Source organism: Microbacterium sp. IO18, from assembly GCF_049099505.1.
Taxonomy (GTDB): domain Bacteria; phylum Actinomycetota; class Actinomycetes; order Actinomycetales; family Microbacteriaceae; genus Microbacterium; species Microbacterium aurugineum.
The window spans coordinates 678,166-901,785 of the sequence record NZ_JBMJAF010000001.1 but is presented as its reverse complement, the minus strand read 5'-3'; the positions used below and the strand labels follow the sequence as shown (position 1 = coordinate 901,785).

The following is a 223,620-nucleotide window of genomic DNA, read 5'->3' as shown; positions in this document are numbered from 1 at the left end:
CCGAGCTGCTGAGCATCGGAGTGGGCGAGGTGATCGAGCTCGTGCACGAGGGCAGACTGCGAGGAGCTCAGCTCGGGTCGCCGCCGCGCTGGCGCGTGGAGGAGTCGAGCCTGGAAGGCTATCTGGCCGAGGAATCGGAGACGTCTCGCCGTATGGCGCTGTGGAGGCAATCACAGGTGGCGAGCTTCCCCGAGGTCTGGGGCATCTCGTCGGCTCACGGCAACTGATCTCCCGCGGTCCGCACCGTGACCAGTGCGGAGAACGGGACGATGCGGAAGCCCTGCACCGCACCGGCGAGACGCGCCTGCCCCGGGTCGTGCACCGCCAGATCCAGGTGATCCGCGGCCGCGCGATCGATCGTGCCGTGCACCTCACCCTCCCGGGTGGTGAGGTGTACGGGGACGCGGCGCCGCGCGAGATCACGCAGCACGAAGCCCAGTGTCATCCTCTCCCGGAGTGCGTGCTCGATGACAGGGGCCTCCTCGAGGCTCGCCAGGATCATGCCGTGGTCGGTGGTGATGCCGGCGATCGCGTGCAGCGGGACGAGCAGGGCGGCCGCCGGGGCGCGGACGGCATCCCCGGTGCCGCGCGATTCGACGGCCATCCAGTCGGCCCCGAGGGTGCGCACCGTGACCGGAAGGCGTTGACCGCTCACGAGGTCGATCAGGGCGTCCGCGTCGGAGCCGCAGAGAACCCGCAGGCGCGCTCGCAGATCCAACCGGGCGATGCGCAGCCTCTCCGACTCCGCATCGAGCACGGCGCGTTCGGCCTCCCACTCGGACGCCAGTTGGCCCTCGAGGTCTTCGAACAGTCGGTCCCAGTGCACCCGACCGAGCGTAGGCGACGTCGTTTTCGGACGTACGAGTTATCCACATACTTCCTCGATCAGCGTTCGGGAGCCCGGCGGTCGGTGCTGTACTGACGACCTCGCAGACCTTCCCGACCGAGAGATCGACATGACGCCTCACGAGTACTTCGCTCCGCAGCCGACACCGACCAGCGAACTGCCCGATCCCGCACCGCTCCTGCGCAGTCTCACCCGCGGTGTGCTCGAAGTGCTCGCCGGCGTCCGTGAGGTCGATCAGCTCGCGCGGTGGTTCAGCGAAGACGCGTTCCGCAGCCTGGTCACCCGGGCGAACCTGTCGGCGAGGGCGCGCAGCGCGCGCGGGGTCGCTCCCGCTCGCCCGACGTTCGAGATCCGGTCCCTGCGGGTGACGGCTCCGATCGACGGGGTCATCGAAGCGGTCGTCGTGGTGGCCGGACCGGGGCGCACGCGGGCGGTCGCGGTGAGACTGGATGGGATCGATCGACGCTGGCGCGCGACCTCCCTGGCCATTCTCTGACCGATGTGACCGTAGGCTGGAAGGGTGTCAACCCTCAGCGATCTCGCCCATGCCCAGGGCCTCCTGACCGACAGCGACGTGGAGTGGCTCCATCGTCTCGCCGGAGACGGACAGCTCCTCGCCGATCTCGCGTCCGCCGACATCGTCATCTGGATCCAGACCGAGGATGGCTCCTTCATCGCGGTCGCGCACGCACGACCGAGTGGTGCGGCCACGCTCTTCTATCGTGACATCGTCGGGGAGCGGGTGCGGCCTCAGTGGCGTACGCAGGTGCAGGGCGCTTTCGAGTCGGCCGAGATCGTGGATTCCTCATCACCGGACTGGTTCGAGGAGACGCCGACGCGGGTCCGAGCCGTGCCGATCGTGCCCGAACGCCGGGACACAGGCACAGCCCCCACAGCGATCGGCGTGGTCACCAGACACACCAACCTGGGTGAGCTGCGGACGCCGTCTCGCCAGCAGATCACCTTCGACGAGTGCGCGAACGACCTGTTCCGGATGATCGCGGACGGGAGCTTCCCCGATCTCGCAGCGCCGACCTCGCCGCGCCGAGGCGCCCCTCGCGCGTCGGACGGCCTGATCCGCATCGACGTGGACGGGATCAGCACGTTCGCGAGTCCGAACGCTCTGTCCGCCTTCAACAGGATGGGCTTCGACGACGAACTCGAGGGGGAGTCCCTCGCCGAAGTCACCACGCGTTTGGTGCCGCCTTCGCGGCAGGTCGACGAGTCACTCCCGGTCGTCGTCACAGGGCGCGCCCCCTGGCGGACCGACATCGAGGCGCGGGGTGTCACGGTGTCCTTGCGTGCGATCCCGCTGAAGGACCACGGCACCCGCATCGGGGCGATCGTGCTGTGCCGCGATGTGTCGGAGCTCCGTCACCAGGAGCAGGAGCTCATCACCAAGGATGCGACGATCCGCGAGATCCACCACCGGGTGAAGAACAATCTGCAGACGGTGGCGTCGCTGCTGCGGATCCAAGCCCGCCGCACGCACTCCGATGAGGCCAGGGACGCGCTCACACAGGCCATGCGCCGTGTCGACGCCATCGCGGTGGTGCATGACACGCTCGCGCAGGGACTCACGCAGAAGGTCGATTTCGACGAGGTCTTCCACCGCGTGCTCAAGCTCGTGGCGGAGGTGGCATCGGCGCCGAGCACCCGCGCGCGCACGCAGTCGACCGGTCGCTTCGGTGTGCTTCCGAGCGAGTATGCGACGCCGCTCGCTCTCGCGCTCACCGAGGTCGTGACCAACGCGGTCGAGCACGGTCTGGCAGGCCAAGAGGGCATCGTGACCATCGACGCCAAGCGCACGGAGGAGAACCTCCGCGTGACGGTGCGCGATACCGGTCTGGGCCTGCCGGAAGGTCGGATCGGTCAGGGGCTCGGGACTCAGATCATCCGCACACTCATCCAGGGCGAGCTCGGCGGCACGATCGAGTGGCGGGGGAGCGACGGCGAGGGCACCGAGGTGGTCATCGACATCCCGCTCCGCTGGCTCGACCGCTGAGGGCCGGCGCTCCCGGCACACGCGAAAGCGGCCCGAGAGTCGATCTCGGGCCGCTTTCGGAAGTTCAGGAGGCGCGGCGGGCGCGAGCGGCGCGGCGCTTCAGCGCACGGCGCTCGTCTTCGGAGAGGCCGCCCCAGACGCCCGAGTCCTGACTAGTCTCGAGGGCGTACTGCAGGCAGATCTCGGTGACCGTGCAGGTGGCGCAGACGGTCTTCGCCTTCTCGATCTGGTCGACGGCCGGGCCGGTGTTCCCCACGGGGAAGAAAAGCTCGGGGTCGACAGTCAGGCAGGCGGCCTTATCGCGCCAGTCCATGGGGGCTCCTCGGTGTGGATTTCAAGAGATGTCGCGGTGCGATTTCTCGGATTCGGGTAGCTGTTCGGGTTCGGCTACCCTGTTGAGATGCGGACGGAATGCCGCGAATTGTGATGCGAGCGTGAACGCCCGCCCCACGCCGCTGTGGGAGCACATGACTTTCTCTATTCTGTTACATGAATACCCTGAAATCAAGGGTTTTCTCCTCTTTCGATCCTTGGGAGACACTGTGCGCGCACCCGGAATCGCCCTCGCGGCCGCAGGGGTCCTTGCCCTCGAAGCGGTGGCTCTCCTGGTGTTCGCGATCATCGAACTCGCGGGTCTCGGAGCGGGCGACGCGTCGTCGCTGCCGACTGCCATCGCGCTCATCGCTCTCACGCTGATCGGTGCGGCTGCTCTCGCGGCATTCGCGTTCGGAACGCGCGCCGGCAAGTCGTGGGCGCGTTCGGGAGGAGTGGTGCTCCAGGTGCTGGCCGTCGCGCTCGCCCTCGCGTCCCTGACGGTTCAACCGGTCTCCTGGACGTTCACCCTCGGCGTCGGACTTCCGGCTCTGCTCGGGTTCGCCCTGCTCATCACGAGCGCACGACGAGAAGGCGCGCAGCGCCCGCTGGAGTGAGCTCCGTGCGGTGCCCGTGTCGACGCCGCGGCCGCGCCGCCGCCAACCGGGTCAGGCGTCGATGCCGAGTTGCTTGCGCAGCCGCGCCACGTGGCCGGTGGCCTTGACGTTGTAGAGGGCGATGTCGATCTTCCCGTCCTCATCGAGGACGAACGTGGAGCGGATGACTCCTTCGACGACCTTGCCGTAGTTCATCTTCTCGCCCCAGGCGCCGTAGGCGACATGGACCGAGTGGTCGGGGTCGCTGAGGAGGGGGAACGTGAGGGCGTCCCGCTCGCGGAACTTCGCCAAGGTCGCCGGCTCGTCGCGGGAGATGCCGATGACCCGGTAGCCGGCGCCCTGGAGCGAGGAGATGCTGTCGCGGAAGTCGCAGGCTTGGGTGGTGCATCCGGGCGTCATCGCCGCCGGATAGAAGTACAGCACGGTCTTCTCGCCGCGCAGGTCTGCCAGACGGACGAGGTTCCCGTCCTGGTCGAGGAGGGAGAAGTCGGGGGCTGCGGTACCGGGTTCCAGGCGCTGGGTCACGCCTCCAGCCTACCGGCCGGGGGCCTGCTCCGCCTTGTCGGCGAAGGTCTGCAGCAGTCGCTGGAGCGAGTCGAGGCGCGCGCGCCCGGTCTCGCCCAGCTCGCCCCGATCGGCGGCTTCGATGAGCGCGCAATCGGGAGCGTCCGCCAGGTGCGTGCAGCCACGCGGGCAGTTCTCCGCGATCTCGGCGAGTTCGGTGAAGGCCGCGAGGATGTTCGCCGGATCCACGTGACCGAGACCGAAGGAGCGGACGCCGGGGGTGTCGATCACCCAGCCGGTCCCTTCGGCGCCCTGGTACCGGAGCGACACCGTGGAGGAGGAGGTGTGTCGCCCCCGTCCGGTGACCTGGTTCACGTGACCCGTGGCGCGTCCGGCCGTCGGGACGAGCGCGTTGACGAGGGTGGACTTGCCGACGCCGGAGTGCCCGACGAAGACGGTCGAGTGCCCGACCAGGGCGGCGCCGATCTCGTCCACCGGCATCTCGTCCTGTGCGCTCGTGAACACCCGGAGGTCGAGGCCGTCGAAATGGGTGAGGAACTCCGTCGGGTCCGCGATGTCCGTCTTCGTCACGACGAGAAGGGGGCGGATCCCGGCGTCGAGAGCCGCGACCAGGTAACGGTCGACGAGACGCGCACGCGGCTCCGGGTCGGCAGCCGCCACGACGACGAGCATCTGGTCGGCGTTCGCGACGATCACCCGCTCGACCTGGTCCGTGTCGTCGGCGCTGCGCCGGAGGAGAGACGTACGCTCCACGATGCCGACGATGCGGGCGAGCGTTCCCTCGTCACCGGAGGTGTCGCCGACCACGCGTGCCTGATCGCCGGTGACGATGGGCATGCGACGCAGCTCCCTGGCCCTGGTCGTGGTGATCATGCGCTCGTCGGGGGTGTCTTCGCCGACGAGCACGGAGTAGCGACCGCGGTCCACGCCGAGCACCCTGCCGACTTCGGCATCCTCATGCGCAGGGCGACGCTTGGTCCTGGGGCGGTTGGCCTTCGGGTTGGGACGGGTGCGGATGGTGCTCTCGTCGTAGTCCTCGAAGTCGTCGTCGAGGTCGTCGGTGTCGTCGAGCCAGCTCACCGTCAGCCCCGCAGCATCCGCTCCCAGAGCATCGTGAACTCCGGGAGGGTCTTGGCGGTCGTGCCGATGTCGTCGATCACGACGCCGGGGACACGCAGCCCGATGAGCGCGCCGGTCGTGGCCATGCGGTGGTCGTGGTGCGCCGCCCACTCTCCTCCGTGCAGCGGGCGCGGGATGATCCGCAGCCCATCCGGGAGTTCCTCGGCCTCCCCGCCGAGCGCGCGGAGGTCACCGATCAACGCGGCGATCCGATCCGTCTCGTGAAGGCGGATGTGGCCGATGCCGCGAATCGTGGTGGGGGTCTCGGCGAAGGCGGCGAGACCCACGAGCGTCGGGGTGAGTTCGCTCGCTGCCGAGAGGTCGAGATCGAGGCCGCGGATGCTCGAGCCGGCTCGCACCGTGAGCGTGCCGCCGTGGCGTCCGACATGGGCACCGAAAGCCTGCAGGATGTCCGGCAGCATCGCGCCCGGCTGTGTGGAGTGCGCGGGCCAACCGGTGACAGCCACCGAACCGCCGGTGACGAGTGCCGCGGCGAGGAACGGCGCCGCGTTCGAGAGATCGGGTTCGATCGCGAGCTCCTTGGCGCGCGGCACGCCGGCCTCGACGAGCCACTCGCCGACGGCGGGACGCTCGATGCGGATGCCGCGACGGCTCAGCGCCTCGATGGTCATGTCGATGTGGGGCAGGCTCGGGAGGTGTTCGCCGGTGTGCACGAGGTGCAGCCCGACATCGAACCGGGGAGCGGCGAGCAGGAGACCGGAGACGAACTGGCTCGATGCGGAGGCGTCGACCTCGACGCGGCCGCCACGGATGCGTCCGTGACCGCGAATGGTGAACGGGAGTGACCAGGTGCCTTCATCGTCGATGTCGACGCCCAGGTCGCGGAGGGCGCTGATGAGTCCGCCCATCGGCCGGTGCAGGGCCGTCTCGTGGGCGGTGAGGTGCACGTCGTGCTCGGCGAGCCCCGCGAGCGGAGCGATGAAGCGCATCACGGTACCGGCTTGTCCGCAGTCGATCGTCGTGCCGCCGCTGAGCTTCGCCGGGGTGACGACCAGGTCGGGACCGAACTCGTGACCGGCCTCCACCTCCTCGATGCCGACGCCGAGCGCGCGCAGCGCATCGACCATACGGGCGGAGTCGTCGGAGTGCAGCGGCGCGATCAGCCGGCCGGGGCCGTCTGCGATCGCGGCGATCATCAGCTCGCGGTTCGTCAGCGATTTCGAGCCGGGGATCGTGAGCTCGGCATGCACGGGCACATCGGTGGTGGGCGCAGGAAAGGCACCCTGCACGCGGATGGGGGAATACCTGTTGGCGCTCATCGGTTCTCACCTTAGTAAACGCAGGGAGCTTCGGCGCGACAGACGAGGCTCCCGAGGTGAAGGAGAGAGAATGCCGGCGACGTTGGAGCGCGAGGTGATCGACCTCAGCGGCCTAGACTGGCCGGTGATGGACGACACCGCAACCGCAGACACCGTCAGCGACCCTCGGCGCGAGTTCGAGGAGCAGGCGATCCCTTTCATGGATCAGCTCTATGCCGCCGCGATGCGCATGACGCGCAATCCGGCGGACGCCGCAGACCTCGTGCAGGAGACGTTCGTGAAGGCGTACGGCTCCTGGTCGACGTTCTCGCAGGGGACGAATCTCAAGGCGTGGCTGTACCGCATCCTCACGAACACGTACATCAACATCTACCGCAAGCGGCAGCGCGAGCCGTTCCAGGGCACGATCGACGAGCTCGAGGACTGGCAGCTGGGCGGTGCGGAGTCGACCACCGCGTCGCACAGTCGTTCGGCGGAGGCGGAGGCGATCGACCGGATGCCGGCCTCGGTCGTCAAAGACGCTCTGCAGGCCGTCCCGGAGGACTTCCGACTCGCGGTGTACCTCGCTGATGTCGAGGGATTCGCGTACCAGGAGATCGCGGACATCATGAAGACGCCCATCGGCACCGTGATGAGCCGCCTGCACCGTGGCAGGCGGATGCTGCGGGAGCTGTTGGCAGACTACGCCGCCGAGCGGGGCATCGCCGCGGCTGACACGAGGAGCAAGGGATGAGCGACTGCGGCTGCGAGAAAGCGCGTCAGGATCTGGAGGAGTACCTCCGCAACGAGGTGTGCAAGACCGAGCACACCGAGATCCGCGAGCATCTGGAGAACTGCCCCTCGTGCCGTGACGAGGCGCTGGTGGCGACGACCCTCACCGAGGTCATCGCCCGCGCCTGCAAGGAGACGGCTCCGGAGCAGCTGCGCGATCAGGTGTTCGCGCGTCTGCGTGAGGCTCAGGCCGCGCAGCACTGACGTCGCGTCCGACCGCCTCGGTAGTGTGGATGGATGAGCTCCATCGATGCGCGGGACGTGACCGCAGACCCCACTTCGACTGAACGCCTGGCGACCTCCGGGCTCGAATACCGGGTCGTCGATCTGTCGGACGACACCCGTTCGGCGGCATTCCAACGCGCGGTGGACCGCGGGTTCCTGGGAGCCGAGCCGACGGGCGACATGATCGCCCAGGTCACCAAGACCTTCGCGGCTCGGCGCAACATCGGCGTGTTCGAGCCCGACGCGACGGATGCGACGCTTCCGATCGCGACCACGAACGCCTGGGTCACGCCGCTCACGCTCCCGGGCGGCGGCGAGATCGACATGTGGGCGATCAGCGTGGTCACCGTCGCGGCGACGCACCGGCGCCGCGGGATCGCGCGGGCTCTGCTGGAGGGCGAGTTGCGAGCCGCAGCATCGGCCGGCGTTCCCGTCGCGGGCCTCACCGTCTCCGAGGCGACGATCTACGGTCGCTACGGCTTCGGCTCCGCGATACCGGTCGCACGGGTGACCGTGAACACGCGGCGTGCGGGATGGGGCGGTGCGACGCCCCCTGGGCGCCTCGAGTACGTCGATCGCGACACGCTGGCCGCCGACCTCGGGACCGTGCACGAGCGTGCGCGTCGACAGGTCCCCGGCCAGATCCCGGGCTGGCAGGGCCGATGGGAAGGGTACTCGGGAGTCGCGCCGACACCGGATCGGGACCAGGCCAGGGGGGTGCGCTACCTCGACGAGGACGGAGTGCTCCGCGGCGTCCTGGCGTACACGGTGAGCGAGGCGAGCGGCACCTTCCGGTTCCGGATGGACGTGCGTCTGCTCGTCGCCGAGACGGCCGATGCACGCGCGGCGCTCTGGCGCTTCGTGCTGCAGCACGATCTGGTCGACGAGGTCGTCGCCGACCTCCGTCCGCTGGATGACCCGCTGCCGTGGCTCGTCGCCGATCCGCGTGGCGTGAAGCAGGAGGTGCACGACCACGGCTGGCTGCGCATCCTCGACCTCCCGGCCGCCCTCACCGCGCGGGGCTATTCGGCACCGCTCGACACGGTCCTGCGGGTCGAGGACCCGTTGGGATTCACCGCCGGCGACTGGCGGCTGCGCGTGGACGAGTCGGGCATCGCGACCGTCGAGGAGGCGCACGGAGGCTCCGCCGACATCGAGCTCGACGTCTCGGCGCTGTCGTCGCTCTACGCCGGTGGGGTTCGGGCGTCCTCGTTGCACGGCGCCGGCCGTCTCACCGGGGATCGTGCCGCGATCGACGCCTTCGACAAGGCGCTGGTCGCGTTCCCGTCGCCCTCGCTCGACATCTGGTACTGACCGGAGCTGGACGGAAACGAGGACGGGCGCGTGGATCAGTTCGGCCTGCTCGGCCGCGTGCACCTTCGACGAGCCCGTCGCCGGCGAGGCGGACGCGGGGCGCGAGATGGGACGGAACGACCGGTCTCCCGGGACGTCCGCGAAGGCGAGCGCGAGGAACGGCCAGGCGCCCTGGTTCTCCGGCTCCTCCTGGACCCACACGAGCTCGGCGCCGGGGTAGGAGTCGGTGATCGTCTTGAGCTCGTCGATCGGCGTCGGGTACAGCTGCTCGAGACGGACGAGCGCGACCTCGGGGTTCGGGTTCTTCTCGAGCTCGGCGCGCAGATCCCAGTGCACCTTGCCCGAGTGCACGAGCACGCGCTTGACGGCAGCGCGGTCGAGACCGCGGTCGTCGTCGATGACCGGTTCGAACCGACCCTGGGTGAAGGCCTCGACCGGGCTCGTCGCGCCCCGCAGGCGCAGCATCGCCTTCGGCGTGAAGACGATCAGCGGCTTGCGCGGACGGGCGTACGCCTGGCGCCGAAGGAGGTGGAAGTACGACGCGGGCGTCGACGGACGGGAGACGATCATGTTCTCCTGCGCGCACAGCTGCAGGAAACGCTCGATCCGCGCCGAGGAGTGGTCGGGGCCCTGGCCCTCGTAGCCGTGGGGGAGGAGCAGGGTCACGCTGGACTGCTGGCCCCACTTCTGCTCGGCTGCCGAGATGTACTCGTCGATGACCGACTGAGCACCGTTCACGAAGTCGCCGAACTGTGCTTCCCACAGGACGAGGGCTTCCGGCGCCTCCACCGAGTAGCCGTACTCGAACCCGAGCGCGGCGTACTCGCTCAGCAGCGAGTCGTAGACGAAGAAGCGGCCCTGGGCGTCCGACAGGTTCGACAGCGGCAGCCACTCCTGGCCGTTCGCGCGGTCGTGCAGGGTCGCATGCCGCTGCACGAAGGTGCCGCGACGCGCATCCTGGCCCGCGAGTCGCACCGGAGTGCCCTCGACGAGCAGGGAGCCGAAGGCCAACAGCTCTCCGAAGCCCCAGTCGATGCCTCCGTTGCGGCTCATGTCGAGACGCTTCTCCAGCAGCTGCTGGATCTTCGGGTGCACCGTGAAGCCGCCGGGCTTGTTCACGAACGCGTCACCGATCAGCTGGATGACCTCGCTCGGCACACCCGTCACGTCCGGAGCACCGACTGTGTCATCGACGGGCGGGGCGTCCGGGGTCACGTCCAGGGCGCCGGTCTCGGCTGCGTGCGTCTCGGCGAAGGCGATCTCCAGACGGTTCTGGAAGTCGGCCTTGGCCTCGTCGTACTCCTGCTCGGTGATGTCGCCACGACCGACGAGCGACTCCGTGTACAGGCGGCGCACCGAGCGCTTGGCCTGGATGAGGTCGGTCATGAGCGGCTGCGTCATCGAGGGGTCGTCACCCTCGTTGTGGCCGCGTCGGCGGTAGCAGACGAGGTCGATCACGACGTCGCGGTGGAAACGCTCGCGGTACTCGAACGCGAGCTGGGCGACGTGGATGACGGCCTCGGGGTCGTCGCCGTTCACATGGAACACCGGCGCCTGGATCGTCTTGGCCACATCGGTCGAGTAGATCGAGGTGCGACCGTCGTTCGGGGTGGTGGTGAAGCCGACCTGGTTGTTCACGACGACGTGGATCGTGCCACCCGTGCGGTAGCCGCGCAGCTGCGACATCTGCAGTGTCTCGACCACGACGCCCTGGCCCGCGAAGGCGGCGTCGCCGTGCACGAGGATCGGCAGCCACGCGAAGGTGCCGATCGGCTTGCGGTCCTGCTTGGCGCGGACGATGCCCTCCAACACCCCGTCGACCGTCTCGAGATGCGACGGGTTCGCGGCGAGGTAGACCGGAAGCTCGGACTCGTCATCGGCGACGAAGGTGCCCTCGGTGCCGAGGTGGTACTTCACATCGCCGGAGCCGCGCTGGTTGCCGGGGGTCTGCGTGCCTTCGAACTCACGGAACACCTGACCGTACGTCTTGCCGGCGATGTTGGTGAGCACGTTGAGTCGGCCACGGTGGGCCATGCCGATGGCCGCGCCCTCGAGCCCGGCGGTGGCTGCGCCCTGGAGGATCTCGTCGAGGAGCGGGATCAGAGACTCGCCGCCCTCGAGGGAGAAGCGCTTCTGACCCACGAACTTCGTCTGCAGGAAGGTCTCGAACGCTTCGGCCTCGTTGAGCTTGCGGAGAACCCGCAGCTGCTCGTCGTGGCCGGGCTTCTGGTACTTGACCTCGACCTTCTCCTGGAACCAGCGGCGCTGCTCCGGATCCTGGATGTGCATGTACTCGATGCCGAGGGTGCGGCAGTACGAGTCGCGGAGCACACCGAGGATGTCGCGGAGCTTCGCGACGCGGCGACCGCCGAACCCTCCGGTGACGAACTCGCGGTCCAGGTCCCAGAACGTGAGGCCGTGGCTCTCGATCTCGAGGTCGGGGTGCGAGCGCTGCACGTATTCGAGCGGGTCGATGTCGGCCATCAGATGACCGCGCACGCGGAACGAGTTGATCAGCTCCTGCACGCGGGACTGCTTGTCGACGCGCTCGGCGAGGTCCACCGCGATGTCGGGGTTCCAGCGGATCGGCGCGTAGGGGATGCGCAGCGCGGCGAAGATGTCGTCGTAGAAGCCGCGCTGGCCGATGAGCAGCTCGTGCACCTTCTTGAGGAACTCGCCGGAACCGGCACCCTGGATGACGCGGTGGTCGTAGGTGCTGGTGAGCGTGATGGTCTTGCCGATCGCGAGCTCGTTGAGGGTCTTCTCGCTGGCGCCCTGGAACTCGGCCGGGTACTCGAGGGCACCGGCTCCGATGATGCAGCCCTGGCCCTTCATCAGGCGAGGCACGGAGTGCACGGTGCCGATACCGCCGGGGTTGGTGAGGGAGACCGTGGTGCCCTGGAAGTCGCCGGCGGTCAGCTTGTTCCCGCGGGCGCGCGTGACCAGGTCTTCATAGGCGGAGAGGTATTCGGTGAACGACATGGTGTCGGCGCGCTTGATGCTGGGCACCATGAGAGCGCGCGTGCCGTCGGGCTTGGGCAGGTCGATCGCGATGCCGAGGTTGACGTGGGCCGGGGCGACGACGGAGGGCTTGCCGTCGACCTCGGCGTAGAACACGTTCTGGCTGCGGAACTCGTCGAGCGTGCGGATGAGAGCCCAGCCGATGAGGTGGGTGAAGCTGATCTTGCCGCCACGGGTGCGTGACATGTGGTTGTTGATGACGATGCGGTTGTCGATCATCAGCTTCGCCGGCACGGTGCGCACGCTGGTCGCGGTCGGGACGGTCAGGGACTCGTCCATGTTGGCGGCCAACGTCTTCGGCAGGCCGCGCAGAGGGGTGACCTTGTCCTCTTCGACGACGTCCGTGGTGTCCTTCGCCTCGGGCTTCGGCGCGGGCTTGGGAGCCTGCGCGGGGATCGGCGCCGTCGCGGCCGGCTTGGCCGTGGTACGTGCCACGGGCTGCGAGCCGATCACGGGGATCGGGGCGGTGACGGGATGCGCCTGCGGAGCAGCCGTCGCCGTGCCCGTGGAAGGAGCCGCGGACGCCGCGTCGGAGTGGTACTTCTCCAGGATCGGCCACCACTCCTTGTCGACGGAGTCGCGGTCCACCTTGAACTGCTCGTAGAGCTCTTCAACGAGCCAGGAATTGGCTCCGAACCCCCCGTCGCCGTTGACGCCGGTCACCTGGTTCGACACGCTCGATCGCCCTCTTTCATCGCTGAAGCTCTCTGGTGCGGACGTCGTCGCAGGATGCGTTCGGGCCCGCACGCTCTCGACCAACAAGCCTAACGTGTTTCGCTCGGGGATTCGTCGAAGCCATGCGCCCGTGGCGAGGGGATCTGGGTACCGTGGAGACATGGAATTCTCAGGAGCGCAGCCGGCCGTCGATCTGACCTATTCGGACGTCTTCCTCGTGCCGCGCCGATCCGCGGTGAGCAGCCGCCTCCAGGTCGATCTGGCGCCCCTCGACGGCACCCCCGCGACCCTGCCGATCGTCGCCGCCAACATGAACTCCGTGACGGGGCCGCGCATCGCTGCGGTGCTCGCGCGACGCGGCGCTCTCGGTGTTCTTCCGCAGGACCTGCCGTTGCAGGATCTCGACTCCGCGATTCGCGAGGTGAAGGCGCAGCCGGTCCTCTGGGACACCCCGATCGTGCTGCCGCCGGAAGCGTCCGTGGCCGATGCGCTCCGCCTGCTTCCGGCGACGAGCGGACACGGGATCGTCGTGGCCCGCGGCGACGCACCGATCGACGTGGAGCGCATCGTCGGCATCCTCCCCGCAGTCCGACTCGCCACGGCGCTGCCGGATGCGCAACTGGGCGACCTCGTCCACCGGGGTACGCCGTCGATCGATGCCGACGACATCGGTTCGGAGCGGCACGCGTTCGACGTCATCACCGACGCCGGTGTCGAGATGGTGACGGTGATCCACCACGGTCACCTCGTGGGCACCCTGAGCGCACGCAGCGCCTTGCGGTCCACTCTCTACCGGCCGGCGCTCGACGCTGACGGTCGTCTGGCGGTGGCCGCGGCCGTCGGCATCAACGGCGACGTCGCCGCCAAGGCGAAGGCACTCGCCGGAGCAGGCGTCGACGTGCTCGTGGTCGACACGGCACACGGACACCAGGAAGGCATGCTGAGGGCGCTTCGCGCGGTCGCCGATCTCGACCTGGGGCTCCCCATCGTGGCGGGGAACATCGTCACCGCCGACGGCGTCGCCGACCTGGTCGACGCGGGCGCCTCGATCCTCAAGGTCGGTGTCGGGCCCGGGGCCATGTGCACGACCCGAATGATGACGGCGGTCGGTCGACCGCAGTTCTCGGCGGTCCTCGAGACCGCGCAGGCCGCACGGGAGCTCGGCGCACATGTCTGGGCCGACGGCGGTGTGCGGTACCCCCGCGACGTCGCGCTGGCGCTTGCCGCCGGTGCGGCCTCCGTCATGGTCGGCTCCTGGTTCGCGGGAACCATCGAGGCTCCGGGGGAGCTGCAGCACGAGGGCGACGGGCGTCTTTTCAAGGAGTCCTGGGGCATGGCGTCGACCAAGGCGGTGCAGGCGCGGTTCGGCCGGCTCGACGCGTACGAGCGTGCGCGCAAGGAGCTCTTCGCCGAGGGCATCTCCTCGTCGAAGATCTACCTCGACCCCCTGCGGCCCGGCGTGGAGGACCTGCTGGACATGATCACCTCGGGCGTACGTTCGTCGTTCACCTACGCGGGAGCGTCGACCGTGCCCGAGTTCCACGACCGTGCGCTCGTCGGCCTCCAGTCGGCAGCGGGATACGAAGAGGGCAAGGCGCTGCCGGTCAGTTGGTGAGTGCGAGCGCGAGCCCGTCCTCATTCGATACAATCGTCCCCATAATGGACGACCCTCCCAGTTGTAGAACATCGCCCCACTGTCCGCCTCTCTCCTCGGAGAGGAACCTCTGATGGACTACATCATGTTGGGCGTGGGGCTCCTGCTCACGGTCGGCACCGGCCTCTTCGTCGCGAGCGAGTTCGCGCTGGTCAATCTCGACCGCGCCGACCTCGAAGCGCGTCAGGCTCGGGGGGAGTCCCGGCTCTCGCTCACGATCAGTGCCCTCAAGCACACGTCGACCCACCTCTCCGCGGCCCAGCTCGGTATCACGCTGACGACGCTGCTGACCGGTTACACGATGGAACCGGCGCTGTCGAACCTCCTCCGGCCGACGCTTCTGGCCTGGCGCATTCCGGAAGCAGCCGTCTCGCCCATCGCGACCATCGTGGCGATGTTCATCGCCACCGTGCTCTCGATGATCCTCGGTGAGCTGGTGCCGAAGAACTTCGCGCTCGCTCTTCCCCTCGCCACCGCGAAGCTCGTGGTCCCCTTCCAGATCGCATTCACCACGGTCTTCAAGCCGGCCGTGGTCGTGCTCAACGGCAGCGCCAACGGCGTGCTGCGCAGCATGGGGATCGAGCCGAAAGAAGAGCTCTCCGGCGCCCGGAGTGCGGAGGAGCTCTCCTCGCTGGTGCGGCGCTCCGCCAGTGCGGGCATGCTCGAGGCCGACACGGCCACGCTCCTCGATCGCACCCTGACGTTCTCCCGGCTCACTGCGGCCGATGTGATGACCGCCCGCCCGAGCATGCACGCGATCGCCGCCGGTGACTCCACCGACGATGTCATCCAGCTCGCCCGCCGCACCGGGCACAGCCGGTTCCCGGTCTACGACGACGACCTCGACGACATCATGGGCGTCGTGCATCTGAAAGCTGCCATCTCCGTGCCGCGCGAGCGCCGTGCGGAGGTGCCTGTCGGCGCGCTGGCGACCGAGCCCCTCCGTGTTCCGGAGACGGTCCACGTCGACGCCCTGATCTCCGAGCTCCGCGCACGCGGCTACCAACTGGCCGTCGTCATCGACGAGTACGGCGGAACGGCAGGGCTCGTGACGCTCGAAGATCTCGTCGAGGAGCTGGTGGGCGAGGTCGCCGATGAGCACGACCGCACTCGGGCCGGAGTGATCCGCAACCGTGAGGGCATCACCTTCCCCGGCGAGTTGCGGCCCGATGAGCTGCGTCGTCGCGCCGGGGTCGAGGTTCCGGAGGGCGACGTCTACGACACCGTCGGCGGGTACGTCATGAGCGTGCTCGAGCGCGTGCCCTCGGTCGGAGACGAGGTTCCGCTCGACAGCGGCACGCTTCGGGTCGTGCGCATGGACGGCCGACGCGTCGATCGCGTCCGCTACGTGCCGAGTCCGCTCGTCGAGGGAGAGGGGGCCACCCGATGAACGATTGGGCAGGACTCGCCTGGCTCGTCGTGCTTCTCGTCGCGAACGCCTTCTTCGTCGGCGGCGAGTTCGCCGTGATCTCCGCGCGGCGGTCGCAGATCGAGCCTCGCGCCGACCAGGGATCGCGCGCGGCCAAGACGGCGCTGTACGCGATGGAGCATGCGACGCTGATGCTCGCGACCTCGCAGCTCGGCATCACGATCTGCTCGCTGCTCATCCTGAACGTCTCCGAGCCCGCGATCCACCACCTGCTGGCCGTGCCGCTGCATGCCCTCGGCTGGCCGGACGGTGCTGTCGACGCGGTGTCGTTCGCCATCGCGCTGCTGATCGTGTCGTTCCTTCATGTCGTGTTCGGCGAGATGGTGCCGAAGAACCTCGCGTTCTCGGTGCCGGACCGTGCCGTGCTCATCCTCGCCCCGCCCCTCGTGTGGGTGTCGAAGGTGTTCATGCCCGTGATCTGGGTGCTCGACGCGACGGCCAACGGCGTGCTGCGGCTGTTCCGCGTGGAGCCGAAGAACGAGGCGGCATCGACCTTCACCCTCGATGAGGTCGCCACCATCGTCAGCCAGTCGCGGCGTGAGGGCCTGCTCATGGACACCGCGGGAACGGTCGCGGCCGCCGTCGAGTTCACCGACAAGAAGGCGCGAGACGTCGCCGTGCCCCTGAGCGACCTGGTCACGCTTCCGCAGTCGACCACGCCGGACGACATCGAGAAGGCCGTCGCCCGCTACGGGTTCTCGCGCTACGTGATCGTCGACGACGAGTCCGTGCCGATCGGCTACGTGCACTTGAAGGACATCCTCCGGGCCTCGGAGGGCCCCGATGCCGAGGTCAAGATGATCGAACCGGTCCCGGCGAAGCGCATCCACCACATGGTGCCCGTCCAGGAGGACACGGATCTCGAGGACGCCCTCGCGGTCATGCGCCGCGCCGGTCGTCACCTGGCGAAGGTGCGTGACGCGCGGGGGAACACCACCGCGGTGCTGTTCCTGGAGGACATCCTCGAAGAGCTCGTGGGAGAGGTGCAGGACGCGACTCGCCGTTTCCGCGGACGCTGACCCCGATCACGCGGACGAAGGCCGCCGGCTCCCCGAGGAGTCGGCGGCCTTCGTGTCTCCGTCCGGGCTCAGCGCCAGTGCGCGCGTTCGTACTGGGGTGGCCATGCGACGTCGGCGCCGAGTTCATGTGCGGCGCGGAGCGCGAAGTGCGGGTCGCGAAGCCACTCCCGGCCGGCGAAGACCGCATCCGCCGCGCCGTCGGCGAGAACCTGCTCGGCCTGGTCGGATGCGGTGATCAGTCCGACCGCCGACACCGGGATGCGGCCTCCGCGGCGGACGGTCTCGGCGAGAGGGACCTGGTATCCGGGGAACACCTCGATCCGCTGATGGGCCACGAGGCCGCCGCTCGACACGTCGATCAGGTCCGCTCCGCGCTGCGTGGCCCAGTCGGCGACGGTGGACGCCTCATCGGGGGCGAAACCGCCTTCGGCGTGGTCGGTGGCCGAGATCCGGACGAAGACCGGCACCTCGGGACCCGCAGCCTCGCGCACAGCATCCACGACGCGCAGCAGGAGCCGCGCGCGGTTCTCGAGCGCGCCGCCGTACTCGTCGTCTCGCCGGTTCGAGAGTGGGGACAGGAACTGGTGCAGCAGGTAGCCGTGCGCACCGTGGATCTCCAGCACATCGAAGCCCGCCTCGAGCGCGCGTCGCGCGGCGTCGGCGAAGGCCTCGACCACGCGGTCGATCCCGGCGAGGTCGAGGGCGACCGGCGCGTCGAAGCCGTCGAAGGCGATCGCCGACGGCGCAGCGGTCGTCCAGCCTCCCTCGGCAGTCGGCACCGACCCCCGCTCACGTGCCCACGGCCACCACGTCGATGCCTTCCGTCCCGCGTGCGCGAGCTGAATCCCGGCGGACGCCCCACGGTCGTGGATCGCGCGGACGATCGGCGCCCAGGCGTCGCGCTGCTCGTCGCTCCAGAGACCCGCGTCGCGCGGCGAGATACGGCCCTCGGGTAGCACCGCGGTCGCCTCCGCGACGATCAGTCCGGCGCCGCCTGAAGCGAACTGTGCGAGGTGCGTGTGGTGCCACTCCTGCACCAGCCCGTCGACGGCGCTGTACATGCACATCGGCGAGACCCAGAGGCGATTGCGGAACGTGACGGAACGGATGCTCAGCGGGGAGAAGAGAAGACTCACCGTTCGACGCTACCGCGACGACGCGCCTCGCGGAGCGTCGCACTAACGTGGAGTCATGGTCGAGGTGCGCGAGTGGACACGCAGCGATACGTCCCGGTACTTCCGCGCGCCCACGGCAGAGGACGACAAGTACACGCGCGGGGTGGTGGCGCTCCGCACCGGATCGGCCGCTTATCCCGGTGCCGCGGTGCTCGGTGTCGAGGCCGCGTGGCGGACCGGTGCAGGATTCGTGCGCTACGTGGGGGAGGAGCGGGCGGCCGATGCCGTGCTCGCCCGGCGCCCGGAGACGGTGGTCGGAGCGGACCCTGGTCGTTCCCGCGTGGATGCCTGGGTGATCGGATCCGGCACGGATCCGGCCCTTCGCACGGACGCGGAGAGCGTCGCGCTCCGGGAGATCCTCGCGGGGACCGTGCCGGTCGTCATCGATGCCGGAGCGCTGGATCTCGCCCCCGGCGCCCGCGCCCCCTTCCTCATCACCCCGCACGCACGCGAGTTCGCCAGGCTCCAGGAGCGTCTGCGCCTGCAACCAGGCGGCGGACGCGCCGAAGGGGCCCGACAGGTCGCCGCGAAGATCGGCGGAACCGTGCTCCTCAAGGGCGCTCGCACGCTGGTCGCAGCCCCGGACGGGACGACTTTCGCGATCGAGGCCGGGACGGGCTGGTTGGCGACGGCCGGAACCGGAGACGTGCTCGCCGGCGTGCTCGGTGCGGTGACCGCCGCGAATCCCGATGCCCCGCTCGCAGAGATCGCCGCCGCGGGGGCCTGGTTGCACGGCCACGCGGCACGGATCGCCGCAGACGTGACCGCCGGCAGCCCGGGGCATCCGATCGTCGCGCTGGATGTCGCCGCGGCGTTGCCGCCCGCGATCGCGGACGTCCTCGCGTGAGGCGCGCGTCGAACAGCAGGGTGGTCGTGCTGTGGGCCGTGTTCCTGCTCGTGCACCTGCTCACGGCGTGGCTCGGGTGGGTGTATCCGAGTCAGCCGATGGGCGATGTCGTGCTCGTGTACGAGCCCTGGGCGACGTCGGCGCTCAGCGGGGGACCGATCGTCGGAATCGACGAGACCTGGGTCTACCCGCAGCTCGCCCTCGTGCCGATGCTCATCGCTGCGGCCCTGTCGGCGCCGCTCGTGCTCCTGCTCGGCGTCTCCCATGCGTATCTGGTGGGATGGGCGACGCTCGTGATCATCCTCGATGCCGTCGCCTTCGGTGTGCTCGTCGGCCGTTCGCCGTCGCGTGCACGTCGTGTGGCTGCCTGGTTCTGGTGTGCGGCGCTCCTTCTGCTCGGTCCCATCGCGCTCTACCGGATCGACGCGATCACGGTGCCGATCGCCGTGATCGGTGGGCTCTGGCTCGTGTCGCGGCCGACGATCGGTGCCGCCCTCCTCACGATCGGCGCCTGGATCAAGATCTGGCCCGGGGCGCTGGTCCTGGCGGCCGTCGTGGCGCTCCGCGCGAGGATGCGGGTGCTCCTCGCTGCCGCGGTCGTCACCACCGGGGTCGTCGCGACGCTGTTCCTGCTCGGCGCGGACACCGAGATCTTCGGGTTCCTGACGGAGCAGACCGGGCGGGGGCTGCAGATCGAGGCCGTGGCCGCCACGCCGTTCCTCTGGCTCGCGGTCGCCGGAGCCGCACGTATCGAGTACAGCTTCGAGATCCTCACCTTCCAGATCACGGCCCCCGGGGTCGACGCCGTCGCCGCCGCGCTCACAGCCCTGATGGCGCTCTCGGTCCTCGCGGTGACGGTGGTGGGCGCGCGGAAAGCGGCGCGCGGTGCGACCTTCCCCCGGCTGTTCCCTCCGTTCGCCCTCACGCTCGTCACGCTGCTGATCGTCACCAACAAGGTCGGTTCGCCGCAGTTCCAGACCTGGCTGATCGCCCCGGTGATCCTCTGGCTCGTGCTCGATCGGGTCAGAGCGCGCGTTCCCGCCGTCGTCGTCCTCGCGCTCTGCCTGCTCACCTGCCTCGTCTATCCGATCGGCTACGACGCACTCCTGCGTGCCGATGCCCTCGCCGTCGCCGTCCTCACGGTGCGCAACGTCCTTCTCCTCGTCCTGCTCATCCTGAGCATCCGTGCTCTCGCACGTGTGCCCGCCCGTCATCCGAAACCCCAGGAGTGAACCCATGCTGATCGCCTTCTCTGTCGCCCCGAGTGGCACCCCCGCCGACGGTGCGCAGCGCACCGACGCCTCCGTGCACGACGCCGTGGCGGCAGCCGTGCGCGTCGTGCGCGAATCGGGGCTGCCGCACCGGACGACGAGCATGTTCACCGAGATCGAAGGTCCGGACTGGGACACGGTCATGGCCGTCGTCAAGCGCGCGACCGAAGCGGTGATGCCGTTCGGGTCACGGGTCTCGCTCGTGCTCAAGGCCGACATCCGTCCCGGGTACTCCGGAGAGCTCGACGCGAAGATCGAACGGTTGGAGTCGGCGATCGGGGAGGCGGCTGCCGCGGAGCCCCGTGACTGATCCGCGTCCGCTCGGATCGGTCGTTCTCCGGACGGCGCTCGCCGAGGACGCCGAGTGGATCGCCGAGCTGCGCGCCGACGTGCTCCGCGCCGACCTGGAGCGGCTGGGGCGCTACGACCCGACGCGTGTCCGGCAACGCTTCCGCGATGCGTTCGAGCCCGCGTACACGCGGATCATCGTGGTGGACGCTGTGGATGTCGGGTCTGTCGCCCTCCGTCCAGACGGCGACATCACGTGGCTGGAGCACCTCTACCTCGACGCCTCGCACCAGGGGAGGGGCGTCGGCACTCGGGTCCTGGCGATGATCCTCGACGACGACCGGCGGTACCGGCTCAACGTGCTCCAGGGCAGTCCGGCGCGCAGCCTCTACGAGCGTCACGGGTTCACCGTCGACTCGCAGGACGACGTGGACGTGTTCATGACGCGAGAACGAGGCGTCCCGGCGGTCGTGCCCCCCGACGGCCGCTAAGCTGATCCGGTGAATCCCTCGAATGAATCGAGGGGTGCGGCGAAGTGGGCGCTCCTCTCTCTCGCCATCGGCAGTTTCGGCATCGGCATGACCGAGTTCGTGGTCATGGGCCTGCTGCCCAACATCGCCGCTGACCTGCTGCCTGCGCTCTGGGCGACCCGTCCGGAAGAGGCGCTGAGCCAGACGGGATGGCTGATCTCGTTGTACGCGCTGGGTGTCGTCATCGGCGCCCCGACCATCGCCGGCTTCGTGGCGCGCTACCCGCGTCATCGAGTGATGATCGTGCTCGCTCTCGCGCTCACGGTGTTCAATGCCCTCACGGTGGTGCTGCCGACCTTCGAGCTCGTCGCCGCCTCGCGATTCCTCGCCGGGTTGCCGCACGGTGCGTACTTCGGCATCGGAGCCCTCGTCGCCGCCGATGTCATGGGTCCGGGAAACCGTGCCAAGGGCGTGGCGTTCATCCTCACCGGCCTCACGGTCGCCAATGTCATCGGGGTGCCGCTGGGGACCTTCCTCGGGCAGGAGTGGGGGTGGAGGGCGGCGTTCGCCGTCGTGGCGCTGGTGTTCGCGCTCGCAACGCTGTGCATCGCCCTGTTCGTCCCCGCGCACCCGGGCGATCCGGGGCGGACGATGCGTCAGGAGCTCCGGGTGTTCCGGCGGGCGCAGGTGTGGTTCACACTCGGCATCGGCGCGATCGGCTTCGGCGGGTTCTTCGCGGTGTACAGCTACATCGCGCCGTTGGTGACGGACGTGGCGGGGTCACCCGAGTGGGCGGTCCCGATCGTGCTCGTGCTGATGGGGCTCGGCATGACCGCCGGAAACCTCGTGGGCGGCCACCTCGCCGACATCGATCTGCGCCGCACCCTGCTGTGGGGACTCGCGGCGATGGCGATCGTGTTCTCCCTGCTCGCCTTCCTGTCGTTCTGGATCGTGAGCCTCGGGCTGACGGTGCTCGTGGTCGGATTCGTCTCCTCGGTGCTGAGCCCGACCATCCAGACGCGTCTCATGGACGTGGCCGGTGACAACCAGTCGATCGCGGCGGCGATGAACCACTCGGCGCTCAACATCGGGAACAGCCTCGGCGCCTTCCTGGGCGGTGTCGTGATCGCCGTCGGATGGGGCTTCACCGCGCCGGCATGGACCGGAGCAGCGCTCGCCGTCGCCGGGCTCCTGATCGCCGTGCTGTCGTACCGCATCGAAGCGCGTCGCCCCGAGGTCTCTGAGCTCGTCGCGTCGTAGAGTGACGGGATGACTGCCCCCGAGGATTTCCTGCCTGTCGCCGGCACCGTCGTCCTGCTGCGGCCTGCGGAACCCGGGTTCGAGGTGCTGCTGCTGCGTCGACCAGACCGCGGATCCTTCCCAGGCGCCTGGGTGTTCCCGGGTGGCAAGGTCGAGCCGGAGGACCGACGCGACGGCGAAGGGGACGTCGAGGACGCGCGCCGGGCCGCGATCCGGGAGACCTTCGAGGAAGTGGGGCTGGTGGTCGACGATCTCGTCGTCCTCTCCGAATGGCAGCCGCCGATTGAGGCTCCCACCCGCATCCGCACCTGGTTCTTCCTCGCCGCGGCGTCGGACGCGGTGCCGTCACCTGCTGAGGACGAGGTCGCCGAGTTGGCCTGGGCGCGGCCATCGGAAGCACTGGCGCGCCACGGGGCGGGGGAGTGGATGCTGTACCCGCCGACGTGGGTCACGCTGCACCGCCTGTCCGCGTTCGCGGATGCCGCTGCGGCACTGTCGTCCGGCGGTGCAGCGGAACTCTTCCAGACGCGTGTTCTCGATACCGAGACCGGTCGTGACTTCTCCTGGGAGCAAGGGCGCCTCGAGGCCGGCGTGCTGCCGTGGAGGTTCGTCGCAGGCTGAGGCGTTCGGGAGGCTCAGCTGTCGAGGAGCCGGCGGAGGTTCGACCCGACGGCTTCGGTCTCGATCAGGAACCCGTCGTGTCCGAAGTCGCTGGTGAGCACCACGGCCTCGTCGTCGATCACGTGCGGAATGCTGCGGGCGATGCGCTGCTGCCCGTCGACGGGGAACAGCCGGTCGCTGTCGATCCCGAGGACCAGCGTGGTCGCCGTGACCGCCCGCAGAGCTTCTTCGACACCCCCGCGCTCCCGCCCGACGTCATGCGAGTTCATGGCCTCCACGAGGGTGATGTAGCTGTTGGCGTCGAAGCGGCGGGTGAACTTGTTGCCGTGGAAGTCCAGGTACGACTCGACCGCGAAGCGCCCGCCGTGCCCGAGCGGCGATACCTCCGACTGCCAGGACCGCTGGAAGCGCTGGTTGAGCTCGATCGGGCTGCGGTAGTTCAGCAGGGCCATGCGCCGCGCCAGGGCGAGACCGCGGTGGGGGCCGTCGCCGTCGGACAGGTCGTAGTACTCGCCGCCCTGGAACCGCGGATCCATGCGGATGGTCTCCAGCTGCACGGTGTTCAGCGCGATCTGGTCGGCCGTCGTCACCGGCGGAGAGGAGAGGACCGCGAGCCGCTGCACGCGCTCGGGGTGGGTGGCGGCCCACTCCAGGGCGTGCATGCCCCCCATCGAGCCGCCGATGACCGCGGCCCACGTGTCGATTCCCAGCGCATCAGCGAGCCGCACCTGCGCCGCCACCTGATCGCGGATCGTCAGGTAGGGGAATCGCGATGCCCACTCGTAGCCGTCCGGGGCGACACTCGCCGGGCCCGTGGAGCCCTGGCAGCCGCCCAGCATGTTCGGCGCGATCACGAACCAGCGATCGGTGTCGAGGGGTGCGCCGGGGCCCGTGATGTCCTCCCACCAGCCCGCGGTCGGATGGCCCGCTCCTGCGGGGCCACGCAGATGGCTGTCGCCCGTGAGCGCATGGAGGACGAGGATCGCGTTGTCGCGGGCGGCGTTCAGCTCGCCCCAGGACTCGTAGGCGATCCGGATGCCGGGCAGCTCCGCACCGCTCTCCGTGGCGAAGGCTCCGAAGGCGGCGAAGCGCCTGCCGCCGACCGGGTCACCATCACGCCAGGCCCCGGTCGCCGGGGGGCGGGCGCGGAGGAGACGGACGTCGGCCTCCGTCACGGGTGCCGACGGCACCGTGTCCTCGGAGGTCGTCTGCCAGTCCATCCCTCCATTGTCGCGTGACCCGGCACACTTCGGCGGCAGGTTACGCCCCGATCTCTCGTGCCCCCCACTTCCGGTCGACGCCCCCGCACAGCGTCGACGCCCCTCCTGAGAGACGTGATTCAGGAGGGGCGTCGACGGTAGGACGGGGTGTCGACCGGAACAGCGGGGGTCAGGCGCGGGCGGCCTCCGACACGGCGCGTGCCGCGGCGAGAGCCTGATCCAGGTCGGCCTTGAGGTCCTCGATGTTCTCGATGCCGACCGAGAGGCGCACGAGACCCGGCGTGACACCGGCCGTGAGCTGCTGCTCGGGGGTGAGCTGCGCATGGGTGGTCGACGCCGGGTGGATGACGAGCGAGCGGACGTCGCCGATGTTGGCGAGGTGGCTGAACAGAGACAGGCTGTTCACGAACTCGCGCCCGGCCTCCACGCCGCCCTTCAGCTCGAACGACAGCACGGCACCGACCCCCTTGGGAGCGTACTCGTTCGCCTTGGCGTACCAGGGCGAGGAGGGCAGACCCGAGTAGTTGACCGTCGCGACATCGTCACGGCCGTCGAGCCACTCGGCGATCTCCTGGGCGTTCTGCACGTGACGCTCGATGCGCAGCGACAGCGTCTCGACGCCCTGGATGAGGTTCCACGCACTCTGCGGCGCGATCGCGGAGCCGAGGTCGCGCAGCAGCTGCACACGGGCCTTGATGATGTACGCGAGGGGGTCGCCGACGGCGGCGGTGTAGCTGGCGCCGTGGTACGAGGGGTCCGGGACCGTGAGGCCGGGGAACTTGTCGACGTTCTTCGACCACTCGAACGTGCCGCCGTCGATGATGACTCCGCCGATGGTCGTGCCGTGTCCACCGAGGAACTTCGTGACGGAGTGCACGACGATGTCGGCACCGAACTCGAACGGACGGATCAGGTACGGGGTGGCGATGGTGTTGTCGACGATCAGCGGCACCCCGTTCTCGTGCGCCACGTCGGCGACGGTACGGATGTCGAGGATGTTGATCTGCGGGTTGCCGATCGTCTCTGCGAAGAACAGCTTCGTGTTCGGACGGACAGCGCGGCGCCATTCCTCGGGATCGTCCTGGTTCTCGACGAACGTGACCTCGATGCCGAGCTTCGCGAGGGTGTACTTGAAGAGGTTGTAGGTGCCGCCGTAGATCGAGCTCGAGGCGACGAAGTGGTCTCCGGCCTGCGCGATGTTCAGGATGGCGAAGGTCGAGGCCGCCTGTCCGCTGGCGAGCACGAGCGCGCCGGTGCCGCCTTCGAGCGCGGCGAGCCGCTGCTCCAGCACGTCCTGGGTCGGGTTCTGGATGCGGGTGTAGATGTTGCCGAACTCCGCCAGGGCGAAGAGGTTCGCCGCGTGATCCGCGCTGTCGAAGACATACGAGGTGGTCTGATAGATCGGCGTGGCGCGCGCCTTCGTGACCGGGTCGGGGGCGGCGCCGGAGTGGATCTGCTTGGTCTCGAAGCGCCAGGACTCAGGTGCGGACATGTGATTCCCCCAGGAGTGGTCGGAAGGTCGGATGGCGGATGCCGTTGCTGCGAGAGTACGGAATATCTCTCGGTGTCAACAGTGAGGGAGAAATGTGACGTAACAGAGCGGTGCCCGCCGTCGCGCGAGCGAGGGATCCGCGACAGCCCGTGGGGGACTCCGCAATCCGGGGCGAACATCGTACGGTGGAGGCATGGCCAACAGACGTGCAGTGGTGACAGGTGCGAGTTCGGGGATCGGCGCGGCGACGGTGCGCGCACTCCGGTCGCGGGGATGGGATGTGGTCGGGGTCGCCAGGCGCAAGGACCGTCTGTCCGCGCTCGCCGCGGAGACCGGAGCCTCCGTGATCGCCTGCGATCTGACCGACCCGGCTGCCGTCGACGCGCTCGTCTCCGCGCTCGCGGAGTCGGGCCCGGTGCACGCGCTCGTGCAGGTGGCCGGAGGTGCGCGCGGTACCGATCGCATCGAAGACGCCTCGGTCGAGGACTGGCAGTGGATGTTCGATGCGAACGTGCTCGCGACGCAGCGGCTCGTGGCGGGACTGCTCCCGCTGCTGCGCCGAGCTGCCGACGCGGACGGGCACGCGGACACGGTCTTCGTCACCTCCACGGCCGCCCAATCGGCGTATGCGGGGGGAGCCGGGTACAACGCGGCGAAGGCCGCCGAGGGCATGCTGGTCAAGGTGCTCCGCCAGGAGTTGAACGGCGAGCCGATCCGGGTGGTCGAGGTCGCGCCCGGCATGGTGCACACCGAGGAGTTCACGCTGAACCGGCTGGGCGGCGACGCCGTGGCCGCAGAGGCCGTGTACGCCGGCGTCGACGCACCGCTCCTCGCGGAGGATGTCGCGGATGTCATCACCTATGCGCTGGAGGCACCGGGGCATGTGAACCTCGACCTCGTCACGATGCGTCCGGTGGCTCAATCCGCTCAGCACCTGCTCGCCCGCGGATCGCTGCGCGTGCGCTCGATCGACTGACGATGGCGCGGACGCTGGCCGAGCTCGCTGCGGACGGCCTCATCGACGCGGGCTGGGCGGAAGCACTCGCCCCGGTCCAGGAGACGATAACCGGACTCGGGGAGAGGCTCCGGGCGGAACAGGATGCCGGGCACGGGTACCTGCCCGCCGGGGAGGACGTCCTTCGGGCGTTCGAACAGCCCCTCGCGGACGTGCGCGTGCTGATCACGGGGCAGGACCCGTACCCGACGCCCGGTCATCCCATCGGCCTGTCGTTCGCGGTGGACCGTGAGGTACGGCCGCTGCCGCGCAGCCTCACGAACATCTACAAGGAGCGGGAGAGCGACCTCGGCATACCGCCGGCGCCGCACGGTGATCTCACCGCCTGGAGCGATCAGGGCGTGCTCTTGCTCAACCGCGTCCTGACCGTCCGTCCGGGGGCGGCCGCCTCGCACCGAGGCTGGGGGTGGGAGAAGGTCACCGAACTCGCGATCAGAACCCTCGTCGCCCGGGATCAGCCTCTCGTGGTCGTGCTCTGGGGCAAGGACGCAGCGAATCTGCAGCCGATGCTCGGTGACACCCCGGTGATCGTCTCGGCCCATCCCTCCCCGCTGTCGGCGAGCCGCGGGTTCTTCGGCTCGCGGCCGTTCTCGCGTGCGAATGCCCTGCTCGCGGAACAGGGGGCCGAAGCCGTGGACTGGAGGGTGGAAGGCGAAGCCGTTCCGTCTCTAAGCTGAGCGCATGCAGTTCGAACCGGGGGACCGTCGCCGTGTCCTCCCGCGCCACCTTCGCCCGCAGGCCGCGCCCGAGATCTTCGCGTACACGATCCGGCCGGTTCGCCCGGCTGACCTGCCTCACGTGCGCGAGATCTACAACCACTTCGTGAGCAATTCCGCGGTCACACTCGATGAGCGACGCAGCAGCATCCCGTACTGGCGCGAGAAGTACGCGCTGCTCACGCGGTTGGAGCTGCCCTTCCTCGTCGCCGTGTCCCCGGGCGGCGTCGTGATGGGATACGCGCTCGCCCAGCCGTGGGCGGGGAAGAACGCCTACAAGTACACCGTCGAGGACTCGATCTACCTGGGCCCGGGGGCCGGCGGGAAGGGGCTCGGAGCCGCACTGCTGCGGGCACTGATCGATGCGTGTGAGCAGATCGGGCTTCGAGAGATGGTCGCCGTCATCAGCGATCGCGGTGCAGAGGCGTCGATACGGCTTCACGAGAAGCTCGGTTTCGTCGAGGCCGGGCGCATGGGGCGCGTCGGGTACAAGTTCGGCCGCGACCTCGGCACCGTGTACATGCGGCGCGTGCTCAAGCCGACGGGACGGCGGCGCGGAAGCCTCTTCGGGGCACGTCGCTGAGCCGGGCGACCGGCGGTGACGATGTGCGCTCAGACGTCCCCGGAGCGCGGGATCACCGGGATCGCCGCCAGCAGGGACTTCGTGTACTCCTGTGCGGGGTGCAGGAGGACCTCCTCCGTCGATCCCCGTTCGACGATGCGGCCGTCCTTCATCACCGCGACGCTGTCGCACAGGTTCTGCACCACGCCGATGTCGTGCGACACCAGAAGGAGCGTGAGGTCCGTCGTCCGGCGAAGCTCCATCAGCAGATCCAGGATCTGCGCGCGCACCGTCACGTCGAGGGCGGAGAGGGGCTCATCACCCACGAGGATGCGAGGTCGATGCACGATCGCCCGGGCGAGCGCGATTCGCTGGCGTTGACCACCGGAGAACTCGTGCGGGTAGCGATCGCCCATCTCGGGCTCGAGGCCTACCTGTGCGAGGACCTCGCGGACCCTCGCTCGGTGATCGCCGTCGATGCCGAGCGCCCAGAGGGGTTCGCGGATGATCTGCCCGGCCGTCATGCGCGGATCGAGCGAGGCGAACGGGTCTTGGAACACCATCCCGGTCTCGCGGCGCAGCCAATGCAGAGACTTGGCGGATGCGGTGGCGTCCACGGGGCGTCCGTCGATGGTGACGATGCCGGATGTCGCTCGATCGAGCCCCAGGAGGAGTCGGACCAGGGTCGACTTCCCCGACCCCGATTCGCCGATGATCCCCACGGATGAGCCCTCGGCGACCTCCAGGTCGGTCGGAAACAGCGCGGTCTGCGTTCGGGGACGCTCGAACAGGGAGCGCTTCGGGAGGCGGTGATCCCGTCCGAGTCCCCGCGCTTCGATCAGGGTCACGAGGCACCGCCGTCCGGGCGCCACAGGGTCGCTGTCGCGTCCCGCAGCAGGCCCTGTGTGATCGGGGAGGAGGGGGCCGAGAGGAGAGTCGACACCGCCCCCGACTCCGCGACGCGCCCGCGCTCGAGCACGACGCCCACGGTCGCGACCTGAGCGAGCACGGCGAGATCGTGGGTGATGAAGACGAGGGACATGCCCTCCTCGGCGACGAGGGTGAGCAGGAGCGACAGGATCTCGGCCTGGATCGTGACATCGAGTGCGGTCGTCGGTTCGTCGGCGATGAGCAGGCGCGGACGGCAGGCGAGAGCCATGGCGATCGCGACGCGCTGCCGCTGACCACCCGAGAGCTGGTGCGGATACCGGTCGACGATCGACTCCGGATCCGGCAGACGCACGCGCGCGGCCTCGGCGATCGCGCGCTCCCGGCCCTCGCGGCGACCGACTCCCTCGTGGATGCGGATCGATTCCGCGATCTGTCGCCCGACGGTGCGGATGGGGTTCAGCGCCGTGCGGGGCTCTTGGAACACGATGCCGATGTCGTCGCCGCGCAACCGGGCCAGCTCGCGATCGGGCATTCCGATCAGTTCCACGCCGTTCCAGCGGATACTGCCGGACGCGCTCGCACCGTCGGGGAGGAGGCCGAGCACGGCGAGGGCGGTGAGCGACTTGCCGGAACCGGACTCGCCGATCAGACCCAGGCGCGCACCATCTGGAACCTCGAACGAGATGCCGCCGACGACGCGGCGCCCGTCGATCTCGATCACGAGGTCTTCCACGGAGAGACTCATGCGACCACCCCCGGGGTATGGACTTCGGCGGAACGGTGCCGCAGGGTCGGGTCGGTCGCCTCGCGCAGGCCGTCACCGAGGACGTTCAGCGCGAGCACGGTGATCGTGATCGCGAGACCGGGCCAGATCACCGAGAGCGGATGCACCCCGATGTAGCGCTGGAGGTCGGCGAGCAGCAGCCCCCAGCTCGGTTCGACCACGGAGGCACCGAACCCGAGGTACGACAGTCCTGCCTCAGCGAGGACGGCGACGGCCATCGACCACGAGAGCTGCACGATGAAGACCGGTGCGACGTTCGGCAGCAGGTGGCGGACCAGGCTCTGCGACGGAGTCAGCCCCGCGGCTCGACCGGCCAGCACGAAGTCGCTCTGCTGCACGCGGCGCAGTTCCGGTCGCGTCACGCGGGCGATGTTCACGCCGAACCCGATCCCCACGGCCCAGATCACGACCCAGAGCGAGCCGCCCCAGACCGAGGAGATCATCATGGCGATCAGGAGGACGGGGAAGGCGATCAGGATGTCGACGAGCACCGCGACGGTCTCCCGCATCCAGCGAGCGGTGAGGGCGCCGAGCGCGGCGAGGGAGACTCCCACGACCGTTGCCACGACGCCGGCGCCGACGCTCACGAACACGGTCGTGCGCGCTCCCGCCATCAGCAGGCTGAGGATGTCACGGCCGGTGTCATCGGTGCCGAGCAGGTGCGGCCATCCCGGGGGGAGCCACCGCTCTCCGATGTCAGACGCCTGAGGGTCGAACGGGGTCCACCACAGGGCGACGAGCGCCGTGCCCGCGACCACGGCCACGACGACGAGCCCGAAGCGCCCGGTCGGGGTGCTCCAGAGGCGGGCGAGCCATCGGGGAGTCATGCGGCCTCCCGTTGGCGGGGGTCGATCGCGCGGTGCACGAGGTCGACGACGAAGCCCACGACCAGCACGAAGCCGGTGAGGACGAGGAGTTCGCTCTGCACCTTGATGAGGTCGCGCGTTCCGACATCGGCGACCAGCATCCGTCCGATGCCGGGGAGGGTGAAGAGCTGCTCGATCACGACCGATCCGACGATGATCCCGGCGACCTGGAGCCCGAGGACGGTGACGATCGAGAGTCCGACGGCCGGGATGCCGTGCTGGATGAGTGCTCGCGTGCGAGTGAGGCCTTTCGCGGCGGCGGTACGTACGAAGTCCTGTCCGGCCGCTTGGAGCGTGGCGCTGCGCACGAACCGCATCAGCATCGCGCCCTCCACGATGCCGATCGTCAAGGCGGGGAGAAGCAGCGACTCGATCGCCCGCCACGGTGTCGACCATCCGGTGCGCGGGAAGCCCTGCGGAGGCAACCAGCCCAGCCAGACCGAGAACACGACGATGAGCATCATGCCGGCCCAGACGACGGGGACGGCGGCCAGCGCCTGGGCGCCGACGCTGAGAGCCGTGCCTCCGCGGCGACCGCGCAGGAGTGCGGCGAGGATGCCGAACGGCACGGCGATCAGCACGGCGATCAGGAGCGACATGATGCCGAGGGGCACGGTGACCTGCGCCTTGAGCAGAAGCTCCTCACCGACAGAGGCCCCGGAGAGCAGGGAGGTCCCCAGGTCGCCGCGGAAGATGCCGCCGATCCACTCGGTGTACTGGGCGACCAACGGGCGGTTCAGGCCGAGGGATTCACGCAACGCGTCGACTTCGGTGGGTGAGGCCTGGGTGCCGGCGATGAGTTGCGCGACGTCTCCCGGGAACACGCGCAGAGTCAGGAAGATGAGCACGCTCGACACGAGGAGCCCTGCGATGAGCAGGGCTCCTCGTGTGAGCGCGTATCGGATCACGGAGGGGTGGCCGCCCGCTACCCGTCGGTGGAGACGGTGACGCCGGCGAGGTCGATGCGCGAGTTGATCGAGTCCTCCGGGAAGCCTGCGACGATCGGACTCACTGCCGTGATGGTCTCGCCGTTGTACAGCCAGTCTGCGGCGTGGTCCTCCGACACGATGCGCGCGGCCTGCGCGAGCAGCTCGGCGGACTTGTCGGGATCGACCTCGGCGAGGGCTTCGGCGTACAGACGCTGCACCTCGGTGTTGTCGTAGCCGAAGTAGTAGTCCGGGTCGGCGAAGTTGCCGAAGTCGCGCGGCTCGACGTGCAGCACGAAGCTGAGGTCGTAGTCGTGGTTGGTGTACACGTCTTCCAGCCAGGTCGGGAACTCCACCGAGTTCACCTCAAGGGAGACGCCGACCTTCTTGAAGTCGGAGATCAGCACCTTCGGCACCGTGGTCCCGTAGAAGGCGGGGATGGTGAGGGTGAGCTCCAGGTCCTCCTGGCCGGCTTCGGCCAGCAGGGACTTCGCCTTCTCCGGGTCGTAGGAGATCACATCGGACAGATCCTCGTAGCCCGGGTCGAGTTCGGGGATGGGACCGTACAGGGTCGTTCCCGCGCCGACGGCTTCGACGAGCGCGTCGTGGTCGATCGCGAGTCGCAGCGCCTCGCGCACCCGGACATCGTCCAGAGGGGCCTTCTGGTTGTTGAACGCCAGCGTCGCCTTGTCGGTCGTCCGGCCCTTCGTGAGAGCGAACTCGCCGGAGTCCTCGAGCTGCGGGGCGAGGTTCGGGTCCACGGCGGTGAGCACGTCGACGTCGCCGGCGAGCGCGGCGTTCACACCGGCGGTGAAGTCGGGGATGTACTGGAACTCCACCTGGGCGACGCCTGCCTTCTCGCCCCAATAGTCGTCATTGCGCGCGAAGGTGATGGTGCTGCCCTTGTTCCACCGGGTCAGGGCGAAGGGACCGGTGCCGTTCTCCGCCGACTTCAGGTCGGTCGTGTCCCCGGTCTTGAAGACCAGCCCGGCGGGGCCCGTCAGGGTGAACAGGAAGTTCTGGTCCGGCTCGGTGAGCACGATCTCCACCGTGGTCGCGTCGGGTGCGGTGATCGAGGAGACCTTCGCGAACTCGGCGTTGCCCTGCACGGTGGCATCGGTGCGCACGGTCTCGTAGGAGGAGACGACGTCCGCGGAGGTGAGCGCCGTGCCGTCGTGGAACTGGATGCCCTCGTTGAGGGTGAAAGTGTACGTGAGGCCGTCGTCGGACACGGTGTAGTCCGAGGCGAGGCGCCCCTCGATCTCGTTCTCCTGCGTCCGGCTGACCAGTCCCTCGTAGATGTTGTCGATGAGGATCTGCTCGAGCGCGGCGCCACTGGTGTGGCGGATGTCGAGGTTGGTCGGTTCGAGGACCAGGCCGACGTGCAGGGTCGCGTCGGGGTCGGGCGTGCCGGTGCCCGTGGTGACGGTCGGCTCGGGGGAGCCGGCGCAGGCGCTGAGTATGACGGCGGTCGCCGCGAGCGCGGCGATCAGCGAGAGACGTCGGGTACGTCGGAACATGGGCGTTTCCTCTCGGTGCGGCAGTTGCTGTGTGCCGTTGGATCGAGCCTAGAGATGCGTGGGATGGTGCGGGTCGGGTATGGAACGAAGCGTCATATTCCGTGGGAGACGGCGGGGGACGCGATGAGGGCGGCGAGGGCGGTCGGGGCGGTCTCCTGGACATTGTGTGTCGCGTCCAGTGTGACCAGGCGGGCGGTGGGCACGCGACGTTGCAGCTCGGCGGCGTCCGCTTCGCTGACGAAGCCGCGCTGCGCGCGGACCAGGGTGATCGGCGCGCGGACGGCGGAGAGATCCTCCCACCCGGTCTCGTGCAGCACGGACGGCGCGGCCACCGAGCCCGGATCGTGGGCCGCGAGCGCCTGGGCGGCGAGGTGCGCGAAGTGGTGCTTCCACTCGACGCGGCCGTCCTCGCGCACGCGGGTGTTGAGGAAGACGCCGCGCTCGGTCTCGGCGCGACTGCCCCCGAAACCGAGCGACATCGCCTTGTCGACCAGCTCATCTCGGGAGGCGAAATCGGTCGGACCGGCATAGAACTCGCGCAGCGCGGCCGGACCGGCGGTGACGTCGATGCCCGGGGTGATGTCGACGACGACGAGCTCGGACACGAGATCCGGGCGCGCGGCAGCGAGTGCAGCTCCGGTGAGTCCGCCGAGGGACTGACCGACGACGATCTGAGGCGGGACCGCCCACGCGTCGAAGGCCGCCGCGATGTCTCGGGCGAGCGTGCGCGGGGTGTAGTCGGCATCGTCACGCCAGGAGGAGTCGCCGTGTCCGGCGAGGTCGATCGCGAGCACGGGCTCCTGAAGCGCCAGGACCGTCGTGTCCCACGTGTGCGCGTTCAGACCGGCACCGTGCAGCAGGGTGACCCGAGGCGCGCCGGTCCCGAACCGCAGCGCGCTGAGTACGCGCCCATCGTCGAGGGGGAGGGTGACACGCTCCACCGGAGGGAGCGGAACGCCGAGCGCATCGGCCTGTGCGGGAAGATAGCTGAACTCGCTGATGTCGATCGCCACCTCCACATTCTGCTCCCTGCGCCCTGAGACGGAGAAATGCGAGAGCAAAAAGTTAAATGTGGCCCAGAGTTCACTTGTCGTTATGTCGACTCTAGTACAGACAGGATTGGCAGTCTGCATTTCGACCCCTTGGGGCGAGCGGGGGGCCAGCGGACGCGCGGCGAATATCATGGAGTCATGAGTGAGACGCGTGTGCACCTGTCCAAGACCGAGCCTGCCGCGTACCAGGCGCTCGATGCGTTCTCGAAGACGGTGGGCCAGATCTGCGCGGCGAACGGCATCGACGATCGTCTCAAGGAGATCGTGATGATCCATTGCTCCCAGCTCAACGGCTGCGCGTACTGCGTACGGATCCATGTCGACCGTGCGGTCGCGGCCGGCGTCGACACCGATGTGCTCACCCAGATCTCCACGTGGCGCGAGAGCGGTGTTTTCAGCGACCGGGAGCGGGCGGCCCTCGAACTCGCCGAGGCCTTCACCTTCATCTCCGAGGACGGCGTCTCGGATGACGTGTACGACCGCGTCGGCAGCGTGTTCACCGAGAAGGAATACGCCGCTCTGAGCTGGGCGTGCGTTTCCATCAACGCGTTCAACCGCATCGTGATCGCCGGCCGCTACCCGGTGCCCCCGCGTGCGTCGCAGGCGCAGGCATGACCGTTCTCCGCGTCGATGGGGTGGCGAACATCCGCGACGTCGGCGGCATCCCGGCAGCAGGCGGTCGCATCCGCGCCGGTGTCCTCCTGCGGGCGGGGCAGCTGTCCGGTGCGACCCCCGCCGGGGCGGCCCTCCTCCGTGAGCACGTGCAGCGCATCGTCGACCTTCGAGACGGCGAGGAGGTCGCAGCGGAGCCGACGGAGATCGACGGGCCGGAGACCACGCACCTTCCCCTGTTCCTGGGGTCGGTGCGGTCATTCTTCGAAACCGACATCAGCCTCGAGGGGCTGTACCTGCACCTCCTCGAGGAGAGCGGCGATCGACTGGTGGAGGCCCTCCGCATCATCGCCGCGGGCGAGCGCACCCTCGTGCACTGCACCGTCGGCAAGGATCGCACCGGGGTGACCGTCGCTCTGGCGCTCTCCGCCGTCGGTGCCGAGAGGGAGGCCGTGATCGCCGACTACGCGCTCACCGAATCCCAGCTTCCCGCCCAGCGCACGCGGCGCATCGCCGAGTACCTGCGGTCTCAGCATCCGGACGCCGTGCATGCCGTCGCGCTCGCGACGCAGTCGCCTGCGCCGGTGATGCGACGTCTTCTCGAGCAGGTGGATGAGCGCTGGGGTTCCGTCTCCGGGTACCTGCGCGCCAACGGGATGACCGAGGGGGAGCTCGCGGCGCTGGCACAGGCGCTCGTCGAGCCGGGCGAGTAGTGCGTGCGCACGCTTTCTCACAGCAGGAGCAAGGTTAGGCAAGCCTTCACTTGGTGTACGATGAAGTCATCATGAACACCTCGCTCGAGACTCGCAGCACGCGCGCGGAACGTCGCGCCGCACGTCAGCGCGCGCACCACCTGGTCACGGCCGACGAGCAGTCGCTCGCCGAGCTCGAGGTGTTCCTGACCACGCTGCCGCTGTGTGCTTCCGGGCGGATCTTCATCGAGGTGCCCGAGGCCGCGGACATCGGCGTGATCGACGCCCCGGGCCGTATGACGGTGACCTGGCTCGCGCGCGAGCAGCGCACCGGTGCGCCCGGCAGTGGTCGCTCCTGCGCGCCGGGACAGGCTCTCGCGCGGGCGACCTGCGCGTGGGCCGATGAGATGATGTGCGACGACGAGATCGAGACGCACGTCACGCTTCTGGGCGGCTACCTGGGGACGGCCGACATCGTCGAGCACCTCACCGGCTCCCTGGCGATCTCCCCGGCACAGATCCGCACGCCCGAGCGTTTCGGCCTGCTGCCCGCGCAGCGCTGAGGCGTAGCTCTCAGCGGGTGCGCCGCACGTAGTTCCCGTCTTCGAGCCCCGCTTCGATCTCGAAGCGGTTGCGCAACGGGTCGCGCCCGGCGAACAGGTAGAGCACGGGCATCAGGAAGCCGTAGCGGAGCCACTGGGCCTTGTGCACGGCCTCGTGGCGCAGCACGGCTTCGGTCGGACGCGCGTCACCGGTCAGGAAGCAGCCTCCGACACAGACCCCGCCGCGGCGAAAGGTCCACTTCGGCATGCCCCGGAAGACCCAGAGCCCGGAGCGTCTCTCCACCGGGCCGGTGCTCCACAGCGCGCCCCACATCCAGCCCACGGAGGTGCCCCACGCGTAGCCGAGTCGGCTGATCGGGGAGCGCAGCAGGAAGGAGGGGATCCGTCTGTCGAAGCGGCGCCCGCGCGCGAGCATCTCTTCGGCCGTTGCGCCCCATTCCGAGTCCGGCGTCATGCCACCGCTCCGATCAGTCGCAGCAGCGCGCCGAGATCATCGACGGCGTCGGCCGGGGACCGCGGAGCGAAGCCGGCGATGGTGGCTCCGGCGAGCGGGATCTCTCCGCGCAGGGTTCGGACGGCGGTGCTGAGTGCGGCGGGGGAGAGGCCGAACGGCACGGACGACGACACACCCGCGAAGTCCGAGGGATCGAGCACATCGACGTCGATGTGAACCCACACGCGTGAGGCGCCCGTCGAACGCACCGCATCCAGCAGAGCCTCCGGGCGCTCGAGATCGGCGACCGAGAGATTCGTCAGCGGCGCGAGCGGCGCGATCTCCGGGTCATCGAGGGTACGCATGCCGACGGTCACGACGCGGTCGGCAGGGATTGCGGGGGAGAGCGCCAGTTGCTCCTCGCCCTCGCCGAGCAACGCGCGCAGTGCCATGCCGGAGAAGGCGCCCGAGGGGGACGTCTCGGGTGTGTGCAGATCTGCGTGTGCGTCGCACCACACGACGGCCAGATCCTCGGTGCCGCCCGGGAGTGCATCGAGGGCGGCGACGGTGACGCTGCAGTCGCCGCCGATCACCACGGTGTCGGCGTCGATATGACCGTGCACGAGCTCTCGGGTCCGGAGCAGCGCACTCAGACGGCGGACGCCCGTGCCGAGCGCTTCACCGGCCTCGACCGGCACGTCCAACACCGTTGTGGCCGCGCGGGGCAGATCGCCGGCGATCGCGGACGCGCCGTCGACGAGGAGCATCGCCCGTGGCGCGGGTGAGCCCTGCCACTGCGGGATGACCAGGAATCGCACCATGGGTGCCTCCGAGGGAGAACGCGGATGCCCCGAACACGAGGTCCGGGGCATCCGCTGGTCGTGTCAGGAGCCTTCGAGGGCCTGACGGGGGGCGCTGCCACCGGCCTTGAGCTCGGCGAGACGAGCCTCGACCTCGGTGAGCTCGCCGAGGTCTTCCAGGCTCTCGAACTGCGCGTCGAGGCTGGACGCAGCAAGTTCGATCTTGCCCTGCGCGAGAGCCTCCTGACGGCGGACCTTGTCCTCGAACCGGCCCAGCTCGCTGGTGGGGTCGAGCACGTTGATCGAGCCGACCGCGTCCTGCACCTTGGTCTGCGCCTCGGCGACCTTGGCGCGGGCGAGCAGTTCGCTGCGCTTGTTCTTGAGCTCGACGAGCTTGTCCTTCATGCCGTTCAGGCCGCTCTTGAGCTTGTCGACGATCTCGGTCTGCGCGGCGATCTGCGGCTCGGCGCCGGTGGCCTCGCGCTCCGCGCTGATCTGACGCTGGAGCGCGATCTTGGCGAGGTTGTCGAACTTGTCGGCGTCGGCGGCATCACCGCTGGCGCGCATCTCGTCAGCCTTGCGGCTGGCGGCCAGAGCCTTGTTGCCCCATTCGGTGGCTGCCTGGACGTCCTCTTCGTGGTCGCGTTCCAGCAGGCGCAGGTTGCCGATGGTCTCCGCGATCGCGGACTCGGCGTCGGCAATGCTGTTCGTGTAGTCGCGGACGAGCTGGTCGATCATCTTCTGCGGGTCTTCCGCAGAGTCCAGCAGAGAGTTGATGTTCGCGCGGACGAGGGTCGAGATACGTCCGAAGATGGACTGCTTGGTCATGCGTGGTTCCTTTCAGAGGGCGTCTTCGAGAGCTTGGCGTAAGAATCTGTGTGGCGGATCAGAAGCGTCTACCTCCGGATCGGCCGCTACGGCCGCCGCCGCGGGAACCCCCGCCGCCGCCGAAGCCGGAGCTGCGGAAACCGCCGCCCCCGGAGGAGCGCCAACCACTGCGGCTGCCGCGGCTCGTGGATCGGCCGCCCCCGCCGGCGATCAGGCCGCCGATGATGCCGCCGAGGATGTCGCCGCCGATGCCCGAGCCGCCGCCCGCCGATCCGGAGCCTCCGAAGAGGCCACCGAAGTCGCCCTGGTCGGTGGAAGGGGCGTATGCCTGGACATCCGACTGTGCGGCCGCCGTCGCCTCTCGGGCGAGGGAGAGGGCACGATTGGCCTCGGCCAGTGCGGCATCCGGCTCGGTGGCCCGCAGACTCAGAGCGTGCGTCAGGCTCGCCTCCGCGTTCGCGAGCCGTGTGCGGGCGGTGGAGCCCACGGTGCCGCGACGGGTCTCGATGAAATCCCGAGTCGCGCGGATCTCGGAGGTCGCCTGTGCGAGGGTCTGCTCGAGCATCTGCTGCACGCGGCGCGCGCGTTCGACGCTTTCCCGCCCGTGAGCGATGGCGCCGTCGATCTGGGCGTTCGCGGCGGTGAGCGCCTCCAGCACTCGCTGCGGGTTGCGGGCGGAACCGGCGAGGTCGACCTGTGCGCGCTGCAACTGCTCTGCGGTCGCCGAGGTCGCGGCGGCGATCGCTCCGTCCGCGTCGGGCAGCTGCCGGGCGGCGACGAGGTCCCCCTGCAGCTCGGCCACCAGAGCACGCGACTTCGTCTCGAGTGCGGACAGTTCGGATCCGAGGGCCGTCACCGCCTGGGTGAGCTGCGCCGCCTGCGCCACGGATTGCTCGGCCGTGCGGATCGCGAAGGCGGCTTCACCGGATCTGCCCGCCGCGATCGCCTGTGCAGCGGCGTCGATCGATCGATCCGCAAGCTCGGCGCGCTCCTGCGCCTGGGCCGGGTTGTCGGCGATCGTGCGGAGCGCTTCCGCGTCGTAGGTCTCTGCGAGCGCCGCGAGCGCGGGTGCGGCGGCAGCGAGTGCGGGGGTCAGAGCAGCGCGTTCGCCGCGGACCCTCTCGAGTTCCTGCGGGGCGTTCTGCTCGAGCTTGCGGAGCGCGTCGAACGCTTCCGTGTTGTCATCGAGCACATCGTCGATCTCCTCGGCGATCCGGATGATGCGGATGTGCCAGGCGCGGCGATCGTGGATCGTGTCCTCGATCTCGTCGTCGAGCTTCTGCTTCAGGTCGAATGCCTCGGCGATCTTGGCCTTGGCGGCGTCGACCACCCGGGTGAACTCCTCCGTGGCGCCCTCGCCGAACTGCGCGATCGCGAAGCCGAGCTCTTCTCTGCTCGAGGTGATGGCGTCGTCGGCCTGAACGAGGGCGAGCGCGGCCTGCGTCTCGACCTGCTGATCGGTGAGCGTGGAGAACGGGTCGGCGGGATCGGGAGTCTCCGGCATCGCGCCGCGTTCGCGGATCTCGGCCCTGCGGCGCGCACGGCGCACCAGCGCGACGACGAGCCAGACGAGCAGGGCCACCACGACGACGGCGACGACGATCACGCCGATGCGGAGTGCTCCGGCACCTCCGTCTCCCTGTATCTCATCGGCGGCGAGGGCGATCGCCCCCATCCAGTCGCCGTCGGCGGCGAACGGGACCATCTTGTCTTCGATGCTGTCGAGCTGGCCGAAGCTCAGCGGTCCGTCGGCTGCCGCGGAGATGTAGAGGCTGCGGCCGTCGACGGCGATGGCGAGGAGATACTGCTCGGTGCCGAGGTTGTTGGCCTCGGCGACGGTGTCGGCCCACTGCGCATCGTCTGTGGGGTTGGTGAACTCGTCGACGAGCACGACGAACAGGTCGGCGTTCGAGTTCTCGCTCAGTTCCTTGAGCCGGGCCTCGACCGTCGCCTCTTCGTCGGCGCTGAGCACGCCGGCCTGGTCCGTGACGAACCCGGCGTCGAGCGTGATCGGATCGGTGGCGGACGCAGCCGACGGGGCGAGTGCCCCTGCGACGATCGCCAGCACGAGTCCGGTCAGCATGAGCCACCGTTTCGTCATCGTGTTCCCTCCGACCGGCAGCCGAGCCCCATGCGTCGAGTCTATGCACTGACTACGACACGCGACAGCACTGGAGAGCGGTTCGCCGTTCGCCGTCAGCGGAGGCACATACGCTGGAAGGCATGGACGACATGTACGGTTCGGATGTGCTGGCGACCGGCTGGCGCGACCGCGGCGCGAAGCAGGTGCCACAGGTCGCGGCGGAGGCCGATCTGGTCGTCGAGGTCGCCGATGACGGGTTCTGTGGCGCCGTGACACGCGTGCAGGCGGGAAACGTCGAATTGGAGGACCGACGCGGACGCCGGAGGCTCTTCCCGCTCGGCGGAGGTTTCCTGATCGACGGTGCCCCCGTGCGGCTCATCAGCCCGTCCACCCCCGCACAGGGCCGCCGCCGGACCGCGTCCGGCTCCTTCGCGGTCGCCGATCAGCGGGCGCGTGTCGCCTTGCCCAGTCGCATCCTCGTCGAAGGCAAGCATGACGCTGAACTGGTCGAGAAGGTCTGGGGCGCAGACCTGCGCGTCGAGGGTGTCGCCGTCGAGTTCCTCCAGGGAATCGACCTCCTCGACGATCTGCTCGCCGCCGAGCCGCCGACGGCGACGCGACGCTATGGCGTGCTGGTCGACCACCTCGTGCCGGGATCGAAGGAGACCAGGGTCGCCGAGGCGATCGCGCGCGGCCCGCACGGGCGGCACCTCCGGATCGTCGGGCATCCCTTCGTCGATGTCTGGCAGTGCGTGACACCGCGTGCCCTCGGTATCGCGAAGTGGCCTGAGATCCCGCGCGGCACCGATTGGAAGACGGGGATCTGCCGCGCTCTCGGCTGGCCGTACGAGGCGCCAGGCGACACCGGACGCGCGTGGCAGTACATCCTCTCCAAGGTCACCACGTATCGGGATCTGGAGCCCGCGCTGCTCGGTCGTGTGGAGGAACTCATCGACTTCGTCACCGCCCCCGCAGAGTGACAGAGGTGCGGTCCGCGTGCGCCGGCGGACCCGGGCACGGCGACTACCCTGGAATCATGCCCGAACCCCGTACCTTCCGAGACGAACCGGTGTCGTTCGTACGCCGCAGCGGTCGGATGTCCGAGGCGCAGGAGCGCGCCTTCACCGAGCTCGGCCCGCACTACCTGCTCGACGTCCCGCGCGACGTCGCCTGGACCTCGGTGCACCCGGAGGCACGCCTCGATCCTGCGGCGGAGTACGGTCGCGAGTCCGACCTGTACGTCGAGATCGGCTCAGGGCAAGGGCACGCGATCGTCGCAGCGGCGTCGTCGCGCCCGCAGGATGACTTCCTCGCCGTCGAGGTGTTCCGCGCGGGGCTCGCCCGGACCATGCTCGATGCCGACCGTGAGGGCGCGCGCAATCTCCGTGTCGTCGAGGCGAACGCGCCCGAGGTGCTGTCGTCGTACCTGCCCGAGGGTGCGGCACGAGAGGTGTGGATCTTCTTCCCTGACCCCTGGCACAAGAAGCGGCACACCAAGCGTCGGCTCGTGCGGCCGGGCTTTGGTGACACCGCGGCGAGAGCGCTGCGTGATGGCGGCCTGCTGCGGCTTGCGACCGACTGGGAGGACTACGCGCTGCAGATGCGCGAGGTGCTCGATGCCGAACCCCTGTTCGAGCGCGCGTTCGACGGCGAGTGGGCCGAGCGTTTCGACGGTCGCGTCATGACCGCCTTCGAGCGCAAAGGCATCGCCAAAGGGCGCGATATCCGCGATCTCGTCTACCGGCGCCGGACCCGGCCATGACCGAGGCGCGGACCGCGGCGGCGACGTGGCCCGGTATCGTTCCCGCGGGGCTCGTCTGCGCCGCGGCTCCTGCCTTCTTCGTGGCCGAGATCCCGTGGCTCGGCTGGGTGCTGCTCGCTCTGGGCCTCGGTGCCGCCTGGGTGATCGAACGCCGTCGGCCGTCCGAGAGCCGGATCGTCAGCGGGGGAGAGCAACGCCCCCCGTCGCTCGTCCGCGACCTCTCCCTGATCGCGGTCGGTCTGCTGATCGTCAGCATCATCCCGTTGGCCGCCGAGTTGGACAACCTCGCGATGCTGCGGTTCACGCTGGCTCTCGGCGGCGCGGTGGCCGTGCCCTACGTCATCTCGCGTTTCGTGTACCGCGATCGTGCGATCAGTTTCCCGTGGCGGACCCATCGTCGCTGGGGGAGGCTCCAATGGGGATGGCTGGTGGCGGTGCTCGTCCTCGGCTGGCTGATCCTCCCCTTCTACTTCATCACGAGCGGTGTCTACCAGAACTGGCCCGTGGTCGACACTCCCGACCTCATCGCGCGGCTCTTCGTCGGAGTGGGTGCCGTCGGCATCTGGGACGAACTGTTCTTCATCTGCACGGTGTTCGCCCTGCTCCGTCGCCATTTCCCGAACGTGATCGCGAACCTGCTCCAGGCCGTCGTGTTCGTCTCGTTCCTGTGGGAGCTGGGGTACCGGGAGTGGGGTCCGCTGCTCACGATCCCGTTCGCGCTCCTGCAGGGATACATCTTCCTGCGCACCCATTCGCTCGCGTACGTGGTCACCGTGCATCTGCTGTTCGACGCCGTCGTGTTCGCGGTGCTCGTCCACGCGCACAACCCGGGGCTGCTTCCGGTCTTCCTGGTCTGAGCACGCGCGGAGACCTCGCGGGCTTGCCGGGTGAGCTCTCGGACGAGAGAATCAGCCCATGCTCATCGTCGGTCTCGTCCTCGCCGCAGCTGCCGCTGCGTTCCATGTGTTCATCTTCGCGCTCGAGTCGCTGAGGTGGACCGAACCCGAGACCAGGAAGATCTTCGGCGTCGCCAGCGAGGCGGACGCCGTCACGATGAAGCAGCTCGCCTTCAACCAGGGGTTCTACAACCTCTTCCTGGCGCTGACGACGTTGCTCGGCATCGGTCTCGTGATCGTGGGAGCCGAGACGGTCGGTCTGACCCTGGTGTTCGCGGGCACGGCCATGATGCTCGCCGCCGCACTCGTCCTGGTGCTCGCGGACCGCACGAAGGCTCGCGCCGCGACGATGCAGGGGGCGCTACCTCTGCTCGCCGTGATCGTGACTGCGATCAGCGTCTCGATCTCCTGACGCGTTCCCGGGGTCGCCCGGGAACGGGGTGACAGACGCTCTCTCACCCGGCACACTCGTGTCATGGCCGACTGGGTGCTGCACGTGGACATGGATCAGTTCATCGCCGCGGTCGAGGTGCTGCGGCGGCCCGAGCTCGCCGGACGCCCGGTGATCGTGGGCGGACGGGGGGATCCCACCGAGCGAGCCGTCGTGTCGACCGCGTCGTACGAAGCACGCGCCTTCGGCATCGGCTCGGGGATGCCGCTGAAGATCGCGGCACGCAAGGCCCCAGAGGACGCCGTGTTCCTCCCGGTCGATCACCAGGCGTACGAGATCGCCTCCGCGGACGTGATGGCTGCGCTTCGTGCGCTGCCGGAGGTCGTGGTGGAGGTCGTCGGATGGGACGAGTGCTTCCTCGGTGTGAGTACGGACGACCCCGAGAGCGTGGCGCGGGCTGCACAGGAGGCTGTGGGTGAGGCGACGGAGCTGCACTGCTCGGTCGGCATCGGCGACAACAAGGTGCGGGCCAAGATCGCGACGGAGTTCGGCAAACCCCGCGGGGTCTTCCGGCTCACCGAAGCGAACTGGTTCGACGTCATGGGCGACAAACCGACACGTGATCTCTGGGGCGTCGGCTCGAAGGTGCAGAAGCGTCTGGCTGCACATGGCATCTCGACCGTCCGGGAACTCGCGGACGCCGAGGAGGCGATTCTCGTCGAGGAGTTCGGCCCGCGGATGGGGGTCTGGTATCACGGACTCGGATCCGGTCAGGGGCCTGCCGTCGTCGATGACACGCCGTGGGTCGCTCGCAGCCACAGCCGGGAAACGACCTACCAGCAGAACCTCACGACACCGGACCAGATCGAGCGGGCCGTTCGCGAGCTCGCCGTCCAGGCTTTCGATGACTGCACCGCCGAGGGCAGGCCGGTCGTGCGTGTGCATCTGAAGGTTCGTTACGCGCCCTTCGAGACGAAGACGCTCGGTCGGAAGCTGCCGGGTGCGACCGAGGATCGTGAGGAGTTCGTGGCGGCGGCTCTCGCGCTGGCGGCGACCCTCGACGCCGAGCGCGAGGTCCGTCTTCTCGGTGTGCGCGCGGAGATGACGATGCCCGATGCCGCGGACGGCACCGGGCGCACGCCGGTCCGCGGAAGGATCTGACTCCTCCTCCGGGTACGGCGGCTCCGATCGAGGATCTCCGGGTCAGTCGCGGATGACTGCGGCGACCGCGCTGACCTCGATGAGAGCCCCGGGGACACCGAGGCCCGCGACGAGGGCCGCGGTGACCAGGGGCGGGGCGCCGTCTCTGGCGAGCCTCGACGCGACGGCGCCGTAGGCCGCGCGGAGATCCGCATCCTGACGGATCAGCACGGTCCAGCTGATGACGTCGGCGAGTCCGGCGCCCGCCGACTCGAGGGCGATGCGGGCGTTCTCGACGGCGCGGAGAGACTGCTCCGCGGCATGTGTGGATACGATCGCGCCGGTCGTATCCACACCGTTCTGGCCACCGACGTAGATCGTGGTCGCACCTGGCGGCACGACGGCGACGTGACTGAAGGCGGGGCTGGCGACGAGCCCTTCGGGCTGCATGAGGGTGATCTCCATGGCCACACTCTGCCTCGGGGAACCGACATCGCCGGCCCCGCCCTCGGATCACGGGATCAGAAGCGCAACAGCACCTTGCCGACGCGCCCCGGGGTGTTGCTCGCCTGCACCGCCGCGCGGATGTCTCCCGCGTCGAAGGTTCCCGCCACGGGAAGCGTCAGGCTGCCGTCGCCGACCCGCTGGATCAGCTCACCGAACAGCTCGCCGCGCACGCTCGGGTCGAGCTGCGGGATCACCTTGCTGCCCCAGAAGCCCTTCACCGTCGCCTGCTTGAAGATCACGTCGGAGGAAGCGATCTCCATGGTCGGAGAGTTCATCGCCCCGAAGGCGACGAGAGTGCCTCCCTCGGCGAGGAGCGAGAGGACGTCTCCCGCGGAGGAACCGCCGACCGAGTCCACGCCGGCGACGATGGGTGCTCCACCGGTGATGTGCGCGACCTGCTCGCGCCAGTCATCCTGATCGGTGGCGACCACATCGTCGATGCCCTGCGCCCGCAGCTCCTCGACTCCTGCCCCACGGCGGACGAGGCCGAGGACGCGGACGCCTCGTGCGGCTCCGAGCTGCGCGAGCATTCGACCGACGGCGCCGTTCGCCGCGTTCTGCACGATCCACTGGCCCGGCTCCACGTCGAGGAACCGCAGCAGGGCGATCGTGCTGAACGGCATCGAGACGAGCTGCGCGGCGCTCTCGTCCGAGAGTGAATCGGGAACCGCGATCAGGCCGGCCGCGTTCGCGAGGAAGTACTCCGACCAGGCGCCGAATGTGCCGCCGGTGGCGACCCGCTGACCGATGACGAGGTTGTCGACGCCGTCCCCGATCGCGTCGACGACGCCGAGCGCCTCGGTGCCGGACGCCGCGGGGAGCTCGGGCGTGAAGCCGTAGGTGCCGCGGACCGTCCACAGATCGTGGTTGTGGATGGGGGAGAGCACCGTCCGGAGGCGGACCTGGCCCGCGCCCGGTTCCGGGAGGGGGCGGTCTTCGATCCGGAGGACCTGCTCGGGATCACCGAACGTCTGGTGGATGAGTGCGCGCATGGGGTTCCGTTCCTGTGTGAGTGAATTCAACGAGGGTCGTCCGTGTCGACGGACGTGGCGAGGCCGGCGGTCACCCGCTGGAGTCGGTCGGTGATGTCCCGCAGCTCGGTGATGAGCGCGCGGCGGTGATCGTCGTCGCGGAGACCGGCGGCTTCGGCGACGGCGGCATGGATGGGCGCCACCTCCGCACGAAGCTCGTTCCCTCTCGCGGTGAGCTGCACCGTCACGACACGCTCATCGGTCCGGCTGCGGGATCGCTCCACGAGACCGGCCTGTTCGAGGCGTCGCACGAGTGGCGAGAGCGTGCCCGAGTCGAGGCGCATCACCTCGCCGAGCGATCCGATGGTCTGCTCGCCGTCGAGCCACAGCGCCGCGAGCACGAGGTACTGCGGGTAGGTGAGTCCCCAGGGCGCGAGCAGTGCCCGATACGCCTGAGTGGTGGCGCGGGCAGCGGAGTACAGCGAGAAGCACACCATTTCATCGGTCATGGCCATACGGTAATGCTTGCACACAAGTCAGTTGTGCACAACTTAATCTCTCGGACCGCCTCGTGAGCCGTGCGTCGCCCCACCCGCGGCGGGTGAGGATCCTCGCGTCGACCACGGTCGGTCGCAGTACGCTCGGGCCATCGGACCGCCGGAAGCAGGTGAGCGCAGTGAGAAGACCGTCGTGGTTCTTCAGCACGCTCGACGGCTACCGGCACCGCTGGATCGCGCGTGACGTCATCGCTGGGCTGTCGGCGGGGGCTGTCGTGATCCCGCAAGCGATGGCCTACGCGACGATCGCCGATCTCCCCGTCCAAGTGGGTCTGTACACGTGCATCCTGCCGATGCTCGTCTATGCGTTCCTCGGCGGCAGCCGGGCGATGAGCGTCTCGACGACGTCGACGATCGCGACTCTCACCGCGACGACTCTCGTCACCGCGGGCGTGGCCGCCGGCGCCGATGACGCGATCGGTTCTCTCATGACGCTGACGCTTCTCGTCGGAGTGACCCTTCTCCTCGCTCGGTTGTGTCGACTCGGGTCGCTCGTGGAGAACATCAGCGGTGCCACGGTGCTGGGGCTCAAGATCGGCGTCGGCGCAACGGTCGCCGTCGGGCAACTGCCCACGCTGCTGGGCCAGAGCGAGGACTTCTCCGGACATGGCTTCTTCCGGTCGCTCGCGGCCGTCGGGAACGCTCTCGACAGCGTGAACTGGCCGACACTGGCCCTGTCGGTCGGCTCGATCGCCGCGCTGCTCGTCCTGAACCTCGTCGCCCCGAAGATCCCCGGAACACTCGTCGTCGTTGTCGGCGGCATCCTCCTCGTCGGGCTCGGGGGCATCGATGAGCTCGGCGTCCGCCTGATCGCGCCCGTCCCGAGCGGGCTCCCCGTTCCCGGCATCCCCGACCTCGCACGGATCCCCGTGTTGCTCCCGGGTGCGCTCGCCATCGCGGTCATGGCCTTCCTCGAGTCCGCAGCGGTGGCTCGGAGTCTCCGCGCGGCGACCGATCGTCAGGTCGACAGCGACCAGGAGCTTCTCGCGACCGGGGCGGCGAACACGGTCGGCGCGTTCTTCGGCACCATGCCGGCGGCGGGCGGGTTCTCGCAGAGCGCCGTCAATCGGAGTGCGGGCGCCACGTCGCAGCTGGCGACGGTGGTGACGGTCGTGCTCGCCCTCCTCGTGTCGTTGTTCCTCGGCCCCGTGCTGAGTCTGTTGCCGGAGGCGACCCTGGCGGCGATGGTCTTCGTGGCGGTCGCAGGTCTCATCGACATCCCCGAGCTGGTGCGGTGGGCACGGATCAGTCGGGTGGACTTCTGGGTCGCCCTGTCCGTCGCTGTCCTCGGGCTCACGGCAGGGCTCCTCCCGGCCGTCGCGGTCGGAGTCGTCGTCACCCTGATCCTCGTGCTGCGCGAGTTGAACGTGCCGAAGGTGCGCGTGGTGGGCAGGAACGACGGGGTGCTCGGCGTCGACCTCGAACGGGGGCTCTACACCGCCAACGCGCTGGTCAACGAGCGCCGCGTGCTCGAGCTCGTCGATCGAGAGAGAGAGCCCATCCGCGCGCTCGTGCTCGGGCTGCGACAGCAGGAAGTCATGACGATCACGGTGCTCGACGCCCTCGAAGACCTTGATCGCGAGTTGGCGCAGCGCGGTGTCTCCCTGCACCTGGCTGCGCTTCCGGAACCGGCGACGGCGGTCGCGGAGCACACCCCCTGGTTCCTGCGGCTCTCCGCCGCTGGGCGGGTGCATGTCTCCGTACGAGACGGGATCGCGTCGATCGCCGCGACGCACACGGATGCCGCGCTCGACGCCGTGCCTCCTGCCGAACCCGACGAACCACGCTGACCATCGGTCTCACGGTCGCCTGGTGCGGGACATCGGTCAGAAACTGCCGATGCCCTTTCCGGCCATCGACATCCCGATCACCAGGAGGAGCACCGCCATGATGACCGCGTTCTCGGTGGCGAGCCAGCCGCGCAGGGCGTTCAGAGGCGCTCGAAGCCGGTCTGCCGCGATGAGGTAGCCGATCACCGGGACGAGCACCGTCGAGGCCGCGATGAGCGTGTAGACGGTCACCACGAGGACCGTCGAGCCGACGGGAAGAGCCGCAGCGCCGATGTCGGTGCCGGAACCGGCCGCCATGATGAGATTCTTCGGATTGACCGCAGAAAGCAGGAAGCCGAGTCCGAAGGCGACCGGGAAGGTGATCGTGTCGATCGCCTTCATCCACTTCGGCAGGGCCGCCTCTTCGCCCGCTTTCGGACGTTTGCGCCACTGTCCGAACGCGAGCACGAAGAGGAGCACCCCGAGCAGGAGCTGCACGAGGCCGCGGATCGGGCGGGAAGCGTCCGGGTCCTCCTCCGGGAGGATGGCGAACAGCAGCGTGAAGACCGTCACCGCCACGACGATGCCGATCACCCACCCGAGCAGGAAGCCCACACTCGTGACGCGGGCCTTCGGCGAGAGCAGCATGAGGATCGCCGCGATGATCGGGATCGGGCTGATCGCCACGCCGAGAGCGAGCGGGAGGATCTCTCCGATGACGGTGCCCATCAGTGACCTGCTTTCCTTGAGGACGTGGGCTCCGCCGACGACGGGGCCAGGTGGCTGATCGCGGCGCGGTTGGTCGAGAAGACCTCTTCCGCGTCGAGCAATCCGAGGCTGGTGAGACGGTGCAGCGTCTTGGGGCGGACTCGGCTGTACGCGAGCGAGATGGATTGCGACGCGAGCCATTCCTTGAGCGCGGTGAAGGACTCCGCTCCGGTGACGTCCACATCGGTCACGGCCTCCATGTCGACGACGAGGTGGTGGACCGAGTCCGTTCCGGCCGAGCGGATCGCCTCCTTCACCGCGGTGGAGAAGACGGCGCCGTTCGCGAAGAACAGGGGGGCCGCGAGACGGATCACGATCACTCCCGGGGCGGTGACGTTTCCCGCGGGGGCGTCTTCGAGCAGGGACTCGCCGGGGTCGCCGCTGGATTCCAGGACATCGATCGCCGGATGCGAGGCGCGCTTGGCGAGGTTGATGAGCGCGAGCACGAAGGCCACCAGGATGCCTGCGATCGAACCGACGAAGAGCGTGGTGAGGAAGCAGGTCGCCCCGATGAGGAACTCGAACCGATCCTTGCGCCACAGATCGATGAAGTCGCGCACGCCGAGAAGCGGGATGATGGCCACGCCCACGATCGCGCCGATCGCGGGGGAGGGGATGTCGGCCAACAGTGCCGTGCCGAACAGGAGGAGCAGCAGGGTTCCCGCCGCGAGGATCAGAGCGGGGAACTGTGTGCGGGATCCGGCCTGATCCATCGCCGCGGTGCGGGAGGTCGAGGAGCCCACCGCGAAGCTGCCCTGCGCCCCCGCCGCGATGTTGGAGATGCCGAACGCGAACAGGTCACGGTTCGCGCGGAACGGATAGCCGTGTTTCTCGGAATAGGAGCGGGAGACGAGCAGCCCCTCCGCCGTCGTCACCAGCGTGAGCGCGATCGCGGAGGGCACCAGCGCGAGCCACAGCGACCAGTCGATCATGGGCCAGGTCAGCACCGGAGGCCCCGCGGGAACTTCACCGAGCACATCCACCCCTCGCTGATCGAGGCCGGTCAGGACGACCACGAGCGTGGTCACGACCAGCACGATCAGCGCCCACGGGACCGCACGCAGGAAGCGGCGCCCCAGCAGGAGGACGGCCACCGAGCAGACGGAGATCAGGACGGCCCAGCCGTTGAGGGTCGTGAAGCCTCCCACGAGATCGGCGATCTTGCCGGTGAACTCCTTCCCGGAGTCGATCTTGACGCCCAGCATCTTCGCCACCTGGCTCACCATGATGTCGAGCGCGAGGCCGCCCACGAAGCCGACGAGGATCGGCTTCGACAGGAAGTTCGCCAGGAAGCCGAGCTTGAACACGGCCAGAAGCACGAACATCACCCCGCAGATGATCGCCTGCGCGAGTGCCAGGGTGGCGTAGTCGGCGCTGCCCGCGGCGGCCAGACCACCGATCGACGAGGCGACGAGCGCGGCGGCCGCGGCATCCGGAGACGCGACGAGCTGGCGTGAGGAGACGACCAGGGCATACACGATCGTCGGTACCACGAGGGCGTAGAGCCCCGCGGTCGGCGGGAGACCGGCGATCTGCGCGTAGCCGATGTTCAGGGGGATGGCGATCGCGAGCAGCGTCACACCCGCGGTCAGCTCGGTCACGAAGTTCCGCCCGGTGAGCCCCGTGAGTGGTCGTTGCACGTCGCCTCCCTCCGTCGCACCCGGTCGGGCGCGTTCGCGTCCACCATCCCAGTCCGGGAAGACGGCGACCACCAGGGCCTAACCTCCCCCGGGTGATACTCCGCCGGAGCGGATCGGGGCGCGGGAGGTCAGACGCTGCGTCGAATCCGTCGCCGCAGACGGCCTCGGGGCTGGGGCGCCGGCTCCGGCTCGGAAACCGCGGGCACGGCGGTGCGATCCCCGGACAGCCAGCGCACCCAGGTGGTCCCCGGATCGCCTTCGAGCACCAGTGCGCGTGCCAGCAGGGTGAGCGGGATCGAGAGGATCGCGCCGAGGGGCCCGATGATGAACGTCCAGAAGATCACCGAGAAGAAGCTGAGCGTGAGACTGAGGTCGACCGCGTCGCTGACGAACTTCGGTTGCACGAGAACCTGGAGCACCACGTTCACGACGCAGTACACGACGACCACACCGAGGAGGAGCGGCCAGCCGCCGACCGCGTACGCGAGGATCGCCGGGGGGACGAGCCCGAGGACGAATCCGATGTTCGGGATGAAGTTCGTCACGAACGCGAGGATCGCCCAGACGACGGGTGCGGGAACACCCATCCACCACAGGGCCAGGCCATCGATGATCGCGACGATGGCCCCGAAGGTGGCGTTGACGATGTAGTAGCGACGGATTCCGGAACTGAGGTGGGTGATGCGCGCGATCACCGCACCCTTCGAAGCGCCGAAGAGTTCGGGCGCCTGCCGGTATCGTGCCGCGTCGGCCGCCATGAAGATGATGTAGGCGCAGACGAAGAACAGCGCGGTCGCGACGCTGAGCACGGTGCCGCCGATGCTGCGCACGAGGCCGAGCAGAGTGGTGGGATCCAGCACGGAGGCTGCCGCATCCGAGGCCTGCTCGTCCAGGCCCAGGGCCTGCAGCCAGGCGATGAACTCGTCGGCGGTGTTCGCCAGGCCTCCCTCCGAGACGAGATCGCCGACCAGCCGTGCGAACTGCGTACCGGCGAGCCAGAGCAGGGCGCCCATCGCCAGGAGGATCAGGTAGGCGACGACGATGACGGCGGTCGTGCTCGCCCACCGTGGCCATCCGCGGCGGTCGAGCGGGCGACGGAGGGGTTCGCAGATGATCACGATCACGATCGCGAGAGCCAGCGGTCCGAAGATGTCGCGCACGAAGTACACGCCCGCCAGCGTGACCACGCTCGCCGCGAGTACCAGGAGCACTCGAAGACTGGGGGAGAGCATCCGATCGCCGGAGCCCCCGGGCGGTGATGAGGTGGTCACGCGGCCAGCGTAGCCGTCGCTCGCGGATGATCGCGCTCGCCTCGCGGATGGCAGCGCGGACAGAACCCGGCGCTCAGTATGGCTCGGGAGGGACGAGGGGCGGCGTGCTCTGCTCCGGTGTCACCACGCTGCGCAGGCCGGCCGCTTCCAGTGCCTCGGCGACTGCGCGCACGGTGTCGGAGACGACGGTGGCGCCGTGCAGGGGGTGATGCCAGACCTGGAGTTCCAGCATCCATCGGGTCGGGGAGACTGAGCTGATGCGCACCCCCGGGCGCTCGCGTGTGTGCACACCGTCGACGGTGGCCGCCGCGTCGGTGATGATCCCGATCACCTCGTCCAGGTCGAGGTCGTCGGACCGCGCGATCCTGACCTCCAGCGCGCTTCGACGCGCCCCGTGTCGGGAGTTGTTCACGAGCACGCCGGTGAGCAGCGCGGCATTCGGCACGTGCACCGTGCGTCCGTCCACCGTGGTGAGGATCACCGCGCGTCCGTTGAGCTCCTGCACCTTGCCGCGGATCTTCCCGTCCGGGCCGTCGATCGCGATCTCCTCGCCGATCTTCACCGACTGGCGGGACTGGATCAGGACGCCCGCCGCGAAGTTGTCCGCGACACCTCGCAGGACCAGGATCAGGACGACGACCGCGATGGCCGTCATCGCCAGCAGCGGCTGCACGTTCGCGCCGAGGAAGGCCAGGCCGACCCCGATGCCGACCAGGAGCAGTGCGTACTGGGTGAATCGCGCGGCGAGCTGCGCCACGGAGTCCGAGATGCCGGGTGTCCGGGTGGTGAGCTTCAGAACGCCTTTGCGCGCGAACCGCGACAGCAGCCACCCGACGAGCACCGACAGCACCGCCAGCCCGATCTGCAGGGCGGAGAGACCGTCGGGGAACAGGTCCTCCCAGGTCACGATCGCGGCTCCTTCGGGCTCGTCCTGGTCGTCCGCCTCATGCGACAAGGATGCGCCGACCCGGTCGCAGCGCGTGCGCCGCGGTCACCCCGCGCGGGTGAGCCCGGCGGTGCGGTGGCGTGCGACCGCCAGGACACTGGGCCCATGTCCACGACTCCGCCGACGCCGGATCTGCTGACGGCCGCACGCTCGCGCGGAGCGACGAGGGAGCGTGCGCGGGAGGCCATCGGGCTCCAGATCTCGATCTTCGCCTTCACCCTCGCGGCACTCGTCGCCCTCCCCGTCTTCGGTCTGCGCGCAGCCGCCATCTCCGGCCCCGACTCGCTCGGCCAGTTCGTCGCACTGATGTCGGCGGTCACGGCGATCGTCGTCTTCGTGCTGGGGCGGATCATCGCCGCCGATCCCGCGCGGGAGAAGCGGCTCGGCGTGCTCGACATCATCGACATCGCGGCTTTCGCGTTCGCCCACGCCATCATCGCGATGCTCGGATGGACGCTCGCGGCGACGATCATGGAGCAGGGGCTCCTGGGAGCCGTGGTGTATCCGATACCCGTGCTGATGCTGGCCGGAGCCGCCGCGGCGCTCACCGCGTACGTGACCTACTACTCCGCGACCCACCTCGATCTGCAGCTGTTGGCGACGGTGCTCGCCGTGTTCCTCGTGCTCGGAATCCTCGCGAGCATGCTCACCGCGAGCGATCCGCAGTGGTGGAAGGAGAATCTGAGTGCCCTCGGCATGACCGACGATCTTTCGGCGCGCGCCTTCAATCTGACGTTGATCGTCGCCGGCGTCCTCGTGACGACGCTGGCCCGCTACGCCACGCGGGGCATCCCGACCACGCACCCACGCGGAGTGGTCGCCGTGCGGACGTGCCTCGTCATCGTGGGAATCTTCCTCGGCCTCGTCGGCGTGTTCCCCGTCGATCAGCACTTCGCGCTGCACACGGGCGTGGCCTCGGGCATGGTCGTCGCGTACGCCGTGCTCGTGGTCGCCATCCGGCGATGGATCCCCGGTGTCTCCCGCACGTTCGTCATCCTCGGCTACGTGTTCATCCTGCTGATCCTGCTGCTCTCGGTGTTCTTCGCCGTCGGCTACTACACGCTCACCGCGGTCGAGCTGGTGGCGGGGACGGTCGTCTTCAGCTGGATCATCCTCTTCATCCGCACGGCCGATGCGCTCAAGCGCGACGCGGAGCGAGAGGCTTCGGACGGCGGAACTCGACGAAAGTCACCTTGAAGGGCTAACCGATACGCCAGTACCTTGGTGCCATGTCGCCCCCCGTACGCTCGACGACGCCGGGACCGACGGTGCGTTTCCGACCGCCGGCACCGCAACCAGGCGCCATCCGTCGCGAACGCGTGAGCGACGCGCTCGAGGCGGCAGCGGCGGTGGACTCGCTGGTCGTGGTCAGTGCCCCCAGCGGATTCGGCAAGACCACTGCCGTCGCTGACTGGGCTTCCGGGCTCGAGCAGGTCGCCTGGTTGGGGCTCAGCTCGTTCGACTGCGATCCGTCGCGGCTGACCCAGGGAGTCGTGCACGCCCTCCTGGTCGGGGCCGAGAGAGCCGGGCGGTCGCTGGCCCTGTCTCGGGACCTGGACGACCCGAGTCACGCCTACCAGGAGATCTGCAGCGCCCTTGAGGGCGTCGATGACCGCGTGCACCTGATCATCGACGACGCGCAGCGCGCGGGGGAGGACTGGCGTCGGGGTCTCCTCGGCATGCTTGCGGAGCAGGCTCCGGACAACCTGCGGATCGTCCTCGTCGGCACGACACTGCTCGAGGTCACGCTCTCCCGGCATCGGATCACGCATCCGGACGCCTTCGTGGGCGTGGAGATCCTCAGCTTCACGGCGCCGGAGGTGGAGCGTCTGCAGGCGTCGGCGGCGAACGGTCTCGCCGCCGACACGATCTTCGAGGAGACCAGGGGTTGGCCCATAGCGGTCCGCCTGATGATGATCGGTGGGGCTCGACCGGACTCCGTGGCGCAGAGCGCTTCGGGTTTTCTCGGCGCCTACGTCCGCGAACATGTGCTCGGCGCATTGCCCCCGGGCGTGGCCGACTTCGTGCTCGACGCGAGCGTCTGCGGCGAGCTCACCCCGGAGCTGGCCACTGCGGTCACGGAGCGTCCCGACGCGGCCGAACTCCTCGAGACGTGCGTGCGCCTCGGGCTCTTCCTCGACCGGTTCGACGGTTCGCACGGGGTCGTGTACCGCTGGCACGCCTCGTTCGCACGACAGTGCGCGGAGATCGTGCGGCTCGATGCCGTACGCGCCGCCGCCTGCCATCGTCGTGCGGCGAGCGCGCTCGAGGCGACTGATCCCATCGCGTCGATCGCGCATTCGCTCCGCGCAGGGGAGTCCGTGACCGCGAGAGACACGTTGCTGCGCCATTGGCTCGGTCTCGTCGTGGGGACGAGTGCCGCCGAGGTCGAGCGCACGGCGGTGGAGATGCTGCATCGAACCCCCGACGACGCGCAGGTCCTCCTCGTCCGCGCCTGCGCGAGTGACGTGTTGGGCGACCATCGTGTGGCGCGCGAGCTGTTCCGCCGCGCCGAGGCGACGGTGGCCCGGACGTGCGAGGGAGCGGAACCCCCGGTCCTGCTCATCGCCCGGCTGTTCATCGCGGATGAACGCACCGAGGTCGCTGAGGCGAGCGCCAGAGTGCGCCGGATGCTCCTCGAGGGGGATTCGACCGAACTCGGGGATCGCGCGGCGCTCAACTATCTCCTCGGCTGGACCGAGATTCGTCATCGCGGCAACCCGATGATTCCGTTGGAGTACTTCTCGGTCGCCGCCAGGGAGGCGCAGACCTCCGGGGACCGCGAACTGGCGAAGCGTTCGCTCGGGCATCTCGCCTTCGGTCAGACGTGGGCCGGTCGTTTCACCGACGCACGGGTGTCCCTCGCCGCCGCGTACGACGTCGAGGACGCCACCCTTCCCTGGAGCACGTACGCCGGAGGGAGCGCAGCGACGGCCTCGGGCTATGTCGCGTACTGGTCGGGCGAGATCGCCGAGGCGATCCGGGCGTTCGGCACGGTGATCGCCAACGGGGGCTCAGACCGATCCTTCACGAGCGTCGCGCGCATGATGACCGCCTACGCGGCGGCGGAGACGGGCGACGTCGCTGCGTGCCGTCGCGCGGCGATCGGCATCCAGGACATTCCCCTCGAGGTGATCCACGGCATCTCCTGGCCGGCATTCCGGGAGTCGTCGGTCGCGCTGCTGGAGGAGACGGTCGGGCGTCAGGATCGGGCGATGCGGATCGCCAGGAAGTACATCCAGTGCCCGGATCTCCCCGTCGTCAACGTCGCGCTCGCGGGGGTCTTGCGTCGGGCCGGTGAATACTCCGCGGCGCTGGAGATGCTGCGCTCGCTTCGGCAGTTCAGCGAGATCTCCTACGTGAAGTCGGCGACACTGATCACGGCTGCGGTGCTGCGCCGGCATGGTGGTCATCACGACGAGGCGCACGATCTGTGCGAGGCGGCGGTCGCCGTCGCCTCCGGCGAGAACATCCGGCTTCCCTTCGGGCCTCGCGAGACGGCGGTGCGCAAACTGCTGGGCGAACACGTCCACTTCGGCACGCAGTTCGAGGATTTCATCGGACGCTGCCTCGCGAACGATGCCGCCGGTTCGCTGGTGGAGACGCTCTCGGAGCGGGAGCGGGATGTCTTCCAACAGCTGCAGACCGCGCGGACGCTGCACGAGATCGCTCGAGAGCTGGCGGTGTCGATCAACACGGTCAAGACGCACCAGCGGGCGATCTATCGCAAGCTCGGGGTGTCCTCGCGGCGCGAGGCCGTACGCACCACGGTCTGAGTCCCCCGCACCCGGCAACGCGGGACGCTCAGTGGTGCTGCAGGGCCGTGGCGAGAACCGTGTTCGCTATCGCGGCTGGAATCGGTTGCATCGCCAGGATGCTGTCCCCTCGTCGATCGACGTCGCGGGAGAAGCGCTCGCTCCACGTCGGCTCGATGAGCATCAGCGCCGCGACGGTGCCGACGGGAAGGCGCGAGGCGAAGTGCCGCGCATCGTCGTCGCCGATCAGGCCGGGGGTGTCGAGTCCGAGGCCGGCGAGCGCAAACTCGTCGGTGTCGATCTCGATCAGCCGCCAATCGTCTCCATGCAGTCGATGGAGGATGAGGAAGTCCAGAAGGCGGATGGCTCCGCTCTCCACCTGTCGAAGCAGAGCCTCCAGGATGTTCGGGCTGAGGCGGCCGTCCTCGAGGCGCACGACGACGAACTCGACGTCGCCGAGCGCCTCCAGGGTCACACCGACCGCCTCAGGCACGATCTCAGCTCAGTGCGCGTGCCTTGATGGCAGCGAACTCGTCGGGGGTGATGGTGCCGGCGGCGAGGAGCTTCGACGCTTTGTCGATCTCATCGCTGGGACTGGAACCGGCGACGCTGCGGATGTAGGAGTCGGCGGCCTGCTGCTGCTCCTTGTATGCCGAAGCGCTGCGTTCGCCCATGCCCCTGCCGCGCGCGATCATGTAGACGAGGGCCGTCAGGAAGGGGACGAAGATGAGGAAGATGATCCAGACGGCCTTCCACCAGCCGTTCAGGGCGTGGTCCCGGAACAGGTCCGCCACGATGTTGAAGAGCACCATCAGGTAGGAGATGAACACGAAGACCCAGAAGAACCACCAGATGATGTCCCAGAAGCTTGTCCAAATCGACACTTCGGACCCCTTTCGTTGAGTTACTGCGTACCGCGATAGTGACAGCGCGACGGGGAGGGCGGGGAGCTCGCTCACCCCTAGCGGGCGACCCTCGCACGGTCACCAGGAACGGGTGAGGCGGTGGGGGCTCCGTCGGAACCTCGCGCGTAACGTGCACCGTGTGGACGAGACGAAGCCGGTGACGCACACGGAGCGGGAGAGCGGTCGACCCCTGTCGCGTCTGCAGCTCATGCTCCCGGCGAAGCCGTTGCTGTCGGGGTTCACCGTCGCCGTGGGGGTCCTGCTCGCGATCGCCCTGGCAGCGACGATCGCCGGCATCTCCACCGTTCTCATCTCGATCTTCTTGGGGATGTTCCTCGCGCTCGGACTCGATCCGGCGGTGCGCGCTCTCGAACGCCGGAGGATGAGCCGTGCGGCGGGTGTCGCGGTGGTCGCCGCCGTGTTCCTGGCCGTCGTCGCCGTGATCCTCCTCGTCCTCGTTCCGATGACGATCCGACAGATCTCCGCCGCGATCGAGGCGGCACCCGAAACCATCGCGGCGATGCAGCAGAGCGAGTGGTATCTGGCACTGGAGGCGAACCTCGGTGTCGACCTCTCGGCCGTCGTCGCCGAGGGCATCCACTCGCTCACCACGCTGTCTTCCTTCCTCGCGATCTCCGGAGGGGTGCTCAAAGCGGGTTTCGGCGTGATCGGAGCGGTGTCGAGCTTCATCATGGTGGTCGTCCTCACGCTGTACTTCGTGTCCTCGTTGCAGAGCATCAAGGGCGCGGTCGCCTCCCTGGTCCCGCTGTACCGGCGGGCTCGATTCGCCGAGGTGCTGGAAGAGATCACGCAGTCGGTCGGGGGAGTGGTCGCCGGCGGCGTGACGCTCTCGGTGATCAACGCGCTGGTCGTGCTCGTGATCCAGTTCGCGGTCGGCTCGTCCATCCCCGCGGTGATGGCGATCGTCGCGTTCTTCGTCACGCTGGTCCCGATGATCGGGTCTCTGGTCTTCCTGGTCATCGGCAGCGTCGCGACGCTGTTCGTCAGCCCGCTGGCCGCGCTGATCTTCGCGATCGCGTACCTCGTCTACATCCAGGTGGAGGCGTACGTCGTCACCCCTCGTGTCATGGGCAAGGCGGCCGCGGTGCCCGGGGTGCTCGTGATCATCGGCGCGATGATCGGCGCCACCCTCCTCGGACTGCTCGGCGCGCTCGTGGCGATCCCGCTGACCGCGTCGATCCTGATCATCGTCCGCAAGGTGTGGATCCCGCGCCAGAACAGTCAGACCGAGCCGCCGGACGGCTGAGCGCTCACCCGGTTGGGGTGAGAATGCGGACCTCCGCCTCGACAGCGATGCGAGCATGAGCGCACGGTCCGGTTCGTCACCGTGAGAAAGGACAATCCATGAATGACTTCCGATTCGGCCCCGCCGAGTTCTACCTCGTCGGGTTCGAAGGAGAGCGTCCCGACCCGGCGACGTTCCGAGCACTGACCGACCTCATCGACAGCGGTGTCGTCCGGTTGCTCGACTTCGTCGTGTTGTCGAAGTCGGCGAGCGGTGAGGTCGAGATCGTTGAGCTCGACGATGATGACGGCGATCTCGGGCTGGACGACTTCCAGCCGATCGCCGCAGGCCTCGCCGGTGAGGAAGACGTGGAGGCGCTCGCTGCAGCCCTCGATCCGGGACAGTCCGCCGCCGTCGTCGTCCTGGAACTCACGTTCGCCCGCGCTCTGGCGCAGAGCCTCGCGGCCGCAGGCGGGCAGGTGCTCCGGAGCGAGCGCGTCCCCGCTCCCGTCGTGAACGCCATGATGGACATCCTCGACCAGGAAGGTTAGTGACATGCCAATGAGAAGATTCGGCCGCCCCGGACTGATCGGGCTGGCAGCAAGGACAGCCGTCGTGGCAGGAACGGCGTCGGCCGTGGGCGGTGCCATGTCTCGGAACCAGCAGCAGCGGGCTCAGGGACAGTACGAGCAGCAGCAGTACGAAGCCGCCCAGCAGCAGGCGCAGATCGATGCGGCTGCGCAGAACGCCGCCGCACAGTACGCCGCTGCACCTGCAGCAGCGGCACCCCCGGCGGCAGCGGCGCCCGACGACATGGTCGCGAAGCTGCAGCAGCTGGCGGCGCTCAAGGACTCGGGCGTCCTCTCGCCGGAGGAGTTCGTCGCGGCGAAGCAGAAGCTGCTGAGCTGACGATCGGGGCGTGCGCCGGACCCGGCGCACGAAGGGGCGACACGGAGGAGGACGCCGCATGAGCGAACTGGAGGATCTGCGTGCCCGCGTTCTTCTGCTCGAGCAGGAGAACGAGGCGCTCAAGAAATCGCCGGCGGAGAAGGAGCGCCGGCGCCCGGTGGCGAGGAGCATCGTCGCGGGGATCGTGCTCGCCGTCGCCGTGTTGATGGCACCGATCGCGGCGATGGGCACGTGGGCGCGCCTCCAGCTCGTCGATGCCGACAGGTTCGTGGCGACGTTCGCGCCTCTGGCCGAGGATCCCGACGTTCAGGATTTCGTCGCCGACCAGGTCAGTGCCGCCATCCATGAGCAGGTCGACCTCGACGCGGTCGTGGGCGAGGTCTTCGACGGCTTGCGGGAGCTGGATCTTCCCCCTCGCGCGTCCTCCGCCCTCAGCCTCCTGGAGGCGCCGGCGGCCAGCGGGCTCACGTCCCTCGTCGACACCGTGATCCACGATGTGGTCGCCTCCGACCAGTTCGCCGACATCTGGGCGCAGTCGCTGCGTTTCAGTCATGAGCGTGCTGTAGCGATCATGCAGAACAGTCCGGACACCGCGCTTCAGCTCGCAGACGACGGCGTGCTGTCGATCGATCTCGGTCTCGTGGTCGAGCGCGTCAAGGCGGTGCTGACGGAACGCGGCGTCGAATTCGCGGACCTGATCCCGCAGATCGATCGCTCGATCCCCATCGCGCAGGCCGATGCTCTGGTGCTGGTGCGGACGGTCTACCAGATCGCGGTCGCCGCGGGCTTCTGGCTGCCGTGGGTCGTGCTCGGCCTGGTGGTCGGAGGGATCCTGATCGCCCGGAACCGCCCACGTGCGTTGTTCTGGACCAGCGCGGCGCTCGCCGTGGCATTCCTGCTCCTGTCCGCGGGGATGGGGATCGGCCGAGTGTTCTTCATCGGTGCGGTCAGTCCGTCGATCATGACGGCTGCCGCGGCCGAGTCCCTCTTCGATCAGGTGACGTCCTTGCTCAGTTCGACGATCGCTGCGCTGGCCTTGGTCGGCGTCCTGGTAGCCGTGTGGGCCTGGATCGCCGGGTCGAGCCGCAGTGCCGTCGCGCTTCGGGGCGCGTCGGCGAGCGGGTTCGCTGCGGTACGGAACACCTGGGAACGGCGAGGCGTGTCCACGGGACGCTTCGGCCTTGCGATCGACCGATTCCACGGGCCGATCGTCATCGCCGGCATGGCCCTCGCGCTGCTCATCCTCATCATGACGCGACCGGTCTCGTTCGGTTCGGTGGTCGGAGTATCGGTCGGTCTCGTGGTCTTCCTCATCCTGGTCGAGCTCGTGCGGCGTCCCTCCACCGCGACGGACGTTCTCGGGGAAGAGGACACCGACGAGGACGCGGCCGCACCGGAAGCCGCCGTCTCGACGACCCCCTGAACCCCACCGAGCGTTCGGCCCGCAGGCTCAGGATGCCTGCGGGTCGCGCGTCGACGAGGGGAACACGGTCGCCCAGTCGTCCTTCACGCTGACCACGGTGTAGCCCTTGTCCGCAGCGTCTGCGAGCACCTTCTCGGCACCGGCGTCGTAGGGCGTGTCGCCGCGTTCCGGGTCGTCGTGGTGGACCAGGAGCGCGAATCCGGGCCGTGGTCCGCGGCGCGCGAAGTCCATCATCGCGGCGTCGCCGTTGGAGTTGCCGCCGACGAACAGGGGTCGTCGACCGATACGGGTCCAGATCCGGATGGGTTTCTCCGGGCCGTCGTCGAAGAAGGCCAGGGACGGCGAGTAACGAACGGTCGCGTCCGTGTCGTCCCAGGCGAGGCCGAACGCCGACCCGACGACGCGTTCCGGCGGGATGCCGTAGTTCGCCTGGGTCATCGGGCGCATGAAATCGCGCTCACCCCCCGACACGATGTAGCACGTGAAGCCGTGCAGCTCGAGGTAGCGGAGCAGTTCGACCATCGGCTGATAGACGGTCTCGGCGTAGGGGCGCTTCAGTGTCGGGTGCTGCGCGACCTCGTAGAACTCGGCGACCGAGCGGGCGTAGTCCTCGACGCTCATGCCATCGGTGAGGCCGACGAGAGCCTGGATGATGACCTTCAGGTCGGAGTCGTCTCCGCCGTAGTGCTTGTCGATCGCCGTGCCCAGCCAACCGAAGTCGCCGCTCACCGCAGCCAGGTACGGCTGCTTCTCGGCCAGCGCGGGATCGCGTTCCGCGGCGGCGCGCCACTGTTCCACCACGTAGTGCAGTTGCGTGATCATCGGCTTCTCGGACCACAGGGTGCCGTCGTTGTCGAACACGGCGACCCGTTCCTCGACCGGCACCGCCCCCGCGCCGTCGGTGACGGAGGCGACGAACTCCTCGATCTCGCGCCGTGTGCGGGTGTCGCGCCACGACGGCAGGGCGGCGTTCTCGGTCATCTCGGATCCTCACGGCTCGATCGATCGGCGGTTCGACGGCTCCATGCTGGCATCCCACGAAAGCGTGGAGAGGCCGCCGGTCACCCCTCTCGGGTGAGACTCCGCGGTGCAGCGGGAGCGGGCGGCTGCTCGTCCCGTGTCAGCGCGGTGTGATGTCGCCGAGCTTCCAGCTCCGGTCGAAGTACGGCTCGGTGGGGCCGTAGAAGCGGAAGTACGAGAACCAATGCCGCCCAGGAATGGTCTGCACCCAGTTCGTCGGTCCTTCCGCGGGCTCCTCCGGACCGAAATACAGGTCGACCGACCCGTCGTCGTTGAGCGTGAGGTCGGTGTCCCGGGAACCACGGTCACCACGCTGCTGAGGATTGTCGATCAGACAGCGCGTCGTGACGTCGTACACGGTGGCCGACCAGAAGAGCTTGGCAGGAACATCCGCGGGGACATGCAAGGTGTAGTCGCGGCCTCCATCGAGCCACTCGCCCGCGCCGTCGACGTAGGAACCGAGGTACGCCTGACCGACCCCCGGCGTGGTGCTCTTCATCGCCTGAGAGAAGGACACGGCCTCGTAGAACCAGGACGCCCGCTCGAACAGCTCGTCGTATCCCTCGCCGCGCTGCGCGGGGTTGTCGAGCACGATGGCCAGTTCCCACGCGCGGTCCGGCCAGTACCTGACCTCGTCGAAGCGCTTCGCGAAGGTGTTCGCCTGAGCCATGAGCTCCCCGGCCGCCGCGCCTTGCTCGAGGATGCGCGTGAGCCGTTCGTCGGGCGCGAACGGCTTTCCCTTCTCGATTCCCAACTGCTTGAGCATGGCGAGGTAGAAACGGTCCCGTTCGTCGACGACCTCGCTCTGGTAGATCGCGTGGAGGCGCTTCCAGTACTCGAGGCCGCGGGGCTGGTCGCCGGTCCATGCGCGGCCGTCGGGGGATACGATCCGCGTCGGCGCGGGGTCCGTACGGTCGGCGTACGGATAGATGCGCACCGCGTTCACGAGTGCATCGGCTCGCGCCGGATCGGGATCGAGGGTGCGGAACCCGAACATGATGTTCACGCCGGAGGAGTGGAGGACGCGGTATCCCGCATCGAGGTCGTCCGGCTCGGCGACAGCGGGTGCGAGGATGACGTACCTCCCGCCCTCGCCTCGGTCCGGGCCCATCTCGCCCATCGCTCCGACCTCGCGCTGCCAGAAATCGGAGACGCCCCCGGCCGTCGGGCCGGCGGGAAGCTCGATGACGAGGGGCCCTGTCTCTGCGAGGTCGAAGAAGTTGAGGATATAGGGGGTCGTCGCGTTGGCGGTGATCAGCCCGAGACGGTCGCGGTAGCTCAGGTAGCGCACGAGATCGCTGCTCGTCGCGCCGAAGACGTCGTAATGCTGCGTCTTCCACTGCGCATACGAGACCAGGGGCAGAGCCCAGAGGTAGGTCTGGCATGCCAGCTGGTAGTCCAGCTCGTCGAAGATCAGCGGAAGGGACGAGCGCGCGGGGATGTCGAGGTCGATGTCTACGTCGGCGAGGCGTCCGGGGATCGGTGATGTCATGCGATGGTCCTCTCGGCCGTGAGCTGCGTCATCGGCGACGGCGGCTCCCACGATGACGCCAGACTATCCACGTTGTCCCCGCACGCGAGCGTTTTCGTCAGAAGTTCACCCGGAGGACTCGCGTGCGCCCTCGCGTAGCGGCCGCACCGTCGTGGGCGGAAGGGACGAGGTCGGACCGCTGAGCGCGCGGAGCGCGTACAGGATGGTCGCGAGGTCGACGAGTTCCTGGACGAGAGCCCCCGCCACCGCCGGAATCACGCCCGTCATCGCGACGACCATGAGCCCGACGCTCAGCCCGATACCGATCCAGATCGCCGTGAGCGCGACGCGCAGGGTGTGGCGGCCGATGGAGAGCGCGTCCACGACCTTCGCCAGGGAATCGACGAGGATCACGACATCGGCGGCGTCGCCGGCGGCCGTCGCTCCTTTCGCTCCCATGGCGATGCCGATGTCGGCGGCGGCGAGCACGGGCGCGTCGTTGACCCCGTCGCCGACCATCATCACCGGCCGCGGGTGGAGTTCGGCGGCCAGGCGCACCTTCTCCGGAGGAAGCAGTTCTGCGTGGACCTCGGATATCCCCACCTGATGGGCGACGGATTCCGCCGTCGGACCCACGTCCCCGGTGAGCATCACGATCCGGTCGACGCTGTTCCCGCGCAGCCAGGAGACGACCGATCCCGCCTCCGGTCGCGGATGGTCGGCGAGCACGAGGACGCCGGCGAAGCGACCGTCGACGCACACATACGCGGCGGCCTGGCTCACGTCGAGCGTCGCGCGCACCGTGTCGGGCGCGTGGGAGGAGACGTAGGCCGGTTTGCCGACCACCACCACCCGCCCGCCGATGCGGGCGACCACACCGTTCGTCGCCTCCTCGCGCGCTTCCTCGGCGGAATGGAGGGGGAGACCGCGCTGCTCGGCCGCCCGTCGGATGCCCTCGGCGAGGACATGCGTCGAGTACTGCTCCGCCGAGGCGGCGAGCTGCAGAAGTTCGTCCGCATCGAAGCCGTTCGTCGGGCGCACGTCGACGAGCTCCGGTCTGCCCTGCGTGAGCGTGCCAGTCTTGTCGAAAGCGGCCGACCGCACGCGCGCGATCTGTTCGAGGACGGCGCCGCCCTTCATGATGATTCCGGCCTTCGCTGCGCGCGACAGTCCGCCGAGGAAGGCGACGGGAGCCGCGATCAGGAGCGGGCACGGCGTGGCGAGCACGAGCACCTCGGCGAACCGTGTCGATTCGCCGGAGATCGCCCACGCGGTGCCCGCGAGCACGAGCGATACCGCCGTGAACGGGATCGCGAAGCGGTCGGCCAGTCGCACGACCGGAGCATGGGACGCCTCCGCTTCGTGCACGAGTGCCACGATCTGCTGGTACTGGCTGTCCGCACTCGTGCGAACGGCTTGAATGCGCACAGCGCGGGTTCCGTTGATCGCCCCGGAGAGCACCTCTCCGCCGGCCTCGCGGGTCACAGGCATGCTCTCGCCGGTCAGCGAGGACTCATCGAAGGTTCCCGTCGCGGTCAGGAGTGTGCCGTCGACCGGGACGATCTCGGACGGTCGCACCAGGAGGACGTCGTCGACGGAGACCTGATCCACGGGAATATCCCGGACATCATCCGATTCCGTGGTCTCCGGATGCACGAGCACGTGGGCGATGCGCGGGGAGCGATCCAGCAGCGCGGACAGGTCGCGTTTCGCGCGGCGTCCGGCGAAGTCCTCGAGAGCCTCTCCTCCTGAGAGCATCAGCACGATGATGAGGGAGGCGATGTACTCGCCGACCGCGAGCGTGGCGACCATCGCGACCACCGCCAGGATGTCGAGCCCGACGTGACCGCGGAGCACGTCGCGCACCATCCCGACCAGGGTCCAGGCGACGAACACCGCCACATAGCCCGTCGCGATCCACCGGCCGAGGTCCGCCGTTCCGCTCGCGTGGAGGACCAGCACGCCGACGAACACGAGGACGGTGATCGTGATGGCCGGATAGCGCCACAGCAGGGGGAGAAACCTCATGCCTCAGCTTCCCGCGAATCGCTGCGCGGTGCCAGCGGCACACGGGGGTGCGTTCGTGATCGAGGTGGAAGGCCCCGACCTCGTTTGCTTCCTGTTCGACATCAGGCGCTACATTCCATGCAGGCGCAGTCCGACGCGCGCCGGTGAGGAAGCCATGGTCATCTCGCGCCCTGATCTGAGCGTGCTCGCTCGGGTACGCGCTTCGTCGTCCCTGCTCGGCCCCAGTGAGTCACGGGTGGCAGCGCTGATAATCGAGCGTCCGACCGAGGTCGTCGTGTGGTCGACGGCGGAACTCGCGGAGGCGGCGGGAACGTCGACGGCGACGGTGATCCGCGCCTGCCAGAGCCTGGGTTTCCGCGGGTTCCAGCATCTCCGGCTCGAACTCGCCCGCTCGACCCCCTTGCGGCCCCGCGAAGAGGAAGCCGGCTCCGACACCTTCGACGATGCGGTCGAGGCCGTACGCCTGGCTCAGGAGTGCGTGAACCCGGCGCTCCTCCGCGAGTCCGCGATGGCGTTGCGTCATGCACGCCGCGTGGTGCTCGTCAGCAACGGGTTCTCCGGACCACCGCTGCAGGACTTCGCGATGCGGCTCAGCATCCTGGGGCGCCCGGTGGAGGCACCCGTCGATCCGCTCGCGCAGCAGTTCGCCGTCAACAGCCTGGGTGAAGGCGATCTGTGCTTCGGGCTGAGCTATTCGGGTGCGAACGTGCAGACGCTCCGTGCGTGCGCGGCCGCCGCGGATCGCGGAGCACGCGTCGCGGTCGTCACCAGCTTCGCTCGCTCGCCGATCGGACGCACTGCCGACATCGTCATCGCGACGGGGCCGGCAGCCGTGACGCACGATGTCGACCCGTTTCTCGCCCGAATCGGGCACACCGTGGTGCTTCACGCGCTGCACTCGGCTCTCGCGTCCGATGTGACGCCGTCGGATGCAGCGGGCATGCGTCACGTCGTCGCGGAAGCGATCACCGAGGAGTAGCGAACCCGACCGTTCACCTCCTGGTCAGCAGCGCGTCATCGCCGGGCCAGCAGACGGTGGGGCGCCCCGACTGTAATGACGTTTCGTGTGGTTCGAAATACATGTAACGGCGGGGTGGGCTCATGCGGGCGATTGAGGTGGACGGTCTGTTCAACGTCCGGGCGAACGCGACGGGTTCGCCCTGGCTACTCCGCTCCGGTGCGCCGGAGTCGCTGAGCGATGCGGGAGAGAAAGCTCTGAGCGCGCTGCGGGTGAGCGTCATCCTCGATCTGCGCGAGCCCGCGGAGACTAGAGCCGTCTCCCACCGCATCCGTGTCGCGTCGGTCCCCGTCTACGGGGCTGAGCCGCCAGCCACCGGCTCCCTCGAAGCGGTCTACGAGGGGTTGCTCCGAACCAGGGGGCGTGCGCTGACCGCGGCGGTCGGAGTGATCGCGGATGCCGAGGGAGCGGCCCTCGTGCACTGCACGGCAGGCAAAGACCGTACCGGGCTCGTCGTCGCGCTGGCGCGACTCGCTGCGGGGGTCAGTGAAGAGGATGTGATCGCGGACTACGTGCGATCCGGTCCGGAGGTTCGTCCGGTGCGGGAGGAGCATGCCGAGCGCATCGCGGTTTCCGTCGACGCCCGGGAGCGAGCCGAGGTTCTGCGACTGCATCTGGAGAGCCCGCCGGAGGCCATCGCCCACGCCTTGGCCGTCATCCGCGAACAGGGTGGGGCAGAGGCGTATCTCCGCGAACACGGTCTCGCTCCGGACCGCCTCGCAGCGCTGCGTCGCAAGGAAGGGGCCTCCGCATGAGTCGCGAGACCGGGCGGCTCACGGTGCTGCATCTCAGCGATGTCCACGCCACGAGCAGCGGTCTTCTCTACGACACCGTCGACGGATTCGCTCGGTTGCGCGCCGTCGGTGCCTATCTGCGAGATGCCCGCATCACGCCGGAGGCAATCGTCGTCACCGGTGACCTGGTGCAGCGGGGGAACGCCGCCGCCTACCCGGCGCTGCGCGACGCATTCGACGAGCTCTCGGAGACTGCGGGCGTACCGGTGCTCACGGCACTCGGCAATCACGACGAGCCCGATGCCGCGCGTGTGCTGCGCGGCCATGAGCGGACCCACCACCGGGTGTACCTCATCGACGAGCTCCGCTTCGTCATCCTGGATTCGTCTCGCGGTGAGCTCGGTATCGACCAGCGTGCGTGGCTCCGAGACGTGTTGCGCACGCCGCACGGCAGCGGCACGGTCGTGGCGCTTCATCACGCGCCACTGGGTTCTCCGTTGCCGACGCTGGCGAAGGCGGGCCTGCGGGACGGGGACGACTTCCTCGACGACATGACCGGCTCCGACGTGCGGGCGGTTCTCGCCGGGCACTTCCATCACCCGCTGTCCGCGACCCTGCGCGGCATCCCCGTCTTCGTCGGTCCCTCGCTGGCCTATCACCAAGTGATGGATGCCGGTCCGAACCGCGTGAGCGGACACGACCTCGCGATGTTCTCTCTCGTGCACCTCCTGCCGCGCGGGGTCGCCGTCACCAACGTCGGGCTCGATTCGCCCGCGCCGATCTTCTCCTCCGTCATCTCCACCTGAACCCTGATTGGACACCATGTCATTCCTTCGCAAGACCGCTCCCGTCGCCCTGTTCGGCGTCGCCGCCTTCGCGCTCGCCGGCTGCGCCCCGACGCCGGCATCCACCGCGACATCCGAGGAGTCCGCCGCGGCCCTGGAGCCGACGACCATCACGCTCTACACCTCCGAACCCCAGGAGAAGGCCGACGAGCTCGTCGCCGCCTTCAACGAGATCCACCCCGAGATCACCGTCGAGGTCTTCCGCGCCGGCACCGGCGACCTGACCACTCGTGTCGCGACAGAGCAGGCGTCGGGCGGCATCCAGGCCGATGTGTTCCTCGCCGCCGATGCCGGCACGTTCGAGGGGTACGCGGCGGACGACCTCCTGCTGAAGTACACACCGGCTGACGTGGATGCACTGAATCCCGATGTCGTCGATCCCGAGGGCTTCTACACCGGCACGAGGATCATCCCCACCGTCATCGCTTACAACACCGGCATCGTCACCGCGGCCCCCGAGTCGTGGAAGGACCTCACCGACGCCGAGTACGCCGACAAGATCGTGATGCCGAACCCCGATGTGTCCGGAGCCGCGGCCTACAACGCCGCCGTGTGGCTGGACGACGACCAGCTGGGGGAGAAGTGGATGACGGCTCTGGCCGAGAACCGTCCGGTCATCGCCGACAGCAACGGTCCGGTGTCTCAGGCCGTCGCCACCGGCGCGCAGCCCGTCGGCATCGTCGTCGACTACCTGGTGCGCGAGCTCGCCGCACAGGGGTCGCCGATCGCCGTGTCCTACCCGAGCGAGGGTGTGCCGTACGTGTCCCAGCCCGTCGGGATCTTCGCGGACACCGACGCGGAGGCAGCGTCGAAGGCGTTCGTCGACTTCCTGGTGAGTGCCGCCGGCCAAGAGCTCGCGGTCGAGCAGTCGTACCTGCCGGTGCGCTCCGACGTCGGCACGCCGGACGGTGCACCGTCGATGGACGACATCGAGATCCTCTCCCCGGACCTCGAGACGATCCGCAGCACGCAGGACGCCGCGGTCGAGACCTTCCGCTCGCTGTTCCTCTAGATGGCCGACATCTCCACTCCTGTCGCGGGTCCGGCATCGCGCCGGACCCGCGCTGACGGGTCCCGAGGGTTCGACGGGGTCAGTCTCCTCACGGTCGCCCTGTGGGCGGCCTGCGGAGCGTTCATCCTGCTCCCCATCGGCGCGATCCTGGTGCTGGCAGGCGGAGGACAGCAGGCACAGGTCCTTCTCCAGGGCGACGTCCTGGAAGCCGGTGCGAACAGCCTGCTCTCCGCCGGGGTCTCTGCGGTGCTGGCGGTCGTCGTCGGCACCGCCTTCGCGGTGCTCCTGGAACGCACCGATCTGCCGGGGCGCTCAGCCCTTCGTCTCCTCGCGCTGAGCCCGTTGCTCATGCCTCCGTTCGTCGGCTCCATCGCCTGGCTCGGTGTTGCCGGCCCCACCAGCCCGCTGAACCTGTGGTGGCGCGACATGTTCGGCGGGCCGCTCTGGTCGATCTACGGTGCGGACGGCGTCATCGTGCTGCTCACGATCCACAGCTACCCGATCGCCATGCTCATCGTCTCTGCGGCATTGCGCCGCATCCCCACCGATCTCGAACAGGCCGCGCGGGTCGGAGGCGCCGGGCCGGTGGGCGCTCTCACCTCCGTCACGATCCCGCTGCTGAGGCCGGCACTCCTGTCGTCGTTCGTGCTGATCGCGGTCGGGAACCTCGCCGACTTCGGCATCCCGTCGATCATCGGGTTGCCCGAGCGCTTCACGACCCTTGCGACCCTCGTCTACCGCTACCTGCAGTCGGGCACGGTCGATGACCCGCTGGCCGTGGTCGCGACGATAGGCATCGTCCTGCTGGTGCTGGCGGTCCTCGCGCTGGTCGCCGATGCCATGATCGGACGACGCGGCTGGGAACTGGATTCCTCGAGCGCCGTCATCGAACGCGTCTCGCTCGGTCGCGCTCGGGCCGGGCTCGGAGTGGCGATGTGGCTCGTGGTGCTGACCATCACGGTCCTGCCCCTCATCGCCCTGCTGACGCAGACGTTGCTGCGCGCGCCCGGCGTGCCCCTCACCTGGGACAACCTCACACTGGACCACCTCATCCGTGCGCTCACCACGAGGAACGCGTTGGAGGGGGCGACGAACTCGGTGATGCTCGCTGTCCTGGCGGCGGTGATCTGCGGCGTCGTGGGTCTGGCCATCGGATTGCTCGTGTCGCGGGTTCCGAGTCGTGCCACCCGGGCACTCGGGGCCGTCGCGATGGTGCCGCAGGCAGTGCCCGGCATCGTCATCGCCGTGGCCTGGCTCGTGCTCGCACCTGCGCTGGGGCTGTTCAACACACCGTGGCTGATCCTCGCGGCATACGTCACCTCGTTCACAGCGCTCGTGGTGCAGGCTGTCGCGGCTCCGCTCGCATCGACACCGACCAGTGCGGAAGAGGCGGCGCGGATCGGCGGTGCGACACGGGTGCGCGCCCTGATCGACATCTCCTGCCGCATGGCGGCGCCCGCCGCTCTCTCCGGAGCCGTGATCGTCGCCGTGACCGCTGTGCGTGAACTCACACTCTCGGTGCTTCTCCTCTCTCCCGGGTCGCAGACCCTCGGGGTCGCGATCTTCAGCTTTCAACAGGCGGGCGCGTTCAGCACCGCCGCCGCATGGTCGCTCATCGTGGCCGTGCTCGGACTCGCCGTCATCGGGCTTGCGATCCCGAAGACGAAGTAACAGAAAGGACGCCCATGGCCTCCGTCACGCTCGATCACGTCTCTCTGCGATACCGCTCCGGTGCCGTCGGACTCGCCGACATCGACCTGCAGATCACAGACGGGGAGTTCCTCGCCCTCGTCGGCCCGTCCGGATCCGGGAAGACGACGCTGCTGCGCAGTATCGCAGGGTTCTTGACGCCCACGGCCGGTCGGGTCCTGATCGACGATCGCGTCATCGCCGGCCCGGGCGTCGCCGTGCCACCGGAGCAGCGGCGGCTCGGGATGGTGTTCCAGCAGCACGCCGTCTGGCCGCACTGGGACGTGGGTCGCAACGTCGAGTATCCGTTGCGGCGCGCCAAGGTCCCGCGCGCCGAACGACGGACCCGCGTCGGCGAGGCATTGGACCTCGTGGGACTCGCGGGCTACGAGCGCCGTGACCCTGCAACTCTGTCCGGTGGCCAGAGACAGCGTGTCGCCCTGGCCCGTGCTTTGGTCGCTCGCCCCCGCGTGCTTCTCCTGGACGAAGCGCTCTCCGCCCTCGACGAACCACTCCGAGATCGGCTTCGTCTCGAGCTGCGCACCCTCACGCGGGAGATGGGGTTGACCGTCGTCCATGTGACCCACGACCGTTCGGAGGCTCTCGCGCTCGCCGACCGTGTCGCCGTGCTCGACGGGGGACGCATCCAACAGGTCGACACCCCAATGAACCTGCTCGCTCGCCCGGACAGCCCCTTCGTCGCGAAGTTCCTCTCCGACGCCACGCTCGTGGAGGGACATGTCGTCGACGGCATCTTCTCTGCCGCCGATCATCCGCTGAGCGTCCTCTGCCCCGGACGGGCGAGCGTTGCGCGGGCTACCGCTGCGGTCCTTCCCGGCTCCATCACCCTCACACCGGGCGGCGATGCCGTCATCCGCTCCTCGCTCTTCACCCCCGATGGCAGCGACGTCGTCGTGGACTGGCAGGGCACACATCTCCGTGCGCGGACGAGCGGAAGCCGTCATCTGGTCGGGGATGCCGTCTCCGTCCACATCGAAGAGGCGGTGGTCTATCCACAGGCCGGGGGACACGCTGCCGCGCGCGAGGCGGTGATGTCGGCATGACGCTCGCGCTCGTCAGGCACGGACGGACCGCGTGGAATCGCGAACGCAGAATGCAGGGGCAGTCCGACATCGCCCTCGATCGGGTCGGTGAGGCCCAAGCCGATGCTGCGGGTCGTCTGCTGGCGAGGGCGGTCTGGTCGCAGATCGTCACGTCTCCGCTGCGACGTGCGGCGCAGTCGGCCGAGATCATCCGTGGTCACATCCCCCGTGCGGAGTACCGCGTGCACGAGGACCTCGTCGAGCGGCACTACGGTGAGGCCGACGGTCTACCGATCGCCGAGGTCTGGGAGCGGTGGCCTGACCAGGACTATCCGGGTGCCGAATCCGTCGCGGCCACTGCCGACCGCGCTGCCGGTGCCCTGAGAGAGCTCCTTCGGGAGGGAGGGAACACCGTGGTCGTGGCGCACGGCACGCTCTTGCGGCTCGGCATCGAGACGGTGACGGAGCAGCCGTGCTCGCGGCTGTCGAACGGCGATGTCATCCTGCTCGACGGAGACCAAGCTGCCGGGTACACCGCGCGGCGCGTGACGGAATGACCACGCCGGAGACGCTGCCATCGTCGGCTCCTGGTCGCGCCCGAACCTCGCGAATCTCATATCGGGGTGGCCGGAACACGGAAGGCCGCTCCGAAGAGCGGCCTTCTGATGGTGTTGTGGGTTGTACGCGGAAGGTGTTTTGCCACGTGATTCCGGGGCGACTTCTCCGCATCGAGGCGGCGGCGATCCTCTACGGGCCGAGCCGTAATCCTCTACTTCGTCTCAGCCTCAGAGAGCGTGATCTCCACGAGTCCGTGCTGGCCTCCGCGTGAGTCAGGCGGCACCCGGTCGGTGGTGAACGCGAGCGACGCGTGCAGCGAGGGTCTCGGTGGCATGCCGATACGTCATCATCGCGGCGAGGAGGGCGTTGGTTGTGTGTGCGAGGTTCATCGATGCGACGACGTAGAGGGTTCCGTCGTCGTTGTCGACGGTGTCGCCGTGCTTGCTCGTGCTCATCATACGGAGCGGGGAGGGGTGGGTGAGCCCCGAGATGAGTCGCCAGACGGTGGACGCGTACTTGCCGTTGAGGTCTGGGTAGTCGGTCGCTTGCTCGACAATGACACTGTGCCCGGGCGCACCGCGGACGTAGTCATCGGCGCTGATGCCTTCAGCCTCGGCGATCTTCGCCATCTGGTTCACGTGGCGCTTCCGGCGAGCGACTCCTCCGCGGATTGCGGCTTGCGAGGCTGACCTTCCCTGGGGTGTCCTGAGGTCGGCGAGCTTCGCTGCGGCCTTGATGAGGGTCAGATCGTAGTCGATGTCGGTCGTGCGGAGCTGGAGGAGTCGGATGATGCGGTCGCGTTGAACGTCGGGCCGGAGCAGCCAGAGCGCCGTGGAGGCGGACTCGAGAGCGGCACGCAGCAGGGGAAAATGCGCGGTGACGCGATGCTCGAGCTGTTCTCCACCTGGAAGGAGTAGCTGCTTGGTGGCAGCCAGGTTGTCGGTGGCCATCGACATGCAAGACGCGACGAAGTGGCTCAGATGGAGCCAACTCGTGCGGCGGTCGTCGTCGCCGAGCTCCGAGGTGGGCTTCGCTCGAAGCTGAGCGATGGTTGCGTAGCGCTCAAGGAGCTCATCAACTTGTCGCAGCCTCTCGGTTAGAGCCCGTGAGGCGTTGAGCTCGTCGGCGTCCGTAACCGGAACGCGGATGAGGCCTCTCTCAAGACGAGGCTGGAGTTGCATGGCTCGACCTTATCGGCGCGGGGCCGTCGCGGTCGGCTCATCGTGTATCTCGTGCGCTACGTTGAGCGAGTGAGTGAACAGACGGCGCAGGCCGGTTGGCATCCAGACCCATCCGGGCAGTTCGAACAGCGGTTCTGGGATGGCGCAGTGTGGACGGACCATGTGTTCGACGACGGCGCGCAGTCCGTCGCTCCGTTGGCGCGAACCCGTGCCGAGGCCCGCGCACTCACAGCACAGACCGCAGTCGAGCAGCGCTCTGAGCAGATCGCCGCGCCTGCGGCTTCGGCGGAACAGGTCTCCTCGTCTGTCGGCGCTCACAACCCGCTGGTCGTGGAGAACATCCCGCTCGTCGGCGCTCGCAAGCACGCCGAGAAGCTTCGCTCGGAGGTCGCGCGACTCCAGGGGCTCATCGACCAGTACGGACTCCAGGAGGTGGCGGCCCTCGACGACCTGAAGCGCCACCTGAACCGAGAAGTCGATGGTGTGCGCGGGCAGATGGCAGCCGCCGTGGCAGAACTGGCGTCACGCCAAGCCGACATAGCGACGACCGGGGCATCTCTCCTGGACCTGCGCGGAGCCGTCGAGGTCCAGGAGCTCGGTCTCTACGACTACGAGCATCCCGCCGAGGACTCCGTCGCTCTCGCCACGCAGCTGGAGTCGCTGCGTGCGGACATCAAGACCGCCGTCCGCACCGGTCGCGCGACACAGGCGACGAGCAACTTCACCTTCAACAACAGCACGGCCAAGGGCGCGAAGTTTGTTCGCGACATGTCGAAGCTCATGCTTCGCTCCTACAACGCCGAGGCCGAGAACTGCGTCAAGGCGGTCCGTGCCGGGAACCTGGCCACCGCTCAAAAGCGCCTCACGACTGCGATGGAGCAGATCGCTCGGCTCGGCACGATGATCGACCTGAGCATCACGCCGTACTTTCATCAGCTCCGACTGCGTGAGCTTGAGCTCGCCAACCGACACCTCCGTGCGGTGCAGGAGGAGAAGGAAGCCGACCGCGCGCATCGGGAAGAGCTTCGTGAGCAGCGAAAGGCTGAGAAGGAACTTGCTGCTGAGAAGGCGCGACTGGAGAAGGAGCGCGGACACTACGCGAACACCATCGCCGCCCTCGAAGCCAACGGTGACCTCGAAGGTGCGGAGCGGATGCGGGCGCGGCTCGCCGACGTCGAGCACGCCATTGAGAACGTCGACTACCGTGCGGCGAACATCCGCGCCGGGTACGTGTACGTCATCAGCAACGTCGGATCCTTCGGGCCTGACGTCGTGAAGATCGGCCTCACCCGACGGCTCGAACCGATGGACCGCGTCAACGAGCTCGGCGACGCCTCCGTGCCCTTCCGGTTCGACGTGCACGCGCTGTTCTTCGCAGACGACGCAGTCAGCATCGAAGCGATGCTGCACCAGCACTTCGCCGACCGCCGCATCAACCAGATCAACCTGCGCCGCGAGTACTTCCGCACCACTCCCACCGAGGTCCGAGAGGTGTTGACAGCGCACTCCGTCGAGCTGCTCGACTTCAAGCTCGAGCCCGCAGCGGAGGAGTACATGGCCACGCGCGCACTGCAAGGGAGTCAGGCCGTTCGCTGAGTGAGGGGGACTCTCCGACGATGTTCTGCGCGATCCGAGCAGCGCGAGTTGCTGCTCCGTGACCCGTTCCTGTGTGACACCCCCTGGAGTGCAGGCTGGGGCCACGAAGAGCGAGCTATCGGACGAACGGCGTGCAGAGCTGGGGCGACGGCTCGCTGAGGTACAAGCCGAATTCGTCGAGGTCTCGAAGTAGCGGCTGGGCCTCACGGCGAGCATGTTCGACCCGCGGCGCTGTGGCTGTTCGTGCGCTGACTGTCGGATAGGTAGACCGACCGTGCTGGAAGCCCGGCTGGGACAGTGGGTCGCGTAGTCGGTCTACGGCCCCGCTCGCTCGACGTGTAGTCCGCGACTAGCGTGTCGCGCCCGAGGGCACTACGAGCCCGACGTCTTCTCGGATGGCACCTGTGCGCGCAACCGTTCGCGTCGGAGCCGAGACGCGTTTCCGAGACATGCTGCGCCCGTGAGTCCGACACCAACGACCGTCCACCACAGCGTCGGAGCAGCGATTCCGGAGAGGATCAGGATGGTGACGAACGTCGAGTACGCGGCGCAGAACACCCCGAGGCCCGTCGCCCGTCGCTCGCCGCCGCGTGAAGTGCCCATCACTCCACCCTCGCACGATGATGAGGGTTGTCCAAGGGTGGCATCACGTCGTATGGGATCGTGACGGGGTCGCGGTCGACCGAGAAGCGCTTCTCGCCTCAGCCTCGACGCGAGCGGGCCGCTGCCGTGGCGGCCATCGAAAGCGGTCAAAGAATGTGGCGATCCTGCTCGAGCGCGTGAGGAGGCTGAAGAGGCCGTAGCCGATCATGCCGCCCAGGACATTCGTCAGCCAGTCGTTGATGTCTGCGAGGTGACCACCCATGGCGAGTCGAGCGGTAGCCATCTGGGCCAGCTCGATCGCGAGGCTCGCGCCGGCAACGATTGCCAGCACCTTCCACCACCTCGGACGCGGGGACAACAGGGGAATGAGTCCTCCGAGCGGAATGAACACCACGATGTTGATGAGAGCGTCCTCGAGCCCGTAGTCCACGAAGGGTACGAGGTAGAGCGGTAACGGGCGCGGTCCGTCATAGAACCCCGTCCCGATGCGCAGGAAGATCGGGAAAATCGTGTTGGCGAGCACTCCTCCCGCGTAGATCGCGAGAGCACCGGCGACCGATGCGCGGGCGAACGTGACGCGACCGCGAGAGCGAAGGACGCGGATCAGCACGAGGAAGGTCACGATCCCCACCGGAACGACTATCGGGAGCATGGGGATCTCGATGAACTTCATTGGCTGCTTCCGGTGAGAGGCGTGATCTGGAGTGAGAGCACCCGATTCCGCCACTGCGTCTTGCTCGCGCAGGCGACGACGAGGCCGGAGTTCAGGCATCGCGCACCGATGCATCTCCAACGAGAGAAGCCGCCTGAAGCCAGGCGGCCTTTCTCGTACTTGGGGGTTACGCGTACGTATTCACAGACCATCCGCGTACAACCCGATGTGCCCCCGACAGGAGTCGAACCTGCGACCTACGGTACCGGAAACCGGCGCTCTATCCACTGAGCTACGGAGGCGTACCGATCGACAATATCACTCGTCGGGGGTCGTCTCCGACCCACCCGCCTCGGTGACCGGCGCGGCGCGCATCTCGTCGAGGGCGGCAGCGACCTTTTCGGCCAGGTAGCGGTGTCCTTCGGTCGAAGGGTGCTTGCGTCCCAGATCGACGTCGATCACGTCGAGATAGTTCTGCGCGGTGATCCAGCCCTGGGCGATGGGGGAGATGTACCACCAGCCCCGTGCCGCGGCGAGCTCACCCAGATCCGTGTCGATGCGAGCGGTCGTCGCGCCCACGGGGAGTTCGTGCGGTGCCGGGCCGAGCACGACGATCGCCGCCTCCGGATACTTCGCAGCCATCGCGTCCCAGGCTGCGGCGACGGCCTCGCGGTAGCCTGTGACGCCCTGCTTCCGGTCGTTGATGGATCCCTGCATGATCACGAGGTCGGGGGAGAGGGCGGGGTCGAGTGCGGCGATGCGCTCGCCGAAGTCCGGGCCGTCGAGACCGGGCTTGAGGTACCCGCTCCCTCGGACGCCGTTCACGATCGTCTGGCCGTCGATCAGGCTCGCGAGGACGTAGGCGTAGCCGAGGGTCGGTACCGTCGCCGCAGAGCCGTAGGTCCAGGAGTCGCCGAAGACCAGAACGGTCGGGTGCGCGGGCAGGGTGAGGGGAGCAGGGGCGATCGCCTCGGACGCGGCGTCGGCACCCTCGATCGCGGCGCCCATCGGTGCCGCCGCGGGAAGGGGGATCCACGGTCGCCATACTCCGAGAACGCCCGCAGTCACGGCGAGGAGGAGGGCGATGGCCACTCCTGCGCGGTGCAGTCGACGGCGCGGGACGGTGGCCTTCATGGGACGAGAGTAGATCACCGTGAGCGGATTGCGAATTCCGCACGTCCCGTGCCGTCGGATGCCGACGTGGTGCCCCGTAAACTGAGAAGGCTATGAACCCCGAATCGCTCGCCGCCGCCGTCCTCGCCGTCCTCGCACCCCTCGCCGAGGAACGACGCCCCGGCGAGCCTCTGGAACTCACCGCTGCCGACATCGTGCTGGAGCGTCCGCGCAACCGCGACCACGGCGACTGGGCGACGAACATCGCCATGCGCCTCGCCAAGCCCTTCGGCACGAACCCGCGGGAGCTCGCCCAGCAGATCGCCGACGGTCTCGGTGGGGTCGAGGGGATCGCGAGCGCTGAGGTCGCCGGTCCGGGCTTCATCAACATCCGGCTGGATGCGGCCGCAGCCGGTGCCCTGGCGAAGGTCATCGTCGACGCGGGCTCCGCCTACGGCACCAACACGTCGCAGGAAGGCGTCAGCGTCAACGTGGAGTTCGTGTCGGCGAACCCGACGGGGCCGTTGCACATCGCACACACGCGGTGGGCCGCTCTCGGCGACTCGATCGTCCGCCTCCTCCTCGCGAGCGGCGCGAACGCCGTCCGGGAGTACTACATCAACGATGCCGGCGCGCAGATGGACCGCTTCGCCCTTTCGGTTCTCGCTGCGGCGAAGGGCGAGCCCACCCCCGAGGGCGGCTATCCGGGGGAGTACATCACGACGCTCGCCGGTCGTGTTCTCGAAGCGCGTCCGGATCTGCTCCAGCTGCCCGACGACGAGCAGTCGGAGGTGGCGCTCGAGCTCGCCTACGAGTTCCAGCTCGCCGAGATCCGGTCCTCCCTCGGCCGCTTCAACGTGCCCTTCGACGTGTGGTTCTCCGAGCGCACGCTGCACGCGAAGGACGCGTCGGGGTCGAGCCTGATCGATCAGGCCGTCGACCGTCTGCGCGAGCAGGGCCACGTCTTCGACGAGGACGGTGCGGTCTGGGTGCGCACCACCGACTTCGGCGACGACAAGGACCGTGTCATCCGCCGTTCGAACGGCGAGTACACCTACTTCGCCGCCGATGCCGCGTACTACCTGAACAAGGGAGACCGCGGGTTCCAGAACAAGATCTACCTGCTCGGCGCCGACCACCACGGCTACGTGCACAGGCTCAAGGCCATCGCGGGTGCGGCGGGTGAGGATCCGGAGAAGAACGTCGAGGTGCTGATCGGACAGATGGTGTCGATCAACGGTGCCCGCCTCAGCAAGCGCGCCGGCAACATCATCGAGATGGACGACCTGCTCGACTGGCTCGGCACCGACGCGCTCCGTTACTCCTTGGAGCGCTCGCCGGCGGATTCCCCGCTCGACCTCGATCCCGAGCTGCTGCAGAAGCGCACCAACGACAACCCGGTCTTCTACGTGCAGTACGCCCATGCCCGCACCCACAACGTCGCCCGCAACGCCGCCGACTCCGGCGTCGACCGCTCCGAGTTCGCCCCGGAGACCCTCACGCACGAATCCGAGGCCGCCCTTCTCGGAGCTCTGCAGGAGTTCCCGCGCATCGTTGCGTTCGCCGCCCAGGTGCGTGAGCCCCACCGTGTCGCGCGGTACCTCGAGGAGCTCGCGGGGCTGTACCACCGCTGGTACGATAACTGCCGCGTCATCCCTCAGGGCGATGACCCGATCGAGACGGTCCACCGCACCCGCCTGTGGCTGAACGATGCCGCCGGTCAGGTGTTCCGCAACGGCCTCGACCTCCTCGGGGTCAGCGCACCCGAGCGCATGTGATGGTCGCGTCATGAGCGACGACAACCACACCCTCCCGTATCCGGAGGCCGGTGCCGAGCATCCGACGCTCGTGATCCCCGGTTCTTCGCCTGAGCAGTCACCCGAGGGAGCGACCCAGAGACGTCGCTGGCCCTGGGTGCTGCTGGTCGTGGTGATCGTTCTGGCAGCGCTCGTCGTCGCCGCCGAGTTCGTGGCGCGCGCCGTGCTGCCGGGCATCGTGCGGTCGATCGTCGTGGAGCAGCTCGATCTGCCCGCCGATCAGCAGCTCGATGTCGAGACGCAGGGCCTGGTGCTTCCGCAACTCATCGGCGGAAACCTGGAGTCCCTGCGTCTGTCGACCGATTCGGTCACCCTCGAAGGCATCACGGGTGCGGCGGAGGTCACGGCGACCGACGTCCCGCTGCGCGGCGGTGAGCTCGGCGGCGCCTCCGGGACGATCCGCATCGATCAGGGGCAGTTCACCTCCCTGCTCGCCGGCACAGACCTTCCCATCGAATCCGTCGAGCTCGAGGCTCCGAACGCCACCGTGAGCGGATCGATCACCGTGTTCGGCGCGTCCGTGCCGCTCTCCTTGACCGTCACCCCCGGAGTCGTCGACGGCGACCTCGAACTCACACCGGTGGCCGCCAGCATCGGCGGGCTCGACATCGACCTCGATCAGGTCGGTTCGACGCTCGGCTCGCTCGGTCAGGAGGTCACGAAACCGCAGCGGGTGTGCATCGCCGATCAACTCCCCGCCGGACTCACCCTCACCGGGCTCGAGATCGTCGATGGCGCGGCGGTGATCGACGTCGACGTCGACGGAGCGATCGTCACGGACACGTCGTTGCAGGACAAGGGCGTCTGCCCGCGCTGACGGGAGCATCGCTAGGGGCATTCGGCGGTGCCGGCGAGCCAGTCCTCGATCCGCTGTGCCAGCCAGGCCGGACGTTGCAGCGGTATTCCGTGGCCGCATCCGTCCACGACCTGGAGCGTGCTCTGTGGGAGGGCCGCGTCGAGTGCGGCGGCAGAACGCTTCATGAGTGCTTTCTCCGCGGCGCCGACCAGGATCAACGCGTCGCCGGGAAAGGCGCCCCACGCCGTGGGGGGAACGAACCGGAGATTCTCTTCGACCGAGCGCAGGAGGGTCTCTCGGGATATGCCTGCGGAGGTCCGGATGTACTCGGGGAGGAGTTCATCGGGGATGTACAGCTGACGCGCCTGCAGCTTCGCGAACCACCTCTGCCGCGCGAGCCCCGACAGGGCGCCGAGCACCGCGAGCGTCGCGGCGGTGCCTCGCATCGGCGTGGCCTGCGCGCTGATGACGACCACGCGATCCACGAGGTCGGGCCGTTCCGCGGCGAGTCGGACGGCCAGTTGCGCGCCGAGTGAGAACCCGACGACCGTCGCAGAACCTCCCTCCTCCTCGAGGAGCTGCGCGAGTGCGGCGGTGGTCTCTGCGTGCGACACATACGGATCGGCGGCGTTGCGGCCGTGGCCCGGGAGATCCGGAACGAGGAGGCGATGCTCCGCGGTGAGGTGGGAACGCAGCGGATCCCACATCCATCCGGCCACGCCCCCGCCGTGGAGGAGCAGCACCGGGCCGTCGTGGGCCGGAGCAGAGGATTCCCGTTGCATCATCGCTCCGTTTCGAAGGTCGCGGCCATCCGCCCGATGGTGTCGATCGTGTCCTCCAGCAGGGACCGGTCGACCGGACCGAGCAGACGCGCCGCAGAGAGGAGCCCGATCGTCGTGCTCGACAGGGCCAGGGCGAGCGAGCGGGGATCGACATCGGCGATGATGAGGCGACGATCCTGCAGTTCCCGGAACCACTCGACCACTCGGTGATGGCGTGTCCGGTAGCGGTCGTCGGTCGCCTCCATCACGTGGGAGCCGAGCACGCCCCGGTCATCCAGGAAGGCCGCGGTCATCAGCGGATCATCCAGCAGCGCTCGCGCAGTCGCCCGGCAGGCGTCGCCGAGACGAGGGTGGTCTCCCAGTTCGCGGCGGACGCGATCGGCCATGCGCGTGTTCCCTCGCATCAGCAGGGCATCGAGGACGTCGCGTTTGCCGGCGAACTCCAGATACACGGCGCCCTTGCCGATGCCTGCACGTGCGGCGACGGACGCGACACTCATGTGGTCGAAGCCCTGAGCGAGCACGAGCTCTTCTGCGGCATCGAGGATGCGTTCTCTCCGGTCAGGGACGCGCGGTCGCGGCATCGTCGCTCCTTCGCAGGTGTTCGATCATCGCGGGGATCACGAGATCGGGCCGGTCGCGCTGGACCCAGTGTCCGGCATCGGGGACCGTGAGCAGGGCTGCATCCGGCAGCAGCTCCGAGGCCTTCTCGATGCGTGCGAGCGGAACGCCGGAGTCCCGGGTCCCGTGCACGAACAGCGTCGGTGTGCGGATCGACGGCAGCCGCTCTGTGTAGACGGTGCGCAACCGATTCCACTGCACTTGGTCGCGCTGCCACTGACCGAAGGTCGCCAAGCCGGTTCCGTGCGCCGCTTCGACGGACACGGCGTCCACGAGTTCCGGCGTGCGCGCACGCGGATCGCGGACCAGGTCGCGCAGACCGCGCTCCATCGCCGAGGCGTTGCGCGCGTAGGAGCGGGTCATCGCAGCCAGCAGGCCCGAGCGCAGGAGGAGGAAGGAGGCCAGATGGGTCACCCGACCGAGCGGGCCGTCGGCGAGGCGGGGCATCACTCCGTAGCATCCGAGGAGGACAGCGGTGCGCGCGCCGGCGGGGCGGTCGAGCAGATGCCCGATCGTCATCCCGCCGCCGAGGGAGAGGCCGGCGATCGCGTAGTCGCTCAGCTCGAGTGCATCGACGAGTTCGCCGACGTGGCGGACGAGGTTCTCCTGCGTGAGGGTCCACGCGGCGCTCGGGCTCTGTCCGAAGCCGGGATGATCGGGGGCGAAGACGCGGTGTCCGGCGTCGGCGAGGGCGGGGCCGACCTCGCCCCAGGAGAGAGCGGCACTGTCGGCGCCTCCACCGTGCAACAGCAGCACGGGCCGCCCGGACTCCGTCGACGGCCGCCACTCCAGAGCGGAGACCGTGGCGTGGGGGAGGTCGATCCGCCGTCGTCGAGCGTCCATGGCTTCCTCTCGTTGTGACCAGTATAGGCGTATTGGTCACAACGGAGCCGTGGTGATGTCACGGGGTGCGGCGACGCTAGGACGACGTGTCCGCTGCTGCGGCCTCCTGCGCGGCCCGCAGCTCCGCCGTCGCGATCCGCACGTCGACCTCGGCCCGCTGCAGACGCCGCTGAGGGAAGGTGGTCGCGGCATAACGTGCGTGCACGCGGTCCGAAGCCTCTTCCTCGGCCGTGACGATGTACGCGCAGGCGAACAGCATCACCTGCGCGGAGAAGTTCAACCAGATGAGCAGCGCGAGCAGCGTCGCGAAGGAGGCGAGGAGCGGGTTGCTCGTCGCGCCGCCCACGAACAGGCCGGACAGCTCCTGCAGGACCAGGAGGCCGAAGGCGCCGAGCAGCGCGCCGGGCCACAGGGAGCGTGCGGCCGGACGCACCCCCGAGAGCACGCGGAAGACGCCGATGATGAGTGCCGTGTCGAGGGCGAACACGACCAGGAGTGAGAGCAGACGCACGCCCCACGTCACCGCAGGGGAATCGGACGGGAGGCCCAGGAGTTCGGCGATCCACGTCACGCCGAGCTGACCGACGAACGTGAGTCCTGCCGAGACGACGAACGCCAGACCGATGCCGAGCGCGAGAGCGAGATTGCGCAGGATGACCCAGATCCACAGGATGTCGTCCTGCAGGGTGCCGGCGAGGATCCGCACCGCTGTGCGCAATGAGCCGATGGCACCCAGCGCGGCACCCACGAGTGCGATCAGGGAGATGATGCCGGCGATGGAGAAGGATGCGGGTGCCCGGAGGGCGTCCGGATCGATCACCCCCTCCTCTCCGATCAGTCCCGGCACGGCCGCCTCGACGGCATCGATGATCGCCTGCAACGCTGCCGGATTCCCCGCGAGCCAGAGCGCGGCGATCGAGAAGCCGAGCAGTACGCCGGCGAAGACGCTGAACAACGCGCGGTAGGTGACGCTGTCGGCGAGCATCGGCCCGCGTCGCTCGCTGTACAGCAATGCCGCGCGCACCGGGCGCCGTGCCAGAGCCCACGCGATGAGCGGGCCCGTGATGCGCGCGACCAGTCCGGGGCGCGCGGGGGAGTCTGTCGGTGTTTCGGTGTTCGCCACGTCCCCACCCTAGGAGGCGTGAACTGCTCATCACAGGGGGCTTGACGTCGGGCGTCACTCTGACCAGGGTGGCGGGGTCGGTGCCCTAGAATCGGGACAACCTCGATGTGCGCCCGCTCGCCCGAGATCCTTCCCACGATTGGTGATCAGTGCTTCCCCCTGCCGATTCGCTCGCTCCGGAATGGCTCGTCGTCCCCGACGACGCGAACGATCTCGCCGACGGCGTCTGGCCTGAGTCCGCCGCGCGCGACGACGACGGCGCGCTCCTCATCGCCGGCGTCAGCGCCCCCTCGCTCACCCGTACCTACGGCTCGCCGCTGCTGGTCCTGGACGAGGATGAGGTGCGGGGTCGTGCTCGACGATTCCGTGTCGCGTTCGATCGTGCAGCGGCCGAGAACGGGACGACGGCGCAGGTCTACTACGCCGGCAAGGCGTTCCTGTGCACGACCGTGGCGCGCTGGGTGGTCGACGAGGGGCTCCGCATCGACGTCTGCACCGGAGGGGAGCTCGCGGTCGCGCTCGCTGCCGGTGTCGCCCCGGCGTCCCTCGGTTTCCACGGCAACAACAAGTCGGTCGCCGAGCTGGAGCGTGCCGTCGAAGTCGGAGTCGGCACGATCATCGTCGACAGCGCGATCGAGATCGAGCGGCTCGCGGCCATCACCGCCCGCACCGGCGCCACACAGCGCGTCCTGGTGCGTGTGATCAGCGGTGTGCACGCCGAGACCCACGACTTCCTCGCCACGGCCCACGAGGATCAGAAGTTCGGCTTTCCGCTGCCGGACGCCGAGCACGCCGTCTCCCGGATCCGGGAGATTCCCGGGCTGGTGTTCGCGGGCCTGCACTGTCACATCGGCTCACAGATCTTCGGCGTCGCAGGATTCCGCGAGTCGGCGTCGCGCGTGCTCGACCTGCATGCCACCCTGCTCCAGGACGGCCCGGTGCCGCAGCTCAACCTCGGCGGCGGCTTCGGCATCGCCTACACGCGCGTGGACGACCCGACGCCGATCGAGGACCTCGCCGGTGAGATCGTCGACGCGGTGGCGGAGGGGTGTGCCGCGCGCGGAATCCCGATGCCTGCCCTGTCGTTCGAGCCCGGCCGCGCGATCGTCGGTACCGCCGGCGTCACCATCTACGAGGTCGGCACCACCAAGGACGTGACGGTGGAGTCGGGTGCCGTGCGCCGCTACGTCAGCGTCGATGGCGGAATGAGCGACAACGCGCGCCCCGCTCTGTACGGCGCGCAGTTCTCTGCACGCCTTGCTTCGCGCGTCGGTGCGGGCGAGCCTCGCCTCAGCCGGGTCGTGGGCAAGCACTGCGAATCGGGCGACATCGTGGTCGATCACGAGTATCTGCCCGACGATCTCGTGCCCGGAGACCTCTTGGCGGTACCGGCGACCGGCGCGTACTGCGTGTCGCTGGCCAGCAACTACAACCACGTTCCGCGTCCGCCGGTCGTCGCCGTGCGCGAAGGGCGGTCGACGGTCATCGTCCGTGGCGAGACCCTCGACGATGTGCTGGCCCGTGACACGGGCATCGACGGGGCTCCGGCCGCCGATCGAGACAAATGACCCACCTCCGAAGGAGTAACCATGACTGACTACCGACGACTTCGTGTGGCACTGCTGGGTGCGGGAGCGGTCGGCTCCCAGGTCGCGGCGCTCCTGCTGCGCCACGGTGACGAGCTGGCCGACCGGGCGGGTGCCGAACTGGAGCTCGCCGGCATCGCGGTGCGCGATGTGAACGCGCCCCGCGACGTCGATCTCCCCGCGGAGCTCTTCACCACCGATGCGGAATCGCTGGTCCTGGGCGCGGACATCGTGATCGAACTCATCGGCGGCATCGAGCCGGCCCGCAGCACCATCCTGCAGGCGATCGGCGCCGGTGCGGACGTGGTCACGGCCAACAAGGCGCTGCTGGCGACCCACGGCCCCGAGCTGTTCGAAGCGGCCGACCGCGTCGGTGCCTCCGTGTACTACGAAGCCGCGGCCGCGGGTGCGATCCCGATCATCCGCCCCCTGCGCGACTCGCTGGCGGGCGACCGGGTGGTGCGCATCATGGGCATCGTGAACGGCACCACGAACTACATCCTCGATCGGATGGACAGCGAGGGCGCGGACTTCGCCGACGTGCTCGCCGACGCGCAGCGCCTCGGGTACGCCGAGGCCGACCCGACCGCCGATGTCGAGGGCTATGACGCCGCGCAGAAAGCCGCGATCCTCGCGAGCCTCGCGTTCCACACCGCGGTGCCGCTCGATGCCGTGTACCGCGAGGGGATCACGTCGATCACCCCGTCGATGATCGAGGAGGCGCGCGCAGCGGGCTTCGTGATCAAGCTGCTCGCCGTGTGCGAGCGGATCGAGGCGAACGGTGCCGAGTCGATCTCGGTGCGCGTGTACCCGGCGCTGGTCCCGAACTCCCACCCCCTCGCCTCGGTGCGCGGTGCCAACAACGCCGTGTTCGTCGAGGCGGAGGCCGCCGGATCCTTGATGTTCTACGGTGCGGGTGCCGGTGGCGTCCAGACCGCGTCCGCCGTGCTCGGAGACGTGGTCTCGGCGGCCCGTCGCCACATCGCCGGCGGCGTCGGCGTGGGCGAATCGACCCGCGCGAATCTTCCGGTCGTCCCGATCGGACACGTCACCACGCGCTACCAGATCACGCTCGAGGTCTCGGATGCGCCCGGAGTGCTCGCCACGGTCGCGGGCATCCTCAGCGACGGAGGAGTCTCCGTCGCGACCGTCGTGCAGACCGTCGAAGGCGAGGACGAGCCCACCGCACGGTTGATCATCGGAACCCACCGTGCGACGGAGCAGGCACTCAGCGCCACCGTCGACGCCCTCGCCGACAGCGCCGTCGTGGCACGGGTCGTGTCGGTGCTCCGCGTGGAAGGCGAGTGACGGTGGCGACAGCGCTGCCCCCGGTCGACGGGGTATCCGTCGAGGGGCGCACCGTCGAGGTGCGGGTCCCCGCGACCAGTGCGAACCTCGGTCCGGGATTCGACACGCTCGGCCTGGCCCTCAGCATCTACGACACGCTCCAGGTCACCGCGCTGCCGGCCGGTGAACTCGACATCGAGGTCACCGGTTCGGGTGCGGCCGAGATTCCGCGCGACGCCTCGAACCTCATCGTCCGGACGATCGCCTATGTCTTCGCGGACGCGGGCCGACCGGTGCCCGGACTGCGCATCGTCGCCGAGAACGGCGTGCCGCACGGCCGCGGTCTCGGATCCTCGGGGGCTGCCGTCGCCGCGGGGGTGCTCGCGGCGAAGGGGCTCCTCGCGGGCGACGTCGAGATCGGCGACACCGATCTGTTGCGCCTGGCCACCGAGATCGAGGGCCACCCCGACAACGTCGCCCCTGCGCTCTTCGGCGGATTGACGATCGCCTGGATGGGAGAGCACGGCCCGCAGCACAAGAAGCTGCTCGTGCACCGCGGTGTCTCGCCGCTCGTCCTCGTCCCGGCCTACACGATGTCCACCTCGCAGGCGCGATCGCTGCAGCCGCCCCATGTGTCCACAGCGGATGCGGTGTTCAACGTCTCCCGCTCGGCGCTGTTGATCGCCGCCCTCATGCAGAGCCCGGAACTGCTCCTCGATGCGACTGCCGATCGGCTCCATCAGGACTACCGGGCCGGGGCCATGCCGGAGACCCAGCGACTCGTGCAGGCGCTGCGCAAGGCGGGCTTCGCGGCGGTCGTCTCCGGTGCCGGGCCGAGCGTTCTCGTCCTCGCGGACGGACCGGGGAGTCGTCAAGACGCGGTGGAGCTGGCCGACCAGGTCACCGACACCCCGTGGGAGGCGCTCCTGCTCGCAGTCGACGTTCGTGGTGGTACAGTGGGGACTCGAGCGGAGGGCTCCACGTAACGACGTGAATCTGGCCCCATTGCAACTCTTGCAAGACCCGCACGCAAACCCTTGAGGCACAAGTGCCGAGGCTGGCTGGCGCTGAGCGCCGGCCCGTGCGATCGTGCGCAGCACCCGTTGTGCGCGTTCAACGCTCATTCCCCATGACATATAAGGGAGTACTCGTGGAGAACCTCTCCGAGACCCAGAACGATTCTTCGGCACCGGCCGCGGAAGCTGCTGCAGCGACCACCGAGACGGCGCCCGCGCGCAAGCGCGCACCGCGTCGTGCGAGCACCGCCACGACCGCGGAGAAGGCCGAGAAGGCCGAGAACGCGGAAAAGGTCGAGAGCGCCGAGAAGCCCGCGAAGCCGAAGACGACGAAGGCGAAGACGACGAAGGCGGCTGCCGCCACGACGAGCGAGCCCGCATCTGCGGAGGCGTCCGCCGAGTCGCCCGAGGCGGCGCCGAAGGCGAAGACACCGCGTCGGAGCCGCGCGAAGAAGGCGGATGCCGAGGCTCCCGCCGCGGATGCCGCTTCCTCGGACGCTCCGGCTGCAGACGCCGCCCCGGCCGAAGCCGCTGCGGAATCCGCACCGAAGTCGACGGGACGCGGTCGCCGCGGTGCGCAGAAGTCGACGCCCGACGCCGACGCCGCCGCGCCAGTGAAGGACACGGCAGCAGACGCCGCTCCCGCCGACGCGCCTCAGAACGGCGACTCCGGCTCCGACTCCGACAGTGGTGAGGAGCAGGGCGGGCGTGGTCGCAACCGCAACCGCAGCCGCAACCGAGGACGCGGGCAGAACAGCTCCGGGCAGGACCAGCAGGCTCAGCCGGCCGGGGATGACGAGCAGTCCGGCGGCAACAACCGCAATCGCCAGCGCAACAAGCGCCGTAACGGTGCTCCGACCGATGAGTTCGACACGGAGATCGGCGAGGACGACGTCCTGATCCCGATCGCCGGCATCCTCGACGTCCTCGACAACTACGCGTTCGTCCGCACGACCGGTTACCTCGCCGGTCCGAGCGACGTCTACGTTTCGCTCGGACAGGTCAAGAAGTACAACCTGCGCAAGGGTGACGCCGTCGTCGGCTCGATCAAGCAGCCGCGCGAAGGCGAGCAGCAGGGCCGTCAGAAGTACAACGCGCTGGTCAAGGTCGACTCCATCAACGGTCTGTCGATCGACGACGCGGCCACGCGTGTGGAGTTCGGCAAGCTCACTCCGCTCTACCCGCAGGAGCGCCTGCGTCTAGAGACGGCTCCCGAGAAGCTGACCCAGCGCATCATCGACCTGGTCGCCCCGGTCGGCAAGGGACAGCGCGGCCTCATCGTCGCTCCGCCCAAGGCCGGCAAGACGATCGTGCTGCAGCAGATCGCGAACGCGATCGCGCAGAACAACCCTGAGGTCCACCTCATGGTCGTGCTCGTCGACGAGCGCCCCGAAGAGGTCACCGACATGGAGCGCTCGGTCAAGGGCGAGGTCATCGCCTCCACGTTCGACCGCCCGGCCGAAGACCACACCACCGTGGCGGAGCTCGCGATCGAGCGTGCGAAGCGTCTGGTCGAGCTCGGTCGCGACGTCGTCGTGCTGCTCGACTCGATCACGCGCCTCGGCCGTGCCTACAACCTGGCGGCTCCGGCCTCGGGTCGTGTGCTCACCGGTGGTGTCGACGCCTCCGCGCTCTACCCGCCCAAGCGCTTCTTCGGAGCCGCGCGCAACATCGAGAACGGTGGATCCCTCACGATCCTCGCCACCGCCCTGGTCGAGACCGGGTCGAAGATGGACGAGGTCATCTTCGAGGAGTTCAAGGGCACCGGCAACAGCGAGCTGCGCCTGTCGCGTGCGCTCGCGGACAAGCGCATCTTCCCGGCGGTCGACGTGAACGCGTCGAGCACCCGCCGCGAGGAGATGCTGCTGTCGGCCGACGAGGTCAAGATCACGTGGAAGCTGCGTCGCGCCCTCGCCGGCCTCGACCAGCAGCAGGCCCTCGAGGTCGTCCTCGGCAAGCTCAAGGAGACCAACTCGAACGTCGAGTTCCTCGTGCAGATGCAGAAGTCGATCCCCACGCTCCCTTCGGGCGCGCACGGGCACGACAACAACATCCGCTGAGCGGCTGAGCCGTGTTCGAGTCCGTCCAGACTCTGATCGACGAGCATCGCCGGGTGCAGGAGGAGCTCTCCGACCCGGCGGTGCACGCAGACGCCGCCCGCGCGAAGCGCGTCAACCGTCGCTATGCCGAGTTGTCGCGCATCGTCGCCGCCTACGAGGCATGGGTCGCTGCGACCGATGATCTGGAGACGGCTCGCGAGTTCGCCCGGGAAGACGAGTCCATCGCGGCGGAGATCCCCGCGATGGAGGAGGAGCTGCAGGAGTCCCAGGAACGTCTGCGTCGTCTGCTCATCCCGCGTGACCCGGACGATGCGCGTGACGTGATCATGGAGATCAAGGCCGGTGAGGGGGGTGCGGAGTCCGCACTGTTCGCAGCCGACCTGCTGCGCATGTACATCCAGTACGCCGCCTCCAAGGGCTGGAAGACGGAGCTCCTGGAGCGCAACGAGTCCGACCTGGGCGGCTACAAGGACGTGCAGGTCGCGATCAAGGGCTCCTCGTCCGACCCCGCGCAGGGCGTCTGGGCGCATCTCAAGTACGAGGGGGGCGTGCATCGCGTGCAGCGTGTGCCGGCCACCGAGTCGCAGGGACGCATCCACACCTCCACGACGGGTGTGCTGGTCTTCCCCGAGGTGGACGAGCCGGAGGAGATCCACATCGATCAGAACGATCTCAAGATCGATGTCTTCCGCTCGTCCGGCCCCGGCGGGCAGTCGGTGAACACGACGGATTCCGCCGTGCGCATCACCCACGTCCCCACGGGCATCGTCGTGTCGATGCAGAACGAGAAGTCGCAGTTGCAGAACCGCGAGGCCGGAATGCGCGTGCTTCGCGCCCGATTGCTCGCGAGGCAGCAGGAGGAGCTCGACGCGGCGGCGTCCGACGCGCGCCGTTCGCAGATCCGCGGGATGGACCGCTCCGAGCGCATCCGCACGTACAACTTCCCGGAGAATCGGATCGCGGACCACCGCACCGGCTTCAAGGCCTACAACCTCGACCAGGTGATGGACGGCGCGCTGGACCCGCTGATCGAGAGCGCGATCACCGCGGATGAGGAAGCGCGGCTCGCCGCACTCGGCGCCGAATCCTGAGGCGCGAAACCACGCTGAGCGCTAGGATCGGGCCGTGATCACACTCCTGTTCCGCGGTCTGATGTACGTGATATCGGCCGGCCTCGGCCTGATCGTCGCCGACCTCGCTCTCGAAGGGTTCCAGATCGAATGGGACAAGTGGTGGGGCTTCGTCATCTGCATCCTGATCTTCGCGATCCTGCAGAGCGTCCTGGCACCGTGGGTCGGCAAGATGGCGAATCGCTACGCGCCCGTGCTCATGGGCGGCATCGGCATCTTCTCGACCCTGATCTCGCTGATCATCGTGGTACTGCTTCCCATCGGCGGACTCCGCATCACCGATCTCACCGGCTGGCTTCTCGGATCGGTGATCGTGTGGTTGATCACCGCGCTGGGCAGCGTCCTGCTGCCGCTGATCTTCCTGCGCAAGAAGGTCGAGTCCGTCAAGGACGCACGACGCTGAGTCGTGCAGCGACGCCCGACGCTCAGATCGCGTAGTCCGGAGCGGTGAGCAGCGCGCGGGTGTCCTCACCGGCGCTGCGCTGTCGTGGTTTCGCGGGAACGCCGACCAACACGCTGTCGGCGGGCGCATCGCGCGTGACCACGGCGTTCGCGCCGACCACGGAGCCGGCCCCGATCGTCACGGGGCCGAGGATCTTCGCGCCGGCGCCCACGGCCACGCCGTCCTCGAGGGTCGGATGGCGTTTCCCTGCGGTGCGAGTGCGTCCGCCGAGGGTGACGCCGTGATACAGCATCACGTCGTCACCGATCTCGCTGGTCTCGCCGATGACCACGCCCATGCCGTGGTCGATGAAGAAGCGGCGCCCGATCTTCGCGCCCGGGTGGATCTCTATCCCGGTCATCCAGCGTGACAGCTGCGATCCGGCGCGCGCGAGCAGTCGGAGTCGCCGTCGCCAGAGCGCGTGCGAGACGCGGTGCGCCCAGATCGCGTGGAGTCCCGGGTACAGGAGTGCCACCTCGACGGCGCTGCGTGCGGCCGGATCACGGAGACGGGCTGCCGCGATGTCTTCGCGCATTCGCCCGATGATGCCCATCGGAGATCTCAGTCTTCGCGCAGGTCCTCGAACAGCGCGGTGGAGAGGTAGCGCTCACCGGTGTCCGGGATCACCACGACGATCGTCTTGCCCGCGTTCTCGGCGCGGGCCGCCACCTTCAGCGCCGCGGACACGGCGGCCCCGGAGGACATACCCACGAGCAGACCCTCCGTGGCGGCGAGATCACGGGCGACGCGGAGGGACTCGTCGAATTCGGCGGTGATGATCTCGTCGATCACGTCGCGGTCGAGCACGTCCGGGACGAAGTTCGGACCGATGCCCTGGATCTTGTGCGGGCCGGGGTGTCCTTCGCTGAGGACGGGGGAGTCCTTGGGCTCGACGGCGATGACCTGCACACCGGGCTTCGCGGCCTTGAGGGCCTGGCCGGTGCCGGTGACGGTTCCGCCGGTTCCGACCCCGGCGACGAAGATGTCGATCGCGCCGTCGGTGTCGCGGAGGATCTCCTGCGCCGTGGTCTCGCGGTGGATCTGCGGGTTGGCCGGGTTCTCGAACTGACGGATCCAGATAGCGCCCGGCGTCTCGGCCACGATGCGCTTCGTCTCTTCGATCGCACCGCTCATGCCCTTGGTGGGGTCCGTGAGCACGATCTCGGCGCCGAACGCCTTGAGCAGGACCCGGCGCTCCTTCGACATGGAGGCCGGCATCGTGAGGATGACGCGGTATCCGCGTGCTGCTCCGACCATCGCGAGGGCGATGCCCGTGTTGCCACTGGTCGACTCGACGATCGTGCCACCCGGCTTCAGCTCGCCCGAGGCTTCGGCGGCGTTGATCATCGCGATGCCGATGCGGTCCTTCACGCTGGACGCGGGGTTGTAGTATTCGAGCTTGGCGAGCACGGTGGCTCCCAGGCCTTCGGTCACGCGGTTCAGACGAACGAGCGGCGTGTTGCCGAACGCGGTCGTGATGTCGGAGTGGATGCCGGGCATGAGGAGCCTTCCTGTGCGGGATCGCTGCCGGACCAGCCTAGGGGAGAGGGGAGTGGTCGGCGCCTATGTGACAGGCGCGTGCACTCTACGCTGGAAGGCATGTCCGACACCTCTCTGGCGGCGCACGTCCGTGCCGCAGCCCAGCGCCTGACCGACGCCGGCGTCCCGGATCCTCTGGTCGACGCCGAACTGCTCGCGGGTCATGTCCTCGGCCGTCGACGTGGCGAGGTGCAGGCCGGCATCGTCCGCGGAGACGGCCTCGACGAGGAGCGGGCGGCGGCGCTGGATGCTCTGGTGACCCGCCGCGCCGCACGCGAGCCGTTGCAGCACATCACGGGCTCGGCGCCCTTCCGCCACCTCGAACTGGCCGTCGGCCCCGGTGTCTTCGTGCCGCGTCCGGAGACGGAGACCGTCGTGCAGTACGCGATCGATGCGCTGCTGAACTCCCCGGAGTCGGCACCGATCGGCGTCGACCTCGGGACCGGGAGCGGCGCGATCGCGCTGGCGATGGCGACCGAGGTGTCGCATGCGCGGATCTTCGCTGCGGAGCTCTCCGAGGATGCGCACGAGTGGGCACGGCGCAACGTCGCGGGGGTCGAGAATCTGACGCTCGTGCTCTCCGATCTGAGAGAGGCCTTCCCCGAGTTGGACGGCACGGCGACGGTCGTGATCTCGAATCCGCCATACGTTCCCGATGAGGCGATCCCGCGCGACCCCGAGGTGCGGCTCTTCGATCCCGCGCTGGCGCTCTACGGGGGACAGGACGGCCTCGATGTGGTGCGGGCGCTCAGCTCCCGCGCGCTGCGTCTGCTGCATCCCGGGGGACTTCTGGTCATCGAGCACGGAGAGCTGCAGGGGGAGTCGATCCGCGACATCCTGGCTGCGGACGGATGGCGAGCGACGGCGACGCATCGCGATCTCACCCTGCGCGACCGCACCACCACGGCGCTCAGGCCCTGATCAGCAGCCTCCGAGCATCCGACATAGCCGCGACGCATAGAATCGAACCGTCATGTCCACCATCTTCGACTGCCGCGACGAATCGCAGCTGCTCGCCGGCATGCGCCATGCGCGCCAGGCGATCGGCCGTGGCGACCTCATCGTGATGCCCACCGATACCGTCTACGGCGTCGCTGCCGACGCCTTCTCGCCGGCCGCCGTGCAGCGGCTCCTCGATGCGAAGGGGAGGGGTCGCGATCAGCCGCCGCCCGTTCTCATCGGCACGAAGGAGACGCTCGCCGCCCTCGCCGAGTCCGTGCCGGAACCGGTCGAGCGGCTGGTGGAGGCGTTCTGGCCCGGTGGGCTCACGATCGTGCTCCCCGCACAGCCCTCGCTGGTGTGGGACCTCGGCGAGACCCAGGGGACCGTCGCCGTCCGCATGCCGGAAGGCCGCGTGGCGTTGGAGCTCCTGGCCGAGACCGGACCGCTCGCGGTGTCCAGCGCGAACCTCACCGGACGGGCGGCGGCGATCTCGGCGCTCGATGCGGAGAAGATGCTGGGTGACAGTGTCGCCGTGTACCTCGCCGATGGACTGAGCAAGGACGGCATCGCCTCCACGATCGTCGATGCCACCTCCCTTGTGCGCCGGGGTGGGGATGCAGATGCCGGAACGGTGCGCATCCTCCGCGACGGTGCGGTGACGCGTGAACAGCTGCACGACGTGCTGGGTGACCTCCTCGAGCCGGAGGAGCAGCACGAGGGGCACGAGCACGCGGAGGAGCAGCAGGACGCGGATTCGTGAAGCAGTATCTCGCCACGGTCATCCTCACGGCAGCGATCACCTTCGCGCTGACCTGGGCGGTCTGGCGACTGAGCCTTCGCTTCAAGCTGTATCCCGGCATCCGTGAGCGTGATGTGCACACCACGCCCACGCCGCGACTCGGCGGTGTGGCGATCTTCCTCGGCATCGCGGCCGCTTTCGGGTTCTCCGCCATCAACCCGTTCTTCCAGAGCATCTGGATCCCGCCGCAGACGATGTGGTCGATCCTCGGCGCTTCGCTGCTGATCGCGATCATCGGGGTCGTGGACGACCTCTGGGACATCGACTGGATGATCAAGCTCGGTGCGCAGTTCCTGGCCGCCGGCCTCATCACGGTCGGCGGGGGGCTGCAGATCCTGTCCCTGCCCTTCGGCGATCTCATCGTGGTCTCGAGCTGGTTGAGCATCACGATCACGATGTTCGCGATCGTCATCGTCATGAACGCGGTGAACTTCATCGATGGGCTCGACGGTCTCGTCGCGGGCGTGTGCCTCATCTCCAACGGTGTCTTCTTCGCCTACTCGTACATCTTCACGCGTGACTCCGGCGCCTCCAGCTACTTCAATCTGTCGACCTTCCTCGCCGCCGTGCTGATCGGTGCCTGCCTGGGCTTCCTCCCGCTGAACTGGAGCCCGGCGAAGCTCTTCATGGGCGACTCCGGCGCTCTGGTGATCGGGCTGCTGATGGCGACCTCGGCGATCGCCATCACCGGGCAGATGGACCCGTCCGCCTTGGACCCCGAGCGTCTCGGACGTTCGCAGCTCGTCGGTGCCTTCCTGCCGATCCTGCTGCCCCTGCTCGTCGTCCTGCTGCCGCTGCTCGACTTCGGGCTCGCGGTGCTCCGTCGCATGAGTGCGGGGCGTTCGCCGTTCTCGCCCGATCGCAAGCACCTGCATCACCGGATGCTCGACCTCGGGCACCGGGACCGCGACGCAGTCCTCATCTTCTACGCGTGGACGGCCGTCATCTCGATCGCCGTCCTCCTGATGTACGTCGGTGCGCGGGAGGACTGGCCGGGACAGTACCTCCCGGGCGTCGGCTTCGGCATCGTGGGCATCGCCGCCTGCCTCGTCGTCACCCTGAGCCCCACCCGCCGCAGGAAGAACCCCGCGGCCGCCGAAACCGACCCGACACCCGTGGAGTCCTGATGAGCCCGAGCCCCGTTTCCAGCACGCCGATCCTCCGGCGCACACTCATCGCATCGGGCGTGGCCACCGCCGTGCTCGCGATCATCGCCGGTGGCGTCGGCTACCTCGTGGCCCAGGGGGAGGGGCTGGTCAGCGGACTGCTGGGCGTGCTGCTCGCGGCGCTCTTCCTGGCCATCACCGGGATCAGCATCCTCATCGCCAACCGCTGGTACGGCGATCCGATCTACGTCCAGCTGTTCTTCGCCATCGTCCTCGGGGGGTGGCTGCTGAAGCTGGGTCTGTTCGTGGTGGCGATGATCCTGCTCGCGGGGCAGCCGTGGCTGCACCCGATGGTCTTCTTCCTCTCGATCGTCGCCGGCGTGCTGATGTCGCTCGCGATCGACGTCATCGTCCTCACCCGCATGCGGCTGCCGAACGTAAGCGATATATCGCTTCCGACGGAGGTGCCGGAGGACCGCGCCCCCGGAAGGGCGAACGACATCGGAGAAGGGCCCGTCGACGAGGCCCCGCGGTCTTAGGGTCCCCTCAGATTCTGATACTGTTGAACCGTGCCCGCCGCTCGCCCGCGAGCGCTTGCGCTGTGTAGCACACCGACCATCGTCGCCCCGGTTTAGACCGGTGCCCCGAAGCTGGAGCCCGCGCTGTTTAATCTTGCTGCGACCCTGACCCCCCGACTTGCCTCCGACGGTGAGTTCCACGGCCCTTCGATCGACGATTTCTTCCCGGAGATCCTCTTCCACGTCGGCCCCGTCCCCGTCAACCGGATCCACCTGGTCCAGTTGCTCGCGGTGATCGCCGTGGTGCTGATCCTCTGGCTCGGAACCCGCCGCATGAAGGTCGTCCCCGGACGCTTCCAGAGCCTGGTGGAGATGGGGCTCGGCTTCGTCCGCACCAACGTCGCCCACGACATGCTCGGGCGCAAGGACGGCGATCGGTTCCTGCCGATCCTCACCACGATCTTCTTCATGGTGCTGTTCATGAACATCACGGGAATCATCCCGTTCCTGAACATGCCGGGCACCGCGATCATCGCGGTTCCGCTCACGCTCGCGGTGGTCAGCTATGTGACCTTCATCTACGCCGGCATCAAGCGCCACGGCTTCAAGTTCTTCAAGAACTCCCTGTTCCCGCAGGGTGTGCCGGTCGCCGCCATGCCGATCGTCGCGGTCATCGAACTCATCTCGACGTTCATCCTCCGCCCCGTCACGCTGACGCTGCGTCTTCTCATGAACCTCGTCGTGGGGCACATGATCCTGGTCCTCGCGTTCTCCGCGACCCAGTTCTTCTTCTTCACCGCAGGCGGCGGCTGGGCCGCGCTCGGTGTCGGAACCCTCGCCTTCGGCGGCGCCTTCACTCTCTTCGAGATTCTGGTCGCCGTCCTCCAGGCATACGTCTTCACCGTCCTCACCGCGGTCTACATCCAGCTCGCGGTCGCAGAAGAGCACTGAGCGGGCAGGCATCAGCCTTCCCACCCAACGAAAGGAAAAACCCGTGGACGCTACTACGGTTCTCGCTGAAATCAACGGTCACCTCGGAGCGGTCGGCTACGGCCTCGCAGCCATCGGCCCGGCCATCGGCGTCGGCATCGTCGTCGGCAAGACCATCGAGGGTGTCGCCCGTCAGCCCGAGCTGGCCGGTCGTCTCCAGGTCCTCATGTGGATCGGTATCGCCTTCACCGAGGCGCTTGCGTTCGTCGGCATCGCCGTCGCATTCATCCCCTTCCCGTAATCCTCACCGACTTCTGAAGGAGACAGGATGCTGAACGCTCTTGTCACGAACCTCGCAGCAGAGGGTGAGCCGAACAACCCTCTCATCCCTGCGTGGTACGACATCATCTGGTCGGGCCTCTGGTTCATCGTCATCCTCTTCGTCGTCTGGAAGTTCGCGCTTCCGCGTCTGACGGCGATGCTCGACAAGCGGTCCGCCGCGATCGAGGGAAACATCGCGAAGGCCGACGAGGCTCAGAAGCAGGCTGAAGCTGCGCTCGAGGAGTACACGCGTCAGCTCGCTGAGGCGCGCACCGAGGCCGGCGAGATCCGTGAGGCCGCCCGTGAGGACGGCAAGAAGATCGTCGCCGAGGCGAAGGAAGCTGCGGCTTCCGAGGCCGCTCGCATCACCGCCACCGCGCACACGCAGATCGAGGCCGAGCGGCAGACCGCTCTCGTCTCGCTTCGCAGCGAGGTCGGAACGCTCGCCATCGACCTCGCCGGTGGCGTGGTCGGTGAGACGCTCTCCGACGATGCACGTGCGACGGCCGTCGTCGACCGCTTCCTCGCCGAGCTCGAGTCATCCGAGAAGGCGGCTCAGTAATGGGCAGCGCGACCACTCAGGCACTCGCGGCATCCATCAAGACGCTTGCCGCAGCGAAGGACCTCTCTCTCGACACCGCACGGGAGCTGCTGGCTGCCGCGCGTGCCGTGAGCGAGTCGTCCCAGCTGAGCGGCGCGCTTGCTGACCCTTCCGCTCCCGCCGTGGCACGACAGAACGTCGTCACCGCGGTGTTCGGCGGGTTCTCCGCAGGTGCTCAGGACGTTCTGAAGACCGTCGTCGCTGAGCGCTGGTCGAACGCGGGTGAGCTCGTCGACGGTATCGAGGAGCTCGCGATCCGCGCGGCAGCGATCGCGGAGCCGGGCGTCGACATCGAGGGGGAGCTGTTCGGCTTCTCCCGGGTGATCGCCGCCAACCCCGAGCTCGAGCTCGCTCTGGGCAGCCGCGTCGGCGGAGAAGATGCCAAGAGCGCGCTCATCGAGCGCCTCCTGGCCGAGGGCTCCACGAGCGCCGCCTCGACGCTGATCATCACCTCGTTCGTGCGCGAGCCGCGCGGACGCCGGATCCGGCGACTGCTGAACCGGGCGATGAGCATCGTCTCGAGTCAGCGCGGTCGCGTGGTCGCCACGGTGCACACCGCGGCACCTCTCAGCGACGCGCAGCGCACCCGACTCAGCGACTCGCTCTCGCGTCGCTATGACGGTCAGGTCTCGCTCAACGTCGTCATCGACCCTGCCGTCGTCGGAGGTCTGCGTGTGCAGATCGCCGATGACGTCATCGACGGCAGCATCTCCGCACGACTCGCCGACCTTCGCCAGAAGCTCGCGGGCTAACACGACTTCGCGCGGGGAACCGCGCACCCAGATACAAAGGGAAGACAATGGCAGAACTATCGATCAGCCCCGACGTCATCCGTGACGCGCTGAAGGACTTCGCCGCCGCATACGAGCCCTCCGGGGCCGGGGCGACCGAGGTCGGCACCGTCATCGACGCCGCAGACGGCATCGCGCACGTCGAGGGACTGCCCGGCGTCATGGCGAACGAGCTCGTCATCTTCGCGGACGGCACCAAGGGCCTCGCGCAGAGCCTCAACGAGCACGAGATCGGTGTCGTCGTCCTCGGCGAGTTCACCGGTGTCGAAGCCGGACAGGAAGTCACCCGCACCGGCGAGGTCCTCTCGGTTCCGGTCGGCGACGGCTACCTGGGTCGTGTGGTCGACCCGCTCGGCAACCCGATCGACGGCCTCGGCGCCATCGAGACCGAGGGCGTCCGCGCCCTCGAGCTCCAGGCCCCGGGCGTCATGCAGCGCAAGTCGGTGCACGAGCCGATGCAGACCGGCATCAAGGCCATCGACGCGATGATCCCCGTCGGCCGTGGTCAGCGTCAGCTCATCATCGGCGACCGCCAGACCGGCAAGACGGCGATCGCGATCGACACGATCATCAACCAGAAGGCCAACTGGGAGTCGGGCGACGTCAGCAAGCAGGTTCGCTGCATCTACGTCGCCATCGGCCAGAAGGGTTCGACCATCGCTTCGGTGAAGGGCGCGCTCGAAGAGGCCGGCGCGCTGGAGTACACCACGATCGTGGCCGCTCCGGCTTCCGACCCCGCAGGCTTCAAGTACCTCGCGCCCTACACCGGTTCGGCCATCGGCCAGCACTGGATGTACGGCGGCAAGCACGTGCTGATCATCTTCGATGACCTGTCCAAGCAGGCCGAGGCCTACCGAGCCGTCTCCCTCCTCCTCCGCCGCCCGCCGGGCCGCGAGGCATACCCCGGTGACGTGTTCTACCTGCACTCCCGTCTGCTCGAGCGTTGCGCGAAGCTCTCCGACGAGCTCGGTGCCGGTTCCATGACGGGTCTCCCGATCATCGAGACCAAGGCGAACGACGTCTCCGCGTACATCCCCACCAACGTGATCTCCATCACGGACGGCCAGATCTTCCTCCAGTCCGACCTCTTCAACGCCAACCAGCGTCCGGCGGTCGACGTGGGTATCTCGGTCTCGCGAGTCGGTGGTGACGCGCAGGTCAAGTCGATCAAGAAGGTTTCGGGAACGTTGAAGCTGGAGCTCGCGCAGTACCGCTCCCTCGAGGCGTTCGCGATGTTCGCGTCCGACCTCGACGCGGCCTCGCGTCGTCAGCTCTCCCGCGGTGCGCGTCTGACCGAGCTGCTCAAGCAGCCGCAGTACTCGCCGTACCCCGTCGAAGAGCAGGTCGTCTCGATCTGGGCCGGTACCAACGGCAAGCTCGACACGATCGAGGTCGAAGACGTCCTGCGCTTCGAACGCGAACTCCTGGATTACCTGCGTCGCAACACCAAGGTCCTCGACACTCTGCGCGACACGAACGTCCTCGATGACGCCACGGTCGCCGAGCTCGAGAAGCAGACGGATGCCTTCGTCCTGGAATTCCAGGGTGGCAAGGGTCACGCCATCGGCGCCCCCGGTCACGAGGAGTACGCTGCGGCTGAGGCTGAGGACGTCAACCAGGAGAAGATCGTCAAGGGTCGTCGCGCGTAATCGCGTGAGGTACTGACATATGGGCGCTCAACTCAGGGTCTACAAGCAGAAGATCTCTTCTGCTCAGACGACCAAGAAGATCACGAAGGCGATGGAACTCATCGCGGCTTCGCGCATCCAGAAGGCGATGGCACGCGTCAAGGCGTCCACCCCCTTCGCGCGAGCCGTGACGAGGGCCGTATCGGCCGTCGCGACGCACTCGAACGTGGATCACCCGCTGACCCGCGAGTCCGAGAACATCACCCGCTCCGCGGTCGTGATCTTCTCCTCGGACCGCGGTCTCGCCGGAGCCTTCAACTCGCAGATCCTCCGTGAGGGTCTCGAGGTCGCGGAGCTCCTGCGCGAGCAGGGCAAGGAGCCGGTCTTCTACCTCATCGGACGCAAGGCGGTCGGATACTTCCAGTTCCGTCGCCTCGCGGCCGCTGCGGAGTGGACCGGTGACACCGACACCCCGTCGTTCCACACCGCCGAGGAGATCTCCGCCTCGCTGCTGGAAGCCTTCGCCCGCGGGGGACAGGACGGCGGCGTCGACGAGATCCACCTCGTGTACAACCGTTTCGTCAGCATGATGACGCAGTCGCCGGAGTCCGTGCGTCTGCTCCCGCTGGAGATCACGGAAGCCGATGAGTCGGAGGCGGGCAACACCGTTTACCCGCTGTACGAGTTCGAGCCGGATGCCGAGACCGTCCTCGACGCCATCCTGCCGGTGTACATCCAGAGCCGCGTCTTCAACGCACTTCTCCAGTCGTCCGCCGCGAAGCAGGCAGCGACGCAGAAGGCGATGAAGTCGGCCAGCGACAACGCCGACAAGCTCATCACCGACTACACCCGTCTGCGTAACAATGCGCGCCAGGCGGAGATCACGCAGCAGATCGCGGAGATCGTCGGCGGCGCCGACGCCCTCTCGAGCAAATAGACCATCAGGAAAGAGACGAAAATGACCCTCACCGCTCCGGCTGACCAGCCGGCGACCGCGGTCGTCGGGCGCGTCGCACGCGTCAACGGTCCGGTTGTCGACATCGAGTTCCCGCACGACTCGATCCCCGACATCTACAACGCCCTGAAGACGACGATCGAGATGGGCGAAGAGTCCACCGAGATCACGCTCGAGGTCGCTCAGCACCTCGGCGACGACCTCGTCCGCGCCATCGCCCTGAACCCGACCGACGGTATCGTCCGCGGTCAGGAGGTTCGCGACACCGGTGAGGCCATCTCGGTTCCCGTCGGTGACGTGACCAAGGGCAAGGTCTTCAACGTCATCGGCGAGGTGCTGAACCTCGAGCCCGGCGAGACCTTCGAGGTCACCGAGCGCTGGCCCATCCACCGCAAGGCTCCGAACTTCGACCAGCTCGAGTCCAAGACTCAGATGTTCGAGACCGGCATCAAGTCGATCGACCTCCTCACGCCGTATGTGCTCGGTGGAAAGATCGGCCTGTTCGGTGGTGCCGGTGTCGGCAAGACCGTGCTCATCCAGGAGATGATCCAGCGCGTCGCCCAGGACCACGGTGGTGTGTCGGTGTTCGCCGGTGTCGGTGAGCGTACCCGTGAGGGTAACGACCTGATCCACGAGATGGAGGAGGCGGGCGTCTTCGACAAGACCGCCCTCGTCTTCGGCCAGATGGACGAGCCGCCGGGGACGCGTCTGCGCGTCGCGCTGTCGGCTCTGACGATGGCGGAGTACTTCCGTGACGTGCAGAAGCAGGACGTGCTGCTCTTCATCGACAACATCTTCCGCTTCACGCAGGCCGGTTCCGAGGTCTCGACGCTGCTGGGCCGCATGCCCTCGGCCGTGGGTTACCAGCCGAACCTCGCCGATGAGATGGGTGTGCTCCAGGAGCGCATCACCTCGACGCGTGGTCACTCGATCACCTCGCTGCAGGCGATCTACGTGCCGGCCGATGACTACACCGACCCGGCTCCGGCGACCACCTTCGCCCACCTCGACGCCACGACCGAGCTGTCTCGTGAGATCGCCTCGAAGGGTCTGTACCCCGCCATCGACCCGCTGACCTCGACGTCGCGCATCATGGACCCCCGCTACTTGGGCGAGGACCACTACCGCGTCGCGACGACCGTCAAGCAGATCCTCCAGAAGAACAAGGAGCTGCAGGAGATCATCGCGATCCTCGGTGTCGACGAGCTCTCCGAGGAAGACAAGATCGTCGTGTCGCGCGCACGTCGTATCCAGCAGTTCCTCTCGCAGAACACCTACATGGCCAAGAAGTTCACGGGTGTCGAGGGTTCGACCGTCCCGCTCAAGGAGACCATCGAGTCGTTCGATGCGATCACCCGTGGTGACTTCGACCACGTCGCCGAGCAGGCCTTCTTCAACGTCGGTGGTATCTCCGACGTCGAAGAGCAGTGGGCGAAGATCCAGAAGGAGAACGGCTGACCATGGCGCTGCATGTCAGCCTCGTCTCCGCGGATGCGGAGGTCTGGACGGGAGAGGCGAGCCTCGTGGTCGCCAAGACCGTCGAGGGTGAGATCGGCTTCATGAGCGGCCACGAGCCGGTGCTGGCCATCCTCGCCGAGGGGCAGGTTCGCATCACGCAGTCGGATGGCACCAAGGTGCTGGCCAACGCGCAGGACGGCTTCCTCTCGATGGAGGGCGACACCCTGACGATCGTGGCCGGCAACGCGGCTCTCATCGCCTAGCTTTCTCCTTTCGACGCGTCCGCCTCGGTACCCGCTCGGGTCCCGAGGCGGACGCGTCTGCATCCACCGAGGTTTCATGAAGATCCTGCTCCCTCCGTCCGAGACGAAGCGAGAGGGGGGCGTCGACGTCCCGCTCGACCTGCCCTCGTTGGCCCTGCCCGGTCTGGCCCCGCACCGCGCCGCCGTGCTGGATGCGCTCGTCGATCTCGCAGCCGACGAGCAGGAGTCGCGGCGTGTGCTGAAGCTGAGTGAGCGTCAGGCCGGTGATGTCGCCCACAACCGGCGACTGCGGACGGCACCGACGATGCCCGCCGTCGACCGGTACACGGGCGTCCTGTTCGACGCGCTCGACGCCCCGTCTCTCCCGACGGCGTCCCGCCGGTGGTTGGGCGACCATGTCTGGATCCACAGCGCACCGTTCGGTCCGGTCGGCGCCCTCGATCCGATACCGACCTATCGTCTCGCTGCGGGAACCTCGCTCCCCGGACTTCCCGCGCTGCGGCGCCATTGGGCCGATGCGACCTCTGCGGCGTTCGTGGATACCGCTCCGTCGTTCGTGCTCGATCTTCGCAGCGAGGCGTATGTCGCTCTGGGGCCGGTTCCGGACAGCGTGCCGTCGGCGTACGTGCGGGTCGTGACCGAGCACGGCAGGGCATTGAACCACTTCAACAAGAAGTCGAAGGGGCTGCTCGTCCGCGCCCTCGCCGAGGATCGGCCCCGAAGCTCCTCTCTTCGTGGCTTCCGCACGTGGGCGCAGTCGCGGGGGATCACGCTCCGCGACACCGATCATCCGGGCACCATCGAACTCGTCGTCGCGGAGTAGCGGGCGCTTTCGGGCGCTGACGCGCTTCCGCAGACCTCGTTGCCCGGGGATCGCGCGCACCGCTAGTGTGGTGTCGCGGCGTCAATCGCGTCCGTACATTCAGATCCGGAGGGGATCATGGACTCCTATTACGACTCGGGATACCTCGCCGTAGTTTTCGGCATCGTCATCTTCAGCGTCATCATCGGTCTTGCCGGGTACGTGCTGGGCTCTCTCTTCTTGATGAAGATCTTCGACAAAGCAGGTGTCGAGGGCAAGTGGCGTGCGTGGGTGCCCGTCTACAACGCGATGATCTTCTTCAAGCTCGGTGACCTGAGCCCGTGGCTCGTCCTCTACGGAATCGCTGGTGCCGCGCTGCTCAGCTGGATCGGCATCGGCTACGCGTTCTCGCTCGCTCTCGGAGTCTTCTCCGCGATCGCGGCCTGGCGCATCGGCCTCAAGCTTCAGAAGGACGCCGTCTGGGTCGTCCTCTACGTGTTCCTGAGCATCGTGTGGCTCGGTATCAACGCGTTCGACAAGTCTCGCTGGAACCCGAACATCCAGCCGGCATCGTGGGCTTCGAACGGCTTCCTCGGCGACCGGACGGTCTGGAACGGCGTGCCCGTCCAGCCGGCCGCTGCAGCCCCGCAGCCTGGCTACGGTGCGCCGCAGGGATACGCTCCGCCCGCGCAGCCGGGCTATGCGCCGCCGGCCCAGCCCGGGTACGCACCGCCGGCAGGCCCTGCCGCGCCCGCGACCGGAGCCCCGGTTCCCCCGGTTCCTCCCACGACGCCTCCGGCACCTCCCGCGGCCCCTCCTGCCGCTCCGCCGGCACCTCCTGCCGGTCCGCCGGCACCGCCCGCAGCTCCGCCGGCGCCTCCTGCAGCTCCGCCCGCATCGCCGAACGATCCCACGCAGCCTCCGGCGTGACCGTCTGACACAGAGCCCCCGACTTCGGTCGGGGGCTCTGTGCTGTGTGTGATCGTCTCCGGGCCCGAGCGGACGCTAACGTGGAGACATGGTCTTGACGCAGCGCCGAGTCGGCGCATCCGGTCTTCTCGTCTCCGCGACCGGCCTCGGCTGCAACAACTTCGGGCGCGCAGGGACGGCCACCGAGACCCTTGCCGGAACGCGAGAGGTGATCGACGCGGCGCTCGCGAACGGCATCACGTTCTTCGACACGGCCGACATGTACGGTGCGGTGGCCGGCGCGAGCGAGACCCTGATGGGCGAAGCGCTCGAAGGGCGGCGCGATCGCGTCGTGCTCGCGACCAAGTTCGGCCACGAGCGGGACATGGGGTACGCGTTCCCTGCCGCCCGCGGCTCCCGTCGGTACATCCGCCGCGCCGTCGAGGAGTCCCTGCGTCGCCTGCGCACCGACTGGATCGATCTCTACCAACTGCACCTGCCTGACCCGGAGACGCCGATCGCGGAAACCACCGACGCGCTCGATGAACTCGTGCGCGAGGGGAAGATCCGCTACTTCGGGCACTCGAACTTCCGCGGATGGGAGATCGCCGAGGCGGAGTTCACGACCCGTGCGCGTTCGTCCGGACGGTTCATCTCCGCGCAGAACCACTATTCGTTGCTGGCGCGTGCCGCGGAGCGCGAAGTCCTCCCCGCCGCCGAGCGGTACGAGCTGGGCTTCTTCCCCTACTTCCCGCTGCACAACGGTCTCCTCACCGGAAAGTTCACGCGTGACGGTGGGCCTGCGTCGAGCAGGATCATGTCCGCACGAAGGCATGTCTGGGAGAACGCTCCGTGGGAGGCGCTCGAGGACTTCCGGCGGTTCTGTGACGACCGCGGCATCACGATGCTGCAGGCGGCTTTCGGGTGGCTCCTCGCGCACCCGGCGGTCTCCAGTGTCATCGCCGGAGCGACATCGGCGGAGCAGGTCGAAGCCAACGCAGCAGCGGGTGATGCCTGGCGTCCGGACGCCGCCGACCTCGCGATCATCGACCGTCTGTTCCCGCTGCCCGCAGACCCGGGTGCACGAGTGTGATCGCAGTGCGGGGGAGTTCTACTACGATGTGTGAGTATCCTGCGGTCGCCCGATCCGTCGCAGGCCCATCGGAGGCAGTACGTGGCTGAGACGAAGACGCATCGCGTCACGGTTGCGCAGCGCCCTCTGCTGCTGTCCTGGGCAGGGGCCACCGACCTTGGTCGCCGCCGCGAGATCAATCAGGACGCGTTCCTCGCCGAGTACCCGCTCTTCATCGTCGCGGACGGCATGGGGGGCCATGCCGGCGGCGAGATCGCGAGCAGCAGCACCGTCGCGCGGCTCCAAGCCGTGGTCGCTGCCGGTGAGGTCAACGGGCCTGCGATCGAGAAAGCACTCGAGTTGGCCGTGGCTGACATCGCCGACCACCCGGAGACGACCGACGAAGGCACCGGCACCACGCTCACGGGTGTCTTCCTGGTCGGTGACGGCGAAGATGCGCACTGGGTGGCGTTGAATATCGGGGACTCGCGGGTGTATCTGCTCCGCGATGACCGGCTCGTACAGGTGACGACGGATCACTCCGTCGTCCAGGAGCTGATCGCGGCGGGCAAGCTCAGCCCCGAGGAGGCGGAAGGGCATCCGTACAGCAACGTGATCACGCGGGCAGTGGGGGCGAGCGAACTCACCGCACCGGACTACGTCACCGTGGACGTGCGCGCGGGGGATCGGTTCGTGATCTGCTCCGACGGGCTCACGAAAGAGCTCACCGACTACGGGATCCAGCACTTCCTCCGGGCCAACAGCGACCCAGGGGCAGGCGTCGATGCCATGCTCGCGGCCGCCTTGGAGAACGGTGGGCGTGACAACGTGACGCTCATCATCGTCCAGATCGAGGACGACAACGACTCCTCCTCCCCACCCGAAGACACCTCGGAATAGTCGCTCAGCGCTGTGGAGAGCGCCGTTCCTCTGACGTCCGTGCGGTCCACTGGGTGGCATGGAATCTCTTCCGATCATTCTCCCGGCGGCCCCCGCAGCCTCTCGCCGCGCTCCGCTGCCGTTTCTGGCGGCCGTCGTCCCGGTGGTCGGGGGTGTGGCGCTGTGGCTGATCACCGGTTCGCTGTTCGCGCTCTGCTTCGCGGCACTGGGCCCATTGATGATGGCGGCATCGTTCCTCGATGCGGCCCGAAACCGCCGCCGCGAACGTCGGCAGAGTGAGGCTGATGCGGAGCGGAACTGGGCCGCGGCCGACGCAGACCTGATCCGCCGCCATCGGGCTGAGCGTGAAGCGCTGTGGCTCCGTCTGCCCGACGCTTCCGTCTGCCTCACGCAGCCGCCCCTCCGCGGGGCACAGCCGCCCGATGCGGAGACCTCCCTCGTCGTGGGCACCGGCAGCGTCGCGAGCGGGGTCCGTTGCAGCGGGGGAGACGACAGCCGTGGCCGCGACTTCCGCCAGCGGTCCGGCGTCCTCGACGACGCGCCGATCGTGGTCCGGCTGGGTGGGGGCGTCTGCATACGCGGGGCGCGACCGGTGATCTTCGCCGTCGCGCGGGCGTTGGTGGTGCAGCTCGGTCTGCGTTTCGGTGCCGCACAGCTGTCGTTGGTGGGCACCGCTCTCGACGATTGCGGCCTCGCCGCGCTGCCGCATGCGCGACGTTCGCGTCGAAGCGGCTTTCGCCTCGGCGTCGGGACGCCTGATTCCGGTCGCGTGGAGGCGGATGCGCTGATCTGGCTCGTCCCCGCCGACACCGAGGTGCCGGAGGGGATCACCACCGTGATCGACGTCATCGAGCCAGGACGAGCGAACCTCCGTACGCCGAACGGGACGTCGACGCTTGCGGTCGAGTGCCTGTCGCTCGCCCAAGTGGGGCAGGTCGCCGAAGAACACGCAGCGCGGAGCGACGGCGCCGACGTGCTCCCGGACGTGGTCTCCTTGCACGAGCTGGAGCAGCCGCCCGCCGGCGAAGGTCTGCCCGCGGCGATCGGACGGAGCGCGTACGGCGATGTCATGCTCGACATCGTCGAGGACGGTCCGCATGCCATCGTCACCGGCACGACGGGGACGGGCAAGAGCGAGTTGCTCGTCAGCTGGGTCACCGCGATCGCTGCCCACCACGGCCCCGACAGGGTCATCTTCCTCCTGGCTGACTTCAAGGGTGGCACGGCCTTCGAGCCGCTGAGGGCGCTGCGACAGGTCGCGGCGGTGATCACGGACCTCGATGAGGAAGGCGCACGGCGCGGCGTCTCGAGCCTCACAGCGGAGCTTCGCCGGCGCGAGGGGCTCTTGGCGGCCGCAGGGGCCCGGGATGTGCGTGAGGTCGGGATTCCGCGGTTGGTCATCGTCGTGGACGAGTTCGCGGCGCTGTTGGCCGAGCACCCCGATCTCGGGGCGGTGTTCATCGATGTGGCGGCCCGAGGACGCGCTTTGGGCATGCACCTCATCCTCGGTACGCAGCGTGCCACCGGTGTGGTGCGAGACGCACTCGCCGCCAATTGTCCGCTTCGCATCAGTCTGCGGGTGGGGGACGCGGCCGACAGCAGGGCGATGATCGGCACCGATGCTGCGGCCGAGCTTCCCGGAGGTGCTGCTTCTCGCGGGGTCGGGCTCGTGCGGCGACCCTCAGACTCGGAACCGATCGCCGTGCGAGTCGCGCTCACCGGAGCCACCGAGTTGCGCGGCATCGGATTGCGCTGGGCGGAGACCGTGCCACCACGCAGCCCGTGGCTTCCGGCGCTTCCCTCGCGGCTTCCGCTCGGCGATCTGCTCACGGCGCCTGACCGCGCGTCGGGTGACGCGGTGATCCTCGGCCGGGCAGACGAACCGGCACTGCAGATGCAACCGCTGGAGACGTTGCACTGCGGGCAGGAGCGGGGGCTGGTGTTCCTCGGGGCGTCGGGATCGGGACGCACAACGGCCCTGCGAGTTCTCGCGGCGCAGAGCCCCGGCACGGACACCGTCTGGGTGCCGCGAGACCTCGAGGGCGCATGGGATCTCGTCGACGCATGGAGCTCGGGCGAGGAGCGGGTCCCCGCTCTCGTGCTCTGCGACGACCTCGACGCGCTCGTCGCGGGCTTCCCGCCTGACTACGGCCAGCAGTTCGCCCAACGCTGGGAACACCTGCTGCGCTCCGGCGCGGGGACGACGTTCGCCGTGACCGCCGGCCGATCGACGGGAGCGGTGGGACGCGTCCTCGATGCACTTCCGCGCCGCGCGCTCCTGCGCATGGCGACTCGGGTCGAGCACCTCGCGGCCGGAGGTGAGGCATCCGCGTTCCTCCGCGACCGCAGCCCCGGGCGCGCGTGGATCGGTGACCGGGAGGTCCAGCTCGCCTGGGTCGACGACGACCACGACGGCGTCGGCGAGCCGATCGACCCGATCGAGCCGCCCGCGATGACGACGTGGTCGCCGTCGTGCGCCGTCACCGCGATCGTCAGCGCCGGCGCGAGGGCGACAGCGTCGCGGCTACGTGACGCGCACGCCGACTTCGAAGTGGTTCTCGTCGGTGCAGAGCCGACCCTGCCGGACGGTCACCGCATCCTGATCGCCGATGCCGAGACCTGGCAACGCAACTGGTCGTCGTGGCAACGCATCCGCGCCGAAGGAGAGGTCGTGATCCGAGCGGAGCAGCCGGCGGACCTGCGGCAGCTCGCGGGGGTCCGCGAACTCCCGCCCTTTGCACGGTCGCATGCAGGACGGGCCTGGTCCGTTCGGGGAGCGGAGCCGCCGCGCCGAGTGATCCTCGCGGAGCTGACGCCGTGAGGACCAGCGGATCTTCGAGAGCCCGTGAGCCGACCGCTCGCGCCTCAGATGGCGGCGCTCGGGCGGATGGTCCCGACGATCGAGCCACCGCCGGACACGCCCAGGGGCAGAGCCTCCGCCAGCGTCGCGACGTCGGTGTCACTCAGGCCGCCTGAGCGGGCGAGCAGCGTGGCGGCCACGATCGTCGCTGCGCGGGTCGCTCCGTCCAGGACCTTCAGCGCCACGGTCGTGCCGTTCGGGGCGACCATCACCATGATGCCCTCGGCTCCGAACTTGGCGAACACTCCGAGCTTCTCGATCGCGATGGTGTCGGGCCGACCAGGGCCCTCGATCGCCCAGGGGTTCTCCCGCACTGCGCGGACCAGAGAACCCGCCACCCGATGGAGGGCGAACGGCGAACGGTCGGATGCCGTGCCGATGCGATGGATCGAGCGCGCCAGGCCCGTGAGCGTGATCGCGTGCACGGGGGCGCCGCAGCCGTCGATCGCCGTGTGTGCCACCTTCTCGCCCGTCAGGCGCTCGACGACGTCGCGGATGTGCGCCTGGAGAGGATGAGCGGGGTCGAGGTAACCGTCCGTCGGCCAGCCGGTCGCCACGCAGGCGCGCAGCATCGCGGCGTGCTTTCCCGAACAGGGCATCCGTACCGGCGAGGGTTCGCCGTGCTCGCGGACGAGTTCGTCGCGGCTGGCGGAGTCGGTCGGCCACGACGCCGGGCAGCCGAGGTGGTCTTCGGTCAGCCCGCCTTCGGTGAGCATGTCGCGCACCACGGAGGCGTGCCGATCGGTGCCGACGTGGCTCGCGGTGGAGATGGCGAGCTGCTCGCCCTCCAAGACGGCACCGGCGGTGATGCAGGCGACGGCCTGCAGGGGCTTGAGACTCGAACGAGGGAGGATCAGGGCGTCGACGTTGCCGTGGCGGGCGATGACATCACCGTCGGAGGACAGCACGACCGCGGCTCCGACGTGACGCGATTCGACGAAACCGCTCCGCTCGACGACGGCGAGTTCCACGGAATCCTGAATGGTGAGAGTCTCCAGCACCCGTCAACTCTATCGCCGGAGGCCTGGTCGCTCCGCCGACGTCGCACGGGGCTGGCAGACTGGCGACATGGCACAGTCGACTTCCCGCGCCCTCGGCGAACACCACTACGCACTCACCGCGACGTGGACCGGCAATCTCGGAACAGGCACATCCGGCTACCGCGACTACCGCCGTGACGTGACCATCGAAGTCAGCGGAAAGTCGGAGCTCCTCGCATCCGCCGACAAACCGTTCCGCGGGGACCCTGCACGGTGGAATCCGGAAGATCTGCTGCTGGCATCTCTCTCCGAGTGCCACCTGCTGTCATACCTGCATGCCTGCGTGACGCTGGGGGTGGTCGTCGTCTCCTACAGCGACGACGCCAGCGGGATGATGCGCGAGGACGGAAAAGGGGGAGGGGCCTTCGTGGAGGTGATGCTCCGCCCCGATGTCGTGGTCGCGGAGGCGTCGATGATCGAAGCCGCAGAGCGGGCGCACGAGTTGGCGAACCAATGGTGCTTCATCGCCAACTCGATGAACTTCCCCGTGCGCCACGAGGCGAAGGTCAGCGCGCTCGCGTAGAGACGCGGCGGACCGTCAGCGACGTTCGTGGGGGAGTGCCTGTTTGATCTTCTCGATGGTGCTCTGCGCCGGTGCCTCGTTGTAGGCTCCCGCGAGCTCCTGGCCCGACAATCCGTGGATCGCGGCCATGATCTCATCGGTGGCGAGGCGGCGCGCCCGTCCGCTCGTCGCGGGACCGTGCGGAGACAGATCGAGTGGCTCGCCGAAGCGGACCGTGATGCGCTCCGAGAGCGTCGGGACCTTGGCCCCCACGGGCATCACCTTGTCCGTGCCGATCAGCCCGACCGGGACGACGGGCGCGCCTGTCTGCAAGGCGAGGAAGGCGACACCGGTGCGGCCCTTGTAGAGTCGACCGTCCGTGGAGCGCGTGCCTTCCGGATACAGCGCCACCGCGAGGCCCTCATCGAGGAGCTGACGCTGCAGATCCAGCGCGTCCAGTGCTGCTTGGCCGGCCCCGCGTCGCACCGGGATGGCTCCGATGGACTCGAAGAACGTCTTGCTCATCCAGCCTTGGAAGCCGGTGCCCTCGAAGTAGGCGGACTTCGCGAGGAAGTGCACCGGACGGGGCGCGGCGACGGGGATCGCGATCGAGTCGATGAACGAGAGGTGATTGCTCGCGAAGATGACGGGCCCGGTCAGCGGCACCCGATCGCGACCTTCGATACGCGGCCGGTACACGAGGCGGGCGAGCGGGGTGATGAGGCTGCGGCCGAGGGTGTACGCGAAGCCGGCATGGCGTGGTTTCGCGGTCTCAGCGGGCGAGGATCCCTCTGCGGGCGACGATTCGGGCTCGACGGACTGCTCAGAGGTCATCAGAGCAGGTTACTCCCGGATCCATGCTCGTGTGGGAATGAAGAGTTCCGCCGCGCCTCCCAGCCGGGGCAAAGGGGTATGGGGGAGGATGGGGTGTCCCGCCCGCGATCCCGAGGTCCCACTGTGCGCAAGCGTCCGCTCATCGTCCTGTCCGCCGTCGCCGCGGCGACCCTGCTGCTGGCGGGCTGTTCCGGCAGTTCCGCGCCGTCGAGCTCCGGCACGCCCGACCCGTCGGCTTCGAGCACGTGTGCTCTGGACGCGCAGCCGGGTGAGACCTCGGATGCCGTCGTCGTCGAGGGAGAGGGTGCCGACACGAAGGTGACCGTCCCGTCCGACGCGGCTTTCGCGGGCGTCGAGCGGACGGTCGTCTCTGCGGGCGACGGCGACGACGTGCTCGTCAACGACCTGGTGTCGGTCCAGTACCAGATCGTGGATGCGACGACCAACGAGGTGCTCGATTCTTCCGCTCGCGGCGAGGGTGGGGTGCTGCCCGTGCTCCTCGACACCAACCAGTCCTCGCTCTTCGTCGCCGCTCTCGAGTGCGAGCCGGTCGGCTCACGCGTCGTGCTCTCGCTGCCCGGCAGTGCGCTGGGCGAGGGCGCGAACAACGTGGTCGTCTACGCACAGGCCGTCGAGCAGCTGCCCGAAATCGCCACCGGAACCCCCGTCGACCCGACCCCCGGCATGCCGACGGTCACGCTCGATGATGACGGCAAGCCCTCGATCAAGATCCCCGAGGGTGACGCACCGACCGAGACCAAGGTCGCTGTCCTCACGCAGGGCGACGGACCGACCGTCGGAGCCGGCGACCTCGTCGTCGTGCAGTATCTGGGCGTCAAGTGGTCGGACGGTGAGGAGTTCGACTCGAGCTGGAGCCGCGACGCTGCACCGGCACAGTTCCAGACCACCGGCGTCGTCGCGGGCTTCCAGAAGGCTCTCGAAGGGCAGAAGGTCGGCTCGCAGGTCATCGTCGTGATGCCGCCGTCCGACGGCTACGGCGCGAGTGAAGGTCACGAGCTCCAGAAGGAGAGCCTCGTCTTCGTCGTGGACATCCTCGCCACCACGCCCGTCCAGCAGTAGCAGGGGCGGTATCCAGGACGTGTCCTAGGCTGGCGTCATGCGTCGCATCATCGTCCTCGGCTCCACCGGCTCCATCGGCACCCAGGCGCTGGATGTCATCCGCGCCAACCCCCGGCGATTCGAACTCGTCGGTCTCGCCGCAGGATCCAACCGCGAGATGCTGGAGGCGCAGGCTGAGGAATTCCGCGTCGAGCACACGGCGCTCGGAGCCGTCGACGCCGAGCAGCTCGTGCGCGACGTCGAGGCCGACGTCGTTCTCAACGCCATCACGGGTTCGATCGGTCTCGGCTCGACGCTGGCCGCGCTGAACGCGGGGCGCACTCTCGCGCTGGCGAACAAGGAATCCTTGATCGTCGGCGGTGACCTCGTCCTGGCCGCTGCAGCGCCGGGGCAGATCGTCCCGGTCGACTCCGAGCACTCGGCGTTGGCGCAAGCGCTCCTCGCCGGCACCCACGCCGAGGTGCGGCGCCTCGTGGTGACCGCATCCGGCGGCCCGTTCCGAGGGCGCTCCCGCGCAGAACTCACCGAGGTGACCCCCGCCGAGGCTCTGGCGCACCCGACCTGGGACATGGGGCGCATGGTCACGACGAACTCGGCGACCTTGGTGAACAAGGGGCTCGAGGTGATCGAGGCACACCTGCTCTTCGACGTCGCCTACGACGACATCGAGGTCGTCGTGCATCCGCAGTCGATCGTGCACTCGATGGTCGAGTTCGTCGATGGTTCGACCATCGCGCAGGCGTCACCGCCCGACATGCGCCTGCCCATCTCCCTGGGGCTGGATTGGCCGCACCGTGTCGGGGGCGTCGGACGGCCGTTGGATTGGACGCAAGCGACGTCCTGGACGTTCGAACCGCTCGACAGAGAGGCTTTTCCCTCCGTCGCCCTGGCGAAGGCGGTCGGTCGCGCCGGCGGGACGTTCCCCGCGGTCTACAACGCCGCCAACGAGCAGGCCGTCGACGCGTTCCACGAGGGACGGCTGTCGTTCCTCGGCATCGTCGACACGATCGCCCGCGTCATCGACGCCCATGACGCTCCCGACGCCTTGACCGTCGAGACGCTCGCGGCGGCCGAGACCTGGGCGCGCGAGACGGCCGATCGGATCATCGCGGCGGGCTGAGCCTGGGTCGGAGCGACCGGCGCCGCCCCGACGAGGTCAGTCCTCGTCGGGGTAGGGAACGGGCCAGCGCGGCTCCGGAACCGGCCATCCCGCCGCACGCAAGGCGCGACGGGCGAGTTCACGGGCGGAGTAGGGCGTGCGGACGCCGCGGATGTCGCGGTAGTCCTGGTGGCCGGGGCCGGCCCAGAGGATCGCGTCGCCGTCGCCGACCAGTCCGACAGCGGTGATGATCGCGTTCTCGGGCGGTGAGGCTTCGTGGATCTCCGCGTCGGGCCGTGCCTGTCGCGCGCCGGCGATGAGCGTGGCGCGGATGGATGCCGGATCCTCGAACCGCGGATGGTGATCGGTCACCACGAGGATGTCGCTGCCTTCGACTGCCGTGCGCGCCATGTCGAACCGCTTGCTCGCATCGCGGTCTCCGTCGGCGCCGAACAGCATCAGCACTCGGCCCGGTGTCACCCGACGGACGGCGGCGAGCGTCTTCTCGAACGCGTCGGGGGAGTGCCCGAAGTCGACGAACACGGCGGGACCCCGCTCGCCGGACACGAGTTGTGTGCGGCCGGGGAGATAGGCGCGGATGCCGTCGTCCTGAGCGAGCGCCGTGACGATGCGGTCCCACGCGTAGCCGCCCTCCAGGAGCATGACGATCGCGAGCGCGGCGTTCGCGGCCATGTGCGGACCGATGACGGGGACCGTCGTCGTGAGTGAACCGGAGGGGCCGGTCATGGTGAACGTGGTGCCGGCCGCTCGCTCGTCGTCGATCACGACGACCCAGTCCGCCGCGGAGGCCACGGCGGGGTCGGCTGCGATCGACGGTGTTCCGACGGTCACCACGGGGATCTCTGCGCGTTCGACCACGATCGCCCCGGACAGCGAGTCGAGGCAGATGACGCCGCGTTTCGCACGGTCGGGTCGGAACAGCGGCAGCTTGGCCTCGAAGTACTCCTCCATGTCGGCGTAGTCGTCGAGGTGATCATGGCTGAGGTTGGTGAAGCCGGCGACGTCGAAACGGAGACCGTCGACGCGGTGCCGGGACAGCGCCTGAGCGCTGACCTCGACGGCCACCGCTTCGACCGCTCGTTCTCGCATGAGGGCGAGGAGGGCATGCATCTCGGATGCCTCGGGCGTCGTCAGTCGGGAGACGATGACCTCCCCGGCGATGTGGCGCTCTGCCGTGGAGGAGAGCCCGGTCACGACCCCGAGCTGGTCGAGGATCCCCTCGAGGAGGTGCGAGACGCTGGTCTTCCCGTTGGTCCCCGTCGTCGCGAACAGCAGCGGCAACGGATCATCGGCGCCCGTGCCGTACACCCAGGCGCTCAGGTCGCCGAGGACGGCGCGGGGGTCGTCGACCACGATGATCGGCAGCCCTGCGGACTCCGCGATGGCCGCTCCCGGCTCGTCCGTGATGACGGCCACGGCGCCCTTCTCGGCAGCGGCGAGCGCGAAGTCCGCGCCGTGACGGTTGACCCCCTGAATCGCCACGAAGGCCTCACCCGGACGGAGGTCCGCCGTGGCCAAGGTGATGCCGGAGAGGGTGATCCCGTCGATGTCGCCGCGTACGGAACGGGCGAAACGGGAAGCGAGTTCGGACAGCTCACGCCGGGGCGGGTTCGCGGGGCGGAGCACGGGAGGCAGGCTCGGTTGTTGTTCAATCGACATGTCGCATCCATGATCTCATGACGGCGCGGCGAACCCTCCTGCGGCACGACTCCCCGCACGCCCGGAACACAGCGCGCGAGGAGTCGTGCGCGGCGTCAGGCCTTTCGGCGGTAGGCGAGGACCGCGACGACGAGAGCCGCGACACCGGCCACGAGCCCGCCGGCGCCGAGGGCGATGCCCACGGGGTCACTCGCAGCGGCCGGGGTGCTCTCCTCCGTCGTCTCAGCAGCCTCGTGGTCATCGGCAGCCTCGTGGTCACCGTGACCCGAGGTTGCGGCCTCCGTGACGGACACTACCGGCGCCGGTGCGTCGAGACTGTGCGGGTCCTCCCCGTTCTCGGCGAGCTGCGTCCACTCGGTCGACCCCTCGACGCACTCCTGCACGACGGGGAACGCCAGGGTGTCGGGGGTGCTCTCGTCGAGCCCGACCGACATGCTCACCGCACCGCGGAGGTCGTTCGGCACCGGTGTGACAGCGGTGTAGGTCACCGCGCTGACGAGGCCGTCGTCCCCACGCTCCACCTCGATGTTCCAGTCGCCGTCCATCGTCGGCGCGACGGAGGCGAGACCCTCGGGCATCGTGATGCGCAGGGCGGTGGTCGGCGAATTCTCGCAGCCGTGCGAGAAGGAGAAGGTCAGGACGCCGTGGTCTCCGGCGACGAGTTCATCGGGGCTGACGCCCACATGGGCGCTCGCCATGGCGGGAACCGCGAGGGCGAGGAGCGCACCGCTGAGCAAGCCGGTGGTGGCGAGGACGGTGCGGCGCGTGCGAGAGGGGGTGTTGCGGGACATGATGTATCTCCTGGTGCTCGATGTGCGGGCGCGCCGGACGGCGCGAATCCGCGAAGGGGTGAGGCCGCTCGGGAACGAGCAGCGGACTCCGTGCGACGGATCGGTGCGGATCAGTCGCGGATGAGCGCGGGTGGACCCCGTCGCGTCACGGCGGCCGCGAAAGCGACTTCGAGGACAGGAAGATCGAGGGAACGCAGTCCGGACGGCCTGCGGTGGTCGGTCGGGGTGGTCGTGACGGAACGCCGGAGAAGGGCCTCGACCCAACGGGCCACCGCTCGCACGACCGCTTCGCCGTGCCAGATCAGGAGCATGGTGAGGACGGCGGCGACGACGTGGGCGACGAGCATGGGGGCACCGGCGGCCGATGCGGACGGCGTGGAGGCGAGCAGCGCGAGATCGAGGTGGTGCACGTGGCCGAGCCCGCCGGGGGACGATGACGCGACCGGGGAGCCCAGCACCTGGAACAGCACGTGGAAGGCCGCCTGTGCGAGAAGGACGGTGACCGCGACCCGGCCACGCGAGGGGCGGGCACCGATGAGCAGTGCGGACAGCGGCGTGACGAGTGTGGCGACCGCGAGGATCAGCAGCGGATGAGGGGCGGAACCTCCGCCGAGCGTGTGGGAGACACCGGCGAGCAGCGTCGCGATGGAGGAGACGGCGGCGGCGCGCACGAGTCGCAGCTGCCGGGCATTCACGCTCACAGCCTAGCCGGGACGAGCGTGCCGGGCGGATTCCTAGCTCGGGGCAGTAGCGTTGGCACGTGGAATTCCTGCTCTATCTGGGCGGCATCCTCTTCATGCTGATCGGCCTCGGCCTGTCGATCGGCCTGCATGAGGTCGGCCATCTCGTCCCCGCGAAGCTCTTCGGCGTGCGCGTCGGCCAGTACATGATCGGCTTCGGGCCGCGTCTGTGGTCGAAGCGGATCGGGGAAACCGAGTACGGGTTCAAGGCGCTGCCGCTCGGTGGCTTCATCTCGATGTCCGGGATGTACCCGCCGTCGAAGAGCACCGGTCCCGCATCCGGCGTGTTCCGGTCGTTGATCCAGGACGCGCGCTCCGCCAACGACGAGACCATCGCGGAAGGCGCAGAGGACCGAGTCTTCTACCGTCTGCCCGTGTGGAAGCGCGTCATCGTGATGTTCGGCGGCCCGCTGATGAACCTGATCCTGGCGACCGTCATCTTCACGGTGCTGGTGTCCGGTATCGGCGTCCAGCAAGGGACGACGACGATCGCTTCGGTCACCGAGTGCGTCGTCCCCGCAGGATCCACCCAGACCGAGTGCACCGCGGACGACCCGAAGTCGCCCGCTGCGGAAGCCGGGATCAAGCCGGGGGACGTGCTCGTCTCCGTCGACGGCCAGCCGGTGTCGGACTTCGCGGAGGCGACGGCGATCGTGCAGGCGGCGCCCGGTGAGACGCTCGACCTGGTGGTCCTGCGGGACGGCACCGAGCAGAGCCTGAGCATCACCCCGGTGGCCGCCGAGCGCACGATCACGGATGCCTCGGGTCAGCCCATCCTGGACGACGCCGGTGATCCCGTCGTCAAGGAGGTCGGCTATGTCGGCATGGGATCGCAGATGGGATACGTGCAGCAGCCGCTGAGTGCGGGACCGCAGATGGCGGCGGAGAACGTCGCCAGGGTCGGCTCGTTGCTCGTCACGCTCCCCGTGCGGCTCTGGGACATCGGCGTCTCCCTGGTGACCGGGGGTGAGCGGGATCCGAACGGACCCTTGAGCGTGGTCGGTGTCGGGCGCCTGGCGGGTGAGGTCGCGGCGACGGATGCCCCCGTCCTCAATCGCTTCGCGATCCTGCTCGGACTGCTCGGTTCGCTCAACGTCGCCCTGTTCGTGTTCAACCTCATCCCGTTGCTCCCACTCGACGGAGGGCACATCGTGGTCGCCCTGTGGGATGGGATCAAACGGGCCTGGGCGAAGCTCTTCCGGCGGCCCCCTCCTGCACCGGTCGATGCGACCAAGCTGGTGCCGCTGACCGTGGTGGTCGCGGTCCTGCTGATCGCGATGGGCGCACTGCTCCTGATCGCCGATCTCTTCAATCCGGTGAATCTTCTCGGCTGACACCGAGGTGATCGTCGACGGCGGTGCTGAGTCGCAGCCGGTTCGAGCGGCGACCGCATCGGAATCCGGCTGGGCGTCCGCTCAGCTGAGGGCGTGGGAGACGAGGCGTTCGAGGGTGTGGATGCCGTCGCGCGACAGGATCGATTCGAGATGTCCCTGCACCGAGGCGAAGTGCGCGCCGCGCAGGGCGTAGACGTCGCCCGACGCGTCGTCTGCGGACACCTCGGCCGATGCGACGGTCGTCGTCCCCGGTGCCACTCGCGCCGTGAACGTGTTGTAGAAGCCGATCGATGCGTCCTCTCCGAACACCGGGACCGCCTTCTGCAGGCCTTGGTGCGGCGCAGCGAGCGGCGTCAGCGCGATACCCAGCCGGTCGGCGAGGATCTGATGGCTGAGGCAGACCGCGAGCAGCGGAGCTTCGGCCTCGAGGCGGCGTCCCACGATCTCGCGCATCCGCGAGATGCGAGCGCTCGTGGCGTCCCGCGGGTCGCCGGGGCCGGGGCCGGCGACGACGAGGTCCGCGGCGTCGATGTCGGCGTCCGTCACCTCGTCCCACGGTGCGATCGTCACGGCGAGACCGAGGTGTCGCAATTGGTGGGCGAGCATCGTCGTGAAACGATCCTCGGCGTCCACGACGACAGCCGTGTGCCCCGCGAACGGTCCGGTGAAGTCCTCGCCCTGCGGGTTGAGCCAGAATTCAGCCAGGCGTGCGTTGCGCGAAGACAGCAGTGCGGCGATCGCCGGGTCGTCGGCGAGGGCGCGTTCCCCACCCGGCGCATCGGCATCGCTCCGGGCCTCCGCCACACGATCGCGATCGATCGCACCGATCGCGCCGAGCACGCCGGCCGCCTTGCCGTGCGTCTCCGACACCTCGCCCAGAGGATCGGAGTGGCGGACCAGCGTCGCACCGACGGGAACGCGCAGCGTGCCGTCCTGGAGGTACACGGTGCGGATGAGGATGGGGGCATCCAGGTCATGTCCACCGTCCGCGTTCGGGGTGAACAGTGCGGCCACGCCGGAGTAGTAGCCTCGCGGCTGGCGCTCATGACGGCGGATCACAGCGCAGGCGTTCTGCATGGGTGAGCCGGTGACGGTCGGCGCGAACATCGTCTCCCGCAGGATGTCGCGCGGGTCGAGGGCGCTGCGTCCGCGAAGCATGTACTCGGTGTGCGTGAGCCGCGACATCTCCTTGAGGTGCGGGCCGGTGATGCGCCCGCCGTCGGAGCAGACCGCGCTCATCATCTTGAGCTCCTCGTCCACGACCATGAACAGCTCCTCGGTCTCCTTGGTGGAGGCGAGGAAATCGATCAGCGTCTCCTTGGTTGCGCCCCCTGCGGGGTGGCGGAAGGTTCCGGAGATCGGGTTCATCGTGACGACGCCCTCACGCGCGACGACGTGTGCTTCCGGGCTCGCGCCGACGGCGATGTGCCCCGGCGTGAAGACGGCGAACGTCCAGTACGCGCCGCGCTCATGCGTGAGCAGGGCGCGGAACCAGGTGAGCGCCGCGGTGCGGTCGTCGACATCGATGTTCGCGGTGAAGTCGCGGCGGATCACGAAGTTCGCGCCTTCGCCGCGCCCGATCTCGTCTGCGATGACCTTCTCCACGATGGCCGCATACTCGTCGTCCGCGATGTCGAAGCCGTCGTCGCGGAGAGGCACCGGGGTGTTCGGGAGCTGCTCGAGGAGAGCGGGAGTCGGAAGGTGGAGGTGCTCGTCGACGATCACGCACCGCAGCGGTGCGCCGTCGTCCTGTGCGACGAAACCACGCTCGCGCACCTGGCGGTAGGGGACCAGGGCGAAGACCTCCCGCGGGGTGCCTTCGAGCGTGAGCGGGATGTCGGCGAGCAGGTCGACATCGACCACGTCGCCGCTGAGCAGCTCGACGGTGTCGGCACCGTCGCGGGCGATCAGCACGAAGGATGCCATCGGGTCGGCGCTGAGCTCGGCGAGTCGTGAGAGGGTCATCGATGTCTCCTGTGCAGTGCTCCGGCTCGGCGCAACGAAAAGACCGCCCCGGAGGCGGTCTGGATTCGTGGGAACGCGAACACACCGCCTAGAAGGCGGGCCACCAGGTGAAGTTCGCGAGCATGGGCCTGAAACTACCACATCGCCCGTGCCCGTCTGAGCGGCAGGGCCTCACCAGAGACTGCCGCCGGGCTGGGTCACCTCGGCATCGAGGGCGTGATCGACGACGAGGCGCACGGCGCGTGCGAGATCCTTGTCGGCGAGGTGCGCTGCGCCGGCCGGTGCGGTGCTGGTGGACCAGGGCAGATGCACGAATCCGGCTCGCGCGTCCGCCCGAACAGAGCCGAGGGCTGTGTAGAGCACGTGATTGCAGACGTAGGTCCCCGCCGACAGCGAGAGATGCGCAGGCAGCCCCTCCTCGATCAGCACCTGGAACAGACGCTTGGTCGGGAGGCTGGCGAAGCGAGCGGCGGGGCCGCCGATCTCGCTGGGAGCATCGAACGGCTGCGCGCCGTCGTTGTCGGGGATCCGTGCGTCGATCAGGTTCACGCCGATGCGCTCGACGGCGATCCGCTGGCTGCCTCCGGCGAGCCCGGTGGCGATCACGGCATCGGGGGAGTGCGTCGCGATCAGGTCGCGAAGGCGGAGCGCCGAGGCGTCGAAGGCGACGGGCAGCGTCGCGATGACGAGATCGTGCGGGCCGTCGTAGTCTGCCGCCACCGCGCGGACGGCGTCCGCCGAGGGGTTGCGGGCGGCGCCGTCGAAGGGCTCGAAACCGGTGAGGAGGATGACCGCCATGCGACCAGCGTAGGTGCGTCCGTCCAGCCCTCTCGCATCCGGGCGGCGTAGGCTGGTGGGGTGCCAGCAGTGAACCTCGGAATGCCGAAGATCCCCGAAGTCCTCGCCCCGCGCCGGAAGTCTCGGCAGATCAAAGTGGGCAAGGTGCTCGTGGGCGGCGACGCTCCCGTCAGTGTGCAGTCAATGACGACCACGAAGACCACCGACATCAACGGGACCCTTCAGCAGATCGCCGAGCTCACGGCGTCCGGTTGCGAGATCGTGCGCGTCGCCGTGCCGCATCAGGACGATGCCGACGCGCTCAAGATCATCGCGATGAAGAGCCAGATCCCCGTGATCGCCGACATCCACTTCCAGCCGCGCTACATCTACACGGCCATCGATGCGGGGTGCGGGGCCGTCCGTGTCAATCCCGGCAACATCCGGGAGTTCGACGGCAACGTCGGCAAGATCGCCGAGGCAGCCAAGGCCGCCGGCGTCTCGCTGCGCATCGGCGTCAATGCCGGATCGTTGGACCGTCGCATCCTCACCAAGTACGGCAAGGCGACGGCCGAGGCTCTGGTCGAGAGTGCCGTCTGGGAGGCGTCGCTGTTCGAGGAGCACGACTTCCACGACTTCAAGATCTCCGTCAAGCACAACGATCCCATCGTCATGGTCAAGGCCTACCGTCAGCTCGCCGAGCGCGGCGACTGGCCCTTGCACCTCGGGGTGACCGAGGCGGGGCCGGCGTTCCAGGGCACGATCAAGAGCGCCACGGCATTCGGCATCCTGCTCGGCGAGGGGATCGGCGACACCATTCGCGTCTCCCTCTCGGCGCCGCCGGCGGAAGAGGTGAAGGTCGGGCACCAGATCCTGCAGTCGCTCAACCTCCGTGAACGCAAGCTCGAGATCGTCTCGTGCCCGTCGTGCGGACGCGCTCAGGTCGACGTCTACACACTCGCCGAGAACGTCACCGAGGGGCTCAAGGACATGACGGTGCCGTTGCGCGTCGCCGTCATGGGCTGTGTCGTCAACGGTCCGGGCGAGGCCCGCGAAGCCGACCTCGGCGTGGCATCGGGCAACGGCAAGGGGCAGATCTTCGTCAAGGGCGAGGTCATCAAGACCGTGCCGGAGGCGGAGATCGTCGCGACCCTGATCGAAGAGGCCACCCGGATCGCCGCCGAGATGGGCCCGGAAGCGCCCCTCGGCACCGCGCAGGTCGTCACCGCCTGAGTCCCGAGGAGCACGAACATGTCCGAAGCCGCTCTTCCCGCATCCGTTCAGGCGATGGTCGATGCGATCGGGATCTTCGTGATCGAGGGTGACAAGCTGGCCAGCTTCACCATCCCGCCGTCGCACTGACCCCGCCGCCACAGGCCGCCGACCGCACTCCGGCATCACCGTCGAATCCGAGGAGATCCATGTCGACGCCCACCATCGTGACCTTCGCCGAAGGCGCTGTAGACGGTGACGGCGTCGTCACCCGCATCGAGCAGGGCTCGCACGGAACGGTGGTCGTGGTCGACGCGACTCCTTTCCACCCCGTCGACCACACCTGGCCGGATCAGCCGGGCGACAGCGGAACGATCACGTCGGGCGGGCGGGTTCTCCCGGTCGCGGAGGCCGTGATGGCCGCTGCCTCCGCCGAGGGCGCCTTCGCCGTGGGCAGCGACATCCCCGTCAAGCGTGGCGCGGAGGGGTGGACGTGGCTGGTCGGGCACCGCATCGATGCCGAGGTGCCCGACGGGCTGGCGGAGGGCACCCGCGTCCGCCTTTCCGTCGACGAGACGCGCAGAGCCGGACTCAGTCGTGGTCACACGGCCTGCCACCTGGCCTCCCTCGCGCTCGACCTCGCCGTCTCCGACCTGTGGCGGAAGGACCCGGGAACGGATGCGCTCGGGAATCCCGACTTCGAAGGCCGCGCGAACCAGTCCAGCCGTATCCACGAGAACGGCGCCGTCGACGAGTACCGTCTCGGCAAGAGCTTGCGCAGAGCTGGATTCGACACCGAGACCTTCGCCGCGACACTCGCCGATCGTGAGGAGCAGATCAACAGCCGGCTCGCCGCGTGGGTGGCGTCGGGCGCAGCCAGCTTCATCCGGACGGAGGGGCCCACGATCGTCGACCGCCGACGGTGGCACTGCGACCTGCCGGAGGGCCACGCGGCGATCCTCTGCGGCGGCACCCATGTCGACAGTCTCACGGAGTTCTCCGCGATTGTGGTCGAGCTCGATCTGAGCGACCCGCAGCTCCTGGTGATGACCACGACCGCGACCCCGGCGGTCTGAGCTCAGCGGACGAATCCCGCCTGAACGCGGCCACCCGCTCGCCGCAGTTCGGTCTCGACCTGTGCGGCGAAGAGCACGATGTCTCCGGCGAGCAGCGGGTCGCCCAGGAGTCGGCCCGCTCGGGGCTCAGGGAACGCAGTCGACGGGGAAGCCATTTCCCCGTCGCGACCCAGTGACCCTCGGACAGGAGCATCAATTCTGCGATGCGTTCGAACAGCAGGTTCGCCACGACCCGTTGTTCCAGGGGATCCTCCGCGTCGTGGAGGTCATCGAGGAGGTCGGTGATCACGTAGCGACGGAAGGCGGACTCTTCAGCGGTGAGTGTCGGCCCCGCGGCCAGGAGTCTGCTCCAGTGCGCAGAGTATCCCCGATGTCGTTCGTGCCCGGCGGCCTCGCCTCGGCGAGCGGTCACCAGATCGCGCGGAGGACCCGCTGTGTGTCTGCGAGCGTGAGGCCCTCCGCCCGGGCGATGGCGGCCAGCGCGTGGGCGGCATCGGCGATGCCGCCCGCGACGGGGCTGGCCGTATCGCTCACCCGCGTGCCGGAGCCGATGCGCGAGGTCGCGAGCCCGTCTTCCTCGAGCAGGCGATACGCCTTGGCCACGGTTCCGGGGGCGATCGACAGGTCCGAGGCGAGTTGACGCACGGACGGAAGGCGGTCGCCGGCGAGGAGCCGGCCGGTCGTGATCAACCCTCGGATCTGATCGTGGACCTGTTCTGCAGGCGACTGTCCGGTATCACGGCGGATCGTGATGATCATGACGTGCGCACCCGACTCGGTGTCCGAGCGCCCATCGGCACACCGCTGAGGGCGGTGAGCAGCCAGAGTGCGATCCCTGCCGTCGTGGAGAGGGCCCACGCCACGAACAGTGCGGGCTCCATCGCGGCGAACGGGGTGCCGAGGGACACCATGCCGAGAGGGCCCGCCTGTGCCGACAGCATCATCGATGCGGTGCCTCGGAGCGAGCTGAACACCACGGCGAGATGGAGCAGTACGGCCCCGCACGAGATCCGGGCGATGTTGGCGGCACGTAGTCGCCGGATCGCGGTGTCGCGGTCGATGTCGTAGCTCCAGGCAGGACGCGGGATCAGGAGCCAGCCGATCACGGTGGCGAGGAGGAGCACGCCGAGCAGCGCCAGCGACGGCAGCGAGTAGTGCCAGCCGTAGATGCCGGTGGAGGCCGAAGTGCCCGAGGACCCCAGGGTGATCGAGAATCGTGTGTACTCTCCCCGCTCATCCGTCTCCGATGCGGCTCCGGCGGCAAGAGCGAGCGCGACGGCTACGGTTGCGAGGACCCCGAGGAGGATGGGCTGCCTCGGGCGGAGGAACGTCCGGACCGTACGCGGGACGAGCTGTGCCGAGGCGTCCATCTGCGTCGACCGCGAGGGGAGGCAGAGCAGGATCACGCTGACGATACCCAGTATCAGCGGAAGCGCCGTCCGGCTCCCGAGGTCCCACCAGAGCTGGGGGCCGAAGCCGAGATCTCCGGCGAGGGGAGCGAGGAACACGATCACCGGCACTCCACCCGCGACCGCCGTGATCACCGCATCTCTGGTCGGGAGCCGTGGGGCTCCGCGCAGGAGAGTGAGCCGGAGGGCGAGCGCGATCACTGCGCCGAGCACGCTGGGCCCCCAGATGAGAAGCAGGAACAGGATCATCGTCGCCTCCGTCAGTGTGTCATCACACTGATACATTATGTACCAGTGTGATGACACACTTCAAGGCTCGTTCAGACGGCGAACTCGACCTCGGCCGCGGCGATGTCCGCGCGGACGACCTGCAGGCGCACGATGTCTCCCGGCTTCACGTCGGCGGGAACGGGCGCTGTCGCCGTCACCGCGGGGTCGGCGATCTGCACGCTCGCGCGCTCACCGCGCAACTCGATGACCGTCGCCTCGATCGTCGTGCCGATCAACGGAACGAGCAGCGCGGCTTCGACGGTGTTGATCGTCGTCGAGTTCAGCCGCGACGCGCGCTGACCGGACTCCTGCATGAGAGCGGGGAGCTCGGGAAGCGACGCGCGGGCCCACTCCGGTACCGGAGCGCCACTCGATGCCGCAAGGCAGATGACGAGGCTCCAGCGGTCGACCAGTCGGCGCAGGGGAGCGGTCGCGTGCGCGTAGGGAGCGCCGATCGCGGCCTGCACCGCGTCCTCCGGGGGCGCTCCGTCGAAGATGACATACCCTGCGCCGCGAAACAGCGATGCTGCGGCTTCGAGCACCGGGAGGGTGACGGGGTCGGCGCGATCCAGCCGGCGCAGGTACTCCCCGTAGGTTCCTGACGTCCACGGTCGCCCGAGGGCCACCGTCTGGTGACGGAACGTGGTGAAGGCCGCGTCGTCGGGTTCCGGCATGGTGCGGAGGACACCGATCCCGGCGTCGAGCATGAGTGACGCCGCCGCCATCCCCGCCATGAGGGACAGTTGAGCGTTCCACTCCTCGACGGGGAGAGGGCTGCGGCGTTCGATCGAATACGCGCCGTCCGCACCCTGGACGACCTCCTCATCGGGGAGGTTGAGACTCGCCCCGCCTCGTGACCGTTCCTGTTCGAGGCGCCGCGCTCCGATCTCCGGCAGGAGAGCCGCGGGTCCGTCGTCGCCACGGTCCAACGCCTGCTGCGTGGTCACGTACTCGAGTTGGGCGCGAGAGCGGATGAGTGCGCGTTCGAGGCGGAAGTCCTGCACCGAGGCCGCCTCGTCGAGGTCGAACGTCCAGACCAGCGCAGGGCGGTCGACGTTCGCGAGCAGCGAGGCGCGATCCTCGCTCAGTGCTCGAGGATGCAGCGGGATCGACCCGTCCGCCGCGTACAGCGTCTGTCCGCGGCGTCGAGCCTCGGCGTCCACCGCTCCGCCCGGCACGACGAATCCCGGAACGTCGGCGATCGCATAGCGCACCGTGTAGCCGGTGCCCGCACGAGCCAGGTGGAACGCCTGGTCGAGGTCGCGGGAACCCGCCGGATCCAGCGTCGCGAACGGCACGTCCCGGAGGTCGACCTCCGGGGCGGTCGCGGTGCTGGTCTCTGCTTCGGCGAGCGCCTCGGGCGGGAATTCGAGCGGCACCTCCGAAGACTCCCGGAGCGCGGCCAGGGCGGCCGCGAGCTCGCTCCGAGTGGCGGAGGAGGACACATGCGATCGGCGCTGCGGCATGGCTCCACACTATGCGGGCTCCCTCATCGATGCCGGATCCGCTGGAGCCGGCCCGACCGTCCGCGGGTCGCGTTACCGTGGTTATATGACCACTACAGCCAAGGCCCAGACTCTTGTCGGACTCTATGACGCACCGGAGATCCTCCGCGTCGTGAATGTGTGGGACGTCGTCTCCGCGAAGGCCGTCGCCGCGCTCCCGGAGACGAAGGCGCTCGCCACCGCGGGGCACGGCATCGCCGCCTCGTTCGGCTACGAGGACGGAGCCACGCCGCGAGAGGTGATGATCGACATGGTCGGGCGGATCGCCGCCGCTGTGCAGGTTCCCGTCACCGCCGACCTCGATGACGGCTACGGGGACGCGGGGGAGACCGCGCGTCTCGCCATCGCTGCCGGTGTCGTCGGTGCCAACGTCGAGGATCGGCTCAAGCCGCTCGACGAGTCCGTCGCCGCCGTCGAGGCGATCGTCAAGGCGGCAGAGGGCGAAGGAGTGCCCTTCGCCCTCAATGCGCGCACCGACGCCTTCGTCCGTGCCGGTGGGCGTTCCGTGAAGGAGAGCGTCGCCGATGCCATCCAGCGCGGTCGTGCCTACCTCGACGCCGGTGCGACGGCGGTCTTCGTCCCCGGCATCCTCGACATGAACGTCACCCGTCAGCTCGTCGAGGGCATCGGTGAGCGCAAGGTCAGCGTCATCGGTCTCCCGGGAGCGCTCGCCGCCTCGGAGTACGAGAAGCTCGGCGTCGCTCGCATCTCCTACGGTCCTCTTCCGCAGCGGGTCGCTCTCACCGCCCTGCAGGAACTCGCGGCCGACCTGTACGCCGGTGGGGTCGTCCCCTCGAACCTCCCCGCGCTCAACTGACGCGAGACGAGTGACCACGGCTCACTAGACTTGCTCCGTGGTCACTCGTCTTTCGAATTTCTTCCTCCGCACGCTCCGCGAAGACCCTGCAGGCGCAGAGGTCGCCAGCCACCGGCTGCTGATCCGGGCCGGGTACATCCGGCCGCAGGCCGCCGGGATCTTCGCGTGGCTGCCACTCGGTCTGCGCGTCAAGGCGAAGATCGAGTCCGTGGTGCGCGAGGAGATGGCCGCGGCCGGTGCGCAGGAAGTCCATTTCCCCGCACTGATGCCGCGTGAGGCGTATGAGGCGACCGGTCGCTGGGAGGAGTACGGCGACCTGCTCTTCCGACTCCAGGATCGCAAGGGGGGCGACTATCTCCTCGCGCCGACCCACGAGGAGGCGTTCACGCTGCTCGTGAAGGACCTGTACTCGTCGTACAAGGACCTCCCGCTCACGATCTACCAGATCCAGGACAAGTACCGTGACGAGGCGCGTCCGCGGGCCGGCCTGCTCCGTGGCCGCGAGTTCACGATGAAGGACGCCTACTCGTTCGATTCCTCCGACGAGGGCCTGGACGTCAGCTACCAGGCGCAGCGCGATGCTTACGAGCGGATCTTCCAGCGCCTCGGTCTCGAGTACGCCATCGTTCAGGCGGATGCCGGCGCGATGGGGGGCTCCCGAAGTGAGGAGTTCCTGCACCCGACGCCGGTCGGAGAGGACACGTTCGTGCGCAGCGCGGGCGGATACGCCGCCAACGTCGAGGCGTTCACGACCGCGGTGCCCGAAGCGATCGAATTCGACCCGGACGCAGAGCCGGTCATCTTCGACTCACCCGACACCCCGACCATCGAGACGCTGGTGGCGCACAGCAACCGCGAACTCGACGGCGACTACACGGCGGCGGACACCCTCAAGAACGTGGTTCTGGCTCTCACCCATCTCGACGGGACCCGTGAGCTGGTCGTCGTGGGCATCCCCGGCGACCGCGACGTCGACGAGAAGCGTGCGGAGGTGGCGTTCGCTCCCGCTGAGGTCGAGACCGCCACGGCCGAGGACTTCGAGAAGAACCCGCTCCTCGTGCGGGGCTACATCGGCCCGTGGTCACCCACCGGCGCTGTGTTGGGCGAGGAGTCCGCCACCGGCATCCGCTACCTCGTCGACCCGCGTGTGAGCGAGGGGACGACCTGGATCACCGGGGCGAACATCGACCAGAAGCACGCCCACTCCGTCGTGGCCGGACGAGACTTCGCCGCCGACGGCATCGTCGAGATCGCGAACGTGCGTGCCGGAGACCCGGCTCCCGACGGATCCGGCCCCGTCGAGCTCGCGCGCGGCATGGAGATCGGTCATGTGTTCCAGCTCGGCCGCAAGTACGCCGAGGCGCTGGGCCTGAAGGTGCTGAACGAGAACGGCAAGCTCGTCACCGTCACGATGGGCTCCTACGGAATCGGTGTGACCCGCATCCTGGCGATCATCGCCGAGCTCAACAACGACGACAAGGGTCTCATCTGGCCGGCCTCGATCGCACCGTTCGACGTGCAGGTCGTCGCAGCCGGTCGCGACCAGGTCGCGTTCGACGTCGCTGAGGGCCTCTCCGCTCAGCTCGAGACCGCCGGGTTCGACGTGCTCTACGACGACCGCCCCAAGGTGTCACCGGGAGTGAAGTTCGGCGATGCCGAGCTCGTCGGCGTGCCGAAGATCGTGATCGTCGGACGCGGCGCGGCCGAGGGACAGGTCGAGCTGTGGGACCGTGCGACCGGTGCCCGCGACGCCATCTCGGTCGACGAGGTCGTCGAGCGTCTCGCTCGCCGCTGAGTCACCACGGCCCCGGCGTCGGCGTCGGCGTCGGCGTCGGATTGCGGGGGAGTCGGGCGAAAGCGGCGCCCGCAGGCTCGGCCTCAGCGCTCCAGAGCGCAGTCGAGTGCTGTGCGCGCGTAGGAGAGGATGTTCTCGCGGTAGGTCTCCGCGCCCGATTCCAACCCGATCAGTGGGTAGAGGTCGTAGGCGTCCTCGAGAGCGACGATGTTCTGTGAGATGACGGTGAGGTCTGCGGTCGGTCGGAACACGCCGAGCGCGGCCCCGATCTCGATCGTCGAGCGGTAGAGATCCACCTGACGCGTCACGATCGAGCGGTGCAGCGGGCGGTACTCGGGCTGTTCGCGCAGGAGCGGGATGCTCTCATAGGCCATCCGCAGATGGTCGCTGATCTCGTCTGGAACGCCGGCGACGATCAGGGACACCAGCCGTCTCGCAGGGTCCGTCTCGCGCTCGGCGATGGTGCGACGCTTCTCGTACATTTCCTCGAGCACACCCTCGACGGTCGCGTACATGAGTTCGTCGAAGCTCGGGAAGTAGTACAGGACGCTCCCGGTGCTCACCGATGCCTCGGCGGCCACCGCCCGGACATTCGTGCCCCGGATGCCGCTGCGACCCGCGACACGTCTGGTCGCGGAGATCAGTTCCGCACGTCGGGCGGCATGCTTGCGCTGCTCGGCCACGTGTCCTCCTCGTGCCTGGCGCTACTCGTCGTCGGGAACGAGCGTGGTGAGTTCAGCATAGTGCTGAGGGCGTCGCTTCCTCAGGACGAGCCCCACGATCGCTCCGGCCAGGAACAGGATGGGCGTGGGGGCGAGGAGTACGAGATTGATCGGCCCGGTGAGTCCGGTCACGAGATCGAAGTTCATCGCGATGAGCGTGAACCCGACGAGCAGACCGAGCGCACCGAGAGCCGGGGCCACCAGCACCCGCCAGACGCTGTGTCCGCGGCGCCCACGGAGGAAGAAGCCGACGACGGCGATCGCGGCGACCGCCTGAGCGAACACGAGGCCGGCGACGCCGATCGAGTACACGGGCAGCGCGAAGCCGAGAAAAGGGTCCGCGCCACTGACGATCGTCGCGGCGATGGCGACGAGCGAGACGATCGAGATCACGAGGCTGGCATGGTGCGGCGCCTGCGTCGAAGGCTGGGTCTGCGCGAGCCAGGACGGCAGCAGACGCTCGCGGCCGAGGGAGAAGAGGTAGCGCGAGCTCGCGTTGTGGAAGGCGAGGAGACACGCGAAGAAGCTGGTCACGATGAGGACGCGCATCGTCACGGAAGCCCATTCGCCGAGGTAGGCGTCACCGGCGTGGAACACCATGTCTTGGAAGTCGTCCTGCGTCGCGAGTTTCAGGACACCCTCCACGCCGAACGCCACGGTGAGCACCCAGAAGGTGAAGGCGTAGAACACTCCGAGGAATGCGATCGAGATATAGGTCGCCATCGGGACCGTGCGTGCGGGATCCTTCGCCTCCTCGGTGTAGATCGCCGTGCTCTCGAAGCCGAGATAGGCACCGAACCCGAAGACGAAGAGCGCGCCGCTGCCGGCAGCGAAGAAGACGTTCTCCGGCGCGAAGGAGGCGAAGGACACCGGCTCCGGCCCTCCCTGGGCCAGGACGGCGACGGCGAGGACGAGGAGGATGGCGACCTCTGCGGTGAGGAGTACTCCGAGAACCTTCGCGCCGACATCGATCTTGCGGTAGCCGAGGATGCCGACGATGACCAGGGCCAGCACGGCGTAGACCGTCCAGGGGAGGTCGATGCCGAAGAGGGCGGCGAAGGTCATCTCGCCGAAGAAGCCGACGAATCCGTAGAAGCAGATGCAGAGGGCCGTGTACGAGAAGATCGTGACGAACACGATCCCGATGCCGATCGGCTTTCCGAGTCCCCGCGCTCCGTAGACGTAGAACGCCCCGGTGTTCCGCACGTACCGGGACATCGCGGTGAACCCGACGGCGAAGAGCATCAGCACGACGCCGCTGGCGAGCATCGCACCGGGGCCGCCGATCCCCGCCAGACGGAAGTCGGTGGCTGCCGCGCTCGCGACGACGGTGAGGGGGGCGGCCGCTGAGACGACGAAGAAGACGATGGCCCAGACGCCGAGCCGGCGTTGTGCGAGCGTTGTCGTCGTCGTGGGGACGGAAGAGGGATTCGACTGAGACATCTGTGGCTCCGGAATCTTCGCGGTTGAGTGGCGGGCACGTCGCGGTCGAGGCTTGACCTGAACATTGAGTAAAGAGGTAGCCTTCAGTTAAGTCAAGCAAATTCAAGGAATGTGATCTAATCTCTGAACATACGTTCATTTTGAATCGGAGGAGCGGATGAGTGCATCGTCGCAATCGGAATCGTCGACCGGTCCCACCAGGGCGCGTGACCTGGGCGTCCCCTTCGAGGGGCGGTCGGGGCTCGCGGGGGCCATCACGGACGTCCCGGGGGTGGCCGTCGGCTACCGGACGCTGATCGCAGGCGAAGGCCGCGGAGCCGTCCGTACAGGCGTCACGGCGATCCTGCCTCGAGGGCGATCGGGGGTCGGTGTGCCATGCGCTGCCGCGGTGCATTCCTTCAACGGCAACGGTGAACTCACCGGGCGATCGTGGATCGAGGAGTCCGGTTCACTCACGATGCCGATCGGGATCACGAGTTCGCACGCGGTCGGAGCCGTGCATGCCGGCATCGCCGCCTGGGTCGCCGAGAACGCCCCGCACGTCGCCGCACAGTGGATGCTCCCCGTGGTCGGGGAGACGTGGGACGGCTACCTCAATGACATCAACGGTGGCCACGTCAGCCCGGCCGATGCCCGAGCAGCGCTGGAGGCGGCATCGCCCGATGCTCCGGAGGAAGGGAACGTCGGCGGCGGTACCGGAATGAACTGCTACGGATTCAAAGGCGGCACGGGTACGGCGTCCAGGGTCGTGGCGTACGGCGGCGATGAGTACACCGTCGGCGTCCTCATCCAAGCGAACTTCGGCTCCCGGGAGGAGCTCCGCCTCGGCGGGATCGCTCTCGGCCCGCGCTCGTCGACGCCGAATCCGATGGAGGAGGGGGACTGGCTCTCGCGGGAGAGGAATCGGCGTGCTCCAGGAGGGGCGGGGTCGGCGATCGTCGTCATCGCCACCGATGCGCCGCTGCTTCCCGGCCAGTGCGCCGCCTTGGCTCGCCGTGGTGTGCTCGGCCTGGGACGTAGCGGTACAGCGGGGAGCCACTTCTCGGGGGACATCGTGCTCGCGTTCTCCACAGCGAACGAAGGCGCATTGACTTCCGTGTTCCCCGACAGGGCGGACGCCGAGTACGAGACGCTGCGGATGATCCCGTGGGGGCGGATCGATCCGTTCCTCACCGCGGCGGTTCAGGCGGTCGATGAGGCCGTGTGGAACGCACTGGTGGCGGCACAGGACATGACGGGTCGGGATGGGCACGTGAGTCACGCGCTTCCGCATGCGGAGGTCCGCGCGGCGGTCTCCCAGATGAACGGTCTTTGACCAGCGGTGTGGCATACGGGCACGCTCGCATCTCCGCATGACACGCTGGGGGCATGAACGACGAACCTCTGCCGGAAGCGCTCAGTGCCGAGATCAACACCGTCCTCGACGACGCGGGCGTGCACGCCGATCGACGATTGGTGATGCGGATGCTGCGGACCGCGATCCTGCTGGGTGAGGACGGTGCCGACCGACTCGACCTGAAGATCGCCTCCGCGGCACTGGCGGAGATGCGCGACGCCTTCCGGCTGTTTGCCCCGTTCCGCGGCGTGCCCAAGGTCACCGTCTTCGGTTCGGCGCGCACCAGGCAGGATGACCCGCTGTACCTGACGGCCCGTGATGTCGCCGCGGCACTGGCCGGTGATGGATGGATGGTCGTCACCGGCGCAGGTCCCGGGATCATGCAGGCAGCGTCCGAAGGTGCGGGGCCCGCGCTCTCGCTCGGTGTGTCGATCCGACTGCCCTTCGAGGAGAAGCCGAACGGCTTCGTCGCCGGTCAGGATCACGTGGTCGCGATGAAGTACTTCTTCACGCGCAAGCTGATGCTCATCAAGGAGTCGCTGGGGTTCATCTGCCTCCCCGGCGGTTTCGGCACCCTCGACGAGATGTTCGAGCTGCTCACCCTTCAGCAGACCGGTAAGGCGGAGCCCACGCCCATCGTGCTCCTCGATCAGCCGGGCGGGACGTTCTGGCAGGGGCTGCGTAGCTTCATCGACGACCACCTCGCTCCTACCGGCGTCATCTCGGAGGGGGACTTCGACCGTGTCGTGATCACCGACTCCGTGGAGGAGGCGCGCGCGGAGATCACCGGCTTCTGGCACAACTACGACTCGCTGCGGTGGGTCGGCGACGCGCTGATCCTGCGCCTGCGGGAAGAGCCGACGGATGCCGAGGTCGAAGCGCTCAACGAGCAGTTCGCCACGATGCTGGCTTCGGGTCGCATCGAGAGGACGAATCCACGGCAGCCCGAGGTCGCCGACGACGACCGACTCGAACTGCCGCGACTGGCGCTCCACTTGGATCAACGCCAGGTCGGAAACCTCTTCCGCTTGATCGGGGCGATCAACGCCCTTCCTTCTGCTCCCGCGCGGTGATGCCGGCGGCGAACTCGCCGAGGTCGACGGTGTGGCCGAGGATCCGTTCCGCCGCTCGGTGCCCGGAGTAGAAGGCGGCGCCGACCGTCGCGGGTTCGTCGCCCCAGGTGGCTTCGCCCGCGAAATGCAGCACGTCGTCCACCGGACCGGCCAGGGCATCGTGGTCGTGATGCGTCGATCCCACCGCCAGGTGCGAGTAGGAGCCGTTCGAGAACGCATCAGGCCCCCAGTGCGTGATCCAGTGGGCGCGGGGTTCGCCGACCGCGTCGCCGTACAGGCTGCGGAGGGCGCGCAGGACGTCAGCGACCACCTCCTCGTCCGGCAGCTCCTGCATGTGCCGCCCGAAGGGGCCGGCCGCGAAGGTCAGCAGCGTGGGCAGTCCGCTGACGGCGGAGACGTCGTACCAGGAGTGCCAGTGCTCCCCGGCCTCGCCCAGAGCACGGATGACGTAGCTCTCGTCGTTCCAGAAACGTGTGGGGAACTGCAGGAAGATCTTGTTGAAGACCCCCATGCCGAGCCGGTCGATCGGGCCTGCGACCGCGTCCGGCAGCGCCGGGTCGAACTCGATCGTTCCCGTCTTCAGCACGCCGAGTGGCACGGTCACGATCACGCGGTCAGCGGTGTACTCCGTGTCGCCTGCCTGCACGACGACGCCGTCCGTCGAGCGGGTCACGCGTGAGACCGGCGTCTCGGTGCGGACATCGAGCCCGGCACCGATGCGCCGGGGGAGTTCGTCGTACCCGCGCGGGAAGATCACCTCGTCGCCCTCGATGGCATCTTCGTCGAGGCCGTGCGCATCCAGGTCGCCGATCCAGGCGCCGCATTGCTCCTCCACCCGGTGACGGAAGAACTCACGGATCTCGTCGATGCGCTCGGGCGAGAACCCGGAACGATCGAGGGCCCGCTCGGTGACGTCGAGGTAGGTGTCACCCGAGGAGGATGCCGCGATCTCCTCGACGAGCAGGCGATCGGCCTCATCGACATCCGCGATCCACTGGGCGGTCGCGGTTTCACCCATCGCTCGCCCTTTGCCGTCGAAGTTCTCCATCGGTCGCCCGCCGACCTGGAAGCTGCCCACCGTGTACTCGATGGTCGGGACACCGAGCGCCTGGACGAGGTCCCACAGGGGAGAGCCGTCGATCCCGTGGATCCATGACGCGCCGAGGTCGACGGGGAACCCCGCGCTCCGATCGGTGTGCATCCGTCCGCCGATGCGGTCCCGTGCTTCGAGGACGACGACGCGCTGGCCGGCGTCTGCGAGCATGCGGGCGCTCGTCAGCCCCGACATGCCTGCACCGATGACGATGGTGTCGAATGCGCTCACATGGTCCTCCTCGGGCCGGTCCGCGGCCGCCTCCGCTGCCGCCGTGGCAGGGGCCGGTCGGCACAGGGTATCGTGGTACGGATGTCGCGCGTGCGAACAGGCGCGACGAGAGCTGAATAGAGAGGCCGTCATGGACATCGAACTGAGTCTTCTGCGAGGGATCGAGAAGGAGAAGGCGATCCCCTTCGACGAACTCGTCGCGATCATCGAGCAGGCGATCCTGACCGCATACTCCAAGCACGTGTCCGAGGACGGTGTGACCCCCGAGGGCGTCCGCGTCGACCTGGACCGCAAGACCGGGCACGTCGCCGTCCTCCAGGTCGTCCGGGATGAGGAAGGCGCCGTCATCGGCGAGGAAGACGCCACCCCCGACGACTTCGGACGCATCGCGGCCTTCGCGGCGAAGCAGGTCATCAGCCAGCGTCTGCGGGACATCGCCGACGACGTGGTGCTCGGTGACTTCAAGGACAAGGAAGGCGACATCGTCGCCGGCGTGGTGCAGCAGGGTCCGAATCCGCGCATGATTCACATCGATCTCGGCGCCGTCGAAGCCATCCTGCCCCCCGAGGAGCAGGTCCCGGGCGAGGAGTACACGCACGGGTCGCGCCTGCGTGTGTACGTCACGAGCGTCGCCAAGGGGCTCAAGGGCCCGCAGATCACGGTCTCGCGCACGCATCCGGGACTCGTGCGCAAGCTCTTCGCCCTCGAGGTTCCGGAGATCGCAGCCGGTCTCGTCGAGATCGTGGCTCTGGCCCGTGAAGCCGGACACCGCACCAAGATCGCGGTGAAGGCGAATGATCCGTCGATCAACGCCAAGGGGGCGTGCATCGGCGAGCTCGGACGGCGCGTACGCGCGGTCACCGAGGAGCTCGCGGGGGAGAAGATCGACATCGTCGACTACGACGCCGACCTTCCGGTCTTCGTCGCCCATGCGCTCTCGCCGGCGAAGGTCACGAGCTCGTTCGTGCTCGACGCGGGAACCAAGGCCGTCCGTGCGCTGGTCCCCGACTATCAGCTGTCGCTCGCGATCGGCAAGGAGGGTCAGAACGCGCGTCTGGCCGCCAAGCTCACGGGTGCGAAGATCGACATCCAGCCGGACAGCATCCTCGACTGAACGGCTCCGGACTCCCGGCTCGCCCCGCGTACGGGCAGGGCGGGGCGAAACGCAGGTGTAAGATGGAACCCGTACGAACGTGCGTCGGTTGTCGCACGCGTGCTCCCCGCTCCGCCCTCCTCAGGGTGGTGTCCCAGAACGACACCCTCATCGTCGATGAGAGTGCTGTCCTGCCGGGGCGAGGCGCGTGGGTCCATCCGACACGCGAATGCATGGATGCCGCTCTGCGGCGCCGCGCATTCGGACGAGCACTGCGCGTGACCACTCAGCTGGACACGCGGAACTTCGAACAGCATCCACCAAGAAACAAAGGCTGAACAGCTATGGAAACAAAGTGAACGGCTCGAAATGAGACCCGTCCGCGACTAGTGGTCTGCCCTGTCTGGGTGGACCGACTCAGACAGGAGAATTGTGGCTGGTAAACCACGCGTACATGAGATCGCCGCCGAACTCGGCGTCGACAGCAAGGTCGCACTTGCAAAGCTCAAGGAACTCGGCGAGTTCGTGAAGAGCCCGTCTTCGACCATCGAACCGCCGGTGGCGCGCAAGCTGCGTGCGGCGATCGAGGCCGACGGTTCGCTCAAGGCTGCGGCTGACGCCGCTCCCGCCGCGAAGCCCGCTGCGGCGAAGCCCGCCGCCAAGCCCGGCGCCAAGCCCGGTGCCAAGCCGGCACCGACCCCGGGTCCCAAGCCCGGTCCCAAGCCTGCCCCGGAGGCCCCGGCCGCCGCGGCTCCCGCGCCCTCCGCTCCGGCGCCTGCCCCCGCGGCAGAGGCTCCGGCTGCAGCGACTCCCGAGGCGGCGAAGCCTGCTGAGGGCGGCGCACCGACTCCCGGGGCTCCGCGCCCCGGCAACAACCCGTTCTCCTCTGCGCAGGGGATGGGTCAGCGCCCCGCCGGACCCCGTCCGGGCAACAACCCCTTCGCATCCGCTCAGGGCATGGGACAGCGCCCGACCCCGGGCAACATCCCGCGTCCGCAGGCTCCGCGTCCCGGCGCACCCCGTCCGGGTGCCCCGCGTCCCGGTTCGCCGCGTCCCGGCGCTCCTCGTGGCGGTCAGGGTGGTCGTCCGGGTGCTCCGTTCCAGCAGCGCTCCGGCGGTCCCGGTCGTCCCGGCGGCGGCGGACCCGGCGGTGCCGGTGGTCCCGGCGCGCGTCCCGGCGGCGGTTTCGCTGGTCGTCCCGGTGGGGGCGGCGGCCGAGGCCGTGGTCCCGGTGGCGGCACCGCAGGTGCCTTCGGCAAGGGCGGCGGAAAGAGCAAGCAGCGCAAGTCGCGGCGGGCGAAGCGGCAAGAGTTCGAGATGCGGAGTGCTCCGGTCGTCGGTGGCGTCAACGTCACCCGCGGCAACGGAGAGACCATCCGCATGCGCCGCGGCGCGTCGATCGCGGACTTCGCCGACAAGATCGAGACGCTGACCGGTTACACGGTTCAGCCGGGAACCCTCGTCACCATCCTCTTCAACCTCGGCGAGATGGCCACGGCCACCGAGTCCCTGGATGAGGCGACCTTCGAGGTCCTGGGGGCCGAGCTCGGCTACAAGATCCAGATGGTCTCGCCCGAGGACGAGGACAAGGAGCTCCTCGAGGGCTTCGGTCTCGACCTCGAGGCCGAGCTGGAGGCGGAGAGCGAGGACGACCTCGAGATCCGTCCGCCGGTGGTCACCGTCATGGGTCACGTCGACCACGGTAAGACGCGACTGCTCGACGCGATCCGTCAGACCAACGTCATCGAGGGTGAAGCCGGTGGCATCACCCAGCACATCGGTGCCTACCAGGTCTGGACCGAGCACGAGAACATCGAGCGCGCCATCACGTTCATCGACACCCCGGGTCACGAGGCGTTCACCGCCATGCGTGCCCGTGGTGCGCAGGTCACCGACCTCGCGATCCTCGTGGTCGCAGCCGACGACGGCATCATGCCGCAGACGGTCGAGGCGCTGAACCACGCGCAGGCGGCGAACGTGCCGATCGTGGTCGCGGTGAACAAGGTCGACAAGCCCGACGCCAACCCCTCCAAGGTGCGTCAGCAGCTGACCGAGTACGGCCTGGTCGCCGAGGAGTTCGGTGGAGATGTCATGTTCGTCGACGTGTCCGCACGTGCCGGTACCGGCATCCAGGAACTCCTGGACGCCGTGCTGCTCACCGCAGACGCCGGTCTCGACCTGACCGCCAACCCGAACAAGGCCGCTCGTGGTGTCGCCATCGAGGCGAAGCTCGACAAGGGCCGCGGTTCGGTCGCCACGGTGCTCATCCAGTCCGGAACGCTCCGGGTCGGCGACGCGATCGTCGCAGGTACGGCGTACGGCCGTGTGCGTGCCATGGCGGACGAGAACGGCGAGCAGGTCCTCGAGGCCTACCCGTCGCGTCCGGTGCAGGTGCAGGGTCTGAACTCCGTGCCGCGTGCCGGTGACGTCTTCATCGTGACCGAGGAAGACCGCATGGCTCGCCAGATCGCTGAGAAGCGTGAAGCGGTCGAGCGCAACGCCCAGCTGGCCAAGGCCCGCAAGCGCATCTCGCTCGAAGACTTCACCCGTGCTCTCGAAGAGGGCAAGGTCGAGTCGCTCAACCTCATCATCAAGGGTGACGTCTCCGGTGCCGTCGAAGCGCTCGAGGAGTCGTTGCTCAAGATCGAGGTCGACGACTCGGTGCAGCTGCGCATCATCCACCGCGGTGTCGGTGCGATCACCGAGTCTGACGTGAACCTGGCGACGATCGACAACGCGATCATCGTGGGCTTCAACGTCCGCCCCGACACGAAGGCGCGCGAGCGTGCCTCCCGTGAGGGCGTGGACATCCGCTTCTACTCCGTCATCTACAACGCGATCGACGAGATCGAGAGCTCGCTCAAGGGCATGCTCAAGCCGGAGTTCGAAGAGGTCCAGTCGGGTGTGGCCGAGATCCGCGAGGTGTTCCGCTCCTCGAAGTTCGGCAACATCGCCGGTGTCATCGTGCGATCGGGAACGATCACCCGCAACGCCAAGGCTCGCGTCATCCGCGACGGCGTCGTGGTCGCGGATGGCCTCGCCATCGAGTCGCTGCGCCGGTTCAAGGACGACGTCACCGAAGTCCGTACGGACTACGAGGCCGGTATCGGCCTCGGCAAGTACAACGACATCCAGATCGGTGATGAGATCGAGACGACCGAGCTCGTCGAGAAGCCTCGCGGCTGATCGATTCGAACAACCTCTCGGGCGTCCGTCGCACCGCTCCCCTCGGGGCGCGGAGCGGGGGACGCCCTGAGGTTTCCGTACAGGGAGAGAACAATGGCAGGCGAACGACAGGCTCGGCTCGCGGATCGCATCCGCGTGATCCTCGCTGAACGACTGGAGAAGGGGCTGCGTGACCCGCGCCTCGGCTTCGTCACGATCACCGACGTCCGCGTGAGCGGAGACCTTCAGCACGCGTCGGTGTTCTACACGGTGCTCGGCACGGAGGAAGAGCGCATCTCCAGCGGTGCCGCGCTCACCTCGGCCACCGGAATGCTGCGCAGCGAGGTCGGGCGGCAGCTCAGCACCAGGCTCGTGCCGACGCTCGAGTTCATCCCCGACGCGCTTCCGGAGAACGCGGATCACATCGGTGCGCTGCTCCGCGAAGCCCAGCAGCGGGATGCGGACGTCGCGAAGCTCGCGTCCTCGGCGTCGCATGCCGGCGACGCCGACCCGTACCGCACGGACGACGACGCGGAGTGATCGCCGTTTGATACGCTCAGCTTCGCGGGACCAGATCCCGCGAAGCTGGGGGGCGGCATCGTGGGTCGGAGCATGGCGCGGGGGCGATTCGTCGCGCCCGCGGTGGTGGGAATCATCCTCGAGGAGCTTCTCGAACGGGACCTCGCATGCGCACCGCATGTGCTTGCCTGTCTCGCCGTCGATCTCGACGCGCATGCCCCCACGGTCCGCGAAGTCGTCGAGAGTCTGACGCCCGAGCAAAGACACGGACACCGTCCATTGCCGTCACCGCTCCCGTTGGTCCCGTCGATCGCCCGCAGGTTCGAGACCGTGGAACTCGAATCGCATGACCGGCAATTGCTCCTCGCACTCTCGGTGTCGCTGGAGGATGATCTCGAACCTCTGCTCGCGTTCGACGGGAGATCCGCATCAGAGGTCGCGGCCGCTCCGGTGGGCGACCGCCTCCGCGTGCATGCCGGTCGTGTTCGTTTCGTCGATGCCCGCCTGTCGATCTGGATCAGAGCCACCTCCTCGGCCGCGACCACGGCGGTCGTCCACGAGCGGTTGAGCACTGTCTTCCGCGCGCGCGGCGACCAGGTGCGCGCGAACTGGCATCATGCGCGGGCGTCCCTCGAAGGCGACCCTGCGGCTGCTCCCGAGCTCATCGACATCGCCGGGCAACTCAGTGACGCGGGCCATCCCGAGCGCGCATTGCTGCTCGCGCGCGAGGCTTCGGACCACGCCACCGCAAGCGACCGAGACGACGCGCGTCTGGTCGCAGGCACGTCGGCGCTCGCAGCCGGCTTCGTATCCGAGGCCTCGGCATGGTTGAACGCGCTGTACTCCGAGACTTCCGACCCTCGGCGTTCGCGAGGTCTCGGCGCACTCCTCGTCGCCCAGACGCTCGCGCAAGGGGCGGTGCCCGAGATCGATCCGAGTTCGCTGCGTCCGGAGACGGATGACCCGGAGGACTGGCGACATTGGACGCGTGCGAGCGCACTCGTGGCAGTGATGTGCGCTGAGCGAGGTGACCGGCGGGGGATGCGGGTGTGGCTCGATGCGCTCCGCGAGGGGGCAGCTCGCACCGGTGCGGAGCGCGAACTGCGGGATCCGGCGATCGCCCTCAGCTGGCTCATCGCCGGAGACCGTGACGTCGATGAGGTCGCGGGGTCCGGTCCGGTGAGCGGGGGGATGCTGAGTGCCCTGCGCGCAGCGTTGCACGGTGACATCGATCGAGCGCGACGTCTCCTCGCCAAAGACGACTCGGCGATCGGCTCCGCGCCGGACCCTCTGGTTCCCGGCTACGAGCACAGCCCGATCATCCAGGCGTACCGCCGGGTCGTCGACGTCCTGCTGCTCGCGTGGCGAGGCGACATCGGCCTCGCGCGGGAACGACTGATCCAGGCCGCGCTCGTGCTGCCGGTCGCCTTGCCGTTCGCGGGATTGGGCGTTGTCCTCGCGCGCCGTCTCGATCTCGCCGTGCTCGGCGAACTCGGTCCGTTCTCGCTTTCACTCACGGCAGCCCTGCCGAACGGGGCACGGATCGACGTGCTCGTCGATCGGGGCATCCAGTCGCTTCTCGCCGGCGCTTTCCACGATGCCGCCGCCACGCTTCGACTCTGGGCCGAGCTCGGGTCACCGCGGACCGCGATGTCGGTGCCGGCGCTCGACGAACTCGCTCTCACGGTGGAGGCGCGCCCGATGACGGTCGGCTCGATCGAGCCGCCGGAGATCGCGCTCGCGCAGCGGCTGCGCGTGCGCATCGCGACGGCCGGGGACGCCCGGTGGCGTTCGGAGCGTGATGCCGTGACGGAGGCCGCACGCACGCTCGCCTCTCCGTTCACGCGAGCCAGAGTGGAGACCATGCTCGGAACCCAGCACGCGATCCACGATGATCATGCCGCGGCCAGGGTGCACCTCCACCGTGCCGAGCGTCTGTTCGAGGTCTCAGGAGCGACCGCGTGGGCGCGGTCCATCCGCGACCGCATCGACCGGCTCGACGCCAGGGAGGGGAGCATCGTTCCGGCGGCCGATCCGCTCTCCGCGTGTCGCGCCGCATGGTCGCTCGCGCTCACCGCACGGGAGCTCGAGGTGGCGATGCTCGCCGTCGGTGGATCCCCGAACAGGGACATCGCCGAGATGCTGAACGTGTCGGTCCGCACGGTTGAGGTGCACCTCGGGCGGATCTTCACGAAGTTCGACGTCCGCAGCCGCGTCGAGCTCACGGTGCTCGCACACCGCACCGATCATCACCTCTGAAGCGTCGTCACCGAGGCAGCGAGAGGGCTTCGCCGTCGGCCTCGGCGAGCCCGTCGGCGATGAGCGAGTCGATCGCGCGATCGCGCTGAGGCGAATCCGGCCAGTCGGGCAGGACGGCGACCAGGGGCACCGCGTCGGGGGACGCCTCCCGCAGAAGGCGCAGCACGAGGCCACGGGCCTGACGATCCGATCCCTCGTATGATGCCTGGCGTCGTCGGTCATCCCCTGTGTCGGGGCGGCCCGCGACGAGCCAGGCGCAGGACGGGGAGAGAGGACACTGCTCGCAGCGCGGAGCTCGCGCCGTGCAGACCGTGGCGCCCAGTTCCATCGCCGCGGCGTTGAAGACCACGGACTCGGGCACCGAAGCCGGGAGCAGGGATTCCATCAGCGCGAGGTCACGACGAGACGGCGGCGCGGGGTGGGCTCGGCCGTCGATCGCCCTCGCCAGAACGCGCCGCGTGTTCGTGTCGACCACCGGGTGCCGGTCTCCATAGGAGAACACGGCGACCGCTCGGGCGGTGTAGTCGCCGATGCCGGAGAGCGCGAGGAGCGCGTCGACATCGCGGGGAACGATGCCGTCGTGCCGCTCCGTGATCTCCACCGCGGCACGGTGCAGCCAGAGCGCCCGTCGCGGATAGCCCAGGTTCGCCCACTGCTGCACGACGTCCGCCGTGGATGCCGCGGCCATCGCCTCCGGGGTCGGCCACCGCGCCAGCCACGCCTCCAGGTGGGGGATGACCCGCGAGACGGGGGTCTGCTGCAGCATGAACTCGCTCACGAGGACGCCCCAGGCGCCGAACTCGTCATGAAACGCGGATCGGCGCCACGGCAGGTCACGCGCTGCGTCCCGATACCAGTCCGACAGGCGCGACACGATGTCGGGCAGGGCCTGCGATCCGGGCATCCCCTCAGCCTACGGGAGCGCGCAGCCGTGCCCGGAACGACGCCGTCGACCGAGGCTCGCGAACGGTCGACCGCTGTGGCCTCGGTAGGCTGGGGGGATGGTCTCGCCCGGCATCCTCCTCGTCGACAAGCCCGCTGGGCTGACCAGTCACGACGTCGTCGCGCGCACCCGCCGTGCGTTCGGGACGAGGAAGGTCGGTCACGCGGGAACGCTCGATCCGATGGCGACCGGGCTGCTGGTCATCGGGATCGAGGGAGCGACCAGGCTCCTGACCTACATCGTGGGCGCGGACAAGACCTACACGGCGACGATCCGACTGGGCCAGACCACCGGCACCGATGACGCGGAAGGCGAGATCCTCACGACCGCCGCTGCGGAGGCGTGGGACGCTGTGACGGACGATGCGGTCGCCGCGGGGATCGCTGCCCTCACCGGAGAGATCTCGCAAGTGCCCAGCGCCGTCTCCGCCATCAAGGTCGACGGGCGTCGAGCGTACGATCGCGTCCGTGCCGGGGAAGAGGTCGTCCTGGCCCCCCGAGAAGTCGTCGTCTCCCGGTTCGACCTCATCGCGAGCCGGCCGAGCGACGGAGCGCTCGATCTCGATGTGATCGTCGACTGCTCGTCCGGCACCTACATCCGCTCGCTCGCTCGCGACCTCGGGGAGGCCCTCGGCGTCGGCGGGCACCTCACCGCGCTGCGGCGCACGCGGGTCGGCCCGTTCGATGTGAGCGACGCCGTGGATGTCGACGCGCTCGAGGGGGCGTCCACTCTCACCGCGGCGCAGGCGGCCCGGCGCATCCTCCCGGTTCTGGACATGACGGCCGAGGAAGCGCGCGACCTGCGGCATGGCAAGCGTCTCACCGGCGACGCCGCGCGCCTGGACGGACCGATCGCAGCCGCCATCGACGAGGACGGGGTTCTCGTCGGCATCGTCGAGAAGCGGGGAACCGACCTGAAGAGTGCGATGAACATGCCGGAGGCCGTGCGATGATCCTGTGGTTCACGATCGCCCAGGTCATCGTGGCCGTCGCGGCGGGTGTCTTCTGCCTCATCGCGGGGCTCATCGGGCGCCGGCCGAGCGACTTCAGCGTCGGTGCACTCGCCTTGGTCGAGATCCTCCTGGTCGTCCAGGTGATCGTCGCGATCGTCGCACCCCTCGCCGGCAACCCGCCGACGGGAGACCTGCTCGAGTACTGGGTCTACCTCGTATCGGCCGCACTGCTTCCCGTCGGAGCCGTGCTGTGGGCGCTCATGGAGCGCAGCCGGTGGAGCACCGTGATCCTCGGGGTCGCGGCGTTCGCGATCGCGATCATGCTGTGGCGCATGCAGGTCATCTGGTCCGTCCAGATCGCATGAGCTGAGACCTCGGGCAGAGTCCGGCCGCCTCCCGCGGCTCTAGGATGGAATGCGCTATGAGCTCCACCGCACCCCCCACTCGGATGACCGGCATCGGTCGCGTCCTCGTGATCGTCTACGCCGTGATGGCGCTGGCCGCCACCGGACGCAGCTTCGTGCAGATCGTCCGCCGCTTCGACGAGGCACCTCTCGCGTACTCGCTGTCCGCACTCGCCGCCGTCGTGTACATCCTCGCGACCCTCGCGCTCGTTCTCGCCCGACGTCGCGGCTGGTACACGGTGGCCTGGATCGCGATCGTCTTCGAACTGACCGGGGTGCTCGTGGTGGGTCTGCTCAGCGTCCTGATGCCGGCGCTGTTCCAACATGAGACGGTGTGGTCGCTGTTCGGGCGCGGATACCTCTTCGTCCCGTTGGTGCTCCCGATCTTCGGCGTCTGGTGGTTGCGCACGCACCGACCTGTCGACGCCCCGCGATCGGTCGAGGTCCACGCGTGATCGTGTTCCGCAGTCCGGAGGAGATCCCGGACGGCTTCGGACCGAGCGCGGTCGCCATCGGAAAGTTCGACGGCGTCCATGCCGGCCACCGAGCGGTGATCGCCCGGCTGAACGAAGCCGCTGCAGCTAGTGGCAGCCGCGCCGTCGTGGTCACGTTCGACCGCAACCCCCTGGCGATCCTTCGTCCGGACCGATGCCCGGAGAACGTCGTCACGGTCGAGCGCAAACTCGAACTGCTCGGCGAGATGGGCATCGACGCGACTCTGGTGCTCACCTTCGACGAGGAACTCGCCGCCCGCAGCGCTCATGACTTCGTCACCGACATCCTCGTCGGTGCGCTCGAAGTCTCCACGGTCCTCGTCGGCGAGGACTTCCGGTTCGGAAACAGGGGAGCGGGCACGCCGGACCTCCTGCGCGAGCTCGGGCCCGAGCACGGCTTCTCCGTCGAGGTCGTCGACGACGTGTACCTCCCCGGCTCCGCGCGGCGCGTGTCGTCGAGCTGGATCCGAGAGCTGCTGATGGAGGGCGATGTCGCGACGGCGACGACCGTGCTCGGCCGCTACCCGGATGTGCGGGGCGAGGTCGTCCACGGCCTCAAGCGCGGGCGAGAGCTCGGGTTCCCGACCGCGAACCTCTCCACGATCGTCGATGCTTTCGTCCCGGCCGACGGCGTGTACGCGGGATGGCTCGTGGATCATGACACCGGTATCCGGCACCCCTCCGCGATCTCCGTCGGGACCAATCCCACTTTCGATGATGTCCTCGTGCGGCAGGTGGAGGCGCACGTGCTCGGCGAGACCGGGCTGGATCTCTACGGACACGATGTCAGCGTCGAGTTCGTCGAGCGACTGCGCGGAATGGTCGCGTTCGAGGGGATCGAGAAGCTCATGGAGCAGATGGCCGCCGACGTCACCGATGCCGCCCGCGCGCTCGACGTGGCTTCCTGATCGTCCGAAATATCCGCGACGCGAGCACCATGACATAGAATGGGAAACGGCTCCCGCCGATTCTCACGCTTCTCGCGTGCCTCGACGGGAAGAAGATCCACTGTTCGTACGGTCCTGGCTCACGCCACACGCGGACAACGAGAACGGCTGGCGGCTTCCTGGGGAAGCCGGAGCCTTCACGCTCAGGAGGAGCATGCCGACCACGGCAACCGCCGCCACGCGGCGAAAGAAGACGTCCCGTCGTGACGACGAGGCACCCCTCATCCCGATCCTCGCGCGCAAGGTGCGTGAGATCGAGGCCAAGTCTCAGCGGGGGAAGCTCGGTCCGACGAACCGGGTGAAGTTCCAGGTGATCGCCTTCCTCGTGCGCGAAGAACGTGCGCGGGTGAAGGCCGACGCTGAGATCGGGGATCCCGCGCGCGCCGAGCTGCTCAAACGGCTCGACGGTGTCGCCACGATCCTCGCGAAGACCGCTGCGCGCGACACGTCGCTCATCCAGTTGCTGGAAGCCGACCAGGCGACGTCGCCGGTGGCCAAGCGCATGCGCCGCGACTGGCTGCTCGAATCCGGTGCCGAGCTCGCTCCCGAAGACCTGATCATCGCCGATGCGGCCCCCGTGCAGGTCTCCGTCGTGCCCGCGGCGATCGCGGAGCGACAGGTCACCCCGCCCTCGGTGGAGGCCCGTCAGCTGGCAAACCCGTTCCTCGCCCCCGACCTGACGCCGCGTGCGGCGGCGACCCCGCGTCGTCGTCTCGACGGCTGGGAGCTCATGGGCCCGCTGTACAAGGCATTCGAGACGGGTGCGGGCGGATCCGCCGCATCGATGGATCTCCCGCCCGCGCCGGAGTTCGACCACATCTCGCCCAAGGGCCTCGAGGTCATGGTGCACCAGTCTCGATTCCTCGAGGCAGTCAAGGCGGGGCACCGCAGCTTCCTGCTCGCTGATGAGCCGGGCCTCGGCAAGACGGCGCAGTCGGTGCTCGCCGCGTCCGTCGCGGGTGCGTATCCGCTGCTCGTCGTCGTGCCCAACGTCGTGAAGATGAACTGGGCGCGCGAGGTCGAACGCTGGACTCCGCAGCGCCGTGCGACGGTGATCCAGGGAGACGGCGACGACATCGATGCGTTCGCCGACGTGTTCATCGTGAACTACGAGATCCTCGACCGGCACATGTCGTGGCTCGCCTCCATCGGTCTGCGCGGCATGGTCGTCGACGAGGCGCACTTCATCAAGAACCTGTCCTCGCAGCGGTCGCAGAACGTCCTGTCGCTGGCCGCACAGGTGCGCGAGCGCACCCCGGGGCACGATCCGCTCATGCTGGCCCTCACCGGAACCCCGCTGATCAACGACGTCGAGGACTTCGACGCGATCTGGCGTTTCCTGGGGTGGACGACCGGCGAGAAGCCGGGCCCCGAGCTCATGGAGAAGCTGGATGCGACCGGGTTCACTCCAGCCGACAAGGCGTTCTACCCCGAGGCACGGGATGCCGTCATCTCGATGGGCATCGTGCGCCGCAAGAAGAAGGACGTCGCCGCCGACCTCCCGGACAAGCTGATCGCCGACCTGCCCGTGCAGCTCGACGACGAGTTCGGACGCGGCATCCGTCAGGCCGAGCGCGAGCTGGGGGAGCGGCTCGCCGCACGCTACCGTCGCATCATCGAGGCGCGGGGCGATCGCGGACTGGTCCCCGGGGAGATCGACGAGGACATCGTGCGTCTCGTCGCTCAGAACGAACTCGAGGAGTCGAAGGCCGCCGGCACCGGGGGAGACAACGTCTTCACGATGGTCAGGCGCATCGGCCAGGCCAAGGCGCCCCTCGCAGCGGACTACGCGGCGCAGCTTCAGCGCTCGGTCGGCAAGGTGGTCTTCTTCGCCAAGCACATCGACGTGATGGATCAGGCGGAGGCGCACTTCGCCGCCGCGGGCATCCGGGCGGTGTCGATCCGGGGCGACCAGTCGTCGACCACGCGACAGCAGGCGATCGACGACTTCAACGGTGACCCCTCCGTGGGCATCGCGGTCTGCTCGCTCACTGCGGCTGGTGTCGGGCTCAACCTGCAAGCGGCCTCGAACGTCGTGCTCGCCGAGTTGTCCTGGACCGCCGCCGAGCAGACGCAGGCGATCGACCGCGTGCACCGCATCGGGCAGGACGAGCCGGTCACCGCCTGGCGAATCATCGCGGCGCACACGATCGACACCAAGATCGCGGAGCTGATCGACCAGAAGCAGGGCCTCGCGGCGCGGGCGCTCGACGGCGAGGCCGTGGAGGAGTCGGCCGCGGAGCCGGTGCAGCTGGCAGCACTCATGCACCTGCTGCGGCAGGCACTCGGTGCGGCGTAGGCGTCAAGAACGGCTGTTCTTAACGTCACTTCGGCGCTGAATATCGGGCATCTCCGGGAAGTCCGTCGATATCCTCGATCGTCCACGTCAAGATCGGGGATTTTCGTCGACGTCGAATGGCGCGCGAGTGCGCGGGGGCACTAGTGTCGATCGAAGGCAGCGTCGCCTGTTCCCCCATCACCCGAACGTCTGAAGGCACCAGCATGAAGATCGGCATCCTGACGAGCGGCGGCGACTGCCCCGGCCTCAACGCGGTCATCCGCGGCATCGTGCTCAAGGGCACCACCACGTACGACCTGGAGTTCGTCGGCATCCGGGACGGGTGGCGTGGCCTCGTCGACGGCGACTTCATGCCGCTCACGCGCCACGAGGTGAAGGGGCTCTCGAAGGTCGGGGGGACCATCCTCGGCACCAGCCGCACGAACCCCTACGAGGGGGAGCGCGGAGGCGCCGAGAACATCGCCAAGACCCTGTACGGCCACAAGATCGACGGCATCGTGGCGATCGGCGGCGAGGGGACGCTCGCCGCCGCGGACCGTCTGGCGAAGGACGGGATCAAGGTCATCGGCGTCCCCAAGACGATCGACAACGACCTGCAGGCCACGGACTACTCCTTCGGTTTTGACACGGCGGTGAACATCGCCACCGATGCCATGGACCGCCTCCGCACGACCGGCGATTCCCACCAGCGCTGCATGGTCGCCGAGGTCATGGGCCGCCACGTCGGCTGGATCGCCCTGCACGCGGGCATGGCCGCCGGTGCGCACGTCATCTGCATCCCCGAGGTTCCGATGTCGATCGACGACATCACCGAGCTGGTGACCAGTGCCCACGATCGTGGTCGCGCACCTCTGGTGGTCGTCTCCGAGGGATTCAAGCTCCTCGGCATGGAAGAGGCCTACAGCGACAAGGGGCTCGACGCTTTCAACCGTCCCCGGCTCGGCGGCATCGGCGACATGCTCGCTCCGGAGATCGAGCGCATCACCGGCATCGAGACCCGGGCGACGATCCTCGGTCACATCCAGCGTGGTGGATCGCCGTCGGCGTTCGATCGGGTGCTCGCAACGCGACTCGGTCTGCATGCGGCGGATGCGCTCGTCGACGGCGCCTGGGGGCAGATGGTCGCCATGCAGGGTACCGACATCGTGCGGGTGCCCTTCGCCGATGCTCTCGGGGAGCTGAACACGGTGCCGCGCTACCGCTATGACGAGGCCGCTGCACTCTTCGGCTGAGGACGCGGAGCGGGGGAGCGCCCCCGTGCGGGGCGCCCCACCACGGCGGTTCAGTCCTCGGCGAGACCGAGGGTGTCGAGCAGCCAGGCGAGTTCGAACGCCCGCTCCCTCCAGGAGTTGTAGCGTCCGCTCACGCCGCCGTGTCCCGCGACCATCTCGCACTTGAGGAGGACGTCCGAGGCGCCGGCCTCTCGCAGACGTGCGACCCACTTCGCGGGTTCCACATACAGGACACGCGTGTCGTTGAGGGAGGTCACGGCGAGGATCCGCGGATACTCGACGCCGTCTCTCACGTTCTCGTAGGGCGAGTACGACTTCATGTAGTCGTAGACGTCCGCGCCGTGCAACGGGTCGCCCCACTCGTCCCACTCGATCACGGTGAGCGGCAGGGACGGATCCAGGATCGTCGTCAGGGCGTCCACGAACGGCACACCGGCGAGGATGCCTGCAAAGAGCTCGGGAGCGAGATTGGCGACCGCTCCCATCAGCAGACCACCCGCGCTCCCGCCCTCGGCGACCAGGCGCTTCGGTGTCGTCACGCCCGTCGCGACCAGGTGCTCGGCGCAGGCGACGAAGTCCGTGAAGGTGTTGCGCTTGTGCAGGAGCTTGCCGTCCTCGTACCACTGACGGCCCATCTCCCCACCACCGCGCACGTGGGCGACGGCGAAGATCACCCCGCGGTCGAGTTCGGACAACCGGGCGACCGAGAAGCCGGGGTCGATCGAGTGCTCGTACGATCCGTATCCGTACAGGTGCAGCGGCCGCGCGTCCGTGCCGGGTTCGCCGAACGAGCGCTTCCACACGAGTGAGATGGGCACACGCACGCCGTCGGGGGCCGTCGCCCATTCACGCCGCTGGCCGTACTCGGCGGGGTCATAGCCGCCCAGGACGGAGACCTGCTTGCGCAGGATCAGGTCGCGATTCGAGAGATCGAGGTCGTACACGGTCCCCGGGGTGACGAACGACGTGTATCCGAGGCGCAGGAACGGCGAGTGCCATTCCGGGTTGCCGCTGACGCCCGCGGAGTACAGCGGTTCGTCGAAGGGGATCTCGTCGAGAGTGTTCGTGGGGTAGTCGAGCAGACCGACGCGCTCGAGTCCTTCACGTCGGTACTCGACGGTGGCGAAGTCACGGAACGCGTCCATGCCGAGCAGACGTCTTCCTGCCTCGTGCGCGACGACCGGGAGCCGCTCACCCTGGGGATCGGAGGCCGCGACGGAGACCAGCTCGAAGTCCAGGGCGCCGTCGTTGTGGAGGATGAACAGCCGGTCCTCGCCGTCTACCACCGCATGATCGATCGAATACTCCACCCCTTCGCGGCGGGGCCAGACCAGTCGCGGTTCGGCGGTGAGATCGCCGGTCAGATCGACCAGGTACTCCTCGCTCGTGATGCTGGAGCCGACGCCGATCACGAGGTACCGCCGGCTTCGTGTGATCCCCGCACCGAGCCAGAACTTCTCATCGGGTTCGTGGAACAGCCGGACGTCGTCCGTGACGGGTGTGCCCAGGCGATGCAGCCACAGGGTGTCGGGCCGCCATGCGTCGTCCCGGGTCGTGTAGAGGACTCCGGTGCCGTCCGGCGTGAAGAAGGCACCGCCCGTGTTCGGGATCTCGTCGTCGAGAGTCGCTCCGGTCGTCAGATCGCGCACGTGCACCGTGTAGAGCTCGTCGCCCTCGAAATCGGTCGACCACAACAGCTTCGTGGCGTCGTCGGAGGTGTCGAACGCGCCGAGCGAGAAGAACTCATGCCCTTCGGCCTCGATGTTCCCGTCGAGGAGGACCACTTCACCCGGAACAGGGATGCCCGGCTCGAGCACGGGTGGAGTCCACTCGCCGGCGTCGGCAGCAGCGCGGCAGTGGATACCGTACTGCGCTCCCTCCTCGGTCCGGCTGTAGTACCACCAGTCGCCTCGGCGGGTGGGCACCGAGAGATCGGTCTCCTGCACGCGGGCCTTGATCTCCTCGAACAGTTTCGTCCGAAGCGCGGAAAGGTGGGCGGTCTGCGCATCCGTGTAGGCGTTCTCGGCCTCGAGGTGTGCGATGACCTCCTCGGAGTCCTTCGCCCGCATCCACTCATACGGGTCGTCGAACGTGTCGCCATGATGAGTGCGGAGGGTGGAACCGCGGGCAGCGAGCGGGGCGTCAGTCACCGTTCCACGCTATCCCAGGTCGAGTTGACCGGCGCGGGGGAGGGTGGGAGGATTTACCGGGGCCGGTTAACGGAAGTCAAACCCACGGTGAACTCTTCGTTCAGCACGTCGATATCGTCGACAACTCCTTCTTCCTCAACGACCGAAAGCGAACGGTGGAAACCGCAGCCCTCATCGTCGTGCTCGTCATCGCGCTGGCACTCTTCTTCGACTTCACCAACGGTTTTCACGACACCGCGAATGCCATGGCGACGCCGATCGCCACCGGCGCGCTGAAGCCCAAGACCGCCGTTCTCCTCGCCGCCGTCCTGAACCTCATCGGGGCGTTCCTGTCCACCGAGGTCTCGAAGACCATCTCCGGCGGCATCATCCGGGAGGACGCGATCCTCTCCGCGGGGGCTGACCTCTTCCTCTCGCTGATCTTCGCCGGCCTGATCGGCGCGATCACGTGGAACATGCTCACCTGGCTCCTCGGACTGCCCTCGAGCTCGTCCCATGCGCTCTTCGGCGGGCTCATCGGTGCGACGATCGTCGGCGCGGGCGTGGGGGGCATCGACTTCGGCATGGTGCTCTCGAAGATCGTGCTTCCGGCGCTGATCGCACCCGTCACCGCCGGCCTGATCGCTTTCGCCGCGACGAAGATCGCGTATTCGATCACCCGTCGCTACGACGGAAAGCCGGATGGCCGTGACGGGTTCCGGTGGGGGCAGATCTTCACGTCCTCCCTGGTCGCGCTCGCACACGGCACCAACGACGCGCAGAAGACCATGGGCGTCATCACTCTCGCGATGATCACGATCGGCTGGCAGTCGGGGGCGCATCACGAGCCGGAGCTCTGGGTGATCGTCGCGTGTGCCTTCACGATCGCGCTCGGCACGTACCTGGGCGGTTGGCGCATCATCCGCACGCTCGGCAAGGGACTCACCGATGTGAAACCCGCGCAGGGATTCGCCGCCGAGAGCTCGACCGCGGCCACCATCCTCGCCTCCAGCGCACTCGGCTTCGCGCTCTCCACGACCCAGGTCGCCTCGGGCTCCGTGATCGGCTCCGGACTCGGACGCCGCGGCTCCACGGTCCGCTGGCGGACCGCCGGTCGGATCGGCGTGGGCTGGATCCTCACGCTGCCCGCAGCGGGTGGTGTCGGCGCGCTGGCCGCGCTCCTGGTGGTCTGGCTCGGCAACTGGGGCGTCGCGATCGACGCGGTCCTCGCACTCGCGATCATCCTCGGGCTCTTCATGCGCTCGCGCCGTAACGCCGTGACACCCGCGAACGCCATGAGCGACGTCGCTGAGTCGGGACGCGCGGTCGAGCTCCCCGACACGCCACCGCCCACGCGACGCCAGCAGCGCATCGCCGAGGCGAAGGCGGAGGCGAAGGCTCGTGCGGAAGCGCGCGACAAGGCGAAGGCGCAGGCCAAGAAGGATGCGGCTGACAAGGCCAAGAAGAAGGCTCAGGCGAAGTCCGACGGCAAGGCAGCGAAGGCCGGGGCCGTGTCGAAGAGTGCGGATGCGACGCGGAAGGAGGAGTCCGAATGAACATCGTGATCGACTGGCTCGCGTTCCTCCAGGTGTTCCTGGCGGCGCTGATCGGTGCGGCTGCGATCGTCACCTTCTACGCGCTCGGTCTCCGGCTGCTGGTGCGCAGCGGGCGTGCTCCGGTCGTGAGCCCCGCGGAGTTCACCGACGCGATCACCGTGATCACCGAGAAGGAGCTCCGTCGCGCTGAGAAGCAGGCGGCGAAGGCGGCGAAGAAGAGCCCGCTCACCGAGGGGCAGAAGACGACGGCTCTCGTCGGCGCCTATGCGTGCTTCGCGCTCTGCGCTGCGGCTGTCGTCGCCGGCATCCTCATGCTCGTCATCGGACACTGATCCGCACGGCGCACCCTCGGATCACCGCAGCAGACCCTCCACCAGGTCGTCGATGATGTCATCGGTCGGTGACTCCGGGTCGATCGGTGTGGTCAGCCGGTCGAGCAGGAGCCCGTCGATCGCGTAGTGGAACAGCGCGATCTCGCGCCGTCCCCCCGGGAGGCCCGCCCTCGTATTGAAGGCGACGTCCTCCTCGAGCCCTGCGCGTTGCCAGGCGCCGAGCACCGCGGCCACTTCGGGGCGGCGGCTGCTCTCGAGCCGCAGTTCGAAGAGCGCGAGCGTCACTTCCCGGTCATCGGTGAGTCGGCGGACGATGTCGCGCACGTAGTCGGCGAACAGCGCGCGGCCCGGTTCGCCCGCGGAGCGGCGCTCCAACTCTTCCGGTGTGGGGGAGAGGCGCTCACCGATGCGTTCGACCAGTCCGGCCACCAGCGCATCGCGGCTGCGGAAGTAGTTCGACGTGGTGCCGGTCGGCACGCCGGCCGCAGCATCGACGGAACGGTGGGTCAGCCCACGGGAGCCCTCGCGAGCGAGCACGGTGAGCCCCGCATCCGCGATCGCCTGTCTTCTGCCTTCGTTCCGCGCCACCACCGCATCCTATCTGATCACTACACCTGCAGTACTGACCAGACGCCTAGGCTGAGGGCATGTCCGCAGCAATCGGTGACGCGTACACCTTCGGCCGGCACGCTCCGGCGTCGCATGTCCTGATCCACGTCAGCGATCCGCACTTCCTCGCCGGGGGCGCATCGCTGGGCGGGCGGTACGACGTCGAAGCGAACTTCGCGCGCACGCTGGAGGCGATCCGTGCGGTGCACCCGCACCCGACGGCGATCGTCGTGACCGGGGATCTCGCCGATCTGGGGGAGCCGGACGCCTATCGTCGTCTGCGCGCGTCCGTCGAACCGGTTGCCGAGGAGCTCGGCGCGCCGATCGTCTGGGTGGCGGGCAACCATGATGAGCGTCCCGCCCTGCGCGCAGGACTCCTGGACCTCGAGCCGACCGAAGAGCCCGTCACCGGGGTCTGGGACCTCGGCGGGCTGCGTCTCGTCGCCCTCGACACCAGCGTCCCCGGCTGGCACCACGGCGATCTCGATGCCGGTCAACTGTCCTGGCTCGTGGATCAGCTCGCCCAGCCTGCGCCGCACGGCACGTTGCTCGCGATGCATCATCCGCCGCTCCCGAGCCATCTGCCGCTCTTCGACATCCTGGAGCTGCGCCATCAGGACGAACTCGCCGACGTCATCCGCGGCAGCGATGTCCGTGGCATCCTGGCCGGACATCTGCACTATTCGTCACACGGGATGTTCGCCGGGGTTCCGGTGAGCGTCGCGTCGGCCACCTGCTACACGATGAACGTGGCACGTCCGGCGGCCGAGGTGAACGGCATGGACGCCGCGCAGGCCTTCCAGATGGTCCACGTGTATCCCGACACGATCACCCACACCGTCGTCCCTGTGACCGACGCGGTGACCGGCGACTACTTCTCGGAGGCCTGGGTGGAGCGGATGTCGAAGCTCTCACCGGAAGGGCGACTCGAGGCCTTCTCCCGCAAACCCGGGCGCTGAGCGGCGTAGACTGGGCACATCCCCCACTCTTCTCACCCGCCACGACCCACGAGGATGTGACATGGCTTCTGCCGCGCCTACCCTGACCCGCACCGAGACCGATTCGCTCGGGAGCATGGAGATTCCCGTCGACGCGTACTGGGGGATCCACACCGCCCGCGCCGACGCGAACTTTCCGATCACGAAGCGGCCGATCTCGGTGTACCCCGATCTCGTGGTCGGCCTGGCGATGGTCAAGCAGGCGAGCGCCCGCGCGAATCGTGAGATCGGGGTGCTCGACGCCGAGCGTGCCGACCTGATCGATCGTGCTGCGCAGCGTGTGATCGACGGCGAGTTCCACGAGCAGTTCACGGTGGGCGTCATCCAGGGCGGTGCCGGTACCTCGACCAACATGAACGCGAACGAGGTCATCACCAACATCGCGCTCGAACTCGCCGGCCGGGAGAAGGGCGACTACGCGTTCCTCTCGCCGATCGACCACACGAACCGCAGCCAGTCCACCAACGACGTCTACCCGACGGCCGTGAAGATCGGTCTTTCGCTGACGCTGCGGTCCCTGCTCGAGGAGCTGGATCTGCTCCGACTGTCCTTCCTGGGCAAGTCGCGGGAGTTCCACGACGTCCTGAAGGTCGGTCGTACCCAGCTGCAGGATGCCGTGCCGATGACGCTCGGGCAGGAGTTCAACGGCTTCGCCACGACGCTCGGCTACGACCACACCCGCCTGACCGAGAACGCGTCGCTGATGTTCGAGATCAACATGGGGGCGACCGCGATCGGCACCGGCATCACGACGCATCGGGGCTACGCCCCTGCCGTGCTGAAGCACCTGCGGGAGATCACCGGGCTCGACCTGCGCACCGCGGGAGACCTCGTCGAGGCCACCAGTGACACCGGTTCGTTCATGTCGTTCTCCTCGACGCTCAAGCGCAACGCGATGAAGCTCTCGAAGATCTGCAACGACCTGCGTCTCCTGTCGTCGGGACCGCAGGCCGGGCTGGGGGAGATCAACCTTCCCGCGATGCAGGCGGGGTCCAGCATCATGCCGGGCAAGGTGAACCCCGTGATCCCGGAGGTCGTGAACCAGGTGGCCTTCGCCGTCGCCGGTGCCGACATGACGGTCACGATGGCGGCAGAGGCCGGGCAGCTGCAGCTGAACGCCTTCGAGCCGGTGATCGCGCACTCGATCTTCCAGTCCATCACCTGGATGCGCCAGGCGATGTGGACCCTGCGTGTCAACTGCGTCGACGGCATCACCGCGAACCGCGACCGCCTCGGGGCGATGGTCGGGGCGTCGGTCGGCGTCATCACCGCGCTGACGCCGTTCATCGGCTACGCGGCCGCAGCGGCGCTCGCGAAGACCGCGCTGCTGACAAATCGGAATGTCGCCGATCTCGTCGTCGAGGCGGGCTTGATGTCGCGTGACGAGGTCGTCAAGCAGCTGTCGCCGGCACGCCTGTCGGGACTGGAGACGGTCACCGCTGCGATCCCGGTCGTCGCGCCGGAGGATCTGATCGAGATCTGAGAGGGCGGGAACGCACGAGGGGACGGACGCCACGGCGTCCGTCCCCTCGTGCGTCCGATCTGTTTCAGTCCGTGATGCGGCAGTGGGTCGTGAGTTCGCCGATGCCGTCGATACCCACGGTCACGGTCGAGTGATCGCGGAGGAAGATCTGCGGGTCGCGTGAGTACCCGGCGCCTCCGGGGCTGCCCGTCGAGATGAGGGTGCCGGGCAGCAGCGTGAGGGACTGCGACAGGTGGGCGATCAGCTTCGCGACGGAGCGCACCATCTGTCCGGTGCTCGCGTCCTGCACGGTGTGCCCGTCCACGACGGTCCAGATGTGGAGGTCCTGCGGATCGGGGATCTCGTCCGCGGTCACCGCGAAGGGCCCGGTCGGTGTGAACCCGTCGAAGGACTTGCATCGGGACCACTGGGCCTCGGAGAACTGGATGTTCCGCGCGGTGATGTCGTTGACCACGGTGTACCCCCAGACGTGCGTGAGGGCGTCCTGCTCGCTGACGTCTTTCGCGGGGGTGCCGATGAGGACGCCGAGCTCTGCCTCGTAGTCCACGGCCTCGCTGAGGTCACGCGGCCAGGAGGTCGTCTGATCGTGGCCGGTGAGCGAGTTCGGCCACAGGGTGAACACGGTGGGCGCGGCGTCGGTCTTCAGGCCGAGCTCGCTCGAGTGGGCGGCATAGTTCAGCCCCACGGCGAGGACGGCCGGGGGTGCGAGCACCGCGGAATCGAACGACCAGTCACCGAGCGGATGACGGACGGCGGCGCCTGCGGCCAGCGCCACGCGCAGAGCCTCGAGAAGAGCATCCCCACCTTCGATGAGCTGCTGCAGCGTGGCAGGGGCGTCGGTCAGGAGATCAGAGACGAGGATGGCGTCCGAGTCCTGGACCACGGCGAGAACCGCGCGAGGGGAGTCAGGACGGCGCAGATGAGCGAACCGCATGCTCCTACGCTACCGGGTGGCGGCCGGTCCGCGGATGGAGGACACAGCCATACCGAGGCCGTCTCTCTTGTGCCCCTTAGGCTTTGGCTATGAGTTTCGGAGGACCACCCCCGCCGCAGCAGCCGTCGCCCTACACGCCTCCGCCGGCCACGGCAGCGTTTCGGCAGTCGGGCTACGCGTCGGCGCTCGCCCAGCCGACGCCGTACACGCCGCCGGCCCCGGTCGCACCCTCGCCCGCGGAGTCGCTTCCGGCGCTGCCGGTACCGACGCGCAAGGGGCGGACGATCTCGCTGTGGTTGTTCGGCTTCCTGGGCTTCCTGCTCCTGGCTCTGATCGGCTACTTCGGCTGGGTGCTGGGCGCATTCGCCTCGGTGGTCGGCCTGGTCCTCGCGCTGATCCCTCTGACCATCGTGTTCCTCGGTGTGCGCATGATCGACCGCTGGGAGCCCGAACCCAAGCGACTGATCTTCTTCGCGATCGCCTGGGGAGCCGTGGCGGCGGTCGGGCTCACACTTCTCGTCGATGTCGGCCTGACGATCCTGATCGGTCCCACCTCCGAAGCCTTCACCGCGGTGGTGCAGGCACCGATCGTCGAGGAGTTCTGGAAGGGAGTCGGCGTCTTCCTGATCTTCCTTCTGGCCCGCCGGGCCTTCGATGGTCCGGTCGACGGCGTCGTGTACGGGGCGCTCGTGGGAGCCGGTTTCGCGTTCACCGAGAATATCCAGTACTTCGCGATCAGCCTGATCGAGGGCGGTGGCGAGCAGCTGACCGTGACGTTCGCGGTGCGCGCCATCCTCTCGCCCTTCGCGCACGCGATGTTCACCGCCGTCACGGGTTTCACGATCGGCCTCGTGGCGCGTCGACACGGCTCGGCGGGCTCGGCGCTGGGCGCCGGACTGCTGGGAGGGCTCGGGGCCGTGCTGCTGCACGGACTGTGGAACGGCTCAGCGACGTTCGCCGACTTCTTCGGTCTCTACTTCACACTCCAGGTGCCGCTCTTCATCGGCTTCATCCTCGGGATCATCGCGCTGCGCCGCGAGGAGGCGCGCCTCACCCGGGCCCGCCTCGCCGAGTATGCGAGCGCGGGGTGGTTCACCCCGGAAGAGGTCACGATGCTCGCCACGTCGAGCGGTCGCAAGGCTGGCCTCGCCTGGGCACGCGGACTCCGAGGCGACCGGAGGCCACTCATGCGCGAATTCATCAAGGACGCGACGGCACTGGCCGCTGTCCGCCAGCGTGCGATCACCGGGCGCGATCCCCTCGCGGTGGATGACGAGCGCGCCTTGCTGATCCGCACGCGCGCAGCCAGGGCGGCGTTGCTGGCGTACTGAGTCGGGCGCTGACGGACCCCGTGGCAAGACTCAGCGCCCGGTGCTGCGGCGATGCCTGCGAGTCTCCCGGGCGCTGAGTTGATCTGTAAACAGGGTGCACCGGCTCTCGCCGAGTGTCAAGAGGGTTTTGTGTCGACGCCTGGTCTCGCTGTTCGCTGTGAGCAAGTGCGATCGCGTTGACCTCGTCCACGATGCTCGGTTTGATGGAAGCATGACTGATCGCACAAAGCCAGAGTTCGACGCTCCCACCGGTCCCGCTCCTGCGGAACTCGTCATCCGCGACATCATCGAAGGAGACGGCGCGGAGGCCAAGCGCGGCGACACCGTGACCGTCCACTACGCCGGTGTCGAGTACGAGTCCGGTGAAGAGTTCGACTCCTCCTGGGGTCGTGGTGAGACCATCCAGTTCCCTCTCGCCGCGCTCGTCCAGGGGTGGCAGGAAGGAATCCCCGGCATGAAGGTCGGCGGTCGTCGAGAGCTCATCGTCCCTCCGCACCTCGCCTACGGTCCGGCCGGTGGCGGACACTTCCTCTCGGGGAAGACGTTGATCTTCATCATCGATCTGATCGCGGTCTGACCCCGTCGACGTTCCTGCGAGACGCTCCTCTTCGTCTGAAGAGGAGCGTCTCGTGCTGTGCTGGCAAGAGATCTTCATTCGTGGGAATACATTCGAGTGAATGTAAGTTGTCACGAGCGTCGCGTCACTGCGGCCCCTGTCCGACGCCGCAACCGCGGCCGATGTCTCCGAAGGAGAAACCATGACCAGCATCGACATTCCCGGCTACCGTCCCGGCACCTGGGTGCTCGACCCTTCGCACAGCGAGGTGACGTTCAGCGTCCGCCACATGATGATCTCCAAGGTGAGGGGCACGTTCGGCGTCAAGAACGCGACGCTGATCGCTCCCGAGAACCCGCTCGAGGCCAAGGTCGAGGCGACCGTCGACGTGACCTCCGTCGACACGAACGACGAGGGCCGCGACGCGCACCTCCGTTCGGCAGACTTCTTCGACACCGAGAACTTCCCGACCATGGAGTTCGTCTCCACGGGGACCCGCGTCAAGGGTGACGAGCTCGTCGTCGATGGCGACCTCACGATCCGCGGCGTCACCAAGCCGGTCAGCTTCGAGCTCGACTTCGGTGGCTTCGGCACCGACCCGTACGGCAACTACAAGGCGGGTGCCTCTGCGAAGGCCGTGATCAACCGCGAGGACTTCGGCCTCACCTGGAACGCGGCACTCGAGACCGGCGGCGTGCTCGTGGGCAAGGACATCACGATCAACCTGGACCTTCAGGGCGCCCTGCAGCAGGACTGATCGCGCTGCGCGCAGCATCCAGGACCCCGGGCCCTCAGGGCTCGGGGTCTTCTGCGTCGTAGTCGAGGAAACGCCTATTCCGGCGGGAGAGCATCGCGACCAGGGCGATCACCAGGACGCCGCCCAGCAGGGGAGGGAACCAGAGAGTCGTCAGGGTCGCGAGGGTTCCGGCGTAGAGGGCGCCCACCCGTGGTCCGCCGGCGACGACGACCACGAAGAGCCCCTGCAGTCGGCCACGCATGGCGTCCGGGACGGCCGCCTGCATCATCGTGTTGCGGTAGATGGAGCTGACATTGTCCGATGCCCCGGAGAGGGCGAGTGCCGCGCACGCGGCGATGATCAGTCCGACGTTCGGTGCGTCCTCCGACGCGGAACCCGAGAGGGCTCCGATCAGCAGCACCAGACCGAACAGCAGGATCGACGCCCCGTATGCCTCGACCGCCCGCGCGATCCCGCGGCCGTGCCAGCGATATTGGACGACGCGTCCGGAGAAGAGGCTCGAGGCGAAGGTGCCGACGGCGACGGCCGCGGTCAGGATTCCGGTGGTGATGGCGCCGCCACCGAGGAGGACTGTGCCCAGCGCCGGGAAGAGCACGAGGGGCTGACCGAAGGTCATGGCGATGATGTCGATGATGTACTGCATCCGGATGTTGCCGGCCCTGCGGAGGAATCGCCACCCGTCGACGAGGGATGCCAAGCCTGGTCGCACGACATCCCCTTCCGGGCGCAGCACCGGGAGGGTCCACAGCCCGAGGAACATCGAGAGCATGAGCACGACGTCGATCGTGTAGGTCCAGCCGTAGCCGGTGAGCGCCACAAGGAGCCCGGCGAGTGCGGGACCTGCCATCACGGTGAGCCCGAACGCGACGCCGTTCAATGCGGATGCCGCGGCGAGCTGCGTGCGGGGGATGAGCCGAGGGACGATGGCTGTGCGGGTGGCCATCCCGACGGAGTTCGCCGCCGAGTTGATCATGCTCAACGCATAGAGCCACCAGATGGTCTCACTGCCTGTCCAGGTGAGGGCGGCGAGGAGTGCGGTCGAGACGAACGTGATCGTGGCCGCGATCAGCGCCACCCGCCGCCGGTCGAATGCGTCCGCGAGCATCCCGCCGTACAGTCCGGCGAGGATCATCGGCACGAGTCCGGCGACCGCGATCATCGACACCGCGAAGGTGCTCCCGGTCAGTACGAACACGTGCAGCATCACCGTGACGATCGTCAGCTGCCCGCCGATACCGGCCAGGGTCGAACCGATCCACATCCGCGCGAAGGCGGGACTGGTCTTCAGTGGGGTGAGGTCGATCAGATGACCGCGGCGCGCGCTCACCGGTGGATCTTCTTCTGCACCGTTCGAGCCTAGTTGCACCGGGGTGGGCGGTATTCGCCCGTGTCACACGGGGGAGCGCTCGGCTGGTAGACTCTTCAGGTTGCCGTTCGATCGGCCGCGGATAAAGAGAGCCCACGTATCAGGCGTCGGGCGCCGCGCAACAAGCAGAGAGGGGATCGAATCTATGGCACTGGAAGCAGACGTCAAGAAGGCGATCATCGAAGAGTACGCGACGCACCCCGGTGACACCGGATCCCCCGAGGTGCAGGCGGCGATGCTGACGCAGCGCATCAAGGACCTCACCGAGCACCTGAAGGAGCACAAGCACGACCACCACTCGCGTCGTGGCCTCTTCCTGCTCGTGGGTCAGCGCCGTCGTCTGCTCGGCTACCTCCAGAGCGTCGACATCGAGCGCTACCGCTCGCTGATCGCGCGCCTGGGTCTTCGCCGATAAGGCAGATTCCGCCAGCGTTCAATCGCGCAGAACATTCTTGAGAAGGCCGCCCCACGGTGTGGGGCGGCCTTCGTCATGTGTGGCGGGTCACGCAGTCGCGGAGGCAGGCGACAGGTGGGCGCTTCCGCTCAGACCCGCGCGCCGACGAGGTCGGCGTGGTGGATCGCTGCGACGTCCGGGTGGGCGCGCAGGCGCGACTTCAGCGCGTTCTCGCCGTAGAGGGCGTGAATCGGGTTGTCCGGGTCGTCCGTCACCCCGTTCGCCTCCGCCGCGAGTTCCGCAGGGAGCTCGATCAACGGCAGACGCTTGTCGAGCGCGGGGTTGAAGAAGAACGGGATCGAGATGCGGTCGTCCGGTGCCTGCGGCGAGACGACACGATGGTTCGTCGCCTTGAGGTATCCGCCGGTCGCATACTCGAGCAGCTCGCCGATGTTCACGACGAAGGCCCCGGGCACCGGGGGAGCGTCCACCCAGACGCCGTCGCGTTCGACCTGCAGTCCCCCCTTGCCGGGTTCGACCCACAGCAGCGTGAGCACACCGGAGTCCTTGTGCGCCCCGACACCCTGCTGCGGCTCCGGCTCATGGGTGCCCGGGTAGCGCACGATCTTGATGAGGGTCGACGGCTCCCCGAAGTGCTCGTCGAAGTACGTCTCGTCGGCGCCGAGCGCCAGCGCCCAGGCGCGCAACAGTGTGCGCGAGACCTCCGAGAGGGCTTCGTGCCACTCGGTCACGACCTCCTCCAACTCCGGCTGTGCAGCCGGCCAGAGGTTCGGTCCGATCAGGCGGTTGAACGCGGGGCCGTCGTCCAGAGGCTCGCGCTCGGGCCCGATGTCGATCTGCTCACGCCAATCGACCTCGCCCCGGGTGCGCTCGCCGCCGATGCGGGTGTAGCCACGGAAGTGCGGACTGTTCACGTTCTCGATCGCGAGCTTGTCCTCCTCGGGGAGGGCGAAGAAGTCGCGCGCAGCCCGGTGCAGACGTGATTCCAGCTCCGGGGAGATGCCCGTGCCGGTGAGATAGAAGAAGCCGACGTCGTGCGTCGCCGCCCGGAGGCTCTCGCAGAAGCGTGCCGCGGCCTCGGGGCCTTGATCGAGCTGGGACAGGTCGAGGATCGGGAGCGAGAGTTCAGCCATGGACCGAGGGTACGTCGGCGGTCCAGGAGTGAGGGTGACTGTTGCGTCGCGTTACCGCGCACGTTCGTCCAGCCCGACGCATCCTGTTCCGATATCGCGTCGAGGAGATGCTAGAGTCCTGGAGGTAAGGGATGCCTTACCTCAGTCATCGCAAGAGAGTTCTCCCGTGCTCGCCACTTTTCTCATCGGCCTCCGTGAAGGTCTGGAAGCCGCGCTGGTCGTCGGCATCCTCGTCGCGTATCTCCGTCGCCTCGGCCGTCAGGATGCGCTCCCCAAGATGTGGGCCGGAGTGGGACTCGCGATCGCCCTCGCCCTCGGCATCGGCGCCGTGCTCACTTTCGGTGCCTACGAGCTCACGTTCGAGGCGCAGGAGCTGATCGGCGGCGGGCTCTCGCTCCTGGCCGTGGGCATGGTCACGTGGATGATCTTCTGGATGCAGCGCGCCGGACGCACGATGAAGGCGACGCTGGAGGGCGGTCTCGATCGTGCGCTCACCACCGGCGGGCTCTGGGCGCTGGTCGCGATCGGTTTCGTCTCCGTCGCTCGTGAAGGTATCGAGACGACTCTTCTGCTGTGGTCGATGGTGCAGGCCTTCGGCGACGCTCCCTCCGCTCTGCTCGGTGCGCTGCTCGGCCTCGCCGCCGCCGTCATCGTCGGCTGGCTCATCTCCCGCGGAGCCGTGAAGCTCGACCTGCGCCGCTTCTTCGCGTGGACCGGTGGTTTCCTGGTCATCGTCGCGGCCGGCGTGCTCGCTTACGCGCTGATGGATCTGCAGGAGGCGGGTGCCCTCCCCGGGCCGTTCACCGCCGCTGCACCGCTCGACCCCGTGACGGGCGCGGTCGCCGTCGGCGGAGCGGGGTTCCCGTTCGGCTGGGCCTTCGACGTGTCGTCCGTCATCGCGCCGAGTGGTCCGCTGGCCGCGGTGCTGCAGGCCACGGTCGGCTTCATGCCCGCGATGACGTGGGTCCAGGTCATCGCGTGGACCCTCTACATCCTCGTCGTCGGATCACTGTACGTGCGGGGCCTGCGGTCTCCGCGTCCGGTGCGGTCACACGACGCGCCGCAGCCCGAGTCCGGGCCGCCACCGACTTCTCTCACCCAACAAGGAGCAGCATGACCACCTCTCACCGTGTCCTGGGGACCCTGGCGGCCGCGGGAGCCGCAGTGCTCGTCCTGAGCGGGTGCGTTGCGAAGAGCGACGTCGCCGCGGATGCCGCCTTCGCCGTATCCTCGACCGCTACCGACTGCGCCGTGTCGGCGGCCACAGCCAAGAGCGGGACGCTCACCTTCGACGTCAAGAACGACACCGATCAGGTCTCCGAGTTCTACCTCCTGGCCGAAGACGGTCTCCGCATCGTCGGCGAGGTCGAGAACATCGCCCCCGCGGCATCCCGCACCCTCACGGTCGTGGCGCAGCCGGGAGAGTACTTCACGCTCTGCAAGCCGGGCATGATCGGTGACGGAGTCGGCAAGGCCGCCTTCACCGTCACGGGCGATCGGGTGGCTGTCGAAGGACCCGACGCCGAGCAGAAGCAGCAGGCGGTCGACCTCTACGCCGCGTTCGTGAAGGACCAGGTCGGCCAGCTCGTCCCGGCCGTCGAGGACTTCGTCACCGCGTACGAATCCGGCGATGACGCCACCGCACGGGAGCTCTTCCCGCAGACCCGTGCGTTCTACGAGCGCATCGAACCGGTCGCCGAGGCACTGGGCGACCTCGACCCGCGCATCGATTACCGTGAGGTCGACGCCGTCGCCGAGGGGTTGGACTGGACAGGCTTCCACCGCATCGAGAAGGACTTGTGGGTGCCGGCGCAGGACGCCCTGAACGCCGACGGCGAGACGTCGGCCTGGCAGGACTGGGCGCCGTCGACGCCCCAGGAGCGCGCCGACTACGGTGACCTGCTTCTCGCCGACGTCCAGGAGCTGTACGAGTACGTGCACTCGGACGACTTCACGACGGCTCTCGATGACCAGGGCATCGGCGGGATCTCCAACGGCGCCATCGCGTTGCTCGACGAGGTCGCGACGGGAAAGATCTCCGGCGAGGAGGACTGGTGGTCCGGGACCGACCTCTACGACTTCGCGGCGAACGTCGAGGGGTCCAAGATGGCTTTCTCTCTCGTGAAGGACTTCGCCGTCGCGCAGGGCGAAGACGGGAAGGCGCTCGTCGGCGAGATCGAAGCGGGTTACGCGTCCCTCGATGATTCGCTCGCCGCACACGGTTCGCTGACGGACGGGTTCGTCGGATACTCCGCGTTGACGGAAGGCGACAAGCGGGAGTTCACCGATCTGATCAACGCCCTCGCCGAGCCGCTCTCGCAGCTCACCAGCACGGTTCTCGACTGATCAGCCGCGTGCCGAACCGACCGGATACCATCACGGACGTGAACGAACCTGAAGAGGGCGCTGCGCCCGACGAGGCGGCGACGCGCGATGCATCCGCCTCCGGTGGATTGAGCCGACGAGGGCTCCTCGGTCTGGCGATCGGCGGAAGTGTGGCGGGGCTCGCCGTCGGAGCGGGCGCCGGGCTCGCCGGAGGTGTGGCGCTGGGTCGCGCGCGAGCGGCGGAGGGCGCGCACTCGGCGTACGGCTTTTTCGGCGAGCACCAGGCCGGCATCACCACCCCGGTGCAGGATCACCTCCACTTCGCGAGCTTCGACATGATGCCGCGCACGGACCGGGAGGACCTGATCTCGCTGCTGCAGGATTGGTCGTATGCGGCCTCGCGGATGGCACAGGGCCTCGAGGTCAGCGCGACGGGTGCCGTCGGAGGGTCGGCCGAAGCGCCTCCGGACGACACGGGTGAGGCCCTGGGCCTTCCTGCCTCGGGACTCACCCTCACCTTCGGTTTCGGTCCGGGACTGTTCGAGAACGAGGAAGGCGACCGCTACGGCATTGCTGCGCAGCGGCCGGCGGGGCTGGAGCGCCTCCCGGCATTCCTCGGGGACGACCTCGACCCGCAGGCATCCCACGGAGATCTGTGCATCCAGGCATGTGCGGATGATCCGCAGGTGGCGGTGCACGCGATCCGCAACCTCAGCCGCATCGCGTTCGGACGCGCGCGCTTGCGCTGGTCGCAGCTGGGCTTCGGCAAGACGTCACGCACCACGACGACGCAGGCGACGCCGCGCAACCTGTTCGGTTTCAAAGACGGTACGGCGAACATCCTCGCCGATGATGCCGCCGCGCTCAGGGATCATGTCTGGGTCTCGACCCAGGATGAGCCCGCGTGGCTCGCCGACGGTTCGTACCTCGTCGCCCGCAAGATCGCGATGCTGATCGAGACCTGGGACCGGGTGCGCCTGTCCGAGCAGGATGCGATCATCGGGCGGGACAAGGGGGAGGGGGCGCCTCTCTCCGGGGGCGACGAGTTCACCGCGCCCGACTTCCGGAGCACCGCGATCGACGAGAACAGTCACGTGAGCCTCGCGCATCCCGAGCACAACGACGGCGTCCGGATCCTTCGTCGTGGATACAACTACGTCGATGGCAACAACGATCTCGGACGACTCGACGCCGGGCTGTTCTTCCTCTCCTACCAGCGCGATCCGGCGCAGTTCGTCTCCCTGCAGCGCCGACTCTCGACCGATCGGATGAACGAATACATCCGGCACGTCGGTTCAGGGATCTGGGCGGTTCCCGCCGGGGTGAAGCCGGGGTCGTACATCGGAGCCGACCTCTTCGCCTGACCTCAGGGTCGCGGGAGGGCGTCCTCGAGGATCCCGACCACCGAGGCCGCCATCGCGTCGGCACCGGCATGGTCGTTCGCGCTGATCGTCACGACCGCGTCGTCGAGGAAGATCAGGAGCTGACCGTACGCTCCGTGCAGCCGCCACGCGGGGCCGGGGCCGCCCCATCCCGCGAGCCCATAGCGGTCGTATCCGGGGTTCTCGCCGGCGACGACGGCATCCTCATGCATCGCGTCGATCCACTCCGGCGACACCAGCCGTCTGCCTCGCCACTTCCCGCGGTCTCGGATCAGCAGCCCGATGCGCGCCATCTCGCTCGTACGGAGGGGGAGACCGCCGCCGGCTTCGATGCGTCCGTTCGGGCAGCGTGCCCAGGCGACGTCGGTGATGCCGAGCGGAGCGAAGAGCCGCGCATCCAGATACTCGCCCACGTCGCCCACTCGCGCCGCGAGAGCCGTCATCGCGGTGTAGGTGCTCGCGTTGGAGTACTGGAAGACGCGTCCGCGTGATGGGCGTCGGAGGAACTCGCGCGCCAGGTCGGGCCAATCCGTCATCAGGGTCTCCGACCAGGGGAGATCGATCCCGCTCGACATCGTCAGGAGATGGCGCAGCGTCACCTCGTCGACCCCGTCACCGTGCGCGAAGTCGGGAAGAGAGGCGACCACCGGTTCGTCGACGTCGACCAGCCCCTCGTCGGCGGCGAGGGCAGCGCCCAGGACGCAGACGCCCTTCGCGACGGAGTGCACGTCTTCCCGGACGTCGGCGGTCCACCGGTGCTCGGCCTCGGCGTCGCCGATGCGCACGTGCAGTCCGTGTGCGCCGAAGCCGGAGAGCGTGGCGGCCTCCACGATGCTGTCGCGCACGGTGTGCGCCACGCTCATGGCCGTCACGAGGTCGGACGCGGACGCCGCGAGCCGGTGGGATCGTTGCGACGCCCTTCCCGTCGAGTGAGCTCGGGGTCGGCGAAGAGCCACCCCGGGCGCGGTTCGATCAGCGGGCGGAAGACCCAGCGCACCGGCCGGGTCGCGAGCAGAAGTGCGACGAGCACGGAGAGTGCGGTGACCAGAGGCAGCCAGAGCCAGGTGGGTTCGAGGTCTCGGAGGACGCCTGTCTCGCGGAACGGATAGAGCACGAAGGAGTGCAGCAGGTAGACGTACATCGTGTACTGACCGAAGGAGGTCCACCAATACGAAGCGCGGGGGATCAGGAGGAAGAACGCCGCGCACAGCACGACGGCCAGCAGCATCAGGGCGATCCGGATCCCGCCCGCCCACCACTGGTCGCCGCCCAGATCGGAGTAGGCGTCCTCATAGAACAGCCAGTGTCGAAGGTCGATGGCCTGCCAGAGCGGCAGCCAGTTCCAGGCCGCCCACCCCGTTGCGGCGAGGACGGCGACCGCGGCAGCGCGGATCCACCACGGGCGGAAGTCGAGCAACCGCAGTCGATCGACGATGTCATGCTCGCGGAGCCACCAGCCGAGCGCGAAGAACGGCAGGAGTCCGAGCGTGCGGGACAGGGAGAAGGTGCTGTCGACGTTCGGGAGATAGCCCGAGCCGATGGAGATCAGGACGGTCCACAGCAACGGCCAGCGCAGCAGCGCGAGGTAGGGGAGGATCAGGCGGAAGATGCCGAGGGCGAGGAGGAACCAGAGTGTCCAGCTCGGTTTCGTGAAGTTGGGCGATGCCTCGCCTTCCACGGCCCACTTGGTGAGGGTCCAGAGCGTCTCGAAGATCACGTAGGGGAGGATGATGTCCGTGATCACCCGGGCCATCTGCGTCTTGGTGGGGGAGCCGGACTTGGAGAAGTACCCGGAGATGATCGCGAACGCCGGCATGTGGAACGCGTACAGCGCGAGATAGAGGGCGAACGCGATGTCGGAGTCGTAGGTGAGGCGTTGTATCGCGTGTCCGAGGACGACGAGCACGATGCACAAGTACCGTGCGTTGTCCCAGAACGGCACGCGCCGTCTTCGTCGCGGGATCGAACCTGTGGTGGGCCCTGTGAGGTCGGCGCCGGTACTGCTCATCGTCCGAGATTACAGCCCGGGAATAAAGTTGCTGTGAGCGCGTTGACACAGTTACATTCAAGTGAATAGAACCGGATGCGAGTCATCCGGTTCGGAGAACACGGAGCAATCATGAGCGAGCAGTCAGGCGCGCAGGCGATGCAGTTCGGCATCATGTCGGTCAGCGACATCACCCGCGACCCCCTCACCGGCATCACCCCCAGCGAGCAGGAGCGCATCAAGGCGACGACGGCCATCGCCGTCCACGCGGAAGAGGTCGGACTCGACGTCTTCGCCATCGGCGAGCACCACAACCCGCCGTTCTGGTCCTCCAGCCCCACGACCTTCCTGGCGGCACTGGCCGCGCAGACCGAGCGCCTCATCGTCTCCACGTCGACGACGCTCATCACCACGAACGACCCCGTGCGCATCGCCGAGGAGTACGCGATGCTCCAGCACGTGTCCGACGGCCGCATGGACCTCATGCTCGGCCGCGGCAACACCGGACCGGTGTATCCCTGGTTCGGGCAGGACATCCGTCAGGGACTCCCGCTCGCGATCGAGAACTACGCGCTGCTGCACAAGCTGTGGCGTGAGGACGTGGTCGACTGGGAGGGGAAGTTCCGCACTCCGCTGCAGGGCTTCACCTCGACGCCTCGTCCGCTCGACGGCATCCCGCCGTTCGTCTGGCACGGGTCCATCCGCACCCCGGAGATCGCGGAGCAGGCCGCCTACTACGGTGACGGCTTCTTCGCGAACAACATCTTCTGGCCGAAGGAGCACTACCAGCGCCTGATCGAGCTGTACCGGCAGCGCTTCGAGCACTACGGCCACGGGACCAGGGAGCAGGCCATCGTGGGTCTGGGCGGACAGGTGTTCATGGCTGCGAACTCGCAGGAGGCGGTCAACCGGTTCCGTCCATACTTCGACAACGCGCCGGTCTACGGCCACGGGCCGAGCATGGAGGACTTCACCGAGATGACTCCGCTGACCGTCGGCTCCCCGCAACAGGTCATCGACCGCTACGCCGCCATGCGGGAGCACTACGGCGACTACCAGCGACAGCTGTTCCTGATCGATCACGCGGGCCTGCCGCTGAAGACGGTGCTGGAGCAGCTCGACATCCTCGGCTCCGAGGTCGTGCCCGTGCTCCGCAAGGAACTCGCGAACGACCGTCCTGCCGCAGTACCCGACGCGCCGACCCACGCGGCACGCGTCAAGGCCGAGTTCGGCGACGGGCCGACCCGTCAGGCCCGTCCCGGCGCCAACCGCGGCGACAACCTGACCGGCGACTCGCCGTATCAGGACTCTCCTGCCCCCGCCGGCGCGGCATTCGGGCTCGGCCGGAAGGAGGCGTGAGATGACCACGCGTCGTATCGCCGTCGTCTCCGCCGGCTTGTCGAACCCGTCCTCCACGCGGATGCTCGCCGACCGGCTCGCGACCGAGACCGTCAAGGCGCTCGCCGAGCAGGACATCCAGGCGAGTGTCGACGTCATCGAGCTTCGCGACTACGCACACGACATCACCAACAACATGCTCACCGGCTTCGCGCCTCCTGCGCTCGAGACCGCGATCAACACCGTGGTCTCGGCCGACGCTCTCATCGCGGTGACGCCGATCTTCTCGACGAGCTACTCGGGGCTCTTCAAGTCGTTCATCGATGTGCTCGACCCGGATTCCCTCCGGGGCAAGCCCGTGCTGATCGGTGCGAACGCCGGCACCGCGCGACACTCTCTCGCGATCGACTACGCCATCCGGCCGCTGTTCGCCTACCTCCACGCCGATGCCGTCTCGACCGGGGTGTTCGCCGCGTCGAGCGATTGGGGTGGTTCCGGCGACGATGTGGCTCCGCTCGGCAAGCGTGTGGAGCGAGGAGCCAGAGAGCTCGCAGAGGCGATCATCCGTCGGGAGGAGACGACGGTCGAGGACCCGTACGACCCCGCCACGTACCTGGGCGAGGGGCGCTCGTTCGGGCACATGCTGGGCGGGCTGGCCGGCGAGTGAGCCGGATCACGACTCGCCCCTGACGGGTGACGGTCAGGCGGTCGGTCCGGTCCGCCGCTTCCAGTCGTACTCGGTCTCCGGGCGTCCGCGCGTCCCGTAGCGCGCCGCCCGCGTGAGCACGCCCTCCGCCACGAGGTGCTCGAGGTACCGACGCGCGGCGACCCGGGACATCCCGAGCCGTTCGGCGGCCTCCCGTGCCGACAGCGGGCCGGAGGTCCGCAACACGGCGCTGATCTTCTCGAGCGACGCGACGGACAGGCCCTTCGGCACGGCGACCGTGCCCGTGGCGCGGCCGAGGAGGGCGTCGACCTCCGCCTGCGTCGCTTCGCCTGCGGTCGTCGTGGCCTGCTCCCGATGGGCGCGGTACCCGTCCATCCGCTCCTGGAACACGGCGAACGGAAACGGCTTGATCAGGTAGTGGTAGACGCCGAGGGCCGCCATCTGACGGACGGTCTCGGCGTCACGCACCCCGGTGATCGCGATGACGTCGGTGGCTTCCGCCCGAGCACGTAGCATCCGCAGCACATCGATCCCCGACCCGTCCGGCATGGTGATGTCGAGCAGGACGAGGTCGAAGGCCGCGGCGCCGGGCCGATCGAGCACCGCGTTCAAGGCTGCGCGGGCGCTGCTGCACTCTCCGGCGACGATGAACCCGTCGAGGCGGGCCAGGTAGTCGCGGTGGAGTTCGAGCGTGAGGGCATCGTCGTCGACGAGCAGCGTGCGGATCATGGGCGTGACCTCCGCGGCCCGGTCGCTGCGGGCAGGACGACGCGGAACGTCGTCGGCCCGTCACTGATCGAGACCGTGCCGCCGGCTCCGGTGACCACGGACCGCACGAGTGCCAAGCCGACGCCGCGTCCCTGGGCGTCCGCGGGCTTGGTCGAGTAGCCCTGTTCGAAGATCCGGTCCTGCTGGGCTCGCGGGATACCCGGGCCGCTGTCGGAGACCTCGAGCACCACCTCACCTTCCTCCCCGGAGCGCAGGGACACCCGCACCCAGCGATCCTCGGACTCGGCGGCCGCATCCATCGCGTTGTCCACGAGGTTGCCGAGCACCGAGACGGCGTCGACCGGCGAGAGCGGGGTACGCGGAGTCTCCGGCTCGATGTGCACGCGCCAGTCGATGCCACGCTCTTTGGCCTGCGACGCTTTCCCGAGGAGCAGCGCACCGACGGCCGGGTCACCGTGACGCCGCGCCGTGACCTGATCGACGAGAGATTGACTCTGGCGAGACGTCTCGGTCAGGATCTCGATGGCTTCGGCGCTGCGACCCAGCTCGAGCAGGGCGACGGCGGCATGCATCCGGTTCCCGTGTTCATGGGTCTGGGCGCGGAGGGCATCGCCGAGCGTACGGATCGACTCGTACGAAGAGACCGCATCTCGCAGCTGCCCAGGCGGAAGATCTCCCGTGATGCGCCGCGTCGCCCGCCGCGCGATCACGGCCCCGGCCGCGCCGAGTGCGATCAGCCCGGCGGTGATGCCGAGGGTGAGGGGCAGCCGGCGGATCAGGGTGTCGCTGATGGTCTCGGTCGTGACGCCGGCCGAGACCCACCCGATCACCTCTCCGTCTGCGGCGGTCACGGGCACGATCGTCCGCACGGACGGTCCGAGCGTGCCGGTGAAGACCTCTGTGAGGCTGCGGGCGGCGGTGGGGATCGTTCCGAGGTAGCGTTTGCCGATCTGTGCCGGATCGGGGTGCGTGATCCGGATGCCGTCGGGCGTCATGATCGTGATGAAGTCGAGGTCCGCGCGCGCGATCACGTCCAGCGTGTAGGGCTCGAGAACCTCGGTGGCTGCCTCGGCGTCCCTGCCGGCGAGCCCGGCCACGACCACCGGCGAGACCGCCAGAGCCTCTGCGGTGGCAGCCGTGACCCGCTCCGCCTCGGTCCGGAGCGCCCGTTGGGTCTCCACGACGAGGAAACCGGCCACCAGCACGCCGATCACGACGGTCGCGCCGAGCAGCACGAAGAACACGCGAGAGGCGGTGCTGCGCCCGGGGGAGGTGCGCGTCATCGCGTGCCTCCGATCGTCGATGGTCCGTGCCGAGACCAATACGACCACAAATCGTGCTGCGCCGCGAAGTCGGCGACTCTGGGACCCGATCGGCGGCACCGCAGCCGCCACCGGACGACGACGTCGACGATCAAGGAGGACGCATGGCGCTCACGACAGGATTCGCACTCCCGAAGTTCAACTGGCGACGGGGGAAGCACGCGTGGGACAGGCATACGTGGCTCTACGTGTCCGTCCTGATCGCCGTGGTGCTCGGTGCCGTGGTGGGTCTGGTCTGGCCGGAGATCGGCCAGGGGTTCGAAGCTCTCGGCAAGGGCTTCGTCGCGCTGATCAAGATGATGATCGCGCCGATCATCTTCTGCACGATCGTCGTCGGGGTTGGCTCCATCGCCAAGGCCGCGACCGTGGGCAAGATCGGCGGGCTGGCACTGCTCTACTTCATGGTGATGTCGACGTTCGCACTCGCGATCGGACTGCTCGTGGGCAACATCATCCACCCCGGCGCCGGACTGGACATGGCCTCCGCGACCTACGACGCGGCCGACACGGAGGCGAAGACGACGCAGGAGTTCATCCTGGGCATCATCCCGACCACGTTCTTCTCGGCCTTCACCGGTGAGAGTGTGCTGCAGGTGCTGTTCATCGCGCTCCTCGTCGGATTCGCGCTGCAGGGGCTCGGTGAGCGCGGGGCGCCCATCATGGAGGCGGTCAAGCAACTCCAGAAGCTCGTGTTCCGCATTCTCGGGATGATCCTGTGGCTGGCGCCGATCGGGGCGTTCGGTGCGATCGCGGCGGTGGTGGGCAAGACCGGGATCGCAGCGATCTGGAGCCTGGGCATTTTGATGGGTGCGTTCTACATCACCTGCATCCTGTTCATCGTCGTGGTCTTGGGAGCGCTGCTCTGGACGGTGGCTCGGGTGAACATCTTCTCGCTCATGAAGTACCTGGGACGGGAGTACCTCCTGATCGTCGGTACCTCTTCCTCGGAGTCCGCGCTCCCGCGGCTGATCGCGAAGATGGAGTTCGTCGGCGTCTCCAAGCCGGTGGTCGGCATCACGGTTCCGACGGGATACTCGTTCAATCTCGACGGCACGGCGATCTACCTGACCATGGCATCGCTGTTCATCGCGACCGGGATGGGGCAGCCGATGTCGATCGGCGAGCAGATCGGACTGCTGGTGTTCATGATCATCGCGAGCAAGGGCGCAGCCGGGGTCACCGGCGCAGGGCTCGCGACGCTCGCCGGTGGTCTGCAGGCCTATCGTCCCGATCTCGTCGACGGCGTCGGGGTGATCGTCGGCATCGACCGGTTCATGTCCGAGGGTCGCGCCCTCACGAACTTCACCGGCAACGCCGTGGCTACGCTCCTGATCGGCACCTGGACGAAGCAGATCGACCGGGTGCGCGTGCGCCGGGTCCTCGGCGGCGAGCTGCCGTTCGACGAGTCGCTGCTCGATGGGGTGGACGCGCACACGACATCGGGCGGGTCGCAAGGGGCCGATGTCCAGGACCTGCGCGAGGCGGCTCTCACGGAGAGGGCGGCGAAGGAGGAGCGGGCTCGGATGCGGGCCGGAAGCGCCTGACCGAGAGAAAGAGAGAGGGATGCGGGAGTCCGAGGAACGGACTCCCGCATCCGCGCGGTCAACCGCTCTTGCGTCGGAACTCGCGCCGGGTCTGCGGGGCGTGCGCGCTGTGGACGGCGGAATCGCCGTCGAGGTGTGCCTCGCCCTGCCGCTGGTGCGCGTTCTTCTTCTCGAGCGCTTCCTTGAACTTGCGCTTCATCTCCTCAGACGAGGAGGCGCCTTCTTCGGTGCTCATGACCTGAGCCTAGAGCACCCGGTGCAACGGGTCACCCTCTCTCGATCGCGCGCCCGGCGAGCAGCGGGCCCGAGTCGGTCGCCGGATCGACCGACTCGGGAACCGGAGATCGGATAGCCGGTGACCCGTCGACCAGCATCCGGTGAACATCCGGTGCCGTGTGCCGTCTTCCGGCGATGCGGCCTTCCAGTGCCGTCATCCTGGGGATGTGAGAGTAGCGATCGTCACAGAATCCTTCCTTCCGCACATGAACGGCGTCACCGGCTCCGTCCTCCAGATCCTGCGCCACCTCGAGCAGAGAGGTCACCAGGCACATGTCGTGGCTCCGGCCGCCGTCGGCGTCCCCGAACAGGTCGACGGCGCCCCGATCGAGGCGATCCCGAGTCTCGGACTGCCCGGCTACCCCGACGTCAGGGTGGGAACGTCGGGTGCGCAACGCATCGCTTCCTCCCTGCGAGGCTTCGCGCCCGACGTCGTCCATCTCGCCTCCCCGTTCGCTCTCGGCTGGCGGGGCGTGCTCGCCGCTGAGCGGCTCGACGTCGCGAGCGTCGCCGCGTATCAGACGGACGTGGCCGCCTACACCGAGAGGTACCGGATGGCGGCGACCACGGGGATCGCTCAGACGCACATCGCACGACTGCACCGGCGGGCGACGATGACCCTCGTGCCCTCCGCCGATGCGGCGCAGCAGCTCGCCGCACTCGGTGTGGACCGTGTCCGCCGCTGGGGGAGAGGGGTCGATGCCGAGCGCTTCCAACCCACGCGACGCGACCCCGCGCTCCGTGCGACCTGGGGCGCCGACGTCGTGATCGGCTACGTCGGTCGGCTCGCCCCCGAGAAACAGGTCGAGGACCTCGTTGTCCTCCGCGACATCCCGGGCGCCCGGCTCGTGATCGTCGGGGACGGGCCCAGCAGAGCGCAGCTCGAGACCGTGCTCCCGGATGCCCTTTTCCTCGGACACCTCGCCGGTGACGCGCTCGCCGCAGCGATCGCGTCGTTCGACGTGTTCGTGCACCCGGGGGAGAGCGAGACCTTCGGACAGACACTCCAAGAGGCCCATGCCAGCGGTGTCCCCGTCATCGCGACCGGGCGTGGCGGACCCCTGGACCTGGTGCGCATGGGCATCGACGGGTGGCTGTACCGCCCGGGGGACCTCGACGACCTCCGTGCGCGCGTGGCCGACCTCGCCGGCGACACCCGCAAACGCCGGGCGTTCGGGGAAGCCGGACGCGACGCCGTGCAGAGCCGCAGCTGGACCGGCGTGTGCGACCGGCTCCTCGAGTACTTCGACGAGGCGCAGGCGCTGCACCACGCGGATTCCCGCGCCCGCGCGCGCAGGCGCGTGCGACCGGAGCCGCCCGCACCGGTCACCGATCGGAAGTGGCACCGCTATGTCGCGCTCGGCGACTCACTCACGGAGGGACTGTGCGATCCGGCCCCCGACGGGACCCTCCGCGGCTGGGCTGATCGCCTCGCCCTGCTGCTCGCCGCCCGGGGCGACCTGCACTACGCGAACCTCGCCGTCCGCTCCCAGCGAGTGCACGACGTCTCCGGCGTCCAGCTGACCAGGGCACTCGAGCTTCGCCCGGACCTCGTGTCGATCTTGATCGGAGCCAACGACCTCGTGAAGCGCCGTGTCGATGTCTCCGCGCTCGCCGCAGAGCTCGAGGTCGCGGTGCGGCGGTTGCGGGCGATCGGTGCCGACGTGCTCCTCGTGACGCCGTTTCTCCCCGGTCGCCGTGCGGCGTGGATCTACACCCGCAGGTTCTCCGCCTACGCGACGGCTCTGACCGGGATCGCGGCGCGCACCGGGGCCATGCTGATCGACACGGATCTGCACCCTCAGCTGGCCGAACACCCGAACTGGGGCGAAGACCTGGTTCATCTGAGCAGCCGGGGGCATCGCTTCCTCGCGTATCGGGCGGGTGAGCTCCTCGGGGTGCCGGACGCCGACGCTCTCGGAGCGCTCGATGCCGCACTGCACGAGCACGAGCCCCTCGGCGTGGGGGCGTGGTGGCGACGTCACGCACTGCCCTGGGTCTGGCGTCGTCTGCACGGTCGCGTTGCGGGCGACGGGCGGACGGCGAAGCATGATGACTACGTCCGCCTCGGAGGATCGTCGGCTCCCCGATCCGCGTTCGTCGGCTGAATCCCCTCCGGACGGGGGGTCAGCGTCGACCCATGCCGTGATACTGCCAGCCGGCGGCGCGCCACGCCGCCGCGTCGAGACAGTTGCGTCCATCGATGACGATCCGCCCGCGGACCAGCCCGCCCGCGTGCTCCGGCGAGAGCTCACGCCTGTATTCGTCCCATTCGGTCACGATCACCACGGCATCGGCGTCGCGCAGTGCGTCGTCGCGCTCGCGGGCATATCCCAGTTGCGGGTGCGCGGCGATGGCGTTGTCGATCGCCGCAGGGTCGGTGACGACGACGTCTGCGCCGAGACCTCGCAGGCGCACGGCGACATCCAGAGCCGGAGAATCACGGATGTCATCGCTGAACGGTTTGAACGCCGCTCCGAGGACCGCGATCCGGCGCCCGAACACGAGTCCGCCGAGTGCATCGACCACCAGGCGCACGGCCCGGTCGCGGCGTCGCAGGTTGATCATGTCCACTTCGCGCAGGAAGCCGACCGCTTCGCCGCGACCGAGCTCATCTGCGCGCGCGGCGAAGGCGCGGATGTCCTTCGGCAGGCACCCGCCACCGAAGCCGATACCCGCGCCGAGGTAGCGTCGCCCGATACGGCTGTCCAGCCCGAGGGCATCGGCGAGCAGCGTGATGTCCGCCTCGGAGGCTTCGGCGATCTCCGCCATCGCGTTGATGAAGGAGATCTTGGTGGCGAGGAAGGCGTTCGACGCCCCCTTGACCAGCTCGGCCGTGGCGAGGTCGGTGACCAGGAAGGGTGTTCCGGCGTCGACGGCCGCGGCGTACGCCTCGCGCAGGGTGGCGACGGCGCGCGTGCCGTCACCCCCCTGTTCCGCACCGACCACGAGACGATCCGGGGTCAGGGTGTCGTGCACCGCCCACCCTTCGCGGAGGAATTCGGGGTTCCAGACCAGGGTCGCTCCCGACGCGGCGATGAGCCGTGCCAGTCGCCCGGCGGTCCCGACGGGCACGGTCGACTTGCCCGCGACGACGTCCCCGCGGCGCAAGTGGGGGAGCAGCGCGTCGATCGCCGCATCGACGTAGCGGAGATCCGCGGCGTGACCTCCGGGAATCTGAGGCGTTCCGACCGCGAGGAAGTGGACGTCCGCGCCCGCGGCATCCGCCATCCGGCTGCTGAATCGCAGGTGTCCGGAAGCGAGGCCTTCTTCGAGCATCTCCGGGAGTCGAGGCTCGAAGAACGGTGCCTTCCCCGCCATGAGGGCGGCGATCTTCTCCTCGTCGACGTCGATACCCGTGACGTCGTGTCCGAGGGAGGCCATCGCTGCGGCATGCACGGCACCGAGGTACCCGCAGCCGATCACTGACATGCGCATGATCTCAGCAGAGCGGATCCTCGTCGCGACGCGGGATCCTGCGGATGAACAGCATCTGACCGTCACGTGTCGGATCCGCGAAGCTCGGAGCGACACCAGCATTCGGGATGTGCGCTGGTAGGGTGGATGAGGTTGACGTGTGTCAACTGCACAACTTCACATCGACTCATGGAGCGATCGGCGGAGAAGCTGGTCCCCTGTGGTGGGTTCCTCGGCACGTGTCGGGTGGCTTTCTACTGGTGGCCAGCGCAGGCGAGATTCGCGGGAGTGCCCGCGCGCCCGAACCCTTCCGTTCCGCTCCTTTGAACACGCTCGCGCGTCACATGGACTCGCGAGTCTAAACAAAGAAGGAGAGACCTCTTGGAAGGTCCTGAAATCACCGCCACCGAGGCCGTTCTCGACAACGGCCGCTTCGGCACCCGCACCATCCGCTTCGAGACCGGCCGCCTCGCGCAGCAGGCTCAGGGCGCAGTCGCCGCGTACCTCGACGGCGAGACCATGCTCCTCTCGGCCACCAGCGCAGGCAAGCACCCCCGCGAGGGCTTCGACTTCTTCCCGTTGACGGTTGACGTCGAGGAGCGCTCCTACGCCGCAGGCAAGATCCCCGGCTCGTTCTTCCGTCGTGAGGGTCGTCCCTCCACCGAGGCGATCCTCGTCTGCCGTCTGATCGACCGTCCGCTGCGTCCGTCGTTCGTCGACGGCCTGCGCAACGAGGTCCAGATCGTCATCACCGTCCTGTCGATCGCACCGGGTGAGTTCTACGACGCTCTCGCGATCAACGCGGCATCGGCGTCGACCCAGATCTCGGGTCTGCCGTTCTCGGGCCCCGTCGCCGGTGTGCGCCTCGCGTTCATCCCCGGCAACGGCCAGCACGCGGACCAGTGGGTCGCGTTCCCGACTGCCGAGCAGGTCTCGGAGGCCGTGTTCGACCTGATCGTCGCCGGCCGCGTGGTCACCAAGGCCGATGGCACGGAAGACGTCGCCATCATGATGGTCGAGGCCGAGGCCACCGAGGACAGCTGGAACCTGATCAAGGCCGGCGCCACGAAGCCGAACGAGGAGATCGTCGCCCAGGGCCTCGAGGCCTCGAAGCCCTTCATCGCCCAGCTCGTCAAGGCTCAGGCCGAGCTCGCCGCCACCGCGTCGAAGGAGCCGGGCGTGTACCCGGTCTTCCCCGCGTACAGCGACGAGGTCTACAGCTTCGTCTCCGAGCGCGTTTTCGCCGAGCTCAGCGACGTCTACCAGATCGCCGACAAGGTCGAGCGTCAGACCGCTGACGACGCGATCAAGGACCGCGTCAAGGCCGAGCTCATCGAGGCCACCGAGGCGGGCTCGCTGCCGGCCGCGGCTCCGCTGGAGTTCTCCGCCGCGTACAAGTCGGTCACGAAGAAGATCGTCCGTGGACGCATCCTCACCGAGGGCGCTCGCATCGACGGCCGTGGCCTGGCGGACATCCGGCCGCTCGACGCCGAGGTGCAGGTCATCCCGCGCGTGCACGGCTCCGCGATCTTCCAGCGCGGCGAGACCCAGATCATGGGTGTCACCACGCTGAACATGCTCAAGATGGAGCAGCAGATCGACTCGCTGTCGCCCACGACGAGCAAGCGGTACATGCACCACTACAACTTCCCGCCCTACTCGACCGGTGAGACCGGCCGTGTCGGTTCGCCGAAGCGTCGCGAGATCGGGCACGGCTTCCTGGCCGAGCGCGCCCTCGTGCCGGTGCTGCCGAGCCGCGAGGAGTTCCCGTACGCGATCCGTCAGGTGTCCGAGGCGCTGAGCTCCAACGGCTCCACCTCGATGGGCTCCGTGTGCGCGTCGACCCTGTCGCTGCTGAACGCGGGTGTGCCGCTGCGCGCCCCCGTCGCCGGTATCGCGATGGGTCTCGTCTCCGATGAGGTCGACGGTGAGACCCGCTACGCGGCACTGACCGACATCCTCGGCGCCGAAGATGCTCTCGGCGACATGGACTTCAAGGTCGCCGGTACCAGCGAGTTCGTCACGGCGATCCAGCTCGACACGAAGCTCGACGGCATCCCGTCGTCGGTGCTCGCCGGTGCGCTCACTCAGGCCCGCGAGGCTCGTCTGACGATCCTCAACGTCCTGAACGCGGCGATCGACGCTCCGGACGAGATGGCGCCCACGGCTCCGCGCGTCATCAGCGTGCAGATCCCTGTCGACAAGATCGGTGAGCTGATCGGCCCGAAGGGCAAGACGATCAACGCGATCCAGGACGAGACGGGCGCGCAGATCTCCATCGAGGAGGACGGCACCGTCTACATCGGCGCGACCGACGGCCCCTCGGCCGAGGCCGCCCGTGCTCAGGTCAACGCGATCGCGAACCCCACGAACCCGGAGGTCGGAGAGCAGTTCCTCGGCACCGTCGTGAAGATCGCCACGTTCGGTGCGTTCATCTCGCTGCTGCCGGGCAAGGACGGCCTCCTGCACGTCACCGAGGTGCGCAAGCTCGCCGGTGGCAAGCGGGTCGAGAACGTCGATGACGTCCTGTCGGTCGGTCAGAAGATCCTCGTGAAGATCACGAAGATCGATGACCGCGGCAAGCTCTCGCTCGAGCCCGTGCTCGACGACGCTCCGGCCGCCGAGGCAGCTCCTGCCGAGGCCGCTGCCGCGGAGTAGGCCCAGAGCTCGAACAGGAACCCGGGTCCGTCCGCGCTGGACGGGCCCGGGTTTCGTCGTCTCCGGTGTGACCAAATCGTTATCGGGCGTTTCCCCGACGTTCCCCGGATTGGTCAGGACGTTGTGTGAATTCGCCTACCCTCGGAAGTACGCACCGGGGGGTGCAGATCCAGCAGGTACGCAGGTCGGGACGCACCGATCGACGCGGGGGTGAGAGAGTATGCGGTTGTTCGGCGTAGGCGCAGGAGCGTCAGCGGAACGCGACCACGCGGCCGCAGCCGAGCATCCCTCCGCGCCCATTCCCATCGTCGGTCCGGGGATAGGGGAATCCATCCGGGTGCCACTCGGCGAGACCGGCTTCGAGACCTTCCCGCTGATGCTCGGCGCTGCAGAGTTCGGCTGGAACGTCGACCTCGAGACCAGCCACGGCATCCTTGATCGCTACGTCGAGTTCGGTGGCAACGCGATCCACACCGCGGACGGATTCTCCGGTGGCCGGAGCGAGCACATCATCGGCCAGTGGCTGCGTTCGCGCGGACAGAGCGAGCGTGCCGTCCTGAGTGTGCGCGTCGGCGCTCATGCCGACAACCCCGGGCTCGGCTCCGTGAACCTCGTGCGCGCGGTCGAGGGCTCGCTGACCAGACTCGGTGTCGAGCGGATCGACGTGCTGTACCTCGACGCCACGCTCGACGCGACGACCAACCTCGAAGACACCCTGGCGACCGTCGAATGGCTGTCGGACGCGGGCAAGGTCGGCGCGCTCGGCGCCTACGGGCTCGCGCCGGAGCGGCTGGTCGAGGCGCGCATCCTCGCCTCAGCCGGCTACCCGCGGGTGCAGGTCATCGACGCACCGTACAACCTGGTCCGGCGTCTGCCGTTCGAAGGCGATCTGCGCCTCGTGGCCGGCGCGCAGAACCTGGCGGTCACGCCGTCCCATGCGCTCGAGCACGGGTTCTTGTCCGGTCGGCACCGCAACAAGGCGCTCACCTCGCGCGGCGTGCGCGGCGAGCAGTTGCGTGGGCACCTGAATCGACGAGGCATCAAGGTGTTGCGCGCGCTCGATCAGGTCGCCGAAGAGCTGGGCGTTCCCGTGGCGGCGGTGTCGATCGCCTGGCTTCTCGCGCAGCGCACCGTCGCTGCGCCGATCGTGAACGCTTTCGCGACGGATCATGTCGATGAGCTCATGCAGGGCGCCGGCGTCTCGCTGTCACGGAGCCACCTCGCCGAGCTCACGCGGGCCGGCAACTGAGTATCGTCCGCCGTTGACATAGGGTGGAATGAACGCCCGGCGGATGCTGGCAATGAAGCGAGCGAGTTGTGACGCACTACATATATCTGGTTAGACACGGTGAACATCAGGACGCAGAACATGGTCTCGCCGACGGACCCCTCTCCCCGCGGGGGCAGCGTCAGGCGGAGCTGATCGCCGACCGGTTGTCCGGCCTTCCGCTCGATGCTGTGTGGCATTCCCCGCTCTTGCGGGCCAACGAGACGGCGCGGGCGATCGCCGCGCGACTGCCCTCGGTCGACCCCGCACCGACGGCACTGCTCTTCGACTGCGTGCCGACCGGGATGACCGAGGACACTCCGTCTGCGTTCGAACCGTTCTTCGGGTCGGTGACCGAGGCGGAGATCGAGGCGGGGCGCGCACAGATGTCGGATGCCGTCAACGAGTTCCTCGTTCGCAAGACCGGTGATGTCCACGAGGTGCTCATCACCCACAACTTCGTGATCTCCTGGTTCGTCCGCGAGGTGCTCGCGGCGCCGGAGTGGCGCTGGATGACCTTGAACCAGTCGCACTGCGGCCTGACGGTGATCGCGCAGAAACAGGGACGGCCGTGGACGCTGCTCACGCACAACGACACCGGTCACCTGCCGGTGGAGCTGCGCACCGGAATTCCCGACGCACTGCTCGTGTGAGGTCGAGCGCTCCCCGAATCGGGTGCGATGCGGTCCCGCGCGCCCCGCGAGGCGGGCGATGTCCGCGAAATAGACTGGACGCATGACCACGCAGGTAGCACTCGTCGGCGGCACCGGGAAGCTCGGACAGATCATCCATGCGGTGGTCGACGAGCTCGAGGGGTTCGAGGTGAGCCGTGTGCTGACCTCGACGAGTGAACTCTCCGAGCTGGACGGCGCCGGCCTCGTCATCGATGCATCGACGCCGCAGGTGAGCGTCGACGTCGTCCGCGCCGCCGTCGAGCGAGGGATCAATGTGCTCGTCGCGACCTCGGGCTGGTCGTCCGAGCGGATCGCGCTGGTGCGCCCCCTCGTCGAGGCGGCCGGGACCGGCGCGGTCTTCATCCCCAACTTCTCGCTCGGATCGGTGCTCGGGTCAGCCCTCGCGGCGGCGGCGGCCCCGTTCTTCGGCTCCGCGGAGATCATCGAGGCGCATCGCGAGACCAAGATCGATTCGCCCAGCGGCACGGCCGTGCGTACCGCGGAGCTCATCGCGGCCGCGCGCGCGGAGCAGGGGCCGGTCAGCGCTCCGCACGCCGATCAGCGCGCCCGGGGGCAGCAGGTCGGAAGCGTGCCCATTCACTCCTTGCGTCGCCCCGGTGTCGTCGCCAAGCAGGAGGTCATCCTGTCCGGACCGGGGGAATCGCTGACGTTCACCCATGACACCACGGACTCGGCGCTCGCCTACGCACCCGGGATCCGCATCGCGGTCCCGTTCGCGCGAAGCGCCGCCGGTGTGGTCGTCGGCCTCGAGCACATGATCGACATCGGCATCCGCTCGTGATGTCGCGGATCGGCGTCGCGCTGATGGCGGCGGCGCTGCTCGTCTACCTTGCGGTCGCGATCTGGCTCGCCGTGATGTTCATCTCGGTCGGCACTCCGATTTCGATCGGCATGGGCATCACGCTCCTCGTGCTGGCTCCGATCGGTGCCTGGGCGCTCGTCCGGGAGATGATGTTCGGCTTCGGCGCGGACCGCCTGGGGCGACTGCTCGACGCGGAGGGAGGGATGCCTCCGGTGGAGACCGAGCTGACACCGAGCGGGCGTATCGCGCGCGCCGACGCAGACCCCCTGATCGCACGGTACGCAGCAGAAGCGGATGCCGCGCATGATGACTGGCGTGCACGGTACCGCCTGGGCGTCGTGCAAGACGCCGCCGGACGCCGGAAAGACGCCAGAGCCAGCATCCGCGAGGCGATCCGCCTCTTCCGTCGGCCCTGACGTCGGGTTCGACGATCAGGCGAGCGTCGCCTCGAGCGTGATCTCGATGCCCGCGAGCGCCTGAGACACCGGGCACCCGGTCTTCGCTCCGTTCGCGATCTCCTGGAACGCCTCCGGAGTGAGGTTCGGGACGGTCGCGTTGACGTTGAGGTGGCTGCCGGTGATGCCGACACCGGGCTTGAAGGTGACGGACGCGCTCGCGTCGACTCGCTCGGGAGGCGTGCCGTTCTCGGCCAGGGCGTGGGAGAGCGCCATGCTGAAGCACGAGGCATGAGCGGCAGCGATGAGCTCTTCCGGCGTGGTCGTGGTGTCGCTGCCTTCGCTGCGAGCCTTCCAGTTGATCGGGAAGGTGCCGAGCTTCGACGAAGAGAACGCCACGGTGCCCGACCCCTCCATGAGCGATCCTGTCCAGGTGCTGGCGGCTTCGCTGGTGACGGGCATGGTTCCTCCGGTTCTCGTGCCCCGAGGGATGAGGGGTCACGTCGCGGCCAGCCTATCGACGGTTCGGTTCGGAGGGAACCGGAATCACGCTGCGGGGGCTGTCCGGCCGATCACGCCGACCCGCTGGAGCAGCAGGTACATCTGGCATCCGAGGCAGAAGCCGAACGCCGCGTTGAGGAAGGCGGCGATGAAGGCGGCAGCGGTGGCGATCGGCAACGCCCAGGGGACCCCGACGAGGTGCAGAACGAGACCGACGCCGACCACGAAGAGACCGACCCCCTGAGAGAACCGAGGCGGTCGCGGATCTTCAAGCTCCGCAGGCGGCGCGAGCCGAGGGCGCACCAGCGCGCGGAACAGGACACCCCAGGGGGCCGTCCTCGGTGAGACGAGGGCCCACAGGAACAGCAGGGCGATGATCACCGTGAGCAGGAATCCCGGGTCCAGGGCACGCTGAACGAGGGGCGTTCCGGACACGGCCCATCCGCCGGGGACGAAGGTCGCGCCGGTCGACGGCTGATAGGCGTACCAGCCGAACGTCGCCGCGCCCGCCTGGGCGGTGGATATCCCCGTCAACGCCAGGAACGTGGCCGCGAGCAGCAGTGCCGCGGTGATCGTGGCCGCGAATCGCGGACCGCGGGGGTCTATGCGTGCGGGCGTGGTCATGTGTGCTCCAGTCTTCGCGCCTCAGACGGCCGCGACCGCTTCGGTGAGTGCATGACGGTGGGGGACACCATGGAATCGTGCGTGGACGGTGCCGGAGCCGTCGATGAGGAAGGTCGTCGGCGTCTGCAGCACCTTGTACCGTGCCGAAAGGTCGGGGCGGTGCGTCAGATCGACCTCGATGTGCGCGAGCCCGTCGTCACCCGACGCGTAGGAGTGCAGCAACCGGCGCACCTGCGGGCAACGCGCACAGCTCTCGGTGCTGAACTGCACCAGTGTCGCGCGGGAGCCGAGTGCTGCCGAGGGGATGTCCGTGGCATCGAACCGGAGCCTGCCGCCGTCGCGCCGCCGCCCGTCGCGCCGACGAAGCGCGACCCCGACCGCCGTGGCGAGCACGAGGAGACCGAGGACGATCACGAGGGCGAGCGCGGGCGACATGCGTCGAGAGTACGCCGCGCTCGTGGGATCGGGAGTCGATGTTTCCGATGATGACGAACGGGGCTTTCCAAGGCGGAGGATCCACCCCGCGACGGGGGCGGGAAGGTATCGTGGCTGTCATGAGCGCCGCCGTTCCGACCCCCTATGAAGATCTGCTCCGCGATGTCGTGGAGACCGGCACGCACAAGTCGGATCGGACGGGTACCGGCACGACGAGCGTCTTCGGGCGGCAGATCCGCTTCGACCTCGCGAAGGGCTTCCCGCTCATCACGACGAAGCGCGTGCACTTCAAGTCGATCGCGTACGAGCTGCTCTGGTTCCTCCGAGGGGATTCCAACGTCGGATGGCTGCGCGACAACGGCGTGACGATCTGGGACGAGTGGGCCGACGAGTCGGGCGATCTCGGCCCGGTGTACGGGGTGCAGTGGCGCTCCTGGCCGACTCCCGACGGCGGCAGCATCGACCAACTCTCCGAGGTCATCGAGCAGATCCGTCGCTCGCCCGATTCCCGTCGTCTGATCGTCTCGGCGTGGAATCCTGCGGATATCCCCGACATGGCACTCGCGCCGTGTCATGCGCTCTTCCAGTTCTACGTCGCGGATGGAAAGCTCTCCTGCCAGCTGTATCAGCGCAGCGCCGACATGTTCCTCGGAGTGCCGTTCAACATCGCCTCCTATGCGCTGCTCACCCTGATGATCGCGCAGCAGGTCGGCCTGGAGCCCGGGGACTTCGTGTGGACCGGCGGTGACTGCCACGTCTACGACAATCACGTGGAGCAGGTGCGCGAGCAGCTCAGCCGCGAGCCCTACGCGTACCCGACCCTGCGACTGGCGAGGAAGCCGGAGTCGATCTTCGACTACCGGTACGAGGACTTCATCGTCGAGGACTACCAGCATCACGCGCCGATCCGGGCGGCGGTGGCCGTATGACGTGGGTCGGGCTGATCTGGGCTGAGGCGCGCGGCGGCGTGATCGGAGCGGAGGGCGGGATGCCCTGGCACGTTCCGGAGGATCTCGCTCACTTCAAGGACGTCACGCTCGGGGCACCGGTGGTGATGGGCCGGAAGACGTGGGACTCCCTTCCGGAGCTGTTCCGCCCGCTCTCCGGTCGCGACAACATCGTGATCACGCGCCAACAGGACTGGAGCCATGAGGGCGCGCGACGGGCGGCGACCGTCGCCGAAGCAGTCCGCGGGCTGGACAAGGCGTGGATCATCGGAGGCGCGGAGATCTTCCGTCAGGTCATCGGCGACGCCGATCGCCTCGAGGTCACCGAGCTCGACATCGACGTCGCCGGAGACGCCTATGCGCCCGCCACGACCGGCTGGCGACTCGTCGACGAGGGCGAGTGGCAGACATCGCGCACCGGCATCCGCTACCGCTTCCTCGGGTACGAGCGCTGATGCCCACCGCATTGATCACCGGAGCCAGCGCGGGGCTGGGAGCCGAGTTCGCGCGCCAACTGGCACGGCGTCGAGCTGACCTCATCCTGGTGGCGCGGACACCCGAGACGCTGGAGGCGCTGGGCACGGAGCTGCGCACGGAGTACGGTGTCGCGGTCGAGATCCTCGTCGCCGACCTCGCGGTGGAGAACGAGGTCGAGCGCGTCGCCGCCCGATTGCGCGACACCTCCGACCCGGTCGACCTCCTGATCAACAACGCCGGGTTCGGTCTGCCGCTGCAGTTCGCGGACAACGACATCGACGACGAGGTGCGGCACCTCCGCGTGCACGTCGAGGCGTCGATGCGCCTGATGCACGCGGCGCTGCAGACGATGCGCGGGCGCGGTGGTCGCATCATCAACGTCGCCTCTGTTGCCGGGTTCATCTCCCGGTCGACCTATTCGGCATGCAAGTCCTGGCTGATCGGATTCAGCGGCTGGGCGAATGCGGAGTACGCACGAGACGGAGTGAGTGTCACCGCGCTCTGCCCCGGATTCACGCACACGTCCTTCCATGAGCGGATGGGTCTGGCCGTGGGGGAGGAGGGTGTGCCCGCGATCATGTGGCTGAACGCGCGCGATGTCGTCCGTACCGGTCTGCGCGATGCGGCGCGCGGCAGAGCAGTATCCGTTCCGTCACTTCGGTACAAGGCGATCGTGGCGCTGACGCGTGTCCTGCCCCGCTCGTTCACGTCCGGCGTCGCTCGGCGCGGTCGCGTCTGAGGCCGACAGGAGTCGACGAGAGACGTGCGCAGGCCCGGGGGACGCGCTCGGACCCGTGCGCACCGAGGAGAGGTGCATCTGCGTCACCGCGTCCGCGGGACCACCGGTCGAACCTATACGCTGGGCTTATGACGCACTCGGGCAACCCTTTCGGACAGGTTCTCGTCGCGCTCGTCACTCCGATGACGGCCGACGGTGAAGTCGATTGGCCCGCTGTCGAGAAGCACATCGATGACGTGATCACCGCAGGCGCGGACGGCATCGTCGTGACGGGAACGACCGGCGAGACCTCGACCCTGACGGACCCGGAGAAGCTCAAGCTCGTCGAGGTCGGCAAGTCCGTTTCGGCGGGGCGCGCGAAGATCATCACCGGCGGTGGTTCCAATGAGACGGCCCACGCGATCGAGCTCTACAAGGCCAGCGAGAAGGCCGGCGCCGACGGCATCATGATCGTCACGCCGTACTACAACAAGCCGACGCAGGCCGGAATCCTCACGCACTTCCGGCTGGTCGCCGACGCGACCGATCTGCCGGTGATCCTCTACGACATTCCGGGGCGCACGGGCGTGCCGATCAAGTACGAGACGATCCTGCGGCTCGCGAAGCACCCGAACATCCTCGCCGTGAAGGACGCCAAGGGCGACTTCTCCGAGGTGAGCCGCGTGCTCAACCAGACCGACCTGATGTACTTCTCCGGCGACGACGCGAACGTGCTGCCGCACCTCGCGATCGGTGCCACGGGCCTCATCGGCGTGACGGCCAACGTCGCGGCGGCCCCGTACCGCACGATCATCGATGCGGTGAACGCGGGTGACCTCGCCACGGCGACCGCGGAGCACAAGCGCCTGGAGCCGCTCGTGCGTGCCGTGATGACCCACGTGCCGGGAACGGTCGCGGCGAAGTACATCCTGCACGGACTCGGTCGCATCTCGAGCCCGCGCGTCCGCCTTCCCCTGGTCGGCCCCGAGGAATGGGAGGCCGCGCTCATCGAGGATGAGCTCGACCTCGTGCAGAACGTTCCCGGTGCGGACTTCTCGAACTTCCGACCCGACCGCAATGCGGCTGCGGGTGGTGCCCTGCCGAAGGTGCACGGCACGACGCGCTGAGTCGCGTCGCCACGAACGAACGGACGCGCGGAGTGTCCGACTGAGGAGACAGCATGTCCATTCCCCTGGTAGAACCGACCGCTCTCGACGAAGGAACGCTTCGGGTCATCCCGATCGGCGGACTCGGCGAGATCGGTCGCAACATGACCATGTTCGAGTACGACGGCAAGATCCTGATCGTCGATTGCGGTGTGCTCTTCCCCGAGGAGCACCAGCCTGGCGTCGACCTGATCCTTCCGGACTTCGAGCCCATCCGTGACCGCCTGGACGACATCGTGGGCGTGGTGCTCACGCACGGCCACGAAGACCACATCGGCGCCGTTCCCTATCTGCTCCGGCTCAAGAGCGACATCCCCCTGATCGGTTCGGGCCTCACCCTTGCACTGGTCGAGGCGAAGCTCAAGGAGCACCGCATCAAGGCCTTCACGCTCACGGTGAAGGAAGGTCAGCAGGAGCGGGTCGGCCCGTTCGACCTCGAGTTCGTCGCCGTGAATCACTCGATTCCCGACGCGCTGGCCGTGGCGATCCGCACCCCGGCGGGAATGGTGCTCGCCACCGGTGACTTCAAGATGGATCAGCTGCCGCTGGACGGTCGCATCACCGACCTCCGGGCTTTCGCGCGCCTCGGCGAAGAGGGTGTCGACCTGTTCCTCGTCGACTCGACCAACGCCGACGTCCCCGGGTTCACGCCGACGGAGCGCTCGATCGGCCCTGTGCTCGACCAGGTGATCGCGAAGGCACCTCGTCGCGTCATTGTCGCGAGCTTCTCCAGCCACGTCCATCGCGTGCAGCAGGTGATCGACGCGGCGTACGCCAACGGCCGCCGTGTCGCTTTCCTCGGCCGCAGCATGGTTCGCAACATGACGATCGCCGAGCAGCTCGGCTATCTGAAGGTGCCGGACGGGGTGCTCATCGACTTCAAGAAGGCGCGCGACCTGCCCGACGAGCAGATCGTCTACATGTCCACGGGCTCACAGGGTGAGCCCATGGCGGTGCTGAGCCGCATGGCGAATCTGGACCACGCGATCGAGATCAGCGAGGGCGACACCGTCATCCTCGCCTCCAGCCTCATTCCGGGCAACGAGAACGCCGTCTACCGTGTGATCGACGGACTCACCAAGCTCGGTGCGAACGTCGTCCACAAGGCGAATGCGAAGGTGCATGTCTCCGGACACGCCGCCGCCGGCGAACTGATCTATTGCTACAACATCCTCAAGCCGAAGAACGTCCTCCCCGTGCACGGGGAGTACCGGCACCTGATCGCGAACGCCAAGCTCGCGCAGGACACCGGCATCGCAGAGGAGAACACGATCATCGCCTCGAACGGCACCGTGATCGACCTGAAGGACGGCGTCGCGAAGGTCGCCGGTCAGCTCGACCTCGGATTCGTGTACGTCGACGGCTCCACCGTCGGCGAGATCACCGATGCCGACCTCAAGGATCGTCGGATCCTCGGCGAGGAGGGCTTCATCTCCGTCATCGTCGTCGTGGACGCCGGCACGGGGCGCATCATCTCCGGTCCGGAGATCCACGCGCGCGGTGTCGCCGAGGATGACTCGGTGTTCGACGACGTCACGCCGAAGATCGTCGCGGCGCTCAAGGAAGCGTCGGGCAACGGCGTCCGTGACACCCACGCGTTGTCGCAGGTCGTGCGACGCACGATCGGTCGTTGGGTGAACCAGCGGTTGCGTCGTCGTCCGATGATCGTGCCGCTCGTCATCGAAGCGTGAGTGCAGGGAGTCGTCTCCCCACTCACGGCTGACCGTCATCCCGATGTAACACCGGCGCCCTAGGCTCACGTCATGTACAGGGGTTTCTCCCTCCGCAGGGCGGCGCAGACGGATGCGATGTTCCTCGGCGACATGCTCGTCGAGGCCGCCAACTGGCGTGCCGGGGGAGTGCGTCCTCGGCACGAGGTCTTGACGTCGGCTGAGCACCGGCGCTATCTCGCAGGGTGGAAGAGGTCGGCCGACGACGGACTGGTGGCCACCGGTGAGGACGACGTGCCCGTGGGCGCAGCCTGGTATCGCGTGCTTCCGCAGAATGCGCCCGGATTCGGTTTCGTGGGTGTCGCCGTCCCGGAGCTGATCATCGGGGTGCATCCGCTGTGGCGGGCACGCGGTGTCGGGCGCACCTTGTTACGCGGTGTCGTGGAACTCGCGGGGTCCCAAGGTCACTCGCGGATCAGCTTGAGCGTGGAACGGGACAACTTCGCACGCAACCTCTATCGCGCGGAGGGCTTCGTCGTGGTCGGGCAGGGCTCGGCGCGCGACACGATGGTCCGTGTCACCACCTAGTCGGTGTCCTCTCGGATCCGCGGAAAGCCGCGTCATTACGCGGGGATGTCGGCTGTTGGACGTAACGTGAGAGCATGGCCAGGAGTTCCACGAAGACAGAGCGCGCGTCGACCAGCGCACCGTCGCGCCCCAAGCGGCAGACGGCTCCCAAGGCCCAGCCCGCTCCGAAGAAGTACATCGACGAGGCCGAGAAGCCTCCGATCGTCGTCCGTGCTTGGGTCGGATTGGCACACGGTGTCGGCGGACTCTTCCGCGCGTTCGGGCCGGAGACGCTCGAGAAAGACGATCGCCGCGACGGATTCCCGTTCTTCCTGGTCGTGCTCGCCGTCCTCGGAGCGGTCAACGAGTGGTTCTTCATCGGCAACGAGGTCGCCGCGAACATCAGCGCGTACTCCGTCGGCGGGCTGATCGGACGCGTCGCCTTCGTGATGCCCGTGCTTCTGCTTCTGCTGGCCGGATGGCTGTTCCGCCACCCGTCGTCCGTGCATGACAACGGTCGCATCGGTATCGGGTTCGGGCTCTTCATCCTGACGCTGGCCGGCTTCTGCCACGTGGCCGGCGACGGTCCTCAGCCCAGGGAGGGAATGCTCGCCCTGAGCGAATCCGGCGGCCTCTTCGGCTGGATGCTCGGTCAGCCGCTCAGCTACCTCACCGACATTCCCGCCTACATCGTCCTGTCGCTGCTCGCCGCGCTGAGCATCCTGATCCTCACCAAGACCCCTCCCAACCGCATCGGCTCCCGACTCGGCGACCTCTACGCGTGGATGTTCGACGCCGAGCGCCCGGCGAAGCCGGCGAAGGATGCGGCGATCGACGACGCCGACAAGGTCGACGACCCCGACGTGCTGCCCTGGTGGCGGCGGAACAAGTCCGGGCGCGAAGAAGACCCCGACGAGGGGACCCTCGGTTCCGACGACATCACCGCGCTGCTGACGACGTCCGAGCCGACCCCGGCGTACGACCAGGCGGTCGTCGTCGAGAATCCTTATGACGCCGCCACCGAGGTTCTCTCGGACGTGCGTTCCGTTGCGGATTCCCTCGCCGAGCAGCAGAACACAGCGCTGCTGGATGATGCGTCCGACACCGGCGAGGTCCCCGAGCTCCCCGGCCTGGATGGATTCGGGACCGCGGGCCCGGGGGATCGTGGTCCCCAGGCTCCCGTCACCCCGTACGTCCTGCCGTCTCCGGGACTGCTGGTCGAAGGGCCGCCTCCCGTGATGCGCTCCGAGGCGACCGACAAGGTGATCGAGCAGATCACGAGCGTGCTGTCGCAGTTCAAGGTCGACGCGAAGGTCACCGGATTCTCGCGCGGGCCGACGGTCACGCAGTACGAGGTCGAGGTCGGGCACGGCGTCAAGGTCGAGAAGATCCTGCAGCTGAGCAACAACTTCGCCTATGCGGTCGCCTCGAACGACGTCCGCATCCTCTCGCCGATCCCGGGCAAGAGCGCGATCGGGATCGAGATCCCGAACGCCGACAAGGAGATGGTCGCGCTCGGCGACGTTCTGCGCTCGCCCGCCGCGCAGAAGAGCACGCACCCGATGACGATCGGCGTCGGCAAGGACGTCGGCGGCAACATCGTGATCGCGAATCTCGCCAAGATGCCGCACCTCTTGGTCGCCGGCTCGACCGGCTCCGGTAAGTCCAGCTTCGTGAACTCCATGATCACCAGTCTGCTCATGCGGGCGCGTCCCGCCGACGTGCGCATGGTCCTGATCGACCCGAAGCGCGTGGAGCTCACCAGCTATGCCGGCGTTCCGCATCTGATCACGCCCATCATCACGAACCCGAAGAAGGCGGCCGAAGCGCTGCAGTGGGTCGTGAAGGAGATGGACATGCGGTACGACGACCTCGCGTCGTTCGGCTTCCGTCACATCGATGACTTCAACCGTGCCGTCAGGGCCGGTGAGGTCGAGCTGCCGGTAGGCAGTGAACGCGTTCTCAAGCCGTACCCGTACCTCCTGGTCGTGGTGGATGAGCTCGCAGACCTCATGATGGTCGCCCCGCGCGACGTGGAGGACTCGATCGTCCGCATCACTCAGCTCGCGCGCGCTTCCGGTATCCACCTCGTCCTCGCGACCCAGCGTCCGAGCGTCGACGTCGTCACCGGTCTGATCAAGGCCAACGTGCCGTCGCGTCTCGCGTTCGCGGTCACCAGCGTCACCGACAGCCGGGTCATCCTCGACAGCCCGGGAGCCGACAAACTCATCGGTCAGGGTGACGCGCTGTTCTCGCCGATGGGTTCTTCCAAGCCGTTCCGACTGCAGGGCGCGTGGGTCGATGAGAAGGAGATCGACGCCGTCGTCAAGCACGTCACCCGCCAGGCGCGCCCGGACTATCGTGCCGACGTGCAGGAGGCGATGGAGCCGACCAAGAAGAAAGAGGTCGACGAGGACATCGGCGACGATCTGGAGCTGTTGCTCGCCGCGGCCGAGCTCATCGTTTCGTCGCAGTTCGGGTCGACGTCGATGCTCCAGCGCAAGTTGCGTGTCGGTTTCGCGAAGGCCGGGCGCCTGATGGACCTGCTGGAATCCCGCGAGATCGTCGGGCCTTCGGAGGGTTCGAAGGCCCGGGACGTGCTGGCCACGGCTGAACAGCTGCCGCAGGTGATGGCGAAGCTGCGCGGCGAGGACGTTCCTGCCGCCTCCGCCGCGCCGACGGCACCTGCCGCCCCGCCGGTCCCACCGATGCCTCCGGCCCATGATCCGATCGCGGCCCAGTACGAGGGTCTTCCCGAGGTGGAGGCCGAGGGCGACGAAGACGCCTGGGGCCTGACGGGGCGTGACTGATGGCCATCCCGCGGCAGCTGCCCAATGCCATCACGGTCGCGCGGATCCCGCTCGCCGTCGTGTTCTTCGTCCTGCTGCTGCTCGGAGGAACCTACGGCCTGGCTGAGCCCGGACTGCGCTGGGCCGCTGCGATCATCTTCATCGTCGGCATCTCCACCGACTGGGTCGACGGCTACCTCGCTCGCAAGTACGACATCGTCAGCGATTTCGGGAAGCTCTGGGACCCGATCGCCGACAAGCTCCTCACCGGGGCGGGATTCATCGGTCTCGCGATCCTCGACGAGGTCAGCTGGTGGATCGTCGCGATCATTCTCGTGCGCGAGTGGGGGATCACCATCCATCGCCTGATGGTCGCGAGCGAGCATGTGGTCGCGGCCGCGTGGATGGGCAAGATCAAGACGGCGTTCCAGGGTGTGGCCCTGGGATGGGCGTTGCTTCCCCTGCACGTCCTCATCGGTCTCGAAGCATGGACACTGGTGACGTTCATCCTGATGATCATCGTCTTGCTGCTGACCGTGGCGAGTGGGATCGACTACATCGTGGCGCAGGTGCGCGGATCGCGGCAGAAGAGGGCATGAGCGAGACGAGCGCCGCCGCCGTTCTGTCGGCGCTCGACGAACGCGGGTGGACACTGGGAGTGGCGGAGTCCCTCACCGGCGGGGCGCTGTGCGCAGAGATCGTCTCCGTCCCCGGAGCCTCCGCCGTTCTCCTCGGCGGCGTCGTGGCCTATGCGACCTCCGTGAAGGCGACGGTGCTCGGCGTCGACGCCGAGCTTCTCGCCCGGCGCGGTCCGGTGCACCCCCAGGTCGCGCTGGAGATGGCCGGGGGTGTGCGGCGAGTGGTGAGCGTAGACGATCGGCCCGCGGATGTCGGCGTGTCCACCACCGGCATCGCGGGACCGGATTCGCCGGACGGACAGCCCGTCGGTACGGTGCACATCGGTATCGTGACGCCGAACGGAGCGCACGCGAGAGAATTCCGCTTCCGCGGCGACCGGGATTCGATCCGGACGCAGACGGTGTCTGCGGCGCTCGAAGCACTGCTCGACCTGGTCGCGGAATAGTGTCCGGCCCGGTCGGGTTATCAATGATGTGCTCACATTCAAACCACAGAGTGCAGGGGTAGATTTCGTGCAGGCCAGGCGTACTAGACTGGCTGTCCTATCGGGGGAGACCCCGAACGATCACACGGGGAGGAGGTTCCGATGATTCTTGTACGACAGGAAATCGGCGATGTGCTGAGGGACTTCCGCCTGCAGAAGGGGCGCACGCTCCGGCAGGTTGCAAGCAAGGCGTCGGTTGCGCTCGGCTACCTCAGTGAGGTCGAGCGTGGGCAGAAGGAAGCGTCGAGCGAGATCCTCGCATCCGTCGCCGATGCTCTCGATGTGCCCATCTCGACGATCATGCGCGAGGTCGGAGACCGCATCTCGGTTCTCGAGGGTATCCAGGTCTTCCCGGATGTCGTTCCGGACGACCTCGTGGCGTCGATCGAGCCTCAGCTCTCGTTGCACTGAGCAGGGTGCTGGAGTGACGATGCGTCGTAGCGAGTTTCTGCGCGCGGTCGACACCGAGTTCCAGGCGCGAGCATCGTCATTGGTGAACGATCTCGGACTCTCGGCTCTTCGTGGTCGCACGGCGCTCGAGGCGTTGGCCGACGGGACGCCGCCCCGTGAGATCTGGCTCGCACTGTGCGTGGAGATGGACGTCCCGGAGAACCGGCGTCACGGTGTCGGCCGTCTGGAGCCGCGCGGGCACTGATTCCGTGGGAGATGTCCGCGGGTTACGGCACACGGTGTGCGATCGGCGGCGTGTCGTCGAATATTCGTTCGAAGAGAGCGTAGTCTTCTGCACAGGTGGTTCAGAGCTGTGATTGTCCACCGAACGTGAGTTTGCCGAGACGATGTCGGTGGCCCCTCGTACGGTGGAGAACAAGCCGAAGAGCCATACGCCTTGTCGGAGAGTCACTCCCAACCGGGAGGGCCGCGACAGCCTACAGGCGGCACCACGCGCGCAGAAGGAGCACATCATGCCATCACCCGCAGACCGCGAGAAGTCCCTCGAGACCGCCCTCGCCCAGATCGACCGTCAGTTCGGAAAGGGCTCGGTCATGCGGCTGGGCAGTGATGAGCGCGCCCCCGTTGCGGTCATCCCGACCGGCTCCATCGCGCTCGACGTCGCCCTCGGCGTCGGCGGACTCCCGCGTGGTCGAATCGTCGAGATCTACGGACCGGAGTCCTCGGGTAAGACCACGCTGACGCTGCATGCGATCGCGAACGCGCAGCGCGCCGGCGGTATCGCGGCCTTCATCGACGCGGAGCACGCCCTCGACCCCGACTACGCAGCGAAGCTCGGTGTCGACATCGACGCGCTCCTGGTGTCGCAGCCCGACACCGGTGAGCAGGCGCTCGAGATCGCCGACATGCTCGTTCGATCCGGGGCGATCGACCTGATCGTCATCGACTCCGTCGCCGCGCTCGTGCCGCGCGCCGAGATCGAGGGAGAGATGGGTGATTCGCATGTGGGTCTGCAGGCTCGACTCATGTCGCAGGCGCTTCGCAAGCTGACCGGTGGCCTGAACCAGACGAACACCACGATGATCTTCATCAACCAGCTCCGCGAGAAGATCGGTGTCTTCTTCGGCTCGCCCGAGACCACGGCCGGTGGTAAGGCATTGAAGTTCTACGCGTCCGTCCGGATGGACATCCGTCGTATCGAGACGTTGAAGGACGGGACCGACGCTGTCGGTAACCGCACCAGGGTCAAGGTCGTGAAGAATAAGATGGCTCCGCCTTTCAAGCAGGCGGAGTTCGACATCCTCTACGGCGTCGGCATCTCACGCGAAGGCAGCCTGATCGATTTCGGCGTCGAGCATGCCATCGTCAAGAAATCGGGCTCGTGGTACACCTACGACGGCGACCAGCTCGGGCAGGGCAAGGAGAACGCCCGTACGTTCCTGCTGAACAACCCCGATATCGCTCTCGCGATCGAGACGCAGATCAAGCAGAAGCTCGGTATCGGTGCGCAGCTCGTCGCTCCTGACGCCGCTGACGAGCTCGCCGAGCGTCGTCCGGCCTGATGAATGACACACGTGGGGGCGATTCCGAGCGGATCGCCCCCATCATTCCTCTCTTCGGCGGTGCTCGCCCTCAGGCTGACCCCGGCCGGAGCGCTGCGGCAGGAAGCGACGTGGTCTCGGAAGCCGAGCCCGGCCACACGAACGACGCCGGAGCGTGGCGATCGACGTGGGACACTCCGTCTCGCGGATCCGCGCTCGGGACGACGTCCGATGCGGGCACGCCCAGTGACCGCCATCCCGCCCGAGGAGCATCTGCGAGACCGGGAGCCGGGCGAGCAGGCGAGGCGAGCTCCGGCCCCCGTCTCCATGCGCTCGACACATCTAACGAGGTGTCGGGTGGCGACGAGGTTGATCCGGACGAGGCCCGTACCGCGGCCGAGGAGTCGCTCGTACGGAAGCTGCGATCCCGCTCGCTGTCGGTTTCCGAAGCGCGTCAGATGTTGCGGGGACACGAGCTCGACAGCGCCACGATCGACGAGGTGATCGAAGACTTCGGACGCAGAGGCTACCTCGACGATGCCGCTCTCGCCGAGGTTCTGGTGACGTCGGGAGTAGAGCGGAAGGGGCAGGGGCGCGTCGCACTCTCCCGGGCGCTGGCCCAGCGGGGCATCCCGCGCGAGGTTATCGACGTCGCGCTCGATGAGTTACCCGACGATGACAACGAACGCGCTCTCGAGTTCGCTCGGAGCAAGGCTCGTTCGCTCGCCCGGTTGGACCACGACACGGCGCTTCGGCGTCTGATGGGGCAGCTCTCGCGTCGCGGCTACAACGGATCGACAGCGATGAAGGCGGCGAAGACAGCATTGCAGGAGGCGACGTTCGGCAGGGCGACCTCGGGCGTCCGATTCGTCGACTCGGACTGAGATCCCGACGCGGCACACGCGTGGAATCGGCTCGTACAATGGGTTGATCATGACTATTCCGCGCAGTGAACCGACGATCATCAGTGCGTCGTCGGCGGCCGTCGACGACGACGGGCGACAGCGATCCTACGAAGTCCGCACCTTCGGGTGTCAGATGAACGTGCATGACTCCGAACGGCTCTCCGGCTCGTTGGAGAGCGCCGGCTATGTGCGTGCGCTCGACGGCGCCGAAGCCGATGTGGTGATCATCAACACCTGTGCCGTGCGAGACAACGCCGCCGGCAAGCTGTACGGCACGCTGGGGCACCTCGCCTCGGTGAAGCGACGCAAGCACGGCATGCAGATCGCGGTGGGCGGGTGTCTGGCGCAGATGGACAAGCAGGCCGTCCTCGACAAGGCTCCGTGGGTCGACGTCGTGTTCGGAACCCACAACATGGGCTCGTTGCCCGGCCTCCTCGAGCGCGCACGCCACAACGGTGATGCCGAGCTCGAGATCCTCGAGTCGCTCGAGGTCTTCCCGTCCACGCTGCCGACGAAGCGCGACTCCGCGCACAGCGGCTGGGTATCCATCTCGGTGGGCTGCAACAACACATGCACTTTCTGCATCGTTCCCAGCCTGCGTGGCAAGGAGAAAGATCGTCGTCCCGGCGACATCTTGAACGAGATCCGTCTCCTCGTGGATGACGGCGCGATCGAGGTCACTCTGCTCGGGCAGAACGTGAACTCCTACGGGGTCGAGTTCGGCGATCGTCAGGCGTTCGGCAAGCTTCTCCGCGCGGCGGGCGAGATCGACGGACTCGAGCGGATCCGGTTCACCAGTCCGCACCCCGCGGCATTCACCGACGACGTGATCGATGCGATGGCCGAGACGCCGAACGTGATGCCGCAGCTGCACATGCCGCTCCAGTCCGGAAGCGATCGCATCCTCAAAGCCATGCGCCGTTCGTACCGCAGCGAGCGTTTCCTCGGAATCCTCGATCGGGTCCGCGAACGAATCCCGAACGCGGCGATCACCACCGACATCATCGTCGGATTCCCGGGCGAGACGGACGAGGACTTCGAAGACACACTGCGCGTCGTCGAACAGGCACGATTCTCTGCCGCGTTCACCTTCCAGTATTCGATCCGCGAGGGCACTCCTGCCGCCACGATGGAGGACCAGGTGCCCAAGGAGATCGTGCAGGAGCGGTACAACCGACTGATCGCCCTGCAGGAGCGCATTTCCCTGGAAGAGAACCAGAAGCAGGTCGGTCGCGAGGTCGAGGTGCTGGTGTCGACCGGCGAAGGCAAGAAGGACGCGGAGACCCACCGGCTCACTGGCCGCGCCGAAGACAACCGGCTGGTGCATTTCGAGGTGACCGACGGCTCGGCTCTCCCGCGGCCGGGCGACGTCGTGACGGTCACGGTGACCCATGCCGCACCGTTCCACCTGCTCGCGGATGACCCGACCGGCGCTCCGCTGCGCATCCGTCGGACCCGCGGCGGCGACGCGTGGGATCGCGGGCAGGCCGAGTCCTGCGCGGTCCCGACGCCCGCGGCAGAGGGCGGCCCGCGACCGGTCTCGCTCGGCCTTCCCACGCTGCGCGTCGGAGTGTGAGCGACCCGCGCCTCTGGGCGATCGTCGGGGCGACCGGCACCGGGAAGAGCGAGCTTGCGCTCGATCTCGCGGAGGCGTTGCGTGCTCGGGGCAACCCGGCCGAGATTGTGAACGCCGACGCCATGCAGCTTTACCGTGGCATGGACATCGGAACCGCGAAGCTGCCCGTGGCAGAGCGGCGCGGCATCCCGCACCACCTGTTCGACGTGCGTGAGGTCGCCGACGAAGCGGCGGTGGCCTGGTATCAGCCGGTGGCGCGAGAGGCGATCGGTGCGATCCACCGGCGCGGCGGGGACGCGATCCTCGTGGGTGGATCCGGCTTGTACGTGTCGAGCGTCGTCTACGAGTTCCACTTCCCGCCACGAGACCCTGCGATCCGTGAGCGCCTCGAGCGCGAGTTGGAGTCCGCAGGCCTCGCCGGACTGCTCGAGCGTCTGCGTTCCCAGGATCCTGCGGCGGCGGCGAAGGTCGACCCGCGAAACAGCCGCCGCGTCATCCGAGCCCTCGAAGTCCTCGAGCAGGGGAGCAGTACACACGGTGCCGCCTTGCCGGAAAGGCCCGTGCTGTGGCATCCGCGAACCCGGGTGATCGGCCTGCACGTCGATCGCGCCGACCTGGTGCCTCGCCTCGATGCCCGCGTCGAGCGGATGTGGGAGGCCGGTCTCGTCGCAGAGGTCGCAGGCCTGCGGGAGCACGGCCTCGAGCGTGGTGTCACTGCTCCGCGAGCCATCGGCTATGCGCAGGCCTTGGCCCAGCTCGACGGGGCTCTGAACGAAGCCGCCGCCATCGCTCAGACGCAAGCCTTGACCCGCCGTTACGCACGTCGGCAGGTCTCGTGGTTCAAGCGGTACCCGGAGCTCGAGTGGTGGACCGCACCCGCGGACGCGGAGGCGCTCCTCGGAGCCGAGACCGCACCGTCGTGACCGACCGCCTTCGATGTCGGTGAGTGGTGGGAGGCTGAGGGCATGGTCACCCATTTCTTCACCGCCTCCAGCCTCGACGGGTTCATCGCGACAGACGAGCATTCGCTCGATTGGCTGCTGACACAGGATGTCGATCCCGATGGTCCGATGGGGTACAACGCGTTCGAGAAGAACATCGGCGCCCTGGCCATGGGGTCATCGACCTACGAGTGGGTCATGCGACACGAGGAGGGTCGATGGGGCTACAGCCAGCCGACCTGGGTGTTCTCCCACCGTGAACTCGAACTCCCGAAGAACGCCGACGTGCGGCTGACCCAGCAGGACGTGCGGAGCGTTCATGCCGAGATGTCGGCGGCGGCGGGCGATCAGGACATCTGGATCGTCGGCGGGGGAGACCTCGCGGGTCAGTTCGCCGATGCGGGGCTGCTGGACGAGGTCTGGGTGCAGTATGCGCCCGTGACGCTGGGCTCCGGCGCACCTTTGCTCCCGCGCAGGCTCGACCTCGAGCTCCTGGAGGTCGCGCGCAATCGGAACTTCCTGTGCGGACACTATTCCGTGGTGTCCAGGTGAGCGTGTCGAACGAGTCGCCGACCGACGGTGCGGCGGACTGGGCCGTCCGTCGGTTCGAACGCGTTGATACGGACGCCGTCGTCGCTCTCTGGGAAGAAGCCGGGCTCACGCGGCCGTGGAATGATCCGCGTGTCGACATCGAGCGCAAGCTCGCCGTGCAGCCCGAAGGGTTCCTCGTCGCGGTGACGAAGGACGACGAGGTGATCGGATCGGTGATGGCCGGGTATGACGGTCATCGAGGGTGGCTCTACTACCTCGCGACGGCAGCGTCTCACCGTGGCCTCGGAATCGCGCGAGCACTGGTGGCGGAGGCCGAGCGCGTGCTCGAGGCGATGGGATGCCCGAAGGTGCAACTGATGGTCCGAGAGGGCAATGAACACGTCCTCGGCTTCTACGATGCCCTCGGGTACGAGCGGTTCACCGTGGCCAACACGGGAAAGCGTCTCGTCTCCGACGCCTAGCCCCGCTCTCTAGACTGGGGGCATGGTCGCATTCACCAAAGGGCACGGCACGGGCAACGACTTCATCATCATCGCTGACCCCGACGGGGCACTCGATCTGACGGTGGAACAGGTCACCGTCCTCTGCGACCGCCACTTCGGAATCGGTGCGGACGGCATCCTCCGCGTCGTCCGATCCGAGGCGATCGCCGATGGCGAGACCGCGCTGGCGGAGGAACCTGCTGCCGAGTGGTTCATGGACTACCGGAACGCCGACGGTTCGCTCGCCGAGATGTGCGGCAACGGCATCCGGGTGTTCGCGCACTACCTGGTTCGCTCCGGTCTCGCGACCATCGAGCCAGGATCCACCCTGCCCATTGGTACGCGGGCCGGCGTGCGCGACGTGACTCGAAGCGCGACCGGATACCAGGTCGACCTCGGCCGCTGGAAGCTCTCGGGCGACGACCCGCTCGTGCGTGTCGACGGGCTCCCCGTCACGCGTCCCGGCCTCGGGATCGATGTCGGCAATCCGCACGTCGTCGTGGCGCTCGCCTCGGAAGCCGAGCTCGCCGGCCTCGAGCTGCACCGCGCACCTGATCTCGATCCTTCGCTTCCCGAGGGGGCGAACGTCGAGTTCGTCGTGCCAGGGGAGCCGCTCGTGCGCGATGGCGTCGGACACGTGAGCATGCGCGTCCATGAGCGGGGTGTGGGCGAGACCCTCAGCTGCGGTACCGGCGTCGCCGCGACAGCGCTGGCCGTGCGCTACTGGGCGGGGGAGAAGGCGCCGAACAACTGGCAGGTGGAAGTGCCGGGCGGCAGCCTCGGCGTACGCATGTTCCCGGCCGAGGACGGGGAGCACGTCGCGCTCTCAGGCCCGGCCCAGCTGGTGTTCCAGGGCGAGGTCGACCTCGTCTGACCGTCGTCCAAGACGACGGCGACGGTCACAACTCGGAGAGCGCGATCGGCTCCGTCGGGGGCGTGCCGTGCTTGCGGACCTTCAGAATCCGGTACCCCTTGCCGGTGGCGGTCCGGAAGACGCTGTAGCCCGGATGGAACGTCGCGCCGATCCAGCGTTGCAGCGAGTCGGCCCCGAGGTTGCGCTGCACCACGAGCCACGCGTCGCTGCGCTCGTCGAGTCGCGGGATCCACCGTTCCAACAGTCCGTGGAGCTCGTTCTTGCCGACGCGGATGGGCGGATTCGAGCGGATCGTGCGGAACGACACGTGCGCGGGAACATCGTCGGGCAGAGATGCGTTGACATTGGTGAGCCCGAGAGCAGCCGCGTTGCGGCGGACGAGATCCAGGGCACGCTCGTTCACGTCGACGGCCCACACCGTCGCATGGGGAGAGGCGAGGGCCATCGAGATCGAGACAGGACCCCAACCGCTCCCGAGGTCGAGAAGGTCGCCGCCCGGGGGAACCGGAGGCGTGTTGGCGAGGAGCACTGCAGTGCCGGCGTCGAGACGATCCGGGCTGAAGACACCACCGGCGGTGGTGAGTTCGAGCTCTCGACCTGCGAGTGATACGCGGATCTTACGAAGGTTCTCGGGGCTTGCCGGGGCCGCAGTGAAGTAGTGATCGGACCCCATAGGGCGAGCGTACCGGACAGCGCGGGCTAAGGTTAAGGCTCGCTACGAAACCCAGAGACAAGGAACGGATGACGGAGACCACCACCCCCTCCACCGACGATCACACCGTCGATCGCGTACTCGCGAGCGCAGAGAAGCGTTCCGACGTGCACGTGTTCGGCGCAGCACAGGCGCTGCAGGATGAATCGACGGCCTCCCACGGCAGCACCGATGGCGCGCAGTGGGACCTCGAAGACCGTCACGCGCTTCGTCGCGTCGGCGGGCTTTCGACAGAGCTCGAGGACGTCACCGAGGTCGAGTACCGGCAGCTGCGTCTGGAGAACGTCGTCCTCGTCGGTGTGTACCCACAGGGCGCGCAGGAGGATGCCGAGAACTCTCTCCGTGAACTCGCGGCGTTGGCGGAGACCGCCGGTGCCGTGGTGCTCGATGGCGTACTTCAGCGCCGGCCGCATCCCGATGCCGCCACGTATCTCGGTCGCGGCAAGGCGCAGGAACTCAAGGACATCGTCGCCGCCGTGGGCGCTGACACCGTGATCGCCGACACGGAGCTCGCGCCGAGCCAGCGTCGTGCTCTCGAAGACGTCGTCAAGGTCAAGGTCATCGACCGCACCACGGTGATCCTCGACATCTTCAGCCAGCACGCGAAGAGCCGTGAGGGCAAGGCCCAGGTCGAGCTCGCGCAGCTGGAATACCTGCTTCCGCGTCTGCGCGGATGGGGTGACTCGATGAGTCGTCAGGCCGGTGGGCAAGTGGGCGCCGGCGGCGCGGGCATGGGCTCGCGCGGTCCCGGTGAGACCAAGATCGAACTCGACCGTCGGCGGATCCGGACCAAGATGGCTCTGCTGCGGCGCCAGATCCGAGACTTCGGTCCGGCTCGTGAGGCGAAGCGCGCCGAGCGCAAGCGCAACACGATTCCGTCGGTCGCGATCGCGGGGTACACGAACGCCGGCAAGTCGAGTCTCCTCAATGCGCTCACGAGCGCAGGGGTGCTGGTCGAGAACGCGCTGTTCGCGACGCTCGATGCCACGGTACGGCGATCCGAGACGGAGGACGGACGCGTGTACACGTTGACCGACACCGTCGGATTCGTCCGTGATCTGCCGCATCAGCTCGTCGAGGCCTTCCGTTCGACGCTGGAAGAGGTCGGCGAAGCCGACGTCGTGCTCCACGTCGTCGACGGCTCGCACCCCGACCCGGCGGGTCAGCTTCAGACCGTGCGCGACGTGCTCGGTGATGTCGGCGTACGGGATCTGCCCGAGATCGTGGTCTTCAACAAGGCGGATCTGATCGACGAGGACGAGCGTCTGGTGCTCCGCGGCCTCCAGCCGCACGCGCACTTCGTGTCTTCACGGTCCGGCGAGGGGATCGCGGAGCTGCGTGCCGCCATCGAGGACGCACTCCCCAAGCCGGCAGTCGAGGTCCACGCGGTGATCCCCTACGATCGCGGCGACCTGGTCGCCGCGATCCACGAGTCCGGGATGTTGCTCGCCGTGGATCATCGGGAGGAGGGTACCGCCGTTCATGCTCGGGTGTCCGAGCGTCTCGCGGCGGAACTCGCTCCCTTCGCGACGCCGGAGTGATCCCCTCAGCGGGCGAGGAAGCGGGCCTCGACGGTCGCCGAGATGACGATCTCGTCCGGTTCGTACTCCATCGCGGGGCCGGCGTCGGCAGCGAAAGCGACACCTCCGCGCGCCTTCATCAGCGGCGCCTCTGCGGAGCCCTGACCCTTCGAGATCAAGCCCGCGTCGGCGATCTCGAGAGGGGTGACCTGCTCCAGTCCGAGCGCCCCGGCATACGCCTGAGCCCGTGTGACGGCGACGCCGACAGCCTCCGCAGCGACCTCTTGTTCGACCTGCGTCCGGGTTTCGGGGGTCAGATGCCACTCGACCCCGCCCACCTCGACGCCGTCCCACGGCGAGATGTCGGAGGCCCAGATCGAAAGCTCGGATGCTTCCGCGAAGGTCGCGGTGAAGTCGACGCTGGCGTAGAACACGGGTGCGAGGCGCTTGCCGTCGTTGCTCCACGGCCGCTCCGCACGCACCGAGAGACGAGTGCTGGTCCAGTCCACGATGCTGCCCGTGTCGGCTCGCTCGGTGATGCTGCGTCGCACAGGGTCGGCCAGCCGCATCACGTGTTCGACGACGACCGTCCGCTCCGGGCCCTCGCTGCGGACACTCACGCGGATGGTTGCTCGCTCCGGTGCGACGCGCCTCTCGTGCTCGCCGCGGACGGTGACGGTGACTTCACTCATGCGCCGACTCTACGCCAGCTCATCACGCCCGGCGGAATGGCGGAGAGCCGTCGAACGTTGTAGTCTGAGATGCTCGGGTGTTCGTCATCCGGGTTGGCAATTCCATAGTGTGACAACGGCTCCTTCGAGAGAAGGACCACGGGGCTGATCGGTTTCGACAGCGCCTGTGAATCCACGAGAAGCGGGCCGAGGATGCAGAGTTATCTCGTAAACGCTCTCTGCAAAAAATAGTTGCCGAAACCAAGCGCAACGACTTCGCCCTCGCTGCATAAGCGAGCCCGATAGTCCGTCAGGCCGTATGTGATTCCGATACGGATCCTGGCGTCATCTAGGAATCTTGCTGCGTGATGGCGTCTGGACGTCACGTGGGACTCTTCCCAGGCTGGGCTCGTCGACTTAGGTGTCTGTGACAAAGGTCGGAGCCGAGCAGAACGTCTTCACAGACTGCGCCCGGAGAAGGCGTGGAGACTCAGCGTTGGACGGGGGTTCGATTCCCCCCAGCTCCACCACGTCGTTGTCACAGGAATTGAAGCCCGCCTCCCTCGTAGCCACGAGGGAGGCGGGCTTCGCTGTGTGTCCGGCTTCTCATCCGCCAGCGCGGTCCGGTTGTCGTGCAGACCCGAGACGATTGCCTCACACCACTTGGGTGTAGGGCACTGTCATGACCGCGTCGACGTAGCCGGGTGCGGCGAAGCGGATCGTGATGATGCCGTCCCAGAAGGAACTCCCGCCGTTGGGCGTCTCCGCGCCGTACATGATCGGCAGCGACGTGTCGCCGTCGTAGATGGAGACGGTCGGGATCGAAGTCGTACCAGCTGGGGCGGAGGCGCTGAGGATGACGGTCGTGTGAAGCTGGTTGTCCGGTGCCCCCTGCAAGTAGGTCCAACCCGTGACTCCGGCCTCGATGGGCGGCGTGCCGCCGCCGTAGATGTAGAGGCCCTGCGCGCCGGCGTTGCCGCCCGTGCCCTGCCACGTGATCGTCATGGTCACGTCGGTCGGAGCCGGTGCGGCCGGGGAGAGAGCGAGCTGCCCGGTGAGCGTGAACTCCGAGCTCCACTGCGGACCGGTGAACGTGAGGACGACGCCGCTCGCGTCGAGGGCTCCTCCGCTCGCCGCGTGCGCGGGGGCGGCGACAGTCACGGCAACGACGGGCACAGCCCAGGCCGCGGCGCCGATCACGGTGCGGCGAGAAAGCGCTGAGCGCGCGGGGACGGGGCTCTGTTCGGGCACGGGGCATCCTTCGGTACGGGGTGGAGCGGCCCGACAGCTGAGGCCTCGGCGCCTGGAAGACGATAGCAGAGACGAGTAGCCGGTCAGCGAGACCCGGCCGCTGTGGATGGCGGGGCAGGGACCTATATTGAGTTCTGTGGAGTCGACGACCGAAACTGACACGAACGGTCTGACGCGCACGGAGGTCGCAGAGCGTGTCGCGTCCGGGAAGACGAACGCGTTCTCGGCGGACACGAGCCGAAGCGCGTGGAGCATCGTGCGGGCGAATGTGTTCACGCTCTTCAACGGCATCGTCTTCGCCTGTTTCCTCGTGCTGTTCCTCGTGGGGCGCTGGCAGGATGCGCTGTTCGGACTCGCTGCCTTCGCGAACGCGATCATCGGATGCGTGCAGGAGTTCCGCGCGAAGTCCGCGCTCGACCGCCTCGCGCTGATGAATGCGCCACGAGCGTTGGTGCTCCGAGAGGGCGTGCAAGCCGAGGTCGCACCCGGCGAAGTGGTCCTGGACGATGTGCTCATCCTGCGCGCCGGCGAACAGGTGCCCGCTGATGCCCGCATCCTCACGTCGCATGGACTCCAGATCGACGAGTCGATGCTCACGGGCGAGTCGGATCCGGTGGAGAAGCAACCGGGCGACGATGCTCTCTCGGGTGCTGTCGTCGTCGGCGGCGAAGGGGCTGCGCAGGCGACCCGAGTGGGGGCGGACTCGTACGCGAACCGCTTCGCCGGCGAGGCCAAGCGCTTCTCCCTCGTCTCGAGCGAGCTCCGCGCTTCGGTCGACCGCGTTCTGAAATGGGTGAGCTGGGTGATCGGCCCGGTCGGGTTGCTGGTGCTGAACGCTCAGATCATCGTGGGTGGCGGATACGCCACGGTGTTCTCGAGCGGCGCATGGGTGCAGGCGGTCGTGAACACGATCGCGGCGCTGACCGCGATGATCCCGCTCGGCCTGGTGCTGATGACGAGCATCGCCTTCGCCGTCGGGGCATCGAGACTCGCGCGTCGACAGGTGCTGGTCAATGAGCTCCCCGCCGTCGAGGGCCTCGCGCGCGTCGATGTCGTGTGCCTCGACAAGACCGGTACCCTGACGGTCGGGGAGATCGGCTTCGATGCGGCGCATCCCCTCGCCGGAAGCACGACGGAGCTCTCCGGCACCGCCGCGGCGGTGACGGAGCTCTCCGGCACCGCCGCGGCGGTGCTGTCCTGGTTCGCCGCCTCGCCGGATGCGAACGCGACGGCGCGATCGATGGGCACGGCGTATCCGGTCACGCAGCCCCTCGTCGTGCGCGGATACGTTCCGTTCTCCTCGGCGCGCAAGTGGAGCGCGGTGACGTTCTCGGAGATCCCCGGGGCCTGGGTGATGGGGGCACCCGAGATGGTCTTCGGAGACGCGGCGACGTCGGACGCGACCGAGCTCGGACGCATGGTCACCACCCTCGCTGAGACCGGTCGGCGCACTCTGGTCCTCGGTCGTTCTGAGACGCCGCTGTCCGAGGCGGACATCGAGTCCGAGCAGCTTCCGAGTGAGCTGACGGCCGTCCTCGTCCTCACTTTCCGCGAGCAGGTCAGGCCCGACGCGGCGCAGACCCTCGAGTACTTCACACGGCAGGAGGTCGGCATCCGGATCATCTCCGGTGACAACCCGCGCACGGTGGCTGCGATCGCCCGGGAAGTCGGCCTCGACGTCGCGGAGGGCTACGACGCACGGCGGCTGCCGGAAGGTGACGCCGAACTCGCCGACGTCCTCGATCGGCACTCGGTCTTCGGGCGCGTCACCCCCGAGCAGAAGAAGCGCATGGTCACGGCGTTGCAGAGCCACGGGCACACGGTCGCGATGACGGGCGACGGCGTCAACGATGCCCTGGCGATCAAGGCTGCGGACATCGGCATCGCCATGAACTCCGGATCGCCCGCCACCAAGGCGGTCGCCAGGCTCGTCCTCCTCGACGGACAGTTCTCGCACCTGCCCGATGTCGTCGCGGAAGGGCGTCAGGTGATCGCGAACATCGAACGCGTGTCGATGCTCTTCCTGAACAAGACCGTGTACGCGACACTGCTCGCGATCATGTTCGGGGTGCTCGTGCTCGAGTTCCCCTTCCTGCCGCGCCAACTGTCGATCACCGATGGCCTGACGATCGGCATTCCCGCCTTCTTCCTCGCACTCATGCCCAACGCGGCCCGGTACGTGCCGGGGTTCCTGCGACGTTCGCTGAGCTTCGCGATCCCTTCGGGAGTCGTGGTCGCCCTGGGCCTGACCTGGTACACGTTCGTCGCGCGAGGCCTCGGAGTCCACGAGGAACAGCTGCGCACCGGCGCCACCGTGATCCTCGCAGTGGTCGGGATCTGGATCTTGGCGGTGCTCGCACGCCCGCTCAACCGGTTCAAGGTGATCGTCGTGGGGGCGATGTTCGTCCTGCTGATCGCGGTCTTCACCATCCCGCTCGCCCGAGAGTTCTTCGTACTGGTCGACCCGGGTGAAGACCTCGCCATCGCGCTCACGGGGATCACGATCGTGATGGTCGCCGCGATAGAGGTGGTGCGTCTGCTTCATCGCCGCCTCGTCCTGAGCCCGAAGACGGCCACGACCACGCGGGTCGGCGCGCGGCCGTCGACGGCGACGACCCCTCCGGCTCGCGTCGTTGCGGGCATCATCACGACGGTGGTCGTGGTGCTCGCGTATGCGTTCGGTGTCCTCGCGACGGGCTTCGGCATCCTCGTCTTCCTCGGTCGCTACGACCCGGATGTGAGCACGTCGGCGTTCTCCCTCGCCGGTGCGGCGATCGCCTTGTTCGGCCTTCTGGTGCTCGCGGTCGCTGCCGGAATACGTCGTGGCAGTGGACTCTCGCGGCTCATGCTCACGATCTTCCTCGGGGTCGCCATCGCGCTCAACGCCGTCGTCATCGTCTTCGGCGATCGGTGGGACTGGGGTGCGGCGGTGACGGTGCTGGTGGCTGCGACCCTCATCGCGCTGATGTGGTCACCCCCGGTCGCGCGGGGATTCGGACGCATCAGAGAGAGCTCGATGGGCGCCGCGCGGCCGTAGCGACGTCTTCAGCCCGTCCACTCGACGAGGATCAGGCCCTGCCTGGTGTCGGCGAACTTCACCCATCCGTCGCCGAACAGGTAGGTCATCCCATACCCGTCCGCATCGGTTCCCATCGAGTACTGAGGGTCCTCGGTGAAGTAGACGCCCGCGGCGTCGTCTTCACGCTTCCACCCTTCGGCGAGGAGACCGGCCTGCGCGTCGGCGGCTTCTTCGGATGTCGTCGGCGACCAGCCGTAGAGCTGACCGTGATCGGAACCGACGCTGTAGTCGGCCCAGAAGCACAGCAGGCCTTCGGTGAGTTCGACGCCGCCCACGACGAACTCCTTGGACTGTGCGGTCCATCCGGCGTCCGTGAGAGCGGTGACCGTCCCCGCCGAGATCATGGACTCGCACGTGAGCTCCTCGGCAGGAGGCTCGGGCGCCGTCGATGCTGCCGGCTCGGGAGTCGCCACGGGACTCGGGGTCACTCGATCCGGAGTAGGCGTGGCCGGCGACGCCTCCGGTGCCGCGCACGCAGTCAGAGCAGCGATGAGCAGCACGACGCCCGCGGTGGCGGACATGATGCGCGTCTTCATCGCGGGCCCCTTTCGTCCGGATCAGTCGTTGATGAGTGTCAGGAAGTCTTCGTGGAGACGGCCGTTGGTTGCGAGTGTCGAGCGCGCCGAGATCGTCTCGTCTCCGTCGACGGCGGTCATCCGGCCACCCGCTTCTCGGACGATCGGCACGGCGGCGGCGATGTCGTACTCCTTGACGCCGAATTCCGCGACCATGTCGATGCGGCCCTCGGCGAGGAGCATGTACGCGTAGACGTCACCGTAGGCGCGGTCACGCCAGACCCGTGCGCCGATGCTCAGCAGGGTGTCGAGACGACCGGCGTCCGCCCACTGCGCGATGCTCTGGAAACTGACGCTGGCGTCGTCGAGGGAGTCCACCGCCGAAGTCTGCAGCCGTCGGGGCTCGCCTTCGGTGGCAGTCCAGGCTCCGCCACCCGTGGCCGCCCACCAGCGGCGACCGAGAGCGGGCATACTCACGACGCCGACCTGCGGCACTCCGTCGATCGCGAGCGCGATCATCGTGCCCCACAGCGGGACGCCACGGAGGAAATTCGCTGTGCCGTCGATCGGATCGATGATCCACTGGCGGTGGGTGCTTCCCTGTGTGCCGAACTCCTCACCGAAGATGCCGTCTTCGGGGCGCTCGGCTTCCAGGACGCGGCGGATGGCGCGCTCGGTGGCGAGGTCGGCATCCGTCACGTGGGAGTTGTCAGCCTTGGTCGAGATCTCCAGATCGGCGGCGTCGAAGCGGGGGAGCGACTGGGCGTCGGCGGCATCGGCGAGGCGGAGTGCGAGTTCGAGATCGCTGCGAAGGGAGTCGGTGAGGGGGGAGTCGGTCACGGTCTCAGAATAGTCGTCACGACGGCGTGGCCAGAGTGTCGAACGGCCAGGTTTCCGCGTGAGTCGGCGGCGGCGCGCCCGAGGCGACCCCGATTTCACATGGGGTCCGTCGGCTGGTAATGTAATTCCTCGGTCGGGGTTCTCCCGGGCCACGCACCTCTAGCTCAATCGGCAGAGCAACTGACTCTTAATCAGTGGGTTCTGGGTTCAAGTCCCAGGGGGTGCACCAGAAAGGTCTTGAAACTCTCGCCAGTTTCAGGACCTTTCGTCGTTCACGGAGATCTCCCGACGGATTTCCGGGAACCCGCGTAACGGAATCGGCAGGACGTCGTCTCTCCCCGTGGGGATACGCCGCACCTCGTACGGATGCGCTGCTGTATGACAGCAGGATCCGGGTGTGGCGTGTCAAGAGAACTGGGGAGAAACGTGAACACACATCCTGGACGTGCACGCGCACGCCGAACGACCATCACGGCCATCGCCGCGACAGCGCTCACCGCTGTCATGACGTTCGTGGGCGCCGGAGCGGCGACAGCCGCGGAGTACGACTATCCCGCGGCCATCGACGCGGCATCGATCACCGTCACGACGATGAACGGTGGATCATCGGTCACGCAGTACCAGCAGATCCGTGTCGATGCCGAGTGGGCGGTGCCGGACGGCGCCGTCGGCGGGCAGACGTTCGGATTCACGCTCCCGAGCCAGCTCGGACGCGCCGGGATGACGTTCTCGGTGCCGTCCGTCGAGGATCCGAGTCAGACGGTCGCCGAATGCACCGTGAGCGCCGACGCCGCTCCCGTCGTCACCTGCACGCTCACAGACTTCGTGAACGGACGCACGGGGGTCAACGGATCGCTGTGGTTCGCAGCCAGCGCTGACGAACAGACGACCGAGAGCACGGTGGAGTTCGTCGTCGACGGCAAGATCACGCCCGTCGAGGTCCCCGGTGGCGGGATCGGTCCGGCGTCGCCCTTGCCCACGGAACCGCAGAAGTGGTCATGGCAGACGGCCGACGGCAGGATCGCGTGGCAGCTGGTCCTTCCCGGCGCACAGTTCCAGAACGTCGATTCCCTCGTCATCCACGACATGCTGACCACGGCCGACGACCAGTTCGCCGAGCATCACAACGAAGATGGGGCGCTCGTCGTCTGGAGCACGGACGGACTCGACCAGGACGCCAAGGACGTGTCGAACTGGACCGGCGGCTGGAACGCGGAGGGAACGGGGTTCGATCTCGTGATCCCCGGGCCGATCGACCCGACGCGCACCTACTTCGTCAAGTACTTCACCGTGCCGAGTTCGCAGGCCGCCGGCGCTACCTACGGGAACGTGGCCGACGTGAACGGTCTCACGCTGCGGAATGACCTGGCATGGCGCGTCACGGGCGGGGGCACAGGCGACGGCAGCGCGTCGGGTGACTTCACGCTGACCAAGGTTCTCGAAGGATCGGGCTCGTCGGAGGTTCCGGCCGACGCGGTCTACACGGTCCGCTACAGCTACGGCGAACCGGCGGTGGAGCGGACGCTCACGGTGGCTGCCGGAGAGGCGACGTCTCGAATTCCGTTGCCTGCGGGTACCGTCGTCACCCTCGTGGAACTCACGCCTCCGGCCGTCGAGGGGGTCGAGTGGGGTACGCCAGTGTTCTCCGGCAGCGGCGTCAGCGGGCATGCTGACGGGTCAGCCCAGTTCACGATCGGCGGGGGTGCGACCATCGCGATCACGCTCACGAACACCGCCACGGTGACGCCGCCGGTGGTTCCGCCGACCACGCCCGACACGGTCACCCCGCCCGACGCGGTCACTCCGCCGAACGAGCTTCCGCTGACGGGGCAGGGATCACTGGCCACAACCGGTGGCGACGTGCCGGCGGGATACCTCTGGGGCGGGGGAGCAGCGCTCCTGCTCGGCATCGCTCTGACGGTGTTCGCTGGGGCACGGGCCCGCCGACGCCAGGAGTGAGACGCAGCGCGGTCGACCCGTGCTACGCGACGGGGATGACGGCCCCGTTCGTGATCACCCGAAGCTGCTCGAAGGTGAGGGGCATCACGGTGTGCGGGTGACCGGCCGCAGCCCAGAGCTCGTCGTGATCCTGGAGCGCCTCATCGAGGAAGGTGCGCAGCGGCGCGGGGTGTCCGACGGGCGCCACGCCGCCGATCGCCTGGCCGGTAGCGGCGCGGACCACGGACGCCGGTGCCATCGAGATCTCCACCGCCCCGATGCTCTCGGTCAGGACGGCGAAGTCTGCGCGGTGTCCGCCGCTGGTCATGATGAGGACGGGTTCGCCATCGGCGAGGAACACCAGGCTGTTCGCGATCGCCGCGACGTCACATCCGATCGCGGCCGCCGCTTCGGCCGCCGTGCGCGCCGAGTCGGGAAGGACGCGGATCGTGGTGTCCACGCCCGCATCGACCAGGTGCTGCTGCACGAGCCTGCTGCGTTCCGGGAGGAGGGTGCCTTCGCTCATCGCCCCACGATATCCAATGCTGCTCCGCGGCCTGTGCTCCTGGTCAGCCGGCGTCGCCGACGAGGATCGCGGCCGCATCCTCGGTGGCGGTGTCCTGAGGCTCGTCGTCGATGTGTGCGAGAACGCGTCGACCGAGGAACACGGTCAGCGCGGCGAGCAACACGGACACCGCCGCAAAGAGGTACGGCACCGTCGCGTTGAACGCGCGCCACAGCAGGGCGGCGATCGGAGGCGCCATCGCACCTCCGAGGAAGCGCACGGCCGAGTACGCGGACGACGCGACCGAGCGCGGGAGATCGGTGGCCTCCATCACGGCCTCGGTGAGCACGGTGTTCATCACACCGAGCAGCAGGCCGCCGATGACGATGCACGCCACCAGGGCCGGTGCGCTCCCGACGACGAGCCCGGCGACGACCAGATCGGCCGCGAGCAAGGGGAGGACGAGAAGGATGATGCGGGTGCGCGGTATCCGACGCATCAGCACGGGGGCCACCCACACACTCGTGACGGCGAGGGCGACTCCCCATCCGAAGAAAGTGAGACCGATGCCGAGCGCGCCGAAGCCGAGGGGGAACGGCGAGAAGGCCAGCAGCACGAAGAAGCCGATGTTGTAGAACAGCGCAGCGATCGCGAGGGTCGCGAGTGCCGGGCGACGCAGTGCGGTGAACGGAGCGGAGAACGGCACCGGCACCCTCTTCTCACCCGGACCGCGGAGCAACACGAGCACGGCGACGAAGGCGATCGCCATCAGCACGACGACGCCGAAGAACGGTCCCCTCCAGCTCTGCTCGCCGAGGATGCCGCCGAGCAGAGGGCCCACGGCGATGCCGAGGCCGAGCGCCGCTTCGTACAGGATGATCGCCGCGCTGCTCCCGCCGGACGCCGCGCCCACGATGGTCGCGAGCGCCGTCGAGATGAACAGCGCGTTTCCGAGCCCCCATCCGGCACGGAAGCCGATGACCGCGTCGACGCTGCCGCTCACGGCGCAGAGGAGCGCGAAGACCACGATCAGTGCGAGGCCGATCAGCAGGGTCGCTTTGGCGCCGATCCGGCTGGAGATCCAGCTGGTGACGAGCATCGCGAGCCCGGTGACGAGGAGGTAGCTGGTGAACAGCAGTTCCGTCTCGACCGGAGACGCCTGGAGCGAATCGGCGATCGCGGGAAGGATGGGATCGACGAGGCCGATGCCCATGAAAGCGACCACGCACGCGAACGCGACCGCCCAGACCTGCGCGGGCTGCTTCCACACCGATGAGGTGGTGGGGGTGTTCACCGAGATTCTCCTGTTCGTTCTGTGGCGGTGTGTGCGGCGAGGATCTCCGCCGCACGAGTGAGAGCCGACCAGTCCTCCTCGCTCAACGCAGCGAACCGGGGCGCCAGCGTCTCCCGGAACTCCGCACGCCACGCATCGATGGCGGCGGCGCCCTGCGGCGTGATGTCGACGACGGTCGCGCGGGAATCGTCGGCGTCGGGGGAGCGGAGGACGAGTCCCTCGCGTTCCAGGCCCCCGATGAGCCGGGTCATCCCGGGCTGGGTCGTGCGGGCGGCAGCGGCGAGCTCTCCCACACGTCGCGATCCTGACTGCTCCAGAAGGCTCAGCACTCGCCACTGTGCAGCGGGTGCCTCGTTGCCGGCATCCTGAGCGGCGATGCGTCCGAGGGCATATCCCGAGAGCACCAGTGAGGGGATGACATCCGAGCGATTCATACCAGAGAGTATATACCCGGTGGTATGTAACTGGATCTAGCGTCGAGCGCCGGCGATCCGGGCGGAGAGCTGGTGGGCGTGCGCGAGAAGGGTTCGTCCGAGCTCGGCCAGACGCTCGGGGCCGAATCGGAACTCCACGCCCGTCAGGCTCAATGCCCACTCCGGTCGCCCGCTGCGATCGAAGACGGCCGCGCCGATGCCCCAGCTGCCCTCGACGATCAGGCCGGGGTTCACCGAGTATCCGCGCTCCTTCGTCTCGGTCAGGCGGGTGCGCAGAGCGGAGGGGCCGTGTGCTCGCCCCCACCCGCTCTCGAGCTCGGGGTGCCGGCCGAGATACGCGTCCACATCGTGGTCAGGAAGGAAAGCCAGGATCGCGAGCCCTGCACTCGCCACACCGAGGGGGAACCGGACTCCTTCGCTCAGGACGAAGGAGCGGATCGGGAACGAGCCTTCCTCGCGCAGCAGGCACACCGTCTCGTCCGCACGGCGCACCGAGAAGAACGCGCTCTCCTCGGTCTTGACGGCCAGTGAGCGCACGATGTCCCGTGCGAGTGCGGTCACGTCGTAGCGCGCCGCCGCCACGGACCCCATGAGGAACAGCTCAGGGCCGGGCATCCAGAGCGTGCTGTCCTCGTCTCGATCGACGAGCCCCTCGGCCCGCAGTGCGCTCAGGAGGCGGTGCGCGGTCGAGCGGGACAGGTCGGCGGCGCGGGCGAGGTCGTGCAGGCTCGCGCCGTCCACGCCGGAAGACGTCACGAGGCGGAGGAGGCGTGCCGCTCGGGCGATCGCCTGTGCGCCGGGGACGGAACGGTCGGGGGATTCCATATTGTGGACGCTACCTCCGGATGTGACCACATCACAAGAACGGACTGCCCCCAGGCGCCGGGAGAGGGGGAAGCTGGAGACACGCACGCTTTCGAAGGAGCAGACGTGATCGACAAACAATGGGCGTCACCGGCCGAAGCCGTCGCCGACATCCCGGACGGCGCCTCGCTGGCCGTCGGCGGCTTCGGCCTGTCCGGCAATCCGATCGCCTTGATCGAGGCACTGCTGGCACAGGGGACGAAGGACCTCAGCGTCGTGAGCAACAACTGCGGCGTCGACGACTGGGGGCTCGGGGTCCTGCTGGCCGCGCAGCGCATCCGGAAGATGACGTCGTCCTATGTGGGGGAGAACAAGGAGTTCGAGCGCCAGTTCTTGAGCGGCGAGCTCGAACTCGAGCTCACGCCTCAAGGGACCCTGGCCGAGAAGCTGCGGGCAGGCGGCTCGGGCATCGCGGCCTTCTACACGCAGACCGGTGTGGGCACCCAGGTCGCGGAGGGTGGTCTGCCTCGTCGATACAACGCGGACGGCTCGATCGCCGTCGCCTCTCCCGTCAAGGACGTCCGCGCGTTCGACGTGGACGGCGTGCCCCAGGAGTTCGTCCTGGAAGAGGCCATCGTCACCGACTTCGCGCTCGTGCACGCGGCGCAAGGCGATCGCCACGGCAACCTCGTCTTCAACAAGGCAGCACGCAATTTCAATCCCCTCGCCGCGATGGCGGGCCGGATCTGCATCGCGCAGGTCGAACGACTCGTGGCGCCGGGCGAGCTCGACCCCGACAGCATCCACCTCCCCGGAGTCTTCGTGCACCGCATCGTCGAGGTCGGCATCGATATCCCCAAGCGCATCGAACGGCGGACCGTCGCCGTGGAAGGAGCCTGAGATGGCACTGTCGCGAGACCAGATGGCTGCCCGAGCCGCAGCCGAACTCCCGGACGGTGCCTACGTGAACCTCGGGATCGGTCTGCCCACGCTCGTGCCCAACCATGTGCCTGCCGGGACCACGGTCGTGCTGCAGTCGGAGAACGGCATCCTCGGCGTCGGGCCCTACCCCCGGGAAGAGGCCGTCGACCCCGACCTGATCAACGCCGGCAAGGAGACCGTCACGACCCTCCCGGGCGCCGCCTTCTTCGACTCGGCCACGAGCTTCGGCATGATCCGCGGCGGGAAGATCGACGCCGCCGTCCTCGGCGCCATGCAGGTGTCTGCCGCCGGTGATCTCGCGAACTGGATGATCCCGGGCAAGATGGTCAAGGGGCCGGGTGGCGCCATGGATCTCGTTCACGGCGCAGCGCGCGTCATCGTGCTCATGGAGCACGTCGCGAAGGACGGCTCGGCCAAGATCGTCGACGAATGCGCGCTCCCGTTGACCGGTCGTGCGGTGGTCGATCGGATCATCACCGACCTGGCCGTGATCGACGTCACGGAGGAGGGGCTCGTCCTCGTCGAGACGGCGCCCGGCGTCACCGTCGACGAGGTCGTCGACGCGACACAGCCCCCGCTCACCATCCACCCGGATCTCCTCGAGGGAAGGACCCCTGCACCATGAACGACACCGAGAACGACATCGTCATCGTCTCCGCGGCCCGTACGCCGCAGGGGCGGCTGAAGGGACAACTGGCCGCCTTCACGGCGCCGCAGCTCGGATCCTTCGCGATCCGTGGCGCGCTCGCGCAGGCTTCGGTCGATCCGGCCGACATCGACGCGGTGATCGTGGGGCAGGTGCTGGCCGCGGGCTCGGGGCAGAACGCGGCGCGCCAGGCGGCGATCGGCGCGGGCATCGGCTGGGATGTGCCGGCCCACTCGGTCAACAAGGTGTGTCTGTCCGGATTGACGGCCATCATCGACGCGGCGCGGATGATCGCCACGGGCGACGCGGACGTGGTCGTGGCGGCGGGGATGGAATCGATGACGCGGGCGCCGCACATGCTCATGGGCTCGCGCGACGGCTGGACGTACGGGAGCGTCGAGGTCCTCGACCACATGGCCTACGACGGTCTCACCGATGCGTACGACCGCGAGAGCATGGGTGCGTCCACGGAACGCCACAACGCCCGTTTCGAGCTCACCCGGGAGGCGCAGGATCGCGTCGCCGCGCTGTCGCACCAGCGCGCGGCCGCCGCGCAGGAAGCGGGAGTCTTCGATGCGGAGATCGTGATGGTGGAGGTGCCGCAGCGCCGGGGAGAGCCGCTGCGGGTCACGAAAGACGAGGGGGTCCGTCCCGACACCACGGTCGACACCCTGGCCGGACTGCGTGCCGCCTTCGCCGAGGGCGGTTCGATCACCGCGGGGAACTCGTCCCAGATCTCCGACGGCGCATCGGCCGTGATCGTCACCACGCGGCGCACGGCGGAGGCGAAGGGCTGGACCGTCCTGGCCCGGGTGGGGGCGAGCGGTCAGACCGCCGGACCGGACAACTCGCTGCAGGCGCAGCCGGCGCGCGCGATCGAGCGCGCCTGTCAGAAGCAGGGCATCACGCCCGCGGATCTCGATGTCGTGGAGATCAATGAGGCCTTCGGCGCAGTCGTGGCACGCTCGCAGACCGAGCTCGGACTGGATGAGGGCATCGTGAACATCCACGGAGGGGGCATCGCGATCGGCCACCCGATCGGGGCCTCCGGTAACCGTCTCGTGGTCCATGCGGTGCACGAACTCGTGCGTCGAGGCGGAGGAACTGCTGCCGTCGGACTCTGCGGGGGAGGCGGTCAGGGCGAAGCGCTGATCCTCACACGCTGATGTGTCCGTCCAGGGCGCTCGGACTCAGCGCCGTGCGTCCTGGGCGTGGTCCTGCGTGTCGGCGAGAGCCTTCTGCGAACGGAACTGGAGCCGCTGGGCCTTCTTCGCCTTCTTGACCGACTGCGGCGAGTCGGCATCGACGAGCACACCGCGACGTTCACGGTTCATGTCGACGACGGCTCCGATCGCCAGAGCCATCGTGATGCCCCAGCTCAGCCACGACAGAAGGGCGCGCCAGGTGATGGGCTGTTCGCGGGTGCCGCGCAGCAGGGAGACACCCGCGGAGATCGCAGCGACGAGTCCGGTGCTGAAGAGGTAACGCATCCCTTTACGCTACCCGTCCGCACCCCATGTCGCACCGAGCCTTGACAAGCCCTCCCGGATCCTGGCAGGGGAGTAGGTCGTGAAGGATAGGCGCAACGTCCGTGGATCCGGGGTGCCGGAGGAGAACGACGTGCCGGGGACGAACGCGACGTCCCGAGCCAGCGCTCTCCTGAGCGCGACCGTGGCGTCCGAGCCCTCCGGGAGGCGGACCCAGACGAACATGCCGCCGTCCGGTCGCGTCCACGTGCTGCCCTCGGGCAGCGCGGTCGGCAGCGCCTCGAGCATCGCGTCGCGTCGGGCGGCGTACGTGCCGCGGATCCGGTCGAGCGCGGGCTCACTGCGACCGGAGACGAGGTAGTGGGCGGCCGCCGCTTGATCGATGGTCGAGGTGTGCAGATCGGCTGCCTGCTTGGCGATCGTCACGGTCGAGCGGATGTCGGCCGTCGTGCGGATCCACCCGATTCGCAGGCCGGGAGCGATCACCTTCGAGAAGCTGCCGAGGCTGACGACGTGCTCGGGTGCGAGCTCGGCCAGCGAGGGGAGGGGGTCGCCCGAATACCTCAGTTGGCGGTACGGCTCGTCTTCGATGATGCGGAATCCTCGGCTCCTCGCGATCTCCGCGATGCGTCTGCGGGCCTCGAGCCCGTGTGTTCGGCCCGTCGGATTCTGGAACGTGGGCACCGTGTAGAAGAACTTCGGGCCGTGCATCGACGCCAGTCGGTCCAGCGCCTCGAGATCCAGGTCATCACCGTTCGCAGGAACGCCCACCATGTGCGCCCCCGCCAGCGCGAACGTCTGCAGAGCGGCGAGATAGCAGGGCTCCTCCACGAGGATCGTGTCTCCGGGGTCGAGCAGCGTCGTCGCGAGCAGTCCGAGTCCCTGCTGCGAACCCGTCGTGATGATCAGATCGGACGCGGCAGTGGGCAGTCCGTCGATCGAATAGCGCCGTGCGACCTCTTCCCGCAACCGCGGGTCGCCTTCCGACGTGGAGTACTGCAGCACACCGGGAGAGGCCAGGACGGCGTCGAACGCAGCACGGATGCCGTCCATGTCGAAGAGCTCGGGGGCGGGGAGACCCCCGGCGAACGAGATGACCTCCGGCCGCTCGGTGAGTGCGAGCAGGTCACGCACCGGGGAAGTCTTGGCCGTTCCGGCCCGCTGCGAGCGTGAGGGAAGCGGGACGGTCGCCGCGGCGACAGGGGCGGTGGTGGGCAACGGCATCCTCCTCGGGAGCGGCAGCGTGAGACGGGTGCCGCCCAGGATAGACCCTCCCTGCACTGGCGGATTCCCGGGCTTTCCTCGTCCACATCCGCTATCCTGGGTGCGTCGCGGCTCGCCCGCGGCCGCACACACCGTGTATCTACCGGCCGCCGGCAATCCGGCGGACAGCGGCGGCACCCGACATCGCGTCATCGACGCGCGAGAGCCATGACACACGCACCCGCATCACCGAAATCCGCCCCGCAGAGCCCGAGCCTCCTCCGCATCGCGGGCCTCCCGTACTTCCTCATCGCCTTCATCGCACGTCTGCCCTTCGCGATGATGGTCGTCGGCGTGCTGACGGTCGTCGTCTCCGCGCGCGGATCCCTCTCGCTCGGAGGCCTGACGTCGGCTGCCGTCGGATTGGGCACAGCGTGCTTCGGGCCTCTGCTCGGCGCTGCCGCCGACCGATTCGGCCAGCGTGCGGTGCTGGTCATCCTCGCGCTGGCGAACGGCGCGATGCTCCTGCTCTTCACGTTCGTGGTCTACGGCACGGCCGCGGACGGCTTCGTACTGCTCGCAGCGGTCGGCATCGGTGCGACGGCGCCGCAGGTCGCTCCGCTCTCGCGCTCACGACTGGTCACGATCATCCGGGACCGGATGCCGGAGGGCCGACGTGATCGCACGGTGTCCGGCACGATGGCGTACGAGTCCGCCGCCGACGAGACCGTCTTCGTGTTCGGCCCGTTCCTGGTCGGCATCCTGGCGTCGGCGATCTCGCCGTGGGCGCCGCTGGTCGGTGCCGCCGTTCTCACCGTCGTGTTCGTCGGGGCGTTCGCCCTCCACCCGAGCGGCCGCCATGTCTCGCAGGACCGTGACGCCGACGGGAGAGCGCCCTCGGCCGTTTCGGAGCTGTTCCGCCCGCGGCTGCTGATCGTCGTCGTCGGTATCCTCGGCGTCGGGATGTTCTTCGGAGCCATGCTCACCTCGCTCACCTCGTTCATGGCGGATCGGGGTGCTCCGGAGCAGGCCGGCCTTCTCTACGGCGTGATGGGGGTCGGCTCCGCCCTGCTCGCCCTGGGCGTGGCCTGGCTGCCGCCCGCGTTCTCGCTGCGCGCGCGCTGGCTGGTCTTCTCCGGAATCCTGTTCGTCGGCACGCTCCTGCTGAGCGTCGTCGATTCGCCGGGCGCGATGGTCCTGGCTCTCGCGATCATGGGCATCGGCATCGGCCCGACTCTCGTGACCCAGTACAGCTTCGGTGCCGCCCGCAGCCCGCTCGGTCGCTCCGCGACCGTCATGACGATGCTGGGCTCCGGCGTCGTCGTGGGGCAGTCCATCGGCGCAGCCGTCACCGGAGAGATCGCCGAGAGCATCGGCACCTCCGCCGCTCTCCTCCTGCCGATGGTCGCCGCTTTCATCACTTTCGCGGCCGGGGCCGCCAACTGGGTTCTCAGCGGTGAGCGGCGTCGTCAGTCCGTGACGGTCTGACACCGCGCGGCAGAGTCACGCCAACCTGGGTAAGTTGGACTCAACCCCCTGGTGTGAGGAGCCCCCTTGGCAGCTGCAGATTTCGTCGTCGTCGCCAACCGGCTGCCCGTCGATCGGGTGGAGGGGCCTGACGGCGAGGAGGTCTGGCGGACGTCGCCGGGAGGACTCGTTGCCGCTCTCGAGCCGATGATGCGCAACGTGCACGGTGCCTGGGTCGGCTGGGCCGGTCAGGCCGATGTCGAGTTGGCCCCGTTCGAAGCCGGTGGCATCGAACTGGTCCCGGTCCCGCTGAGCGCGCAGGAGGTCGCGGAGTACTACGAGGGCTTCGCGAACGACACGATCTGGCCGCTCTACCATGACGTGATCGCGCCCCCGCAGTATCACCGTGAATGGTGGGAGGCCTACGTCACCGTCAACCGTCGATTCGCGCAGGCGGCGGCGTCCGCGGTGGCCGAGGGCGGCACGGTCTGGGTGCACGACTACCAGCTGCAGCTCGTCCCGCAGATGGTGCGCGAGATCCGGCCCGACGTGACGATCGGGTACTTCCACCACATTCCCTTCCCCGCTCACGGGCTGTACGCGCAGCTGCCGTGGCGTGACCAGGTGCTCCGTGGGCTGCTCGGTGCCGACGTGATCGGGTTCCAACGCGCTCAGGACGCCACCTACTTCCTGACGGCCGTCCGCCGCCGGCTCCGCTACGAGGTGAAGGGGCCCAACGTCTCCGTCCCCGAAGGCGACGGCGTGAGGCCGGCTCTGGCCAAGGCCTTCCCGATCTCGATCGACACCGCGCCCTACCTCGAACTCGCGGGACGCGCGGACATCCGTGCCCGTGCAGCGGAGATCCGCGCCAGCCTCGGCAACCCGAAGCGCATCCTGCTCGGCGTCGACCGCCTTGATTACACCAAGGGTATCCGCCATCGCATCAAGGCCTACGGGGAGCTGCTCGCGGAAGGGCGTCTCAAGATCGAGGACGTGACGCTGGTCCAGGTCGCGAGCCCCAGCAGGGAGCGCGTGGACGCATACGTGCACCTGCGAGACGAGATCGAGCTCGCGGTCAGCCGCATCAACGGCGACACCGACACGGTCGGGCATTCCGCCATCCGCTATCTGCACCAGGGGTACCCGCGCGAAGAGATGGTCGCGCTCTACCTCGCCGCGGACGTGATGCTGGTCACCGCTCTCCGTGACGGCATGAACCTCGTCGCGAAGGAGTACGTCGCGACCCGTGTGGACGACCGCGGTGTGCTGGTGCTGAGCGAGTTCACCGGTGCGGCGGACGAGCTCCGACAGGCCGTGCGGGTCAATCCGCACGACATCGAGGGCCTCAAGGACGCGATCATGACCGCGGTGGAGATGTCTCCTGCCGACCAGGGACGACGCATGAGATCACTTCGCCGGCGTGTGCTGGACAACGACGTCAACGCCTGGTCCTCCTCGTTCCTGGCCGCGCTCGCCGAAGTGCGTGCGCGCTGATCGACCTCGCAATGGAGACACGGGGTACGCCCCGCGGATTGGAGAAGCTGTGACGCGCCCCTGGACCCCCGGAACCGCGGACGAAGACCTGAGCGCGCTGGCGGCGACGCCTCGGCTGGTCGTCGCCCTCGACTTCGACGGCACCGCATCACCCCTGGTGCCCGACCCGATGGCCGCGCGTGCGCTCCCCGAAGTCGCCGTCCAGGTCGAGCGACTCGCGGCGCTGCCCGACACGGTCGTCGCCTACGTCTCCGGACGCAGCATGCACGATCTGCGCGTGATCACCGAGCACACGGATGACTCCGCGATCGCACTGGCGGGCTCGCACGGTGCCCAGTACTGGTTCCCCGGCGATGACCCCGACGCCGTCCATGACGGCTTCGACGAGGACGGCACCCGGGAAGAGCTCTGGGCCGCCGCGAAGCCGATCATCGCGCGCTACGAGGGTGCCGAGTTCGAGCCGAAGACGTTCGGTATGGGGGTGCACACCCGGCGCGTCAATCGCGAGACGGAGGAGCGCGTCTTCGCCGAGATCGATGCGCTGGTCGCCGAGCGCTTCCCGCACTGGCGTCGTCGGGCAGGGCACCGTGTGCTGGAGTTCTCCTCGCGCACGGAGGGCAAGGACGCCGCGATGACCGCTTTGCGGGAGCGCTTCGACGCCACCGGCATCCTGTTCGCGGGCGACGACGTGACCGATGAGGACGCGATGCGCGTGCTGGGACCGGACGATCTCGGTGTGCGGGTGGGCCCGGGGGAGAGCGCTGCGACCCTGCGTGTGGACACTCCACAACAGATCGCCGAGCTTCTGGAGGCGTTGGCGGACGAACGCACCGCCGCGCGGCAATAGACTTCCGTCATGTCCTCGCATG

Annotated in this window: 216 protein-coding genes, 2 tRNA genes, 1 other RNA gene and 1 pseudogene (2 of these 220 cut by a window edge); 138 read left to right on the top strand and 82 right to left on the bottom strand. The window is 68.3% G+C overall.

What is annotated here, in order from left to right; all coding sequences use genetic code 11:
• Positions 1–227: the 3' portion of a helix-turn-helix domain-containing protein gene (locus ACLF6J_RS04450; RefSeq protein ID WP_047524406.1), read on the top strand. Its footprint begins 52 nt before the window's first position; 227 of the gene's 279 nt are visible here — the last part of the coding sequence; its start codon lies beyond the left edge, outside the window; its stop codon occupies positions 225–227.
• Here ACLF6J_RS04450 and ACLF6J_RS04445 read toward each other — a convergent pair.
• Positions 215–826, bottom strand: a complete 612-nt coding sequence (locus ACLF6J_RS04445; RefSeq protein ID WP_134353476.1) for a hypothetical protein — start codon at positions 824–826, stop codon at positions 215–217. The genes ACLF6J_RS04450 and ACLF6J_RS04445 overlap by 13 nt on opposite strands.
• A gap of 130 nt (positions 827–956) precedes the next feature.
• On the opposite strand from ACLF6J_RS04445, the gene ACLF6J_RS04440 reads away from it, so the two are divergent.
• Together ACLF6J_RS04440 and ACLF6J_RS04435 are read left to right on the top strand one after the other, a co-directional pair.
• The gene (locus ACLF6J_RS04440; protein WP_047524404.1) at positions 957–1,343 is read left to right on the top strand and encodes an Rv3235 family protein; all 387 of its coding nucleotides are present in this window, start codon (positions 957–959) and stop codon (positions 1,341–1,343) included.
• Between the two features lie 24 nt (positions 1,344–1,367).
• On the top strand, positions 1,368–2,852 hold the full coding sequence (locus tag ACLF6J_RS04435; protein ID WP_047524403.1) for a sensor histidine kinase: 1,485 nt from the start codon (positions 1,368–1,370) through the stop codon (positions 2,850–2,852).
• A gap of 64 nt (positions 2,853–2,916) precedes the next feature.
• On the opposite strand, the gene ACLF6J_RS04430 is transcribed toward ACLF6J_RS04435, so the two are convergent.
• Complete coding sequence (locus ACLF6J_RS04430) at positions 2,917–3,165, bottom strand: WhiB family transcriptional regulator (protein ID WP_017203224.1); 249 nt, start codon at positions 3,163–3,165, stop codon at positions 2,917–2,919.
• A 229-nt stretch (positions 3,166–3,394) separates the two neighbouring features.
• Between ACLF6J_RS04430 and ACLF6J_RS04425 the strand changes: the two genes are divergently transcribed.
• Positions 3,395–3,781, top strand: coding sequence for a hypothetical protein (locus ACLF6J_RS04425; RefSeq protein WP_244093628.1), 387 nt, complete (start codon positions 3,395–3,397; stop codon positions 3,779–3,781).
• 51 nt (positions 3,782–3,832) lie between these two features.
• Here the strand turns inward: ACLF6J_RS04425 and bcp are convergent, their stop codons facing one another.
• From bcp to aroA, 3 genes are read right to left on the bottom strand one after another with little or no spacing between them, the layout of a single operon-like run.
• Positions 3,833–4,306, bottom strand: coding sequence for a thioredoxin-dependent thiol peroxidase (bcp, locus tag ACLF6J_RS04420; protein ID WP_047524401.1), 474 nt, complete (start codon positions 4,304–4,306; stop codon positions 3,833–3,835).
• A 9-nt stretch (positions 4,307–4,315) separates the two neighbouring features.
• Positions 4,316–5,386, bottom strand: coding sequence for a ribosome small subunit-dependent GTPase A (rsgA, locus tag ACLF6J_RS04415; RefSeq protein WP_134353478.1), 1,071 nt, complete (start codon positions 5,384–5,386; stop codon positions 4,316–4,318).
• Between the two features lie 2 nt (positions 5,387–5,388).
• Entirely contained in the window at positions 5,389–6,705 is a 1,317-nt protein-coding gene (gene aroA / locus ACLF6J_RS04410) for a 3-phosphoshikimate 1-carboxyvinyltransferase (RefSeq protein WP_134353479.1), read from the bottom strand.
• A gap of 70 nt (positions 6,706–6,775) precedes the next feature.
• Here aroA and ACLF6J_RS04405 point away from each other — a divergent pair, with 70 nt between their 5' ends.
• The 3 genes from ACLF6J_RS04405 to ACLF6J_RS04395 are packed head-to-tail and all read left to right on the top strand — an operon-like array spanning position 6,776 to position 9,015.
• Positions 6,776–7,438, top strand: coding sequence for a sigma-70 family RNA polymerase sigma factor (locus tag ACLF6J_RS04405; protein WP_047524398.1), 663 nt, complete (start codon positions 6,776–6,778; stop codon positions 7,436–7,438).
• On the top strand, positions 7,435–7,680 hold the full coding sequence (locus ACLF6J_RS04400; protein WP_047524397.1) for a zf-HC2 domain-containing protein: 246 nt from the start codon (positions 7,435–7,437) through the stop codon (positions 7,678–7,680). Before ACLF6J_RS04405 ends, ACLF6J_RS04400 begins: the two co-directional genes overlap by 4 nt.
• Positions 7,681–7,713: 33 nt before the next feature.
• A complete protein-coding gene (locus ACLF6J_RS04395; RefSeq protein ID WP_134353480.1) occupies positions 7,714–9,015 on the top strand; it encodes a GNAT family N-acetyltransferase in 1,302 nt (433 codons plus the stop codon).
• A 33-nt stretch (positions 9,016–9,048) separates the two neighbouring features.
• On the opposite strand, the pseudogene ACLF6J_RS04390 reads toward ACLF6J_RS04395, so the two are convergent.
• Positions 9,049–12,711: pseudogene (locus ACLF6J_RS04390) on the bottom strand (multifunctional oxoglutarate decarboxylase/oxoglutarate dehydrogenase thiamine pyrophosphate-binding subunit/dihydrolipoyllysine-residue succinyltransferase subunit); the annotation flags it as partial.
• A gap of 160 nt (positions 12,712–12,871) precedes the next feature.
• Between ACLF6J_RS04390 and ACLF6J_RS04385 the strand changes: the two are divergent.
• The 3 genes from ACLF6J_RS04385 to ACLF6J_RS04375 all read left to right on the top strand — a co-directional run bounded on the left by ACLF6J_RS04385 (position 12,872) and on the right by ACLF6J_RS04375 (position 16,813).
• The gene (locus tag ACLF6J_RS04385) at positions 12,872–14,326 is read left to right on the top strand and encodes a GuaB1 family IMP dehydrogenase-related protein (RefSeq protein ID WP_134353482.1); all 1,455 of its coding nucleotides are present in this window, start codon (positions 12,872–12,874) and stop codon (positions 14,324–14,326) included.
• A 112-nt stretch (positions 14,327–14,438) separates the two neighbouring features.
• Entirely contained in the window at positions 14,439–15,755 is a 1,317-nt protein-coding gene (locus tag ACLF6J_RS04380; protein ID WP_134353483.1) for a hemolysin family protein, read from the top strand.
• The gene (locus ACLF6J_RS04375; protein WP_421076832.1) at positions 15,752–16,813 is read left to right on the top strand and encodes a hemolysin family protein; all 1,062 of its coding nucleotides are present in this window, start codon (positions 15,752–15,754) and stop codon (positions 16,811–16,813) included. Before ACLF6J_RS04380 ends, ACLF6J_RS04375 begins: the two co-directional genes overlap by 4 nt.
• Positions 16,814–16,881: 68 nt before the next feature.
• Here ACLF6J_RS04375 and ACLF6J_RS04370 read toward each other — a convergent pair whose 3' ends face one another.
• Complete coding sequence (locus ACLF6J_RS04370) at positions 16,882–17,949, bottom strand: NADH:flavin oxidoreductase/NADH oxidase (RefSeq protein WP_134353484.1); 1,068 nt, start codon at positions 17,947–17,949, stop codon at positions 16,882–16,884.
• 55 nt (positions 17,950–18,004) lie between these two features.
• Here ACLF6J_RS04370 and ACLF6J_RS04365 point away from each other — a divergent pair, with 55 nt between their 5' ends.
• From ACLF6J_RS04365 to ACLF6J_RS04340, 6 genes are read left to right on the top strand one after another with little or no spacing between them, the layout of a single operon-like run.
• Positions 18,005–18,835 carry an NAD(P)H-hydrate dehydratase gene (locus ACLF6J_RS04365; protein WP_134353485.1) on the top strand — a complete coding sequence of 277 codons (831 nt, stop codon included), beginning with the start codon at positions 18,005–18,007 and terminating at the stop codon, positions 18,833–18,835.
• Complete coding sequence (locus ACLF6J_RS04360) at positions 18,832–20,067, top strand: hypothetical protein (protein ID WP_244093629.1); 1,236 nt, start codon at positions 18,832–18,834, stop codon at positions 20,065–20,067. Before ACLF6J_RS04365 ends, ACLF6J_RS04360 begins: the two co-directional genes overlap by 4 nt.
• 4 nt (positions 20,068–20,071) lie before the next feature.
• Positions 20,072–20,416, top strand: a complete 345-nt coding sequence (locus ACLF6J_RS04355) for a thiamine-binding protein (protein ID WP_134353486.1) — start codon at positions 20,072–20,074, stop codon at positions 20,414–20,416.
• The gene (locus ACLF6J_RS04350; protein WP_047524377.1) at positions 20,409–20,885 is read left to right on the top strand and encodes a GNAT family N-acetyltransferase; all 477 of its coding nucleotides are present in this window, start codon (positions 20,409–20,411) and stop codon (positions 20,883–20,885) included. The genes ACLF6J_RS04355 and ACLF6J_RS04350 overlap by 8 nt, the downstream gene beginning before the upstream one ends.
• A 9-nt stretch (positions 20,886–20,894) precedes the next feature.
• Positions 20,895–22,124, top strand: coding sequence for an MFS transporter (locus ACLF6J_RS04345; RefSeq protein WP_134353487.1), 1,230 nt, complete (start codon positions 20,895–20,897; stop codon positions 22,122–22,124).
• A gap of 9 nt (positions 22,125–22,133) precedes the next feature.
• Positions 22,134–22,745 carry an NUDIX hydrolase gene (locus ACLF6J_RS04340; RefSeq protein WP_134353488.1) on the top strand — a complete coding sequence of 204 codons (612 nt, stop codon included), beginning with the start codon at positions 22,134–22,136 and terminating at the stop codon, positions 22,743–22,745.
• A 14-nt stretch (positions 22,746–22,759) separates the two neighbouring features.
• Here ACLF6J_RS04340 and metX read toward each other — a convergent pair whose 3' ends face one another.
• Both metX and ACLF6J_RS04330 read right to left on the bottom strand, forming a co-directional pair.
• Complete coding sequence (metX, locus tag ACLF6J_RS04335; RefSeq protein ID WP_134353489.1) at positions 22,760–23,965, bottom strand: homoserine O-acetyltransferase MetX; 1,206 nt, start codon at positions 23,963–23,965, stop codon at positions 22,760–22,762.
• A gap of 169 nt (positions 23,966–24,134) precedes the next feature.
• A complete protein-coding gene (locus ACLF6J_RS04330; RefSeq protein WP_131492192.1) occupies positions 24,135–25,457 on the bottom strand; it encodes a bifunctional o-acetylhomoserine/o-acetylserine sulfhydrylase in 1,323 nt (440 codons plus the stop codon).
• Between the two features lie 193 nt (positions 25,458–25,650).
• Here ACLF6J_RS04330 and ACLF6J_RS04325 point away from each other — a divergent pair, with 193 nt between their 5' ends.
• Genes ACLF6J_RS04325 through ACLF6J_RS04315 form a run of 3 tightly spaced genes read left to right on the top strand, consistent with a single transcriptional unit; the run spans position 25,651 to position 27,771 of the window.
• Positions 25,651–26,433, top strand: coding sequence for an SDR family oxidoreductase (locus ACLF6J_RS04325; RefSeq protein ID WP_208526528.1), 783 nt, complete (start codon positions 25,651–25,653; stop codon positions 26,431–26,433).
• Positions 26,434–26,435: 2 nt separating this feature from the next.
• Positions 26,436–27,149, top strand: coding sequence for a uracil-DNA glycosylase (locus tag ACLF6J_RS04320; protein ID WP_134353490.1), 714 nt, complete (start codon positions 26,436–26,438; stop codon positions 27,147–27,149).
• Positions 27,150–27,153: 4 nt separating this feature from the next.
• Complete coding sequence (locus tag ACLF6J_RS04315) at positions 27,154–27,771, top strand: GNAT family N-acetyltransferase (RefSeq protein WP_134353491.1); 618 nt, start codon at positions 27,154–27,156, stop codon at positions 27,769–27,771.
• Positions 27,772–27,800: 29 nt separating this feature from the next.
• Here the strand turns inward: ACLF6J_RS04315 and ACLF6J_RS04310 are convergent, their stop codons facing one another.
• From ACLF6J_RS04310 to ACLF6J_RS04285, 6 genes are all read right to left on the bottom strand, one after another.
• Positions 27,801–28,598 carry an ABC transporter ATP-binding protein gene (locus ACLF6J_RS04310; RefSeq protein WP_134353492.1) on the bottom strand — a complete coding sequence of 266 codons (798 nt, stop codon included), beginning with the start codon at positions 28,596–28,598 and terminating at the stop codon, positions 27,801–27,803.
• Positions 28,595–29,386: an ATP-binding cassette domain-containing protein gene (locus tag ACLF6J_RS04305; RefSeq protein WP_134353493.1), complete on the bottom strand. Its 792-nt coding sequence runs from the start codon at positions 29,384–29,386 to the stop codon at positions 28,595–28,597. Before ACLF6J_RS04305 ends, ACLF6J_RS04310 begins: the two co-directional genes overlap by 4 nt.
• Positions 29,383–30,252 carry an ABC transporter permease gene (locus ACLF6J_RS04300; protein WP_134353494.1) on the bottom strand — a complete coding sequence of 290 codons (870 nt, stop codon included), beginning with the start codon at positions 30,250–30,252 and terminating at the stop codon, positions 29,383–29,385. Before ACLF6J_RS04300 ends, ACLF6J_RS04305 begins: the two co-directional genes overlap by 4 nt.
• Positions 30,249–31,199 carry an ABC transporter permease gene (locus ACLF6J_RS04295; protein WP_134353495.1) on the bottom strand — a complete coding sequence of 317 codons (951 nt, stop codon included), beginning with the start codon at positions 31,197–31,199 and terminating at the stop codon, positions 30,249–30,251. Before ACLF6J_RS04295 ends, ACLF6J_RS04300 begins: the two co-directional genes overlap by 4 nt.
• A 17-nt stretch (positions 31,200–31,216) precedes the next feature.
• The gene (locus ACLF6J_RS04290; protein ID WP_134353496.1) at positions 31,217–32,737 is read right to left on the bottom strand and encodes an ABC transporter substrate-binding protein; all 1,521 of its coding nucleotides are present in this window, start codon (positions 32,735–32,737) and stop codon (positions 31,217–31,219) included.
• Between the two features lie 92 nt (positions 32,738–32,829).
• Positions 32,830–33,756, bottom strand: coding sequence for an alpha/beta fold hydrolase (locus tag ACLF6J_RS04285; protein WP_244093630.1), 927 nt, complete (start codon positions 33,754–33,756; stop codon positions 32,830–32,832).
• Positions 33,757–33,927: 171 nt separating this feature from the next.
• Here ACLF6J_RS04285 and ACLF6J_RS04280 point away from each other — a divergent pair, with 171 nt between their 5' ends.
• The 3 genes from ACLF6J_RS04280 to ACLF6J_RS04270 all read left to right on the top strand — a co-directional run bounded on the left by ACLF6J_RS04280 (position 33,928) and on the right by ACLF6J_RS04270 (position 35,656).
• Complete coding sequence (locus tag ACLF6J_RS04280; RefSeq protein WP_047524084.1) at positions 33,928–34,404, top strand: carboxymuconolactone decarboxylase family protein; 477 nt, start codon at positions 33,928–33,930, stop codon at positions 34,402–34,404.
• Entirely contained in the window at positions 34,401–35,114 is a 714-nt protein-coding gene (locus ACLF6J_RS04275) for a tyrosine-protein phosphatase (RefSeq protein ID WP_134353498.1), read from the top strand. Before ACLF6J_RS04280 ends, ACLF6J_RS04275 begins: the two co-directional genes overlap by 4 nt.
• A 71-nt stretch (positions 35,115–35,185) precedes the next feature.
• A complete protein-coding gene (locus tag ACLF6J_RS04270; protein WP_081997082.1) occupies positions 35,186–35,656 on the top strand; it encodes an SIP domain-containing protein in 471 nt (156 codons plus the stop codon).
• A gap of 10 nt (positions 35,657–35,666) precedes the next feature.
• Here ACLF6J_RS04270 and ACLF6J_RS04265 read toward each other — a convergent pair whose 3' ends face one another.
• From ACLF6J_RS04265 to ACLF6J_RS04250, 4 genes are all read right to left on the bottom strand, one after another.
• Complete coding sequence (locus tag ACLF6J_RS04265; protein ID WP_208526530.1) at positions 35,667–36,110, bottom strand: Fe-S oxidoreductase; 444 nt, start codon at positions 36,108–36,110, stop codon at positions 35,667–35,669.
• Positions 36,107–36,910 carry an arginase family protein gene (locus ACLF6J_RS04260; RefSeq protein WP_134353499.1) on the bottom strand — a complete coding sequence of 268 codons (804 nt, stop codon included), beginning with the start codon at positions 36,908–36,910 and terminating at the stop codon, positions 36,107–36,109. Before ACLF6J_RS04260 ends, ACLF6J_RS04265 begins: the two co-directional genes overlap by 4 nt.
• A gap of 63 nt (positions 36,911–36,973) precedes the next feature.
• Positions 36,974–37,717 carry a PspA/IM30 family protein gene (locus ACLF6J_RS04255; protein WP_047524088.1) on the bottom strand — a complete coding sequence of 248 codons (744 nt, stop codon included), beginning with the start codon at positions 37,715–37,717 and terminating at the stop codon, positions 36,974–36,976.
• A gap of 58 nt (positions 37,718–37,775) precedes the next feature.
• Positions 37,776–39,818, bottom strand: coding sequence for a TPM domain-containing protein (locus ACLF6J_RS04250; protein ID WP_134353500.1), 2,043 nt, complete (start codon positions 39,816–39,818; stop codon positions 37,776–37,778).
• Between the two features lie 122 nt (positions 39,819–39,940).
• Between ACLF6J_RS04250 and ACLF6J_RS04245 the strand changes: the two genes are divergently transcribed.
• From ACLF6J_RS04245 to ACLF6J_RS04225, 5 genes are all read left to right on the top strand, one after another.
• A complete protein-coding gene (locus ACLF6J_RS04245; RefSeq protein ID WP_134353501.1) occupies positions 39,941–40,780 on the top strand; it encodes a DUF3097 domain-containing protein in 840 nt (279 codons plus the stop codon).
• Between the two features lie 56 nt (positions 40,781–40,836).
• Complete coding sequence (trmB, locus tag ACLF6J_RS04240; protein WP_131492179.1) at positions 40,837–41,562, top strand: tRNA (guanosine(46)-N7)-methyltransferase TrmB; 726 nt, start codon at positions 40,837–40,839, stop codon at positions 41,560–41,562.
• Positions 41,559–42,419 carry a CPBP family intramembrane glutamic endopeptidase gene (locus ACLF6J_RS04235; protein WP_134353502.1) on the top strand — a complete coding sequence of 287 codons (861 nt, stop codon included), beginning with the start codon at positions 41,559–41,561 and terminating at the stop codon, positions 42,417–42,419. The genes trmB and ACLF6J_RS04235 overlap by 4 nt, the downstream gene beginning before the upstream one ends.
• Before the next feature lie 58 nt (positions 42,420–42,477).
• Positions 42,478–42,870: a DUF1304 domain-containing protein gene (locus tag ACLF6J_RS04230; RefSeq protein ID WP_421076831.1), complete on the top strand. Its 393-nt coding sequence runs from the start codon at positions 42,478–42,480 to the stop codon at positions 42,868–42,870.
• A 63-nt stretch (positions 42,871–42,933) separates the two neighbouring features.
• Positions 42,934–44,010: a DNA polymerase IV gene (locus ACLF6J_RS04225; protein WP_208526532.1), complete on the top strand. Its 1,077-nt coding sequence runs from the start codon at positions 42,934–42,936 to the stop codon at positions 44,008–44,010.
• 42 nt (positions 44,011–44,052) lie between these two features.
• Here ACLF6J_RS04225 and ACLF6J_RS04220 read toward each other — a convergent pair whose 3' ends face one another.
• From ACLF6J_RS04220 to ACLF6J_RS04210, 3 genes are read right to left on the bottom strand one after another with little or no spacing between them, the layout of a single operon-like run.
• A complete protein-coding gene (locus ACLF6J_RS04220; RefSeq protein WP_134353503.1) occupies positions 44,053–44,454 on the bottom strand; it encodes a RidA family protein in 402 nt (133 codons plus the stop codon).
• A 56-nt stretch (positions 44,455–44,510) separates the two neighbouring features.
• Positions 44,511–45,488 (bottom strand): zinc-binding dehydrogenase, encoded by a 978-nt coding sequence (locus tag ACLF6J_RS04215; protein ID WP_134353504.1) that lies wholly within the window; start codon positions 45,486–45,488, stop codon positions 44,511–44,513.
• A gap of 26 nt (positions 45,489–45,514) precedes the next feature.
• Positions 45,515–45,976, bottom strand: a complete 462-nt coding sequence (locus ACLF6J_RS04210; RefSeq protein ID WP_372492641.1) for a MarR family winged helix-turn-helix transcriptional regulator — start codon at positions 45,974–45,976, stop codon at positions 45,515–45,517.
• Positions 45,977–46,143: 167 nt separating this feature from the next.
• On the opposite strand from ACLF6J_RS04210, the gene ACLF6J_RS04205 reads away from it, so the two are divergent.
• Positions 46,144–47,814, top strand: a complete 1,671-nt coding sequence (locus ACLF6J_RS04205; protein WP_244093632.1) for a SulP family inorganic anion transporter — start codon at positions 46,144–46,146, stop codon at positions 47,812–47,814.
• Positions 47,815–47,850: 36 nt separating this feature from the next.
• On the opposite strand, the gene ACLF6J_RS04200 is transcribed toward ACLF6J_RS04205, so the two are convergent.
• The 4 genes from ACLF6J_RS04200 to ACLF6J_RS04185 form a co-directional block, all read right to left on the bottom strand.
• Complete coding sequence (locus ACLF6J_RS04200) at positions 47,851–48,522, bottom strand: GAP family protein (protein ID WP_134353506.1); 672 nt, start codon at positions 48,520–48,522, stop codon at positions 47,851–47,853.
• The gene (locus ACLF6J_RS04195) at positions 48,522–50,201 is read right to left on the bottom strand and encodes a SulP family inorganic anion transporter (RefSeq protein WP_421076830.1); all 1,680 of its coding nucleotides are present in this window, start codon (positions 50,199–50,201) and stop codon (positions 48,522–48,524) included. The genes ACLF6J_RS04200 and ACLF6J_RS04195 overlap by 1 nt, the downstream gene beginning before the upstream one ends.
• A gap of 128 nt (positions 50,202–50,329) precedes the next feature.
• Positions 50,330–51,472 carry an AI-2E family transporter gene (locus tag ACLF6J_RS04190; RefSeq protein WP_244093634.1) on the bottom strand — a complete coding sequence of 381 codons (1,143 nt, stop codon included), beginning with the start codon at positions 51,470–51,472 and terminating at the stop codon, positions 50,330–50,332.
• 73 nt (positions 51,473–51,545) lie between these two features.
• Positions 51,546–52,379 (bottom strand): mechanosensitive ion channel family protein, encoded by an 834-nt coding sequence (locus ACLF6J_RS04185; protein WP_166804718.1) that lies wholly within the window; start codon positions 52,377–52,379, stop codon positions 51,546–51,548.
• A 144-nt stretch (positions 52,380–52,523) separates the two neighbouring features.
• On the opposite strand from ACLF6J_RS04185, the gene ACLF6J_RS04180 reads away from it, so the two are divergent.
• Entirely contained in the window at positions 52,524–53,615 is a 1,092-nt protein-coding gene (locus ACLF6J_RS04180; protein ID WP_166804719.1) for a DUF998 domain-containing protein, read from the top strand.
• Positions 53,616–53,647: 32 nt separating this feature from the next.
• Positions 53,648–56,194 carry a LuxR C-terminal-related transcriptional regulator gene (locus tag ACLF6J_RS04175; protein WP_421076829.1) on the top strand — a complete coding sequence of 849 codons (2,547 nt, stop codon included), beginning with the start codon at positions 53,648–53,650 and terminating at the stop codon, positions 56,192–56,194.
• A gap of 28 nt (positions 56,195–56,222) precedes the next feature.
• On the opposite strand, the gene ACLF6J_RS04170 is transcribed toward ACLF6J_RS04175, so the two are convergent.
• Together ACLF6J_RS04170 and ACLF6J_RS04165 are read right to left on the bottom strand one after the other, a co-directional pair.
• On the bottom strand, positions 56,223–56,666 hold the full coding sequence (locus ACLF6J_RS04170; RefSeq protein ID WP_131492170.1) for a DUF6325 family protein: 444 nt from the start codon (positions 56,664–56,666) through the stop codon (positions 56,223–56,225).
• A gap of 4 nt (positions 56,667–56,670) precedes the next feature.
• Positions 56,671–57,057, bottom strand: a complete 387-nt coding sequence (locus ACLF6J_RS04165) for an SHOCT domain-containing protein (protein ID WP_134353511.1) — start codon at positions 57,055–57,057, stop codon at positions 56,671–56,673.
• Positions 57,058–57,217: 160 nt separating this feature from the next.
• On the opposite strand from ACLF6J_RS04165, the gene ACLF6J_RS04160 reads away from it, so the two are divergent.
• From ACLF6J_RS04160 to ACLF6J_RS04145, 4 genes are all read left to right on the top strand, one after another.
• Positions 57,218–58,345: an AI-2E family transporter gene (locus tag ACLF6J_RS04160; RefSeq protein ID WP_134353512.1), complete on the top strand. Its 1,128-nt coding sequence runs from the start codon at positions 57,218–57,220 to the stop codon at positions 58,343–58,345.
• A gap of 98 nt (positions 58,346–58,443) precedes the next feature.
• Positions 58,444–58,875 carry a DUF6325 family protein gene (locus ACLF6J_RS04155; RefSeq protein WP_131492168.1) on the top strand — a complete coding sequence of 144 codons (432 nt, stop codon included), beginning with the start codon at positions 58,444–58,446 and terminating at the stop codon, positions 58,873–58,875.
• A gap of 4 nt (positions 58,876–58,879) precedes the next feature.
• The gene (locus ACLF6J_RS04150) at positions 58,880–59,233 is read left to right on the top strand and encodes an SHOCT domain-containing protein (RefSeq protein ID WP_134353513.1); all 354 of its coding nucleotides are present in this window, start codon (positions 58,880–58,882) and stop codon (positions 59,231–59,233) included.
• A gap of 58 nt (positions 59,234–59,291) precedes the next feature.
• Positions 59,292–60,656: a hypothetical protein gene (locus tag ACLF6J_RS04145; RefSeq protein ID WP_244093636.1), complete on the top strand. Its 1,365-nt coding sequence runs from the start codon at positions 59,292–59,294 to the stop codon at positions 60,654–60,656.
• 27 nt (positions 60,657–60,683) lie between these two features.
• Here the strand turns inward: ACLF6J_RS04145 and ACLF6J_RS04140 are convergent, their stop codons facing one another.
• The 3 genes from ACLF6J_RS04140 to ACLF6J_RS04130 all read right to left on the bottom strand — a co-directional run bounded on the left by ACLF6J_RS04140 (position 60,684) and on the right by ACLF6J_RS04130 (position 65,175).
• Positions 60,684–61,637 carry an HAD family hydrolase gene (locus ACLF6J_RS04140; protein ID WP_134353514.1) on the bottom strand — a complete coding sequence of 318 codons (954 nt, stop codon included), beginning with the start codon at positions 61,635–61,637 and terminating at the stop codon, positions 60,684–60,686.
• Between the two features lie 139 nt (positions 61,638–61,776).
• Positions 61,777–63,168 carry a DUF1254 domain-containing protein gene (locus tag ACLF6J_RS04135; RefSeq protein WP_134353515.1) on the bottom strand — a complete coding sequence of 464 codons (1,392 nt, stop codon included), beginning with the start codon at positions 63,166–63,168 and terminating at the stop codon, positions 61,777–61,779.
• A gap of 105 nt (positions 63,169–63,273) precedes the next feature.
• Positions 63,274–65,175 (bottom strand): heavy metal translocating P-type ATPase, encoded by a 1,902-nt coding sequence (locus tag ACLF6J_RS04130; protein ID WP_134353516.1) that lies wholly within the window; start codon positions 65,173–65,175, stop codon positions 63,274–63,276.
• 154 nt (positions 65,176–65,329) lie between these two features.
• Between ACLF6J_RS04130 and ACLF6J_RS04125 the strand changes: the two genes are divergently transcribed.
• The 7 genes from ACLF6J_RS04125 (at position 65,330) to ACLF6J_RS04095 (ending at position 72,073) form a co-directional block, all read left to right on the top strand.
• Entirely contained in the window at positions 65,330–66,154 is an 825-nt protein-coding gene (locus tag ACLF6J_RS04125; RefSeq protein ID WP_134353517.1) for a MurR/RpiR family transcriptional regulator, read from the top strand.
• 122 nt (positions 66,155–66,276) lie between these two features.
• Positions 66,277–66,948 carry a tyrosine-protein phosphatase gene (locus tag ACLF6J_RS04120; protein WP_134353518.1) on the top strand — a complete coding sequence of 224 codons (672 nt, stop codon included), beginning with the start codon at positions 66,277–66,279 and terminating at the stop codon, positions 66,946–66,948.
• Complete coding sequence (locus ACLF6J_RS04115) at positions 66,945–67,733, top strand: metallophosphoesterase family protein (RefSeq protein ID WP_131492161.1); 789 nt, start codon at positions 66,945–66,947, stop codon at positions 67,731–67,733. Before ACLF6J_RS04120 ends, ACLF6J_RS04115 begins: the two co-directional genes overlap by 4 nt.
• A 16-nt stretch (positions 67,734–67,749) precedes the next feature.
• Positions 67,750–68,784, top strand: coding sequence for an ABC transporter substrate-binding protein (locus ACLF6J_RS04110; protein WP_134353519.1), 1,035 nt, complete (start codon positions 67,750–67,752; stop codon positions 68,782–68,784).
• Positions 68,785–70,455: an ABC transporter permease gene (locus tag ACLF6J_RS04105; protein WP_208526534.1), complete on the top strand. Its 1,671-nt coding sequence runs from the start codon at positions 68,785–68,787 to the stop codon at positions 70,453–70,455.
• A gap of 14 nt (positions 70,456–70,469) precedes the next feature.
• Positions 70,470–71,537, top strand: coding sequence for an ABC transporter ATP-binding protein (locus ACLF6J_RS04100; protein WP_134353520.1), 1,068 nt, complete (start codon positions 70,470–70,472; stop codon positions 71,535–71,537).
• Entirely contained in the window at positions 71,534–72,073 is a 540-nt protein-coding gene (locus ACLF6J_RS04095) for a histidine phosphatase family protein (RefSeq protein ID WP_134353521.1), read from the top strand. The genes ACLF6J_RS04100 and ACLF6J_RS04095 overlap by 4 nt, the downstream gene beginning before the upstream one ends.
• Before the next feature lie 273 nt (positions 72,074–72,346).
• Here the strand turns inward: ACLF6J_RS04095 and ACLF6J_RS04090 are convergent, their stop codons facing one another.
• Entirely contained in the window at positions 72,347–73,255 is a 909-nt protein-coding gene (locus ACLF6J_RS04090) for a hypothetical protein (protein ID WP_134353522.1), read from the bottom strand.
• Positions 73,256–73,324: 69 nt separating this feature from the next.
• On the opposite strand from ACLF6J_RS04090, the gene ACLF6J_RS04085 reads away from it, so the two are divergent.
• Positions 73,325–74,851, top strand: coding sequence for a DUF4041 domain-containing protein (locus ACLF6J_RS04085; protein WP_134353523.1), 1,527 nt, complete (start codon positions 73,325–73,327; stop codon positions 74,849–74,851).
• Positions 74,852–75,223: 372 nt separating this feature from the next.
• On the opposite strand, the gene ACLF6J_RS04080 is transcribed toward ACLF6J_RS04085, so the two are convergent.
• From ACLF6J_RS04080 to ACLF6J_RS04065, 4 genes are all read right to left on the bottom strand, one after another.
• Complete coding sequence (locus ACLF6J_RS04080) at positions 75,224–75,454, bottom strand: hypothetical protein (protein ID WP_134353524.1); 231 nt, start codon at positions 75,452–75,454, stop codon at positions 75,224–75,226.
• Positions 75,455–75,497: 43 nt separating this feature from the next.
• A complete protein-coding gene (locus ACLF6J_RS04075) occupies positions 75,498–76,127 on the bottom strand; it encodes a VanZ family protein (protein WP_081996909.1) in 630 nt (209 codons plus the stop codon).
• A gap of 208 nt (positions 76,128–76,335) precedes the next feature.
• Positions 76,336–76,408 (bottom strand) — tRNA-Arg (locus ACLF6J_RS04070).
• A 16-nt stretch (positions 76,409–76,424) separates the two neighbouring features.
• Entirely contained in the window at positions 76,425–77,240 is an 816-nt protein-coding gene (locus ACLF6J_RS04065; protein WP_244093639.1) for an SGNH/GDSL hydrolase family protein, read from the bottom strand.
• A 92-nt stretch (positions 77,241–77,332) separates the two neighbouring features.
• Between ACLF6J_RS04065 and argS the strand changes: the two genes are divergently transcribed.
• Entirely contained in the window at positions 77,333–78,997 is a 1,665-nt protein-coding gene (gene argS / locus ACLF6J_RS04060; RefSeq protein ID WP_134353525.1) for an arginine--tRNA ligase, read from the top strand.
• A gap of 10 nt (positions 78,998–79,007) precedes the next feature.
• Positions 79,008–79,853 carry a DUF2993 domain-containing protein gene (locus tag ACLF6J_RS04055; protein ID WP_134353526.1) on the top strand — a complete coding sequence of 282 codons (846 nt, stop codon included), beginning with the start codon at positions 79,008–79,010 and terminating at the stop codon, positions 79,851–79,853.
• 11 nt (positions 79,854–79,864) lie between these two features.
• Here the strand turns inward: ACLF6J_RS04055 and ACLF6J_RS04050 are convergent, their stop codons facing one another.
• The 4 genes from ACLF6J_RS04050 to ACLF6J_RS04035 form a co-directional block, all read right to left on the bottom strand.
• A complete protein-coding gene (locus tag ACLF6J_RS04050; RefSeq protein WP_134354000.1) occupies positions 79,865–80,614 on the bottom strand; it encodes an alpha/beta fold hydrolase in 750 nt (249 codons plus the stop codon).
• Positions 80,614–81,198, bottom strand: a complete 585-nt coding sequence (locus ACLF6J_RS04045) for a TetR/AcrR family transcriptional regulator (RefSeq protein WP_134353527.1) — start codon at positions 81,196–81,198, stop codon at positions 80,614–80,616. Before ACLF6J_RS04045 ends, ACLF6J_RS04050 begins: the two co-directional genes overlap by 1 nt.
• Positions 81,176–82,078 (bottom strand): alpha/beta fold hydrolase, encoded by a 903-nt coding sequence (locus ACLF6J_RS04040; protein ID WP_134353528.1) that lies wholly within the window; start codon positions 82,076–82,078, stop codon positions 81,176–81,178. The genes ACLF6J_RS04045 and ACLF6J_RS04040 overlap by 23 nt, the downstream gene beginning before the upstream one ends.
• A 76-nt stretch (positions 82,079–82,154) precedes the next feature.
• Positions 82,155–83,201: a YihY/virulence factor BrkB family protein gene (locus tag ACLF6J_RS04035; protein ID WP_134353529.1), complete on the bottom strand. Its 1,047-nt coding sequence runs from the start codon at positions 83,199–83,201 to the stop codon at positions 82,155–82,157.
• A 149-nt stretch (positions 83,202–83,350) separates the two neighbouring features.
• Here ACLF6J_RS04035 and lysA point away from each other — a divergent pair, with 149 nt between their 5' ends.
• From lysA to ACLF6J_RS04005, 6 genes are all read left to right on the top strand, one after another.
• Positions 83,351–84,769 carry a diaminopimelate decarboxylase gene (gene lysA / locus ACLF6J_RS04030; protein ID WP_134353530.1) on the top strand — a complete coding sequence of 473 codons (1,419 nt, stop codon included), beginning with the start codon at positions 83,351–83,353 and terminating at the stop codon, positions 84,767–84,769.
• A gap of 21 nt (positions 84,770–84,790) precedes the next feature.
• Entirely contained in the window at positions 84,791–86,095 is a 1,305-nt protein-coding gene (locus ACLF6J_RS04025) for a homoserine dehydrogenase (protein WP_134353531.1), read from the top strand.
• Positions 86,096–86,097: 2 nt separating this feature from the next.
• Positions 86,098–87,060, top strand: coding sequence for a homoserine kinase (thrB, locus tag ACLF6J_RS04020; RefSeq protein ID WP_372492640.1), 963 nt, complete (start codon positions 86,098–86,100; stop codon positions 87,058–87,060).
• 164 nt (positions 87,061–87,224) lie between these two features.
• Positions 87,225–89,150 carry a transcription termination factor Rho gene (gene rho / locus ACLF6J_RS04015; RefSeq protein WP_244093642.1) on the top strand — a complete coding sequence of 642 codons (1,926 nt, stop codon included), beginning with the start codon at positions 87,225–87,227 and terminating at the stop codon, positions 89,148–89,150.
• Positions 89,151–89,161: 11 nt separating this feature from the next.
• A complete protein-coding gene (gene prfA, locus ACLF6J_RS04010) occupies positions 89,162–90,241 on the top strand; it encodes a peptide chain release factor 1 (protein WP_047520447.1) in 1,080 nt (359 codons plus the stop codon).
• A gap of 34 nt (positions 90,242–90,275) precedes the next feature.
• On the top strand, positions 90,276–90,683 hold the full coding sequence (locus tag ACLF6J_RS04005; protein WP_047520449.1) for a phage holin family protein: 408 nt from the start codon (positions 90,276–90,278) through the stop codon (positions 90,681–90,683).
• Positions 90,684–90,705: 22 nt separating this feature from the next.
• Here the strand turns inward: ACLF6J_RS04005 and epsC are convergent, their stop codons facing one another.
• Positions 90,706–91,275, bottom strand: a complete 570-nt coding sequence (epsC, locus tag ACLF6J_RS04000; protein ID WP_134353533.1) for a serine O-acetyltransferase EpsC — start codon at positions 91,273–91,275, stop codon at positions 90,706–90,708.
• An 8-nt stretch (positions 91,276–91,283) separates the two neighbouring features.
• Positions 91,284–92,222: a cysteine synthase A gene (gene cysK, locus ACLF6J_RS03995; RefSeq protein ID WP_047520456.1), complete on the bottom strand. Its 939-nt coding sequence runs from the start codon at positions 92,220–92,222 to the stop codon at positions 91,284–91,286.
• A gap of 99 nt (positions 92,223–92,321) precedes the next feature.
• Between cysK and prmC the strand changes: the two genes are divergently transcribed.
• The 17 genes from prmC (at position 92,322) to ACLF6J_RS03910 (ending at position 109,077) form a co-directional block, all read left to right on the top strand.
• The gene (prmC, locus tag ACLF6J_RS03990) at positions 92,322–93,182 is read left to right on the top strand and encodes a peptide chain release factor N(5)-glutamine methyltransferase (protein ID WP_421076828.1); all 861 of its coding nucleotides are present in this window, start codon (positions 92,322–92,324) and stop codon (positions 93,180–93,182) included.
• Between the two features lie 52 nt (positions 93,183–93,234).
• On the top strand, positions 93,235–93,963 hold the full coding sequence (locus tag ACLF6J_RS03985) for an L-threonylcarbamoyladenylate synthase (protein WP_047520460.1): 729 nt from the start codon (positions 93,235–93,237) through the stop codon (positions 93,961–93,963).
• Positions 93,960–95,129, top strand: a complete 1,170-nt coding sequence (locus ACLF6J_RS03980) for an MraY family glycosyltransferase (RefSeq protein WP_047520461.1) — start codon at positions 93,960–93,962, stop codon at positions 95,127–95,129. The genes ACLF6J_RS03985 and ACLF6J_RS03980 overlap by 4 nt, the downstream gene beginning before the upstream one ends.
• Positions 95,129–95,647 carry a hypothetical protein gene (locus ACLF6J_RS03975; RefSeq protein ID WP_047520463.1) on the top strand — a complete coding sequence of 173 codons (519 nt, stop codon included), beginning with the start codon at positions 95,129–95,131 and terminating at the stop codon, positions 95,645–95,647. Before ACLF6J_RS03980 ends, ACLF6J_RS03975 begins: the two co-directional genes overlap by 1 nt.
• Before the next feature lie 261 nt (positions 95,648–95,908).
• The gene (gene atpB, locus ACLF6J_RS03970) at positions 95,909–96,577 is read left to right on the top strand and encodes a F0F1 ATP synthase subunit A (RefSeq protein ID WP_244093644.1); all 669 of its coding nucleotides are present in this window, start codon (positions 95,909–95,911) and stop codon (positions 96,575–96,577) included.
• Between the two features lie 43 nt (positions 96,578–96,620).
• The gene (atpE, locus tag ACLF6J_RS03965) at positions 96,621–96,857 is read left to right on the top strand and encodes an ATP synthase F0 subunit C (RefSeq protein WP_017830994.1); all 237 of its coding nucleotides are present in this window, start codon (positions 96,621–96,623) and stop codon (positions 96,855–96,857) included.
• Between the two features lie 27 nt (positions 96,858–96,884).
• A complete protein-coding gene (locus tag ACLF6J_RS03960; protein WP_047520467.1) occupies positions 96,885–97,439 on the top strand; it encodes a F0F1 ATP synthase subunit B in 555 nt (184 codons plus the stop codon).
• Complete coding sequence (locus tag ACLF6J_RS03955; RefSeq protein WP_131492143.1) at positions 97,439–98,230, top strand: F0F1 ATP synthase subunit delta; 792 nt, start codon at positions 97,439–97,441, stop codon at positions 98,228–98,230. Before ACLF6J_RS03960 ends, ACLF6J_RS03955 begins: the two co-directional genes overlap by 1 nt.
• 47 nt (positions 98,231–98,277) lie before the next feature.
• Positions 98,278–99,918, top strand: a complete 1,641-nt coding sequence (atpA, locus tag ACLF6J_RS03950) for a F0F1 ATP synthase subunit alpha (RefSeq protein ID WP_047520471.1) — start codon at positions 98,278–98,280, stop codon at positions 99,916–99,918.
• A gap of 19 nt (positions 99,919–99,937) precedes the next feature.
• Complete coding sequence (locus ACLF6J_RS03945; RefSeq protein ID WP_047520473.1) at positions 99,938–100,834, top strand: F0F1 ATP synthase subunit gamma; 897 nt, start codon at positions 99,938–99,940, stop codon at positions 100,832–100,834.
• A gap of 21 nt (positions 100,835–100,855) precedes the next feature.
• Positions 100,856–102,310 (top strand): F0F1 ATP synthase subunit beta, encoded by a 1,455-nt coding sequence (gene atpD / locus ACLF6J_RS03940; protein WP_047520474.1) that lies wholly within the window; start codon positions 100,856–100,858, stop codon positions 102,308–102,310.
• Positions 102,311–102,312: 2 nt separating this feature from the next.
• Positions 102,313–102,573: a F0F1 ATP synthase subunit epsilon gene (locus ACLF6J_RS03935; RefSeq protein ID WP_046748245.1), complete on the top strand. Its 261-nt coding sequence runs from the start codon at positions 102,313–102,315 to the stop codon at positions 102,571–102,573.
• 76 nt (positions 102,574–102,649) lie between these two features.
• Entirely contained in the window at positions 102,650–103,396 is a 747-nt protein-coding gene (locus ACLF6J_RS03930) for a YaaA family protein (protein WP_134353535.1), read from the top strand.
• Between the two features lie 117 nt (positions 103,397–103,513).
• Positions 103,514–104,305 (top strand): large exoprotein, encoded by a 792-nt coding sequence (locus ACLF6J_RS03925; protein WP_208526536.1) that lies wholly within the window; start codon positions 103,514–103,516, stop codon positions 104,303–104,305.
• An 88-nt stretch (positions 104,306–104,393) separates the two neighbouring features.
• Entirely contained in the window at positions 104,394–105,377 is a 984-nt protein-coding gene (locus tag ACLF6J_RS03920; protein ID WP_134353536.1) for an aldo/keto reductase, read from the top strand.
• A gap of 81 nt (positions 105,378–105,458) precedes the next feature.
• The gene (locus ACLF6J_RS03915) at positions 105,459–106,256 is read left to right on the top strand and encodes a PP2C family protein-serine/threonine phosphatase (protein WP_134353537.1); all 798 of its coding nucleotides are present in this window, start codon (positions 105,459–105,461) and stop codon (positions 106,254–106,256) included.
• A 58-nt stretch (positions 106,257–106,314) separates the two neighbouring features.
• Entirely contained in the window at positions 106,315–109,077 is a 2,763-nt protein-coding gene (locus tag ACLF6J_RS03910; RefSeq protein WP_134353538.1) for an FtsK/SpoIIIE domain-containing protein, read from the top strand.
• A 44-nt stretch (positions 109,078–109,121) separates the two neighbouring features.
• On the opposite strand, the gene ACLF6J_RS03905 is transcribed toward ACLF6J_RS03910, so the two are convergent.
• The gene (locus tag ACLF6J_RS03905; RefSeq protein ID WP_134353539.1) at positions 109,122–110,117 is read right to left on the bottom strand and encodes an asparaginase; all 996 of its coding nucleotides are present in this window, start codon (positions 110,115–110,117) and stop codon (positions 109,122–109,124) included.
• A gap of 67 nt (positions 110,118–110,184) precedes the next feature.
• On the opposite strand from ACLF6J_RS03905, the gene ACLF6J_RS03900 reads away from it, so the two are divergent.
• Positions 110,185–110,679 carry an OsmC family protein gene (locus tag ACLF6J_RS03900; RefSeq protein ID WP_134353540.1) on the top strand — a complete coding sequence of 165 codons (495 nt, stop codon included), beginning with the start codon at positions 110,185–110,187 and terminating at the stop codon, positions 110,677–110,679.
• Positions 110,680–110,694: 15 nt separating this feature from the next.
• Here the strand turns inward: ACLF6J_RS03900 and ACLF6J_RS03895 are convergent, their stop codons facing one another.
• On the bottom strand, positions 110,695–111,492 hold the full coding sequence (locus ACLF6J_RS03895; RefSeq protein ID WP_047524516.1) for a lysophospholipid acyltransferase family protein: 798 nt from the start codon (positions 111,490–111,492) through the stop codon (positions 110,695–110,697).
• A gap of 93 nt (positions 111,493–111,585) precedes the next feature.
• Between ACLF6J_RS03895 and ACLF6J_RS03890 the strand changes: the two genes are divergently transcribed.
• A complete protein-coding gene (locus tag ACLF6J_RS03890; RefSeq protein ID WP_244093645.1) occupies positions 111,586–112,572 on the top strand; it encodes an FKBP-type peptidyl-prolyl cis-trans isomerase in 987 nt (328 codons plus the stop codon).
• Between the two features lie 37 nt (positions 112,573–112,609).
• Complete coding sequence (gene dxr, locus ACLF6J_RS03885) at positions 112,610–113,692, top strand: 1-deoxy-D-xylulose-5-phosphate reductoisomerase (protein WP_134353541.1); 1,083 nt, start codon at positions 112,610–112,612, stop codon at positions 113,690–113,692.
• Between the two features lie 36 nt (positions 113,693–113,728).
• On the opposite strand, the gene ACLF6J_RS03880 is transcribed toward dxr, so the two are convergent.
• The 3 genes from ACLF6J_RS03880 to ACLF6J_RS03870 form a co-directional block, all read right to left on the bottom strand.
• Positions 113,729–115,351: a Mur ligase family protein gene (locus ACLF6J_RS03880; RefSeq protein WP_208526539.1), complete on the bottom strand. Its 1,623-nt coding sequence runs from the start codon at positions 115,349–115,351 to the stop codon at positions 113,729–113,731.
• A gap of 95 nt (positions 115,352–115,446) precedes the next feature.
• The gene (locus ACLF6J_RS03875; protein WP_134353543.1) at positions 115,447–116,142 is read right to left on the bottom strand and encodes a YcnI family protein; all 696 of its coding nucleotides are present in this window, start codon (positions 116,140–116,142) and stop codon (positions 115,447–115,449) included.
• A 110-nt stretch (positions 116,143–116,252) separates the two neighbouring features.
• Positions 116,253–116,837: a hypothetical protein gene (locus tag ACLF6J_RS03870; RefSeq protein WP_131492132.1), complete on the bottom strand. Its 585-nt coding sequence runs from the start codon at positions 116,835–116,837 to the stop codon at positions 116,253–116,255.
• Between the two features lie 65 nt (positions 116,838–116,902).
• Between ACLF6J_RS03870 and ACLF6J_RS03865 the strand changes: the two genes are divergently transcribed.
• Complete coding sequence (locus ACLF6J_RS03865; RefSeq protein ID WP_134353544.1) at positions 116,903–118,216, top strand: M50 family metallopeptidase; 1,314 nt, start codon at positions 116,903–116,905, stop codon at positions 118,214–118,216.
• An 81-nt stretch (positions 118,217–118,297) separates the two neighbouring features.
• Here ACLF6J_RS03865 and ACLF6J_RS03860 read toward each other — a convergent pair whose 3' ends face one another.
• Positions 118,298–120,181 carry a chorismate-binding protein gene (locus ACLF6J_RS03860; protein WP_134353545.1) on the bottom strand — a complete coding sequence of 628 codons (1,884 nt, stop codon included), beginning with the start codon at positions 120,179–120,181 and terminating at the stop codon, positions 118,298–118,300.
• Between the two features lie 171 nt (positions 120,182–120,352).
• On the bottom strand, positions 120,353–120,979 hold the full coding sequence (locus ACLF6J_RS03855; protein WP_134353546.1) for a pyroglutamyl-peptidase I: 627 nt from the start codon (positions 120,977–120,979) through the stop codon (positions 120,353–120,355).
• An 81-nt stretch (positions 120,980–121,060) separates the two neighbouring features.
• Here ACLF6J_RS03855 and ispG point away from each other — a divergent pair, with 81 nt between their 5' ends.
• Together ispG and ACLF6J_RS03845 are read left to right on the top strand one after the other, a co-directional pair.
• On the top strand, positions 121,061–122,191 hold the full coding sequence (gene ispG / locus ACLF6J_RS03850; RefSeq protein ID WP_047522577.1) for a flavodoxin-dependent (E)-4-hydroxy-3-methylbut-2-enyl-diphosphate synthase: 1,131 nt from the start codon (positions 121,061–121,063) through the stop codon (positions 122,189–122,191).
• 188 nt (positions 122,192–122,379) lie between these two features.
• Positions 122,380–123,246, top strand: a complete 867-nt coding sequence (locus ACLF6J_RS03845) for a hypothetical protein (RefSeq protein ID WP_134353547.1) — start codon at positions 122,380–122,382, stop codon at positions 123,244–123,246.
• Positions 123,247–123,248: 2 nt separating this feature from the next.
• Here ACLF6J_RS03845 and ACLF6J_RS03840 read toward each other — a convergent pair whose 3' ends face one another.
• The 4 genes from ACLF6J_RS03840 to ACLF6J_RS03825 form a co-directional block, all read right to left on the bottom strand.
• Entirely contained in the window at positions 123,249–123,401 is a 153-nt protein-coding gene (locus ACLF6J_RS03840) for a hypothetical protein (RefSeq protein ID WP_166804720.1), read from the bottom strand.
• 253 nt (positions 123,402–123,654) lie between these two features.
• Positions 123,655–124,005: a GntR family transcriptional regulator gene (locus ACLF6J_RS03835; RefSeq protein WP_134353548.1), complete on the bottom strand. Its 351-nt coding sequence runs from the start codon at positions 124,003–124,005 to the stop codon at positions 123,655–123,657.
• Positions 124,002–124,904 (bottom strand): hypothetical protein, encoded by a 903-nt coding sequence (locus ACLF6J_RS03830; RefSeq protein ID WP_134353549.1) that lies wholly within the window; start codon positions 124,902–124,904, stop codon positions 124,002–124,004. The genes ACLF6J_RS03835 and ACLF6J_RS03830 overlap by 4 nt, the downstream gene beginning before the upstream one ends.
• Before the next feature lie 71 nt (positions 124,905–124,975).
• A complete protein-coding gene (locus tag ACLF6J_RS03825; protein ID WP_134353550.1) occupies positions 124,976–126,391 on the bottom strand; it encodes an RNB domain-containing ribonuclease in 1,416 nt (471 codons plus the stop codon).
• An 85-nt stretch (positions 126,392–126,476) separates the two neighbouring features.
• Between ACLF6J_RS03825 and ACLF6J_RS03820 the strand changes: the two genes are divergently transcribed.
• The gene (locus ACLF6J_RS03820; RefSeq protein ID WP_134353551.1) at positions 126,477–127,247 is read left to right on the top strand and encodes an isocitrate lyase/PEP mutase family protein; all 771 of its coding nucleotides are present in this window, start codon (positions 126,477–126,479) and stop codon (positions 127,245–127,247) included.
• Between the two features lie 37 nt (positions 127,248–127,284).
• A complete protein-coding gene (locus ACLF6J_RS03815; protein ID WP_134353552.1) occupies positions 127,285–129,042 on the top strand; it encodes a proline--tRNA ligase in 1,758 nt (585 codons plus the stop codon).
• Positions 129,043–129,125: 83 nt separating this feature from the next.
• On the opposite strand, the gene ACLF6J_RS03810 is transcribed toward ACLF6J_RS03815, so the two are convergent.
• Together ACLF6J_RS03810 and ACLF6J_RS03805 are read right to left on the bottom strand one after the other, a co-directional pair.
• The gene (locus ACLF6J_RS03810; protein WP_047522589.1) at positions 129,126–129,725 is read right to left on the bottom strand and encodes a TetR/AcrR family transcriptional regulator; all 600 of its coding nucleotides are present in this window, start codon (positions 129,723–129,725) and stop codon (positions 129,126–129,128) included.
• A gap of 21 nt (positions 129,726–129,746) precedes the next feature.
• Entirely contained in the window at positions 129,747–131,207 is a 1,461-nt protein-coding gene (locus ACLF6J_RS03805; protein ID WP_134353553.1) for an APC family permease, read from the bottom strand.
• 157 nt (positions 131,208–131,364) lie between these two features.
• On the opposite strand from ACLF6J_RS03805, the gene ACLF6J_RS03800 reads away from it, so the two are divergent.
• Both ACLF6J_RS03800 and ACLF6J_RS03795 read left to right on the top strand, forming a co-directional pair.
• Positions 131,365–132,522: a P1 family peptidase gene (locus ACLF6J_RS03800; protein WP_134353554.1), complete on the top strand. Its 1,158-nt coding sequence runs from the start codon at positions 131,365–131,367 to the stop codon at positions 132,520–132,522.
• Positions 132,523–132,575: 53 nt separating this feature from the next.
• Positions 132,576–133,616: a TIGR00730 family Rossman fold protein gene (locus ACLF6J_RS03795; protein ID WP_134353555.1), complete on the top strand. Its 1,041-nt coding sequence runs from the start codon at positions 132,576–132,578 to the stop codon at positions 133,614–133,616.
• On the opposite strand, the gene ACLF6J_RS03790 is transcribed toward ACLF6J_RS03795, so the two are convergent.
• Positions 133,585–134,940, bottom strand: a complete 1,356-nt coding sequence (locus ACLF6J_RS03790) for a flavin monoamine oxidase family protein (protein WP_134353556.1) — start codon at positions 134,938–134,940, stop codon at positions 133,585–133,587. The two genes, ACLF6J_RS03795 and ACLF6J_RS03790, sit on opposite strands and share 32 nt — an antisense overlap.
• 130 nt (positions 134,941–135,070) lie before the next feature.
• Here ACLF6J_RS03790 and nusA point away from each other — a divergent pair, with 130 nt between their 5' ends.
• The 5 genes from nusA (at position 135,071) to ACLF6J_RS03765 (ending at position 141,976) form a co-directional block, all read left to right on the top strand.
• Complete coding sequence (gene nusA / locus ACLF6J_RS03785; RefSeq protein ID WP_047522603.1) at positions 135,071–136,054, top strand: transcription termination factor NusA; 984 nt, start codon at positions 135,071–135,073, stop codon at positions 136,052–136,054.
• Between the two features lie 62 nt (positions 136,055–136,116).
• A complete protein-coding gene (locus ACLF6J_RS03780; protein ID WP_081996981.1) occupies positions 136,117–136,371 on the top strand; it encodes a YlxR family protein in 255 nt (84 codons plus the stop codon).
• Positions 136,372–136,465: 94 nt separating this feature from the next.
• Positions 136,466–139,219 carry a translation initiation factor IF-2 gene (gene infB / locus ACLF6J_RS03775; RefSeq protein ID WP_134353557.1) on the top strand — a complete coding sequence of 918 codons (2,754 nt, stop codon included), beginning with the start codon at positions 136,466–136,468 and terminating at the stop codon, positions 139,217–139,219.
• Between the two features lie 93 nt (positions 139,220–139,312).
• Positions 139,313–139,738, top strand: coding sequence for a 30S ribosome-binding factor RbfA (rbfA, locus tag ACLF6J_RS03770; protein WP_021199404.1), 426 nt, complete (start codon positions 139,313–139,315; stop codon positions 139,736–139,738).
• 72 nt (positions 139,739–139,810) lie between these two features.
• Positions 139,811–141,976, top strand: coding sequence for a response regulator transcription factor (locus tag ACLF6J_RS03765; RefSeq protein WP_134353558.1), 2,166 nt, complete (start codon positions 139,811–139,813; stop codon positions 141,974–141,976).
• 7 nt (positions 141,977–141,983) lie between these two features.
• Here the strand turns inward: ACLF6J_RS03765 and ACLF6J_RS03760 are convergent, their stop codons facing one another.
• Entirely contained in the window at positions 141,984–142,862 is an 879-nt protein-coding gene (locus ACLF6J_RS03760; protein ID WP_047519391.1) for an A/G-specific adenine glycosylase, read from the bottom strand.
• 115 nt (positions 142,863–142,977) lie between these two features.
• Here ACLF6J_RS03760 and truB point away from each other — a divergent pair, with 115 nt between their 5' ends.
• The 6 genes from truB (at position 142,978) to ACLF6J_RS03730 (ending at position 149,247) form a co-directional block, all read left to right on the top strand.
• Positions 142,978–143,871, top strand: coding sequence for a tRNA pseudouridine(55) synthase TruB (truB, locus tag ACLF6J_RS03755; RefSeq protein WP_134353559.1), 894 nt, complete (start codon positions 142,978–142,980; stop codon positions 143,869–143,871).
• Positions 143,868–144,236: a hypothetical protein gene (locus ACLF6J_RS03750; protein WP_134353560.1), complete on the top strand. Its 369-nt coding sequence runs from the start codon at positions 143,868–143,870 to the stop codon at positions 144,234–144,236. The genes truB and ACLF6J_RS03750 overlap by 4 nt, the downstream gene beginning before the upstream one ends.
• A 56-nt stretch (positions 144,237–144,292) precedes the next feature.
• Positions 144,293–144,730 carry a hypothetical protein gene (locus ACLF6J_RS03745; protein ID WP_227991603.1) on the top strand — a complete coding sequence of 146 codons (438 nt, stop codon included), beginning with the start codon at positions 144,293–144,295 and terminating at the stop codon, positions 144,728–144,730.
• The gene (locus ACLF6J_RS03740; protein ID WP_134353561.1) at positions 144,727–145,677 is read left to right on the top strand and encodes a bifunctional riboflavin kinase/FAD synthetase; all 951 of its coding nucleotides are present in this window, start codon (positions 144,727–144,729) and stop codon (positions 145,675–145,677) included. Before ACLF6J_RS03745 ends, ACLF6J_RS03740 begins: the two co-directional genes overlap by 4 nt.
• A 193-nt stretch (positions 145,678–145,870) precedes the next feature.
• A complete protein-coding gene (locus ACLF6J_RS03735; protein ID WP_134353562.1) occupies positions 145,871–148,015 on the top strand; it encodes a DEAD/DEAH box helicase in 2,145 nt (714 codons plus the stop codon).
• 203 nt (positions 148,016–148,218) lie between these two features.
• Complete coding sequence (locus tag ACLF6J_RS03730; protein ID WP_047519389.1) at positions 148,219–149,247, top strand: 6-phosphofructokinase; 1,029 nt, start codon at positions 148,219–148,221, stop codon at positions 149,245–149,247.
• 50 nt (positions 149,248–149,297) lie between these two features.
• Here the strand turns inward: ACLF6J_RS03730 and ACLF6J_RS03725 are convergent, their stop codons facing one another.
• Positions 149,298–151,397, bottom strand: a complete 2,100-nt coding sequence (locus ACLF6J_RS03725) for a S9 family peptidase (RefSeq protein ID WP_134353563.1) — start codon at positions 151,395–151,397, stop codon at positions 149,298–149,300.
• A 155-nt stretch (positions 151,398–151,552) separates the two neighbouring features.
• On the opposite strand from ACLF6J_RS03725, the gene ACLF6J_RS03720 reads away from it, so the two are divergent.
• Positions 151,553–152,932, top strand: coding sequence for an inorganic phosphate transporter (locus ACLF6J_RS03720; RefSeq protein WP_134353564.1), 1,380 nt, complete (start codon positions 151,553–151,555; stop codon positions 152,930–152,932).
• Positions 152,929–153,264: a hypothetical protein gene (locus ACLF6J_RS03715; RefSeq protein WP_047519352.1), complete on the top strand. Its 336-nt coding sequence runs from the start codon at positions 152,929–152,931 to the stop codon at positions 153,262–153,264. Before ACLF6J_RS03720 ends, ACLF6J_RS03715 begins: the two co-directional genes overlap by 4 nt.
• 21 nt (positions 153,265–153,285) lie before the next feature.
• On the opposite strand, the gene ACLF6J_RS03710 is transcribed toward ACLF6J_RS03715, so the two are convergent.
• Positions 153,286–153,852, bottom strand: a complete 567-nt coding sequence (locus tag ACLF6J_RS03710) for a TetR/AcrR family transcriptional regulator (protein ID WP_047519350.1) — start codon at positions 153,850–153,852, stop codon at positions 153,286–153,288.
• Positions 153,853–153,911: 59 nt separating this feature from the next.
• Here ACLF6J_RS03710 and ACLF6J_RS03705 point away from each other — a divergent pair, with 59 nt between their 5' ends.
• Positions 153,912–154,832, top strand: coding sequence for a phosphodiesterase (locus ACLF6J_RS03705; protein ID WP_134353565.1), 921 nt, complete (start codon positions 153,912–153,914; stop codon positions 154,830–154,832).
• A gap of 61 nt (positions 154,833–154,893) precedes the next feature.
• Positions 154,894–156,354: an aspartate ammonia-lyase gene (locus ACLF6J_RS03700; protein WP_047519347.1), complete on the top strand. Its 1,461-nt coding sequence runs from the start codon at positions 154,894–154,896 to the stop codon at positions 156,352–156,354.
• 64 nt (positions 156,355–156,418) lie between these two features.
• Here ACLF6J_RS03700 and ACLF6J_RS03695 read toward each other — a convergent pair whose 3' ends face one another.
• Positions 156,419–157,288, bottom strand: coding sequence for a fumarylacetoacetate hydrolase family protein (locus ACLF6J_RS03695; protein WP_047519345.1), 870 nt, complete (start codon positions 157,286–157,288; stop codon positions 156,419–156,421).
• An 89-nt stretch (positions 157,289–157,377) separates the two neighbouring features.
• Between ACLF6J_RS03695 and ACLF6J_RS03690 the strand changes: the two genes are divergently transcribed.
• From ACLF6J_RS03690 to ACLF6J_RS03680, 3 genes are all read left to right on the top strand, one after another.
• Positions 157,378–158,619, top strand: coding sequence for a PrsW family intramembrane metalloprotease (locus tag ACLF6J_RS03690; protein WP_134353566.1), 1,242 nt, complete (start codon positions 157,378–157,380; stop codon positions 158,617–158,619).
• A 211-nt stretch (positions 158,620–158,830) separates the two neighbouring features.
• On the top strand, positions 158,831–159,196 hold the full coding sequence (locus tag ACLF6J_RS03685; RefSeq protein ID WP_047519341.1) for an FKBP-type peptidyl-prolyl cis-trans isomerase: 366 nt from the start codon (positions 158,831–158,833) through the stop codon (positions 159,194–159,196).
• A gap of 181 nt (positions 159,197–159,377) precedes the next feature.
• Positions 159,378–159,932, top strand: a complete 555-nt coding sequence (locus tag ACLF6J_RS03680) for a YceI family protein (protein ID WP_047519339.1) — start codon at positions 159,378–159,380, stop codon at positions 159,930–159,932.
• A 34-nt stretch (positions 159,933–159,966) separates the two neighbouring features.
• Here the strand turns inward: ACLF6J_RS03680 and ACLF6J_RS03675 are convergent, their stop codons facing one another.
• Entirely contained in the window at positions 159,967–161,259 is a 1,293-nt protein-coding gene (locus ACLF6J_RS03675; RefSeq protein ID WP_134353567.1) for an MFS transporter, read from the bottom strand.
• 184 nt (positions 161,260–161,443) lie between these two features.
• On the opposite strand from ACLF6J_RS03675, the gene rpsO reads away from it, so the two are divergent.
• The gene (rpsO, locus tag ACLF6J_RS03670; RefSeq protein WP_017203073.1) at positions 161,444–161,713 is read left to right on the top strand and encodes a 30S ribosomal protein S15; all 270 of its coding nucleotides are present in this window, start codon (positions 161,444–161,446) and stop codon (positions 161,711–161,713) included.
• 128 nt (positions 161,714–161,841) lie between these two features.
• Here the strand turns inward: rpsO and ACLF6J_RS03665 are convergent, their stop codons facing one another.
• Positions 161,842–162,846, bottom strand: coding sequence for an isopenicillin N synthase family dioxygenase (locus ACLF6J_RS03665; RefSeq protein WP_134353568.1), 1,005 nt, complete (start codon positions 162,844–162,846; stop codon positions 161,842–161,844).
• Positions 162,847–163,012: 166 nt separating this feature from the next.
• Here ACLF6J_RS03665 and efeU point away from each other — a divergent pair, with 166 nt between their 5' ends.
• The 3 genes from efeU to efeB are packed head-to-tail and all read left to right on the top strand — an operon-like array spanning position 163,013 to position 166,535.
• Positions 163,013–163,963 (top strand): iron uptake transporter permease EfeU, encoded by a 951-nt coding sequence (efeU, locus tag ACLF6J_RS03660; RefSeq protein ID WP_134353569.1) that lies wholly within the window; start codon positions 163,013–163,015, stop codon positions 163,961–163,963.
• Entirely contained in the window at positions 163,960–165,192 is a 1,233-nt protein-coding gene (efeO, locus tag ACLF6J_RS03655) for an iron uptake system protein EfeO (RefSeq protein WP_134353570.1), read from the top strand. Before efeU ends, efeO begins: the two co-directional genes overlap by 4 nt.
• 38 nt (positions 165,193–165,230) lie before the next feature.
• Complete coding sequence (gene efeB / locus ACLF6J_RS03650) at positions 165,231–166,535, top strand: iron uptake transporter deferrochelatase/peroxidase subunit (protein WP_244093647.1); 1,305 nt, start codon at positions 165,231–165,233, stop codon at positions 166,533–166,535.
• Positions 166,536–166,537: 2 nt separating this feature from the next.
• Here the strand turns inward: efeB and ACLF6J_RS03645 are convergent, their stop codons facing one another.
• Positions 166,538–167,416 carry a serine hydrolase domain-containing protein gene (locus tag ACLF6J_RS03645; protein WP_134353571.1) on the bottom strand — a complete coding sequence of 293 codons (879 nt, stop codon included), beginning with the start codon at positions 167,414–167,416 and terminating at the stop codon, positions 166,538–166,540.
• 5 nt (positions 167,417–167,421) lie between these two features.
• A complete protein-coding gene (locus ACLF6J_RS03640; RefSeq protein WP_134353572.1) occupies positions 167,422–168,561 on the bottom strand; it encodes an acyltransferase family protein in 1,140 nt (379 codons plus the stop codon).
• A gap of 111 nt (positions 168,562–168,672) precedes the next feature.
• On the opposite strand from ACLF6J_RS03640, the gene ACLF6J_RS03635 reads away from it, so the two are divergent.
• Positions 168,673–169,899 (top strand): LLM class flavin-dependent oxidoreductase, encoded by a 1,227-nt coding sequence (locus ACLF6J_RS03635; protein WP_134353573.1) that lies wholly within the window; start codon positions 168,673–168,675, stop codon positions 169,897–169,899.
• A 1-nt stretch (position 169,900) separates the two neighbouring features.
• Entirely contained in the window at positions 169,901–170,545 is a 645-nt protein-coding gene (locus ACLF6J_RS03630) for an FMN reductase (RefSeq protein ID WP_047519327.1), read from the top strand.
• 33 nt (positions 170,546–170,578) lie between these two features.
• On the opposite strand, the gene ACLF6J_RS03625 is transcribed toward ACLF6J_RS03630, so the two are convergent.
• Both ACLF6J_RS03625 and ACLF6J_RS03620 read right to left on the bottom strand, forming a co-directional pair.
• Positions 170,579–171,274 (bottom strand): response regulator, encoded by a 696-nt coding sequence (locus ACLF6J_RS03625; protein ID WP_134353574.1) that lies wholly within the window; start codon positions 171,272–171,274, stop codon positions 170,579–170,581.
• Positions 171,271–172,557 carry an ATP-binding protein gene (locus ACLF6J_RS03620; protein ID WP_134353575.1) on the bottom strand — a complete coding sequence of 429 codons (1,287 nt, stop codon included), beginning with the start codon at positions 172,555–172,557 and terminating at the stop codon, positions 171,271–171,273. Before ACLF6J_RS03620 ends, ACLF6J_RS03625 begins: the two co-directional genes overlap by 4 nt.
• Before the next feature lie 143 nt (positions 172,558–172,700).
• Between ACLF6J_RS03620 and ACLF6J_RS03615 the strand changes: the two genes are divergently transcribed.
• Positions 172,701–174,140, top strand: coding sequence for a cation:dicarboxylate symporter family transporter (locus ACLF6J_RS03615; protein ID WP_134353576.1), 1,440 nt, complete (start codon positions 172,701–172,703; stop codon positions 174,138–174,140).
• 58 nt (positions 174,141–174,198) lie between these two features.
• On the opposite strand, the gene ACLF6J_RS03610 is transcribed toward ACLF6J_RS03615, so the two are convergent.
• Positions 174,199–174,375, bottom strand: a complete 177-nt coding sequence (locus tag ACLF6J_RS03610) for a DUF5302 domain-containing protein (protein WP_165875365.1) — start codon at positions 174,373–174,375, stop codon at positions 174,199–174,201.
• Between the two features lie 247 nt (positions 174,376–174,622).
• On the opposite strand from ACLF6J_RS03610, the gene ACLF6J_RS03605 reads away from it, so the two are divergent.
• Positions 174,623–176,524, top strand: coding sequence for a GDSL-type esterase/lipase family protein (locus tag ACLF6J_RS03605; protein WP_244093648.1), 1,902 nt, complete (start codon positions 174,623–174,625; stop codon positions 176,522–176,524).
• Between the two features lie 19 nt (positions 176,525–176,543).
• Here ACLF6J_RS03605 and ACLF6J_RS03600 read toward each other — a convergent pair whose 3' ends face one another.
• Positions 176,544–177,854, bottom strand: coding sequence for a UDP-glucose dehydrogenase family protein (locus tag ACLF6J_RS03600; protein WP_134353578.1), 1,311 nt, complete (start codon positions 177,852–177,854; stop codon positions 176,544–176,546).
• A 360-nt stretch (positions 177,855–178,214) separates the two neighbouring features.
• On the opposite strand from ACLF6J_RS03600, the gene ACLF6J_RS03595 reads away from it, so the two are divergent.
• From ACLF6J_RS03595 to ACLF6J_RS03575, 5 genes are all read left to right on the top strand, one after another.
• Positions 178,215–180,491: a polyribonucleotide nucleotidyltransferase gene (locus ACLF6J_RS03595; protein ID WP_047519315.1), complete on the top strand. Its 2,277-nt coding sequence runs from the start codon at positions 178,215–178,217 to the stop codon at positions 180,489–180,491.
• Between the two features lie 220 nt (positions 180,492–180,711).
• Positions 180,712–181,740: an aldo/keto reductase gene (locus ACLF6J_RS03590; RefSeq protein ID WP_047519313.1), complete on the top strand. Its 1,029-nt coding sequence runs from the start codon at positions 180,712–180,714 to the stop codon at positions 181,738–181,740.
• Positions 181,741–181,808: 68 nt separating this feature from the next.
• On the top strand, positions 181,809–182,411 hold the full coding sequence (locus ACLF6J_RS03585; RefSeq protein ID WP_047519311.1) for a histidine phosphatase family protein: 603 nt from the start codon (positions 181,809–181,811) through the stop codon (positions 182,409–182,411).
• 82 nt (positions 182,412–182,493) lie between these two features.
• Positions 182,494–183,234 (top strand): 4-hydroxy-tetrahydrodipicolinate reductase, encoded by a 741-nt coding sequence (gene dapB, locus ACLF6J_RS03580; protein ID WP_134353579.1) that lies wholly within the window; start codon positions 182,494–182,496, stop codon positions 183,232–183,234.
• Entirely contained in the window at positions 183,234–183,671 is a 438-nt protein-coding gene (locus ACLF6J_RS03575) for a hypothetical protein (RefSeq protein WP_052193232.1), read from the top strand. Before dapB ends, ACLF6J_RS03575 begins: the two co-directional genes overlap by 1 nt.
• Positions 183,672–183,686: 15 nt before the next feature.
• Here ACLF6J_RS03575 and ACLF6J_RS03570 read toward each other — a convergent pair whose 3' ends face one another.
• From ACLF6J_RS03570 to ACLF6J_RS03560, 3 genes are all read right to left on the bottom strand, one after another.
• Entirely contained in the window at positions 183,687–184,112 is a 426-nt protein-coding gene (locus ACLF6J_RS03570) for an OsmC family peroxiredoxin (protein WP_047519305.1), read from the bottom strand.
• A gap of 84 nt (positions 184,113–184,196) precedes the next feature.
• Complete coding sequence (locus ACLF6J_RS03565; protein ID WP_134353580.1) at positions 184,197–184,775, bottom strand: DUF4395 domain-containing protein; 579 nt, start codon at positions 184,773–184,775, stop codon at positions 184,197–184,199.
• A gap of 21 nt (positions 184,776–184,796) precedes the next feature.
• Positions 184,797–185,210, bottom strand: coding sequence for a thioredoxin family protein (locus ACLF6J_RS03560; protein ID WP_134353581.1), 414 nt, complete (start codon positions 185,208–185,210; stop codon positions 184,797–184,799).
• Between the two features lie 119 nt (positions 185,211–185,329).
• Between ACLF6J_RS03560 and ACLF6J_RS03555 the strand changes: the two genes are divergently transcribed.
• From ACLF6J_RS03555 to dapF, 18 genes are all read left to right on the top strand, one after another.
• On the top strand, positions 185,330–186,139 hold the full coding sequence (locus tag ACLF6J_RS03555; RefSeq protein ID WP_131490865.1) for a thymidylate synthase: 810 nt from the start codon (positions 185,330–185,332) through the stop codon (positions 186,137–186,139).
• On the top strand, positions 186,136–186,612 hold the full coding sequence (locus ACLF6J_RS03550) for a dihydrofolate reductase (RefSeq protein WP_134353582.1): 477 nt from the start codon (positions 186,136–186,138) through the stop codon (positions 186,610–186,612). Before ACLF6J_RS03555 ends, ACLF6J_RS03550 begins: the two co-directional genes overlap by 4 nt.
• On the top strand, positions 186,612–187,373 hold the full coding sequence (locus ACLF6J_RS03545) for an SDR family NAD(P)-dependent oxidoreductase (protein WP_134353583.1): 762 nt from the start codon (positions 186,612–186,614) through the stop codon (positions 187,371–187,373). The genes ACLF6J_RS03550 and ACLF6J_RS03545 overlap by 1 nt, the downstream gene beginning before the upstream one ends.
• Positions 187,374–187,501: 128 nt before the next feature.
• On the top strand, positions 187,502–188,479 hold the full coding sequence (dapA, locus tag ACLF6J_RS03540; RefSeq protein WP_029259018.1) for a 4-hydroxy-tetrahydrodipicolinate synthase: 978 nt from the start codon (positions 187,502–187,504) through the stop codon (positions 188,477–188,479).
• A gap of 53 nt (positions 188,480–188,532) precedes the next feature.
• A complete protein-coding gene (locus ACLF6J_RS03535; protein ID WP_047519292.1) occupies positions 188,533–190,209 on the top strand; it encodes a ribonuclease J in 1,677 nt (558 codons plus the stop codon).
• Between the two features lie 72 nt (positions 190,210–190,281).
• Entirely contained in the window at positions 190,282–190,776 is a 495-nt protein-coding gene (locus ACLF6J_RS03530) for a GNAT family N-acetyltransferase (RefSeq protein ID WP_134353584.1), read from the top strand.
• 74 nt (positions 190,777–190,850) lie between these two features.
• Positions 190,851–193,565, top strand: a complete 2,715-nt coding sequence (locus ACLF6J_RS03525) for a DNA translocase FtsK (RefSeq protein WP_134353585.1) — start codon at positions 190,851–190,853, stop codon at positions 193,563–193,565.
• Positions 193,565–194,143, top strand: coding sequence for a CDP-diacylglycerol--glycerol-3-phosphate 3-phosphatidyltransferase (pgsA, locus tag ACLF6J_RS03520; protein ID WP_047519289.1), 579 nt, complete (start codon positions 193,565–193,567; stop codon positions 194,141–194,143). The genes ACLF6J_RS03525 and pgsA overlap by 1 nt, the downstream gene beginning before the upstream one ends.
• Complete coding sequence (locus ACLF6J_RS03515; RefSeq protein ID WP_134353586.1) at positions 194,140–194,628, top strand: CinA family protein; 489 nt, start codon at positions 194,140–194,142, stop codon at positions 194,626–194,628. Before pgsA ends, ACLF6J_RS03515 begins: the two co-directional genes overlap by 4 nt.
• Positions 194,629–194,769: 141 nt before the next feature.
• The gene (locus tag ACLF6J_RS03510) at positions 194,770–195,078 is read left to right on the top strand and encodes a helix-turn-helix domain-containing protein (protein WP_017830901.1); all 309 of its coding nucleotides are present in this window, start codon (positions 194,770–194,772) and stop codon (positions 195,076–195,078) included.
• A 19-nt stretch (positions 195,079–195,097) separates the two neighbouring features.
• Entirely contained in the window at positions 195,098–195,322 is a 225-nt protein-coding gene (locus tag ACLF6J_RS03505) for a DUF3046 domain-containing protein (protein ID WP_047519286.1), read from the top strand.
• 268 nt (positions 195,323–195,590) lie between these two features.
• Entirely contained in the window at positions 195,591–196,640 is a 1,050-nt protein-coding gene (gene recA, locus ACLF6J_RS03500) for a recombinase RecA (protein WP_047519284.1), read from the top strand.
• Positions 196,641–197,077: 437 nt separating this feature from the next.
• Positions 197,078–197,503, top strand: a complete 426-nt coding sequence (locus ACLF6J_RS03495; protein ID WP_244093649.1) for a regulatory protein RecX — start codon at positions 197,078–197,080, stop codon at positions 197,501–197,503.
• 49 nt (positions 197,504–197,552) lie between these two features.
• Positions 197,553–199,100: a tRNA (N6-isopentenyl adenosine(37)-C2)-methylthiotransferase MiaB gene (miaB, locus tag ACLF6J_RS03490; RefSeq protein WP_047519280.1), complete on the top strand. Its 1,548-nt coding sequence runs from the start codon at positions 197,553–197,555 to the stop codon at positions 199,098–199,100.
• Positions 199,097–200,023, top strand: a complete 927-nt coding sequence (miaA, locus tag ACLF6J_RS03485; RefSeq protein ID WP_134353588.1) for a tRNA (adenosine(37)-N6)-dimethylallyltransferase MiaA — start codon at positions 199,097–199,099, stop codon at positions 200,021–200,023. The genes miaB and miaA overlap by 4 nt, the downstream gene beginning before the upstream one ends.
• A 42-nt stretch (positions 200,024–200,065) precedes the next feature.
• Positions 200,066–200,593 (top strand): dihydrofolate reductase family protein, encoded by a 528-nt coding sequence (locus ACLF6J_RS03480; protein WP_134353589.1) that lies wholly within the window; start codon positions 200,066–200,068, stop codon positions 200,591–200,593.
• 2 nt (positions 200,594–200,595) lie between these two features.
• Positions 200,596–201,054, top strand: a complete 459-nt coding sequence (locus ACLF6J_RS03475; RefSeq protein ID WP_131491093.1) for a GNAT family acetyltransferase — start codon at positions 200,596–200,598, stop codon at positions 201,052–201,054.
• 22 nt (positions 201,055–201,076) lie between these two features.
• Positions 201,077–201,949, top strand: a complete 873-nt coding sequence (gene dapF / locus ACLF6J_RS03470) for a diaminopimelate epimerase (protein ID WP_421076827.1) — start codon at positions 201,077–201,079, stop codon at positions 201,947–201,949.
• Between the two features lie 25 nt (positions 201,950–201,974).
• Here the strand turns inward: dapF and ACLF6J_RS03465 are convergent, their stop codons facing one another.
• On the bottom strand, positions 201,975–202,622 hold the full coding sequence (locus ACLF6J_RS03465) for a class I SAM-dependent methyltransferase (protein ID WP_134353591.1): 648 nt from the start codon (positions 202,620–202,622) through the stop codon (positions 201,975–201,977).
• Positions 202,623–202,690: 68 nt separating this feature from the next.
• Between ACLF6J_RS03465 and hflX the strand changes: the two genes are divergently transcribed.
• Positions 202,691–204,202 carry a GTPase HflX gene (gene hflX, locus ACLF6J_RS03460; protein WP_047519270.1) on the top strand — a complete coding sequence of 504 codons (1,512 nt, stop codon included), beginning with the start codon at positions 202,691–202,693 and terminating at the stop codon, positions 204,200–204,202.
• 5 nt (positions 204,203–204,207) lie between these two features.
• Here hflX and ACLF6J_RS03455 read toward each other — a convergent pair whose 3' ends face one another.
• The gene (locus tag ACLF6J_RS03455) at positions 204,208–204,873 is read right to left on the bottom strand and encodes an SIMPL domain-containing protein (RefSeq protein WP_134353592.1); all 666 of its coding nucleotides are present in this window, start codon (positions 204,871–204,873) and stop codon (positions 204,208–204,210) included.
• Positions 204,874–205,013: 140 nt separating this feature from the next.
• Between ACLF6J_RS03455 and ssrA the strand changes: the two genes are divergently transcribed.
• Positions 205,014–205,382: a transfer-messenger RNA gene (gene ssrA / locus ACLF6J_RS03450) on the top strand.
• A 124-nt stretch (positions 205,383–205,506) separates the two neighbouring features.
• Here the strand turns inward: ssrA and ACLF6J_RS03445 are convergent.
• The gene (locus ACLF6J_RS03445; protein ID WP_134353593.1) at positions 205,507–206,103 is read right to left on the bottom strand and encodes a hypothetical protein; all 597 of its coding nucleotides are present in this window, start codon (positions 206,101–206,103) and stop codon (positions 205,507–205,509) included.
• A gap of 136 nt (positions 206,104–206,239) precedes the next feature.
• On the opposite strand from ACLF6J_RS03445, the gene ACLF6J_RS03440 reads away from it, so the two are divergent.
• Positions 206,240–209,140, top strand: a complete 2,901-nt coding sequence (locus ACLF6J_RS03440) for an HAD-IC family P-type ATPase (RefSeq protein ID WP_244093650.1) — start codon at positions 206,240–206,242, stop codon at positions 209,138–209,140.
• Between the two features lie 8 nt (positions 209,141–209,148).
• On the opposite strand, the gene ACLF6J_RS03435 is transcribed toward ACLF6J_RS03440, so the two are convergent.
• Both ACLF6J_RS03435 and ACLF6J_RS03430 read right to left on the bottom strand, forming a co-directional pair.
• Positions 209,149–209,718, bottom strand: a complete 570-nt coding sequence (locus ACLF6J_RS03435) for a hypothetical protein (RefSeq protein ID WP_134353595.1) — start codon at positions 209,716–209,718, stop codon at positions 209,149–209,151.
• Between the two features lie 21 nt (positions 209,719–209,739).
• Positions 209,740–210,537, bottom strand: coding sequence for an inositol monophosphatase family protein (locus ACLF6J_RS03430; RefSeq protein WP_134353596.1), 798 nt, complete (start codon positions 210,535–210,537; stop codon positions 209,740–209,742).
• A gap of 153 nt (positions 210,538–210,690) precedes the next feature.
• Here ACLF6J_RS03430 and ACLF6J_RS03425 point away from each other — a divergent pair.
• Both ACLF6J_RS03425 and ACLF6J_RS03420 read left to right on the top strand, forming a co-directional pair.
• Positions 210,691–210,766: transfer RNA gene (locus ACLF6J_RS03425), tRNA-Lys, on the top strand.
• Between the two features lie 197 nt (positions 210,767–210,963).
• A complete protein-coding gene (locus ACLF6J_RS03420; protein WP_134353597.1) occupies positions 210,964–212,496 on the top strand; it encodes an Ig-like domain-containing protein in 1,533 nt (510 codons plus the stop codon).
• A 22-nt stretch (positions 212,497–212,518) separates the two neighbouring features.
• Here the strand turns inward: ACLF6J_RS03420 and ACLF6J_RS03415 are convergent, their stop codons facing one another.
• Genes ACLF6J_RS03415 through ACLF6J_RS03400 form a run of 4 tightly spaced genes read right to left on the bottom strand, consistent with a single transcriptional unit; the run spans position 212,519 to position 215,533 of the window.
• Positions 212,519–213,001 carry a YbaK/EbsC family protein gene (locus tag ACLF6J_RS03415; RefSeq protein WP_134353598.1) on the bottom strand — a complete coding sequence of 161 codons (483 nt, stop codon included), beginning with the start codon at positions 212,999–213,001 and terminating at the stop codon, positions 212,519–212,521.
• 43 nt (positions 213,002–213,044) lie between these two features.
• On the bottom strand, positions 213,045–214,280 hold the full coding sequence (locus ACLF6J_RS03410) for an MFS transporter (protein WP_134354003.1): 1,236 nt from the start codon (positions 214,278–214,280) through the stop codon (positions 213,045–213,047).
• Complete coding sequence (locus ACLF6J_RS03405; protein WP_047519251.1) at positions 214,271–214,708, bottom strand: MarR family winged helix-turn-helix transcriptional regulator; 438 nt, start codon at positions 214,706–214,708, stop codon at positions 214,271–214,273. Before ACLF6J_RS03405 ends, ACLF6J_RS03410 begins: the two co-directional genes overlap by 10 nt.
• A 36-nt stretch (positions 214,709–214,744) precedes the next feature.
• On the bottom strand, positions 214,745–215,533 hold the full coding sequence (locus tag ACLF6J_RS03400; RefSeq protein WP_134353599.1) for an IclR family transcriptional regulator: 789 nt from the start codon (positions 215,531–215,533) through the stop codon (positions 214,745–214,747).
• 105 nt (positions 215,534–215,638) lie between these two features.
• Here ACLF6J_RS03400 and ACLF6J_RS03395 point away from each other — a divergent pair, with 105 nt between their 5' ends.
• From ACLF6J_RS03395 to ACLF6J_RS03385, 3 genes are read left to right on the top strand one after another with little or no spacing between them, the layout of a single operon-like run.
• Positions 215,639–216,412, top strand: coding sequence for a CoA transferase subunit A (locus tag ACLF6J_RS03395; RefSeq protein WP_134353600.1), 774 nt, complete (start codon positions 215,639–215,641; stop codon positions 216,410–216,412).
• Position 216,413: 1 nt separating this feature from the next.
• On the top strand, positions 216,414–217,079 hold the full coding sequence (locus tag ACLF6J_RS03390) for a CoA transferase subunit B (protein WP_208526542.1): 666 nt from the start codon (positions 216,414–216,416) through the stop codon (positions 217,077–217,079).
• On the top strand, positions 217,076–218,266 hold the full coding sequence (locus ACLF6J_RS03385) for an acetyl-CoA C-acetyltransferase (protein ID WP_134353601.1): 1,191 nt from the start codon (positions 217,076–217,078) through the stop codon (positions 218,264–218,266). The genes ACLF6J_RS03390 and ACLF6J_RS03385 overlap by 4 nt, the downstream gene beginning before the upstream one ends.
• A gap of 24 nt (positions 218,267–218,290) precedes the next feature.
• On the opposite strand, the gene ACLF6J_RS03380 is transcribed toward ACLF6J_RS03385, so the two are convergent.
• Complete coding sequence (locus tag ACLF6J_RS03380) at positions 218,291–218,590, bottom strand: hypothetical protein (RefSeq protein WP_047519243.1); 300 nt, start codon at positions 218,588–218,590, stop codon at positions 218,291–218,293.
• Positions 218,591–218,599: 9 nt separating this feature from the next.
• Positions 218,600–219,805: a PLP-dependent aminotransferase family protein gene (locus tag ACLF6J_RS03375; protein ID WP_244093651.1), complete on the bottom strand. Its 1,206-nt coding sequence runs from the start codon at positions 219,803–219,805 to the stop codon at positions 218,600–218,602.
• A gap of 213 nt (positions 219,806–220,018) precedes the next feature.
• On the opposite strand from ACLF6J_RS03375, the gene ACLF6J_RS03370 reads away from it, so the two are divergent.
• The 4 genes from ACLF6J_RS03370 to ilvD form a co-directional block, all read left to right on the top strand.
• Positions 220,019–221,278 (top strand): MFS transporter, encoded by a 1,260-nt coding sequence (locus ACLF6J_RS03370; RefSeq protein WP_134353602.1) that lies wholly within the window; start codon positions 220,019–220,021, stop codon positions 221,276–221,278.
• Positions 221,279–221,344: 66 nt separating this feature from the next.
• On the top strand, positions 221,345–222,751 hold the full coding sequence (locus tag ACLF6J_RS03365) for an alpha,alpha-trehalose-phosphate synthase (UDP-forming) (protein WP_047519238.1): 1,407 nt from the start codon (positions 221,345–221,347) through the stop codon (positions 222,749–222,751).
• 49 nt (positions 222,752–222,800) lie between these two features.
• Entirely contained in the window at positions 222,801–223,598 is a 798-nt protein-coding gene (gene otsB, locus ACLF6J_RS03360) for a trehalose-phosphatase (RefSeq protein WP_134353603.1), read from the top strand.
• Between the two features lie 9 nt (positions 223,599–223,607).
• Positions 223,608–223,620, top strand: partial view of a dihydroxy-acid dehydratase gene (ilvD, locus tag ACLF6J_RS03355; RefSeq protein WP_134353604.1) — the start only. 1,706 nt of this gene lie beyond the right edge of the window; the window shows 13 of its 1,719 coding nt (coding positions 1–13); it begins with the start codon at positions 223,608–223,610; its stop codon lies beyond the right edge, outside the window.

Excerpts from the sequence above, each read along its gene's own strand:
- ACLF6J_RS04120 (WP_134353518.1), top strand. The coding sequence starts at position 66,277 with ATGCGGGCGATTGAGGTGGACGGTCTGTTCAACGTCCGGGCGAACGCG.
- ACLF6J_RS04210 (WP_372492641.1), bottom strand. The coding sequence starts at position 45,976 with ATGACCGATGAAATGGTGTGCTTCTCGCTGTACTCCGCTGCCCGCGCC.
- ACLF6J_RS04305 (WP_134353493.1), bottom strand. The coding sequence starts at position 29,386 with ATGAGTCTCTCCGTGGAAGACCTCGTGATCGAGATCGACGGGCGCCGC.
- ACLF6J_RS03895 (WP_047524516.1), bottom strand. The coding sequence starts at position 111,492 with ATGACCTCTGAGCAGTCCGTCGAGCCCGAATCGTCGCCCGCAGAGGGA.
- ACLF6J_RS04225 (WP_208526532.1), top strand. The coding sequence starts at position 42,934 with ATGGCCGACTGGGTGCTGCACGTGGACATGGATCAGTTCATCGCCGCG.
- ACLF6J_RS04405 (WP_047524398.1), top strand. The coding sequence starts at position 6,776 with ATGCCGGCGACGTTGGAGCGCGAGGTGATCGACCTCAGCGGCCTAGAC.
- ACLF6J_RS04385 (WP_134353482.1), top strand. The coding sequence starts at position 12,872 with ATGGAATTCTCAGGAGCGCAGCCGGCCGTCGATCTGACCTATTCGGAC.
- ACLF6J_RS03695 (WP_047519345.1), bottom strand. The coding sequence starts at position 157,288 with ATGCGGTTCGCTCATCTGCGCCGTCCTGACTCCCCTCGCGCGGTTCTC.
- ACLF6J_RS03385 (WP_134353601.1), top strand. The coding sequence starts at position 217,076 with ATGAACGACACCGAGAACGACATCGTCATCGTCTCCGCGGCCCGTACG.
- ACLF6J_RS03550 (WP_134353582.1), top strand. The coding sequence starts at position 186,136 with ATGACGTGGGTCGGGCTGATCTGGGCTGAGGCGCGCGGCGGCGTGATC.
- ACLF6J_RS03835 (WP_134353548.1), bottom strand. The coding sequence starts at position 124,005 with ATGATCATCACGATCCGCCGTGATACCGGACAGTCGCCTGCAGAACAG.
- ACLF6J_RS03935 (WP_046748245.1), top strand. The coding sequence starts at position 102,313 with ATGGCGCTGCATGTCAGCCTCGTCTCCGCGGATGCGGAGGTCTGGACG.
- ACLF6J_RS03615 (WP_134353576.1), top strand. The coding sequence starts at position 172,701 with ATGGCGCTCACGACAGGATTCGCACTCCCGAAGTTCAACTGGCGACGG.
- ACLF6J_RS04355 (WP_134353486.1), top strand. The coding sequence starts at position 20,072 with ATGCTGATCGCCTTCTCTGTCGCCCCGAGTGGCACCCCCGCCGACGGT.
- ACLF6J_RS04155 (WP_131492168.1), top strand. The coding sequence starts at position 58,444 with ATGAATGACTTCCGATTCGGCCCCGCCGAGTTCTACCTCGTCGGGTTC.
- ACLF6J_RS04130 (WP_134353516.1), bottom strand. The coding sequence starts at position 65,175 with ATGAGGTTTCTCCCCCTGCTGTGGCGCTATCCGGCCATCACGATCACC.
- ACLF6J_RS04180 (WP_166804719.1), top strand. The coding sequence starts at position 52,524 with ATGTCCACGACTCCGCCGACGCCGGATCTGCTGACGGCCGCACGCTCG.
- ACLF6J_RS03635 (WP_134353573.1), top strand. The coding sequence starts at position 168,673 with ATGAGCGAGCAGTCAGGCGCGCAGGCGATGCAGTTCGGCATCATGTCG.
- ACLF6J_RS03730 (WP_047519389.1), top strand. The coding sequence starts at position 148,219 with ATGAAGATCGGCATCCTGACGAGCGGCGGCGACTGCCCCGGCCTCAAC.
- ACLF6J_RS04290 (WP_134353496.1), bottom strand. The coding sequence starts at position 32,737 with ATGTTCCGACGTACCCGACGTCTCTCGCTGATCGCCGCGCTCGCGGCG.
- ACLF6J_RS03560 (WP_134353581.1), bottom strand. The coding sequence starts at position 185,210 with ATGTCGCCCGCGCTCGCCCTCGTGATCGTCCTCGGTCTCCTCGTGCTC.
- ACLF6J_RS03955 (WP_131492143.1), top strand. The coding sequence starts at position 97,439 with ATGGGCAGCGCGACCACTCAGGCACTCGCGGCATCCATCAAGACGCTT.
- ACLF6J_RS04395 (WP_134353480.1), top strand. The coding sequence starts at position 7,714 with ATGAGCTCCATCGATGCGCGGGACGTGACCGCAGACCCCACTTCGACT.
- ACLF6J_RS03530 (WP_134353584.1), top strand. The coding sequence starts at position 190,282 with ATGTACAGGGGTTTCTCCCTCCGCAGGGCGGCGCAGACGGATGCGATG.
- dapA (WP_029259018.1), top strand. The coding sequence starts at position 187,502 with ATGACGCACTCGGGCAACCCTTTCGGACAGGTTCTCGTCGCGCTCGTC.
- ACLF6J_RS04250 (WP_134353500.1), bottom strand. The coding sequence starts at position 39,818 with ATGACGAAACGGTGGCTCATGCTGACCGGACTCGTGCTGGCGATCGTC.
- ACLF6J_RS03495 (WP_244093649.1), top strand. The coding sequence starts at position 197,078 with ATGTTGCGGGGACACGAGCTCGACAGCGCCACGATCGACGAGGTGATC.
- ACLF6J_RS03960 (WP_047520467.1), top strand. The coding sequence starts at position 96,885 with ATGCTGAACGCTCTTGTCACGAACCTCGCAGCAGAGGGTGAGCCGAAC.
- ACLF6J_RS03390 (WP_208526542.1), top strand. The coding sequence starts at position 216,414 with ATGGCACTGTCGCGAGACCAGATGGCTGCCCGAGCCGCAGCCGAACTC.
- ACLF6J_RS03685 (WP_047519341.1), top strand. The coding sequence starts at position 158,831 with ATGACTGATCGCACAAAGCCAGAGTTCGACGCTCCCACCGGTCCCGCT.
- ACLF6J_RS04215 (WP_134353504.1), bottom strand. The coding sequence starts at position 45,488 with ATGCGCGCACTCATCCACCAGACGTTCGGTGATCCCGAGCAGGTCCTC.
- ACLF6J_RS03945 (WP_047520473.1), top strand. The coding sequence starts at position 99,938 with ATGGGCGCTCAACTCAGGGTCTACAAGCAGAAGATCTCTTCTGCTCAG.
- ACLF6J_RS03510 (WP_017830901.1), top strand. The coding sequence starts at position 194,770 with ATGATTCTTGTACGACAGGAAATCGGCGATGTGCTGAGGGACTTCCGC.
- ACLF6J_RS03715 (WP_047519352.1), top strand. The coding sequence starts at position 152,929 with ATGAACATCGTGATCGACTGGCTCGCGTTCCTCCAGGTGTTCCTGGCG.
- ACLF6J_RS03690 (WP_134353566.1), top strand. The coding sequence starts at position 157,378 with ATGAGTTTCGGAGGACCACCCCCGCCGCAGCAGCCGTCGCCCTACACG.
- ACLF6J_RS04270 (WP_081997082.1), top strand. The coding sequence starts at position 35,186 with ATGAACACCTCGCTCGAGACTCGCAGCACGCGCGCGGAACGTCGCGCC.
- ACLF6J_RS04375 (WP_421076832.1), top strand. The coding sequence starts at position 15,752 with ATGAACGATTGGGCAGGACTCGCCTGGCTCGTCGTGCTTCTCGTCGCG.
- trmB (WP_131492179.1), top strand. The coding sequence starts at position 40,837 with ATGCCCGAACCCCGTACCTTCCGAGACGAACCGGTGTCGTTCGTACGC.
- ACLF6J_RS03570 (WP_047519305.1), bottom strand. The coding sequence starts at position 184,112 with ATGCCCGTCACCAGCGAAGCCGCCAGCACCTGGACAGGATCGCTCATG.
- atpA (WP_047520471.1), top strand. The coding sequence starts at position 98,278 with ATGGCAGAACTATCGATCAGCCCCGACGTCATCCGTGACGCGCTGAAG.
- ACLF6J_RS04275 (WP_134353498.1), top strand. The coding sequence starts at position 34,401 with ATGACCGTTCTCCGCGTCGATGGGGTGGCGAACATCCGCGACGTCGGC.
- ACLF6J_RS03455 (WP_134353592.1), bottom strand. The coding sequence starts at position 204,873 with ATGAGTGAAGTCACCGTCACCGTCCGCGGCGAGCACGAGAGGCGCGTC.
- dapF (WP_421076827.1), top strand. The coding sequence starts at position 201,077 with ATGGTCGCATTCACCAAAGGGCACGGCACGGGCAACGACTTCATCATC.
- ACLF6J_RS03985 (WP_047520460.1), top strand. The coding sequence starts at position 93,235 with ATGTCCACCATCTTCGACTGCCGCGACGAATCGCAGCTGCTCGCCGGC.
- ACLF6J_RS03415 (WP_134353598.1), bottom strand. The coding sequence starts at position 213,001 with ATGAGCGAAGGCACCCTCCTCCCGGAACGCAGCAGGCTCGTGCAGCAG.
- ACLF6J_RS03765 (WP_134353558.1), top strand. The coding sequence starts at position 139,811 with ATGGCGCGGGGGCGATTCGTCGCGCCCGCGGTGGTGGGAATCATCCTC.
- ACLF6J_RS03745 (WP_227991603.1), top strand. The coding sequence starts at position 144,293 with ATGAGCTCCACCGCACCCCCCACTCGGATGACCGGCATCGGTCGCGTC.
- recA (WP_047519284.1), top strand. The coding sequence starts at position 195,591 with ATGCCATCACCCGCAGACCGCGAGAAGTCCCTCGAGACCGCCCTCGCC.
- ACLF6J_RS03505 (WP_047519286.1), top strand. The coding sequence starts at position 195,098 with ATGCGTCGTAGCGAGTTTCTGCGCGCGGTCGACACCGAGTTCCAGGCG.
- pgsA (WP_047519289.1), top strand. The coding sequence starts at position 193,565 with ATGGCCATCCCGCGGCAGCTGCCCAATGCCATCACGGTCGCGCGGATC.
- ACLF6J_RS03640 (WP_134353572.1), bottom strand. The coding sequence starts at position 168,561 with ATGAGCAGTACCGGCGCCGACCTCACAGGGCCCACCACAGGTTCGATC.
- ACLF6J_RS04265 (WP_208526530.1), bottom strand. The coding sequence starts at position 36,110 with ATGACGCCGGACTCGGAATGGGGCGCAACGGCCGAAGAGATGCTCGCG.
- ACLF6J_RS03920 (WP_134353536.1), top strand. The coding sequence starts at position 104,394 with ATGGTCTTGACGCAGCGCCGAGTCGGCGCATCCGGTCTTCTCGTCTCC.
- ACLF6J_RS04175 (WP_421076829.1), top strand. The coding sequence starts at position 53,648 with ATGTCGCCCCCCGTACGCTCGACGACGCCGGGACCGACGGTGCGTTTC.
- ACLF6J_RS04340 (WP_134353488.1), top strand. The coding sequence starts at position 22,134 with ATGACTGCCCCCGAGGATTTCCTGCCTGTCGCCGGCACCGTCGTCCTG.
- ACLF6J_RS04145 (WP_244093636.1), top strand. The coding sequence starts at position 59,292 with ATGAGCGAACTGGAGGATCTGCGTGCCCGCGTTCTTCTGCTCGAGCAG.
- ACLF6J_RS03405 (WP_047519251.1), bottom strand. The coding sequence starts at position 214,708 with ATGAATCGCTCGGATGTCATCCCCTCACTGGTGCTCTCGGGATATGCC.
- ACLF6J_RS03900 (WP_134353540.1), top strand. The coding sequence starts at position 110,185 with ATGGCACAGTCGACTTCCCGCGCCCTCGGCGAACACCACTACGCACTC.
- ACLF6J_RS04055 (WP_134353526.1), top strand. The coding sequence starts at position 79,008 with ATGAGCGACGACAACCACACCCTCCCGTATCCGGAGGCCGGTGCCGAG.
- truB (WP_134353559.1), top strand. The coding sequence starts at position 142,978 with ATGGTCTCGCCCGGCATCCTCCTCGTCGACAAGCCCGCTGGGCTGACC.
- ACLF6J_RS04300 (WP_134353494.1), bottom strand. The coding sequence starts at position 30,252 with ATGACTCCCCGATGGCTCGCCCGCCTCTGGAGCACCCCGACCGGGCGC.
- ACLF6J_RS04380 (WP_134353483.1), top strand. The coding sequence starts at position 14,439 with ATGGACTACATCATGTTGGGCGTGGGGCTCCTGCTCACGGTCGGCACC.
- ACLF6J_RS03590 (WP_047519313.1), top strand. The coding sequence starts at position 180,712 with ATGCGGTTGTTCGGCGTAGGCGCAGGAGCGTCAGCGGAACGCGACCAC.
- ispG (WP_047522577.1), top strand. The coding sequence starts at position 121,061 with ATGCCGAAGATCCCCGAAGTCCTCGCCCCGCGCCGGAAGTCTCGGCAG.
- ACLF6J_RS04235 (WP_134353502.1), top strand. The coding sequence starts at position 41,559 with ATGACCGAGGCGCGGACCGCGGCGGCGACGTGGCCCGGTATCGTTCCC.
- ACLF6J_RS03825 (WP_134353550.1), bottom strand. The coding sequence starts at position 126,391 with ATGCCGCAGCGCCGATCGCATGTGTCCTCCTCCGCCACTCGGAGCGAG.
- ACLF6J_RS04220 (WP_134353503.1), bottom strand. The coding sequence starts at position 44,454 with ATGGAGATCACCCTCATGCAGCCCGAAGGGCTCGTCGCCAGCCCCGCC.
- hflX (WP_047519270.1), top strand. The coding sequence starts at position 202,691 with ATGACGGAGACCACCACCCCCTCCACCGACGATCACACCGTCGATCGC.
- ACLF6J_RS03555 (WP_131490865.1), top strand. The coding sequence starts at position 185,330 with ATGAGCGCCGCCGTTCCGACCCCCTATGAAGATCTGCTCCGCGATGTC.
- nusA (WP_047522603.1), top strand. The coding sequence starts at position 135,071 with ATGGACATCGAACTGAGTCTTCTGCGAGGGATCGAGAAGGAGAAGGCG.
- ACLF6J_RS03630 (WP_047519327.1), top strand. The coding sequence starts at position 169,901 with ATGACCACGCGTCGTATCGCCGTCGTCTCCGCCGGCTTGTCGAACCCG.
- ACLF6J_RS03465 (WP_134353591.1), bottom strand. The coding sequence starts at position 202,622 with ATGGGGTCCGATCACTACTTCACTGCGGCCCCGGCAAGCCCCGAGAAC.
- ACLF6J_RS04125 (WP_134353517.1), top strand. The coding sequence starts at position 65,330 with ATGGTCATCTCGCGCCCTGATCTGAGCGTGCTCGCTCGGGTACGCGCT.
- ACLF6J_RS04280 (WP_047524084.1), top strand. The coding sequence starts at position 33,928 with ATGAGTGAGACGCGTGTGCACCTGTCCAAGACCGAGCCTGCCGCGTAC.
- ACLF6J_RS03480 (WP_134353589.1), top strand. The coding sequence starts at position 200,066 with ATGGTCACCCATTTCTTCACCGCCTCCAGCCTCGACGGGTTCATCGCG.
- ACLF6J_RS03435 (WP_134353595.1), bottom strand. The coding sequence starts at position 209,718 with ATGAAGACGCGCATCATGTCCGCCACCGCGGGCGTCGTGCTGCTCATC.
- ACLF6J_RS04115 (WP_131492161.1), top strand. The coding sequence starts at position 66,945 with ATGAGTCGCGAGACCGGGCGGCTCACGGTGCTGCATCTCAGCGATGTC.
- ACLF6J_RS04315 (WP_134353491.1), top strand. The coding sequence starts at position 27,154 with ATGCAGTTCGAACCGGGGGACCGTCGCCGTGTCCTCCCGCGCCACCTT.
- ACLF6J_RS04260 (WP_134353499.1), bottom strand. The coding sequence starts at position 36,910 with ATGGTGCGATTCCTGGTCATCCCGCAGTGGCAGGGCTCACCCGCGCCA.
- ACLF6J_RS03910 (WP_134353538.1), top strand. The coding sequence starts at position 106,315 with ATGGAATCTCTTCCGATCATTCTCCCGGCGGCCCCCGCAGCCTCTCGC.
- ACLF6J_RS04200 (WP_134353506.1), bottom strand. The coding sequence starts at position 48,522 with ATGGGCACCGTCATCGGAGAGATCCTCCCGCTCGCTCTCGGCGTGGCG.
- ACLF6J_RS04045 (WP_134353527.1), bottom strand. The coding sequence starts at position 81,198 with ATGCCGCGACCGCGCGTCCCTGACCGGAGAGAACGCATCCTCGATGCC.
- miaB (WP_047519280.1), top strand. The coding sequence starts at position 197,553 with ATGACTATTCCGCGCAGTGAACCGACGATCATCAGTGCGTCGTCGGCG.
- ACLF6J_RS03855 (WP_134353546.1), bottom strand. The coding sequence starts at position 120,979 with ATGGCGGTCATCCTCCTCACCGGTTTCGAGCCCTTCGACGGCGCCGCC.
- ACLF6J_RS03545 (WP_134353583.1), top strand. The coding sequence starts at position 186,612 with ATGCCCACCGCATTGATCACCGGAGCCAGCGCGGGGCTGGGAGCCGAG.
- ACLF6J_RS04430 (WP_017203224.1), bottom strand. The coding sequence starts at position 3,165 with ATGGACTGGCGCGATAAGGCCGCCTGCCTGACTGTCGACCCCGAGCTT.
- ACLF6J_RS03515 (WP_134353586.1), top strand. The coding sequence starts at position 194,140 with ATGAGCGAGACGAGCGCCGCCGCCGTTCTGTCGGCGCTCGACGAACGC.
- ACLF6J_RS03680 (WP_047519339.1), top strand. The coding sequence starts at position 159,378 with ATGACCAGCATCGACATTCCCGGCTACCGTCCCGGCACCTGGGTGCTC.
- ACLF6J_RS04080 (WP_134353524.1), bottom strand. The coding sequence starts at position 75,454 with ATGGGCACTTCACGCGGCGGCGAGCGACGGGCGACGGGCCTCGGGGTG.
- ACLF6J_RS03605 (WP_244093648.1), top strand. The coding sequence starts at position 174,623 with ATGAACGGCGTCACCGGCTCCGTCCTCCAGATCCTGCGCCACCTCGAG.
- ACLF6J_RS03840 (WP_166804720.1), bottom strand. The coding sequence starts at position 123,401 with ATGGCTTCCCCGTCGACTGCGTTCCCTGAGCCCCGAGCGGGCCGACTC.
- ACLF6J_RS03845 (WP_134353547.1), top strand. The coding sequence starts at position 122,380 with ATGTCGACGCCCACCATCGTGACCTTCGCCGAAGGCGCTGTAGACGGT.
- atpD (WP_047520474.1), top strand. The coding sequence starts at position 100,856 with ATGACCCTCACCGCTCCGGCTGACCAGCCGGCGACCGCGGTCGTCGGG.
- efeO (WP_134353570.1), top strand. The coding sequence starts at position 163,960 with ATGACCACCTCTCACCGTGTCCTGGGGACCCTGGCGGCCGCGGGAGCC.
- ACLF6J_RS03575 (WP_052193232.1), top strand. The coding sequence starts at position 183,234 with ATGTCGCGGATCGGCGTCGCGCTGATGGCGGCGGCGCTGCTCGTCTAC.
- ACLF6J_RS04230 (WP_421076831.1), top strand. The coding sequence starts at position 42,478 with ATGCTCATCGTCGGTCTCGTCCTCGCCGCAGCTGCCGCTGCGTTCCAT.
- ACLF6J_RS03380 (WP_047519243.1), bottom strand. The coding sequence starts at position 218,590 with ATGCGTTACCTCTTCAGCACCGGACTCGTCGCTGCGATCTCCGCGGGT.
- ACLF6J_RS04140 (WP_134353514.1), bottom strand. The coding sequence starts at position 61,637 with ATGACCGAGAACGCCGCCCTGCCGTCGTGGCGCGACACCCGCACACGG.
- ACLF6J_RS04065 (WP_244093639.1), bottom strand. The coding sequence starts at position 77,240 with ATGAAGGCCACCGTCCCGCGCCGTCGACTGCACCGCGCAGGAGTGGCC.
- ACLF6J_RS04075 (WP_081996909.1), bottom strand. The coding sequence starts at position 76,127 with ATGAAGTTCATCGAGATCCCCATGCTCCCGATAGTCGTTCCGGTGGGG.
- rbfA (WP_021199404.1), top strand. The coding sequence starts at position 139,313 with ATGGCAGGCGAACGACAGGCTCGGCTCGCGGATCGCATCCGCGTGATC.
- ACLF6J_RS04025 (WP_134353531.1), top strand. The coding sequence starts at position 84,791 with ATGACTGACTACCGACGACTTCGTGTGGCACTGCTGGGTGCGGGAGCG.
- ACLF6J_RS04255 (WP_047524088.1), bottom strand. The coding sequence starts at position 37,717 with ATGACCAAGCAGTCCATCTTCGGACGTATCTCGACCCTCGTCCGCGCG.
- ACLF6J_RS03535 (WP_047519292.1), top strand. The coding sequence starts at position 188,533 with ATGTCCATTCCCCTGGTAGAACCGACCGCTCTCGACGAAGGAACGCTT.
- aroA (WP_134353479.1), bottom strand. The coding sequence starts at position 6,705 with ATGAGCGCCAACAGGTATTCCCCCATCCGCGTGCAGGGTGCCTTTCCT.
- prmC (WP_421076828.1), top strand. The coding sequence starts at position 92,322 with ATGTCCGACACCTCTCTGGCGGCGCACGTCCGTGCCGCAGCCCAGCGC.
- ACLF6J_RS04050 (WP_134354000.1), bottom strand. The coding sequence starts at position 80,614 with ATGCAACGGGAATCCTCTGCTCCGGCCCACGACGGCCCGGTGCTGCTC.
- epsC (WP_134353533.1), bottom strand. The coding sequence starts at position 91,275 with ATGGGCATCATCGGGCGAATGCGCGAAGACATCGCGGCAGCCCGTCTC.
- ACLF6J_RS03625 (WP_134353574.1), bottom strand. The coding sequence starts at position 171,274 with ATGATCCGCACGCTGCTCGTCGACGACGATGCCCTCACGCTCGAACTC.
- ACLF6J_RS04110 (WP_134353519.1), top strand. The coding sequence starts at position 67,750 with ATGTCATTCCTTCGCAAGACCGCTCCCGTCGCCCTGTTCGGCGTCGCC.
- ACLF6J_RS04440 (WP_047524404.1), top strand. The coding sequence starts at position 957 with ATGACGCCTCACGAGTACTTCGCTCCGCAGCCGACACCGACCAGCGAA.
- cysK (WP_047520456.1), bottom strand. The coding sequence starts at position 92,222 with ATGCCCGGCATCCACTCCGACATCACGACCGCGTTCGGCAACACGCCG.
- ACLF6J_RS03700 (WP_047519347.1), top strand. The coding sequence starts at position 154,894 with ATGGCTTCTGCCGCGCCTACCCTGACCCGCACCGAGACCGATTCGCTC.
- ACLF6J_RS04105 (WP_208526534.1), top strand. The coding sequence starts at position 68,785 with ATGGCCGACATCTCCACTCCTGTCGCGGGTCCGGCATCGCGCCGGACC.
- metX (WP_134353489.1), bottom strand. The coding sequence starts at position 23,965 with ATGGACTGGCAGACGACCTCCGAGGACACGGTGCCGTCGGCACCCGTG.
- ACLF6J_RS03930 (WP_134353535.1), top strand. The coding sequence starts at position 102,650 with ATGAAGATCCTGCTCCCTCCGTCCGAGACGAAGCGAGAGGGGGGCGTC.
- ACLF6J_RS04150 (WP_134353513.1), top strand. The coding sequence starts at position 58,880 with ATGCCAATGAGAAGATTCGGCCGCCCCGGACTGATCGGGCTGGCAGCA.
- ACLF6J_RS04095 (WP_134353521.1), top strand. The coding sequence starts at position 71,534 with ATGACGCTCGCGCTCGTCAGGCACGGACGGACCGCGTGGAATCGCGAA.
- ACLF6J_RS03830 (WP_134353549.1), bottom strand. The coding sequence starts at position 124,904 with ATGATCCTGTTCCTGCTTCTCATCTGGGGGCCCAGCGTGCTCGGCGCA.
- ACLF6J_RS03925 (WP_208526536.1), top strand. The coding sequence starts at position 103,514 with ATGGACTCCTATTACGACTCGGGATACCTCGCCGTAGTTTTCGGCATC.
- ACLF6J_RS03820 (WP_134353551.1), top strand. The coding sequence starts at position 126,477 with ATGACCACTACAGCCAAGGCCCAGACTCTTGTCGGACTCTATGACGCA.
- ACLF6J_RS04135 (WP_134353515.1), bottom strand. The coding sequence starts at position 63,168 with ATGACATCACCGATCCCCGGACGCCTCGCCGACGTAGACATCGACCTC.
- ACLF6J_RS03795 (WP_134353555.1), top strand. The coding sequence starts at position 132,576 with ATGAACGACGAACCTCTGCCGGAAGCGCTCAGTGCCGAGATCAACACC.
- ACLF6J_RS03370 (WP_134353602.1), top strand. The coding sequence starts at position 220,019 with ATGACACACGCACCCGCATCACCGAAATCCGCCCCGCAGAGCCCGAGC.
- ACLF6J_RS03975 (WP_047520463.1), top strand. The coding sequence starts at position 95,129 with ATGAGCCCGAGCCCCGTTTCCAGCACGCCGATCCTCCGGCGCACACTC.
- ACLF6J_RS04245 (WP_134353501.1), top strand. The coding sequence starts at position 39,941 with ATGGACGACATGTACGGTTCGGATGTGCTGGCGACCGGCTGGCGCGAC.
- ACLF6J_RS03875 (WP_134353543.1), bottom strand. The coding sequence starts at position 116,142 with ATGTCCCGCAACACCCCCTCTCGCACGCGCCGCACCGTCCTCGCCACC.
- ACLF6J_RS04100 (WP_134353520.1), top strand. The coding sequence starts at position 70,470 with ATGGCCTCCGTCACGCTCGATCACGTCTCTCTGCGATACCGCTCCGGT.
- ACLF6J_RS04365 (WP_134353485.1), top strand. The coding sequence starts at position 18,005 with ATGGTCGAGGTGCGCGAGTGGACACGCAGCGATACGTCCCGGTACTTC.
- ACLF6J_RS03800 (WP_134353554.1), top strand. The coding sequence starts at position 131,365 with ATGAGTGCATCGTCGCAATCGGAATCGTCGACCGGTCCCACCAGGGCG.
- ACLF6J_RS04400 (WP_047524397.1), top strand. The coding sequence starts at position 7,435 with ATGAGCGACTGCGGCTGCGAGAAAGCGCGTCAGGATCTGGAGGAGTAC.
- ACLF6J_RS03780 (WP_081996981.1), top strand. The coding sequence starts at position 136,117 with ATGGAACCCGTACGAACGTGCGTCGGTTGTCGCACGCGTGCTCCCCGC.
- ACLF6J_RS04090 (WP_134353522.1), bottom strand. The coding sequence starts at position 73,255 with ATGCAACTCCAGCCTCGTCTTGAGAGAGGCCTCATCCGCGTTCCGGTT.
- dxr (WP_134353541.1), top strand. The coding sequence starts at position 112,610 with ATGCGTCGCATCATCGTCCTCGGCTCCACCGGCTCCATCGGCACCCAG.
- ACLF6J_RS03805 (WP_134353553.1), bottom strand. The coding sequence starts at position 131,207 with ATGTCTCAGTCGAATCCCTCTTCCGTCCCCACGACGACGACAACGCTC.
- ACLF6J_RS03645 (WP_134353571.1), bottom strand. The coding sequence starts at position 167,416 with ATGAGCGTGGCGCACACCGTGCGCGACAGCATCGTGGAGGCCGCCACG.
- ACLF6J_RS03400 (WP_134353599.1), bottom strand. The coding sequence starts at position 215,533 with ATGGAATCCCCCGACCGTTCCGTCCCCGGCGCACAGGCGATCGCCCGA.
- rpsO (WP_017203073.1), top strand. The coding sequence starts at position 161,444 with ATGGCACTGGAAGCAGACGTCAAGAAGGCGATCATCGAAGAGTACGCG.
- ACLF6J_RS03565 (WP_134353580.1), bottom strand. The coding sequence starts at position 184,775 with ATGACCACGCCCGCACGCATAGACCCCCGCGGTCCGCGATTCGCGGCC.
- ACLF6J_RS03620 (WP_134353575.1), bottom strand. The coding sequence starts at position 172,557 with ATGACGCGCACCTCCCCCGGGCGCAGCACCGCCTCTCGCGTGTTCTTC.
- ACLF6J_RS03705 (WP_134353565.1), top strand. The coding sequence starts at position 153,912 with ATGTCCGCAGCAATCGGTGACGCGTACACCTTCGGCCGGCACGCTCCG.
- ACLF6J_RS03610 (WP_165875365.1), bottom strand. The coding sequence starts at position 174,375 with ATGAGCACCGAAGAAGGCGCCTCCTCGTCTGAGGAGATGAAGCGCAAG.
- argS (WP_134353525.1), top strand. The coding sequence starts at position 77,333 with ATGAACCCCGAATCGCTCGCCGCCGCCGTCCTCGCCGTCCTCGCACCC.
- ACLF6J_RS03600 (WP_134353578.1), bottom strand. The coding sequence starts at position 177,854 with ATGCGCATGTCAGTGATCGGCTGCGGGTACCTCGGTGCCGTGCATGCC.
- ACLF6J_RS04320 (WP_134353490.1), top strand. The coding sequence starts at position 26,436 with ATGGCGCGGACGCTGGCCGAGCTCGCTGCGGACGGCCTCATCGACGCG.
- ACLF6J_RS03860 (WP_134353545.1), bottom strand. The coding sequence starts at position 120,181 with ATGACCCTCTCACGACTCGCCGAGCTCAGCGCCGACCCGATGGCATCC.
- ACLF6J_RS03525 (WP_134353585.1), top strand. The coding sequence starts at position 190,851 with ATGGCCAGGAGTTCCACGAAGACAGAGCGCGCGTCGACCAGCGCACCG.
- ACLF6J_RS04330 (WP_131492192.1), bottom strand. The coding sequence starts at position 25,457 with ATGTCCGCACCTGAGTCCTGGCGCTTCGAGACCAAGCAGATCCACTCC.
- ACLF6J_RS04040 (WP_134353528.1), bottom strand. The coding sequence starts at position 82,078 with ATGGACGCTCGACGACGGCGGATCGACCTCCCCCACGCCACGGTCTCC.
- ACLF6J_RS04325 (WP_208526528.1), top strand. The coding sequence starts at position 25,651 with ATGGCCAACAGACGTGCAGTGGTGACAGGTGCGAGTTCGGGGATCGGC.
- ACLF6J_RS03665 (WP_134353568.1), bottom strand. The coding sequence starts at position 162,846 with ATGGCTGAACTCTCGCTCCCGATCCTCGACCTGTCCCAGCTCGATCAA.
- ACLF6J_RS03735 (WP_134353562.1), top strand. The coding sequence starts at position 145,871 with ATGCCGACCACGGCAACCGCCGCCACGCGGCGAAAGAAGACGTCCCGT.
- ACLF6J_RS03880 (WP_208526539.1), bottom strand. The coding sequence starts at position 115,351 with ATGTCGATTGAACAACAACCGAGCCTGCCTCCCGTGCTCCGCCCCGCG.
- ACLF6J_RS03750 (WP_134353560.1), top strand. The coding sequence starts at position 143,868 with ATGATCCTGTGGTTCACGATCGCCCAGGTCATCGTGGCCGTCGCGGCG.
- dapB (WP_134353579.1), top strand. The coding sequence starts at position 182,494 with ATGACCACGCAGGTAGCACTCGTCGGCGGCACCGGGAAGCTCGGACAG.